182 protein-coding genes, 9 tRNA genes, 4 pseudogenes and 2 riboswitches (2 of these 197 cut by a window edge) are annotated in these 230,686 nt (G+C 40.8%); of the genes and pseudogenes, 65 read left to right on the plus strand and 130 right to left on the minus strand.

Going from position 1 to position 230,686, the window contains the following annotated elements:
* The 4 genes in view from PHAL_RS0104960 to PHAL_RS0104975 are tightly spaced (at most 44 nt apart) and all read left to right on the plus strand, a layout consistent with a single transcriptional unit that may run on beyond the window.
* On the plus strand, positions 1-36 hold the final stretch of the coding sequence (locus tag PHAL_RS0104960) for a carbon-nitrogen hydrolase (RefSeq protein WP_016707320.1). 858 nt of this gene lie to the left of the window's left edge; the window shows 36 of its 894 coding nt (coding positions 859-894); the start codon falls outside the window, past its left edge; its stop codon occupies positions 34-36.
* Positions 37-80: 44 nt separating this feature from the next.
* Positions 81-3,554 carry a transcription-repair coupling factor gene (gene mfd / locus PHAL_RS0104965; RefSeq protein WP_016707321.1) on the plus strand — a complete coding sequence of 1,158 codons (3,474 nt, stop codon included), beginning with the start codon at positions 81-83 and terminating at the stop codon, positions 3,552-3,554.
* Positions 3,554-4,390, plus strand: coding sequence for a peptidoglycan binding protein CsiV (locus PHAL_RS0104970; protein ID WP_016707322.1), 837 nt, complete (start codon positions 3,554-3,556; stop codon positions 4,388-4,390). The genes mfd and PHAL_RS0104970 overlap by 1 nt, the downstream gene beginning before the upstream one ends.
* A 17-nt stretch (positions 4,391-4,407) precedes the next feature.
* Entirely contained in the window at positions 4,408-4,659 is a 252-nt protein-coding gene (locus tag PHAL_RS0104975) for a hypothetical protein (RefSeq protein ID WP_016707323.1), read from the plus strand.
* A 44-nt stretch (positions 4,660-4,703) separates the two neighbouring features.
* Here the strand turns inward: PHAL_RS0104975 and PHAL_RS0104980 are convergent, their stop codons facing one another.
* The 4 genes from PHAL_RS0104980 to PHAL_RS0104995 form a co-directional block, all read right to left on the minus strand.
* Positions 4,704-5,252, minus strand: coding sequence for an HPP family protein (locus PHAL_RS0104980; RefSeq protein WP_029216028.1), 549 nt, complete (start codon positions 5,250-5,252; stop codon positions 4,704-4,706).
* A 69-nt stretch (positions 5,253-5,321) separates the two neighbouring features.
* Positions 5,322-6,677 carry a hypothetical protein gene (locus PHAL_RS0104985; RefSeq protein ID WP_016707325.1) on the minus strand — a complete coding sequence of 452 codons (1,356 nt, stop codon included), beginning with the start codon at positions 6,675-6,677 and terminating at the stop codon, positions 5,322-5,324.
* A gap of 114 nt (positions 6,678-6,791) precedes the next feature.
* On the minus strand, positions 6,792-9,380 hold the full coding sequence (locus tag PHAL_RS0104990; protein WP_016707326.1) for a TonB-dependent receptor plug domain-containing protein: 2,589 nt from the start codon (positions 9,378-9,380) through the stop codon (positions 6,792-6,794).
* A gap of 721 nt (positions 9,381-10,101) precedes the next feature.
* Complete coding sequence (locus tag PHAL_RS0104995; protein ID WP_016707327.1) at positions 10,102-10,524, minus strand: hypothetical protein; 423 nt, start codon at positions 10,522-10,524, stop codon at positions 10,102-10,104.
* 340 nt (positions 10,525-10,864) lie between these two features.
* On the opposite strand from PHAL_RS0104995, the gene ccoN reads away from it, so the two are divergent.
* From ccoN to ttcA, 11 genes are all read left to right on the plus strand, one after another.
* Positions 10,865-12,298 carry a cytochrome-c oxidase, cbb3-type subunit I gene (ccoN, locus tag PHAL_RS0105005; protein ID WP_016707329.1) on the plus strand — a complete coding sequence of 478 codons (1,434 nt, stop codon included), beginning with the start codon at positions 10,865-10,867 and terminating at the stop codon, positions 12,296-12,298.
* Between the two features lie 12 nt (positions 12,299-12,310).
* Positions 12,311-12,985, plus strand: a complete 675-nt coding sequence (gene ccoO, locus PHAL_RS0105010) for a cytochrome-c oxidase, cbb3-type subunit II (RefSeq protein WP_016707330.1) — start codon at positions 12,311-12,313, stop codon at positions 12,983-12,985.
* Positions 12,986-12,990: 5 nt separating this feature from the next.
* On the plus strand, positions 12,991-13,176 hold the full coding sequence (locus PHAL_RS0105015; RefSeq protein ID WP_016707331.1) for a cbb3-type cytochrome oxidase subunit 3: 186 nt from the start codon (positions 12,991-12,993) through the stop codon (positions 13,174-13,176).
* A complete protein-coding gene (gene ccoP, locus PHAL_RS0105020) occupies positions 13,173-14,138 on the plus strand; it encodes a cytochrome-c oxidase, cbb3-type subunit III (RefSeq protein ID WP_016707332.1) in 966 nt (321 codons plus the stop codon). The genes PHAL_RS0105015 and ccoP overlap by 4 nt, the downstream gene beginning before the upstream one ends.
* A 148-nt stretch (positions 14,139-14,286) precedes the next feature.
* On the plus strand, positions 14,287-14,778 hold the full coding sequence (locus PHAL_RS0105025; RefSeq protein ID WP_016707333.1) for a FixH family protein: 492 nt from the start codon (positions 14,287-14,289) through the stop codon (positions 14,776-14,778).
* A 10-nt stretch (positions 14,779-14,788) separates the two neighbouring features.
* Positions 14,789-17,164: a heavy metal translocating P-type ATPase gene (locus PHAL_RS0105030; RefSeq protein ID WP_016707334.1), complete on the plus strand. Its 2,376-nt coding sequence runs from the start codon at positions 14,789-14,791 to the stop codon at positions 17,162-17,164.
* The gene (ccoS, locus tag PHAL_RS0105035; RefSeq protein WP_016707335.1) at positions 17,161-17,328 is read left to right on the plus strand and encodes a cbb3-type cytochrome oxidase assembly protein CcoS; all 168 of its coding nucleotides are present in this window, start codon (positions 17,161-17,163) and stop codon (positions 17,326-17,328) included. Before PHAL_RS0105030 ends, ccoS begins: the two co-directional genes overlap by 4 nt.
* Positions 17,321-17,992: a sulfite exporter TauE/SafE family protein gene (locus tag PHAL_RS0105040; RefSeq protein WP_029216029.1), complete on the plus strand. Its 672-nt coding sequence runs from the start codon at positions 17,321-17,323 to the stop codon at positions 17,990-17,992. Before ccoS ends, PHAL_RS0105040 begins: the two co-directional genes overlap by 8 nt.
* A 41-nt stretch (positions 17,993-18,033) precedes the next feature.
* On the plus strand, positions 18,034-18,768 hold the full coding sequence (locus tag PHAL_RS0105045) for an FNR family transcription factor (RefSeq protein ID WP_016707337.1): 735 nt from the start codon (positions 18,034-18,036) through the stop codon (positions 18,766-18,768).
* A 104-nt stretch (positions 18,769-18,872) separates the two neighbouring features.
* A complete protein-coding gene (uspE, locus tag PHAL_RS0105050; protein WP_016707338.1) occupies positions 18,873-19,796 on the plus strand; it encodes a universal stress protein UspE in 924 nt (307 codons plus the stop codon).
* Positions 19,797-19,883: 87 nt separating this feature from the next.
* The gene (gene ttcA, locus PHAL_RS0105055) at positions 19,884-20,789 is read left to right on the plus strand and encodes a tRNA 2-thiocytidine(32) synthetase TtcA (RefSeq protein ID WP_016707339.1); all 906 of its coding nucleotides are present in this window, start codon (positions 19,884-19,886) and stop codon (positions 20,787-20,789) included.
* Positions 20,790-20,854: 65 nt separating this feature from the next.
* Here the strand turns inward: ttcA and secF are convergent, their stop codons facing one another.
* The 4 genes from secF to PHAL_RS0105075 form a co-directional block, all read right to left on the minus strand.
* Positions 20,855-21,781 (minus strand): protein translocase subunit SecF, encoded by a 927-nt coding sequence (gene secF / locus PHAL_RS0105060; RefSeq protein ID WP_016707340.1) that lies wholly within the window; start codon positions 21,779-21,781, stop codon positions 20,855-20,857.
* Positions 21,778-23,622 carry a protein translocase subunit SecD gene (secD, locus tag PHAL_RS0105065; protein WP_016707341.1) on the minus strand — a complete coding sequence of 615 codons (1,845 nt, stop codon included), beginning with the start codon at positions 23,620-23,622 and terminating at the stop codon, positions 21,778-21,780. Before secD ends, secF begins: the two co-directional genes overlap by 4 nt.
* A gap of 105 nt (positions 23,623-23,727) precedes the next feature.
* Positions 23,728-24,219 (minus strand): hypothetical protein, encoded by a 492-nt coding sequence (locus tag PHAL_RS0105070; RefSeq protein ID WP_016707342.1) that lies wholly within the window; start codon positions 24,217-24,219, stop codon positions 23,728-23,730.
* A gap of 149 nt (positions 24,220-24,368) precedes the next feature.
* The gene (locus PHAL_RS0105075; RefSeq protein WP_016707343.1) at positions 24,369-25,418 is read right to left on the minus strand and encodes an NAD(P)-dependent alcohol dehydrogenase; all 1,050 of its coding nucleotides are present in this window, start codon (positions 25,416-25,418) and stop codon (positions 24,369-24,371) included.
* 208 nt (positions 25,419-25,626) lie between these two features.
* Here PHAL_RS0105075 and PHAL_RS0105080 point away from each other — a divergent pair, with 208 nt between their 5' ends.
* From PHAL_RS0105080 to PHAL_RS0105095, 4 genes are all read left to right on the plus strand, one after another.
* Entirely contained in the window at positions 25,627-27,378 is a 1,752-nt protein-coding gene (locus PHAL_RS0105080; protein ID WP_036980545.1) for an ABCB family ABC transporter ATP-binding protein/permease, read from the plus strand.
* Between the two features lie 152 nt (positions 27,379-27,530).
* Positions 27,531-29,609: a M13 family metallopeptidase gene (locus PHAL_RS0105085; protein ID WP_016707345.1), complete on the plus strand. Its 2,079-nt coding sequence runs from the start codon at positions 27,531-27,533 to the stop codon at positions 29,607-29,609.
* 185 nt (positions 29,610-29,794) lie between these two features.
* Entirely contained in the window at positions 29,795-30,508 is a 714-nt protein-coding gene (locus tag PHAL_RS0105090) for a YebC/PmpR family DNA-binding transcriptional regulator (RefSeq protein WP_016707346.1), read from the plus strand.
* Positions 30,509-30,597: 89 nt separating this feature from the next.
* A complete protein-coding gene (locus PHAL_RS0105095) occupies positions 30,598-31,872 on the plus strand; it encodes a leucine-rich repeat-containing protein kinase family protein (protein ID WP_016707347.1) in 1,275 nt (424 codons plus the stop codon).
* A gap of 62 nt (positions 31,873-31,934) precedes the next feature.
* On the opposite strand, the gene gap is transcribed toward PHAL_RS0105095, so the two are convergent.
* The 5 genes from gap to glk all read right to left on the minus strand — a co-directional run bounded on the left by gap (position 31,935) and on the right by glk (position 38,136).
* A complete protein-coding gene (gene gap, locus PHAL_RS0105100) occupies positions 31,935-32,939 on the minus strand; it encodes a type I glyceraldehyde-3-phosphate dehydrogenase (protein ID WP_016707348.1) in 1,005 nt (334 codons plus the stop codon).
* Between the two features lie 19 nt (positions 32,940-32,958).
* Complete coding sequence (gene eda, locus PHAL_RS0105105) at positions 32,959-33,579, minus strand: bifunctional 4-hydroxy-2-oxoglutarate aldolase/2-dehydro-3-deoxy-phosphogluconate aldolase (protein ID WP_016707349.1); 621 nt, start codon at positions 33,577-33,579, stop codon at positions 32,959-32,961.
* Positions 33,580-33,613: 34 nt separating this feature from the next.
* Complete coding sequence (gene edd, locus PHAL_RS0105110) at positions 33,614-35,464, minus strand: phosphogluconate dehydratase (RefSeq protein WP_029216030.1); 1,851 nt, start codon at positions 35,462-35,464, stop codon at positions 33,614-33,616.
* Between the two features lie 618 nt (positions 35,465-36,082).
* Positions 36,083-37,099 (minus strand): LacI family DNA-binding transcriptional regulator, encoded by a 1,017-nt coding sequence (locus PHAL_RS0105115; RefSeq protein ID WP_016707351.1) that lies wholly within the window; start codon positions 37,097-37,099, stop codon positions 36,083-36,085.
* A 35-nt stretch (positions 37,100-37,134) separates the two neighbouring features.
* Complete coding sequence (glk, locus tag PHAL_RS0105120; RefSeq protein WP_016707352.1) at positions 37,135-38,136, minus strand: glucokinase; 1,002 nt, start codon at positions 38,134-38,136, stop codon at positions 37,135-37,137.
* Positions 38,137-38,460: 324 nt separating this feature from the next.
* Between glk and PHAL_RS0105125 the strand changes: the two genes are divergently transcribed.
* Complete coding sequence (locus PHAL_RS0105125; protein ID WP_016707353.1) at positions 38,461-39,480, plus strand: LacI family DNA-binding transcriptional regulator; 1,020 nt, start codon at positions 38,461-38,463, stop codon at positions 39,478-39,480.
* Between the two features lie 111 nt (positions 39,481-39,591).
* Here PHAL_RS0105125 and PHAL_RS0105130 read toward each other — a convergent pair whose 3' ends face one another.
* From PHAL_RS0105130 to PHAL_RS0105175, 10 genes are all read right to left on the minus strand, one after another.
* Positions 39,592-40,356, minus strand: a complete 765-nt coding sequence (locus tag PHAL_RS0105130) for a fumarylacetoacetate hydrolase family protein (protein WP_029216032.1) — start codon at positions 40,354-40,356, stop codon at positions 39,592-39,594.
* A gap of 180 nt (positions 40,357-40,536) precedes the next feature.
* The gene (locus PHAL_RS0105135; protein WP_016707355.1) at positions 40,537-40,962 is read right to left on the minus strand and encodes a hypothetical protein; all 426 of its coding nucleotides are present in this window, start codon (positions 40,960-40,962) and stop codon (positions 40,537-40,539) included.
* A gap of 47 nt (positions 40,963-41,009) precedes the next feature.
* Positions 41,010-42,935 (minus strand): exodeoxyribonuclease V subunit alpha, encoded by a 1,926-nt coding sequence (gene recD, locus PHAL_RS0105140; RefSeq protein ID WP_016707356.1) that lies wholly within the window; start codon positions 42,933-42,935, stop codon positions 41,010-41,012.
* Positions 42,932-46,507, minus strand: coding sequence for an exodeoxyribonuclease V subunit beta (recB, locus tag PHAL_RS0105145; RefSeq protein WP_016707357.1), 3,576 nt, complete (start codon positions 46,505-46,507; stop codon positions 42,932-42,934). The genes recD and recB overlap by 4 nt, the downstream gene beginning before the upstream one ends.
* Positions 46,494-49,778, minus strand: a complete 3,285-nt coding sequence (gene recC, locus PHAL_RS0105150; protein ID WP_016707358.1) for an exodeoxyribonuclease V subunit gamma — start codon at positions 49,776-49,778, stop codon at positions 46,494-46,496. The genes recB and recC overlap by 14 nt, the downstream gene beginning before the upstream one ends.
* Positions 49,779-49,947: 169 nt before the next feature.
* A complete protein-coding gene (locus PHAL_RS0105155) occupies positions 49,948-51,030 on the minus strand; it encodes an alkaline phosphatase D family protein (protein ID WP_016707359.1) in 1,083 nt (360 codons plus the stop codon).
* The gene (locus PHAL_RS0105160; RefSeq protein ID WP_016707360.1) at positions 51,027-52,154 is read right to left on the minus strand and encodes an alkaline phosphatase family protein; all 1,128 of its coding nucleotides are present in this window, start codon (positions 52,152-52,154) and stop codon (positions 51,027-51,029) included. The genes PHAL_RS0105155 and PHAL_RS0105160 overlap by 4 nt, the downstream gene beginning before the upstream one ends.
* Before the next feature lie 60 nt (positions 52,155-52,214).
* Positions 52,215-54,563 (minus strand): TonB-dependent receptor domain-containing protein, encoded by a 2,349-nt coding sequence (locus PHAL_RS0105165; RefSeq protein WP_016707361.1) that lies wholly within the window; start codon positions 54,561-54,563, stop codon positions 52,215-52,217.
* A gap of 119 nt (positions 54,564-54,682) precedes the next feature.
* Complete coding sequence (locus PHAL_RS0105170; RefSeq protein WP_016707362.1) at positions 54,683-56,722, minus strand: EAL domain-containing protein; 2,040 nt, start codon at positions 56,720-56,722, stop codon at positions 54,683-54,685.
* Positions 56,723-57,095: 373 nt separating this feature from the next.
* Entirely contained in the window at positions 57,096-58,139 is a 1,044-nt protein-coding gene (locus tag PHAL_RS0105175; protein WP_016707363.1) for an alkene reductase, read from the minus strand.
* 126 nt (positions 58,140-58,265) lie between these two features.
* Here PHAL_RS0105175 and PHAL_RS0105180 point away from each other — a divergent pair, with 126 nt between their 5' ends.
* Both PHAL_RS0105180 and PHAL_RS0105185 read left to right on the plus strand, forming a co-directional pair.
* Positions 58,266-58,847, plus strand: a complete 582-nt coding sequence (locus PHAL_RS0105180; RefSeq protein WP_016707364.1) for a TetR/AcrR family transcriptional regulator — start codon at positions 58,266-58,268, stop codon at positions 58,845-58,847.
* A gap of 73 nt (positions 58,848-58,920) precedes the next feature.
* On the plus strand, positions 58,921-59,316 hold the full coding sequence (locus tag PHAL_RS0105185) for a DUF2750 domain-containing protein (RefSeq protein WP_016707365.1): 396 nt from the start codon (positions 58,921-58,923) through the stop codon (positions 59,314-59,316).
* A 55-nt stretch (positions 59,317-59,371) separates the two neighbouring features.
* Here PHAL_RS0105185 and PHAL_RS0105190 read toward each other — a convergent pair.
* The 20 genes from PHAL_RS0105190 to PHAL_RS0105285 form a co-directional block, all read right to left on the minus strand.
* Positions 59,372-59,460: transfer RNA gene (locus PHAL_RS0105190), tRNA-Ser, on the minus strand.
* A gap of 148 nt (positions 59,461-59,608) precedes the next feature.
* Positions 59,609-60,649, minus strand: a complete 1,041-nt coding sequence (gene nadA / locus PHAL_RS0105195; RefSeq protein WP_016707366.1) for a quinolinate synthase NadA — start codon at positions 60,647-60,649, stop codon at positions 59,609-59,611.
* A gap of 303 nt (positions 60,650-60,952) precedes the next feature.
* A tRNA-Lys gene (locus PHAL_RS0105200) sits at positions 60,953-61,028 on the minus strand.
* A 65-nt stretch (positions 61,029-61,093) separates the two neighbouring features.
* Positions 61,094-61,169, minus strand: a tRNA-Lys gene (locus tag PHAL_RS0105205).
* A 77-nt stretch (positions 61,170-61,246) separates the two neighbouring features.
* A tRNA-Lys gene (locus tag PHAL_RS0105210) sits at positions 61,247-61,322 on the minus strand.
* A gap of 77 nt (positions 61,323-61,399) precedes the next feature.
* Positions 61,400-61,475, minus strand: a tRNA-Lys gene (locus PHAL_RS0105215).
* Positions 61,476-61,552: 77 nt separating this feature from the next.
* Positions 61,553-61,628, minus strand: a tRNA-Lys gene (locus PHAL_RS0105220).
* Between the two features lie 77 nt (positions 61,629-61,705).
* Positions 61,706-61,781 (minus strand) — tRNA-Lys (locus PHAL_RS0105225).
* Positions 61,782-61,858: 77 nt separating this feature from the next.
* Positions 61,859-61,934, minus strand: a tRNA-Lys gene (locus tag PHAL_RS0105230).
* Positions 61,935-62,102: 168 nt separating this feature from the next.
* Positions 62,103-62,855, minus strand: coding sequence for a tol-pal system protein YbgF (gene ybgF / locus PHAL_RS0105235; protein WP_016707367.1), 753 nt, complete (start codon positions 62,853-62,855; stop codon positions 62,103-62,105).
* A 13-nt stretch (positions 62,856-62,868) separates the two neighbouring features.
* Positions 62,869-63,411: a peptidoglycan-associated lipoprotein Pal gene (gene pal / locus PHAL_RS0105240; RefSeq protein WP_016707368.1), complete on the minus strand. Its 543-nt coding sequence runs from the start codon at positions 63,409-63,411 to the stop codon at positions 62,869-62,871.
* A gap of 35 nt (positions 63,412-63,446) precedes the next feature.
* Positions 63,447-64,805 (minus strand): Tol-Pal system beta propeller repeat protein TolB, encoded by a 1,359-nt coding sequence (tolB, locus tag PHAL_RS0105245; RefSeq protein ID WP_016707369.1) that lies wholly within the window; start codon positions 64,803-64,805, stop codon positions 63,447-63,449.
* Positions 64,806-64,814: 9 nt separating this feature from the next.
* Entirely contained in the window at positions 64,815-65,741 is a 927-nt protein-coding gene (gene tolA, locus PHAL_RS0105250; protein WP_016707370.1) for a cell envelope integrity protein TolA, read from the minus strand.
* Between the two features lies 1 nt (position 65,742).
* Positions 65,743-66,177, minus strand: a complete 435-nt coding sequence (tolR, locus tag PHAL_RS0105255) for a protein TolR (protein WP_016707371.1) — start codon at positions 66,175-66,177, stop codon at positions 65,743-65,745.
* Entirely contained in the window at positions 66,164-66,868 is a 705-nt protein-coding gene (gene tolQ / locus PHAL_RS0105260) for a protein TolQ (RefSeq protein WP_016707372.1), read from the minus strand. The genes tolR and tolQ overlap by 14 nt, the downstream gene beginning before the upstream one ends.
* Positions 66,869-67,745: 877 nt before the next feature.
* Positions 67,746-68,753 carry a Holliday junction branch migration DNA helicase RuvB gene (ruvB, locus tag PHAL_RS0105265; protein WP_016707373.1) on the minus strand — a complete coding sequence of 336 codons (1,008 nt, stop codon included), beginning with the start codon at positions 68,751-68,753 and terminating at the stop codon, positions 67,746-67,748.
* A gap of 7 nt (positions 68,754-68,760) precedes the next feature.
* Positions 68,761-69,378, minus strand: a complete 618-nt coding sequence (gene ruvA / locus PHAL_RS0105270; RefSeq protein ID WP_016707374.1) for a Holliday junction branch migration protein RuvA — start codon at positions 69,376-69,378, stop codon at positions 68,761-68,763.
* A gap of 1 nt (position 69,379) precedes the next feature.
* A complete protein-coding gene (gene ruvC, locus PHAL_RS0105275; RefSeq protein WP_016707375.1) occupies positions 69,380-69,904 on the minus strand; it encodes a crossover junction endodeoxyribonuclease RuvC in 525 nt (174 codons plus the stop codon).
* Positions 69,905-70,018: 114 nt separating this feature from the next.
* Positions 70,019-72,520 (minus strand): ABC transporter permease, encoded by a 2,502-nt coding sequence (locus tag PHAL_RS0105280; RefSeq protein WP_016707376.1) that lies wholly within the window; start codon positions 72,518-72,520, stop codon positions 70,019-70,021.
* On the minus strand, positions 72,510-73,223 hold the full coding sequence (locus tag PHAL_RS0105285) for an ABC transporter ATP-binding protein (RefSeq protein ID WP_016707377.1): 714 nt from the start codon (positions 73,221-73,223) through the stop codon (positions 72,510-72,512). The genes PHAL_RS0105280 and PHAL_RS0105285 overlap by 11 nt, the downstream gene beginning before the upstream one ends.
* Between PHAL_RS0105285 and PHAL_RS0105290 the strand changes: the two genes are divergently transcribed.
* Together PHAL_RS0105290 and PHAL_RS0105295 are read left to right on the plus strand one after the other, a co-directional pair.
* A complete protein-coding gene (locus tag PHAL_RS0105290; protein WP_016707378.1) occupies positions 73,224-73,841 on the plus strand; it encodes an arylesterase in 618 nt (205 codons plus the stop codon).
* A 99-nt stretch (positions 73,842-73,940) separates the two neighbouring features.
* A tRNA-Pro gene (locus PHAL_RS0105295) sits at positions 73,941-74,017 on the plus strand.
* 607 nt (positions 74,018-74,624) lie between these two features.
* Here the strand turns inward: PHAL_RS0105295 and PHAL_RS24360 are convergent.
* From PHAL_RS24360 to PHAL_RS0105310, 3 genes are all read right to left on the minus strand, one after another.
* On the minus strand, positions 74,625-74,795 hold the full coding sequence (locus tag PHAL_RS24360) for a hypothetical protein (protein ID WP_016707379.1): 171 nt from the start codon (positions 74,793-74,795) through the stop codon (positions 74,625-74,627).
* Positions 74,796-74,802: 7 nt separating this feature from the next.
* Positions 74,803-75,927 (minus strand): PepSY-associated TM helix domain-containing protein, encoded by a 1,125-nt coding sequence (locus PHAL_RS0105305; RefSeq protein ID WP_016707380.1) that lies wholly within the window; start codon positions 75,925-75,927, stop codon positions 74,803-74,805.
* A 167-nt stretch (positions 75,928-76,094) separates the two neighbouring features.
* On the minus strand, positions 76,095-78,221 hold the full coding sequence (locus tag PHAL_RS0105310; RefSeq protein ID WP_016707381.1) for a TonB-dependent siderophore receptor: 2,127 nt from the start codon (positions 78,219-78,221) through the stop codon (positions 76,095-76,097).
* A gap of 441 nt (positions 78,222-78,662) precedes the next feature.
* Here PHAL_RS0105310 and sbcB point away from each other — a divergent pair, with 441 nt between their 5' ends.
* Entirely contained in the window at positions 78,663-80,108 is a 1,446-nt protein-coding gene (gene sbcB / locus PHAL_RS0105315; RefSeq protein ID WP_016707382.1) for an exodeoxyribonuclease I, read from the plus strand.
* Between the two features lie 105 nt (positions 80,109-80,213).
* Here the strand turns inward: sbcB and PHAL_RS0105320 are convergent, their stop codons facing one another.
* A complete protein-coding gene (locus PHAL_RS0105320; RefSeq protein WP_016707383.1) occupies positions 80,214-81,095 on the minus strand; it encodes an NAD(P)-dependent oxidoreductase in 882 nt (293 codons plus the stop codon).
* A gap of 122 nt (positions 81,096-81,217) precedes the next feature.
* On the opposite strand from PHAL_RS0105320, the gene PHAL_RS0105325 reads away from it, so the two are divergent.
* From PHAL_RS0105325 to PHAL_RS0105335, 3 genes are all read left to right on the plus strand, one after another.
* Positions 81,218-81,739 carry a glutathione peroxidase gene (locus PHAL_RS0105325; RefSeq protein ID WP_016707384.1) on the plus strand — a complete coding sequence of 174 codons (522 nt, stop codon included), beginning with the start codon at positions 81,218-81,220 and terminating at the stop codon, positions 81,737-81,739.
* On the plus strand, positions 81,705-82,685 hold the full coding sequence (locus PHAL_RS0105330; protein WP_016707385.1) for a 2-hydroxyacid dehydrogenase: 981 nt from the start codon (positions 81,705-81,707) through the stop codon (positions 82,683-82,685). Before PHAL_RS0105325 ends, PHAL_RS0105330 begins: the two co-directional genes overlap by 35 nt.
* 371 nt (positions 82,686-83,056) lie before the next feature.
* Positions 83,057-83,479 (plus strand): hypothetical protein, encoded by a 423-nt coding sequence (locus PHAL_RS0105335; protein ID WP_016707386.1) that lies wholly within the window; start codon positions 83,057-83,059, stop codon positions 83,477-83,479.
* Positions 83,480-83,511: 32 nt separating this feature from the next.
* On the opposite strand, the gene PHAL_RS0105340 is transcribed toward PHAL_RS0105335, so the two are convergent.
* The 3 genes from PHAL_RS0105340 to PHAL_RS0105350 all read right to left on the minus strand — a co-directional run bounded on the left by PHAL_RS0105340 (position 83,512) and on the right by PHAL_RS0105350 (position 85,788).
* On the minus strand, positions 83,512-83,985 hold the full coding sequence (locus PHAL_RS0105340; RefSeq protein WP_016707387.1) for a zinc-ribbon domain containing protein: 474 nt from the start codon (positions 83,983-83,985) through the stop codon (positions 83,512-83,514).
* A 5-nt stretch (positions 83,986-83,990) separates the two neighbouring features.
* Complete coding sequence (locus tag PHAL_RS0105345) at positions 83,991-84,395, minus strand: biotin/lipoyl-containing protein (protein ID WP_016707388.1); 405 nt, start codon at positions 84,393-84,395, stop codon at positions 83,991-83,993.
* Between the two features lie 70 nt (positions 84,396-84,465).
* The gene (locus PHAL_RS0105350; protein ID WP_016707389.1) at positions 84,466-85,788 is read right to left on the minus strand and encodes a sodium-dependent transporter; all 1,323 of its coding nucleotides are present in this window, start codon (positions 85,786-85,788) and stop codon (positions 84,466-84,468) included.
* A 152-nt stretch (positions 85,789-85,940) separates the two neighbouring features.
* Here PHAL_RS0105350 and PHAL_RS0105355 point away from each other — a divergent pair, with 152 nt between their 5' ends.
* A complete protein-coding gene (locus PHAL_RS0105355) occupies positions 85,941-86,687 on the plus strand; it encodes a 4'-phosphopantetheinyl transferase family protein (RefSeq protein ID WP_016707390.1) in 747 nt (248 codons plus the stop codon).
* Here PHAL_RS0105355 and lysC read toward each other — a convergent pair.
* Positions 86,664-88,067, minus strand: a complete 1,404-nt coding sequence (gene lysC / locus PHAL_RS0105360; protein ID WP_016707391.1) for a lysine-sensitive aspartokinase 3 — start codon at positions 88,065-88,067, stop codon at positions 86,664-86,666. The genes PHAL_RS0105355 and lysC overlap by 24 nt on opposite strands.
* A gap of 77 nt (positions 88,068-88,144) precedes the next feature.
* Positions 88,145-88,316, minus strand: a riboswitch (Lysine riboswitch).
* A gap of 114 nt (positions 88,317-88,430) precedes the next feature.
* On the minus strand, positions 88,431-89,678 hold the full coding sequence (gene nhaD, locus PHAL_RS0105365) for a sodium:proton antiporter NhaD (protein ID WP_016707392.1): 1,248 nt from the start codon (positions 89,676-89,678) through the stop codon (positions 88,431-88,433).
* Between the two features lie 179 nt (positions 89,679-89,857).
* On the opposite strand from nhaD (PHAL_RS0105365), the gene PHAL_RS0105370 reads away from it, so the two are divergent.
* The 4 genes from PHAL_RS0105370 (at position 89,858) to PHAL_RS0105385 (ending at position 95,223) form a co-directional block, all read left to right on the plus strand.
* Entirely contained in the window at positions 89,858-91,147 is a 1,290-nt protein-coding gene (locus PHAL_RS0105370; protein ID WP_016707393.1) for a hypothetical protein, read from the plus strand.
* Between the two features lie 5 nt (positions 91,148-91,152).
* On the plus strand, positions 91,153-91,698 hold the full coding sequence (locus PHAL_RS0105375; RefSeq protein WP_016707394.1) for a condensin complex protein MksE: 546 nt from the start codon (positions 91,153-91,155) through the stop codon (positions 91,696-91,698).
* Complete coding sequence (locus PHAL_RS0105380; RefSeq protein ID WP_016707395.1) at positions 91,698-94,499, plus strand: hypothetical protein; 2,802 nt, start codon at positions 91,698-91,700, stop codon at positions 94,497-94,499. Before PHAL_RS0105375 ends, PHAL_RS0105380 begins: the two co-directional genes overlap by 1 nt.
* A 175-nt stretch (positions 94,500-94,674) precedes the next feature.
* Positions 94,675-95,223: a DUF4136 domain-containing protein gene (locus tag PHAL_RS0105385; protein ID WP_016707396.1), complete on the plus strand. Its 549-nt coding sequence runs from the start codon at positions 94,675-94,677 to the stop codon at positions 95,221-95,223.
* Positions 95,224-95,507: 284 nt separating this feature from the next.
* On the opposite strand, the gene PHAL_RS0105390 is transcribed toward PHAL_RS0105385, so the two are convergent.
* A complete protein-coding gene (locus PHAL_RS0105390) occupies positions 95,508-96,005 on the minus strand; it encodes a peptide-methionine (S)-S-oxide reductase (RefSeq protein ID WP_016707397.1) in 498 nt (165 codons plus the stop codon).
* 201 nt (positions 96,006-96,206) lie between these two features.
* On the opposite strand from PHAL_RS0105390, the gene PHAL_RS0105395 reads away from it, so the two are divergent.
* On the plus strand, positions 96,207-98,063 hold the full coding sequence (locus PHAL_RS0105395) for a TonB-dependent receptor plug domain-containing protein (protein WP_016707398.1): 1,857 nt from the start codon (positions 96,207-96,209) through the stop codon (positions 98,061-98,063).
* Positions 98,064-98,306: 243 nt separating this feature from the next.
* Here the strand turns inward: PHAL_RS0105395 and PHAL_RS23555 are convergent, their stop codons facing one another.
* Entirely contained in the window at positions 98,307-99,107 is an 801-nt protein-coding gene (locus PHAL_RS23555) for a hypothetical protein (protein ID WP_016707399.1), read from the minus strand.
* Positions 99,108-99,270: 163 nt separating this feature from the next.
* A complete protein-coding gene (locus PHAL_RS0105405; RefSeq protein WP_016707400.1) occupies positions 99,271-99,534 on the minus strand; it encodes a YkgJ family cysteine cluster protein in 264 nt (87 codons plus the stop codon).
* A 127-nt stretch (positions 99,535-99,661) separates the two neighbouring features.
* On the opposite strand from PHAL_RS0105405, the gene PHAL_RS0105410 reads away from it, so the two are divergent.
* Both PHAL_RS0105410 and PHAL_RS0105415 read left to right on the plus strand, forming a co-directional pair.
* Positions 99,662-100,834 carry an efflux RND transporter periplasmic adaptor subunit gene (locus tag PHAL_RS0105410; RefSeq protein WP_016707401.1) on the plus strand — a complete coding sequence of 391 codons (1,173 nt, stop codon included), beginning with the start codon at positions 99,662-99,664 and terminating at the stop codon, positions 100,832-100,834.
* Between the two features lie 3 nt (positions 100,835-100,837).
* On the plus strand, positions 100,838-104,017 hold the full coding sequence (locus PHAL_RS0105415) for an efflux RND transporter permease subunit (protein WP_016707402.1): 3,180 nt from the start codon (positions 100,838-100,840) through the stop codon (positions 104,015-104,017).
* A 69-nt stretch (positions 104,018-104,086) separates the two neighbouring features.
* Here the strand turns inward: PHAL_RS0105415 and ribB are convergent, their stop codons facing one another.
* Both ribB and PHAL_RS0105425 read right to left on the minus strand, forming a co-directional pair.
* On the minus strand, positions 104,087-104,740 hold the full coding sequence (gene ribB / locus PHAL_RS0105420; RefSeq protein WP_085999742.1) for a 3,4-dihydroxy-2-butanone-4-phosphate synthase: 654 nt from the start codon (positions 104,738-104,740) through the stop codon (positions 104,087-104,089).
* A gap of 100 nt (positions 104,741-104,840) precedes the next feature.
* Positions 104,841-105,008: riboswitch (FMN riboswitch) on the minus strand.
* Positions 105,009-105,074: 66 nt separating this feature from the next.
* On the minus strand, positions 105,075-106,013 hold the full coding sequence (locus tag PHAL_RS0105425) for a LysR family transcriptional regulator (protein ID WP_029216034.1): 939 nt from the start codon (positions 106,011-106,013) through the stop codon (positions 105,075-105,077).
* Positions 106,014-106,137: 124 nt separating this feature from the next.
* Here PHAL_RS0105425 and PHAL_RS0105430 point away from each other — a divergent pair, with 124 nt between their 5' ends.
* Positions 106,138-106,794, plus strand: a complete 657-nt coding sequence (locus PHAL_RS0105430) for a nitroreductase family protein (protein WP_016707405.1) — start codon at positions 106,138-106,140, stop codon at positions 106,792-106,794.
* A gap of 169 nt (positions 106,795-106,963) precedes the next feature.
* Here the strand turns inward: PHAL_RS0105430 and nhaD (PHAL_RS0105435) are convergent, their stop codons facing one another.
* On the minus strand, positions 106,964-108,400 hold the full coding sequence (gene nhaD / locus PHAL_RS0105435; protein WP_016707406.1) for a sodium:proton antiporter NhaD: 1,437 nt from the start codon (positions 108,398-108,400) through the stop codon (positions 106,964-106,966).
* A gap of 380 nt (positions 108,401-108,780) precedes the next feature.
* On the opposite strand from nhaD (PHAL_RS0105435), the gene PHAL_RS0105440 reads away from it, so the two are divergent.
* Complete coding sequence (locus tag PHAL_RS0105440) at positions 108,781-109,980, plus strand: Nramp family divalent metal transporter (RefSeq protein ID WP_016707407.1); 1,200 nt, start codon at positions 108,781-108,783, stop codon at positions 109,978-109,980.
* A gap of 297 nt (positions 109,981-110,277) precedes the next feature.
* On the opposite strand, the gene moaE is transcribed toward PHAL_RS0105440, so the two are convergent.
* The 13 genes from moaE to modA form a co-directional block, all read right to left on the minus strand.
* Complete coding sequence (gene moaE / locus PHAL_RS0105445) at positions 110,278-110,733, minus strand: molybdopterin synthase catalytic subunit MoaE (protein WP_016707408.1); 456 nt, start codon at positions 110,731-110,733, stop codon at positions 110,278-110,280.
* A gap of 4 nt (positions 110,734-110,737) precedes the next feature.
* Positions 110,738-111,034, minus strand: coding sequence for a MoaD/ThiS family protein (locus PHAL_RS0105450; protein ID WP_016707409.1), 297 nt, complete (start codon positions 111,032-111,034; stop codon positions 110,738-110,740).
* The gene (gene moaC, locus PHAL_RS0105455) at positions 111,012-111,482 is read right to left on the minus strand and encodes a cyclic pyranopterin monophosphate synthase MoaC (RefSeq protein WP_016707410.1); all 471 of its coding nucleotides are present in this window, start codon (positions 111,480-111,482) and stop codon (positions 111,012-111,014) included. The genes PHAL_RS0105450 and moaC overlap by 23 nt, the downstream gene beginning before the upstream one ends.
* Before the next feature lie 2 nt (positions 111,483-111,484).
* Complete coding sequence (moaB, locus tag PHAL_RS0105460) at positions 111,485-112,018, minus strand: molybdenum cofactor biosynthesis protein B (protein ID WP_016707411.1); 534 nt, start codon at positions 112,016-112,018, stop codon at positions 111,485-111,487.
* Between the two features lie 34 nt (positions 112,019-112,052).
* Positions 112,053-112,631 carry a molybdenum cofactor guanylyltransferase gene (gene mobA, locus PHAL_RS0105465; RefSeq protein WP_016707412.1) on the minus strand — a complete coding sequence of 193 codons (579 nt, stop codon included), beginning with the start codon at positions 112,629-112,631 and terminating at the stop codon, positions 112,053-112,055.
* Positions 112,632-112,635: 4 nt separating this feature from the next.
* Positions 112,636-113,637, minus strand: coding sequence for a GTP 3',8-cyclase MoaA (moaA, locus tag PHAL_RS0105470; protein WP_016707413.1), 1,002 nt, complete (start codon positions 113,635-113,637; stop codon positions 112,636-112,638).
* A gap of 48 nt (positions 113,638-113,685) precedes the next feature.
* Positions 113,686-116,379, minus strand: a complete 2,694-nt coding sequence (locus PHAL_RS0105475; protein ID WP_016707414.1) for a nitrate reductase — start codon at positions 116,377-116,379, stop codon at positions 113,686-113,688.
* 10 nt (positions 116,380-116,389) lie between these two features.
* Positions 116,390-117,883: an FAD-dependent oxidoreductase gene (locus tag PHAL_RS22795; RefSeq protein ID WP_016707415.1), complete on the minus strand. Its 1,494-nt coding sequence runs from the start codon at positions 117,881-117,883 to the stop codon at positions 116,390-116,392.
* A gap of 422 nt (positions 117,884-118,305) precedes the next feature.
* Positions 118,306-120,081, minus strand: a complete 1,776-nt coding sequence (locus tag PHAL_RS0105485) for a bifunctional protein-serine/threonine kinase/phosphatase (RefSeq protein ID WP_016707416.1) — start codon at positions 120,079-120,081, stop codon at positions 118,306-118,308.
* 11 nt (positions 120,082-120,092) lie between these two features.
* Positions 120,093-121,562, minus strand: coding sequence for a NarK family nitrate/nitrite MFS transporter (locus PHAL_RS0105490; RefSeq protein WP_029216037.1), 1,470 nt, complete (start codon positions 121,560-121,562; stop codon positions 120,093-120,095).
* Positions 121,563-121,786: 224 nt separating this feature from the next.
* A complete protein-coding gene (locus PHAL_RS0105495; RefSeq protein ID WP_016707418.1) occupies positions 121,787-122,812 on the minus strand; it encodes an ATP-binding cassette domain-containing protein in 1,026 nt (341 codons plus the stop codon).
* Positions 122,799-123,491, minus strand: coding sequence for a molybdate ABC transporter permease subunit (gene modB / locus PHAL_RS0105500; RefSeq protein WP_016707419.1), 693 nt, complete (start codon positions 123,489-123,491; stop codon positions 122,799-122,801). The genes PHAL_RS0105495 and modB overlap by 14 nt, the downstream gene beginning before the upstream one ends.
* Positions 123,485-124,234, minus strand: coding sequence for a molybdate ABC transporter substrate-binding protein (gene modA / locus PHAL_RS0105505; protein ID WP_016707420.1), 750 nt, complete (start codon positions 124,232-124,234; stop codon positions 123,485-123,487). The genes modB and modA overlap by 7 nt, the downstream gene beginning before the upstream one ends.
* Before the next feature lie 47 nt (positions 124,235-124,281).
* Between modA and moeA the strand changes: the two genes are divergently transcribed.
* Positions 124,282-125,502 (plus strand): molybdopterin molybdotransferase MoeA, encoded by a 1,221-nt coding sequence (gene moeA, locus PHAL_RS0105510; protein ID WP_016707421.1) that lies wholly within the window; start codon positions 124,282-124,284, stop codon positions 125,500-125,502.
* 45 nt (positions 125,503-125,547) lie between these two features.
* Here the strand turns inward: moeA and PHAL_RS0105515 are convergent, their stop codons facing one another.
* The 8 genes from PHAL_RS0105515 to PHAL_RS0105550 form a co-directional block, all read right to left on the minus strand.
* Positions 125,548-127,422, minus strand: coding sequence for a hypothetical protein (locus tag PHAL_RS0105515; protein WP_016707422.1), 1,875 nt, complete (start codon positions 127,420-127,422; stop codon positions 125,548-125,550).
* A gap of 9 nt (positions 127,423-127,431) precedes the next feature.
* Positions 127,432-128,523, minus strand: a complete 1,092-nt coding sequence (locus PHAL_RS0105520) for a hypothetical protein (protein ID WP_016707423.1) — start codon at positions 128,521-128,523, stop codon at positions 127,432-127,434.
* Between the two features lie 59 nt (positions 128,524-128,582).
* A complete protein-coding gene (locus tag PHAL_RS0105525) occupies positions 128,583-131,684 on the minus strand; it encodes a hypothetical protein (protein WP_016707424.1) in 3,102 nt (1,033 codons plus the stop codon).
* A gap of 421 nt (positions 131,685-132,105) precedes the next feature.
* Complete coding sequence (gene prpF / locus PHAL_RS0105530; protein WP_016707425.1) at positions 132,106-133,281, minus strand: 2-methylaconitate cis-trans isomerase PrpF; 1,176 nt, start codon at positions 133,279-133,281, stop codon at positions 132,106-132,108.
* A gap of 9 nt (positions 133,282-133,290) precedes the next feature.
* Positions 133,291-135,897: a Fe/S-dependent 2-methylisocitrate dehydratase AcnD gene (gene acnD, locus PHAL_RS0105535; protein WP_016707426.1), complete on the minus strand. Its 2,607-nt coding sequence runs from the start codon at positions 135,895-135,897 to the stop codon at positions 133,291-133,293.
* A 132-nt stretch (positions 135,898-136,029) separates the two neighbouring features.
* A complete protein-coding gene (prpC, locus tag PHAL_RS0105540; RefSeq protein ID WP_016707427.1) occupies positions 136,030-137,154 on the minus strand; it encodes a bifunctional 2-methylcitrate synthase/citrate synthase in 1,125 nt (374 codons plus the stop codon).
* A 35-nt stretch (positions 137,155-137,189) separates the two neighbouring features.
* Positions 137,190-138,062 (minus strand): methylisocitrate lyase, encoded by an 873-nt coding sequence (gene prpB, locus PHAL_RS0105545; RefSeq protein ID WP_016707428.1) that lies wholly within the window; start codon positions 138,060-138,062, stop codon positions 137,190-137,192.
* A gap of 79 nt (positions 138,063-138,141) precedes the next feature.
* Positions 138,142-138,843 (minus strand): GntR family transcriptional regulator, encoded by a 702-nt coding sequence (locus PHAL_RS0105550; RefSeq protein ID WP_016707429.1) that lies wholly within the window; start codon positions 138,841-138,843, stop codon positions 138,142-138,144.
* A 265-nt stretch (positions 138,844-139,108) separates the two neighbouring features.
* Here PHAL_RS0105550 and rsmF point away from each other — a divergent pair, with 265 nt between their 5' ends.
* Positions 139,109-140,545, plus strand: a complete 1,437-nt coding sequence (gene rsmF / locus PHAL_RS0105555) for a 16S rRNA (cytosine(1407)-C(5))-methyltransferase RsmF (protein WP_016707430.1) — start codon at positions 139,109-139,111, stop codon at positions 140,543-140,545.
* A 374-nt stretch (positions 140,546-140,919) separates the two neighbouring features.
* Positions 140,920-141,738: a polysaccharide deacetylase family protein gene (locus tag PHAL_RS0105560; RefSeq protein WP_029216038.1), complete on the plus strand. Its 819-nt coding sequence runs from the start codon at positions 140,920-140,922 to the stop codon at positions 141,736-141,738.
* Positions 141,739-141,753: 15 nt separating this feature from the next.
* Here PHAL_RS0105560 and PHAL_RS0105565 read toward each other — a convergent pair whose 3' ends face one another.
* From PHAL_RS0105565 to yceD, 14 genes are all read right to left on the minus strand, one after another.
* A complete protein-coding gene (locus PHAL_RS0105565; RefSeq protein ID WP_016707432.1) occupies positions 141,754-143,607 on the minus strand; it encodes a hypothetical protein in 1,854 nt (617 codons plus the stop codon).
* 7 nt (positions 143,608-143,614) lie between these two features.
* The gene (locus PHAL_RS0105570; protein WP_016707433.1) at positions 143,615-144,394 is read right to left on the minus strand and encodes a TatD family hydrolase; all 780 of its coding nucleotides are present in this window, start codon (positions 144,392-144,394) and stop codon (positions 143,615-143,617) included.
* An 11-nt stretch (positions 144,395-144,405) separates the two neighbouring features.
* Positions 144,406-144,732 (minus strand): PilZ domain-containing protein, encoded by a 327-nt coding sequence (locus PHAL_RS0105575; RefSeq protein ID WP_016707434.1) that lies wholly within the window; start codon positions 144,730-144,732, stop codon positions 144,406-144,408.
* Positions 144,733-144,740: 8 nt separating this feature from the next.
* The gene (holB, locus tag PHAL_RS0105580; protein ID WP_016707435.1) at positions 144,741-145,637 is read right to left on the minus strand and encodes a DNA polymerase III subunit delta'; all 897 of its coding nucleotides are present in this window, start codon (positions 145,635-145,637) and stop codon (positions 144,741-144,743) included.
* A gap of 1 nt (position 145,638) precedes the next feature.
* Positions 145,639-146,268 (minus strand): dTMP kinase, encoded by a 630-nt coding sequence (gene tmk / locus PHAL_RS0105585; RefSeq protein ID WP_016707436.1) that lies wholly within the window; start codon positions 146,266-146,268, stop codon positions 145,639-145,641.
* 30 nt (positions 146,269-146,298) lie between these two features.
* A complete protein-coding gene (gene mltG, locus PHAL_RS0105590; protein ID WP_016707437.1) occupies positions 146,299-147,294 on the minus strand; it encodes an endolytic transglycosylase MltG in 996 nt (331 codons plus the stop codon).
* Positions 147,288-148,091, minus strand: coding sequence for an aminodeoxychorismate lyase (gene pabC / locus PHAL_RS0105595; RefSeq protein ID WP_016707438.1), 804 nt, complete (start codon positions 148,089-148,091; stop codon positions 147,288-147,290). Before pabC ends, mltG begins: the two co-directional genes overlap by 7 nt.
* Positions 148,092-148,165: 74 nt before the next feature.
* Positions 148,166-149,404, minus strand: coding sequence for a beta-ketoacyl-ACP synthase II (gene fabF / locus PHAL_RS0105600; RefSeq protein ID WP_016707439.1), 1,239 nt, complete (start codon positions 149,402-149,404; stop codon positions 148,166-148,168).
* A gap of 112 nt (positions 149,405-149,516) precedes the next feature.
* A complete protein-coding gene (gene acpP / locus PHAL_RS0105605) occupies positions 149,517-149,753 on the minus strand; it encodes an acyl carrier protein (RefSeq protein ID WP_016707440.1) in 237 nt (78 codons plus the stop codon).
* 239 nt (positions 149,754-149,992) lie between these two features.
* Positions 149,993-150,739 (minus strand): 3-oxoacyl-ACP reductase FabG, encoded by a 747-nt coding sequence (fabG, locus tag PHAL_RS0105610; protein ID WP_016707441.1) that lies wholly within the window; start codon positions 150,737-150,739, stop codon positions 149,993-149,995.
* Positions 150,740-150,751: 12 nt separating this feature from the next.
* On the minus strand, positions 150,752-151,678 hold the full coding sequence (gene fabD, locus PHAL_RS0105615; protein ID WP_016707442.1) for an ACP S-malonyltransferase: 927 nt from the start codon (positions 151,676-151,678) through the stop codon (positions 150,752-150,754).
* Positions 151,679-151,736: 58 nt separating this feature from the next.
* A complete protein-coding gene (gene plsX / locus PHAL_RS0105620) occupies positions 151,737-152,780 on the minus strand; it encodes a phosphate acyltransferase PlsX (protein ID WP_016707443.1) in 1,044 nt (347 codons plus the stop codon).
* A 12-nt stretch (positions 152,781-152,792) separates the two neighbouring features.
* Complete coding sequence (gene rpmF / locus PHAL_RS0105625; protein ID WP_002962381.1) at positions 152,793-152,963, minus strand: 50S ribosomal protein L32; 171 nt, start codon at positions 152,961-152,963, stop codon at positions 152,793-152,795.
* A 9-nt stretch (positions 152,964-152,972) separates the two neighbouring features.
* Complete coding sequence (gene yceD, locus PHAL_RS0105630) at positions 152,973-153,497, minus strand: 23S rRNA accumulation protein YceD (RefSeq protein ID WP_016707444.1); 525 nt, start codon at positions 153,495-153,497, stop codon at positions 152,973-152,975.
* A 142-nt stretch (positions 153,498-153,639) separates the two neighbouring features.
* Here yceD and PHAL_RS0105635 point away from each other — a divergent pair, with 142 nt between their 5' ends.
* Positions 153,640-154,239 carry a Maf family protein gene (locus PHAL_RS0105635; protein WP_016707445.1) on the plus strand — a complete coding sequence of 200 codons (600 nt, stop codon included), beginning with the start codon at positions 153,640-153,642 and terminating at the stop codon, positions 154,237-154,239.
* Here PHAL_RS0105635 and PHAL_RS0105640 read toward each other — a convergent pair.
* Together PHAL_RS0105640 and rluC are read right to left on the minus strand one after the other, a co-directional pair.
* Positions 154,229-154,879, minus strand: coding sequence for an HAD-IA family hydrolase (locus tag PHAL_RS0105640; protein ID WP_016707446.1), 651 nt, complete (start codon positions 154,877-154,879; stop codon positions 154,229-154,231). The genes PHAL_RS0105635 and PHAL_RS0105640 overlap by 11 nt on opposite strands.
* The gene (gene rluC / locus PHAL_RS0105645; RefSeq protein WP_016707447.1) at positions 154,876-155,835 is read right to left on the minus strand and encodes a 23S rRNA pseudouridine(955/2504/2580) synthase RluC; all 960 of its coding nucleotides are present in this window, start codon (positions 155,833-155,835) and stop codon (positions 154,876-154,878) included. The genes PHAL_RS0105640 and rluC overlap by 4 nt, the downstream gene beginning before the upstream one ends.
* A gap of 622 nt (positions 155,836-156,457) precedes the next feature.
* Between rluC and rne the strand changes: the two genes are divergently transcribed.
* On the plus strand, positions 156,458-159,886 hold the full coding sequence (gene rne / locus PHAL_RS0105650) for a ribonuclease E (protein ID WP_016707448.1): 3,429 nt from the start codon (positions 156,458-156,460) through the stop codon (positions 159,884-159,886).
* Positions 159,887-160,161: 275 nt separating this feature from the next.
* On the opposite strand, the gene PHAL_RS23760 is transcribed toward rne, so the two are convergent.
* Together PHAL_RS23760 and PHAL_RS0105660 are read right to left on the minus strand one after the other, a co-directional pair.
* Positions 160,162-160,482: a hypothetical protein gene (locus tag PHAL_RS23760; RefSeq protein WP_232321861.1), complete on the minus strand. Its 321-nt coding sequence runs from the start codon at positions 160,480-160,482 to the stop codon at positions 160,162-160,164.
* Between the two features lie 131 nt (positions 160,483-160,613).
* The gene (locus tag PHAL_RS0105660; RefSeq protein WP_016707450.1) at positions 160,614-161,069 is read right to left on the minus strand and encodes a hypothetical protein; all 456 of its coding nucleotides are present in this window, start codon (positions 161,067-161,069) and stop codon (positions 160,614-160,616) included.
* On the opposite strand from PHAL_RS0105660, the gene PHAL_RS0105665 reads away from it, so the two are divergent.
* Entirely contained in the window at positions 161,054-162,235 is a 1,182-nt protein-coding gene (locus PHAL_RS0105665) for a PQQ-dependent sugar dehydrogenase (protein WP_029216039.1), read from the plus strand. The genes PHAL_RS0105660 and PHAL_RS0105665 overlap by 16 nt on opposite strands.
* 172 nt (positions 162,236-162,407) lie before the next feature.
* Here the strand turns inward: PHAL_RS0105665 and PHAL_RS0105670 are convergent, their stop codons facing one another.
* From PHAL_RS0105670 to lrp, 7 genes are all read right to left on the minus strand, one after another.
* On the minus strand, positions 162,408-163,220 hold the full coding sequence (locus tag PHAL_RS0105670) for a hypothetical protein (protein WP_016707452.1): 813 nt from the start codon (positions 163,218-163,220) through the stop codon (positions 162,408-162,410).
* 488 nt (positions 163,221-163,708) lie between these two features.
* The gene (gene serS / locus PHAL_RS0105675) at positions 163,709-165,007 is read right to left on the minus strand and encodes a serine--tRNA ligase (RefSeq protein WP_016707453.1); all 1,299 of its coding nucleotides are present in this window, start codon (positions 165,005-165,007) and stop codon (positions 163,709-163,711) included.
* Positions 165,008-165,016: 9 nt separating this feature from the next.
* Positions 165,017-165,403 (minus strand): fluoride efflux transporter CrcB, encoded by a 387-nt coding sequence (crcB, locus tag PHAL_RS0105680; protein WP_029216040.1) that lies wholly within the window; start codon positions 165,401-165,403, stop codon positions 165,017-165,019.
* Entirely contained in the window at positions 165,390-166,733 is a 1,344-nt protein-coding gene (locus PHAL_RS0105685) for a replication-associated recombination protein A (RefSeq protein WP_016707455.1), read from the minus strand. Before PHAL_RS0105685 ends, crcB begins: the two co-directional genes overlap by 14 nt.
* A gap of 5 nt (positions 166,734-166,738) precedes the next feature.
* Positions 166,739-167,365, minus strand: coding sequence for an outer membrane lipoprotein chaperone LolA (gene lolA / locus PHAL_RS0105690; RefSeq protein ID WP_016707456.1), 627 nt, complete (start codon positions 167,363-167,365; stop codon positions 166,739-166,741).
* Positions 167,366-169,846, minus strand: coding sequence for a DNA translocase FtsK (locus PHAL_RS0105695; RefSeq protein ID WP_016707457.1), 2,481 nt, complete (start codon positions 169,844-169,846; stop codon positions 167,366-167,368).
* A 353-nt stretch (positions 169,847-170,199) separates the two neighbouring features.
* The gene (lrp, locus tag PHAL_RS0105700; RefSeq protein ID WP_016707458.1) at positions 170,200-170,679 is read right to left on the minus strand and encodes a leucine-responsive transcriptional regulator Lrp; all 480 of its coding nucleotides are present in this window, start codon (positions 170,677-170,679) and stop codon (positions 170,200-170,202) included.
* Positions 170,680-170,819: 140 nt separating this feature from the next.
* Here lrp and ald point away from each other — a divergent pair, with 140 nt between their 5' ends.
* Entirely contained in the window at positions 170,820-171,941 is a 1,122-nt protein-coding gene (gene ald, locus PHAL_RS0105705; protein ID WP_016707459.1) for an alanine dehydrogenase, read from the plus strand.
* A gap of 72 nt (positions 171,942-172,013) precedes the next feature.
* Here ald and PHAL_RS0105710 read toward each other — a convergent pair whose 3' ends face one another.
* Positions 172,014-172,811 (minus strand): M48 family metallopeptidase, encoded by a 798-nt coding sequence (locus PHAL_RS0105710; RefSeq protein ID WP_016707460.1) that lies wholly within the window; start codon positions 172,809-172,811, stop codon positions 172,014-172,016.
* Positions 172,812-173,004: 193 nt separating this feature from the next.
* Between PHAL_RS0105710 and PHAL_RS0105715 the strand changes: the two genes are divergently transcribed.
* The gene (locus PHAL_RS0105715) at positions 173,005-174,204 is read left to right on the plus strand and encodes a Bcr/CflA family efflux MFS transporter (RefSeq protein ID WP_016707461.1); all 1,200 of its coding nucleotides are present in this window, start codon (positions 173,005-173,007) and stop codon (positions 174,202-174,204) included.
* 37 nt (positions 174,205-174,241) lie between these two features.
* Here PHAL_RS0105715 and grpE read toward each other — a convergent pair whose 3' ends face one another.
* Positions 174,242-174,850 (minus strand): nucleotide exchange factor GrpE, encoded by a 609-nt coding sequence (gene grpE, locus PHAL_RS0105720; RefSeq protein WP_016707462.1) that lies wholly within the window; start codon positions 174,848-174,850, stop codon positions 174,242-174,244.
* Between the two features lie 58 nt (positions 174,851-174,908).
* Entirely contained in the window at positions 174,909-175,874 is a 966-nt protein-coding gene (locus PHAL_RS0105725; protein WP_029216041.1) for an HrcA family transcriptional regulator, read from the minus strand.
* A 110-nt stretch (positions 175,875-175,984) separates the two neighbouring features.
* Between PHAL_RS0105725 and nadK the strand changes: the two genes are divergently transcribed.
* The 7 genes from nadK (at position 175,985) to PHAL_RS0105760 (ending at position 182,966) form a co-directional block, all read left to right on the plus strand.
* Complete coding sequence (gene nadK / locus PHAL_RS0105730; protein WP_016707464.1) at positions 175,985-176,869, plus strand: NAD(+) kinase; 885 nt, start codon at positions 175,985-175,987, stop codon at positions 176,867-176,869.
* Positions 176,870-176,947: 78 nt separating this feature from the next.
* Positions 176,948-177,490, plus strand: a complete 543-nt coding sequence (locus tag PHAL_RS0105735) for a hypothetical protein (protein WP_016707465.1) — start codon at positions 176,948-176,950, stop codon at positions 177,488-177,490.
* Positions 177,491-177,577: 87 nt separating this feature from the next.
* On the plus strand, positions 177,578-179,251 hold the full coding sequence (gene recN / locus PHAL_RS0105740) for a DNA repair protein RecN (RefSeq protein WP_016707466.1): 1,674 nt from the start codon (positions 177,578-177,580) through the stop codon (positions 179,249-179,251).
* 111 nt (positions 179,252-179,362) lie between these two features.
* The gene (locus PHAL_RS0105745) at positions 179,363-179,788 is read left to right on the plus strand and encodes a hypothetical protein (RefSeq protein WP_138973928.1); all 426 of its coding nucleotides are present in this window, start codon (positions 179,363-179,365) and stop codon (positions 179,786-179,788) included.
* 103 nt (positions 179,789-179,891) lie between these two features.
* Entirely contained in the window at positions 179,892-180,197 is a 306-nt protein-coding gene (locus PHAL_RS0105750; protein WP_016707468.1) for a GRAM domain-containing protein, read from the plus strand.
* A gap of 243 nt (positions 180,198-180,440) precedes the next feature.
* Positions 180,441-182,414 carry an ATP-binding protein gene (locus PHAL_RS0105755; protein WP_158217502.1) on the plus strand — a complete coding sequence of 658 codons (1,974 nt, stop codon included), beginning with the start codon at positions 180,441-180,443 and terminating at the stop codon, positions 182,412-182,414.
* Between the two features lie 72 nt (positions 182,415-182,486).
* Positions 182,487-182,966 (plus strand): hypothetical protein, encoded by a 480-nt coding sequence (locus PHAL_RS0105760; protein ID WP_016707470.1) that lies wholly within the window; start codon positions 182,487-182,489, stop codon positions 182,964-182,966.
* A 105-nt stretch (positions 182,967-183,071) separates the two neighbouring features.
* On the opposite strand, the gene PHAL_RS0105765 is transcribed toward PHAL_RS0105760, so the two are convergent.
* On the minus strand, positions 183,072-184,262 hold the full coding sequence (locus tag PHAL_RS0105765; protein WP_029216042.1) for a polysaccharide lyase family 7 protein: 1,191 nt from the start codon (positions 184,260-184,262) through the stop codon (positions 183,072-183,074).
* An 839-nt stretch (positions 184,263-185,101) separates the two neighbouring features.
* Positions 185,102-185,635: a DUF4377 domain-containing protein gene (locus PHAL_RS23560; protein ID WP_016707472.1), complete on the minus strand. Its 534-nt coding sequence runs from the start codon at positions 185,633-185,635 to the stop codon at positions 185,102-185,104.
* Between the two features lie 365 nt (positions 185,636-186,000).
* On the opposite strand from PHAL_RS23560, the pseudogene PHAL_RS24695 reads away from it, so the two are divergent.
* Positions 186,001-186,325, plus strand: a pseudogene (locus PHAL_RS24695) (group II intron reverse transcriptase/maturase); the annotation flags it as partial.
* Between the two features lie 78 nt (positions 186,326-186,403).
* On the opposite strand, the gene PHAL_RS22805 reads toward PHAL_RS24695, so the two are convergent.
* Both PHAL_RS22805 and PHAL_RS0105785 read right to left on the minus strand, forming a co-directional pair.
* Complete coding sequence (locus tag PHAL_RS22805) at positions 186,404-187,009, minus strand: polysaccharide deacetylase family protein (protein WP_308700763.1); 606 nt, start codon at positions 187,007-187,009, stop codon at positions 186,404-186,406.
* Positions 187,010-187,194: 185 nt separating this feature from the next.
* Complete coding sequence (locus tag PHAL_RS0105785) at positions 187,195-187,581, minus strand: hypothetical protein (RefSeq protein ID WP_016707476.1); 387 nt, start codon at positions 187,579-187,581, stop codon at positions 187,195-187,197.
* Positions 187,582-187,790: 209 nt separating this feature from the next.
* Here PHAL_RS0105785 and PHAL_RS23770 point away from each other — a divergent pair.
* Positions 187,791-188,110 (plus strand): annotated as a pseudogene (locus PHAL_RS23770) (IS110 family transposase); the annotation flags it as partial.
* A 368-nt stretch (positions 188,111-188,478) separates the two neighbouring features.
* Here PHAL_RS23770 and PHAL_RS0105790 read toward each other — a convergent pair.
* Positions 188,479-189,483, minus strand: a complete 1,005-nt coding sequence (locus PHAL_RS0105790) for a transposase (RefSeq protein ID WP_016707477.1) — start codon at positions 189,481-189,483, stop codon at positions 188,479-188,481.
* A gap of 88 nt (positions 189,484-189,571) precedes the next feature.
* Between PHAL_RS0105790 and PHAL_RS22810 the strand changes: the two are divergent.
* Positions 189,572-190,012: pseudogene (locus tag PHAL_RS22810) on the plus strand (group II intron maturase-specific domain-containing protein); the annotation flags it as partial.
* A gap of 82 nt (positions 190,013-190,094) precedes the next feature.
* Here PHAL_RS22810 and PHAL_RS0105800 read toward each other — a convergent pair.
* The 3 genes from PHAL_RS0105800 to PHAL_RS24215 form a co-directional block, all read right to left on the minus strand.
* The gene (locus PHAL_RS0105800; protein ID WP_016707479.1) at positions 190,095-190,976 is read right to left on the minus strand and encodes an NAD-dependent epimerase/dehydratase family protein; all 882 of its coding nucleotides are present in this window, start codon (positions 190,974-190,976) and stop codon (positions 190,095-190,097) included.
* Between the two features lie 137 nt (positions 190,977-191,113).
* A complete protein-coding gene (locus tag PHAL_RS0105805; protein ID WP_016707480.1) occupies positions 191,114-191,713 on the minus strand; it encodes a DUF3885 domain-containing protein in 600 nt (199 codons plus the stop codon).
* Between the two features lie 176 nt (positions 191,714-191,889).
* Complete coding sequence (locus PHAL_RS24215) at positions 191,890-192,048, minus strand: hypothetical protein (RefSeq protein WP_157589021.1); 159 nt, start codon at positions 192,046-192,048, stop codon at positions 191,890-191,892.
* Positions 192,049-192,354: 306 nt separating this feature from the next.
* Between PHAL_RS24215 and PHAL_RS0105820 the strand changes: the two are divergent.
* Positions 192,355-192,686: pseudogene (locus PHAL_RS0105820) on the plus strand (site-specific integrase); the annotation flags it as partial.
* Between the two features lie 123 nt (positions 192,687-192,809).
* Here the strand turns inward: PHAL_RS0105820 and PHAL_RS0105825 are convergent.
* The 6 genes from PHAL_RS0105825 to PHAL_RS0105850 all read right to left on the minus strand — a co-directional run bounded on the left by PHAL_RS0105825 (position 192,810) and on the right by PHAL_RS0105850 (position 204,990).
* A complete protein-coding gene (locus PHAL_RS0105825; RefSeq protein ID WP_016707483.1) occupies positions 192,810-195,215 on the minus strand; it encodes a glycoside hydrolase family 15 protein in 2,406 nt (801 codons plus the stop codon).
* A gap of 22 nt (positions 195,216-195,237) precedes the next feature.
* Entirely contained in the window at positions 195,238-196,728 is a 1,491-nt protein-coding gene (locus tag PHAL_RS0105830; protein ID WP_016707484.1) for an MFS transporter, read from the minus strand.
* A complete protein-coding gene (locus PHAL_RS0105835) occupies positions 196,718-198,613 on the minus strand; it encodes an alpha-amylase family protein (RefSeq protein ID WP_016707485.1) in 1,896 nt (631 codons plus the stop codon). Before PHAL_RS0105835 ends, PHAL_RS0105830 begins: the two co-directional genes overlap by 11 nt.
* A 116-nt stretch (positions 198,614-198,729) precedes the next feature.
* Positions 198,730-200,586: a glycoside hydrolase family 13 protein gene (locus PHAL_RS0105840; RefSeq protein WP_016707486.1), complete on the minus strand. Its 1,857-nt coding sequence runs from the start codon at positions 200,584-200,586 to the stop codon at positions 198,730-198,732.
* A gap of 1 nt (position 200,587) precedes the next feature.
* Positions 200,588-202,084, minus strand: a complete 1,497-nt coding sequence (locus PHAL_RS0105845; protein ID WP_016707487.1) for a tryptophan halogenase family protein — start codon at positions 202,082-202,084, stop codon at positions 200,588-200,590.
* A 92-nt stretch (positions 202,085-202,176) separates the two neighbouring features.
* On the minus strand, positions 202,177-204,990 hold the full coding sequence (locus tag PHAL_RS0105850; protein WP_016707488.1) for a TonB-dependent receptor: 2,814 nt from the start codon (positions 204,988-204,990) through the stop codon (positions 202,177-202,179).
* Between the two features lie 696 nt (positions 204,991-205,686).
* Here PHAL_RS0105850 and PHAL_RS0105855 point away from each other — a divergent pair.
* Complete coding sequence (locus PHAL_RS0105855; protein ID WP_016707489.1) at positions 205,687-207,312, plus strand: alpha-glucosidase family protein; 1,626 nt, start codon at positions 205,687-205,689, stop codon at positions 207,310-207,312.
* Positions 207,313-207,717: 405 nt separating this feature from the next.
* On the opposite strand, the gene PHAL_RS0105860 is transcribed toward PHAL_RS0105855, so the two are convergent.
* The 5 genes from PHAL_RS0105860 to PHAL_RS0105885 all read right to left on the minus strand — a co-directional run bounded on the left by PHAL_RS0105860 (position 207,718) and on the right by PHAL_RS0105885 (position 221,137).
* Entirely contained in the window at positions 207,718-210,606 is a 2,889-nt protein-coding gene (locus PHAL_RS0105860) for a TonB-dependent receptor domain-containing protein (protein ID WP_016707490.1), read from the minus strand.
* An 860-nt stretch (positions 210,607-211,466) separates the two neighbouring features.
* Positions 211,467-214,289 carry a TonB-dependent receptor domain-containing protein gene (locus PHAL_RS0105865; RefSeq protein ID WP_016707491.1) on the minus strand — a complete coding sequence of 941 codons (2,823 nt, stop codon included), beginning with the start codon at positions 214,287-214,289 and terminating at the stop codon, positions 211,467-211,469.
* Between the two features lie 507 nt (positions 214,290-214,796).
* Positions 214,797-215,744 carry a class I SAM-dependent methyltransferase gene (locus PHAL_RS0105875; RefSeq protein WP_016707493.1) on the minus strand — a complete coding sequence of 316 codons (948 nt, stop codon included), beginning with the start codon at positions 215,742-215,744 and terminating at the stop codon, positions 214,797-214,799.
* Between the two features lie 61 nt (positions 215,745-215,805).
* The gene (locus PHAL_RS0105880) at positions 215,806-218,460 is read right to left on the minus strand and encodes a TonB-dependent receptor (protein ID WP_016707494.1); all 2,655 of its coding nucleotides are present in this window, start codon (positions 218,458-218,460) and stop codon (positions 215,806-215,808) included.
* A 277-nt stretch (positions 218,461-218,737) separates the two neighbouring features.
* Entirely contained in the window at positions 218,738-221,137 is a 2,400-nt protein-coding gene (locus tag PHAL_RS0105885) for a DNA polymerase II (RefSeq protein WP_029216045.1), read from the minus strand.
* Between the two features lie 60 nt (positions 221,138-221,197).
* Between PHAL_RS0105885 and dinG the strand changes: the two genes are divergently transcribed.
* Genes dinG through PHAL_RS23775 form a run of 6 tightly spaced genes read left to right on the plus strand, consistent with a single transcriptional unit; the run spans position 221,198 to position 226,046 of the window.
* Positions 221,198-223,273, plus strand: a complete 2,076-nt coding sequence (gene dinG, locus PHAL_RS0105890) for an ATP-dependent DNA helicase DinG (protein WP_016707496.1) — start codon at positions 221,198-221,200, stop codon at positions 223,271-223,273.
* Positions 223,273-224,049, plus strand: coding sequence for a sulfite exporter TauE/SafE family protein (locus PHAL_RS0105895; protein WP_016707497.1), 777 nt, complete (start codon positions 223,273-223,275; stop codon positions 224,047-224,049). Before dinG ends, PHAL_RS0105895 begins: the two co-directional genes overlap by 1 nt.
* Before the next feature lies 1 nt (position 224,050).
* Positions 224,051-224,671, plus strand: coding sequence for a primosomal replication protein (locus PHAL_RS0105900; protein WP_016707498.1), 621 nt, complete (start codon positions 224,051-224,053; stop codon positions 224,669-224,671).
* A complete protein-coding gene (locus PHAL_RS0105905; RefSeq protein ID WP_016707499.1) occupies positions 224,671-225,573 on the plus strand; it encodes a histone deacetylase family protein in 903 nt (300 codons plus the stop codon). The genes PHAL_RS0105900 and PHAL_RS0105905 overlap by 1 nt, the downstream gene beginning before the upstream one ends.
* Positions 225,574-225,610: 37 nt before the next feature.
* On the plus strand, positions 225,611-225,883 hold the full coding sequence (locus PHAL_RS0105910; protein ID WP_029216046.1) for a late competence development ComFB family protein: 273 nt from the start codon (positions 225,611-225,613) through the stop codon (positions 225,881-225,883).
* Positions 225,876-226,046, plus strand: a complete 171-nt coding sequence (locus PHAL_RS23775) for a DUF2496 domain-containing protein (RefSeq protein ID WP_016707501.1) — start codon at positions 225,876-225,878, stop codon at positions 226,044-226,046. The genes PHAL_RS0105910 and PHAL_RS23775 overlap by 8 nt, the downstream gene beginning before the upstream one ends.
* Before the next feature lie 11 nt (positions 226,047-226,057).
* On the opposite strand, the gene PHAL_RS0105920 is transcribed toward PHAL_RS23775, so the two are convergent.
* The 3 genes from PHAL_RS0105920 to PHAL_RS0105930 all read right to left on the minus strand — a co-directional run bounded on the left by PHAL_RS0105920 (position 226,058) and on the right by PHAL_RS0105930 (position 228,817).
* Positions 226,058-227,107, minus strand: coding sequence for an isoaspartyl peptidase/L-asparaginase family protein (locus PHAL_RS0105920; RefSeq protein WP_016707502.1), 1,050 nt, complete (start codon positions 227,105-227,107; stop codon positions 226,058-226,060).
* 123 nt (positions 227,108-227,230) lie between these two features.
* Complete coding sequence (locus PHAL_RS0105925) at positions 227,231-227,935, minus strand: SapC family protein (protein WP_016707503.1); 705 nt, start codon at positions 227,933-227,935, stop codon at positions 227,231-227,233.
* A 186-nt stretch (positions 227,936-228,121) separates the two neighbouring features.
* Positions 228,122-228,817 carry a SapC family protein gene (locus PHAL_RS0105930; protein ID WP_016707504.1) on the minus strand — a complete coding sequence of 232 codons (696 nt, stop codon included), beginning with the start codon at positions 228,815-228,817 and terminating at the stop codon, positions 228,122-228,124.
* A 63-nt stretch (positions 228,818-228,880) separates the two neighbouring features.
* On the opposite strand from PHAL_RS0105930, the gene PHAL_RS0105935 reads away from it, so the two are divergent.
* Positions 228,881-229,885, plus strand: a complete 1,005-nt coding sequence (locus PHAL_RS0105935) for a cupin-like domain-containing protein (RefSeq protein ID WP_016707505.1) — start codon at positions 228,881-228,883, stop codon at positions 229,883-229,885.
* 365 nt (positions 229,886-230,250) lie between these two features.
* Here the strand turns inward: PHAL_RS0105935 and PHAL_RS0105940 are convergent, their stop codons facing one another.
* Positions 230,251-230,686, minus strand: the 3' portion of a protein-coding gene (locus PHAL_RS0105940; RefSeq protein WP_016707506.1) for a TonB-dependent receptor. 2,213 nt of this gene lie beyond the right edge of the window; the window shows 436 of its 2,649 coding nt (coding positions 2,214-2,649); its start codon lies off the right edge, out of view; it ends in the stop codon at positions 230,251-230,253.

The raw sequence follows: 230,686 nt of genomic DNA on the forward strand, positions 1-230,686 counted from the left end.
CATTACCAAGATCTAACCAAAATATATCGCGATTAAGAATAAATTAGCGCCTCAATTGAGGCGCATTAAAGGAGTAGTAAATGGCGTTTGCGCAATGGGCAGCCTTGCCTTGGGTAAAATCTCAAAAAGATAAAATTCAATGGGGGCAACTGACAGGCAGTGGGTTAAGTATCGCCATTGCCCAAGGTGTCAAACAACAAGATGGCTTAGTGCTGATTGTCACCCCTGATACCCCTAGTGCACTGCGCTTAGAAACCGAATTAGAATGCTTACTTCCTGATCATCCGGTCATGATTTTTCCCGATTGGGAAACGCTGCCCTATGACCACTTTTCACCTCATCAAGATATTATTTCATCACGTTTAGCCACCTTAAATACGCTAAAAAAAGAACAACAAAGTGTATTAATTGTGCCGGTTTCAACCTTGATGTTGCGAACAGCCCCTGCTTCGTTTATTTATGGCTCCACCATTAATTTTAAAGTCGGCGATATTCTGGATACGCACCAGCTGCGTAATAACTTAGAGCAAGCCGGTTACTTACATGTACAACAAGTGATGGAGCATGGTGAGTACGCCATTCGCGGTTCAATTGTTGATTTATACCCGATGGGCAGCCCGCATCCATTTAGACTTGATTTTCTTGATGATGAACTTGACACCATTCGCTTATTTGATGTTGAAAGTCAGCGCTCTGATGAAAAAGTCGAAAAAATTGAGTTATTACCTGCCCATGAGTTTCCGACCAATGAAGCGGACATTGAGCGCTTTAGGATCAACTATCGCGAAAAGTTTGGCGCCAGCTCATCCCAAGATTCTGTGTATATGCAAGTAACCAAAGGCAATTGGCCGGCGGGCATTGAATATTACATGCCGCTGTTTTTCGAGCAACTTGCCACTATCTTTGATTACCTACCAGCGCACACCACCGTGATGCAGTTAGGTGATTTAGAAAATGCAGCCGATCACTTTTGGCATGATGTGAATGTACGTTATGAAAATCGCCGCGTCGATCCCCTCAGACCTTTACTTGAACCGGTTGCCTTATATCAACCGATCAATGAATTGTTTGCCAATTTAGGCAACTTTGCCCGCATTCGCCTTTCGCAAGCAAAGCTGCCTACTAAGGCGGGAAATAAAAATCTCACTACCAGTGAATTACCGGCTGTGCGCATTGATCATAAACTGCATGAACCGTATCAAGCGTTTATCAATTATGTTGCCGCGCAAAAAAAACAAAAAGGCCGTATTTTACTGTCGGTTGAATCAGACGGTCGCAGGGAATCTTTACTCGCCATACTTAAACCCAGTGGTCTAAAATTTAAAGAGTTTTTATCATTCGACGAGTTTGTTAATAGTAGTAGCGATGTAGGGCTGATTGTCAGCCCATTAGAACAAAGTGTGGTGCTAGGCACTAAGCCTGTATTATCAATTATTACAGAGCAAGAGTTACTCGGAATTAAAGTATCGCAGCGCCGTCGTCGTAAACATAAATACGAAGCCAGCCAAGATGCGTTAATTCGTAATCTTGCAGAGCTTAAAGTAGGCCAACCTATTGTTCACCTTGATCACGGCGTAGGCCGCTATCAGGGGCTACAGACGATTGATGCAGCAGGTTTGATCACCGAATTTGTTACTATCACCTATGCTAATGATGCAAAACTGTATGTGCCGGTATCAGCACTGCATATGTTAAGTCGTTATTCTGGAGGGGAAGAAGCCAGTGCCCCACTACATAAACTGGGCTCAGATGCATGGGAAAAAGCGAAAAAACGCGCAGCTGAGAAAGTCCGTGATGTGGCAGCTGAATTACTCGACATTTATGCTAAGCGACAAGCAAAACCAGGTAATGCCTTTAAGCTTGATGGCGCAGCTTATCGGGTATTTAGTGATAGTTTTCCGTTTGAAGAAACTGACGATCAACGCAATGCCATCGAGGCTGTGTTAGGCGATATGCAAAGTAAACACGCTATGGACCGACTAGTCTGTGGTGATGTTGGTTTTGGTAAAACAGAAGTTGCCATGCGCGCCGCATTTGTTGCAGTGAACGATAACAAGCAAGTTGCGGTATTAGTTCCAACCACATTACTTGCACAACAACACTATGAAAACTTTAAAGACCGCTTTGCTGATTTACCCATTGAAGTAGGTGTACTGTCTCGCTTTAATTCGCCAAAAGAGCAAAAAGACACCTTAGAAAAAATGGCCAAAGGTACCCTAGACATTGTCATTGGTACCCATAAGCTTATTCAGCAAGATATTATTTTCAAAGACTTAGGCTTATTAATAGTCGACGAAGAGCACCGTTTTGGGGTTCGTCAAAAAGAAAAAATCAAATCATTGCGTGCCGATGTTGATATTTTAACGCTAACGGCAACACCTATCCCACGGACTTTAAACATGGCCATGAGTGGTATGCGTGACTTATCAATCATCGCCACCCCACCTGCGAAACGTTTGGCAGTAAAAACATTTGTTCGCCAACGCGATGCTGATTTAATAAGAGAAGCGGTGCTGCGTGAAATTAAACGCGGCGGCCAAGTCTACTTTTTACATAACAATGTTGAAACTATTGATCGTGTCGCTGAAGAAATTAGCGAGTGGGTGCCAGAAGCAAGCGTTGCCTCTGCGCATGGACAAATGCGCGAACGAGATTTAGAGCAATTGATGAGTGAATTTTATCACCAAAAATATAATGTATTAGTGTGTACTACGATCATCGAAACGGGTATTGATATCCCAACAGCTAATACCATTATTATGGATAGAGCCGATAAACTGGGTTTAGCGCAATTACATCAGCTGCGCGGTCGTGTTGGCCGTAGCCACCATCAAGCCTACGCCTATTTATTAACGGGTAATCCAAAAGCACTGTCCAAAGATGCTGTAAAACGCCTTGAAGCGATAGAGTCTCTCGAAGATTTGGGCGCAGGTTTTGCGCTTGCGACCCATGATTTAGAAATTCGTGGTGCTGGTGAACTATTAGGCGATGACCAATCCGGACAAATGCAAACCATCGGCTTTAGTTTATACATGGAAATGCTAGAGCAAGCGGTGAAAGCCCTACGTGAAGGTAAAGAGCCAACCCTTGAAAACTTACTCCATCAACAAAGTGAAGTCGATTTAAAACTCGCAGCTTTATTACCTGATGACTATATTCATGATGTTAATGCGCGATTAGGAATTTACAAACGAGTTGCCAGCTGCGCTAATATTGATGATATGGATGAATTACAAGTTGAACTGATCGATCGCTTTGGTTTATTGCCCGATGCCACGAAAAACTTGTTTAGTTTGCAGCAGCTCAAACTCAAAGCCAGTGAATTAGGAATTAAGAAAATTGAAGCGAATCCTAAGGGTGGCTATTTCGAGTTTAGCCAACATACTAAGGTTAACCCTAGCTTCATTATAGGTTTGATACAAAGTGCGCCTAAGGTGTACAAAATGGATGGTGCAAATAAGTTGCGCTTTGCGATCAATGAGGCAAATGCCCGTGAACGCTTAAAAATGGTCACTGCAATGATTGCAGATTTCGAAAAAAAGGTTAGCCATTAATGTTGCTTAAAAAATCTCTGATCCTACTGTGCTGCGTATTCAGCAGTGCAGCATTTGCTGAGCGTTGGTTTGAAGTTGAAGTACTCATTTTCAAACAACGCCCTGCCCCTTATCTGCAAGAAGATTTTAGTTTGGAGCAAGATCCAATCAGGGCCAAGCGTAGCCTTGATTTACTGACACCACTTTATAGCGAGCAAGCAAAACAAGACTGTATAAATGGTGACAGCCGTTTTAATTCACAGTCATTAACCGACTCAGTAATTGGTGCCAGTCACTCTAACTTATGTGATGACAGTATTGATTATTTACACAGTTACTCAAGCTTACCAATAAGTCCATTAGCGCCAGCTAAAGACGATATGGAGCAAACCTACTTACTTGCCCCAGAGCAGCTACAATTTAAGTCACAACAACAAGAATTGATACGCAAAGGTCTGAGGCCTTTACTGCATACTGGTTGGCGTTTCGCTGGAGCAAGTCAGTCTCGCTCTGAGCATATCAAACTATTTGCTGGTAAATTATTACGCGCCCCAGTCGTTGCCTCTACATCACAATATTCAAATAATGACTTCATTAGTTTAGTGAGCTCGAATCAACCCATTGTCCCCGAAATTGAACAAGCGGCTGATCAATGGGAGTTAGATGGTATCTTTAATATTTACCTGCGCCATTACTTATTTATTAACGCTAGTTTTGATGTTAATGAAAGCCTACCTAATGGTGACATTCAGCATGCTCGATTTTCACAATTTAAGCGGGTAATAAGTGGCGAGATACATTATTTTGATCATCCTAAAATGGGGATGATCGTGCAAATTAGAAAATTTAAACACTAAATAAAGGAAGATAATCAATGAAAAAGTTTTTCATTATCGCGGCAGCATTGAGCCTTGCAGCCTGCTCAAAAGTAAGTTTAGAAAATTACGAAAAGATCGAAATAGGTATGGATAAAACCGAAGTTGAAGCCATCTTAGGGAGTGCAGATAGTTGTGTAGAAAAAACCCTACATACAAACTGCACATGGGGTAATGAGAGTAAAAACATCGAAATTACGCTAGTGTCTGATAAAGTATCTTTATACAGCAAAAACGGTTTAGAGAAGTAAAAATCAAACCAGATGGAACATATCTCCATCTGGTTTTATAAAATCTACCACCAGTATACTGGGTAATGGCGTTTAGGATTGCGTGATAAATTATTAACTAATAACCCCACCAATAACATAATTGCAGCTCCTGATAACACAGGACTTATTACATAGAAATACCCAAGTTTCTGTATCGACTCACCACCGATCACAGCAATCAATGCTGTTGCCCCGCCTGGCGGGTGCAATGTACGGGTTAAATGCATCACTGCTATTGATACTGACACTGCAAGCGCACTGGCCAACATTAAATCGCTGCCTAAAAATTTGGCAACGGTTACTCCTACCAGAGCACTAAAAAAATGGCCACCAATCAAATTGCGTGGTTGAGAAAACTCAGCCAATGGCGCACCATAAATAAGCACTGCAGTAGCCCCTAAAGAGCCAATTAAATATAAGTTACTTAGTGGGTCAAACTGTAAGCTTTTACCAATCATAGCCACTAAGTAAATCCCCAAGAAAGAGCCAAGTAATGACCATAGAATTTTACTCATCGGTTTACGTGGCGGGCATTGGCTTGTTGCTGTCATTCTAGAGATAAGCAGACGCATTGTACTCCCATTAAGGCAGAATAAAGAGGGTGATAATACCTGATAGCGATTGAAAATAGACTAAATTATTTATTCCATTTCGCTATAAATAAGCTCAATGTTAACTATTTTACTTCTGTTTAAAGTGATCTTATAACGTTGGTATTTTATCTCCTGAGCACTTTGATAAGAAACCACCACATTCAATTGGTATCTACGCTCTACACTTTGTTTAGATATCTTATTATTATCAATATGATATAGCTTACCTTCACCCTTTTTTAAGTTACGCGTAAATGCAGCTAAACTGAACTGTAAATTCTGTTGCAAACTATCATAGCCAGGTAAAAACTCTTTAGCGCTCACCCGAATCTCACTGGCAAAATGCAACCACTGCGCCGCTTGTTTATTTTGCTGGCGCCGCTTTGAAAATATCTTTCTAACATCCTCAGGAATATGCCTAAAACGGGTATATTCAAGCCATATATATTGTGTGGCTATTTTGTCTTTAGTTACGCTATTACGAAATTGAAATCGCCATTTGGGCCGTCCTTTTACTATTGCTCGCCAAATTACTCGGGTAATATCTTCTTTAAAAATTTCCCGCATACCATAAATGGCACCTAAAATAATCACTAAGGTAGCTGTCACTTCAGTAAACGAGATCCGGGCATTCAGTACAACCACCATCACAAATGCCATTATGATTGCGGTAACAGTGCCTTTAACGAGTCGTTTTAAATAGCTGTTAAGGTGACGAGTACTCCGGTTCAACACCACCCCATGCTCAATCAAACGCTGTAATAAGCGCATTTTATTAGTAAGTCGATTAGCATCAAGCAACGTCGATTCTGAGTTATATTGTTGTTCATGGCGATAGTCTTGCTCAGCTTTACAAAAATTCATCAGCTCAGTGCGCTCTTTGGCGTAATCACTACTGCGTGGTCCTTCATCAAGCAACTTTAAAAATGACTGCTCAATATGCCAGCTTAAATAATTGTCAGCATTGGTGTAAAACGAAATCAGCTTCTCGTCATCAGGGGTATAACGTCTTAATTTTTTTAGTAAGCCCTGGCTTAACTCACACAACTCAATGGCCCGCTGATAGAATTCATCAAGCTCTTTAATCTTTAATGTATCTTTAATATCTGTATCAATTGCTAAGCGCACTTGATAGCAATAGAGGTTAAGATTTTGCCGGTAATCTTGCTGTTCGCCTTTATTTTTACTGACAAAGCGACTACGCACTAAAGGTAAATGGATATTATTGGCGTTATAGGCTAAGTGCGATTTAAAGTGATTATTAAAATACGCTTCTTCAGTGAGCGTTTGTGGGTTGATCCCCATTTCATTAGGGATAGAAAAGTACAAGTCAATACGCTGTTCAGAGCGCGGACTCAGTTCTGGTTCGATAATAAAGGATAAGTTTTCATCCTGTTTTAACAATCAACTCTCCTAAAAAAATTTAGATACGTTTAGTTTACTGTTACACCTGTGTTTGTTCAATAAAAAAGGCCTAGTAAAAACTAGGCCTTAGAAAGAATCAAAGTCAGTTACTGATTAGAATTTAACATTCACACCAGCAAAGAAACGACGACCTAATACATCGTACGTGTACGGGTCGGTATTTGAATCATTATTACCTGAGTAATAAGGTGCTTGCTTATCAAATAAGTTGTTAACACCTGCAGATAATGAAACTGTATCATTGATCAAATAAGAACCACTCACATCATGATAAATAACAGTACCAACATCTGGAACTAAACATTCACTATCTGCAGCTAAGCAAGAGTAACTGTCTAATCCGCTGATATAACGCGCTTGATAACGTGCATCCCAGTTATCACCAGCTACATTCAATGTAAAGTTAGTTTTCAGATCAGCATAACTACCGATACCTGATGTAATTACCCCAGTGTAATCAATTGAGTTAGTACCTGTATCAACAATATATTCATCAAGTATTGTTACATCTAGGCCGGTACGCCATGCAAGACCAGCTGCATCAAATGCATATGTGAAGTTAAGGTCATAACCTTTAGTTTGTTCAGCACCAATGTTTTGTAATTGGTTGTTGAAGCTGATTCGACCCGTACTCTGATTAAAGTTAATGTTTGCAGACTGACATAAAGCAGTACCAGTATTTGCGTAATTACCTGTTGCAGCATCAAGACAGCTATCAACAATATATTGGTTATTTACACTAGAGATAGAGTTCTCAATCTGAATATCATAGTAATCAACAGTCATAGAGAAGCCATCAAACCAAGAAGGAGCATATACAAAACCAGCAGTCACTGTATCAGCCAGTTCAGGTGTTAACTGATCATTACCACCAACAGTCACTTCAGCTTGGTCTTGAGCACCTGGGAATTTCACATTTTCAAATGAAGGTGATTTACCTTGGTATAATTCAGACACAGTTGGAGCACGGAACGCAGTTGAACGTACCGCACGAAGCATCAACTCATCGTTTACACGCCAAGTTAAACCAAGCTTCCATGTTTCATCTGAACCAAATGTGCTGTAATCAAATGCACGTACTGCAGCACTTAAATCAATGTTATCAGCAAAAGCTGTATCTGCAACTAATGGAATAGCTAATTCAAGATAAGCTTCGTTCACGTCAAAACGACCGCCTGTAGGCTCAACACGCGGATCATTTGCAAGACCTTGTGAAGTTAATGAGTCTGGTACATACCATGCTTTTTCTTCACGATGTTCAACACCAGCAGCAAAACCAACATAACCTGCTGGAAGCTCCATCACTTCGCCGTTAAGACCTGCAGACACAACAACTAATTGGCTACCACCAGAGTTATTTTCTGTGTAATTGTATGGTGCTAAATTCTCAGCAGTCCAATCAGCTTGATCTAATGGGTTGAATGTACCTGCACCAATTGCATCTTGGATTGAGCCCATATTTAAAAGGTTTGTTGCACGGTCAACGGCATCATTACGACCGAATACAACAGAAGTATCCCAGCCCCAACCATTATCTAAGTCACCTTCTAGGCCTACAACAGTTCGAACAGTATCAACTACTTGCTCGTAACCACGAGGACCAATATCCGACATACGACGACCATACGAGATAGCTTCACCATCTGCAACACCGTGAGATATTAGTGAATCTCCCATGCTTGCTTGATCATAGGTAAAATCAAACCATACAGGTTGCGGCGCCATTTGTTGTGTAGACCAACGCTTAGAATATGTGAATTCAGAAAATAAACGCGTGTCATCTGTTAACTCAAAATGGCCGATACCTGTTAAATTTAAGCGACGCATTGGTGTATACAAGTAACTGTCTGGTGCAAAATTGTATGCATCATTCTCAGCTACATAGTCATGCCAGCCACCGTCAGCTTGACCTTGTAAGTCAGCAGTTTCACCCCATACTCGCCCATTTGGACTGTAAGGTGAGCCGCCGCAATAGAAACTAGCATTATCAAAATCTTCTTCTATCGGGCATGATGAAAAATCACGATCACCCTGAGAAGCTTCACCGCGGTCAGTGTACTGAAGACCAATAACTACGTTACCACGGTCAAAGCTAGAACCCATTGTAATGTCAAATGATGTTTCATCTGCATCACCTTCACCAGTGATAGCACCATTAAGGTTCATATCAAGGCCTTCAAAATCATCTTTTAAAATGATATTTACAACACCAGCAACCGCGTCAGTACCATAAACAGCAGATGCACCATCTTTAAGTACTTCAACTTGCTTGATCATTGATACAGGGATAGTGTTTAAATCAACTGTAGACGCTGCACCAGTACCTGAGTTGATCATACGACGACCATTTACTAATACTAATGTACGTTGTGCACCTAGACCACGAAGGTCAACGCGAGCATTCCCCCCAGATCCATTGTTAACAGCGGGGTTAGTCATAGCACCACTAGCTGCCGTCATTTTTTGTAATACACTATCGATGCTACTTGCACCCATAGCTTGAATTTCATCTGCACCGATCAAAGTTACTGGGCTTGACGTTTCCATGTCTGTGCGTTTGATACGAGAACCCGTTACTTGGATTTTTTCGATTGATTGTGCTGCTTCGTCTGCAGCTATAACACTTGTTGAGAACATAGGAATTGCTGAAATAACAGCTAAACCAAGAATTGATTTTTTCATGTGAAACCCTACTTGTTGGAAAAATACCTTGCTCAGGTAGTGCTCGTTATTATTAGAATCACGAGTCAACGGAGGGCAACTTAGGTGGATTTAACTGAACGAAAACTGAATGGATGGAGAATAAATACCACAGCCATTTTAAACAAACCTCAACAAGGTACAAAAGTTAATGAATGTTTCATTGTTAATTACTTAATACTTTTTACATTCAACAAGATAGAGTAAATATAAAACATTTAAACCATGTATGCAACCAAACTGATTAAGTTTGTAATCATATGTAATTAAAGGGAGTAAATACCTAAATCAGAAAATTTCACAACTTAATCACATCATTTTAGTATAACTGTAAAACTGAGTAAGAAATGCTAACCATACTTATGCAGAAACTTTGCGTATTTAAGCGATTGCTTGCCTCATTTATATCTTTACATGTAGATTTAATACTATTCATTACAGCTTCACATATAAATAAAGTTGCCTAATGCGCAAGAGGAGAGCTGCTTGAAGATACTTGGATTGGTATGAGTATAAAGGAAAGAAAGGTTACTTTTATTACAGTAAAAACGAGTAAGATATTGTGAAGAATAGAACTTAAGGAGCACAACAGACAATTCTCTGCACTTAAAGTCTACAAGCATGCTTAGTTAACAGTGGTATGGCGCAGGTCGCGTTACAGAATAATCAACCTGTTACGATAAAATGGCAGTTAAGGCTCAGGTCAATAAATCACATCAAAGTAATAAAATATAGGCTCAGCGTGTTCTTGTTGATCTTTAAGCACTAGCACTAATTTCCACGTCATGTTTCGCTCAGCACATATACCAACCATGGTATTCGCTACTAATATATCCTCACGAGATTCAAATAAAACGGGAATAAAGCCCATATACATTATTACGCCCTCGAGCTTCGCACTGTGCACTGTAAAACCATTCGGTACTGACAAGTGAATTTCAAAAGGTGTTTCTGGTGTTATATTTGGTTCTGGTAACCAAACCTTTACCTGATCCTTATAATGGCATAATTGGTTACTTTCACAGCTTGCGGCTTGGCTTTGCTCTTCTATACTTATTGTTTGCGAATCACATGCTATTAATAACTTTAGTACACTTAAAAACACAATTAACAATTTAATTGGCATAGCATTCCTTGAGGAAAATAACAGCGGATACTAATCAGCGTACCGTTAAAATACAACCATTGCGCAGAATTAATACGCAAATGTATAAGAAAGTGTGTCAAAAATAGCCAACTGCGTGAGAAAAATTGATTGATGTCATAATTTTATGCAATTGACCTATCTTTTTTAGGTCAAAAAATTTATCATTTCCCTGCAAATATAAGGGTTTCTCGAGTTTGTTTTCTGAAGCAGTCAAGGCTTTGAGGGTTTTTGATAACATACTTGTGAATAATAGTAGGCCCCACTTTTTATAAGTGGGTAATTCATTTCTAAACGCATAAATTGCAGCGGAAGCCAGAAAATGAGCCAAACAGTAGCATCACAAACTGAGTACAACTATAAGGTTGTACGCCAATTCGCTATTATGACAGTGATTTGGGGCATCGTTGGCATGAGTATTGGGGTTCTGATTGCTGCCCAATTAGCTTGGCCAGCACTTAACTTTGATACACCATGGTTAACTTACTCTCGACTTCGTCCGTTACACACGAACGCAGTTATTTTCGCATTTGGTACAAGTGCACTTTTTGCTACGTCGTATTACGTCGTACAACGTACCTGCCAAACGCGCCTTCTCTCAGATAAATTAGCAGCCTTTACATTTTGGGGCTGGCAATTAGTTATCGTACTTGCGGTTATCACACTGCCTTTAGGTATTACCAGCTCAAAAGAATACGCAGAGCTTGAGTGGCCAATCGATATACTAATTGCGGTGGTATGGGTTACCTACGCAGTCGTATTCATGGGTACAATTGCAAAACGTAAAGTATCACATATTTATGTAGCAAATTGGTTCTATGCGGGCTTTATTATTACAGTAGCTGTACTACACATTGTTAATAGCATGGCTGTTCCAGTTTCACTTACTAAATCATATTCTATTTACGCGGGTGCGGTAGATGCAATGGTGCAGTGGTGGTATGGACATAACGCTGTAGGTTTCTTATTAACAGCAGGCTTCTTAGGTATGATGTATTACTTTGTACCAAAACAAGCAGGCCGTCCGGTTTATTCATACCGTTTATCAGTGGTTCACTTTTGGGCATTGGTTTCTCTTTATATTTGGGCCGGTCCTCACCACTTACACTACACTGCACTTCCTGACTGGACACAAAGTTTAGGCATGGTTATGTCTATTATCTTATTTGTTCCTTCATGGGGCGGTATGATCAACGGTATCATGACGCTATCAGGCGCATGGCACAAGTTACGTACTGATCCAGTATTGCGTTTCTTAGTAGTGTCATTATCTTTCTATGGTATGTCTACCTTCGAAGGTCCGATGATGGCAATCAAATCTGTAAATGCCCTCTCTCACTACACTGATTGGACAGTGGGACACGTTCACTCTGGTGCACTAGGTTGGGTTGCGATGATTTCTATCGGCGCGATTTATCACCTTATTCCTGCGTTATTCTCGCAAGGTCGTATGTACAGCGTGAAACTTGTTAATACACACTTCTGGTTACATACCGTAGGTGTTGTACTTTATATTGTTGCAATGTGGATCTCAGGTGTTATGCAAGGCCTAATGTGGCGTGCAGTGAACGCTGACGGTACATTAATGTATAGCTTTGTACAGTCGCTACAAGCATCTCATCCTTTCTATGTTATGCGCTTCTTAGGTGGTGTATTCATTGTCGCTGGTATGCTCGTTATGGCTTATAACGTGTACCGTACAATTTCTGCGAAAAATGATTCGTTGAAGTTAGACGCGCAAGCACAGTTAGCATAACGGAGTGAGATGATGAGCAATAAAAATTCACAAAACAAACACGAAATAGTCGAAAAGAATATTGGCCTAATGGCTATCTTGACGGTTTTTGCTATCAGTTTTGGTGCCCTAGTAGAGATCACTCCACTAATGTTCCAAGACGATACAACAAAGCCTGTAGATGGCTTACGTCCACTTAATGCACTTGAAATGGAAGGCCGCGACATCTATGTACGTGAAGGATGTTATAACTGTCACTCACAGATGATCCGCCCATTCCGTGACGAAGTTGAACGTTATGGCCACTATTCAGTCGCTGGTGAGTCAGTATGGGATCACCCATTCCAATGGGGTTCTAAACGTACTGGTCCTGACCTAGCTCGTGTTGGTAAACGTTACTCGGACGACTGGCATTATGCTCACTTAGTTGACCCACGTGCAGTGGTTCCTGAGTCAAATATGCCAGGCTTTCCTTGGTTAGCAGAGAATCGCGTTGATACTAGCCTGACTCTGAAAAAACTTAAAATTTTCCGTGATACATTCGCCATCAACCCGCAAAACCCGGCACATCCGGGATTAGGTTACGGTAGTGATGAAGAACTAATCGCTGATGTTGCCAAAGTTGACGCAATGAACGATGGTAAAGGAGCAACAGAAATGCAAGCTCTTATCGCCTACTTGCAACAACTTGGCACACACTTGAAGTAATAATTATGGATTACGGAACATACAGAGGCATTTTAACTCTGGTAATTTTAGTACTATTTATTGTCATTGTTGTGTGGGCGTACAGTAAGCGTAGTAAAACACGTTTTAAAGACGCTGCAAATGCCATCTTTGAAGATGAAGAGAAGCATAACAAGACAATCTCTAACGAGGAAAAGGGGTCTGAGAAATGACTAGCTTTTGGAGTATATGGGTTATTGTATTAACCCTATCATGTCTTATCATTTTGTTTGGTTTGCTAGTTTGGAACTTAAAAAACTACGCAGGCGTTGAAGAAGGTGAAAGCTGTGGGCATGAATTTGATGGTATTGAAGAACTAAACAACCCACTGCCAAAGTGGTGGACCTACATGTTCTTTGCAACATTCGCATGGTCAGTTTACTACTTAGCGGCATACCCAGGTTTAGGTAACTGGGAAGGTCTTGGTAAGTGGACCAGTTCTAACCAAGGTATTACATCTCTTGCAGAATCTAAACAAGCTGTTGAAGATGCACACGCAGAAGGTCGCTTTGTAAAACTGGATGCTGAATATCGCGCTGCCGACGAACGTTTTGGTCCAATTTTTTCGGCTTTTGCTGAGCAAGATATCGAAACACTTGCAAATGATGAAAAAGCACTGGAAATTGGGCAGCGTTTATTTGCGCAAAACTGTTCACAGTGCCATGGCTCAGATGCACGTGGTGGTCAAGGCTTCCCTAACCTAACTGATAAAGATTGGTTATATGGCGGCACACCAGACAAAATCAAAGAAACGTTATTACACGGTCGTATTGCTGCGATGCCACCTTGGGGTGCTGCATTAGGTGAGCAAGGTGTGAAAGAAATGACCGCTCACGTATTAAGCTTATCTGGGCGGACTGTTAACCAAAAAGACGCCGCAGCCGGTGCAGCTAAGTTTGCAATGTGTGCAGCGTGTCATGGTGCGGATGGTAAAGGTTCTGTAGCACATAACCTACCGTTTGGCGCACCAGATTTAACGGATAATATCTGGCTATATGGTGGTTCTCAACGTGCTGTTGAAGAAACTATTGTAAACGGCCGTGCTGGTGTAATGCCTGCATGGAAAGACATTTTAGGTGAAGAAAAAGTCCACCTATTAACAGCGTATGTGTATAGTTTATCGCAAGATAAATAAGCAAAACGTTAATTAAATGTTTATAGTTTAATCTTTTAATTCAATAGATTAATTAAGATCAAAAAAGCCTCCATCTGGAGGCTTTTTTTTAGTCTTTTCAATTTAAATCCTATAAAATGTCTGCACCGAAAACAAATTAAGCGTATTTATGACTCCTACTCCGTGGTATAAAAATTTCTGGCCTTGGTTTTTAATCTTTTTTCCGCTAGTTGCCATCGTTGGTTGTATTTCTCTATTCATTACAGCAATCGGTAATGGCCCTGATATGGTCGTGGATGATTACTATAAAAAAGGCAAAGCGATTAACTTAGAATTAAGTAAATTCGATAAAGCCAAAGCGCTTTATTTACACGGTGAATTAAAAGTAGAAGCGGATAAAATTAGCTTTAAGTTTAATAAAGGCGACACTAGCAATATCCACTCATTAAAGCTGTCATTTTATCATCGTACAATTGAAGATCATGACTTTAGTACGCATTTGACGCCAAATGCCAATGGTGAATTTACCGCTATTGTTGAGCCCTATATCAACGGCACTTATACAGTTTTTATTGAGCCAACTGATGGTAGCTGGAAACTAAAAGAAAACATCACTTTGCCAAGTGAGCAAAGTATTGCCGTAAGCCCTGAGTATAAGTAGTCACCCTATCATGTCCAATAACTGCTTTCACTGCCTTGAAAGTGTACCCGCAGGTTTTAGCGCTACGGTTGTTATAGACGGTAGTGCAGAGCCTATGTGTTGCATTGGCTGTCAAACCGTTGCCGAGACAATTGTCGCTCAAGGCATGACCGATTATTATAAATTTAGAACAGTCACTGCGGGTAAAGTTGAACAACTAGTCCCGGAACAACTTGAACTGATCAAAAGTTATGATAATGAAGATATTCAAGATGAATTTATAAGTCAAAATGGCGATATCAGTGAAGTATTACTGACCGTCGAAGGTATCACCTGTGCTGCGTGTGCGTGGCTAATTGAAAAGCAGCTGCTGAATATGGCCGCTGTAAAACGAGTAGACGTAAACACTTCGACCAATCGCGCCATGATTCAGTGGCATAAAAATGCTTTACCGCTGAGTGATATAATCAAAGCATTGCTAGAAATAGGTTATAAAGCATACCCTTTCCAAGCCGATCTAGAAGCAAGCCAAAAACAACTCGTTGCAAAAGCCTACATACGTAGACTCGGCGTGGCAGGCTTAATGACCATGCAAGTAATGATGTTCGCGTTTGCCATGTACTTTGGAATGTTTTCTGGCATGGAAGAAAACTTTGAGCAGTATTTTCGCTGGATCAGCCTAATACTCGCCTCCCCTGTTATTTTATACAGCGCAATGCCTTTCTTAACAAATGCTATAAATGGACTCAAAGCTAAACAGCTCAACATGGATTTACCGGTGTCATTGGCTATCTTTGGGGCATATGCAGCCAGCAGCTATGCCACAATAATGGCCGTAGGCGAAGTCTATTTTGAATCAATTTGTATGTTTACCTTTTTACTTCTACTGGGTAAATATTTAGAGTTTCGTGCACGGCTTAAAGCCAGCGAATTTACTGCAAACTTACAAAAGTTATTACCGCTTACGGCACGTAAAGTGGATGAAAATGGCCAAGAGCATATTATTGCGGCTAAAAAGTTAAAACTTGATGACCGAGTCTTGATCAAAGCGGGTGAAACCATTCCAGCTGATGGCATTGTCTGTTCAGGCAATACAACGGTAGACGAATCAATGATGACTGGCGAGCATTTACCCGTTAACAAATACATCGAACATCAAGTGTTTGCAGGTACTGTGAACCATGACGGTGTGATTGAAATTCGCATCAACAAGATTGGCCAAAATACACTTTTAAATCAAATAATAAAACTACAGCACGGTGCACTGGCTACCCGTCCTAAATTAGTAGAGATTACCGACAAAGTTGCGCAATGGTTTGTTGCCTGCTTGCTGGTATTTGCATCTATTACTGCAATTGGCTGGTATCAAGTTGACCCTGAGCATGCTTTTTGGATCACCATAGCGGTACTTGTAGCAACCTGCCCTTGCGCATTAAGCTTAGCTATCCCAACGGCGTTAACCTGCGCGGTGGCAACCTTAACCCGCAAAGGCATACTCATTAAGCAATCTCATGTACTTGAGACTTTGCCACAACTAACCCGCGTTGCCTTTGATAAAACAGGCACTTTGACACAGGGGCGTTTTACCCTTGATGCGGTGGATTTATTAGCAGACACCTTGTCAAAAAAACAAATTTTAACCTTAGCTGCGCAACTGGAGAGTTACTCAGAGCACCCGATAGCTAGCGCATTCACTGAGTTTACACCGAATCAACGCCATTTAACGAATATAACCATCCACCCGGGCCTTGGCATCACTGGTAGTGATGACACCCACCATTATGCGGTGGGCAAAAGCGGCTGGTTCAACAGCAAGAAAAGTAATGCTCAAGCCACGTTTTATATTGATCAACAGCCGGTTGCTAACTTTTATTTTGTTGATGAAGTAAAAAGCAATGCCGCACAGTTGATCCGCTCTTTACAGCAGCAAGGCTTAAGCTGCCATATGTTAACTGGCGATGCGTCAAACGCAGGGCAACAAATTGCTAAAAAGCTTGCGCTTGATAGCTATAAAATAAGCTGTTTACCAGAGGATAAACAAAGCGAAGTACAGCGCTGGTCTCGTGAAGGTGAAATTGTTGCCATGGTTGGTGATGGCGTTAACGATAGCCCGGTTTTCAACAGTGCACATTTATCTATTGCGATGGAGACAGGTGCTGATATTTCCAAAAATACTGCCGATGTGGTATTACTCAACAGTGATTTAGCCGCAATTGACCATTTAATAACGGTATCGAAAAAAACGCGCCGCATTATAAAGCAAAACTTAGCGTTGTCGTTGTTCTATAATGGCTCTATCTTACCGCTTGCAGCGTTAGGACTTGTTGCCCCATGGATGGCCGTTATCGGCATGTCTGCAAGCTCCATTATTGTGATCAGTAACTCACTGAGGTTATTAAAGTTATGAGTATCATTTATATTCTAATCCCCATCGCGATATTGTTTGTATTGATTGCAATCGGGGTATTCTTTTGGGCTGTTCGTGGAGAACAGTTTTCTGATTTAAACAAGCAAGGTCATAGTATTTTGTTTGAAGACGACAAAGAGCAACACAAAAAAAGTAATGATTGATCCGTTATTCGTCAGCGCATTCATTATGGGGTTAATTGGCAGTGGCCACTGCATTGCGATGTGCGGCGGTATTGCCAGCTCTTTACAATTAGCAACCGATAAAAGCCGGCCATTACAATACTCGATTGCGTATAATATTGGCCGCGCTGGCAGCTATATGTTTGCAGGTGCGCTCGTTGCTGGGATCAGCAGCCATTTCGCCACGCAAAACCATTTGCTGGCGTTAACGTTAGCCTTGTTAAGCGGCCTATTTATGATCTTAGTTGGCTTATATATCATGCGCTTAGGCGCAAGCTTACAATGGCTTGAATCATTAGGTAAAACACTAATATGGCAGCATTTAATTAAACTTAACCGCTTTATAATGCCGATTAACTCATTACCTAAAGCAATGGCGTATGGTGCTTTATGGGGGTGGTTACCCTGTGGTTTAGTGTATTCAGCATTAACTTGGGCAATGTCCAGTAGCAACGCTTATGATGGCGCTTTAGTCATGCTATTTTTTGCTCTAGGCACTTTTCCTGCCATGTTAAGTATGGGAATGGGAGCACAAGTGCTCCATAAACTATTAAATCACCCTTGGGCACGAATAGCACTTGGCAGCATACTGATCTGGTATGGTATTTATTTACTTATCATTGCAACTGACAAGCTGGTGCATTAATCTTAACAAATTGATGTGACAACATTTTACGGACTGAACTAATGGATTTATCTCATAACAAAACCAAAAACAATTGTACTATCAGCTGTAATGACTGCAGTATTAGCCAATTATGCTTGCCTTTTACCCTTAATGGTCAAGAAATGGATAAACTGGATGAAATCATCGAGCGTAAAAAACCGCTTCATAAAGGTGACTTTCTATTTGAGTCGGGTGCCCCATTAAATGCTATTTTTGCAGTTCGTTCTGGTTCATTTAAATCATATACTCTCTCTGAGCAAGGTGATGAACAAATCACCGGCTTTCACCTAGCGGGTGACTTAATTGGCTTTGATGCAATAAATAAAATGACTCATCAAAGTTTTTCACAAGCACTTGAAACCTCGATGGTATGTGAAATTCCATTTGATACCTTAGATGAACTGTCTGGTAAATTGCCGAAATTACGCCAACAAATAATGCGTTTGATGAGCAGTGAGATTAACTATGATCAAGAAATGTTTTTAGCACTCAATAAAAAATCGGCTGAAGAGCGTTTAGCAAGCTTCATTCATAATTTATCAAATCGGTTTGGTGAGCGTGGCTTTTCGCGTAAGGAATTTCGCTTTACCATGACCCGTGGTGAAATTGGCAATTACCTTGGCTTAACGGTTGAAACAATTAGCCGCTTATTAAGCCGTTTTCAAAAAGCTGAGCTGATCAAAGTAGAAGGTAAATTTATAACTATTTTAGATAGTGAAGGTTTATCTGCAGCAGCGGCAATTCACCCCAAATAAATTGATCTAGCGTAACATATGCTTCGCTGTTACTTTAACTACTCATGAAATGCGTTACACTGTAAGTATTATGTAGACATAGAATGTAGTTAAAGGAGCAGCTTATGAACACTATCAAACAGATCCTCGCTATTATCGATCCAACCGCTGACTCGCAGCATGGTTTATCTCGTTCTATTGAACTTGCTAAAAAATCAGGTGCAAGTATCACTGCCTTTATGAGTATTTATGATTTCTCATATGAAATGACCACCATGCTCTCGTCCGATGAACGCGAAGCAATGCGTAACGCCGTCGTAAAAGATCGCCAATTATGGTTAGATGAAATTTTAACACAGTATCCAGAGGTTAAAATCTGTAGCCGAGTTGTGTGGCATAACCGCGCATATGAAGCGATCATAGATACTGTTATCAATGAACAATTTGATTTGGTTGTTAAAGGCACCCACCAGCACGACACTTTAAAGTCCGTTATTTTTACGCCAACTGACTGGCATTTAATTCGTAAATGCCCAGCACCAGTATTACTCGTCAAAGAGCAAGCATGGCCTGCACAAGGAAATATTTTAGCCGCAGTAAATGCCGTCAGTGAAAACCAACAGCACCTTGATTTAAATCACCGTATTATTAAAGATGCACAATTTCTATGCGAGCTTGCTAACGCCAGTTTAAATCTCGTCAACGCCTACCCTGCTACACCTGTGAATATCGCTATTGAAATTCCAGAATTTAATCCCAGCGTCTACAATGAATCGGTTAAGAAACACCATATAGAATCAACCCAAGCATTAGCAGCTAAACATCAAATTAGTCAGCAACACTGTGTTATTGAAGAAGGTTTACCCGAAGATGTGATCCCAGATGTTGCTAAGCGGCTAAACAGCGAGCTAGTTGTTATTGGCACTGTTGGTCGCACAGGCTTAAGTGCGGCTTTAGTTGGCAATACCGCAGAGCATGTAATTGACAGCCTAGATTGCGATGTATTGGCGCTCAAACCCGATGGTTATGTTTCTCCATTGGCAAAATAAATTAGCCAATAAATAAGTTTTGAGCATTGCCACTTTCAGCATATAATACGCCCCTTTATTTTACGCATAGTATTTCAAGGGGGCGTAATGTCGCATTCTGTTCAAGCCAAAGCTCAATATAACTTCAATAAGTTACAAAAGCGCTTACGTCGTCTAACTGGTCAAGCCGTTATGGACTTCAACATGATTGAAGAAGGCGACCGTATCATGGTGTGCTTGTCAGGAGGCAAAGACAGTTACACTCTATTAGATATGCTGCAGCATTTGCAACGTGTTGCACCTATAAAGTTTTCCCTCTTTGCTGTTAATTTAGATCAAAAACAACCAGGCTTCCCTGAGCATGTATTGCCTGAGTATTTAGATACCCTGGGTATTGAATACAAAATTGTCGAAGAAGATACCTACAGTATAGTGACAGACATTATTCCCGAAGGAAAAACAACATGCTCGCTATGCTCTCGCTTACGCCGTGGTATTTTATACCGTACTGCTAAAGAGCTAGGTGCGACAAAAATTGCATTGGGTCATCATCGTGACGATATGATTGAAACGCTATTCTTAAACATGTTTTATGGCGGTAAACTAAAAAGTATGCCTGCTAAACTAATGAGTGATAATGGTGAGCATATGGTTATTCGCCCATTAGCGTACTGTAAAGAAACCGATATTGAAAAATATGCCATTCATCAAGCTTACCCTATTATTCCCTGTAACTTATGTGGCTCGCAGGAAAATTTACAGCGTAAACATACCAAAGCAATGCTTGCGCAGTGGAATAAAGAACACCCAGGTCGTATTGAAAGCATTTTCACCGCGATGCAAAATGTAGTGCCATCACATTTAGCCGATAATCAATTATTCGACTTTGCTAACTTAACAACTGGTGAAGTGATCGACGGTGGTGATATTGCCATGGATAAACCTGACATTCCAAAGCAACCTATCAATAGCAATGAAGACGTTGCTGATGTAGTGACTATTAATTTAAGTTAACAAGTTTACTTGTTAAGCAAAATGCCGCATTCATTGCGGCATTTTTATTAGTATCATGCGGATCGTTACGGCATATCCATTAACGCTTGGCTTTGTTCGTCCACTTTAACTTGATAGTTCTCATGCTTTAAACCAAGTAACTGTGGTAGCGTTGCCGCAATACAGATGGATGACAAGGTCCCTACCACAATTCCCGTAAACAAAGCGATAGAAAACCCCTGTAATGGCGCACCAGCGAGTAACCAGACACTCGCAACTGTCGCTAATGTAGTACCTGAAGTGATCAAAGTACGCGTTAAAGTACTTTTAATTGATTCATCAATCACAGTGTTAACGCTTGCGAGTTGTTTATTAGTATCCAAGCGTAGCAATTCACGCACTCGGTCTGCGACAATAATAGAATCATTTAATGAGTAACCAATAATTGCCAGCAAACTTGCCAATACCGTTAAATTAAAATCAAGCTGCAACCACGAAAATAAGCCTACCACTATGATCACGTCATGCAGTAAAGCTATTACCGCCCCCAGCGCCAAACGCCATTCAAACCTAAGTGCTAAGTAAATCATTACAGCAACCATTGCTGCAAATAATGCTAAGCACCCTTGATCGAATAATTCATCTCCCACTTGTGAACCTAAATAAGATGATGACACAACTTCAACACCCAACGACTCATCTTCAGTTAAACTTGTGATCCAGCCTGAGTTTTTTACTTGCTCAGCTTCTCTTAATTGAAAGTGTTGGCTTGATTGCGCGGTGAGAATAAAATCACCGTCATGATAAATACTCAATTTCTCAGTAAGTTCACTTTGGTTAATTGGCACTGAGGTCGTAAACTCAGTTAAATACCCCCCGGTAAAATCAAGGCCAAAATTCAAGCCTTTTGATGTTATTCCTATTACTGAGAAAATGATTAAAAACAGAGATAAAAATAAACCAGATAAACGTAAGCGCGTTATTGTGCTCTTTTTTTCAGTTACTTTACTCATGCATTTACTCCACGTTTGTTTGCCAATTTTAAATACACGGTTTGGCTCAATGCCTTTGAGACATACACGCCGGTAAACACACTGGTTATAAGCCCAAGCGCAAGCGTAATAGCAAACCCTTTTACTGGCCCATAGCCTATGCCATATAAAATGACGGCAGTGATCATCGTGGTAATGTTAGCGTCAAAAATGGTGCTAAATGCTTGTTTATAGCCCTGCTCTATAGCTTGATAGGGCGCACGGCCTTTACGTCGCTCTTCTTTGATACGCTCAAATATAATGACATTAGTATCAACCGCCATGCCAATTGTTAGTACCAGCCCTGCAATCCCAGGTAAAGTGAGCACAACACCAGGCAGCAATGACATTAAACCAACCAAAGCCGTTAAATTTAATAATAAGGCTATATTCGCCACTAACCCTAAGCGCCGATACCACAAAGCCATAAATGCCAATGTGATACCCATTCCTAGCATTAAAGCAGCTAACCCGTTATTTATGTTATCAGCGCCTAAGCTTGGGCCAATGGTTTGTTCTTGCACTATGGTTACTGGGGCGGTTAGTGAACCTGCACGCAGTAATAATGCTAAATCTTGTGCCGCTTGCGGGCTTTGCATATTTGTAATACTAAATTGACTACTTAAGTGCTGAGCTATATTTGCTACATTAATAACTTCACTTTTTTTAACCACTTTTCCTTGGTCATTTTTGTAATATTCAGAATACACTGTCGCCATAGGCTTGCCGATATTACGCTTGGAAAACGCCGACATCGCTTCGCCACCTTGGCTATCAAGGCTCAGTTGTACCAGAGGCTTACCCCACTCATCGCGCCCAACATGCGCATTATTAATATGTTGGCCTGAAAAGATAGCAATTGGATCTAAGCTGATGGTGCCCCCATTTTGTAGGGCAAAGGACTTGCCGCCATATTCTTTAAGTTGATGGAAATCAAGGGATGCCGTAGCACCAATGATCCGTTTTGCAGCTGCGGGATCTTGTACACCGGGTAGTTCAATACGAATACGCTGTTTACCTTGGCGCTGGGTTACCGCTTCCGTAATGCCTAACTCTTCAATACGACCACGCAACGTCGTCAACGTTTGACTCATCACTTCTTTAGTAAACTCACTACTGCCTTGCTCACTAAAACTAAATGCCACTGTTGTTAACTTACCTTGCGTATGCACCGTTGGAGCTAAACGCTGAAAACGTTTTAAAACTTGCGTCTGCACTGTAAGCAATTGATCTTTTGCAGCTGGCAATGCATGTAATTCAAATCCTTGCGCATTTTGTTGCACACGGACCCCTCTGGCTTTTTCATCACGAATTATCGTTTTTGTTTGCTCATAAGCGCTATCCAGCTGCTCTTGTTGCGCTTTGACTAAATCAACATCTAATACAAACAACACCCCACCATTGAGATCCAGCCCCAACTTTATAGGTGCTAAACCTAAACTTTGTAACCAATCTGGACTTGTTTGATGCGTCACTATTTTTACATTCAACTGCATAAATTCACTTTTTAACGCTTGCTGAGCTGCGGCGCTTTTTGTCGGCTCGTGGAGTAACACTTTTAATGACGATTGCTGTTGAGACGATTGCATAGACTGTTCGACAGTAAAACCGTGTTGATTTAAAAAATCAACCACACTTTTTTGCGTGTCAATTGCTAATAACTCAGCGTTAACTTGTTGTTGTGCTGTCACATGCAACCAGGACTTTGCAGGGTATAAATTTGGTAAGGCGCTAATAGCCAGCAATATCAGTGCTACAAGCATAGCTAGATAGCTTATTTTAAAACGCTGAAACAGCGGTTTTTTTGATGATTTTTTTAACATACTTCTTCCTTAAGCCTATAAAAACATAGGCTTCACGCCAAAATTGGCGTCGTTATTTTTTGCTTTAGCGAAATCACTAAAACAGCGAAAAATTAACGAGAAGAATTAACTGTGGTAGGTAACAACAGCTCGGTATTGTAAATTTGCGTCTTTCCAACCACTCAAACGAGACTTCTTACCTTCATAACACACAAACCAAGGTAACGTTATTGCCGGTTCAAGAGGCTGTAAATAAAGTTGCCGCGCAAGACTTGGCACAAAAAACTCAAAGATAGCCACATAATTTGGCTCTACTTGAGTATGATATAAAAATAATGACGAGTTGCTAACGGTTAAACGTGGTTGCAATGATTCAAAGCCTGCACCTTCAGAGGTTTGCTCATCCGCCGCACTCTTTTTAGTAAAAGGCGTGGTATCTGACGTTGAATTGTCAAATATCTTTACCGCTAACTGACTCAAATCTGCTTGTATCAGCGACTGAAAAGTAGCAATAGGCTGATTCAGTTCAACTTTAGTGCTGCTCGCAGCAGTTGCCTGCACACTAAAAAGTGCAGCAAACATCAGTAACACAACGAAGACTAAGCGAAAACGAATCATTTTATTATCTAGCTAGAATATTAATACTATTATTGGGTGCATTTTAATTATTTCAATAGCGTTTTACTATTTAAAAAATCATGCCGCCGTTTAATACCAATCGACTTAAATACTTAACACGATTGGTATAAAGCGGCACTATAGAGCTATTAAACGACTTCAAGTGATGACATGTCAATCACATAACGGTGAGATAGATCCCCTTCTTTTAGACGTTCAAATGCTTGATTGATCTCATCCATTTTAATCATTTCAACTTCTGGAAGAATATTGTGTAGTGCACAGAAATCGAGAATTTCCTGCGTTTGCGCAATACCACCAATTAAAGAGCCAGCCACGCGGCGACGTCCCAATAATAGTGGCACTGAGCTGGATTCAGCCATATCACCCACTTGGCCAACTAACACTTGTGTGCCATCAATATCGAGCAAAGGCAAATAAGGGGTAAAGTCATGCTTAACGGGAATGGTATTAATGATTAAATCAAATTTATTTGCATGGGCATCCATGGCTTTTTGATCTTTAGAGATAAGTAAACCTTCAGCGCCATATTCAAGTGCTTGCTGTTTTTTGTCATCTGATCGACTAATAGCCGTCACATGCGCTCCCATCGCCGCAGCAATTTTAATCGCCATATGGCCCAAGCCTCCTAAACCAATCACGGCAACACGACTACCAGGGCCGACATTCCAGGTGCGAAGCGGTGAATATGTGGTAATACCCGCACATAAAATTGGTGCACATTTAGCAAGATCCAATGATTTTGGTACGTTTAGAACAAACTCTTCGCGCACAACAATGTGTTTCGCGTAGCCACCTTTGGTTGATTCACCAGTAATACGATCTTTCCCTGAATAAGTACCAACCATGCCTTCGCGACAAAATTGCTCTTCGCCTTTATGGCATTGGTCGCATTCAAGACAGCTATCAACCATACAGCCAACTGCAACATTGTCACCAACTTGGTATTTAGTCACTTTGCTGCCAATAGCAGTCACACGGCCTACGATCTCATGGCCTGGTAAAATGGGGTAACGAGTACCGCCCCAGTCGTTATTTACAGTATGGAGATCTGAATGACACACCCCGCAATACAAGATTTCAATCGCAACGTCTTCACTGCGTAAATCGCGTCTTTCAAAATAAAATGGCGCTAATGGCGTGTTAGCTTCATGTGCCGCGTATCCGATAGTTTTCATCTGCTTTCCCTTCTGTGTTAAAAACTGAGTTTAATTAATTGTCTTAAGCTGTCTACACTGTACTATGTGCTGTTACAGTATAGTCCTAGATCCACACTGTTAAAGTTTATACTCTAGGCTACTAAAAAAAGTTTAATACAGACTTAATAGAGTTAGAGAAAATATGCGCGGTATGGGTAAACAAGAAGCAATAAAACATCATGATGCCATGAACTTAAAACAAAGTATTAAAACGTTATGGCCATATTTAATGGTGTTCAAAGCGCGAATCTTGTTAGCTGTGCTTGCATTGATTGCTGCAAAAGGCGCAACCTTGCTGATGCCATGGGCGCTAAAAGAAATCATTGATGCTGTTGATGGTAATCTACAAACCGTTCTCATGGTCCCCGTAACACTTTTACTGCTTTATGGCGGATTACGCTTTGCTGGGGTGTTTTTTGGCGAAGTACGCGATGCCTTATTTGGCCGTGTCACAGAGCACGCCATGCGGCATATTGGTCTTAAAGTATTTAAGCATTTACATGCACTTGAGCTGAGTTTTCATTTAAATAGACAAACTGGCGGGATTAGCCGTGATATTGAACGCGGAACGCAAGGCCTAAGCTTTTTAATGCGCTTTTTAATGTTTAATATTATCCCTACGCTATTAGAGATCTTAATTGTCGCGATTATATTCGCCACGCTTTTTTCTCCTTGGTTTGCGCTTGTCACCCTCATCGCGGTGATTATTTATATTGCCTTCACGGTCACTATTACTCAATGGCGCAATCGATTCATTCGTGAGGCAAACCAAGCGGATAACAACAGCAATAGTCGAGCAATCGACAGTTTGCTCAACTACGAAACCGTTAAATATTTTAATAATGAAACCCACGAAGCCAACAGTTATGACGCTTTTTTAGCTACTTGGGAACACGCACGATTGAAAAACCGCTTATCTTTATTAGCACTTAACTCAGGCCAAGCCTTGATCATTGCCGCAGCGATCACCGCATTAATGTGGTTAGGCACAGCAGATGTCGTAACAGGTGAGTTAAGCATCGGTGAGTTGGTTATGATCAATGCCTACATGATCCAGCTTTTCTTACCACTCAATTTTTTAGGCTTTGTATATCGAGAAATTCGCCGTGCCCTAACAGATCTTGAAAACATGCTCGGGCTATTAACCACAAAGCCACGGATCACAGATAAAGAAAATGCCCAGCCGCTTGCTATACAGCAAGGGAATATAGAGTTTAACAACGTTAATTTTAGCTACCACAGCTCGCGGGCTATTCTCAAGCAACTGAGTTTTACCATTAACGCTGGGAGCAAAGTCGCGGTGGTCGGTGCCAGTGGCGCAGGTAAAAGTACCCTTGCCCGTGTGTTATATCGTTTTTATGATATTGACAGTGGCAGTATTTGTATTGATGGCCAAGACGTGCGCGACATCACGCTACACAGCTTACGCCAAGCAATTGCCATCGTCCCACAAGACACCGTACTTTTTAATACCAGCATACGAGAAAATATCGCTTATGGTCGCCCTAGTGCCAGTGATGAAGAAATCGATAAAGCGATTAAGATGGCTCACTTAACTAAATTTATAAATAGCCTTGAGAAAGGCGATCAAACCCTTGTTGGCGAACGTGGCTTAAAAGTCTCTGGGGGTGAGAAACAACGTATCGCCATCGCGCGTGCCATTTTGAAGAAGTCACCAATCTTAATTTTTGACGAAGCAACCTCTGCGCTGGACTCTCATGCAGAACAAGCAATATTAAACGCCATGCGAGAAGTAGCCGCAAATCATACAAGTTTAGTGATTGCACACCGCTTATCAACAATAACCGATGCTGACAAAATCTTGGTTATGCAAGCAGGTCAACTCGTTGAACAAGGCAATCATCAACAACTGCTTGCTTTACAAGGTGAATATGCGCGGATGTGGCAATTACAGCAAATGCAGTCAAACAATTGCTAAGTACCGCTGACTCAGTTAGTTTATTTATTAACACGGCTTTATCGGGTGATTAAGTTATTCACCTCAAAAGTTTGTCTCGCTTTCGGTTATCTATAACAATCAAAAGCTAGGTTATAAAAATCTATGATAAAAATAACATTCAGGGTAATCCAATGAAAAAAACACTTATTGCAGCCACACTCGCTGCCACATTTTTAGCAGGCTGTTCTAAGCCTGAAACAACCGAAACCTCAGCCCCAAAAACAGCCGTTGAAACAACCACAGCCGCTGAACAGCCAGAATTAGGTAGCTTTGGTGTAGATTTAACGGCGCGTAACGAAGCAATTAAACCTGGCGATGATTTTTTTATGTACGCCAGTGGCACATGGTATGACAACTACGTAATGCCTGCGGACAAAACACGCTATGGTGCTTTTTCTGGGTTAGCAGAGCGCAGTGAAGAGCGTGTTAAAGAAATCATTGAAGAGATAGCGGCACGTGATGATTTAAATGCTGAAGAGCAGCTAATCGCTGACTTTTACAACGCTTATATGGATACCGAAACACTTAATAAATTAGGTATCACACCTATTAAACCATTGTTGACTGAAATCAATGACGTATCATCAACGGATGATCTTACTAAGCTGTTTGGTCAAGCGTGGCTGAGTGGTGTTAACTCTCCTATTGGCGGTGGCATGTGGTTTAACCGTCTTGATCCAAATAAATATGAAATGTCACTGGGCGCTGGCGGTTTAGGCTTACCAGATCGCTCTTACTACTTAGAAGATTCTGAGCGTTTTGAAAAAACCCGTAGCGCATATGTTGCACACATTGCACAAATGCTTGAATTAGCCGGTGTCGATAATACCACCGAACGTGCACAGGCGATCTTAGCCCTTGAAACTAAAATTGCAGAAGGTCATTGGCCACGTGAAAAACGCCGTAACCGCGACCTAACATTAAACCAAGTTAAGCGCAGTGAGCTGAGCGAAGCATACCCAGACTTTAATTGGGATCTGTACTTTGCGCAAACAGGTTATCAAGTGCCGCAGTTGAATGTGTCACAACCAGAGCCTATAAAAGCCATGATTGAACTTATCAATCAACAAGACCTAGCAGTATGGAAAGACTACTTAACCTATCACGCACTCAGTGGTAACGCAGAGTTACTTTCTGAAGAAGTATTCAATACTAATTTTGCGTTTTACGGTAAAGAACTTAACGGACAACAAGCGCCACGTCCTCGCTGGAAACGTGCTATTAGCCAAATGTCAGGTACCAACTCGTTAGGCTTTGCTATCGGTAAAGTGTATGTCGCACGTTACTTCCCAGAATCATCAAAACAGCAAATGTCCGAATTGGTTGAAAACCTACGTACAGCACTCGGTGAGCGTATTGATAACCTAGACTGGATGGGCGCAGAAACAAAAGTAAATGCGCGTGCTAAATTGGCCGCATTTGTGCCAAAAATCGGCTATCCAGATGTATGGCAATCATTTGACGGCTTAACAATTAGCGACAACGATTTAATGGGCAATATAAAAAACACCCGTGAATTTTTCCAAGCAGACAGTGTTGCCAAAGAGCTTGAAAAAACGGATCGTAACCGTTGGGGTATGACACCACAACGCGTGAATGCGTACTACAATAGCTCATTTAACGAAATTGTGTTCCCTGCTGCTATCCTGCAACCACCATTTTTCGATCCAAATGCCGATCCAGCTGTTAACTATGGTGGCATAGGTGCTGTTATTGGTCATGAAATGGGTCATGGTTTTGATGATCAGGGCTCTAAATCAGATGCAAACGGTGTGCAACGCAACTGGTGGACTGACTCAGATCGTGCTGCATTTGAGGCCAAAGCCGATCAGCTCGCAGCCCAGTATAGCCAGTACGAGCCAATCCCAGGTAACTTCGTCAATGGCCGTAACAGCTTAGGTGAAAACATTGGTGATGTGGGCGGCCTAGCAATGGCATATCACGCTTATAAACTGAGCTTAAATGGTAAAGAAGCACCTGTAATTGATGGCCTAACAGGCGATCAGCGGTTCTTTTTAGCTTGGGCACAAGTATGGAAAGAAAAACGTACAGAGCAAAGTATGTTAAACCAACTACGTGGTGGTACACATGCGCCAGGTCGCTTTAGAGCACAAGCCCCTCGTAACCATGATGCATGGTATAAAGCATTTGATGTAAAACCAGGTGATAAGCTTTACTTGCCTGAAGAAGAGCGTGTGCGTATTTGGTAAGCACAACTTAACCTTTAATTAGCCCGCGCACGCGGGCTATATTGTTTTTATTTAAACAACCAGCACAGCAAAACCTTCTCTACTGCTTACACACTTTAAATCAGACTAGCCCTGCCCCGCATTTACCTTTAGAATACGAGCCTACAAAATTTACACTTTTAAAATATATTTAAGGCGAAACGCAGATGGGAAGAGCTTACCAAAACAAAAAAGATTCAATGGCTAAAACTGCGGGTGCTAAAACTAAAGTTTACTCAAAGTACGGTAAAGAAATTTATATTTGTGCCAAAAACGGTGGTGTTGATCCAGATGGCAATCTCGCACTACGTCGTTTAATCGAAAGAGCTAAAAAAGACCAAGTTCCCGCTCACGTTATTGAGCGCGCTATCGACAAAGCCAAAGGCGGCGGTGGCGAAGATTACTCAGCGACTCGCTACGAAGGTTACGGCCCGGGTAACTGCATGATCATCGTAGATTGCTTAACTGATAACAACAAACGCACCTTTGCTGATGTGCGTGTATGTTTTACCAAAGCAAATGCTAAGATTGGCGCACAAAATTCGGTATCGCACTTATTTGATCATCTTGCGATTTTTGTTTTTGACGGTGATGACGACGAAACCGTGCTTGAAGCACTGATGATGGCGGATGTTGATATCACTGACGTAGAAGTAGAAGACGGTAAAGTGACCGTTTTTGCTCCACATACTGAATATAACAACGCTCGTACTGCGCTAGAAGAAATGGGTATTAGTGAATTCCACGAAGACTTAATCGCATTCGTCCCCCAAGTAGAAGCACCACTTGAAGGTGAAGATGTAGAAGTAATGGAACGCTTTTTAGCGATGCTTGAAGATTGTGACGACGTACAAAACGTCTATCACAATGCACAATTTTAATTCCATACAATAAAGTGATCATCAAGGCCATTAGATTGGCCTTTTTTATTTACTGAATATTAAACTACCTAAATAAATGGATTTGTATTTTGAATACCCTTGAACAGCTTCGCAGTGGTCAATTAGTTGGCGCTAAACGTTTGCAACTGGTTGCAGAATTAACGACGTTCCCCGACGAAATATTTACCCTAGCAGAGACTCTTGAAGTACTCGATTTATCAAACAATAAACTCACTGATTTACCCGCTCAGTTTGCCTGTTTAACCAAATTAAAACGGGTATTTTTATCATTCAACCAGTTTCAGCATATTCCCCCTGTACTAGCAAAATGCCCAGCCCTGATCATGATCGCGTTTAAAGGTAATCAGATCAGCGAATTTGCAGAGCATAGCTTGCCACTTACAACTCAATGGTTAATTTTAACTGACAACAAGCTTCAACAATTGCCTGAGTCTTTTGGTGAACTTACTCAACTACGTAAACTCGCTCTAGCTGGTAATCAGTTAACAACTCTGCCCCACAGCATGCAGCAGTGTCAGCAACTAGAACTCGTTCGCTTATCAGCAAATAACTTAACCCAAATTGATGACTGGCTGTTCGAACTCCCCGCGCTTACTTGGCTGGCGTTTGCCGGAAACGACTTTAATAAATCGCAATCACTGCAACATGGGGCAATAAAGCAAACAACGCTTAATGAGTTTGAACTCATAAGCCAAATTGGTGAAGGCGCATCGGGAATAATACACTTAGCAGATTGGCAGCAACATAAAGTAGCCGTTAAGCTATTTAAAGGAGCGATTACCAGTGATGGTTATCCATTAGATGAAGTAAACTGTTGCTTACAAGCTGGCGAGCACCCAAATCTTATCAAAGTGCTTGCATATATCGATAACCCAGAACAACTAGGGCTGGTGATGGAGCTTATTAACCAAGATTACCAAAATCTTGGCTTACCGCCGTCACTTGAAACCTGCACTCGCGATACCTTTGCCGAACACACACAGTTCACCGCTGAAGCCATTAAACATATTGCAAAGCAGATGCTCAGCACCCTTGCCCACTTACATGCTAATAATGTCAGTCATGGTGATGTGTACGCTCACAACACTATGATAGATGCCCAGTACACTGTTTTATTTGGTGACTTTGGCGCAGCAACCAACTTGAACTCTCTCACTGACTATCAGCGTTCACAAATGGAGTTGATAGAAGTAAGAGCTATAGGTTGTTTAATTGCTGATTTACTTACCCTATGCAAAGAATCTACCCCAGAAACGCATAAACTACAGCAAATTGCAGCGCAATCTATGAGTTTAGTAATGTCAGAGCGCCCTCGCTTAGCAACTTTGAACGTTAAGCTATAAAACGCAAAAAAGCCGCGATATTCGCGGCTTTGTTGGATAAAGCTAAACTTTTATAGGGTCAATTATAAATACTGACCGAGTGTTTTAACTTGGTCTAACATGCGGTTTGAGAAACCCCATTCGTTATCATACCAAGCCATCACTTTAACTAATTTACCTTCAGCTTTAGTTTGCGTAGCATCAAAAATTGACGACGCTGGGTTATGATTAAAATCAATAGAAACAAGCGGAAGCTCATTGTACTCTAAGATCTCTTTCATTGAACCTTCAGCTGCGGCTTTCATTACTTCATTTATTTCAGCTGCTGTTGTGTCACGTTTAGTAATAAACGTAAAATCAACTAACGATACGTTAATTGTTGGAACGCGTACTGACATCCCGTCAAGCTTACCCGCAAGCTCAGGTAATACTAAGCCAACCGCTTTGGCTGCGCCTGTTTTAGTTGGGATCATAGACTGCGTAGCACTACGTGCACGGTATAGATCTGGGTGGTATACATCTGACAGGTTTTGGTCATTTGTATAAGCATGAATGGTTGTCATGCTGCCTTGCTCAATACCAACTGTATCATTAATTGCTTTTGCAATAGGTGCTAAACAGTTTGTAGTACATGATGCGTTAGAAATAATGTTGCTGTCGGCATTAAGTACATCATCATTTACACCATGAACTACGGTTGCATCTAAGTCGGTACCAGGTGCTGATACAATCACTTTTTTCGCACCCGCAGTAATGTGTTTTGCAGCATCTTCACGTTTTGTGAAAAAGCCCGTACATTCTAATACGATATCTACGTTTAACTCTTTCCATGGCAAGTTTGCAGGGTCACGCTCTTGCGTAAGAGTAATTACGTCATCACCGATAAGCATAGTGTTATCAGCAAGTGTTACTTTTTGCGAAAATTGACCATGCACAGAATCAAATTGAGTAAGGTGTGCATTTACATTCGCTGGCGCTAAGTCATTAATCGCAACGATTTTAATTTCATTGTTTTGCGCTGACTCATAAAGTGCACGTAATACGTTGCGACCGATACGGCCATAGCCATTAATTGCTACATTAATCATTTAAAAAACTCCCCTTTAATTATTTAATTTCACTTGCTTGGCGAGCAAGCGCTTCAATGGCTTGCCAGTCTTTGTTTTCAATAAGTTGTTTATCAAGCATCCAAGTACCACCGACACAAATCACATTGCTAAGCGCTAAGTAGCTCGGTGCAGTTGCTAAACTAATACCACCTGTTGGGCAAAACGTAACATGAGGTAATGGGCCACCAATTGATTTAAGCATTGCAGTACCGCCTGCAGCTTCTGCTGGAAAGAACTTTAAAAACTTAAAACCATGGCTTGCTAACTTCATCACTTCGCTCGGCGTTGCGGCACCTGGTAGAAATGGAATATCACTGTCTTTAGCTAGCGCTAAAAGCTCATCATTTACGCCCGGGCTGACCATAAAGTCAGCGCCTGCGGCAACCGATGCTTCAAAGCTTGCTTTATCAACCACTGTACCTGTGCCCACATACGCTTCTGGTACTTCCGCTTTCATCAGCTTGACCGCTTCTGCAGCAATGGGTGTACGTAATGTGATCTCAAGCGCTTTTAAGCCCCCGTTATAAAGTGCTCTAGCAAGTGGTGCTGCATCTTCTAATTTTTCAATCACCACTACTGGCACCACAGGTGCCGATGCTAAGATTTTTTCTATGCTCATTGTATGTCCTCATTACCCTGTGAATGGCTAATTATTATTCTATTCCAAACGCACTTGCGCCTAAATCTGCGCTACTAACAATGTTTCTAAATCCTGTAAACAACTCACGTCCAGTACCAAAGGTTAAACTTGGGACGCTCAGCTGTAATTCACGTTTTGCAAGCTCTTCATCGCTTACGTGTAGTTTTAAAATTCCCGCTGGTGCATCAAGTGTAACTAAATCACCTTCGTGAATTTTTGCGATAATGCCACCTTCAACGGCCTCTGGCGCTAAGTGAATTGCAGCAGGAACTTTACCTGATGCGCCAGACATACGGCCATCAGTCACAATTGCAACTTTAAAACCTTGATCTTGCAAGGTTGCCATAACTGGCGTTAATTTATGCAGCTCTGGCATGCCCTTCGCTTTAGGGCCTTGCTCTTTAAGTACAGCAATAAAGTCTTGGTTTAATTCACCGCGTGTATACGCTTCTTGTAGTGCACTTTGTGAACTAAATACTTTTGCCGGTGCTGATACTACTTGGTGCTCAATTGCAACTGCTGACACTTTAATAACAGCTTTACCTAAGTTACCTGTAAGTAGCTGTAAACCACCTTGTTTACTGAATGGGTTATCTACTGGACGCAGTACTTCTTCATCTAATGACTTTTCAGGACATGGCACCCATTTCACTTTGCTTGGACCATTTGAATCAGTCATGATCAAATTATTATCCGTGTCTAAACGTGGCTCTTGGGTGTATGCTTCAAGGCCTTCACCCACAATAGTTTTAACGTCATTGTGTAAGAAACCAGCACCAACAAGTTGCTTCATTAAGAAACCCATACCACCGGCAGCTTGGAAATGATTCACATCAGCTGAGCCATTTGGATAAATACGCGTCAGTAGTGGCACAACTTCTGATAAATCCGACATATCTTTCCATGTCAGCTCAATACCCGCCGCTTTAGCGATAGCAACCAAGTGAATAGCATGGTTTGTAGAGCCGCCTGTAGATAATAAACCGACCAAACCATTAATTATGGTTTTTTCAGTTACAACGTCAGCTAAACAATTCGCATCTTTTGTTTGAATAAGTTGCTTAAGCATGGTTTCTACCGCATTACCCGTTAGACCATCGCGTAATTCTGTATATGGATTGATAAACGAGCTACCTGGAAGGTGTAAGCCCATAATTTCCATTAACATTTGGTTTGAGTTAGCAGTTCCATAAAAAGTACATGTACCAGCACTGTGGTAAGACGCACTTTCAGCTTCTAACAATTCATCACGGCTTACTAAACCTTGTGCGAACTTTTGACGAATACGGGCTTTTTCTTTGTTAGGGATACCTGATTGCATCGGACCTGCTGGTAAAAACGCAACCGGTAGATGGCCAAATGATAAAGCGCCAATTAATAGGCCAGGGACAATTTTGTCACACACACCTAAGCAAAAAACACCATCAAATACATCGTGTGATAACGAAATTGCAGTAGACATAGCAATAACATCACGAGAAAAAAGTGATAATTCCATGCCATCACGGCCCTGAGTAACACCATCACACATCGCTGGCACACCACCAGCGACTTGTGCTGTTGCATCATATTTAGTGGCAAGGTCTTTAATTAAATCTGGATAATCTTTGTAAGGGACATGCGCAGAAAGCATATCATTGTATGAATTGATAATAGCTAGGTTAGGCTGTTCATCAGCCTTTAAACGTGCTTTATCATCACTGCTACAAGCAGCCATTACGTGAGCAATATTACCGCAACCTAAACCAGAACGAACTCTTGTTTGTTTTTTTGCATGATTCATGCGTTCTAAATAGGCTTGGCGAGTAGCTTTACTACGTTCGATAACGCGTTCGGTGACTTCTTGAATACGAGGATGCAACATAAAATTCGACTCATCTCTATGGTTAGAGGATAAAGGCTCAGTAGCAAGCACATACTCCACGAATGAACTTGCACTGAGCATCTTTGATTTACCCGTTCAAAGGTATACGTTGTCAAGTTGTCTCTCACAATCAACCTGACACCGGTGTCACTGTATTAACGCACGACTGTGACACCGGTGTCAACCTTATCTTATAAATTTAGTTTAATTATTTTAAATGACCAAATAATGACCACCACTATTTTTTTACTCAGTGCACAATTTTTGTTCGCTATTTTTTAAAAAAGCTTTAACAACCCACCTAGTATTAAACTAGTTCGTTAATATTAAAAGGTTTTACTTTCTTCTAGTACAAAGTAGCAGTGAATAAAATTGTTATACTCTTTCGTGTTAAGTTACTGACCATTTAGCTCGCTAGAATGGTTAAATATTTAAGTCGATTGGTATATCTGTTTAGTCAAAAAATTTATGCCGCTAAGCAGAGCATACTAGGCTCAATAATGAATTAACCAAGAAATTTTTTGCTGGGGCAAACTTAACATTAAAAACAGCTAAAAAAATGCCCGAGTAAGCGTCACTCAAACTCGGGCAACTGTGAAAATTGCTTCATTTACATATTTAAGGCTTTATTTGTGCGGTGGATTCACGGGTGATCAAACGCGCTTCTAGCGTCACTTGATAGGGCTGCTCTTGCGGTTCACTAATGTGCTCAATTAGTTTATTAACCGCTTGCTGAGTCATTTCTTCTACAGGTTGTGCAATAGTTGTCAGCCCAGGCCAAATATGGCGTGCAATTGGGGCATTATCAAAACCTGCTATCGAAATATCATCCGGTACTTTTAACTGCCGTTGTGTTGCCAATTTTAATACGGCAGCGGCCATGTAATCATTTGATGCAAATACTGCCGTTGGTCTTGGTGTTAGATCTAAGATGCTGCGTGCACTGTCTACACCTGAGTGATAACTAAAGTTACCTTCTTCAACCAAACGTTCATTAAATTCAATGCCATGGGTACTTAAAGCACGGCGATAACCTTTAAAACGCTGCTCTGTAGCACTGTGATCAGGGTGACCTTTAATAAACGCGATCGCCTTATGACCTAAGTTAATTAAGTGCTCGGTGATCTCAAAAGCCCCTTGCTCATCATTACTACGCACTGAAATCGACTCATCTTCAAGTACAGCAGACGCTACACGGGCATAAGGAATTTTTTTGCTTTTTAGAAAATCAACCAACACCTTAAAATCTGAAAACGGCGGGGTTAATACCAAACCATCAAGGCGAGAAGATTGCAGTAAATGTTCTATATTACTGATCAACGCATCACCACGTAGATCACATGGGTGGATCAACAAGTTATAGTTGTTTTCTTGGCACGCAGCCAGTGCACCTGTTTGCACCCGAGTGATATAACTTTTACTCGGGTTATCGTAAATACAGCCAATTATAAAACTACGATTTTGTGCTAAACCGCGAGCAATAGGGTTAGGAGTATAATCGAGCTCTTTAAACACTTTGAGCACTTTTTCGCGAGTTGCATCACTTACATTGGGTTCATTATTTAAAACACGCGATACGGTTTTTTTAGACACCCCAGCATAGCTTGCAACACTATTTATAGTAACTTTCTTCATCCAACCTTCCCAATAGCATCCCCTACAGCGATGTTTTATGACTGCCCATTAACGTGCAAGCAAGCCGCAGCACCAATAAGTGGAATATTATCTTGTATAACAAGCGTTACGGGTATTTGGCTCACATATTGCGACATGATCCCTTTAGCGTTAAAACGCTCAACAAAGCGGCTTGCAAGTAAACGATCTTGCATGCGCGGTAAAATACCGCCACCAATATACACACCACCTAGCGCACCAAAGGCAACAGCAAGGTCCCCTGCTACGCTTCCTATCCAATCACAAAATTGGTTTAAGGTCGCATCACAAATACTGCATTCGCCATTATTAGCTAATTCGCTAATTTGTGCAGCCGTTAAATTTTGTGCTTCAACACCATTTACAGCAGCCATTGCTTGATATAAATGGACAATACCAGGGCCTGAAAACACAGTTTCCACCGATACATGGGGTAACTGTTTACGTAATTGCGCGATCAACTGAGTATCGAGTTCATTTACTGAAGCAAGCGTCATATGCCCTGCTTCGCAACTCAACACTGCGCTTGCCTGCGTTGTACGCACTAAACAAGCCGCACCAAAACCAGTGCCAGGGCCCATTACTGCAATATTCGCATCAGTATCTGCTTGTCCAGCTTTAACTGCAATGTTTTGTTGTGCGTCTAAATACGGCGCTGCATAGGCAAATGCAGCAAAGTCGTTGATCACTTCAAGTTGCGCTAAATCAAATTCAGCTTTAACCTCTGCAACGCTAAAATGCCAACCTAAATTAGTCAAATGTACTTGGCCAGCTTTGATTGGTCCTGCGACGGCTAGACAAGCGCGACGAGGCTGAATATTATTAACTTGCGATAAATAATGCTGCAATGCTGCTTGCAATGAGCCAAAATTGGCACTTGGAAAAGTAATATTATGCTCAATAACAAATTGTTTTTTTTCTAAGTTAAAGGCAGTAATTAAAGCAAAACGAGCATTAGTGCCGCCAATGTCGGCCACTAAGATAGGATCGAATTGTGAATTTGGCTTGGAGTTCATCATGTTTTCTCTTTTGTCTAAGCGGTTTAGATACTTAGCTATAACCGAGCTTATTATTGTAATTTCAATGGTCTTGCCATCGTCATGAGATAAACTTTGAGCTATCACCCCAAAGCAGTTACTCTAGTAAAAAAATGCTGCCCAAATAAATGGGCAGCCAATACGTTTTGACAACAAAATGATAAAACGCCGACATTATGACACCGGTGTCAGGTTTGAATCAATAAAAATTTTAGATTACTGATAAATAGCTTGTAAAAATCAACAAATCAACGAAAATGGCACGAGTTATTTGCACTTTATTTACTTAAAGCAGTTAGGTTATCTATGAAAGGTAAAGCTACATCGTTTGACATCGCCCACTACGCAGGGGTATCGCAATCTACTGTTTCGCGCGCTTTGCGTAACAGTCCATTAGTTAATGAAGAAACTCGCAAACGTGTTTTTGAAGTAGCAAAACAACTTAATTACAAAGTTGATAAAAACGCCAGCAATTTACGCACTCAGCAAAGTAGTACTTTAGCTTTATTATTGTTTGAAGATCCCACTGCCGATGAATCACAAATCAACCCGTTCTTTTTGGCTATGCTTGGTAGTATTACTCGCGCATGTGCTACACAAGGGTATGATTTACTAGTTTCTTTTCAATCAACCAGCGCCGATTGGCAAGCAGATTACGAAGACAGCCACCGTGCCGACGGTATTATTTTGCTTGGGTATGGTGATTATGTAGATTACCAAGCCAAATTTAGTAGCCTTATAGAACAAAACACTAAGTTTGTATGTTGGGGAGCAAGTGTAGATAACCGTCCTGATCTCACGGTCAGTTGTGATAATTACGGCGGCGGTAAACTTGCTGCTGCCCATCTATTACGTGCAAATAGAAAAGACTGTGCCTTTATTGGTGATGCATCAGAACATAGTCCTGAGTTTTTTGCTCGTTATCAGGGGTTTAAAGATGAATTTAATCAGCACGGCATTAATCTAAGCGAACGTAAGATGGCTAATGCCATTTCGACTGAAGAATCAGGCTATCATGCTACACGTTCATTAATTGCCAACAACATTCATTTTAATTCATTATTTGCCGCAAGTGATTTAATTGCCATTGGCGCTATACGCGCACTCAAAGAAGCCGGGATCAAAGTACCTGATGACGTTCATGTGGTAGGCTTTGACAACATTGCAGTTGCCAGTTTTACTAATCCACCCTTGACCACAGTGCAACAAGACACAACGCTCGCAGGTCAAATGCTGGTTAATAATTTACTAAAATTAATTCGTGGTGAAACCGTTGAAAACACCCTACTTCCCCCCTCATTGATCATTCGCGGTTCAAGTGTATAACGTAAGAGAGTAACGGTTTTGCGTATACCCTAAGCCTTATGATTAGTCATATTGAGAATAATCATAAGGTCTTAGCAACTCGGCTCCATAAACCAATTTGTAGCGCATTCTCTAACGCGCTGTAAATGTAATGCTGTACTCGCCAAGCCCTGCATAGGAAATAACACAGCTGCTATCGGTATCTAAATCGATCACCCCACTGTACGAGCCGGTAATAAATACTTGTCCCGCTTTTATATCGATACCTAACTGTGCGAGGTAATTTACCGCCCAATAAACTGGTGCTTGTGCAAGACCTGAAGGGTGTTTGCCTGTTCGCGTATTACGGTGTTCATTTTGCTCAATCGTTAACTCAATCTGAGCGGCATCAAAAGCGTCTGCTTTATTGATCTCTGGGCCGATGACGATACCTTGGTTAAATAAGCCATCCGCTAACTTTTCGAAATGTGTTGGTTGATAATCATCTGAAAAGCGATTCTGAATCAATTCAAGTGCCATATGGGTTTTAGCTATCGCAGCGTCAACCTGTTCATGACTGTAGTTTTCAGTCGCCAATAAGTCTTGACCAAATACAAATGCGATCTCAGGCTCAACACGCGCTTTATTATTTTGCGTATATAATTCACACGTTTGTGTAAATGCATAAGGTTTACTCAACAGCGGGGCTAAAATAATCGAACCATCATCAAGTGGTAATAAACACTTCCAGCCATACACTTGCTGATCATTAAGTGCGATCATTAATTTCTGTACAGCAAAGCTTTCTTCGCTGTCTTTTAATGCTAAGCCAGCTGGTAAATCTGATTTAGGTAAAGCAGAGTCACGTTGCGCCATTAAATGACGCGCAATTGTTTGTAATTGAGTTGAATTATCCACATTATTCTCGATTTGAGCTTGTACCACAGCACCAAGCAATAAACTATTAGCTATAGTTTATACACGAAACGTAAAAGAGTGTTACACATAATTAAAACACACCTATGACATTTTCTGTTGCCTTATATTTAGAAGCTATAAAAATTTAATACTGCAGGCACTCAGACGGAAAATCTCATCTTATTTACTACGTTTGTCAAAACAGCCACTATAAATTAACTGGCAGAACACACCAATGGCGGCTCCTACAACTAACGCTTTAAAACCAACGAATAAATTGATCAACAGCCAATACCCTTGCTCTGGGCCTAATGAACCTTTTTGCATGATGTCAGCTAACATCATGTAGTTCCAACCTATGTGTAAAATAACAGTTACAATAAATGCACCAAGTACCAGCCAGTAAAATAAAGGCTCTATTGGTTTTTTTCTAGATTTAATATCCATGAAATAAAGTGCTATAAATGGCAGAAGTATCGGAATAGATAAAACCATGGCAGTACCAAAAGCACTGACAATTGTACTCCCAGTAATCACAAAAGCTATCACTACCATCATCATTGCAATTACAACACTACATAAAGCTGTTTTAGTAACAATCAACATAACATTCATCCTTGATTAAACGATACACTTTAAATTTTGCTTAAGGCTTACAACTGCACCAACCTCTCATACAACCCTGATGCGCGACTGACTGATTTACTCATTGCTGCAAGTAATACTTTTTTGTCGGCCACCAGCTCAAAAGTATTTTTGGCGCGGGTAATACCAGTGTAGACCAGTTGGCGGTTTATGCCTGTGGTCGCTTGGTTTGCCGGTGGTAATACCATGGCGGTGTAGTTAAATTCAGAGCCTTGAGATTTGTGTATAGTCATTACATACACTTTATCGTGAGCGGGCAATCGCGCTGGTGAAAACGCTCGTTCATTACCCTGCTCGTCTATAAACACGGCTTTTAGTTGCGCGTTTTCATCGAGCATTAAAATACCGATATCACCATTGAATAATTTTAGCTGGTAGTCGTTTTGCGCAACCATGATCGGCATACCCACATAATGGCGCTGATCAGCATTTAAGGCTATTAAGCCTTGTTGTGCAAGCTGCTTTTCAATACGGTGATTTAAATTATTTACACCATAATCACCTTCACGCACAGCCGCGAGTAATTGATAGCTGGCAAAGGCTTTATGTACAGCAGCACTTGGCGCATGCTGAGCAATTAATTGCAGATACTCGGCGTATTTATTAGCCGCACTTTGCACGAGCTTATCAAGAGGCTGGCTAACTAAGTCATAATCAAAAATCACGTCTTTAAATACGCCGTTATTTACCTCTTGCTCTACGTAATTGAGTTTACCGCTGTTATTTGTGTTTACCGCTTGCGCTAATTGACCAATACCACTCTTTGCATCAAAGCGATAACTGTGTTGTAAAAATGCAATGCAATCGGCAAGTTTAAAATCACTCGGGTTGTTTTGCAGTTTAGCTTCGCCATTAAAACACAGTTGATTCAGTTCAGCGCAGCGCTCAACAGAATAATGTGGTGTTTGACCAAGCGCTAACCCTTGGCAAAGGTCGCTCATTACACTGCCAGTATCTACCGAAGCAAGTTGGTCTTTATCGCCCAATAAAATAAGTCGTGCATGGGCTGGCAATGCTTCAATGAGCTTTGCCATCAAAGATAAATCCACCATGGAGGCTTCGTCGATAATCAACAAATCAACATGCAATGGGTTGGCAGTTGAGTGCCTAAATTTATTAGTAAAGGGCTTAACCCCGAGCAAACGATGAATCGTTTGCGCGCTTTGTGGTATCAAGGTTTTGATATGCTCGGGAATACTGGTGAGTTTGTCTTTTGCGCCCAGTATTGATTCACTCAAGCGTGCGGCGGCTTTTCCGGTTGGTGCCACCAGCTTAATACTCAGCGGTGCATGTTGATAAAGTGACTGTAATATTGCTAATAATTTTGTCACTGCGGTGGTTTTACCTGTACCAGGGCCACCCGTGATCACACTAAACCCTTTAGTCGCCGCCATTGCACACGCTACTTTTTGCCAGTCGATGCTATCGGTTTGCTGATCTGGAAAATAATGCGCTAAGAGCTGCGTCAGTGCCTGATTATCAATCTTTACTGTTTGCTGACTCATCTGCAATAACCGCTGTGCAAGGGTATGCTCGTAACCAGCAAGGCGAGAAAAGTAGAGGCGATTATCGAATAACAATAAGGGTTTGTCAGCGCCAACACTGGCATGACTTTGCAAGCAAGTAACTGCCTGTTCGGTGCTAAAGCCATCACAGAATGGGCTTAAGCAATCGGGCACACTTAGCGTCAGTGGGCTAAATTCTGTTTGGCGTAAATTAAATGGATTTTGCCAATCAAGTTCGTTCAGTGTTAAGCAACTATGTTGGCTTTGCTGGGCATTACTGAGTAATAAAATTAAGTAAAAAACATCATCATGTTGTTGCTCACAGAGTAATTCAGCCAGTTTTATATCTACCATGCGCACACGGTTTTCACTGAGCAAATAATCCAGTAACGGCACTATAACAGGGCTAGTTGGTTGGGGAGTATTCATAACATGGTTCCTTCACTAAACAAGCCATCTAAGATCAGCACTTGCGCTGTGGTGAGCTTTTTAAAATACACGCCTTTGCCCTCACTCATGCCGCGTAAAAAAGTGTAATACACACCTCCTAAATGTTGCTCAATGCTGTAATTAGGAACTCGTTGTTTTAATAATCTATGCAGCGCCACAGTATAAATTAAATATTGTAAATGGTACTGATGACTACTCATTGCTTGCTCTAGTAAATCGCGCTCATAGTCACTCACTTGGCTTCCTAAGTAGTTTGATTTGTAATCTAAAATATAGTACTTATCTTGATAGCAAAATATTAAATCAACAAAGCCTTTCAGCAGGCCTTTTACATCATAAAAGTCCAACCGGCTTTGGTTAAAGTCAAACTCTTTAATTAATACCGCATTTAACTGCTTAGCTGATAGGTGACTCAGTGGCAGGTTAAATTCCATCTCCACTAAACATTGCTGTGGGGTTAACACGCCAAGGCTCAAGCCATGCTCATTTAATGGGCAATTAAGAATATTGCGTACCCATTGCTCTGTGGTTGCTTGCCACTGCTCACTAATGTGGTATTTTTTTAAACTACGCTCAACCACAGCCGCTAAATTTTGCTCAGCATTCGTGGGGTGAGTTTCAGGTTGGGTAAAATCGAGTTGTTCAAAAATTTCATGTAAACAACTGCCTGGTTTTGCACCTTTAGGAAAGCTATATGGCGATAAGATTTCATCTTGCTGGGTGGCAAACTCGTCTTTTTCGTGATCTTCATCGCTACGACCAGGCTCTATATGATCAGTGTGCTTTTTAAAACTCAGCGCACTAAAGCTAGTCGCGCGCCAATTCCGCTCAATACAGGTATTAACCTGATTTACAGTGAGTATTTCACTGGTGTCAAGGCTGCTGGAAAATGTTAACACGCCCTGCTCACCCAGTTGTTCTGAGGTAAACTGCTGATATGCCATTGCAGCGTTTTCAGCACAAAAGGTCTGTAAATGCTCACGCCAAACTTGACTACTGGTAATATCTAAACCTGCAAATAATACATGCCCTAACGAGCTACTTTGTATTGCTAAGCGGCTGCTTTGTCCTTGGCCAAGGTTATACATACCAATGGCACAAAAATGCACGGCACGAGTGAGTGCAACATACAATAACCGTAAGTCTTCAGCTAAGCGCTCTTGTTGGGCTTTTTCGAGTGCCTCTTCACTTTTACTTAAATCATAAATCAGTTTGCCATCTTGATGATAAAGCGCGTCTTTGGTTTCACGAAAGCCACTGGCAAACGGCATAAACACCAACGGATACTCAAGTCCTTTTGAGGCATGCATAGTGACAATTTTAACTAAGTTAGCGTCACTTTCTAGGCGTACTTGCACCGCTTCACCATCTTGCTGGCTAACCTTTTGCGCAAACCAACGTAATAGACGCAGCGTGCCTTCAAGCTCAATTTGTTTTTGTTGTAATATTTCAGCTAAATGCCTGAAGTCGGTTAACCAACGTTCAACGTTATAACCTAAGCCCTGCCACTTAGCACTGAGCTGATTATGGCTAAGTAACTGTTCCATCATCGCCATCGCACCTTGTTTGTGCCAAGTATCACTCAAGGTGGCAAAAAAGGTTAAATACTGTTGCCACTGAGTTTCGTCTTCATGCAAGGCATAAATAGCGGTATAACTGAGGCAAAATAGCGGTCCTGCTAAGACGCCACGCAGTAACGACTCGTCATATTGGCCGTGTAAAGCAGTTAAAAAGTTAAGCAAATGATGGCTTAACTCTTGATTAAATACACTGTCACGAGACAAATAAACGCTGGCAATATGCGCCTCACTCAAGGCTTTTTTCATTATTTGAGCTTCAACACGGTCCCGTACCAAAATACAAATATCAGCAGCAGTAATAGGTGTTGTGCCAATACAAGCACGCTCTTGGCCAGCGTGCTCCAACAAAATGACTATTTTATTAGCAAAATACTGTGCTAACTGTTGCTGGCCAAAGCCTTTACTGGTTGGTTTATTTTTTTCATCTGCATCAGTATCTACAAATACACAAAATTCAAATGCAGTAGCGGGCTTACCATCAAGTAAAAATGATTTATCGGCTTTTTTACCCTTTGCTGCAACTGGACTGAACGGTATGGCATCGTTATAAATAAAGCTATTGCCGTGTTTGGCAAATAGCTGGTTTACGCTTTGGACTATGTCGCTACTGGAGCGAAAGTTTGTGCCTAAGGTAAATTGCTGCTCTTTAACAACCGCTTGTTTTGCGCCGATGTAAGTAAAAATATCCGCGCCTCTAAAACCATAAATGGCCTGTTTTGGGTCGCCAATCATGGCAAGCGTGGTATTCTCTTGGCCATAAATCTTGCTAAAAATGCCGTACTGAATGGGATCCGTATCTTGAAACTCATCAATCATTGCCACCGGAAACAGCTGCGCTATTTTTTGCGCCAAGGTATCGCCTTGCTCGCTGTGCAGCGCACTGTGTAAATTGCTGAGTAAATCATCAGGGGTGATCACACTTTGCTCTTGTTTACGCTTAACAATGGCGGTTTTTACCCAACGTGCGGCATGTTGCACAATAGCAATACCTAAACCTTGGTTCACTACAGATGAAAGTCTTGCGAGTTCATCAAATTCGGCTATCAGCGGGTGAGTAAATAGCGGCTGATTTTTTTTATAATTGCTCGTATCGCTTAAGCTATCGCTACCCCACACTGCAAATGAGTATTTGCTAGTGCCAAACTCAAAAAAAGCTTCATCACCTACACAAAATTCTTCCAGCGCTTGTAAACTGCCTTTACGTGCCGGAGTTTTCGAGCCACTTAGCCCTGAGCTTTTTATGGCAGCAATAAACTCGCTTTCTAAACAGGCTTGTTTAAAGCTGGGGACTTTTGCTAAATATTGCTCGCGGGCTTGCCACACATCTTCTAACTTTATTTGTGGTGTGATCTGCGCATTACCTTTATTTAAAATACTCGCTACGTGTGAGAACAATTGTTCTGGCGCGGCGAACACATTTAATATGGCATCGGTTTTTTCTTTATCTAACGGGTATACAAACGCACGCCAAAAATCTTTAATGGTCTCAAGCAGAATATCCCGCTCATCGAGAATAAACTCTAAATTAAATGCCACACCAGATTCAAACGCATGCTGTTTAAGCATACGTTGACAAAAACCATGTATAGTAAAAATAGCCGCTTCATCCATGGATTTAGCCGCCGCGTCAAGTAAATCAAAAGCGCGGTGTTTATCGTCAATTGCCGCAATTACACCGGTTATCAACTCATCTTCTGGCTCTTGACCAAGCAACGCATCACGGGCGGCAATAATACGGCTTCGCACCCTGTCTTTAATTTCTTGGGTGGCGGCATCGGTAAACGTTACCACCAATATTTGCTCAACACTCAGTGGTACATTGCCTGCGGCAGCGGGGTCGTCGGCTCTCTGCATACCAAGTAAATAACGTAAATATAAGCCCGTTATGGTATAAGTTTTACCAGTACCGGCACTGGCTTCAATCAGGCTTTGTCCCTTCAGTGGCATTGTGAGTGGGTTAAGCGCTTGCATAATCACTCTCCTTAGCGTGAGCAAATAATGGCGCAAGCAATTGCTCGCTCCACTTTATAAATTCGTCTTGGCAATCGGCCAACGACTGCACAGTTAAGCGAATATAAGGATCTTCCCCTTCACCACGGCCTATGTATTGCGGGCTAAATTTACTCATTGCTTTATTTATATCACCACCGCTTTTAATGTATTCATAACCACTAACCGGAAAAAACGCCACCGGTGCTTGTCGTAGCGCTTTATATAAAGCAAACCAGTCGGCGAGTAACGCATCTGCATCGGCTTTACTCAGTGGCGCAAAACTAATTTGTTTATCAAGGCCCAGTAGCAATGTTTCAACATTTTGCTGCATGCTTTGTGCTGCTAAGTGATAAATAAAACCTTTGATCAGATCGTTAGCTTTAATACTGGCACTGCGATAAAACACTTGTTTTTGCATATACACATGGTTTAACCAACCTTCAATTTGAGTCTGCTCAAGGGTTAACTTAACCTCAATTGGCTCACTTATGCCGCCTTTAATATGCTCTTTTACTTGCCCTGCCAATGCGTCAACACGGTGTTGCATACTGTCGTAAATAATGTCGCCCACATTGGCTTGCGGTAAATCGCCGCGTTGGAGTATTTGTGCTGTGCTAAGCGGTTGTTCATTAATATTTGCTTGCAGTATTTCATCAAGGTAAAAGTAACGCTTGAGTGCATCTACACTAAATGGCTCTTCATCTTTGGCCACTTCATTAAATTGCGGTAAGCGCAAGCCTAAACTTTGTTGATAAAAGCTTTCTTGCGCATGGCACACACTGCGAATAAACACATCAAGATCAAGTTGCTCTGGCGCACGAACATCAAGCGCAGTGACAGGTTCTGGCATTATTGGCGCAGCAGGTAGCCAAATTGGGTTGTAACTGTGATTACTTTGCAAATTGTGATCTGGCTCTGCTTTATAGTAATGGCTATTAAAGGGTTGTAAATGCTGGTGGTTTATTAAACTTTGCGGTAACTTTTTATCGCTTTGTTCAGCGTATTCAAAGCTACGACCAATGTATTCTAATAACTCACTCACCAAGGTTGATGGCATGCGCGGTTGATTGTCAAAACACGATCGGCCTATGTAGCTCATATATAAATTATCGCGAGCACTGAGCAGCGCCTCTAAAAACAAGTAACGATCATCGAGTTTGCGTGATCGGTCACCTTTTTGCTTTTTAGAATACGGCACTAAATCAAAACCAATCGGTTGTACGGTGCGTGGGTAGTCAGCATCATTAAGACCAAGCATACACACCACTTTAAAAGGCACAGCACGCATTGGCATTAAGGTACAAAAATTAACCTGCCCCACTAAAAAACGCTGCCCTACGCCTTTTTCTTGAATACCTTGTTTAACCAAATAACTAACAATGCGCTGCGATACGGCTTGGCTGTAATCGCCATTATCATGATGCTTTTTCAGCTCATCCAACACATTTTGCAGTACTAATAAATCCCAACTATCGTCGCTGTCACTTTCATAAATTTCGCTTAACAAATTAGCCAAAATATCAGCTTTATTAGTCAACGTATCATCGGGGCTTAGTTGCTCTTTAAAGTTTTGTAATACATCAATAAAGTGTACTAGTTTATTAAGCGTATCAAGCGCCATACCTTCCACTTCATCGGCGCTGTAAACCCCTTTGTAAGGGCATTGTTCATCGCGCTGGGCAATGCCAAGCAATAATCGGTTTAAACCATGTTGCCAAGTATTTAGCTCTATAGCGGGTAAATCAAAACTGTGTTTATGCTCAGCGTTAATGCCCCATTTAACACCAACACGTTCCAGCCAGTACTGAATTTGTTCGTACTCATGGGCCTCAACACTGAACTTTTCAGCTATTTGGCTCACTTGCAGTAAGTCGAGAATGTCTGACACACCAAAGCGCGAAAACGGCAAATTAGCCAGACTTGCAAACGAGCTAAGCACTGGTTTTTCTTGCTCTATGGCTAAATCAGCCAGCGCGTAAGGAATATTACGGCTACCTTGGGCACCGCCAAACACGGCTTCAATATAGGGGCTATAAGTGCCTACATCTGGCATCATGACAATAATGTCTTTTGGAGTGAGATCTTTATTTTGATGAAACAAATTGAGTAAATAGTCGTGCAGGCGCTCGACTTCTCGAAGTGGGGTATGGCAATCGCTGAGTGTTATACTGGTATCGTCACAACTGACTGGCAATTTACCTTCATCATTAATAAACCACGCTTTATCTTCAGTTAACGATTCACCTTTAAATGCCAACTGATAAATCTCGCTTTGAATTTGGCCAAGTAAAGTGTCGTCAAATGCATCAATAAAGCCATCAACCCAACTGGCGTCTAGCTGAACAAGTTGCTCAAAATAATCACGGCCAAGTTTACCCCACGATGATAACAGTGGATTACCAATAAAATAGTAATCTTGTTCCGGTTTAGATTGCGCCTCTAACAGCGGTTTTATCGCGTATTTAGCGGTGATCTTTGCTGCGGTTTTTTCATCAACTACATCACCCCAGTAATGTTCGCTGGGGTTGAAAAAGAATAAATTAACGTCTGTTTTTCGACTCAAGGCTTCAAACACCTCGAGCTGCGAGTTGGCTATCGCAGAAATACCAAATAAATTGATGCGCTTGGGCAATAAATTCGCGTCCATTGACTCAAGTGCGCTGAGTAATTTTCCTTGCATATTAGCACGATGGAATTGACTCTGGCCGAGTCCTTTACTGTGTTCAACAATACGCCGCCACAGATCAGGCTGCCAAGGCGCTATGCTTATATCTACATCAGCGAGTTTATCAACACCACTGTCCCAAGTTGCAATCCAGTGCGGCCGATACATTAAGTATTGATCGTACACGTCAGCAATTTTTTCACACAGGGCAAAGGTTTTTTGCCCGTCTGTATCGCCTGCCAAATAAGTTTTTAGTGGCAAATACAGTGGCTCATCAATACAAGCTGGTAAAATGGCAAACAGTTTCCAAGCAAGGTTAGGTTTGTTAAACGCCGACTCTTTAGGCACATTAGGCAATAGCTGTTGATAAAGCTGCCAAATAAAGCTCGAAGGCAGTGGAAAGTCCACCTGCGCAGCAATACCGAGTTGTTCGCTCAAGCCTATTTTAAGCCACTGCGACATACCCGGCGATTGCACTAACACCACTTCTTTATCAAACACACTGGGTAAAGGATATTTATTTAACAGGTAATGAAACTGCGCTTGCAGGGCTTCCATTCGGTTTGATTGAATAATATTGAGCATGGCGACACTGTTCTTGCTTGAGATAAAACCAGTGTAAGATATTTTCAATTACAGGGGTAGCCAAAGTCGTTAATTGGCTTTAATAAATCAGATGCTTAGCTTGAAATATAAACACAGTAAGCTCACAGCTTCATCCATGATGCTATGAGCAGTTTAACAAGCGCCTTGCTTATTTATACGGGCTAATACTTGATAAACTAAATTGACTTTGCATAATGGTTTTGCCATCAATACCTTTAAGCTTCAATGAAATTGCAGGGTCTTCTTGCAGCCAATCAATACTTAAATCACCGTAATTTACCTCATGAGTAAACTGCCCAACGCGGTGCTTATTCGGGCTGACGTCTTTCCATTTTTCCGTCAATCCTGAGCTGGTCATTTCGGTTAATGGGTAATCGAGGTTGGCACTGTATTTTGAAATTTCTCCCCAATGAGTATCACCACTGATTATGATCACCCCATTGACACGGTGTTTTTTGATCAGTGCAAATAAACGTGCACGATCTTCTGGAAAGTTAGCCCATGATTCCCAGCCGGTAAAATCAGGCAGTAGCTGCAAGCTTGAGCTGATCAGTTTGATTGCCGCAGGTTTTTTCAGCTCTTGCTCAAACCATTGCCACTGCGCTTCACCGAGCATTGATGCACCTTTCACATCCGTTGGACTGTAAGGTCCTTGATTGTTTGCTTTGCGCTTAGTGTAATATTCGACTTCGCTAACATGATTAAGCGCATCACGATTCCAGCGTAAATCAGGCATGATCACCTGCACTGTTTGCTTGCCTTTTCCATACATGTACGAAGTATAAATACCATCAGGGCGTGTTCGTCTAATTGATGTTTTTGGCTCTTGGAAGAAATCGAGCATAATGTGTCGTGACTGCTCTTTTTCTGGGTATTCTTTACCTGCATCGTTTTGCCCAAAATCATGGTCATCCCACATGGCGATAATCGGCGTTTGCTCCCTAAGCGCTTTAAAGCCTGGTTTCGCACCCAATTTTTGGTACTTGTCAGCCAGTACTTGCATATCATTGGTGTCGCCGTAAATGTTATCCCCTAAAAAGATAAACAAATCAGCCTTTTCTTTATTAATAGCATCAAAGATAGGAATCGCTTTATCTTGATGACTACAGGAGCCAAACAGGATTTTTTGTGGTGCCGTTATTTTTTCTGCTGCACTTAAAGCGCTAAAACTCACTAATGCACATGATATAAGTGTTGTGGTGATCATTGCTGTTGAAAATAATAGCTTCATTTAAGCACCTCTAAAATTGCGGGTGCCATTTTAGGGTTTATCTTTTTCGGGTCTTCACCTAGTGCTGTTAATACTGTAGCAGCAACTTGCGCTTGTTTTAGCTCTGCTCTAGTTTTAAGCAAACCTGTGGCTTTAATGGTAGGGCCTATTGCAGCAAACCAGATATGATCAGAGCCAATTATTCCTTCAGGAAATGCTTTACGTCCTTGCTCTGATTTTGCTAAAGCCTGCTTAGAGCTGTGATGCTGCCAATCATTTGCGTGACTACCACGGCCATGATCGGTGGTAATGATAAGCGTGGTGTTATTTTTATAACCCTGCGTTGTTTGAATGGTTTGCCATAAGTCTTGAATAAATGCATCATTTTGTTTGGCTGATTTTAAATACTGATCATAATGACCATCGTGCGCAAAATCATCGGTTTCACCTAAACTTATCACCAATAGTTTTGGCTTGTTAGCCAACATATACGCTTTCGCAAAACGGTAAGTAAAGCTATCAAAACGTACGTTGTGCCAAGGGCTTGGGATCTCATTTTGCATCGCATTTAAAAGCGCAGCATCGGTTGATAACCCCTCAGCAATTGGCATAAAGCCCGCGTTTACATACACGCCACTGCGCTTATCATTGACAATAAACGGGAATACATCCCAGCTACCAAATAGTGCCGTTTTGTTTTTATATTCAACCTGTTGCTCAAGCAACTCCAGCATGGTTTGGTTGGGGTTTAAAATTTTATCGTTACTGTTAATGCCCTCATCAACAAACCCAGTTAAAATTTCGTTGTAACCTGGGTATGAGAAATACCACGGATTACTCACCGACATCTTGGAGTTATTATTTCTGTCGCCAATAATCGCTCCTTGTTTTGCCACTGTTTGAGTTATAAAAGGCATTAACAATTGTTGGCGTTGCTGAGTGTCTTCATGCCAAAATTCGGCTTTTAACTCGTCGCTACGTTTGACAAAATCAGGGTTGTTGAGCAAATTAGCATCTGCGCCATTAAATACCTCTTGCCAACGCACGCCATCCAGTGTGACTAACACTACATTTTGCGCTGCTATAGCGAATTGGCTCGTTAGTAACACTATGCCTAACAAATTTAGTTTGATTAGTTTTTTCATTTTTTACCTGTAAAAATCGCAAAAGCCCATCAATGATGGGCTTTGTGTTTACACTATGATTTAAAAGTTAGCAGTAAATGTCAGTGCCGCTGTACGCGGTGCGCCAATAAAGTAGGTAGAACCGTTACCGGTGCCACCGGCAAGATATTGTTTATCTGTTACATTCGTCACTGCAAACGCTATGTCGATTGATTTAAATGCGCCAGCATTTACTTCAGCGTAGTAGCCTGCATTAAAATCAATCACGGTATAACCATCAACCTCATTGCGAGCACGGGTTTGCTCATCCGTCCATGCACCTAAACGCTCTCCTGTGTATTTAGCTGAAATACCAAAACGGAAATCACCGCTGTAGTAGTCAGTAGAGAGTACAAACATATCGCTTGGCGCATCAATCACATCATCACCCGCTCTAAAGCTTGGTCCAGCACCATCAATGAGCTCACCATTTGCATATGAGCTTGGGTCGTCAGAAGCGTATTCAGAGCTATTGTTAGTGTATGACGTGTAGATATTCCACTCATTAGTTAACATATAGCTTGCTGATAATTCAAAACCTTGTGATTCAATACCACCCACATTAATGTACGAACCATTAGTGCCTATTGTGTAATCAATACCACTGGTATCACTGCCTGGTGCAATAAAAGTGATACGGTTTTCAAACTCAATTGAGTAAGCCGTTGCGGTCAGACTTAAACGGTCAGCGTTATAACGCACACCAAAATCAATATTTTCAGCAGTTTCCGGCTCAATATCAGTTAACGTTGAGCTGTCACGCTCAAGTACACCATCTTTAATTGCTGCAAAGTTTTCGCTGTAGCTAGTAAATAACTCGGTGCTACTATTAAGCTGATAAAGCACACCCGCGCTAAATAACACATCTGAGTCGCTATCTACTTTATCTGAGCTGATATCATTAAAGTGGTCGTACTTTTGTAATTCAACTAGGTATTGCTTAGCACCAATATTTAAAGTGAAATCCCCCAGCGCCATCGAGTCTTGTAGGTACCATTTGAACGTATCGGTATCAAAGGTGTTTTTGTACTGTGTCCAATATGGAGTGCTATCAAAATGATGATATACACGGGCATCAATCACTTTATGCCAATCACGGGATTCATCACGCTCAGATTGCTCATACCAAATACCCGCTTCAATATCATGCATACCAAGCGTTAATTGGTAGTTAGCAGTTAAGCCTAAACGGCTTTTATCATAATGGGTATGTCGATACGACATAACAGGCGTGGCATCAGCTGAGTAACAGGCGGGATTTAAGCCTGGGCCAGATTCCCACGGCCAACTTAAACTTTGTGTACAGCCGTCATTTGGCGCAAGAGGGTTACCGTCACTATCAACAAAACCATAGGAGCCTGCATTACTGCCGCCCTCTGTCGTTGGGTTACCATTTTCATCAACTGGAGAAGTTAAATAAGGCGGGATCCAATCACCTCGGCCTGAATTTTTATGGTAATACGGGCTGAATGTGAGCATTGATGAAGGCGAAATAGCATATTCAAATTTTAAGTAACCTAACGTATTTTCACGCAACGTGCCCCAACCTTCTGCAAACATCTGGTCAAAATGCGGGGTGCCTGTCCAGTTCCACGTAAGTTGATCCCAATCTGGCGTTTGTGCAAACTGCTCAAGGCTTACACTGTTGTAGTTGGTCTCGCTAACATCATCATAGGATAAACGCCCTGTCAGGGTTAAAGCATCAAAGTTTGATACAAACTTAACCTCAGCATGTTGGTTATCTTTACCACCATTGCTACCCTCACCTATCCAGCGGCTCGTATCAGTTTGCGAATAGCTTACATACGCTTGTGTATTATCAAAAATGGTGCCTGTTTCATGTTTAAAATAATAGCGTGAGGCATCATGATCACCATTGGTATAAGCAAAAGTGGTGCTTTTATCGAGACTTGGATCTTTACTAACAAAGTTAAATGTACCACCTAACGCCTCAAGTGATGCCGATGCGATGTCTGATGTACCTTGACCTACCTCAACTGTAGCAAGGTTTTCACTGTCGAGGTAACGATTCGCTTTTGCACCACCACCGTAATTTGAGCCACCATTTGGAATACCATCAACCGTCATACCTAGTTGTTGCTGATTACCGTCAATACTAAAACCACGCATAGTGATTGTTGTTGACCAATCATCACCACCAAACGCATCACCTTCGTTAATGCTTATGCCTGGCAAGTTATCAATCACCGCCAAAACACTTGATACCGAGCTTTGCTGCTCAATCATAGATTGTTCAATCACACTGTTAGCGTAACTGGTTGGTTTAGCCACTACAGTGACTTCTTCTATTTCATTATTGGCATAGCTGTTAGTTGAAAAAACCAACGCAATAGCGAGGCTTAAAGTTGATTGTTTTGTCAAAGTACGCATTATTGTCCCATTTGCAATTGTTATTTTGAATGCGGGCACAGTATGGCGGGAGTTTATGACAAAATAGGTCCAGAATATTGAAGGAATAATTAAAAAAATATAGAAATTTTATGGCAGTCTTAGCTTTTATTTGCGTTATTACGGGTTTGCGTAAAAGTAATCACTTCATTTCGTAACATGGCAGGAGCATATAACCAGCCTTGTGCGGTGGTGATCCCTAAGCTCTTCACCCACTGCTCTTCTGCGACTGTTTCTATTCCTTCTGCAACAACAGAAAAGCCAAGCTTGGCAAATAATTCTGTTACTTGTTGATAGAGGATCCGACCTGCATCTTGCTGGCATTGCAGTAAAAATTGGCGGTCTAATTTAACGTGTTTCACAGGAAAGTGTGTCAACATAGATAAACTTGAATACCCCGTCCCAAAATCATCCAACACAGTTTCGATATTATGCTCACGCAGCTTGTTTATATTCTGTGTCACGATGAGTTGTTGTTCAAGGTAACTGGATTCGACGATTTCAATTTTTACTTGTTCTGCAAATTCAACAAACAGCTGGCATATTTTATCAACCATTGCAGTGTTGGTAAGTACATCAGGATTAACATTAATACTGATATTGGGCTTAAAACCAACATTGCGCCACTGCGTTAAATCACGGGCCGCTTGCTTAATTACCCAGCCATCAATAATATCAGTTTGCTTGTGTAGGATCAGGGTATCTAAAAAATAAGGACCAGAGACACTTCCATCGTTATTATGTAACCGTAGCAAGGCTTCAAAACCACTCACTTGACCTGAGCTCAAATCTATTTGTGGCTGATAATATAAGGCTAGCCTTGCATTTGAAATAGTATTTAGCACAGTAGTCAGCTGAGCACTTGACAAATTCTGTGCTCTTTGTTGTTTAATAAAACGCTGCTCAGAGTTAGCCGCAAAGCCTTCGTTCACATTTAATTGGCTACTTAGTTTATTAAATGCCATTTGGTAATTATTTTTTTCACTGCTTAGCCGCAAAAACGGGTAATAAATACAGGCATTACACAGGATCAAAAACACTTGATATAAAGGCGCGGTTGCATCTGTACCAACCATAGCACCGTTGATAATCGTTGGTGTCATCCAACTAATGGCCACTTCCTGATACCCTATAACCCCACTTGATAGTAAAAAATAACTGACCAAAAAGTTAAAACATGGCACTAAAATAAAAGGCACTAGCAACATCGGGTTTAAAAATACCGGCAATGCAAATAAAATGATTTCACAGAAATTAAATAACGAAAACGGGATTGATATCTTTGCGATACTTTTTTCATGACTGCCATTTGGCAACAGAAACGCAGCGACAATTAAGCCAATAAAACAGCCAGTACCACCAATCAACACAAAGGTGTCGTAAAATGTTTTTGCTGTTAAACCCGGCACAATATCGTGTTGTAAAAACGGCTGCTCAAACATCATTGTATACGCATTATCACCATGTACACCAAAAAACCAAAAGCTGTGGACGATGATCATACGTTTAAATAATTGCATAGCTACACTGCTATCATCACCACTTGGGACAATATAAAGTAGAACCGATTGCACGCTCAATTCAATGAAGGGAACAATTAAATACAGAGCAAAAAACGCCAAGCTAAAAGGCACAATTAAAGATAGTTTTTCTTTTAAAAAGTCACTGAGCAATGGTAACTCGAGCCAGTGTTTAGGAGTCAATTTATACCCCAACATAAGCAAATAGCTGGTTAATGACGGCACTAAAACAGCATATGCCGACGCGCCCGCGCCATTGACAGCAAATTCGCCATTATTAAGCGCTAAAAAATCACTGTGCGTGCAAAACCCTACTAACGCTAGCATACTGCCAACCACTGCACTGTTACCTAAGTTTTTAGACAGGTGAAAGCCTACCGACAGTGCAACCATCAGCGGAAATAATACAGAAATGATATTTGAGCTGTGTTGTATAACGTTATACAAAAAATCGTTGGGAGATAAAAAAGCAAAATTAACAGCAAGGTTTAATACTAAAATGGCCAGTGCTGAACTTACAAAATACGGGATCAATGCAATGAATGCTTCACGTAGGGAAATAATATACCGTGATTGGGCAAACACAGAAAACAGTGTATTGAATTGCTTTTTAACCAACAAAGTAGTTCCAAAAGTTAAGTGCTGTTTTGGAGTATAATTTATTTATCCTAGAATTGTTAATTATTTAAAACAATGCCTTAACCTGCTTGATGCCGCTGTTGCTGCAAGCAAAAAAATACCACCGAGAAGCGGTGGTATTCATATAAATTAAATTTTTTATACCAATCGTGTTAAGTTACTGACCATTTATAGCGACAGGTAAATACAGTGATAACAAGGCATAAATTTTGACATGTAGTTGTTCTCGGCAATTGCTCCTGCATTGCTCTACCTCCTGCATCCATGCAGTCGTACATGAAAAATTTATAACGCAGTTAGCGCTTTATTTAGCCCGCTAGAATGGTTAAATATTTAAGTCGATTGGTATTAGTACTTAGATCAGTTCAGCTAGCATGCTTTCATCATATGCTACTAACTGTTCGTTATTAGCAATTTTGCTCACGTAATCAGGATTAGCAATAAATGGGCGGCCAATAGCGATTAAATCGAATTTATTACCATTGATCGCAGCTTTTGCAGTATCAAAGTCATAACTGCCCACTCCCACTAAGGTACCTTGATAATTAGCCCGTAAATACTCTGAGGTAGTTTTGTCTTCAAGGCTTGCAAAGCGCATGCTGTCATCAAAAATACCACCATGTAAATAAGCCAAATCACGAGTATTTAATTGTTTTAGTAGATAATCAAATACGGCTTTATCACGGCTATCTTCATCCATATTAAAGTAAGCACCAGGCGATAAACGCAGCGCCGTTTTATCTGCCCCAATGGCAGCAATAACAGCATCGACCACTGCTAATGCAAAACGCGACATATTCTCTGGTGTTTGGCCATATTCATCATTGCGCTGATTAGCAGCAAAGTGTAAAAACTGATCAATCAAATAGCCATTTGCACCGTGAATTTCTACGCCATCAAACCCTGCTTCAACTGCGTTTTCTGCCGCTTTTGCATAATCGGCAACTAAGCCTTGAATATCGTCAAGAGTTGCAGCCTTAGGTGTTTGATAGGTTAATTCACGCATCCGTGGTACAGAGCCTTCAACACCAATTGCTGATGGTGCTAACACTTCGCCATCAAAAAAGTGTGGATGTGCAACACGACCTACATGCCAAAGCTGCGCAAATATTTTACCGCCGTTAGCATGTACTGCCTCTGTTACTTTTTTCCAACCTTGAATTTGCTCGCTGGTAAATAACCCCGGCGTATTTGGGTAACCTTGCGCATCTGGGCGGATTATCGTGGCTTCGCTGATAATTAATCCGGCTTCTGCACGGCGTGCATAATAGTCAACCATCGCTTGGGTTGGTACTAAGTTATCGTCCGCCATACAGCGTGTTAAAGGCGCCATAAGTATGCGATTTTGTAATTCAATACTGTTATTAAGTTTAAATGGTTGCAGTAGATCGGTGGTCATTATTATCAATCCTTATCTTGAATGTATATTCAAGATAAGGGCGAAGCATAAAACATTCAAGTCTAATTTTGAATATTTGTTCAAGATTAAGTAAACTGCGTTCACCAGTTACCCTAAGAGAGCGCTATGAGAGTTGCCGAATTTGACCGCGAATATGTATTGCGCCAAGCGATGCTTGCTTTTATGCAATGTGGTTACGCGAAAACCAGCATGCAAAAATTAACGCAAGTAACGGCCCTCCATCCCGGTTCTTTATATGCTGCATTTGGTAATAAAAAAGGTATTTTTTTAGCCGCTATTGAGCAATATCAAGCTGATCGTAATCAACAATTCACGGCTCTTTTTTGTGATCAAATGCCGGTTTTGCCGAGTTTGCGCCTATATTTAGACTCCATCATTGCTGAATGTATCAGCGGTGATGCCATGAAAGTATGCTTACTCACTAAAAGTATAAGTGAAGTTGAAGGGCAAGATCTGCAAATAAGCCAAGCGCTGATGGCAAATTTAAACGCCTACGAAAATGCCCTTGCCATACAATTTAAGCGGGCTATTGAACAAGGTGAAATAGCCAATACACGCACTGGTGAACAACTTGCTCGTTTTTTAACTATGGGTTTGTATGGCCTAAGAACTTACGCACTAACTAACCGCTGTGAACACGATTTGCAACAGTTAGCAAATGATTTATACCACGCAATCTGTAATTAATTTTAAACTAATCGACATAATGTCATATTAGTCAATATACTAAGACTAAAGCCATTCAAGAGAGAGCCGAGCAATGAGTAATGCAATTTTAGCAGCATCTGAGAAGTTTGAGACAATCTTAAATTTAGGAGCAAAAAAAAGACTCGCCTTTATGTTTGAAACCGTGCAAGAGTTCAAACAAGTGTGGATACTAAATGACGAAGATGGCTGTGTAATGCTTGCCAACGAAGATGATGATTGTGTTCCAGTATGGCCAGAGCGTATTTACGCCGAAGCATGGGCTACTGGTGAATGGGAAAACTGCACAGCAAAAGCCATTCCATTAAAAGATTGGCAATCACGTTGGACACCAGGCCTTGAGCAAGACGACCTACTCATTGCCGTATTCCCCACTGAAGAAGACGACGGCACCATTTTATTTCCTGATGAATTTGATAGCCAACTTAAAGCACCTAAAAAACGCTATTAATCATACAACCGTATAAAGCAAAAAAGCGACCCAAGGTCGCTTTTTTTGAATCTAATGGCGGGAGGGAGGGATTCGAACCCTCGTTAGGGATTAACCTAAACACACTTTCCAGGCGTGCGCCTTCAGCCACTCAGCCACCTCACCGCAAGCGTTAATTTATAACGCGACGTAATAGTATGTAATCACGCTCAGTGGTGCAAGGTGTTTTTCCCTTTTGCCAATTAACTGCTTAGTAAACAAACAAAAAAGGCCGCTGAGAGCAATATCAGCGGCCTTATCTTTATAACCAAGTTTAGCGCTTAAGTGACGCTGAGAAATCAAGCATGCGATTAAGCGACTTGAGTGCGCCTTCACGAAGGTCCATATCTACAAACACTTCTTTGCCAGTTGCATCTAATAACGCTTCCTCAATCGCTTTGAGGCCGTTCATTGCCATCCATGGGCAATGCGCACAACTTTTACAGGTTGCGCCCTCACCTGCTGTTGGTGCGGCTACAAATTCTTTATCTGGGCAAAGCTGCTGCATTTTATAAAAAATGCCGCGGTCGGTGGCCACAATAAACTTTTTGTTATCCATTGTTTGCGCAGCTTTAATTAATTGACTGGTTGAACCGACTGCATCAGCTAGAGCAACAATTTCGGCTGGTGATTCTGGGTGCACTAATACACCCGCATCTGGATACAGCGCTTTCATGTCTTTTAAGGCTTTGGTTTTGAACTCGTCATGTACGATACATGCGCCATTCCACATGATCATATCAGCCCCAGTATTCTTTTGAATATAGGCGCCTAAGTGTTTATCTGGGCCCCAGATGATTTTTTCGCCCATTTCATCTAAGTGTTCAACAATCTCAAGCGCACACGATGAGGTGACGATCCAATCGGCACGTGCTTTAACAGCTGTTGATGTATTAGCATACACAACCACTTTACGATCAGGGTATTGATCGCAAAATGCAGAAAACTCGTCAATCGGGCAACCAATGTCTAGTGAGCAGGTTGCAGCAAGCGTTGGCATAACGACAGTTTTATTCGGGGTTAAAATTTTAGCTGTTTCACCCATAAAGCGCACACCCGCGACAATGATCATGTCAGCATCGTGTTTAGCGCCAAAGCGCGCCATTTCTAACGAGTCAGCAACACAACCGCCCGTTTCTTCCGCAAGTGCTTGAATTTCAGGATCAGTATAATAATGGGCAACCAATACAGCATTCTTATCAATCAATAGTTGTTTGATACGTGCTTTGTATTGCGCTTGCTCATCAACGTTCAACGGAGCTGGCTTAGGAGGAAAGATATAACCTTCAGGCATAATAGTTTGAGCTAAACTCATTTCTCGACCACTTAAATCTACAGTGCATTTATGGGGCGAATTATACGAGAATATAAAACTAAATAACAGTAGTGCTCATAAATACCACTCGACTTAACTATTAAACCATTTAAGCGGGCTAAATAAAGCGCTAACAACGTTAGTAATTTTTTATGTACGACTGCATGGATGCAGGAGGTAGAGCAATGCAGGAGCAATTGCAGAGAACACTAATTTATATTTTAGCAGTGAGCTCATTAATTGTGCCGAATGAAACTTATGAAATACAAGGAGAGTAACTTTACGCAAAGAGGAAATACCAAATGGTGGGTCATGATGGACTTGAACCATCGACCAATGGATTAAAAGTCCACTGCTCTACCAACTGAGCTAATGACCCGCTCTGGTGCTTGTAAAAGCCTACGTAGATCCGCCGATTAAAACCATTCTGTACACTGTAAAGAATGGTGGGTCATGATGGACTTGAACCATCGACCAATGGATTAAAAGTCCACTGCTCTACCAACTGAGCTAATGACCCGCTCTGATGCTTGTAAAAGCCTACGTAGATCCGCCGATTGAAACCATTCAACTTATAGCATAAAGCCAAATAAAGAATGGTGGGTCATGATGGACTTGAACCATCGACCAATGGATTAAAAGTCCACTGCTCTACCAACTGAGCTAATGACCCGCTCTGGTGCTTGTAAAAGCCTGCGTAAATCCGCCGATTGAAACCATTCAACTTATAGCATGAAGCCAAATAAAGAATGGTGGGTCATGATGGACTTGAACCATCGACCAATGGATTAAAAGTCCACTGCTCTACCAACTGAGCTAATGACCCGCTCTGGTGCTTATAAAAGCGTGCGTAAATCCGCCGATTGAAAGCATTCAACTCTTAGCATAAAGCCAAATAAAGAATGGTGGGTCATGATGGACTTGAACCATCGACCAATGGATTAAAAGTCCACTGCTCTACCAACTGAGCTAATGACCCGCTCTGGTGCTTTTAAAAGCGTGCGTAAATCCGCCGATTGAAACCATTCAACTCTTAGCATAAAGCCAAATAAAGAATGGTGGGTCATGATGGACTTGAACCATCGACCAATGGATTAAAAGTCCACTGCTCTACCAACTGAGCTAATGACCCGCTCTGGTGCTTATAAAAGCCTGCGTAAATCCGCCGATTGAAACCATTCAACTTATAGCATAAAGCCGAATAAAGAATGGTGGGTCATGATGGACTTGAACCATCGACCAATGGATTAAAAGTCCACTGCTCTACCAATTGAGCTAATGACCCGCTCTTTTTGCCGCAATTTGAGTGGTTGAACCATTCGTTTGCTGCGGGCGCTTATAATACTTATTTAAAAAATGAGTGCAACAGAAAATGTCTCTTTTTTTAAGTTTTTATGTCTAGTTGACCAATTTTAGACCGCTTATGACAAAAAGCAGTCTAATCAAGCTGATTCTACATTTTTGCAATGCGATCAGTGGCCAACTTTGCAGCAGTTGTACTTGGGTATTGATTGATCAAATCACTCAACGTTTTTAATGCTTGCTCAGCTAAACCTTGTTCTTGTAACAAAGTACCAAGCTTCAACATTGCATCAGGACGTTTATTTGAATTTGGAAATTCATTGACAACAACTTTAAAGTGTTCCGACGCTTTTACTGGATCATTTTTAATTGTCAGTAATTGCCCTAACCAATAATGAGCGTTTGATGCATACACAGAGTTTGGGTACGTTGTTAAAAAGGTTTGAAACTCTGGAATTGCCTGATCGTAACGCTTGTCTTTCATTATTAATGCTACTGCGCGCTCGTAAGCTTCATTCTCGGACAGATCTGAGCTAATTGCTTGCGATGGAACAGGGTCTGCATATTGATCAGCACTGGATGCACTAGGTTGTGAATAAGCTTGGCTAACACGATTTTCAATTTCTTGATAAAGCTCGCGCTGACGCTGTAACACTTTTTCTAGTTTATAGGTTTGCTCTTCGGTGATCCCACGAACTTGGCTCACTTCATCTTGCAGTACATTAAGCTGTTGTTGTAACTCAACTTGTAACAAGTTACGCGACTGCATCATGTTTTCAAGGGCAGCAAGGCGTTTTTCTATACTCGATTGTGAACTCGCAGCTTCTGAAACAGGAGCGGGAGCAGCCCAAACGTGGGTGCTCCCGCTCAATATCATGGCTGCCAAAATAATTTTCGGCTTCATAATGTCTCTAATCTTAGTAAACTAGTACCGCACGGCGGTTTTTAGCGAAAGCAGATTCAGTACGTGATTTAACCATTGGCTTTTCTTCACCATAGCTCACTACTGACATTTGGCTTGCTGAAACACCTAAGCTTTGTAGGTATTTTTCAACTGCTTGGCCACGGTGCTCACCAAGAGCAATATTGTACTCAGGTGTACCACGTTCATCAGCATGACCTTCAATTAATACTTTAACTGATGGGTTTTTAACTAAAAACTCTGCGTGTGCACGAAGTAATTCACCGTACTGACCTTGAATTGTTGCTTTATCAAAATCAAAGTAAATAATTTGTTCTTTACGTAATTCGTCATACTTCTGACGAAGTTCTTCTTGTGCTTGTTGCTCTGGCGTCAATGTAGCCACTTCAACTGTATCAGTATTCGCTGTTTGCTCTACAGTTGCTTGATTTGATTGATTTGCTGCACCTTCATCGATATCTGAAGATGAGCTACAAGCTGCTAGTGTCATAACTGGCACAGCAATTAGCAGGCCTTTAAGTATTTTATTAAGTTGCATTGAGTAGATTCCTATATTGAGTAAACCAGCAAATATTATTGTAAATAAGGCGACCACGCAGGTGCCTTTACTTGTCCATTTAGCACAGGTAACCGTGCTTTAAAGCGACCGTCCATTGATACTAGCGCTAGTACCTGCTTATTATTATGAAGCGTGCTATAAATGATCATCGAACCGTTTGGCGCTATGCTCGGTGATTCATCTAGGCGCGTTCGCGTTAACACTTGAAATGCGCCTGTAGCCAGCTCTTTCTTAGCGAGATGGTACTGCCCGTTGGTACGGTTAACCATCACTAATTCTTTGCCATCAGGGGTAACTGAACCTGCTAGATTCATGTCACCGTCAAAGGTCATTCGTTGTGACCTACCTGTTTGTAAATTTAACTTATAAATCTGAGCATTACCACCCCTTTCAGAGGTAAACACGATATCTTGACCATTAGGATGCCAAGACGGTTCAGTATCTATACTACGGTGGTTAGTCAAACGGGTTTCTTTACGTGTTGCTAAGTCTAGCATATACACTTCTGTTGCGCCGTTTCTGTCCTTTGATAGTACCAAAAGTAATTTTTTGCCGTCTGGCGAAAACTGCGGTGCACCGTTAATACCTTGATGGCTAGTGATTAACTCACGTTTGCCTGAGTATAAATCTTGGATATAAATTTGGCTTTGACGATTCTCAAATGTTACATACGCAAGCTTGGTACCATCAGGTGACCACGCTGGTGACATCAATGGCTCTTGCGAGCGCAACAATACTTGCTCGTTAAAACCATCATAGTCGGCTACCACTAGCTGATACGGCTTAGGTTCATCATCACGCACGATAACATACGCAATTTTAGTTAAAAATGCGCCACGTTCACCAGTGAGTTTTTCATAAATAACATCACTAATGCGGTGTGCATAACGTCTAAAGCCAGTATCACTAATTACACTCTCGCGTGCTTCTTGAATATGATCTTGGCTTTTAATTAGCTTGCCATTGCTCATCATTTGCGTTTCGCCGCCAGTGATTTGACCACGAATAACATCAACCAACTCATAACGCACTAAGTAACGGCCATCAGTTTGTTGTTCAACTTCACCTACTAAAATAGCTTCAACACCTTTATTTACCCATGCAGCATAGTCAACGTCTGCATCTTTACTAGGCAACTGCGGCATCTCATTTACATCAATTGGTTTAAACTTTCCGCTGCGCATTAAATCAGCAGCAATTACAGTGCTGAGCTTTTGCGGAATTGGCCCAACACCCTTGTATTTAAATGGCACAATAGCAATAGGCCGTGCTCCATCAATACCCTCTGTGATGACTATTTCAAGTGCTGCATTGGCAACACCAGCAAAGCCTAAAACGAAAATTAAACAAACTGTTTTCAACTTGTTGAACATACCATTCCTTTAAAATTGTGGCTTAATTGTTAAGTTAATATTTTTTAATTGCTCAAACACATCTTTATCTTTAGAAACTGGCAGCGTATCAGCCATACGCACCGCTCTAAGCGCCGCTTCACATACTAACTTATCACCGCCTAATGATTTAACCTGCGTTACCAAGCCATTAAAGCCTAGACGTATATTGACACGACATTGTTGATTTTTCATTTTTTCATCGATTAATAAGTTTTGCTGGATCCGCGCCATTATTAATGCTTTGTATTTATCAACCTCAGTGCCAACTTGTTGTTGACGAACTTTATTACGTGCAGCTTGCTCTGACGCTAGCTGTTCTTGCAACATTTGTTCTTGTAATGCTTTTTGACGCGCGGCTTCAGCAGCTTCTGCACGCTCTTTAGCTTCTTGCTCTTGACGCTTGCGCTCTGCTTCCGCCTTTTTAAGTGCTTCTTCTTCAGCTTTGCGTTTTTCAGCAGCCGCTTTCGCAGCGAGTTCAGCTTGCTCTTTTTGCTTTTCAGCTTGCTGTGCTTTTTCACGTTCTTTTTGCTCAATTTCGCGGGCTTTTTTCGCCTGTGCTTGTGCTTGTGCGGTTTCTTTCTCTTTCGCGCGACGCTCTTGCTCTAATTTTTTAATTCGTCTATCTTCTGCTTCACGTTGCTTACGAGCATCCGATGCACGGCGCTCTAAATCACGAATACGTTTATCTTCAGCACGTTTTTTATCATCTTCTTGACGTTTTAACTCAGCAATCTTTTGCTCAACCATTTTTTGGTCAACAGTCACCGCTGACACCGCGTTCTCAGCCTCAGGCATGGCAGTATTTAATGTTACTTCCATTACTGAAGGTGCTGAAGTATGAAAATTTGCAGTGCCAATTAGCACGCCTATAATCGCAAGGTGCAACAACACTGATTTTACTACTGAAGCACCCATACTATTTTTTATTCCCTTCAAATGATTCAGTCATTAAACCTACCGAAGGTACGCCTGCGTTTTTCAAAAAGTCCATTAGTAACAATACCTCTTGGTACGATACTTTGCCTGATCCTTTGATCATTACTGGCGTTTCTGGATTTTTCATTAATTGTAATTTGATCACTGCAGCAACATCTAAAGCTTCCATAGGCTCCTCAGGATCAGTACCAATGCTTACATAGTACTTACCTTGCGAATCAATAGAGGCAATAATTGGCGGTGTATCTTTAGTATCAACTAAATCTGATTCTTCCATTTTTGGTAAATCAACTTTAACACCGTGAGTGATCAAAGGCGCTGTTGCCATAAAGATGATCAATAATACCAACATTACATCTATATAAGGAACTACGTTTATCTCTGCAACAGGACGACGTTTCTTACGCTGATACATTCGCTTTTGCCTCTATTTGTGTAGCTGCTTGACGGTGTAAAATATTCGCGAACTCTTCCATAAAGTTAATGTAGTGAGACTCAAGTTTTTCAACTTTGTTAGCAAAGCGGTTATAGGCAATTACAGCTGGGATTGCTGCAAATAGACCCATTGCTGTAGCTATCAACGCCTCGGCAATGCCTGGTGCTACCATCTGTAAGGTTGCTTGCTTAACTTCACCCAGCGCGATAAAGGCATTCATTATGCCCCACACAGTACCAAATAAACCAATATAAGGGCTAATAGAGCCAACCGTTGCCAAAAACGATAAGCTTGATTCTAGTTTTTCAATTTCACGAGATAAAGCCACACGCATTGAGCGGTGTGTACCTTCCATTACAATACTGGCACTTTGAAACGATGTTTTTTTATGGCGTGCAAATTCTTTAAAGCCAGCAATAAACAATGCTTCTATACCACTTGAATTACCACTGCGTGACGATATTTCGTTGTAAAGTTTACTTAAATCGATGCCAGACCAAAACTTTTGTTCAAAACGTTTTGCTTGTGTTAACGCATCAGAAATAGCTTTCTTACGTTGAAAAATTATTGCCCATGACATGACTGACATTGCAACGAGTGCCAACATTACCAACTGCACAAGAAAACTTGCTTCTAGAATTAAATCTAAAAAATTAAGCCCTGAACCCACATTAAACTCCTAATAAGATTTCTTGTAAAAATACCATTTCTTTATACGCTAGCTATCAGACCAACAGGTTGGCCTAAAGTTGCAACTAGTGTATCTATTCAGCTCGTTACTGACAACGCTATTGCTGTGAATTAGCAACAAAAAACGTTGAAAAGCAGGTCTGCAACTTTTTATTTAGCTAAATCAGCCAACGCAATTCAAGCTCTATTTCCAACGACCTAGATAAATATTCTGGCACGGTGCGTATTTATCAACAAAAACTCTATAAAACACTGCGTTTATTCACTATGTGTGCATAACCACGCAAAAGCACCATTTAAAGTTTAAAACAGGACAGTTTAACTAATCCGTTTAAAAACCAACCAACTAAATAAAGTTTCATAAATTCAACAAACTAATAACTTTCTGTGAATTTTATGAACACAAATAAAGAAAACAAAAAAGTCTAGCTATTAGTTTTTTTTATCTGAAAATTAAATTTTTCTAGTTTGAACAAAAAACAACTATTGCGTATTATTCTCACATACCGAGCTAGCGCAGTAATGAATACTTCATGAAGCCCAGTTCTTTGCAATATGAATCTGATTTTTCGTATTGCTAAGCTTAAAGTCCTCTTGATAAAACTTGATGAGTTTAAGCTGTGTTCCCTAGATTACTTCCTTCAACTTGTTGTTTGCCCGCATCTTTATGCGGGCTTTTTTTTTGCCCTAAATAAAAGCTAAGCGCCGCGCTATGTGGGATACAATATCGTTTACAAACTTAACAGCATGTGAATTATATTTGTTACAACAACTAAATACCTATGTACATAGGCTAAGCGGTTAAAAAGACAACTATAGGTGGCTATACATGCGCGTATAACCACTGGAAGTGAGATTTACTGTTGCTTTGCTAATAAGCCAAAGTGATGGTAAGCGTTATCAGACACAATCCGCCCGCGTGGAGTTCGCTGTATGAAACCTTGCTGGATCAAGTATGGTTCAATCACATCTTCGATGGTTTCTTTTTCTTCACCGATGGCGGCTGCTAAGTTATCTAAGCCTACAGGGCCACCCATAAATTTTTCTATGATGGCAAGCAAGTATTTACGATCCATGTAGTCAAAACCACTTTTATCAACATCAATCATGTTCAGCGCCTGCTCTGCTACTTCAGCATTAACAGTTCCATCTGATTTTACTTGCGTGTAATCACGTACTCGACGCAATAATCGATTTGCAATACGCGGAGTGCCACGAGAGCGTTTCGCTATTTCAGCTGCGCCATCATCACACATTTGTAAATTTAAATAATGTGCTGAACGCCCTACTATGGTTGAGAGATCAGCAACAGAATAAAATTCTAAGCGCTGCACAATACCAAAGCGATCTCTCAGCGGTGATGTTAACGAGCCTGCCCGCGTAGTGGCGCCAATGAGTGTAAAGGCAGGTAAATCAAGCTTGATTGACCGTGCTGCAGGGCCTTCACCAATCATTAAATCAAGTTGGTAATCTTCCATGGCAGGATATAAAATCTCTTCAACTTGAGGACTAAGTCTGTGTATTTCATCTATAAACAGTACATCACCTTCTTCAAGATTGGTAAGTAGCGCGGCTAAGTCCCCTGCTTTTTCAAGTACCGGGCCTGATGTGGTTTTAATACTGACATTCAGCTCGTTCGCAACAATATTCGCCAAGGTGGTTTTACCTAACCCTGGAGGGCCAAATATTAATAAATGATCGAGTGCTTCACCACGGGTTCGAGCCGCCTCTATAAATATTTCCATTTGCTGTTTAACATGGGGCTGACCTGTGTAATCGGCTAATAGTTTTGGCCGTATAGCGCGATCAACAACATCTTCATTACTTTGTTCTGTCGCATCAATTAAACGATCCGCTTCAATCATGGTTTACTCACAACATTGATTTTAAAGATTCTTTAATAAGAACCTCTGTAGACATATCAGGTTTGGCTACTGATTTTACTGTTTTTTGTGCTTGCGCCAATTTATAACCCAATGACACTAAGGCCGAAACCGCGTCATCTGCCGCATTATTTGCGATCAACGTATCGGCAGCAGGCTCTATCACCGCATTATCACTAAATGGCGTGAATAAGTCATTACCCCAATCTTTCAATCGATCTTTCATTTCTAGTACTAAGCGCTCAGCGGTTTTTTTGCCAACTCCAGGGAGCTTAACTAAGCTTGTGGCATCTTCATTATTCACGCAGTTCACAAATTGTTTAGCAGACATACCAGACAAAATCGCTAAACCGAGTTTAGGCCCTACGCCGTTCGCTTTTAATAACTCTCTAAATAATGCGCGTTCAGTTTTATTATTAAAACCAAACAATAATTGTGCGTCTTCTCTCACTACAAAATGCGTATATACAATGGCCTGCTCGCCAATATTAGGCAGATCATAAAAGCAGGTCATTGGCATATTTACTTCATAACCCACTCCACTTACTTCAAGTAAGATTTCTGGCGGTTGTTTTTCGACTAAAATGCCATTTAAGCGACCTATCATGTTATTTCCTTAATCGTCCTCTAACGGTTTTACTGGCACTGCCCGCTAGTTTTATTAAATTTTGATCTGAATGAGCATGGCATATTGCAATTGCCAATGCATCGGCGGCGTCTGCTTGCGGGGTACCGGGCAATTTTAAAATATTTTTAACCATGTGCTGTACTTGGCTTTTATCGGCACCACCATTACCCACTACGGCTTGTTTTATTTGCCGCGCAGAATACTCAAAAACGGGCAGTTCTGCGATAGCTGCGCCTACTATTGCCGCACCACGGGCTTGCCCCAGTTTTAATGCTGAATCTGGGTTATGCGCCATAAACACTTTTTCGATAGCGAAGTGATCCGGCGAAAATTGCTCAATCAGTTGACTAACACCTTGGTAAATCATTTTTAATCGAATGGGAAAATCATGATCAGCCAATTTAATACAGCCACTACCTAAATAAGTAAATTTAGCCCCTTGATGGGCAATTACCCCATAACCAGTTAAACGCGAGCCAGGATCAATCCCTAAAATAATAGCCAATACGTGCCCAATCAGTATAAATAAATAATTAATTGCAGTAATAATGCCAGAGCACTGTATAAATTACCAGTGCAAAAAAGCCCGTAAAAACGGGCTTGTTCAATTGCTAACCTGTTAGGCTAAAGAGCGCAGCAAACCTTGAGTATTTTTACGCATGGTTCGGGCTATCATGAAGTAACCTAGAGATGCTACAAACATGCCCCCTACTATTGGCCCAATTAACCAAATATGTGGGTGCAGCTTACCGGCTAAATCGAACATCTCACGTTGCACGATTAATAAGGCAACATCGCTAACCAACGCAGCTACGAAGCCTGCTGCGCTGCCGAGTAATAAAAATTCATACAAGGTCGCATTTTTTATTAACCGTCCTTTTGCCCCTAAGGTACGCAATATAACAATTTCTTGCATCCGCTCACCCAAGCTTGCTTGTACTTGTGAGATCAATACTAAGCCGCCGCACAACACCACAATCGCTAATACAAAACCAATTGCTAGGGATACTTGCGAAATAGTTGAGCGTATTTGAGTGACAAAACTATCTACGTCGATGGCGTTGATGGTTGGGTAACTACGTAATAATTGACTAAAGTCGCGTTTTTGCTCGGCATTAATTCGTACCGATGAAATATAGGTTGCCGGAAAATCCGCTAAAACATCAGGACTTAAAATAATAAAGAAGTTAGGCTTTAGCGTTGCCCAATTCACTTTACGAACACTGGTAATTTTGGCATCAAACGACTGTGCACCGATTAAAAAGGTCAAGGTATCACCAAGTTTTACATCTAAGCGTTCAAGCATAGACTCTTCTATTGACGCCTCCGCGGTCGCGTTATCAGCAAACCACTTACCATCAATGATCTCATTTTGTGCAGGCGCTTGCTCAAGCCAAGTAAGATTAAGCTCGCGACCTATACCTGAGCGGGCTTCTTCGTCTTTCTTTTCGTTATCTTGTAATGACACTTCACGGGCAACCAGTTCGCCATTCACTGCGTTTACACGCCCTCGCACAGTTGGATAAAAGTCAGACACCTGAATGTTCTTTTGTTCTAAAAACGCATTAACATCTGGTAATTCTGTTTCAGTGATATTAACCAAAAAGGCATTTGGCGCGTCGCTAGGTAGTTGCGACTGCCAATCCGCGATCATATCATTTTTAAGTACCACTAAAAATAACAGCAGTTTTATAGCAAGTGAAAAACTGATCAACTGCACCGCATTGGCATTGGCACGTTTTTGAATAGAGGCAATCGCAAGTGACCAGCTACTACCTGGACGCAGGCCTAACTTACGACCACCACCGAAGATCAACCGCGAGAGCAAAAATAAGATAGCGATTAAAATCAACGTTGATACAAATAAAATAGCGGTGATTTTTAAGTTATTACTAAATAGCCACATGAGTAAAAATACCGTCACAGCCGACATGCCTAAATGCACTTTACTCACTAACAACTTATCGCCCAAGTTACGGCGTAATACTCTAAGCGGTGGAATATCAAATAAGTCTAATAACGGTTTGATTGAAAACATCACGGCACATATTACACCTGTGCTGATCGCGACAAACCAAGGTTTTAAACCCGCCGCTGGCAAAGTGTTATTCATTGATTTTGCCAAATAGCCAGTGGCAATTTCTTGTAAGCCATAACCAATTGCTAAACCAAGGATCACCGATAAACCACACACTAAAGATAAGTGCAGTAAGTAGATTTTGCGGATCATCGCGCGGCTACCACCGAGCGTTTTCATCATCGCAACAGGGTCATATTGGCGCTCACAATAACGTTTAGCCGACACCGCAATGGCCACTGCCGCTAAAATAATCCCTAATAACCCCGCGAGTAATAAAAAACTTTCAGCGCGGTTTAAGCTATTAGCAATAGGCGATTGTCTGTCTTTTACTCCGTACCATTGCTGGTTTTCTTTTATTTGTGGCTTTAGCCACCCATAAAAGTCGCTAATATCACCTTCATCGCCGCTGTACAATTGACGGTAAAAAACACGGCTGCCAGGTTGAATAACTTCGGTTTTTTCTACGTCTTGATTGTTTAACAACACACGACGACTGCTCGAAAAAATATTAAATGGCGCATCCGGCTCTTCAACTAGCACTTTTTCGATATTAAATTGTGCAGCCCCTAGCTCAACGGTATCACCCACTTTTACATTTAACGCATAAAATACCGATTCACTGAACCACACATTACCCACCGATGGTCCCTGCGTAGCAACTTCTATCTCACCAGTTAAACTACTTTTGACTTTAAGTTCACCTTTTAGTGGGTAATGCTCCGATACTGCCTTCACTGAGCTTAATTGCATTTCATCATTAGCAAATAACATAGTATCAAAGTAAGTTAACTGCGCGGTTTGCAAATTATACTCGCTGGCTTTCGTTAAATACTCATCGGGTAGCACATGATTACTTGCCAACACACGATCAGCAGCAATAAAGGCACTGCTTTTTTGCGCAATGCTTTGCCCTATTCGGTCAGTTACCATAGAAAGTGTTAATACCGTCAATACCGCCAGCGATATTGCCGCACAGATCACCGTGAGTTCACCACGGCGAAACTCACGACTAAATAATTTTAACGCTAATTTAGCCCACATTCGCCACAGCCTCATTGGTATTTTTAACTAATTGCCCCGCTTCAATTTGCAAAACATGCTGACATTTCGCAGCCAGCGCTTCGTCATGGGTGACTAACACTAAGGTAGTGCCGTGCATTTTATTAAGGTCGAATAACAATGATTCTATTAATTTACCATTTTTGCTATCAAGGTTAGCGGACGGCTCATCTGCGAATAATATTTTGGGCGTGCCAATAAATGCTCGAGCAATAGCAACACGTTGTTGCTCGCCACCAGAGAGTTGCGATGGGTAATGCTCAACACGATGACTCAAGCCCACTTTTTCAAGTAACTCAAGTGCCTGCTGTTTGGCATTTTTTTCGCCTGCAAGCTCAGCAGGTAGCATTACGTTTTCAAGTGCGGTTAAACTCTGCACTAACATGAAAGATTGAAATACAAAACCCACTTTAGCTGCTCTGAGTGCTGCACGTGCTTCTTCATCAAGTTCATGCAATGGCTCGCCGTCTAAATAAATTGAACCTTGCGTTGACTGATCCAGACCTGCTAGTAAACTAAGTAAGGTTGACTTGCCAGAGCCAGATGTACCAACCACCGCCACTGAATCCCCAGACTTGACATTAAAGGTGATGTCGCTGAGGATGGGCAAATCCCCTTCAAGGGTAGTAACCGTTTTTGAAAGATCTTTAACCTGAATAATATTTAATTGAGATAGCGCTGACATATGATGTATTCAATCCTACGTTTTATATTCGTTTTACTGTTAGTAATCAAACCACTTACTGCAGCAGCTGACAACACAATTTTAATTTTAGGAGACAGTTTAAGTGCCGCCTACGGGTTAAAACAAGAACAAGGCTGGGTTCAGTTGTTACAAGATAAATATGATGCTGAACAAGCATCTATACAACTGATCAATGCCAGTATCAGTGGCGAAACCACCGGTGGCGCACTGCGTCGTTTAGACGCTCTACTCAATGAATTTCAACCTAGCCATGTACTTATCGAGCTCGGTGGTAACGACGGCCTACGTGGCTTTCCAATTAAACGGCTGAAAGAAAACCTAACAAGTTTAGTCAATAAGAGCAAACAAGCCGATGCCAAAGTAGCAATTATGGAAATACACATTCCACCTAACTATGGACCACGTTATACCGGGCAATTTACCGCAAGTTTTGCCACTATTGCTGATGAAACCGATAGCCATTTAATGCCGTTTTTCGTGCTTGATATCGCTGCAGATAAAAACCTAATGCAAAACGACAACATACACCCTAACAAAACTGCTCAACCTATGCTACGAGATACGATGTATAAATCGATCAATGACTGGATAAACTAACCGCAGAAAATTTATTTCGCTTAGTACGTTTAATAAATGTTCAAATAAACAAAAGCTTATTGATTTTTGAAAAAATATACGTACTATTGCTTGCAACGTCGGTATGTAGCGCAGCTTGGTAGCGCACTGTCATGGGGTGGCAGGGGTCGAGAGTTCGAATCTCTCCATACCGACCATTTATCTCCCTTAAATATCCTGCACTTACACTAAATTGAAAGCTAACTTCTAAAACCCATTTGGATACGCTTTGTAATTCACGTTTTCATATGTCTTTTTAGTTTTTACTTAAACTGACAAAACCATGACTGAGTTAATTAGTCTTTAACTGCTCAACATCTTTCTCAGCAGGCATCTCATACAGTTGTTTATACCAATCGTGTTAAGTTACTGACCATTTATAGCGACAGATAAATGACGTGATAACAAGGCGTAAATTTTGACATGTAGTTGTTCTACATGAAAAATTATAACGCAGTTAGCGCTTTATTTAGCTCGCTAGAATGGTTAAATATTTAAGTCGATTGGTATTATACTCTCTATTAAGCTCGGAGGGACTACCATACCTACACTGTAGCCTACTTACTCTGGGATCATTTTTCCACCGGCATTAACCGTCGAGTTCTTGGGGATAAAGTCAATTTAAGTATTGATAGGGCTGTTCTCAGTTCGTATTCTGAATTTTCTATAAAAAATAGAGCGACTCACTACATGAAAATAGAGAGCCGAATAGATATCCAGTTACGCTCTAACACAGCAGTTTAGCTGTGTATTTGGGAGTCTTTTTTACTTTAAGATATACCACGCGGTGACTATCAGGGTTGAGGCGAGCGCTAAGCTTGCAAGTAAGTCAATTTCGCCATCAACAAGCAAAGCGGCAACTATGCCTGTTATAGAAAGTATAAATAAGATAATTGGCAACTTGAAAATTTGCCAAAGAGAAAGCTGTTTGGCCATCAGTAAGCTACTCCGCACTTTTTTTACTGGTTGTATTAAAATTAGTTTTTTTATTCTTTTGATACCAAAGGTACAGCCCACTGCCTAGAATAATAATGGTGATGATATCAAGTATTGCCCATAATATTTTAAGAAATAATCCCCCATAGTCTCCAAAATGCAGTGGCCTTGATAAAGAGAGTACTTTGCCATACCAAGGCATTTCAGTTAGTCCAATTACGTCACCATTAGTTGCATCAACCAATACAGGAGTAATAAGCTCCTTTGTTAATGGCGTATTGCCATGCAAGAAAATGGCGTAATGCTGATTACTTGAAAATTTACTACCAGGGAAGGCAACAAACTGTAAGGTCATATTTGGTGCGATTAACTTGGCTTGTTTAACGGCCTCAGTTAATGAAGCGCTAGGCTCAACAATAGCTCCACCTTGGTGCTCAGACAACAACTGCTTTAAATTATTATCCCTCCAAGTATCTAAAATGGGTTCTTCAAGTGTATTAATAACCCCAGTTACCCCCACAACTAACACCCAAGCAACAGTAACAATTCCAAATAAATTATGGTAATCCAACCACTTATGCCGTGTTGATTTATGTCGGCGTATTGTTCCAAAATTAAGTTTGCGCATATATTGACGGTATATAACTACGCCGCTAATAGTTGATATTACAAATAAAACACCCATTGCCCCTAGAAACAACATACCGGGTAAACCTAAGAACATATCGGTATGTAATTGTAAAATAAACTCCATCACAGATTCGCCCACATCTGATGGCGGTACTAACTCACCACTGGTTAGATCATAGGAAGCGAAATGCATCTCACTGCTCGGCGCATCTGCTGTTGGGCCACTTGTTATATTAATGACCGGGCGCAGAATATCAAAACTCATATAAATAGCTTGCTCACCTTCACGATTCGTAAGGGCTATCTCAAGTATTTCATCTAGGGTTAAATGCTCTGCTTGTGGGTATTTAGGTTGCCATACATCGGGGTTTAACGCTTCATCAATTTCATCATGAAAGATCAGTGGCAAACCCGTTATGCACAACATCAATAAGAAAAGTGTGCAAATCAAGCTCGTCCATTTATGCACTAATTCCCATACTTTTACTGTAGATGCCCGCATTTATATAAACCTAATGAAATAAAAATCTAATAATATCATGATACGAATTCAATAAAATATTACTTTAATATAATTACTCTAATTTGAGAAAAGAGATGGATGGTAGTTCACAAAATGTAATATGCCCTATTCAGCGTAAACGGAAATAGGGCATATTACAGGAGTTATTAAAAGGAATAATTAAAGCTCAGATTATAGTTTTTAGGAACGCCGTAGCGATATTGATCACGTGAAGCGACTCGACTGTAATATTCTTCATCGAGCAGGTTATTAACATTTAGCTGTACTTGCATATTGCTATTAATATCGTAACGAGCCATAAAGTTAACTAACGCGTAAGCGCCCTGCTCTACACTTTGTCCATAGGTTTTGCTCTGCCAATTAATGCCGCCGCCAATAGTTAAATCAGGGTGTAAACTAATTAGTCTATAGGTTGTAAATAATTTAAACTGCTTGCGTGGCATTTGAGTATTCACTTTCACATCATCAGCATCTTCAGCTTCGAACTGAGAATAACCAGCGTTAATATTCCAACCATCTACAGGCTGCCCTACAACCTCAAATTCAAAACCTGTACTTGTTGCACCTTCTGCTGCACGTTGCGCTTGTGAATTTACAGTGCCAGGAATTATGTAGCCAGGATCCGCTTGCGCTACATTATCTTGCTCAATTGTATACAGCGCAAGATTGGTATGAAACATATCATCTAAGAAGCTGCTTTTAAGACCCGCTTCATAACTTTTACCTTCAATTGGCGCTAAAAAGTCACCATTTCGGTTTTGAGCACTTTGCGGTTTAAATATTTCTGTGTAACTAATATACACACGGTGGTTTTGCGTTAAATCATAAAGAGCACCAGTATATGGAATGAAAACACCCGTATCGCCAAATTCAGTGTCAACACTGTAGTTGCTTCCTTTGCGCTCCCAGCTGGCTATTCGCCCACCGACAATGACTTTAAATGAATCACTCATCGATAGCCTAGTAGCACCATACAGTCCTTTTTGCTCGGTATCCATGTCTACATCGACTATCTCTTCATCGCCCCAAGTTGGCTCTGCAAAACTGCCATCCCATTCAAAAAAGTTACCTACATCCGCAATATCACCAAGCGTTTCGTAAGATGTCGAGACAGTAGATTGATTGCTATATAAAGCACCTAGTACAAATTCATGTTGTTGTGAAAAAAACGAATAATCACCTTTCAACTGAAAATCAATACTATCTTGATCGCTGTCGCCTTTACTTTTATAAAGAGAGCTACCGAGCCCTTCGCCCGTTTCTTTATCAACAGTACCCCATAAATAAACTAGCTTTGACTCCTTCATATATTTGATTTTGTTGTAGTTAGCAACTAATTCCCAACCATTACTAAGTACATGGTTTAAATTAACGAACAAATTAGTGTTCTCTGTATCCCACTCACTCCAGTCTGTAGCTGTCGTTTTAGATATTTCCCAATCAGTTTTTGTACCATCTGTATAAAAACCTGGGAGATTACCCCAGGTTGGTGAAGTAGGCGTATTCTTTTGATAACTTCCACCAAAACGTATGAGCGTATTTTCGGTTAAGTCAGCTTCAATAACTCCGTACAAGACTTTAGTTTCATCTTGGTATAAATCCATGTGGGAGTCGCTTTCTTCATATTTCGCCACTACCCGACCACGAACTGAACCAGAGTCATTCAGGCCTGTAGCTATATCAGCTTTGATCTCTCTGTTGTCCCAGCTACCAATTGCGGCACTCACATTTCCTGTTAGTTCAGTACTTGTTGCATGCTTTCTAACTAGGTTAATCGATGCAGACGGATCACCAACGCCAGTGAGTAAGCCCGTAGCGCCTCTAACAAACTCAACACGTTCGTAAATGGAAACATCGCTGATTGTTTCACCCGAATTAGCAGCCAGGCTCCACGCTATTGGCACTTCATCTATTTGGTAGTTACTAATTTCAAAACCACGAGAACTTAAATTATTTCTTACATTATCAAATGCTTCAGATGACACACCTACAGCGCTGTTAACAGTATCGATTATTGTATCAAGTGCCTGATCTTGAATTTGCTGTTTGGTAATAACAGTAACTGATTGCGGTGTTTCACGCAGAGTTAAACCTAAGCCCGTCGCAGTATCAACGACTTCATTCACTGTAAATGAACCAGTAACAGTAATTGTTTCAAGGCTGTCTTTTTCTGCCGATTTTATTGTGGTTGAGTCTTGAGCTAAAATCGGTGATGAAGTGACTATTAAAGAAATAGCAACGGATAAAGGTAATAATTTAAATGAATTAAGCATCTACATACTTTCCTAGAGGAAAAAGCAATTAGTTTAATTAACCAACTAATTAAAGAACAAAAGAATTAGGGGCGGCATGTTAATACAAATGGTTTCCATTATCAACGTATAGATGTGTAAATAGTGCAAACAAAAGCGCTCTAAGTGCCTATTTTAAATACATATTTGTGAGAATAGAGCCTTGTAACTACGATGTTCGGCAGTACGGATTTTTTATGCATAAGCATTGAAAAAGCCCTGTAAAAGTGAACTTGATTAAATATTAAATTAATCTGCTGTACCGAGAGCTATACCTAACTACAAACGGTTTAATATACGTACCATCATTTCATCATCCAAACCTATAAAGTCCTCCGTCGCTGTGCCATAATCTAAATAATTCATGAATTTAGTAACTTGGCGGTTTTTCAACCGTATCGAGCTAACTTAAAGGGTTTTTACATGGCTTATCAAGAGCAAAATCAAGCAACAATTTATTGGCACGATTATGAGACGTGGGGAGCGAGCCCACAAAAGGATAAGCCCAGTCAGTTTGCGGGTATTCGTACCGATCTTGATCTAAATATTATTGGTGAGCCGTTAATTGAATATTGCAAACCGGTGGCTGATTATTTACCTCATCCTGAGGCGTGTTTGATCACTGGAATTACCCCGCAAGTAGCGATGAAAAAAGGTTTAGTGGAAGCTGAATTTATTGCCAAGATCCATGCTGAGTTTAGCGTACCTAATACTTGCGTAGCCGGTTATAATAGTATTCGTTTTGATGATGAAGTAAGCCGTTATAGCTTTTACCGCAACTTTTATGACCCATACGAGCGCGAATATAAAAATAATAACAGTCGCTGGGATATTATTGATTTAGTACGTGCTTGTTATGCGCTGCGCCCTGAGGGCATTGAATGGCCGCTCAAAGAAGATGGCAGCCCAAGCTTTAAGCTGGAGCATTTAACCGTTGCCAATGGCATTGAACACGCTGCGGCTCACGATGCACTTTCTGATGTAACCGCCACCATTGCCTTGGCTAAACTTATCAAAGAAAAGCAGCCTAAATTATATAACTTCTTTTTTAGTTTACGTGGTAAAAAAGCGCTCGCTGAGTTAGTTGATGTATTTAATATGACGCCGCTGGTACATACCTCATCGCGCATTCCTGCCACGCAAGGCTGTACCAGTTGGATTGCACCGATGAGCTTTCATCCGACGAATAAAAATGCCGTGGTGTGTTTTAATTTAACCGAAGACCCACAAGTATTAATTGATTTATCAGTAGAAAAATTACGTACCCGCCTTTACACAAAACGCAGCGAACTGGGTGAAGATGAACTGCCTGTTGGTTTAAAACTGGTGCACTTAAACAAATGCCCTATTTTGGCGCCAGCTAAAACGTTATTACCTGAAAATGCCGCCCGTTTAGGTATTGACCGCGAGCAATGTTTAAAAAACCTTGCCGTATTAAAAGCCAACCCAAGCCTTCGCGATAAAGTCACTGAAGTATTTAACGACAAAGCCGATTACGGCAAAACCACTAACACGGATTACATGCTGTATGATGGCTTTACTAGCCATGCCGATAAAGCTAAGTTTGCCATTATTCGCGATGCCAGTCCTGAACAATTAGCGGGTATGAAGCTTGATTTTGAAGATAAGAAGTTTGATAACTTATTATTTAAGTATCGTGCGCGTAACTGGCCGCAATCGCTAAATCAGGATGAGCTTGATCAATGGCGTCAATACTGCCAAAACAAATTAATGCATGGTGAAGATCAACCGTCGATCAGCGCACAAGATTTTATGATCACTCTCGAAAACCTCGCCCATGAACATGACGATAATGAGAAGAACCTTACTATCCTCAAAGCGCTTTATAATTACGCACAGAGTATGTAAGCGGTAAGCGGTAAGCGGTAAGCGGTAAGCGGTAAGCGGCTTGATGTTAATAAATAAAGCGCCTTAGTCAATATGATTTAAGGCGCTAAGCTAAAATTAAAGCTATTAATTTTTATGCAGTGCTTCAATACGCGCTAATAAGCTTGACGTATCATAGCGGCCGCCACCGAGGGCTTGTACATCAGCGTAGTATTGATCAACCGTTGCAGTCATCGGTAGCGTAGCGCCATTGTTTTTTGCTTCATCAAGGGCAATACCTAAGTCTTTACGCATCCAATCGACTGCAAAACCAAATTCGTATTCACCCGCTAACATTGTTTTATGACGGTTCTCCATCTGCCAAGAGCCTGCCGCACCTTTTGCGATAGTCTCAATTACTTTTTCGCCATCAAGGCCTGCTTGCTTGGCAAAATGTAACCCTTCGGCTAAACCTTGCACAACACCTGCAATACAAATTTGATTCACCATTTTACATAATTGACCAGAGCCTACCTCACCCAATAATTGGCTAAAGCGACTAAATGCCGCCATCACGGGTTGTACTTTTGCAAACACCGCAGCATCACCGCCAGCCATTACCGTGAGTACACCATTTTCGGCCCCCGCTTGACCACCTGATACCGGCGCATCAATAAACGCGATGTTTTGTAATGCCGCCTTTGCAGACACTTCGCGTGCAACTTCAGCAGACGTTGTAGTGTGATCCACTAATATAGTGCCATCAGCCATGCCAGTAAGCACACCATTTTCGCCATAAACCACTGAACGTAAGTCGTCATCATTACCTACGCACATAAACACTATATCCGCGCCTTTGGCTGCAAGTGCAGGGGTAAGTGCCACTTCGCCCGAATATTGCTGTGCCCATTGCTCTGCTTTGGCTGTAGTGCGGTTGTATACGGTAACAGTATGACCTGCATTAGCTAAGTGACCCGCCATTGGATAACCCATAACACCTAAACCGATAAACGAAACATTCATTGACATAAAACTGTCCTAATTCAGTGGTAACTTAAAAAGATACTTTGATTATCTCAACCGAATAGTAAAAAAGCGAATGAAAAAGTCTTCATTAAATTTCTTCATGGACGGTTCACAGCAGGTACACTATGGATAGCATCTATCAATTCAGCGCCCCACTTTATAACGGCGAGGATTTTTCTCTTAGCCAATTAAAAGGTAAAACCATTTTAATCGTTAATACCGCCAGTAATTGCAATTTTTCGGTGCAATTAGCTGCACTAGAAAAGCTGTATCAGCAATATAAAGCCAGTGGTTTTATTGTGCTGGCATTTCCGTGTAATCAGTTTGATTACAACGAGCCGATCGACAATGCTGATATTAAAGACTTTTACCAACAACAGTTTAATGTTAGTTTTCCGGTATTTAGTAAAGTAATGGTGAATGGCCCTGAGGCTCACCCGTTATTCAATTATCTAAAAGCTCACACCCGAGGAATTGCACAAAATCGTGCTATAAAATGGAATTTTACCAAGTTTCTTATAAACTCTGAGGGACAGTTATCAGTTCGCTACGCACCGCGTACTAAACCCGAAACCTTAAAAATGGTGATAGAGAGTACCCTTAATGACGCAAATGACAATAGCGCTTTTCAGTTCGCAGAAATATGATCAGGCGTCTTTTGATGCCTGTTTACTTAACTATACAGGCATTTCCATCAGCCACTTTGAACAAGCTCTCAATGAACAAAGTGCGCTTTTGTGTCAAGGCTTTAATGCCGTTTGTGTTTTTGTAAATGATGTAGTCAATGAGGCGGTAATAAAACACATTGCCGCACTTGGTGTAACATCTATTTTACTACGCTGCGCAGGTTTTAATAACGTCGATTTAGCTGCCGCTAAAGCGCATAATATTAAAGTATGCCGCGTACCGGCCTATAGTCCAGAAGCCGTTGCCGAACACTGCATCGCATTAATGCTCACGTTAAATCGTAAAACCCATAAAGCGTATAACCGTATTCGTGAAGATAACTTTGATTTAAACGGTTTGCTTGGTTTTAACTTATTCAAAAAAACCATTGGTATTATTGGTTGTGGAAAAATTGGTCTTGCCTTAATAAATATTCTCAATGGCTTTGGTGCCAATGTATTAGTGTGTGATCCTTATGCCGAACAAGGTGAGTATACACTTTGCGACCTTGATACATTATTAAGCCAAAGTGATGTGATCTCTTTACATTGCCCGCTTAACGACCAAACACATCACCTTATTAATGAGCACGCTTTTGCTAAAATGAAGCAAGGCGCAATGCTAATTAACACCTCCCGTGGCGCGCTCATTGACAGTAAAGCGTGTATTATTGCACTGAAAAATAAGCAACTCGGTTATTTAGGACTAGACGTTTACGAGCAAGAATCTGAACTATTTTTTAAAAACCGCAGCGACGAAATCATGCAAGACGATGTATTTTCACGCTTAGTGAGTTTTCCTAATGTGTTAGTCACCGGGCATCAAGGCTTTTTCACCAAAGAAGCCCTGAGCGAAATAGCCCAAACTACAATACAAAACGCCCATGAAATAGCCAATCAACTCCCTCTGCGTAATGAAGTGAAATGAGGTTCGGTGCTAGATGCTAGATGCTAGATGCTAGATGCTAGATGCTAGATGCTAGATGCTAGATGCTAGATGCTAGATTAAAAACCAGAGCAGAAAAAATCAACCAACTTAGCTTTGCTAAAGGCTGTTATTAATTAAAAGCGGCCATTGAAAAAGTTAAACTCGTTCCTGTTTTGATGAGTAGAATCCTAATCTTGTCCGATATCATTATTAACAGCTGTATTGGTGCAAAATAACAAGCTTGATTCCGAGCTATTTTAATTACTTGTATACAAAAGTAATTATTGGTGAAATTATAAGAGTATGTAATATATGCCGTTTGGGTGTGTTATAAACCACCAAAATGGTGTTCAGTAAGACGTAAGGCCCCCATGAAACGACTGACCGACCTTAGCGGGAAAAACCTAAGTGTTATCTCATTAGGACACAGCCAGCGTAAGGTTCATCCTGCTTGGAAAGACGATACTAATGACTGTTTTTTAATTTGCTACGAGCTGATATTTTCTTTTGAGGATGGCAGTCATTATTTAGTCAAACCATGTGAGCTGGACCTTCCAGATAGATTCCCTGCTTTAGGACTGTCGATAGATCAGGTTAACTCTAGTCGTCCAAAGTCTGTATTTACTGCTTTTGAACAACCAAATAGAGTAGTAGGTATCGAACAGTCCGATTTTCTTGGCGAAGACACAATAAATCAATACTCTCTAATCTTGGATAATCAGCAGAGAATCATCATAAGACACGTATTTCCTCCAATGAGTATGGGAATAAAAATCGAGAATGGTAATGCTTAATCATATAGGCCCTTAAATACGTCTACTTACATTTACCGAATAGCGTTTACTTTATTTATCTTGTTGATCACACCTAAATCAAACAGTTGCTGCGTTGTAGACTTGAGCAATTGCGTTTCTTCAGACGTTCTATGCTCTTTAATAATTAAGTTTGCATAGCTAATTTGCAGCTTTTTTATTGCACGGCTTTTCTTTCTACAGTCAAAGCACTTAATCGCATGTGCATCAATCCAAAATTTTAATTGTTCAAACCAGTATTGTTGCTCTTTCGCAAAAAATATAAATGCTCTGTGACAATCAACACAGTTCTCTTCTATATCAATGTAGAGTTGCCTTGGATATACACTGTAACTTTGTTTTTCGGTTGCTGCGGGAATTGCTGTTTCTGGAAAACAGCGGACACTTTTATAGCGCCAATGGGCATTATCGATTTCTTGCTTTGTATAGCTATTACCTGAAGGAATTGGCTCGCTGCCATATAGCGGGTGGCTTACATATTTGGTCATGTTAGCTATTTCCCAAGCACAAAAAGGATAGCTAAAGCGCCGACTGCTAGAGCAATAATGAAACTTTTATTTAGTTTAGCCAACCAAGGAGAAGCAATAGCGTCTTTCTCTGAGCCATCTACTCGCGGTGGAAGCTGTTGAGCTGTGGGTAGTGCTGGCAGTTCGCTGTCGGCAAGCTGTTTTATAGTCATGACAACTTGCTCGCCAGTCACGGCATCACCATTGGCAATCGTTATATTCTCAATAATGCCACTGTAATCCGCCATAACTTCTAAAACGACTTTTTCAGTCTCAACATCAAATAGCACATCACTGGCATAGACTAGCTGACCTTCACTAACATAAAGCTTTGCGATGTCTGCTGTGCGTATTGAGTCTGGAAAGACCGGTACTTTCACATCTATGTTCATAATTCCTCCTTGGATAAAACTAAAAAACTGACGGCTGACGGCTGACGGCTGACGGCTGACGGCTAAATTATCAACCAAATGCTACATTGGCGAATACCGCGGTCATTAGTATCGGACATACAAAACGGATGTATTGTGCAAACCAAAAACGCATGCCTGTTGCTGCTTCATGTAGTTGATTGCCGCGGTGCCATAACCACCCTACGGTAATAAAGTAAAATAGCCCCATTAATGGTAATTGGTACTGAGTAAGCACCATGATCACTAAGCCAAATAACCAATCAAAGTTAAAGATAATCAGCGATGAAGCAGCAAGAACCGTCAAGCTCACTAAGAAAGTGGCTTTTTTACGTTCAACTTGATGATTTTCAACTAAAAAGGCGACAGGTATTTCGGTTGATGAAATTGTTGAAGTCAGCGATGCAATCGACATTAATACAAAAAACAGTAAGCCAACTAACAAGCCAACTTCACCCATGGTGTTAAATAACTGCGGCAAAATTGCAAAAATTAACTGCCCCTCGCCCACTAGTTTTCCATCACTAAATACTTGTACGCCGTTATGCTGCGCTACATAAATAGCTGGAATAATTAATAGGCCCGCTAAAAATGCCACCCCGGTATCAAGCAAGGCAACCGAGGCTGTTAAGCGTGGTAAATTCGCATCAGGCTGTAAATATGAGCCATAAATCATCATACAACCCACGCCTAACGACAGCGAAAAGAACGCCTGTCCCATTGCGGCAATAATTAAGCTTGGCTCGAGCACTTGGCTAAAATCAGGCACTAAATAGGCTGCAAAACCTTCGCTGGAACCATCAAGGGTTGCTATATAGGCAATTAACCCCACAAGTAATACTAATAACAGTGGCATTAAACGGCGTGACCAGGTTTCAATACCTGACTTAACCCCCTTGAGAATAATGCTCGCGGTGAGGAGCAGCATCAATGGTGTAAATATAAAATTACGTACCATCGAGTCAGTTTGTAAAAACTGGCTTAGCTCTGTGAAGCCTAAGAATGTACTTATTGGCTCAAGCGCGTAGGCTAGCATCCAACCGGCCACGATTGAATAAAAGCTCAACATGACAATGGCGCCCACTAAACCTAAATAACCTGCTGCGGCGCCTACATTTGGTGCTTGAGCTTGCCATGCTTTTTTAAGCGCTTTAACCGGATTAGCTTGAGCTTGATGACCTAAATATAATTCAGTATATAAAGCAGGCAGAGCCAATAAAAATATAACAATAAAATAAACCAGCAAAAACGCACCGCCGCCATGATTCGCCGCTTGCGTAGGAAATCCCCAAATATTACCCAATCCAACCGCAGCGCCAGACGCTGCTAAAACAAAGCCAAGGCGGCTTTGAAAACCATCACGCAATTGTGCCATACATCTACAAATCTGTTATTATTTTCATTGTTGTGAATTAAACCATATTTCACAGTCAGTGAGTAATAAATTTGCCTTGGCTTAAATAACCCGTGCACAACCGCACAAAATATAAACATATTTATTCTTTTATCACTTTAATTGTGGATTTTATGCCTGCGTTATTCTTTCAACAGCAACTAGATATCATTGAGCACACTGTACAGTCACTCAATACACAAACAATTTTGTTATTTGATGCTCAGTTATTAAATGTTGATGAATTCAATCTAAACACATTATTAAGCCCTTTTGAACTTACGGTATTCACTCGTCGTAAGAGTAATAAAGCAAAGCAAGAGTATTTAGCAACACGGTTATTACTTAAGTATTTGGTCAAACGCAGTTTCCCTGAGTTTACCACTCTACCTGCAAATCAACTAAGCTCTGAATTTGACGAGTCTAGTAGTAAATTACTCATCCATATAGCGGGTAGTAGCAAAGTAATAAGTAGTTGCCTGTCGCACTCAAATGGTTTTGTTGGTGCGGCATTGAATATCGACCGAATTCAATTTGGCTTTGATATTGAAAAAATAAACTTACAGCGCCCGTTTGAAAAACTCGCTAAGCATTTTTATCATATCGATGAGGTCAATTTAATTACGCAAAATGAATACCAAGGCGCTGAGCGTTTTTTTAGAATTTGGACTTTAAAAGAAGCGCTGGCGAAAGCTACGTCTCGGCCCATTGCCAAACTCTTAAGCCCCAATGTATTTACTGAGCTGACGCAAGCAAACTTAGCGGCGGTGAGCTGCCAATATAATGAGTTTGATATTAGTGTAGTAAGTGAAAAGAGCACTGACTGGCAGTGCTCTGTGGTAAATTCTATTGACTCGTTACGCGCCGTGCTGAGCTTCTAATAAACGACTATGAATAGCTTGGACAACTAAGTCTGACTCGCTTTGCTCAACTAAAAAGCACAAGTTATGTTTACTTGCGCCGTGGCAAATTAGGCGGATATTAAAATCACTTAACACCTGCATTAAGTTAACTTGTTGCTGACGTAATTGGATCTCTGAACCAATTAACGCCACTAAGGTTAAGTTGTTTTCAACCGATACATGGCAAAACTCAGCAAGCTTGTCTAAACACTCTTGATCAAGTTCAGGACGTGACGCATTCGGTGCATTATCTAACGTAATTGCCACGCTTATCTCTGAGGTGGTTACCAAATCAACCGAGATATTAAACTCACTTAAAATAGCAAATACACGGGCTAAAAAGCCACTTGCTAGTAACATTTCAGGGCTTTTAAGCGTTAGCAGTATTTGGTTTTTACGTTGCGTTACCGCACGAATCCCTGGCACGAGTGACTTTTCTCGTTCGATCCAGGTACCGCCTCGTTCCGGCTCACGACTTGAACCTACAAATACACTGATGTGGCTGCGGCTCGCGGGTAAAATCGTCGCTGGGTGTAATACTTTGGCGCCAAAAGTCGCCATTTCAGCCGCTTCATCAAAACTTAAACGGGCAATAGGTGTGGCTTTTACGCACAAACGTGGATCTGTACTAAAAATTCCCACAACGTCAGTCCAAATGTGTACACTCTTAGCGTTTACGGCTTCAGCTAATAACGCCGCACTGTAATCTGAGCCACCGCGACCAAGTGTGGTTGTTTGCCCATGCGCGTCGCTACCAATAAAGCCTTGAGTAACTACAACATGATCTTTTAAAAGCGGAATTAAATGCTCTCTTGCTGCCGCAGCTGTTGCTGCAACATCTGGCGTTGCTTTAGAAAACTGGCTATCAGTTTTAAGCACTTGGCGAACATCAAAACGAACAGCTTCTAAGCCATTTAAACGCAGCACTTGGGTAAATAAATACGATGATAAACGCTCACCAAAGCTCAGGAGTTCATCTTGTTGTTGTTTTGATTTAACCCCTTCACTTGCTAAGGCTTTAAATGCTTTTAGTGTTTCTTCAAAACCATGAGCTAAGTCTGCATCAAGTGACAACTCATTTAAAATCGCGTCTTGAATCGCTACTACGCCGGCAATATTTTCAGCGCGCTCATCACTTGAGATATCCTTTTTACACAATGTTACTAAGTGATTGGTCACGCCAGCACTGGCACTAACTGCCACTACCCGTACATTGTTATCGGCTACAATAATTTCACTGCAACGGCTCATTGCATCAAAATTAGCCACACTGGTGCCGCCAAATTTTGCTACTACGATATCTGATTTTTGATTTTTCGCTGACTGTTGTTCATTATTAGCAGCTAATTGGGTATTCATGTCGTCTCCTTTTGTGGCAATCATACCACGATAAAACAAGAAGAACTTGGCAAGGGGGTGCTCGATAAGAAAAGTCCACTGCCAGAAGCTCTCCACCTAATTGGTGACAGTTTTGAGGATTCAGCCCCATAAACCGAAAAACCACTGTGACGTGCAGTTGTTTTTCTCGGCGAATATTTCCCTCCTTAATGGTCGTAGGCAGTCGTCACCTCACATTAAGTACCTAAATACCGCACCTCTTCTGAATGTTAGATTAATTGCATTCTCTAATTATCAATTAAAATAACAAAGCCCACATAAAGTGGGCTTTGAAAGTTATCGTTTAGACGTCTAGCTGTCAAGTTGTTTTAATAATAAAAGCTATTAAATCAAGCTACCTGCTATATATGAGCCAATATAACCGACTGTATACGCGATTAATAGATACACAGACATACGTAAATAACTCATAAATGTGAGCGCTTTTACTTTACTCATAGCAATAATACCGGCCGCAGAGCCGATAATTAGCATAGAGCCACCTACGCCAGTTGCATAAGTAAACGATAGCCATTGCTGCGGACTCATCACAATCTCGGCTTTAAGTAATGCAGCCGTCAGCGGTACGTTATCAACTGCGGCTGATAAAATACCCATTAGGTAGTTCGCATACTGCGCTGGCATTAACTCATAAAGGTGCGTGAACTTGCTTAGCATGCCCACTTCTTTTAACGCCCCTACGAGTAACAACACACCGACGAAGAACAGCAAAGTGTCGTATTCTATTTCTCGGATATAATCGATGATTTTTTTATTTACGTCTTTTTTACGCATTAAGAATTGCGCAACTAAAAACATTAACGATAAACCAAAGAGGAAAGTTAATAACGGCGGTACGTGGTAAAGTACGCTGAAAGTCAGTGTAGCGATAATAGTTGATAAGAAAATAACCGCGATGGTGATATCGGTTTTTTCAATACGGCGCTCTTCTTGTTTGGTGAACTCAACAGCACCATTTAAGCCAAATGACAGCATAATCGCCAGCAACGCCACACTTGCAAGCGCCGGCACGACCAATAACAATAAGTTAGCAATACTGACTTTCCCATCAAGGAAAATCATTAATGTCGTCACATCACCGGTGATCAGTGATACGCCACCGGAGTTCACGCTAAAAATAATTAAGGTGGCATATTTAATGAGCTTTTTCGGATCGAGTTTTAACGACATAACCACCGCAAGCGAAATTAATGTAGCGGTAATATTGTCTGATATCGACGAGAATAAAAATGAAAAGCCACCAATCAAAAACATCAGCTTGCGTTCGCTTATAGCACTGGGCATGACTCTGTGCACAATATTTTGGATAAAACCTTTGGAGTTTAAATAGGCAACAAAGGTCATTGCAGCCATTAAAAACAACCATAATGTGGCAATCTCTAAAATATTGTGATCAAGTTGATGTTGTACATTTTCGGGGCTTTGCCCGTTGAGCGGCGAGATAAATAAGATAATCCAGCATAAAGTACCAAAGAAAAGCGTGGTTTTGGCCTTGTTTACATGGATAATATCCTCTATAACGATGAGCACAAATGCCAACGCTATCAGGGTTAGGATAATTGTAGTTACCATGGTGTTTGAACAACCTTTATAAAAATGTAAAAATTGTATGCTATATGCCGCAGGTCGACACGGCGCGCAGTCTAGCACCAAAGACTGTGTAAAACTATTGTAAATTTACTTTTATTCGACTAATCACTGTGAGCTTAAAAATTAGCTAACACAGTATAAATTAGGATTTTTGGAGTTTTATGATCCCAGCTAAAAAGTTGCTAAATACCCTTACAGAGCACTGGGGAATGTTAGAACTGCTATTTAAACGTTTTAAAATGGCCGACTTCAGTCTAAAAGACGTACAAAATGCGATCAAACAAAAACAGCCAACATGGTCAAATGAACGCATATACAAAGAAACCAACCGACTTTTAAACCAAGATATTATTATTCCATTAGCTAAGTCATCGCAGCTAGAAATTAACCGTGCGATCGCAGACTTTGCTACTTTTTTATTACAAGAAGAGCATCTAGGTTTAGCACAAGAGATCACTGTGTTGGTTGACGATTTAGCCAGATTAGGCGATCGCTTAGATAATGCGGGTAGTATTGAAGACTACGACGAAATGCGCCGCTTTAGTCGCATTATGGATGATCGGGTGCGCAAAATAATGAAGTTATTTGCTCACAATGAAAATGCAATTTTAAATATTGTTGAACAAGCTAAAGCGAATAACGCTGTTCAATCGCTGCAAAAACGTTACCAAGCAGTCATTGAAGCCTTTGACGAATATATTGAACCGATGCTAGAAATGGTGGATATTCGCGGTAGTTTTCATGCCTGTTTTAATACTATTGAATCCCAGATAAGCAGCCAAATCGAAAGTATTGAACGCAGCGGTAAAGCCTATCAAGACAAACGTATGCTGGAGCGATTGCGCACCCGTATTTTAGAGATGCACCTTGTTGGTCGAGAAAGCTTACGTAAAAGCGCTGATATGTTAATGCCACTGCGCGAAGAGTTACGCCGTAATAATATGATCACTCGTCAAGCCGCTAAGGTACTCGGTTTAGTACGCAAAAATGGCGTTGATAATATGCTCACTGCGGTACAGCCTAATTTTGTGTCTGACACACAGCGCTTTTCATTAGGGCAACAACGCCATATTATTGCTTACATGGCCGCACTCGCTGAGTTTGAACACAGTGAATATGAACTGCCCGATCAACAAGACGTGCCCTCTTTTGTAACGCCTAATATTCCTGATTATCACAATGTAAAAGCGAACTTTAAAAAGCGCTTCAATTCTAAGCGTAAAAAGCCACAGCCATTATTAACCTTTTTAGGGGAAAGCTACCCCGGCCTTGAAGCTGACGAAATGCTGTTTTTATATCAAAAGCTGGTCAGCGACAGTGAGATTGAAATCAGTCAAAGCGATGAAAAAATGCGCGTAAAAATCGCAGGTCAACATTTTTCACTGTTTCCTTTTAATACCAAACCAATTGATTCTAAGCCTGTTGTATCACCACACACAGGGAATGAGTAACCGTTATGACACAAATAAATTTAGATGAACTAAGTCATCTACAAGCGATTAATAAAAAATTAGTCACCGGCTATCACATCAGCGAGCAAGACACTGTAATGTGGCAAGAGCTTGATCAACAAATTGATGCCTACCGCGCATTATTTAGCGCCCTTGGCCATGATTTACAACACGACAGCCGTGGTTTTTACTATTTTGCCAGTGATGAAAGCACGCCAAACATGGGCAAGATATCCCGTGCAATTGCCCTAACAATTTACATTTTAATAGAGCACTACGCCAACTCAGGTAAAGATCCAATGCGCGCTTTATTTGACGAAGTAAGCGATTTAGAACTGATGCAAACGCTAGTGCAAATGAATAAGCACTTGTTTGATCAGCTTGAGATTTTCTCCGGCTCTGACTTACGCAAAGACGTGTACTTGCGTATGGTACGTTTGGGCCTAAGCCGAGAAGTCGAAACTGGTTTTATGCTACAAGCCCCTATTTATCGCTATATTGATGCCCTAATGGAAGTAAATGAAGAAACCTATATTGGAGAGGACGAATAATGAAAAACCTATACGGCCTCAGTAAGTTGGCATTATTAAATACCGCAGGTTACGCCAAGTGTGTTATTCCACTTGATAAAAGCAGCTCAATTTGTGCGCCTAACAATACCGGTAAAAGCTCGGTCATAAACGCCCTACAGTTTCCCCTTATTAATGATTTACGCCTCACTGAATGGGACGGCCATGATTTAGACGAAACCCGTAAGTTTTATTTTTCATCTGATCAATCTTATATTTTACTCGAAGCCGATCTGCCCCACGGACCTGTGGTGATTGGGGTGGCAGGGCTTGGTAAAATTGCCGGTTACGCCCATCAGTTTTTTTGTTATCAAGGCAAACTTGACCTTGAGCAATATACACAAGGCAAAACCATCATTAAGTTCACTAAGCTGTTTAATCACTTAAAAGAGCAAGGGTTTAATCCGATTGAGCTTAAGGCCCAAGAGCTGAATGCCCTATTGACTGGCGGCGCAACGCCATTTGATGGCGACATTAACTTAAAAATGATCCCGCTCAACAATGTGCAAGACTCGGCCATCTATAAAGAAATTTTCCGCCGTATTTTGAACTTACATAAGCTCGGCGCAGCCGATGTAAAACGCTTTATGTTACGCGTGTTTGAACGCCATATGTCAAACTCAAAAGTAGACTTTTACGAAGTGTGGCGTCGCTCTTTTGATAAAGTAAATCGGGCTAAGCGTGAATTAAAAGCCCTTGAATCAATGCAAGAACCAATTAGTGCGCTTGAATCAATGCTTGAAAACCAAACAGTGTTAAAAGGTAAGTTAGCGGCTTATGCACCTAAAATAGATCAAGCTCTAATTGATTTTGATACTTATCAACAAGCTCAACTAGACGATCTGAATCTGGCACTTGAAGACATTGAACAGGAAAAGCACGAGTTTGAACAAAAACAACAACTGTATGTACAACAATCTCGTGATATTGAACGTAAGCAAACTCAAATTGAGCAATGGTTTTTAGATTTTAATGCTTTAAAAGCCGAGTTTGAATTGGTCAATAAAGCCACGTTAAAAGTCAGCCTTGCTCAGTTTAAGCAAGATTATGAGTCACTCTCGCACTCAATTAATAGTGCTCAAGGCCAAAGCTTACACACTCTTGATTACCGTATTAGCGAAACTCAAAAGCAAATTAAGAGCTTAAAGCTGCAACTTAAAAACCTTGAATTCAACTTATTTACACGCATGCGTGAGGATTTATCGCTCAAAGAAGTCGAAGAAATTTCGCGTATTTTAAACCCTGATATTCTCTCGTTTGCAACCACCAGCAACGGTGATATTACTATTACCGACGAAGATGCCTTTGGTGCGTTTTTAGAGCAATTATCAGAAAACGTAAAAGGCGGCATACTCACCCTACCCGGCGCAACGATTAAACTGAAAAAGCTCTCACCAGTACAAATGCAAAGTGGCGAAAATAAAGAGCAACTTACAGCGCAGTTAAATGCTCTTGAAAATTCATTGCAAGAATTTAAGCAACAGCGAGACGTTGCGGCCAATGTGGCTGAGAAGCAAAAAGAAAAAGATACACTTTATGATGAGCTAATCAGTGCCGAAAGCGCGCTTAAACGCTTTGAACAATTTGAAGTGATGCTGCAATCCGTTGATGCACAAGCCATGCTAAAAGAGCAATTACTAGCAGAGCGCGAGCAAGTTGATGATTACTTACAAGATATTCAAGCAAATAGTGGCTCAATTGCTGATAGACGCTCAATAATAAAATCTAAAAAAGAACTTATATCACGCCAAGCGGATCGTCTGCGCCAAGTAAAATCGGAGCGAATCGACCATACGCTTGATTTATACAGCGGAAAAGTCACGCCTTATATGATCGATATTCAGATCGACTTTGATAACTTAAGCGATTTAGTACATCACTTTAATAAGGACTGCCAAGAGCTACGTAATTTTGATATCAACGTACGTAATACCTATTTGCATATTTATAATGCCGGTATCACAAAGTTTGACAACGAAAATGACGAATTTAGTAAATACCAAAAACTCATTAGTGCATTTCACAATATTGATAATGAACGCGATGCTGTTGAACGCCAAGCCCGTGTGGCCCTTACCGAAGTTGCAGCCACGATTAAAGGCCTACGTGAAGATTTAGACAGGCTACGTCGTGAAATGAACAGCTTTAACAAAGGTATTAGTCAGCACCGCATTTCAAACTTGCAAGCGTTTAAAATTAACGTGATCCCCCGCAAAATGTTGGTTGATAGCATTGACACGATCATCAGTACTTCAAGCCAGTTTGAGCAAGGTGACACTTTGGATTTACTCAGCCAAGAACCCTATAGCGAAACGGCAGTAAACGAAGCGAAAGATCACTTAATTAAACTTGCCTCTGATAAAGCAGGTTTAACCCTGACTGATCTATTTGATATCCGTTTTGAAGTGGTGAATCGAGCTGGTGAAACTGAGCATTTTGAAAAAATAGATTCAGCCGGTTCAAATGGTACGCGGATCACCATTAAATTATTGTGCGGTATGCTGTTTATTCGCTATTTATTAAGTGATCAAGAACAAAACTTATACCGTATACCTATATACATTGATGAAGCCGCAGACATCGATCCACAAAATCAAAAAGCGATTATTGAAACAGCCCTAAGCTTTGGTTTTGTGCCAATATTCGCCTCAGTGAAACCACAAATTAGTTGTGATTACATTGTGCCCATTCGCTCAGTTAAAGATGGTGCTCAAAACTGGGTGGATGAGAAAGATTGGATCGAAGTGGAGCATGACTCTCTCACTAAAAATACTGAAATATAGGGCATAGTTAATTCACTATTCAGTAATCTGCAACTAAAATGACAGTTTAGTTGCTATTGCTATATTTTATTGAACTTAGTTTGAAAAATAGCAGTAAAAATATATTAAGTTGAATTATTTTTATGTTATGTTATCAAACAAGTAGCTATATATATTTTGCCAAGGAGCAAACACCATGAAAAACTTACTAATTGCCGCAGCAGTCCTTATGCTAGCAGCCTGTGCAAAAACACCAGATGTTGATTATGATAAATCAGTTGATTTTAGCAACTACAAAACATTTGCTTGGTTTCCACAAGCGACATTAGCAAACGCGGGTAACTATCAAATTAGTCCGTTAATGGAGCAGCGTGTTCGTGAAGCGGTAAATACCCAATTACAAGCGCAAGGTATGACATTAGCAGACACAGCTACTGCCGACGTATTACTTAACTACCATGCATCTGTAGATACAAAAATTGACGTGGATACATTTAATGTTGGTTACGGCGCTCAGTGGAACTATTGGGGGATGGGCTATAATACGCAAACTACAACGCGTGAATATGATGTAGGTACTTTAGTACTTGATGTTGTTGACCGTGCTTCAAACCAGCTAGTATGGCGTGGTGCTCGTGAAGGTCGTTTACAAAAGAAACAATCTCCAGAAGAGCGTAACGAAGCAGTAAAAGAAGCCGTAGCGACAATTCTTTCTGGCTTCCCGCCTGAAAAACTTGCAAAATAATCTGCTATAAATAATTTTAAAAGCTCACTGTTTGGTGAGCTTTTTTGTGCCAAAATTTTATTTTAGGTGCTTATACCAATCGGCTTAAATATTTAACCATTCTAGCGGGCTAAATAAAGCGCTAACAGCGTTAGTAATTTTTCAAGTAGAACAACTACATGTCAAAATTTCTGCCTTGTTATCACTGTATTTACCTGTCGCTATAAGTGGTCAGTAACTTAAGACGATTGGTATCATATTAAGCGTGATATGTTAAAGCAGATATGAAGTTAAGATCTATTACATTAGTTTTTGTATTTATGTAGTAAAACTCGTGGAATATGACAGTAGTCATCGGGGAAGTGCGTTAAACGGTCTTGATGCTCTAAATCGCTTGCTACGTAATTGGTTAAAGGAAGTACTTCGACCACAATTTTAGCAGCATCGTGTCGCTTGTTAATATAATCGCGTGCTGTGGCTAAGTGTGTTGGCTGTTTACTGTAAATAGCAGTACGGTACTTAGGTCCAATATCATCCCCTTGCTTGTTAATACTATAGGGATCAATAATTTCAAAGAAATAACTGATCAACGTATGCAGCTCTACCTTATTGGTATCAAACACCACAAGTACACATTCAGCATAACCATCATAATCCCCCGCTGTCGTGTTGCTTGCCCCATTAGCACGACCAGCTTCAGTGCTTATCACACCAGGTAAATGCTTAATAAACTCTTGTACACCCCATAAGCAACCACCGGCAAAATATACGGTTTCAAAATCAGTATTATTAACAATATTCATAGAGTACAACCTAGCTAGTGTTTAGCAGAATTAAGAGTGAACAGCCACTGAGAGCATGTGATTAGCAAATGCAATTTTTTCTCAATCAGATACAATAGCGCCCTATTTTAATCACGTGCTAACAATGTACTCAATAATAAAATATCTGACGTACTTAACTGCACAACTAGAACAATAGTATAAGCGCAAAGAGATTTTAACGTGATCAAACCTGTACACCTAGCATTACCTACCTTGTTATGTAGTTTTTCAACATTAACATTAGCAACCGAGCAAAAAAACAATACCGATGAGATTGAACAAATCGCAGTGCATGCTTCAGCCACGGCCAATCAACTTCCCGTTGGTACATTTGATGCCCCTGTGTCTAACTTAGAATATGATCCGCGAGTTGATTTACAATCTCGTAATATGGCCGAAGCACAAGCGGATGTGACTATCCGTGGCGGTATTTTTGAAAACACCGGCTTTCGGGTAGGCAGTGCAACTTTATTCGACCCACAATCAGGTCATTATTTTGCTGAGATCCCTATTGCACCGCAAATGCTAGATACCGCAGATATTTTTACTGGTGTCGAAAATGCCCTGTATGGTGTAAATAGTTCAGTTGGTACGGTATCGTTTGGTTGGACGCCTATTAATACTGGTGGCAGCGTGTCATTAGGTACGGGTAATAACGACTTTAATTTACAAAGCATCAATGCTGGAGTCAGTGTGCCACTTGCAGGCAAATCTGATTGGCAGTTAGGTTTTCAAGGTGACTACGCGCACTCGCAAAGTGACGGCACAATAGACAATGGCGATCATGACTTTACCCGTGCATCTGGCCGAGTGCAATTAACTGGCCCACAATCACAAACAGACTTATTTTATGGCTCGCAGCAAAAGTTTTTTGGTTGGCCAAACTTGTACACACCATTTGGGGTAAACGAAACCGAAGATCTGGATACGCAATTATTTATCCTTAACCATAAGCAAGGCTATGCTAAACAGAGTGCGTTTGAAATATCCGCTTATTATCGCAAAAATGATGACCATTATATTTACTCACGTGAAAACCCCAGCGCATTTGAAGCATTTCATCAAACACAGGTAAAATCTCTCGCGCTATCAGGCCGCCATAACAATACTGATTCATTTGCAATAAATTACTCCGCGCAATATATGGAGGATTTGATTGAATCAACCACGCTTGAAAATAACTTTACCTCGCGTAATTATTATAAATTAAGTGTGTTACCAGAATATCAAACCGCCATTGCAGCTAACCAATTAGTGACTATTCGCTTAGGGGCTGCTTTTGATGACACGAATAGAGATGACTCACAATTTTCACTGCTTGGGGATCTTAACTGGCGGACTCAAAATAATGATGGCGCAGAGCGCACAGTGTACTTATCGTTTGCTCAGGCAAGTCAAGTAGCCGGATACACCGCTATTGGTGGCAGTGAATCAGGTGGGTTATTTAGAAGTAACTATAATCTTGAGCGCGAAACCACTCAAAACCTAGAGCTTGGTTTATTACTTGAACAGCAATCTTGGCGCTTAGATTCAGCTATTTTTTACCGCCAAGATGAAAATCTTACTGATTGGACCTACAGCTACAGCTCTACTTCTGCCCGCGCCGCTAACCCAGTTGATATAGACACCGCAGGCATTGAGTTTTTAGCAACTAAACATTTTGATACTATTGAGCTTATTAGCAGTTACACGTATCTGCATAAATCAGAAAGTTATGGCGCAGCAGATATCGATGCCAGTTTTTATGCCTTGAATTTTCCTGATCACCGTATCACACTTGGTGCTGTTTGGCAGCCTATGGATGTGCTTGAATTTAGAATTGATAACGAATGGCGTAAACAACATGAAAATGTATTAAGAAACGGTGATGATGAAGCGTTATTTACACATCTCACATTAAAAATAACCCCGCCAACACTTGATAACTTATTTATCACACTATCAGCTGATAACCTATGGGGCGAAGCATTTGAAGAGATCCCCGGCACACCAGGGCGTGGTGAACAATACACTTTGAGTGCAACTTATAGCTGGTAATCAACTAATTGATATTAGTAACAAAATAAGTCGCATTTAAAGTCTATGCTAGCAAACGCTTTTTTAGTTCGTTTTTATTCAACACTGCCTATCCTAAATTTTTTATATAGATTAATTATAGGCAGTTACACAGATTTAATATCAGCCTCAAGCAAAACAGAAAAACTCAACGTGGTAACACTTACCATGAAAAGATATTGAGTCTATAGCTTTTTCGTAGTCTTGCATTGCTCCATATTCACATCATTTATGATAGTTATAACTTGCGATTTTTTTGTTCACTTTTTCATGAAATGAATTTGACAATTCTTGAAGCTTTTTTTCTTCTATATAAAAAACATCTAAGTAGTATATTTTATCAGTAACTTTAAAGCTGGCTTTTTGCGGACCTTCGAACTCTATATTTAAACCTAAACGCTTCAAAGTTAAAGTATCATAACTAAACAGAACAGCGTTTCTTTTAAACTCAGGCATCATACCTAATACCGTTATAACCAAATCAACATCTGTCACAGTGCGAAAATATTCGTATTCTGCTAATTGCCATTCTTTAATTATTTTAGCTAAAGCTTCATTTTCATCAATCCCAAAAATGAAAAACAAAACTTTTATAAAAAAGCTATGGGACTTAGGTTGATAATAAAAATGCTGAAAACCTGAACCATGCCAACCTATAATTGAGTTTTTGGTAACTAAAACATAATGCGATGCTGTTGCTATATAATTAGCGCATGAAGAAGCACACTGCCCTTTTACGACGACCTTTAAATGATATTCCTTAACAAGTTTTCCAATTTCCATACCTGCAAAAACATCACCACCTCCACTGTTGATTTCTAGCGTTTTATAATCCTTAGGGTGTTTTTCTAATAACTCTTTTAACTTTTCTAAGTTGACTTCATTTGTCGAGCCAATGAACTCAATTGTTGAGTCATTAATCGCAACAACAGAAGAACTAATATCATCCTCTAAATTCGCTGTTGAGCCACAACCAAAGATTAACAATATAAAAATTAAGAACGAATATTTCAGATTAAACACCATCGTTTATAGCTGCACCCACACTCATCAGCTACAAAATATACAATTTATATTTACAACTTACAACTTACAACTTACAACTTACAACAACTTTAATGGACAAAAAAACATACAAAAACCTCAAAGTTAATGCCTAAATTCGTCTACTTGTCGAAGTAAAAATATATCATGTCATCTGTTCAAGTTCAGTGATCAACTGCAATGCTTGCGCGTTGCTGGTACCACATACATCAATTGTTGCAGTAAAATCACTACACACTTTCGGCCGACTTTCATCACCAAACAACTTACATAAATTATTGTTATCTAACTGAATACAGCGTTCTCCCGCTTTTTTACCCTGTGGCATTCCTGGGATTGGCGAGCTGATACTCGGCGCTATACAACATGCGCCACAACCCAACCGACAAGCCATTGTTGATGTGTTCATAATTCGCCCCTTTTGTGATTTATTTCATCAATATGTTAATTGTGTAATGACTTGTTACATCTTCATACGCCTTGTAAACACTTTCTTCATTATACTCACAACGTCACCAAATTATGAGGAAAGCCCTGTGGCTACTAAAAAACAAATCATGTTACCTATTGCCGTGTTAATCGCGGGTGTAGGTCTCGCGGTTGCGTTTTCAGCAATGAAACAACCGCCTGAAGAAAAACCAGCACAAGATACACGCCCATTGGTCTCTGTTAATCCTGTTCACCTTGATGCAATTTCCTTAGACGTTAAATCGTATGGGGTTGTAAAAGCAAAAGATCACACCCCATTGGTTGCACAAGTGAGTGGCCAAGTAGTGTTTGTCTCTGAACAATTCGTCCAAGGTGGTTTTGTTAAGCAAGGGGATATTCTAGCACGAATAGATCCAAATGATTATGAAGCGGCGTTAATTGAAGCGCAAGCTGGGTTGGCGCAAGCAAGCTCGGACTTAGAGATTGAACGCGCACAAGCACATGTAGCACAGGCTGAATGGGACCGTATAAAAGACGATTCAAACCAAATGATCCCATCACAATTATATTTACGCAAACCGCAGTTAGCAGAAAAACTTGCTCGCTATCGCGCAGCGCAAGCATCCGAAAAACGTGCCAAGCGAAATTTAGAGCGCACTTATATTAAGGCACCGTATGATGCGATTATTTCTGAACGGGCAATTAGTTTAGGTAGTGTTGTTAACCCCGGTAGCCAGTTTGGCGCCTTAAGTTCAACTTTAGTTGCTGAAATTCGTCTGCCAGTGGCTGATAAAGAACTGCAATATTTAACTAACAGCGGTATCGGCGCAAACGTTACGCTCAATGCTGACTACGCTGGCAAGCCGACAACCTGGCAAGCTAAAATTGTGCGCAGTGAAGGCGTTATCGATCAAAAAAGTCGAATGAGTTATTTAGTAGCACAAGTGAATACCCCTTATGCCAGTGAACAGCCACTGCGCTTTGGCTCTTATATCAATGCCACTATTTCAGGGCGTGAACTAGATAATGCGATTATCGTTCCTCATCACTTAGTGAAAAACGGCAAAATCGCAGTAATGAATGATGATTTAACACTTTCGTTTAAACCTCTTAATATTATTAGAGAACAAAATGGCATGGTTATCGCGTCACAAGGTTTAAATGATGGTGAGCAATTGATCACATCTGCTTTAGATTTCCCAACCGAAGGCATGCAAGTCAAACTAAATAATGCTGATAAGCCTGCTGGTGCAACGCAACTTGCGTTGAAAGAGGAATAAGTCATGGGCATTCATAGCGAAAAAGGCTTAATTGCTTGGTTTGCACGTAACCCTGTTGCGGCAAACCTATTGATGATTTTTATTTTAGTTGGCGGCATTTTAACGGCGTTTTCTATTCGTAAACAGATGTTCCCGCAGTTTGAAAATAATTGGATCAGCGTACAAGCGGTCTACCCAGGCGCTGCCCCGCAAGAAGTTGAAGAAGGTATCACCATTAAAGTCGAAGAAGCCCTCGAAGGCTTAGAAGGCATTAAACGGAAAATTACCTACTCCAACCGTGGCTATTCTCAAGCTTGGATCGAAATCGAAGAAAAATACGATACTAAAGAAGTACTCGATGAAATAAAAATGCAAGTTGATGCAATCAATACCTTCCCTGCTGACATGGAACGCCCAATTGTACGCCATGATAAGTTTGAGCAAGAAGTAATGATCCTCGCCCTTTATGGCGACATGAGCAATTATCAACTCAAAGAGCTTGGCAACAATATTAAAGACGAGCTGCAAGCCTTACCGCAAATCAACCTCGTTGAATTTAATGGTGGCCTTGATTACGAAATTAGTATTGAAGTCAGTCCAGATAAACTTCGCGAATACGGTTTAACCTTTAGAGATATTGCCAGCACCGTACGTGCTTTTTCAGCCAACATGTCGGCAGGACAAATTCGTTCTGAAAACGGCTATATTTCGATGCGTGTTGAAAAACAAGCCTATCGCGGTAATGAGTTTGGAAAACTACCACTGATTTTATTACCTGATGGCGCGCAAGTGTATTTAGGTGATGTAGCAACCATTAACGATGGCTTTGCAGAAGGCCTGCAATACTCAAAATATAATGGTAAAAATTCGCTGTCGTTTGAAGTAAATGCCTCAAAAGATCAAGATATTACCAAAGTTGCCAAAGTGCTAAAGCAATACTTAGCTGATAAAGCAGGCCAGCTTCCAGCGGGTGTTAAGCTTGCCCCCATAGTTGACTTAACTTATTACCTTGAAGGTCGTTTAGACATGATGATCGACAACATGGTATGGGGCGGTCTGTTAGTAATGGTGGTGCTTGCGCTATTTTTACCACTGCGCTTAGCGTTTTGGGTGATGATGGGTTTACCTGTGTCATTCCTAGGCGCCTTCTTAATGATGCCAATGGGCTTTTTAGATGTCACCATCAACTTGGCGTCTTTGTTTGCCTTTATCCTCGTACTCGGTATTGTGGTTGACGATGCCATCGTGGTGGGTGAGTCAGCCAGTGCCGAAATTGAAAAACACGGTCACTCACTTGATAACGTTGTACGCGGGGTGAAACGCGTTGCTATGCCTGCCACCTTCGGCGTATTAACGACCATTGCTGCATTTTTGCCGCAAACTTTAGCCAGTGGCCCAGGTGCTGCGTTTTCCAAAGCGATTGGCGGAGTTATTATTCTGTGTTTGATTTTCTCACTAATTGAATCAAAACTTATTTTACCGGCTCACTTAGCGGCAATGAAACACCGTGAACCGAATCCTAAAAACCCCTTACATCGCCTTCGTAAAGTAATGGATAGTGGTTTAAAACGCTTTGTAGATAACTATTACACGCCATTTATTGGTCATTGTATTCACTACCGATATACCGTCATTGTGGGCTTTATTTGCGTACTAATTGTCAGCGGCGGTATGTTTGCTGGTGGTTTAGTTAAATTTGTCGCAAACCCTAAAATTCCTCATGATTTTCCGCGTATTTCTGTTGAAATGAACTTAGCCTCATCAGAGCAAGCCACCTTAGAAACAGCACAGAAAATCGAGCAAGTTATTTTAAATGTTGATCAACAACTAAAAGAGCAATATGGCACAGCCATGGTACGTGATCTGTCAGTTAGTTTACGTGGTCGTACTGAGGCCAGCATTATGGCGGTATTAATTGATCCACAGTTACGCCCTATTGATACCTTTGCTTTGAGCGCCCTGTGGCGCGAACAAATGCCAGCGTTGCCGGGCGTTAAAACCTTAACGATTCAAGACAGTATCATGAATGGTGGTCGAGACGACGGTGATATTAGCTTTCGCCTTGAAGGAAAAGATGCCAAACAGCTAAAAGAAGTAGCGGCAAAGTTAAAAGAGAAACTCAACACCATGGAAGGTGTGGGTGATGTAAATGACTCAATGCAAAGCGCCACCGATGAAGTACAACTTGATTTAAAACCATTGGCGTACAGCATGGGCCTCACCCTTGCTGATGTGGCTTCACAAGTCAGTTTTAGTTACTACGGTATTGAAGCACAACGTATTTTACGTGACGGTGAAGAAGTGAAAGTCATGATCCGCTACCCACAAGAAGCACGTAATTCAATCAGCGATATCGCCAGTGCTCGTATAATCAGCCCCAGTGGTGCAGAAGTACCTTTAGCAGAAATTGCTGATGTAAAACTGGTTGATGGTGTAAACCGTATACGTCGTGAAAACTCAAAACGTACCGTTAACGTATGGGCAGCCGTTGATACCGACCAAGTTGAACCATTTGCAATTGCCAAAGAAATTCGTGATGAATACTTACCCGCACTATTGAAAAGCTACCCTGGTGTACAAAGTAGTGTTGCTGGGCGTATTCAAGAGGAAATGGACAGTGTGGCTGAGCAAGTGCGTGATTTTGCACTATCAATGATGATCATTTTCGCGTTATTAGCGATACCGCTGCGTTCATATTCGCAGCCCTTAATCATTATGTCGGTGATCCCATTTGGTGTGATTGGCGCCATGTTTGGGCACATGATTTTAGGCATGACGATGAGCGGGTTATCAATCTTCGGGATCATTGCTGTAGCCGGTGTTGTTGTGAACGATTCGCTCGTGATGGTTGATTTTGTAAATAAAGCTCGCGCTGAAGGCGTATCAATAAAAGAAGCCGTTATGCAAGCAGGTGCTCGTCGCTTTAGAGCAATATTACTGACCTCAGTAACCACCTTTATTGGTGTATTGCCTATCATTATGGAAACAAGTTTACAGGCGCAAATTGTAATACCGATGGCGGTGTCGCTTGCCTTTGGTGTGTTATTTGCCACTGTGATCACGCTGATCTTGATCCCTTGTCAATATGTTGCGCTAGAAGATGCTAAGCGCTTAATTCGTAAATGGCGCGGCAAAGAAGCGTTAGTAGATGGTGCAACGAGTAATAACCAGACAGATACTAAAGTAAGCCATTCACCGTTATAAAATTTGATCTCCCAACCAACTAGCCCGAGCTGTTAACATCTCGGGCTTTTTTATTACGGCTCTTTAGCTCTAAGACGCTTGTTGCTGATTTAACTGAATATATTGCACTAAATCTTCAATTGAAACCACCACCATGCCCTGCTTTAAAGCAAATTCACTCACTTGTGGTAAACGCGCCATAGAGCCATCCACATTATTTAACTCACAAATAACACCAAAAGGTTTTAAGCCCGCTAATTGCATCAAATCAATTGATGCTTCGGTGTGGCCACGACGAACAAGTACACCACCGGTTTGCGCGCGTAAGCCAAAGACATGACCAGGTCGAGATAAATCCTCCGGTTTGGCGTTATCTGCGGTTGCCGCTTTGATCGTTGTAACTCTATCTGCGGCCGATACGCCGGTTGTGACACCCACTTTAGCTTCGATGGTAACCGTATAAGCGGTTTGATTTTGGCTGGTATTGTTAACAACCATTTGCGGTAAATCGAGTTGTTTAACGCGATCATCACCCATGCATAAACACACAATACCGCTACCTTCACGGATCATCATCGCCATTTGCTCGGTGGTGAGGTGCTGTGCTGAAAACACAAAGTCACCTTCATTTTCACGGTTTTCATCATCCACTACAAGCACACCTTCACCTCGTTGCAATGCAACAATAGCACGTTCAACACGCTCGAGTGGTTCGCCAAATTGGCTAAGTAAAGAAGACTGAATCATCATTTTTAATACCTATTTAAATATGAAAAGATTCAGGACATTGAAAGGCACAGCAAAAAGACCACCCGCAGGCAGTCAATACTGTTTTATAGATTAACTATATTCTCTTTCATCCGGACTATGACCGTCGGCTCTGGTCTCGCACCAGATCTGCTGACCTTTATAACTAAGTATAGAAATAAAGCGCTCGCGGGCTCATTCTGTCGTGATAAATCACTTAAAATATACCGCCGGTGGGGAATTTCACCCCGCCCTGAGAATGCACTAATACTGTTTGGTTGTAATAGCGGGGTTATTTTATACTTAAATACTCATTAAGTGCGAGGACTAATTAGTTATCGAGCACGTTGTGTTCAAGTATATCTTTATCAATTAGCTGGCTAAGTGTCTCGCGCGCTTTTTCTCTACATATATCTCGTAATAACCGCACTGCAGGCGTTATTGATTGGCGACTTGGGCAAATGAGCCACAACTCACCACAGGTATGCTGGTAATCATTCATCACTGTGACAACCCGATCGTTAAGTAAATCATCAGCAATATCCAATGCCGACTTTACTGCAAGCCCTTTGCCTGATACACACCAACGTCTTACTAAATCACCATCGTTGGATGCGCGCTTGCCCTGCATTTTTACTTTGAATTTATTTTTCCCATCGGTGAATTCCCATACGTTATTGATAATATCTTGCAGTTGATAGAATAACCCTTGATGCTGGGCTAAATCATCTGGGTGCTTGGGTTCACCATAGGATTTTATGTATTGTGGTGTGGCACATAGCAATCGCGGAATATTACAAATTTTAAATCCGTAGACATTCGCATCATTTGGCGAACCATAACGCAGCGCTATATCCACCGAATCGCGATAAAAATCCACGTTACTGTCACTTATATGTGTGCGTAGGCTCACTTTAGGGTAATTATCCATAATTTCATCAATCCACGGGATCACTAAATTACGGCCCAGATCTGACGATAATGCTACCCGCAGCTCGCCTTCAATCTCATCCTGTTCACCTTTGAGGTTTTGCCGAGCTTGCTCAAGTATGGTTATTGCTTGTTCGCACTGTGGAATATAACGCTCTCCTGCAGCCGAAAGCCTTAAGTGACGCGTAGTTCGCACAAATAAATCGACACCTAATGTTGCCTCAACTCGTTTAATAGCAGCACTGGCAGTTGCTGTACGCATGTCAAGTTTTGCTGCTGCAAGGGTGATACTTTTAAACTCTGCGACTTTCAAAATCAGTTTTAAATCGTCAATCTGCATATTATCTAAATATATTTGATAATGATTCAATAATTATGCTGTTTATCAAAAGTAATGCAAGGGCTATCATCTATCTCATTAATCTGCTTTGTTTAAATAAAGCTATTCGCTACAGGAACCACTTATGACACACCCGATTATTACTGACTTAAAAACTCGTTACACAACCAAGAAATATGATGCAACTAAACGTGTATCTGCAGACAATTTAGCTGTTATCTGCCAAGCTATGCGTTTATCTCCGTCATCGATTAACTCGCAGCCATGGAAGTTCATTATTATTGAGTCTGATCAAGCAAAACAACGCATGCATGATACGTTTGCAAACAAGTTTCAATTTAATCAGCCGCATATTAAAACTGCATCGCACATTATTTTGTTTGCGTATAACCCGAAGTACAGCCGGGCAGATTATGCTACCGTCATTGACGCTGATATCGCAAGCGGCCGCACTCCAGCAGACAATCGCGAGCAAGCGTTTGGCGCATACGCTTTTGTTGATTTAAATACAGATGCATCTGGTAACAACGCCGCATGGACCAAAGCACAAACCTACATTGCATTGGGTAATACTATGCATACGGTTGCTCGCTTAGGTATTGATTCAACCCCAATGGAAGGTGTGGATAGCGAACTAATTAGTGAGCTTTTTGCAAATGAACTAGATGGGTATATTTGTGAGGTTGCGCTTGCCATTGGTTATCACGAAACACAAACTGACTATAACGTGAAACTACCAAAATCACGATTAAGCCAAGAGCAAATTATTCAGATAATTTAGCAACATCATTGTGGTCTCACGGCTAAGCCCACAACAACACAGATGATCTTAAACATTAATTGAACACAGAAGTAACAAGCTACATAACCAACGTTCAGGTTATATAACGAAAATAGCGAAGCAGTCTCAACTTCTTCGCTATTAATAAACATACTCTCTGCTCACGTTATTAGAATAGATCAGCGTTTAACCACAGATGCAGCATGATACTTGCCCCATATCCTAGCGCGATGACTGGCGTCCATTTTAAATGGCCAAAAAACGTATAATAACCACGCGCTTGCCCCATTAAGGCTACCCCAGCTGCTGAGCCAATCGAAAGTAAACTACCACCAACGCCGGCTGTTAAGGTGATTAATAACCATTGTCCATGGGACATATCTGGCTGCATTGACAATACTGCAAACATCACCGGAATGTTATCGATAACCGCTGAAATAACACCTAAGAATATATTGGCTGTTGTCGCTGACCAGTTGCCATACAGCATTTCCGACATTAAGTTTAAGTAACCTAAAAAGCCAAGGCCGCCTACACACATTACAATCCCGTAGAAGAACAATAATGTATCCCATTCAGCACGTGACACTTTGCTAAATACATCAAAAGGCACCACACTGCCAAGCTTGGCTAAACGATCATTATCACCTAGTTGCTCTGCATGTGCTCTTTTTCGAGCGAGTGATCCTGGTAGAGTCATTCTTAAAAAGTAACCAAAAAATTGTAAATAGCCTAAGCCCATCATCATGCCAAGTACAGGCGGCAGGTGTAAAAAGCTATGGCTTGCTACGGCGGTGCCTATCGTTAGTAAAAACAATACTAAAATTCGTACAGCCCCACGCTTTAACTCTACATCTTCATAGTGTGCGGTGGGTTGTTTATCAGCTACGTAAAAACTCATAATGGCTGCAGGTACAAGGTAATTAACTAATGAGGGTAAAAACAAGACTAAAAACTCATTAAAATGAACTAAGCCTGCCTGCCAGACCATTAAAGTAGTGATATCACCGAATGGGCTAAATGCACCACCTGCATTGGCAGCAATGACAATATTAATACAGCTAAGATTAATAAACGGTTTATCACCTTCAGCTACCTTCATAACTACGGCACACATTAAAAGTGCGGTTGTTAAGTTATCAGCGATTGGGGATATAAAGAACGCTAAAAAACCGGTGATCCAAAATAAATTTTTATAATTAAAGCCTTTACGGATCATCCAAGACCGCAGCGCATCAAAAACCCTACGCTCTTCTAATGCATTGATATACGTCATCGCCACTAATAGAAACAACATAAGCTCGGCAAATTCAAGTAAGTTATGCCTAAATGCTGCTTCGGTAATGTCAGGCATATCATTGTTTACATAGTAGGCACCAATTAAAATCCAAATTAAGCCTGCTGCAACCAACACTGGTTTGGATTTTCGTAAATGCAGTTTTTCTTCGAGCATAACCACAGCATAGGCAATGCAAAAAATACCAATACAGATCAAGCCAACAGTTGAGTTAGTTAGATTTAATTGGCCTTCAACTGCCCATGTTGGGGAGCTAAAGCACAAAAGCACTAGGGTAAATAGATTGAAACCTCGTAGTAAGTTTTTCACACGGTACGTCCTGTTTTAATTTTAAATTTTGTATTTTTGATCGCTATTTAACATTATTTTTGGTTTTAATTATCCCTGTTAACAAAATGCTATCAAAAAGTTGGCGTAAAGTACCACAATAAGCTCCATACGCTATTATACAGAAGTCTAAATTTTCATAATTAAGTGTTATATCTAATGACAATAGAGCGAATATAAACGGCGTTTCATTGTTTCCTATATGTCTGATCGGCATAGCCAGCTTACCACCCAACACACTTAATTTTTATTGTGCTTTTAACACTATTAATTAACTTGTATGCTGTAAGCCATTGATATATTGAATCACGCCGAGTGACTGTATACAGTTACGTGTATTAAATAAATTTTTAAGGTTACTTATGCGATTAGGACCGGGCCTACTTGTTACAGCTGCTTTTATCGGACCAGGGACCATCACCAGCGCCAGTATAGCCGGTGCCAACTTTGGCTTTGCGCTGCTCTGGACATTACTATTTTCCGTGATAGCCACCATATTATTGCAATCCATGGCCGCTCGCCTTGGTGTGGTTACAGGTCAAGATCTTGCCCAAGCATTGCGTACTCACATACAGCACCCGCTATTTAAACCCCTAGCCGCCTTTTTAGTGATCAGTGCCATAGGCATTGGCAGTGCCGCCTATGAGGCTGGCAACTTAAGTGGCGCCACAATGGGATTAATTGAAATTTTCCCTCAAGTAGCCACGCAAGTTTGGACGCCATTAATTGCAGTCTTCAGCGCCTTATTACTATATAGCGGCAAACATAAAGTGGTAGAAAGCGCTCTGATCTTTTTAGTTATTTTGATGAGCTTAGTGTTTATATCTACTTTGCTCATGGCAGCCCCACCCATCACTCAACTACTTACAGGCTTTATACCAAGTATACCCGAAGGCTCAGCGACAACGGTATTAGCCTTAGTAGGTACTACTATTGTGCCTTACAACCTATTTTTACACTCAGGTATACTCGCTGCAAAACATGACAAACACACAGATCAACGTAAAGTCATTAAGCAAACAAATCTAGATACTGGCATATCAATCACTTTGGGTGGCGTCATCACACTGGCGATTTTATCAACCGCATCAGTTGCTTTTTACGGCTCTGAGGTCGGAAAAATCAGCGCTGCAAATATGGCGATGCAATTAGAACCCTTACTGGGTAATGCCGCCCATTATTTTTTTGCAATTGGCTTATTTGCTGCGGGCTTAACCAGCGCGATCACCGCTCCCCTTGCTGGCGCATACGCCGTATGCGGTATGCTTGGTTGGTCTAATGATATGAACAATAGTCGCTTCAAACTTGTTGCTACAGCTATCTTAGTATTTGGTACTGCGGTGGCGTCACTTGGTTTAGACCCTATTAATGTCATCATCTTTGCTCAAGCCGCCAATGGGTTATTACTGCCGATAGTCACCACATACCTTGTATGGCTGGTCAATCAAAAATCAGTTATGGGGGATTTCACCAATTCAATTAAGGTGAATATGCTCATTTTACCTGTGTTATTGCTGATATTTGGCCTAAGTAGCTACAAACTAATTAGCTTAATTTTGTAGCTTCGCTCATTGGAAATGCAAAAGCAGTTGTTAATTACAAGCAGCTGCTTTTAATTTCGAGAAACAGGAGATTTTTTAACGCGTTGCTCTTATCGCTGAATAAACTGCAACTTAGCTGTGCTATTGGTTATATGACTTTAACGCTGCTTGTATCTCATGCGATTAAGTATAATCTAGATAACCGTGTAAAATTTTAGCAACTGAAAATGCTCCTTTGTATTGCTTTACAAACTTAGTGCAAAGGCTTTGCACAAGCTCTCTAGCGTTTTAGTTGCTGTCCTTATAGGAATTTAAAACTTAGCGCCACTTTTGTTGCGCCTGTAAATCAGACGCTTTAAATTCAACCCACTGCGATGTATGACTAAAGTGTTCTTTTTTCCAAAAAGTAGCCTGAGTTTTTAAATAATCCATAATAAATTGCGCCCCATCAAAGGCACTTTGGCGATGCTTCGCAGTCACACCAACAAATACAATTTGCTCGCCCAAGGGTAAATAACCGATTCGATGGTAAATACTAATACGGCCTAATTGCCAACGCTGTTGAGCTTGCTGTGCAATAGTTAGCAGCAGCTGCTCTGTCATTTGTGGATAGTGTTCAAGTTCCAATGCCACCACATTATCGCCGTGGCTAAACTCTCTTACTAAACCAGTAAAGGTAACCACAGCTCCTTGCTGTACGTTACCTATTTGTAGTGCATGATGCAATGCGCCAATATCAAAATCATCATGGCTAATGGTAATTTCAATTGTCATTACATTACCCCCCTGTTACTGGTGGAAAGAACGCCACTTCATCACCACCTTTCACAATCGCGTGCTGTTGGGCTATTTGCTGATTAACCGCCGCAATCAATAAGTTGTCATTTAATGCCACTTGCCATGTAGGCTCTAAGCTCACTAAATATGCCTTTAGTTGCTCTATAGAAAGCGGGTGTTGAATTTCTATATTATAATTTTCGCACTGTAAGCGCTCTTTAAGTTGCCCAAAAAACAAGAGGTTAACTTGGTTGGTCATTGTGTTCGCTGATTGCTTAATCGCGTTGCCAATCGCCATGTTTGCCTCCAGTTTTTTTGATCACCCGAATTGAATGGATTTCCATCTTTGGATCAGCAGCTTTACACATGTCAAATAATGTCAGGGCAGCTACTGATACTGCAGTAAGTGCTTCCATTTCAACCCCAGTTTTACCTGCAAGTTTGCATAAGCTGGTTATTTTTATAGTGCTGTTTGGTTCATCTAACTCAAAATCAACAGCCACTTTAGTCAACGCCAGAGGATGACATAGGGGGATCAGATCCGCGCATTTTTTTGCAGCTTGAATTCCTGCAATACGTGCGACCCCGATGACATCACCTTTTTTATTTTCATTGGCAATGACTTCTGAAAATGCCTGCTTAGACATCGAGATCATCCCTTGCGCCATTGCTTCACGAGAACTAACTTGTTTCAGTGAAACATCAACCATGTTTGCTTGGCCGTGCTCATCTATATGACTTAACATGTTTACCCCCTAGTTGCACAGCCTCTGCCACGACTGATATGTGGCACAAAATTACACGGCTTAAAGCTTGAATTTAATTGCTGCGCGATGATACCTGTCCATGCTGTTTTACACGCTCCAGTTGAGCCAGGCATGCAGAAAATAACTGTATTATTTGCAAGCCCCGCAAGCGCTCTAGATTGAATAGTCGAGCTGCCAATTTCACTGTAAGAAATGTGCCTAAATAATTCACCAAAACCATCAACCGTTTTATCAAATAACGGTTGCATCGCCTCCGGTGTTGAATCTCGCTCTGTAAAACCGGTACCACCGGTAACTAAAATTGCGTGAATATTTTCGTCTGCGATCCATTGCGATGCAATTGCGCGCATTTGATAAACATCGTCTTTCACAATTTTTTTATCAATCAATTGATGGCCTGCACCTTGTAATGCCTGGACTAAATACTGCCCTGAGGTATCGCTATCTTCATCACGGGTATCACTGACGGTTAGCACTGCGATATTAACCACACTGTTATCTGCTGTCGTTGTCATAATTTATTTCTTCTTGTTACATTGATTAATTAAACTACTTGATACTGTGTGCTTTACATAATTCATTGTATTGCACAGGAGTATTAATATTACTAAATGCGTTGACTTGCGGGTGTTCCAGCGACGCTCCTTGACATGATTTTATAAATTGTTTAATTGAACAGTTACTATCATTTGTTGTGAGTGTGGCGTGTAAATAACCTTGTGTCACTGGATTGTTTTCAATATAAATTGGTAATGGGGAATGACTGAAATGTGCTACATACATCTTTTTATTGAACACTTTTTGTTGATCATAAAAATTCAGTAAACGTATAACTAGATCGCGATTAAGTAATGGCATATCAATCGCTACCACAAATAGGTCATTTGGTGTTTGTTTAAGCGCGCTGTATATGCCTCCCAGTGGACCTTTATTTGGGTATATATCCACTAGATAATCTGTATTTTCATGGTTTTCGTTACGGCTTATCAACACCTCGCTAAGACCTGCGCTGCGCAATAAATCAACACTTCGTTGTTGCAGAGTTTGCTCACCAAATAGCAGGTCGGCTTTATTCGCTTTCATGCGTGAAGACTTGCCACCCGCTAACACTAATCCTGTCACAGCCATTACGCTACCCCCCTAACATCGCTAAATGCTTAGTTGCTCCGGTAAAACGCTTATCAAGCTCGTGACTAATGGTTTTATTACTCATTGCGCTGCGCAGCAGTTTAACCGTTTGCTCTACGGCTTGCTCTGGCGTGCCACAATTTAATGCACTACGTAAGTCGATGCCTTGATCAGCAAATAAGCACAAATGTAATTTCCCCAGTGCTGAAACGCGTAAACGATTACAGCTTTGACAGAAGTTTTTGCTGTAAGGCATGATCAAACCTATCCGGCCTTGATAATCTGGATGCCAAAATTCTTGCGCAGGGCCATTCAGCGTCCCCTTCACAACTTGTAACCAACCCGCTGCCAGCAAACTCTCTTTCACGCCTTGACCACTTAAATGGTTTTGCTCAAAAAATTGCGTGCCATTACCGGTTTCCATCAACTCAATAAACCGCACCGTAACTGCTTGATGTTTTATCCAAGCTAGGTAATCTTTAAGCTGATTATGATTAAATGCTTTGGCTAATACAGCATTGACTTTGATACGCTTAATGCCTATCTGTTGTGCCCGTGCAATTCCTTTTAATATGTGTTGTAGCTTGTCATGCCCTGTGATCAGTTTAAACATATTCGGATCTAAACTATCAATACTGACATTAATAGCATCAAGCCCCGCAGCCTTATATTCATCGATATTGTCAAATAGGTTAAAGCCATTTGTGGTGAGTGCTACTTCAGTAATTCCGCTCGTCGCCTTACAGCGCTCGATAATTGCAGGCAGGTCTTTACGCAGGCATGGCTCACCGCCCGTTATACGAATTTTTTTAGTACCAAGTTTGGCAAAAGCACTCACTACATTCGTAATTTCTGTTTGTGTTAAAAATGTCCGTGGCGTATCACATTGGTAGCCGTTAGGTAAACAATAGCTACAGCTAAAATTACATACATCAGTGATAGAAAGTCTTAAATAATTAAAACGTCGGCCAAATTTATCTACAAGTTCATGTTTGTCTTCAAGCATAAAGTCGTCTACTTATTGTTTTTATATACATCAGCTGTGACATAACAACTACACCGTGATCAGCACATCAATTTGCTGTCCTTTAGCCAGTGCATGACGTTTAATAAGCTGACTTAACTCTGTTTTACACGAGCCACAATTGGTCCCACACTTTAATTGTTGGCCTAATTCATCAACTCGGTGAGTTCCCGCTTTAATTGCATCGATAATTGGCTTCTCTCTGACTTTGAAGCAACTGCAAATTTGCCGCCCCTGGCTAAATTCTTCATCAGGTGTCGCGGTTAATAATGATTGTAGTTGTGTAAAGTTCAATGCTGGTTCACTAAATAAGTGATTAATCCACTCAATCGATGTGGTAACTTGTGTATCGCTGATCATTGCAACAAACACTAAGCGTCCATTGGCAATACATTGAATACGCTGAGTCGTACCTTCATAAAAACCAGACCACTGCCCTTTTATGCCACTTATCTGTTGGCACCAATGCAGTATATCTGGCACAGCGTCATTCAAAGCAAGTTGATATTGACTGCAATTACTGGCATTGACTTTTAGCCAATAGTCACTGTGCGAGGTGACGTTTGCATGGCAGCTACATTGCTTGGCAACAAATACATTCATATATTGGCTGAATGTTACAGGGAGCAGCTTTATGGCTGTAAATTTAGTCTCTGGCTGACCAGAAATAGGATCTGCTATCGTTGCATACAATTTACCGACATTAGCAGATGATGCAAATTGCTGATTCCAATGGATCGGCATAAAGCATTCACCCGCTCTTAATGAGTCAGTCACTTTAGCATTCGCTATTACGTCACCCACCTTAGAGATGGCTTGTACTAAGTCATCATTGTTGATCCCAAGTTGACTTGCATCTTGAGGGTGAATTTCAATGTAGGGGCGGGTAATATGGCTTGAAAGTGTGGCCGACTTTCCTGTACGAGTCATAGTGTGCCATTGATCGCGAATACGCCCAGAGTTCATTACTAATGGGTATTCTGTTGAAGTAACTTGCTTCGGTAGCTGTGGCGTGATGGGGATAAACCGCGCTTTTTTATTTGCTGTGCTAAATTGGTTTTGGCTAAACACTTGCCCATACTGGTAGCTATCGTTGGCAATACACGGCCATTGAATTGGCCTTAATGCATTATATTCTCGTGTGCTCATACCCACAAGGGCAGACAAATTAAGTTGCCGTGTACCGTTATTTTCAAAGCTTGTTAAACGCGCCCACTCATCAAAAATTTCACTGGGCTGAGTGAAGTCAAAGCCATTGAAACCCATTTTTTTAGCGACATCACAAAGTATTTGCCAATCGTTTTTTGCCTCAGCGAACGGCGCTATAATCGCCCTTTGACGAGAAATACGGCGCTCTGAATTTGTTACTGTACCTTCTTTTTCTCCCCAGCCGGTGCTAGGTAATTTAACGTGGGCATACTCAAGTGTATCGTTACTAGCCACACAATCTGATACCACAACTAACTCACACGCCGTAAGTGCTTTTGCGATCTCATGAGTATTCGGTAGGCTAACCATCGGGTTGGTTCCCATGATCCACACTGCTTTTATTTTGCCATCGCGGATCGCATCAAACATATCAAGTGCTTTAGCCCCTTCTTGCGTAGCGATTGTCGGAGATTGCCAAAAGCGCTTTACTAACGATTGATGTTGTACATTATTTATTTCTAAATGCGCTGCAAGTTGATTTGCCAACCCACCGACTTCACGTCCGCCCATGGCATTAGGTTGCCCGGTAATAGAAAATGGTCCTGAGCCTTTTTTTAGTAATTTCCCTGACGCTAAATGAGCATTAATGATCGCATTGCATTTATCAACCCCTGAGGTTGATTGGTTAATGCCCATTGAGTAAAAGCTTATTGCTGAGGCACTGTTAGCAAACTCACTATAGAATTGACTAAGCAAGTGTGTATCCAGCTCACAATAGCGAGCTACTGCAGCTATTGTCCAAGGCTGTGCTGCAGCTAATGCGGATGCAAAGTCATCACAATGTTGTTCAATAAAATCATTATCAAGCTGTTGGTTATCCGCTAAATAACGCAACAAACCGTTATACAATGCGGCGTCTGTGCCTGGCTTTATTTGTAAAAATCTATCAGCCAGCTCTGCGCTATCTGTGCGTCTAGGATCAATAACCACCACTTTCATATTCGGATTCATGCGCTTGGCTCGCGCAATGCGCTGGTATAAAACTGGATGCGTCCACGCCGCATTAGAGCCAATTAAAATAAGCAGTTCGGTGTGCTCTAAGTCTTCATAATCACAAGGGACTACATCTTCACCAAAAGCACGTTTGTAACCTGCCACCGCAGAAGACATACATAATCGTGAGTTCGTATCTATATTGGCCGAACCGATATAACCTTTCATGAGTTTATTGGCAATATAATAGTCTTCGGTTAACAACTGTCCAGAAACATAAAAAGCTACCGCATCAGGGCCGTGCTCAGCAATTATTCTACCAAATTCACTCGCCACGTAGTGACTCGCCTCAGACCAGCTTACTTGTTTGTTATTGATCTCAGGTGCTGTAAGACGATTATCATTACTTATTGTATCTAGTAAATGGGTGCCCTTTACGCATAGTCGCCCATAGTTTGCAGGATGCTCTGGCATCCCCTCAAGCAGGCTGGGTTGGTTATCTGTTAAGGCAACGTCCACTCCACAGCCGACTCCACAATACGCGCATGTTGTTTGAATTAAGCTCTCTTTTAACGTGGTCATGGCGCTCTCTTTATGCAAGTTCAGTTACAGGGATTAATACTTCATCACTAAGCTGCTGCGGCTGTGCTTTAGTAATGGCTAAGCTATGCTCAATAATGCAATTCACGCGGTTTTCACAGCTACCACAACCGGTACAGGCTTTAGTTATTGCTTGCACGTCAAGCAAATCATTAGCGCCGCTCAATACTGCTTGTTCAATAGTGTGTTTGGTAACTTGGTGACAGCTACAAATAACAGCATCCGCCGGTAAATCAGTTATTGAAACTGTATCTGGCGGTGGGGCAAGCGGAAAAATAAGGGACTCTGGGGCGGCATTCAGCGCTAAGTCGTTTAAGTGATATTGCAATAAGTTATCATAGTCACTGGTATCACCAACCAGTACAGCACCAATTAAACGAGTACCAGCTTGGTTGGTCACTACTTTTTTGTAGACTCCGGCAAGTTGATCATCAAACACATAACTACGCGCTCCCGGTGCCCGTGCATGAGCGTCACCGATAGAGCCAACTTCAACCCCCATCAGTTTTAATTTAGTGCTCATATCTGCACCAAAAAATGCATCATCACTGTTGTTAAATAAAATGTGTTTCGCGGCAATTTTAGCCATGGCGTAACCCGGTGCAACTAAGCCAAATATAAAGTTATTCCACAGCGCACATTCGCCAATAGCGTAAATATTTTGATCTGACGTTTGGCAATGATTATTGATCACTATGCCGCCACGCTCACCAACGGCTAAATCAAACTCACGCGCTAAATTATCATAAGGGCGGATCCCTGCTGAAAATAAAATGAGGTCCGTTTCCAGTGTTTTACCACCTTTAAAACACATTTTATAACGACAGCGATCTCCATCGACAATTTCTTCAGTCGCCATCGAGGTATGGACCTGTACTCCTAATGCCGTTATTTTATCTTTCAGTAATCGCCCCCCGCCATTATCGACTTGCACCCCCATAAGTTGCGGCGCAAACTCAACCACATGAGTTTCCAAACCTAGCTGTTTTAAAGCATTAGCAGCCTCTAAACCAAGTAACCCTCCGCCAATCACAACTCCTACTTTACTGCTGCTGGCGGAATGTTTGATCGCATCCAAATCAGTTATGGTGCGATACACGAGGCAATGCTCGCGATCTTTCCCCGGAATGGGTGGTACAAAAGGAAATGAGCCGGTAGCGAGTACCAGTTTGTCGTAATCAAAAGTCACGCCCCCACTCGTAGTGACTTGCTGCTTTACTCGGTTTATGTCAGTGACTTTTGCATTGGTGAAAAAGCGTACTTGCCAATCTGTATATATTTGCTCATTAGTGAGTGCAAGATCATTGGCTGTTTTGCCAGTAAAAAACTCAGATAAGTGTACTCTATCGTATGCTAAGCGCTCCTCACCGCTGAGTACCGTTACTTCAACACCTGTATTAGGTTTTATAAGGCTGGTAATTTGCTCTACGAAATGATGCCCAACCATTCCATTACCGACGACGACAACTCGTTGTTTGCGGCTCATCAGTTCACCCTACTTGCAATTGTATTTATTGTTGTTATTAATTAAAGCAAAGGCCATACCAAACATTTAAATCAAACAAATACAATAACTTATATTTTCTTTACTTATTAAAGTCTAGGTACAGCACCACGACGATCCATCATTTGCACCACTGTGATACTAGGCAGTGTTACGCAGTTAAGATTAATACTTATTCAAGTTAGGGTTTTTTCATCGAAGTGCAGACAATCTGATTTCATGCATTAACTAACAATGAGCAAATCCCTCGCCATAAGCACCGCTTATATAGCTGTGGTGTGTGATCGACTAATAAGTAACCGCACGACGAAGGGCTGTCTATTTGGGGAGGTTAAATTTACTGTTGTATGTTTGGCTTTTAAACTCGGCTATGCCGACTTCAAAAGTCAAACACACGGGTAAGCTTAACGAGGCAGAATAAGCACTGTAAGTAGGCACAGGAATAAACCGATAGCGATCACTTGCCACACCATTACGGGGTTACGCTGATAAAACGACGGCTTATCAATCACTGTCATATTAAGCTGCGAGTTAGGTGTATTAAGGTCATTGATGAACTCAGAAAATGAGCTATAGCGATGCTCAGGCTTTACTGCGGTAGCTTTCATTAATGTTTGGTCAAACCAAAATGGGATATCATTACGGTAGTCGCGAATACTACGATAATGCCAAAAAGTGCTGCTTGACGATGTCGATTGGTTAGAAGATAACGACTTATACGGTAAGTGTCCAGATAGTAGTTCGTAAACGATGACAGCGAGTGAAAATAAATCACTCTTAAAGTCGGCGTTCAAGGTCTGTAATGTTTCTGGGGCTGTGTAACCTAGTGTGCCTTGCGGACATTCATCGGTTATTTGATGAATGTCATCATGTATAGAAGCAATTTTCACGGTGCCGTAATCAATCAAAGTTACTTTGCCGTGCGCATCTATCATAACATTATCTGGCTTCAAATCACGATGGACCATGTCAAGACGCTGAAAAGCTCGCAGTGCTTGAACTATTTGCAACGCAATGTTTCGCACTTGGCTTATTTGTGGCTTAGGGTTGTCTGCCTGCCATTGCCTTAAGGTTTGACCATCCATGTATTCACAAATATGATACAAAAATGCACTGTCGTCGGCGGTGCTAAGTACTTTCATCACATTAGGGTGGTCAATACGCTGGCCAACCCAACCTTCACGCATAAACCCTTGCAAGTAATGCAGATCCTCCGCAAAGTTTACTGAAGGTGTTTTTAATACCACAGGGGCCGTATACTCATCACTTTGCACTAAATAAATGTGTGAACGAGTACTTGCGTATATCTGCCTTAGCACTTTGTATTGATCAAGCTGCTGGCCGACTTGCAATACGCTGGGAATTTTGCGTTTAGTGAGATCCCGATAACGTTCATCTAAGCACTTTTTGGGGAGCTGTTGTACTTTTACAAGTAAACAACTGACATTGTCGTCACTGCCCTGTGCAATCGCAAGTTGTGTTATCGCTTTCGCTGCCGCTTCCAAATCTTGTTCACTATTAATGCACTCAATAATCTGTGTTTTACTCAGAAAATCGTGTACACCATCACAGCTCAAGACATAAATATCATGTTGTTTTAGTTCAAACTGATAGACATCAACTTCTTGGTGTAGCTCTGCGCCTAATGCCTTAGTTAAATGCTGATTAACTTTATGGTCACGAGTTAGTTGAGTCAGTTCACCATCACGAAATTGCGCAACACGGGTATCACCCAAATGAAAAATAAAGCCGCTGGTTGATTTTAATATCAACGCACTAAATGTTGTCATCCAATGCGCTTGACGATGAGTCTGTTGGCTATTAGTAGGGGTTTGCGAATAAAGCCATAAGTTTAAACTAGCCAGCACTTTTGAGACTGATTTTTTTACCGACCAACTTGGCTCAGTCGCTAAGTATTCATTAATAAAATGACTAACTGATAAATTAGCCGCTTCTTTGGCGAATTTTGCACTTGAGCAACCATCTGCAATACAGGCCACAATGCCTTTGTGATCACGCTCATGGCCTTGCGTATTCAGTGCGGCAAAGGCATCTTGGTTATCTGCTTTGATGCCTGATGCTGAGTGACCGCCAAATGACACTCGTAGCTCATTGACAACATGCGCTGCAGCGATGCGTTTATTCACATTACGATTCGCTTTGACGGTTTCAGCTATCATCTAATTTCTCCTTATGTAACAGAGATTAATTCAACAGAGCCGTCTTCATTTACTTCAGTAATGTGGCCTTTTGGTTCTTGCATAAACATTAACGCTACCAGTCCCACTAATGCACTGCCTGCGATGACAAAAAAGAAAGTTTGATACTCAACAATTGATAATACTGTTAAATATACTACCGCCCCTACATTGCCATAAGCACCTGTCATACCAGCAATTTGCCCTGTTAAACGACGCTTAATCAGTGGTACTGCCGCGAACACAGCGCCTTCACCAGCTTGCACAAAGAACGAACATGCCATTGCCGCTATAACAGCTAACCACAGCGGCCAGCTTGCATCAACCAAGCCCATAACAAAATAACCAACAGCTAAACCCATCGTCAGCACAATCAAGGTTATTCTGCGTCCAAGTTTATCTGAGATCCACCCACCGCCAGGGCGCGATGCAAGGTTCATAAACGCGTAGGCAGAGGCAAGCAACCCAGCATAAACCATATCGAGACCAAACACTTCACTAAAGAATAACGGCAACATTGAAATAACTGCAAGCTCTGAACCAAAGGTTGTAAAGTATAAAATATTTAACACCGCAACTTGTTTAAACTCATAGCGTTGTGACTCAGGAACTGGTTGTTTAAAAATGCCTTTATTAATGTCATACGTTTTATATACCTCATAAATATAAAGTAAAATTAGAACACTATAGACACCTAATACAAAATTCGCGGAAATAAGATTGGCACCACTTGGTGACAGTTTCCAACTTAAAAGTGCCAGTGCCGCATACATTGGGATTTTCATGATCAACAGTAATACAAAGTCACCTTTACTGGTTACTTCCATTGCGCCTATTTTTTTAGGTTTAAAATAGGTTGCCCCTTTTGGCGTATCGGTAACATTAAAAAACCAAATCAAGCCAAATAAAATACTGATAACCCCAGTCACAGCAATTGCATAACGCCAGCCATCTTCCCCACCAAATAGCAATGCAATTACAGGCAACGACATCGCTGCAGCTGCGGAGCCAAAGTTGCCCCATCCGCCATAAATCCCTTCTGCTATGCCAAGCTCATTCGCAGGAAACCACTCACTCACCATACGAATACCAACCACAAAACCTGCCCCAATAAATCCCAGCGCAAAGCGGGCAATGGCTGCTTGCTCAAACGTTGTGGCTGCAGCAAACATAAAACATGGAATACTACAGACTATAAGTAACGCAGAATAAACAATCCGTGGGCCGTATTTATCAGTAAGCATACCCACCACTACCCGCGCAGGTATGGTTAATGCAACATTTAAAATCAGTAACGTTTTTACTTCAGCCATACTGATCCCAAGTGAGGTGGCTATAGCTCCTAGCATGGGTGCATGATTAAACCAGACAAAAAATGATACGAAAAAAACCATCCAACTAAGATGAAGCACTTTCATCTTGCCCCGAAATGAGAATAAATTGAATCCTGTACTTTGCTGCATACGGCACGCTCCTGACGCTATTTTTTATTAGAATAAAATCTTAAAATACTTTTAATACTCTTTTTTTGTTCTAAGTAAGTTAAAAGCGAGTAGGAACGAGCAAATTATGAGCCATAAAATTATTTTCCATAATTTCAAAGCGTTATATTTTTAAAGTTATATAAAGTGCTGTGGTTGCACTATTTGAGGAATATAAATGTGCTGTATCGGTGCAAAATAGTAAACTAAATAGCGTGCAGGTGCGCATAAAGCGTCTGCCCTGTCGTAACACCCAACTGCTGCCATGCCAATGGGTTTAAACTGCATAGCAAGCTTTGCCCATCGACATCCAGAAACAGCAGTACTTCGTATTGCTGTCGTTGAAAACTAACCAAAATGCATTGTAATGTATTTATGCAGCTGCTATTTCGTTCAAGCTTTAGACTGACACTGATATCGTTTGCATTTACACAAATTTTATAACTACTTTTTTCATCAAATTGATTGATATACAGTACTTGCTGACTATCAATAAGTGATACTTTAGTTAAGTTATGCTCAGATAATCGACGCGGTTGCTGAAAGTTAAGAAAGCTAAAATGTGTGGTGCCCTGTTCATTATTAATTTGCTGACTGATGATCTCTGTATCGCCAAATCGAGTCATTTTACCTTGCTTTAATTGCAACATTTTATCAGCACAATAACTGAGCTCTTTAAGTGAGTGACTCACCATAATAAAGGTAATATTTTTATTCTTTGCTAAATATTTTATTGCCCAAAGCAGGCGCTGTTTCTTCACCCAGTCGAGAGCTGAAAAAGGTTCATCTAACAAAATAATATTTTGTCCAAGTAGTAAAGTTCTTGCAAAAACAATTCGCTGCTGCTCCCCTCCAGATAAACTGCTAACCTCACGATTTAATAAATCTGAAATCCCTAATAAAGAAACCGTCTCATTAAGAGCGAGTTGATTGTTGTTCTTAGGCCGATGCTTACAGGCAAAACTTAAATTTCCAAGTACATCTAAGTGAGGAAATAATGGACAGGCTTGTAATTGTAAACTCATCCCACGTTTATCCGGTGCGAGGTTTGCTATATTTTGCTGGCGATTCGTAACAGACTGACCAGCACTGACACCACTGATCGCAGCTAATAAACTTGACTTACCTGCGCCTGAAGGACCAAAAACCCCGACAATTATACCCTGTTCAACTTCAAACTGGACGTCCAAAACAAAGTGTTTAAGCGCAAGGTTAATATTAATTTGAAGCATTCTTCCCTCTAAAACCTAGGTTTGATCGATTAAACTTAAACAGTAAAACTAAGCAGATAAATGAAATTGCAAATAAAATCAGTGAAAGCTCATGTGCCGCCTGATAGTTAAGCGCTTCAACATGATCGTATAAAGCGATTGACACTACCTGGGTTTCACCTGGAATGTTGCCACCGATCATTAACACTAATCCAAACTCACCAAGCGTATGAGCGAAACCGAGTGAAAAAGCACTTAAAATTGTACTTTTAAGTAATGGAATTAATAAAAAGAAAAATCGCTTCGACGTACTAAAACCCAGCGCGATTGCAGCATTATTATATTGGCTATTTACTTGGTTAAACCCCACCAGTAAAGGTTGCATCACAAATGGCAATGAGTAAATCAGCGAACCTAGAATAATCCCAGAAAAACTGAAGGCAAGCTGGTGTCCCGTCAAATTGTGCCAAACCTCACCTAGTAGCGTATTAGGAGAAAAAGCCACTAATAAATAAAAACCAAGTAAGGTTGGCGGTAAAACCAGGGGAAGTGCAATAATCGCTTCAAAATATGGCTTAAACCGACCTTTATAGTTTGCTAATAGCCACGCGATTGGAAAACAAATAATGACTAGGAGTACTGAGGTGATAATCGCAAGTTTTACTGTTAACAATAATGCCGTAAAGTCTGTTTCTAGCATTGGCTACACACCTTTAGATAGCCTAATTCTGCGATCTCACTTTGTACTGAAGGAGAGAGTATATAGCTCAGTACTTTATTAGCACTTGCTAAATTGTTAGTAGATTTTAACACCACGACTTGTTGCGTAATCGCTGGGTGTTGATCCGCAGGGATCACTTTATAAGCTAAGTATTTAGCATCAGCTTGTTGCTGGTACGCTGCTTTTAAACTAGCTAACGCGACAATACCTTGTCCCGCATTTGCGCTGTCTACAAACTGAAATGCCTGCGTAATATTATGCGCTAACACAAATGATAAATCGGTTTTAAGGGTGTGCTCATTGTAATATTTAGCCGCTTCACCATAGGGTGAAGAACGAGGGTTAGCAATGGCAATATAATTATTTTTCGAGTCTAATTCTGGTTGCCAAAACGCTAAGACTCCCGTTGCATAAGTATGAATACTCCCCTTAATAATTAATTCTTTTTGTTTTAATAATGCGGGTCTTTTAGCATCCGCTGAGAAAAACATATCAAAAGGCGCACCATGAATTATTTGCGAGTACAATACCCCACTTGCACCAGCTGATAAGGTTATTTCAATATCATCAACAAAAGGGGCTTCGCTTAAGAGTTGCTCTAAAGGCGCTTTAAAGTTACTGGCAACAGCAATATGCAGATTTTCTTTTGCCGATACACTACTAATAGTGAGTAAAAGAACAAACCAAAAATAGTAACTGACTCTATTGTAAAGCATTGACATTATGAGTATTGTTTTAATTATCGAATGAATATGATGAATCAATATATATGAATGACTGCTTTAATGCATCCGGTTTATTATCGGTTGAATCCGCGATTGAAAATATCTTATCGACAATAAAACCTGTTGAGCAACATGAACAGATCAGCCTTTTCGATTCTTTAGATAGGGTTTTAGCCAAGGAGCTGATCTCTGACATAAACGTGCCTATTCATGATAACTCCGCAATGGATGGCTACGCAATTTGTTACCAATCATCATCTAACAGCTATAAACAAGTTGGAAGTGTGCTTGCTGGAGAATATTTTGAGCCAGAATTAAACCCAGGTGAGTGCGTAAGGATCATGACAGGAGCCCTAGTACCTAAAGGCTGTGATGCGGTTATAATGCAAGAAAATGCAACTAAAACCGGCAACTCTGTCACTATAAATCAAAAAATAAAAATGGCTGACAACATACGCCGGGCTGGTGAGGACATACCTAAAGGGGCAACGGTTTTAACTCAAGGCCATAAGCTAACCCCAGTTGATCTTGGCTTACTGGCCTCGCTGGGCATCAATCAACTAACTGTCTACAAAAAGTTAACAGTTGCAGTATTTTCAACCGGCGATGAATTAACCCTCCCGGGGCAACCATTAAAAACCGGTGCAATATATGAAAGTAATCGCGCGGTACTTATTGCATCACTACAAAAACTTGCTTTTGATGTGATTGATTTAGGGATAGTTAAAGATACTAAAACCGCCATAAAAGACGCATTTTTAACAGCTGATTTAGCTGCAGATGTTGTGATAAGTTCTGGCGGTGTGTCTGTTGGTGATGCCGATTATACTAAAGAGGTACTCAATGAGATTGGTGAAATCGGTTTTTGGAAAATTGCGATGAAACCAGGGAAGCCTTTTGCATTTGGTAAACTACCAAACAGTTACTTTTTTGGTTTACCTGGCAACCCGGTGTCTGCAATAGTGACATTTATGCAACTAGTGTGTCCTGCTCTTAATTACCTTTCAGCCCAAGCAAAAATAAAGAAAACAAATAAGCTTAGTGCTATTACCACAACTGCAATAAAAAAACGCCCAGGGCGCACCGATTTTCAGCGAGCAATTGCCACGATTGATAATAACGGCTTTTACACTGTAAGTGCCTTACCTTATCAAGGCTCTGGCGTGCTAACATCGATGAGTAAAGCCAACTGTTTTATTATCCTCCCAGCAGACTGTGCTGGCGTTGCTAAGGGTGCTCAAGTGGATATAGAAATGTTTAAATAAATCATACAGTAGCCTATTAAGCTGCGTTAATAGGCTACTTTTACACTAAAACAATGACTCAAAAGTACCGTCAGGAAATAAAATACCAGGTACACCTCTAACCGCAGTTACATCTGCAATTTGTGTATCACCAAAGTAGAGTCCACCACTGTAATTACGACCTTTTTGCTTAACATCTAGCCAACGTCCTTGGGCACCTTTTATCACTGCGTTGATATTATTTCCTACAGTGCGCAGGTTTATTTCAAGCGCCCTATTTTTTAATCGTAACGCAATATTTGCATTGGTAATTTCAGTTAAACGAGCCAAGCTACCGACATATGCAAACTGCAAATCATTTGCTCCATTTAATGGCAGTTCTAATTGTACTGCAAACACGATGTTCGTTGATGCTTCATCAATAAATGGTGTTGCTTCTATAGCTTGTAAACTAAACGGAGTTATCTGATTTTCGCTAACCAGTTGGCCTTTAAAATCAAAGCTCGACAGTACTGTCACAAGCTCTTCAAAAGGGGTAACAAAGCGATTGGCAGCTAGACTTATATCACCATTTAATGTGCTAATTTCATTTTTCAATGTGACGTTTGTGGCAATGGTAAGCTGCCCCGTAGTTTCACTTTGATCATTTGCAAATGGATCGTCAGTGCCATCAAAAGACAATACTAAGTCACTCACATCGACACTTAATTGTGTATCTGTCCCAATCACTTTGGCATTCATTACACCACTTACTTGATTACCTAATAAGCCACTGATACGCCATTGTGGAATATTTAAATCCAGTTGCACCTCATGGTTATCATACTGGCCACTGATCACCCACGAGTATGGTGATTCTTGGTAATTTATCGTTAAGCCTTGTAAGGTATAAATACCCGCTTCGGTATCATTTAGCGGTGAAAAATTATAGATCACGTCATAAAGTACATTAGCCAAAACGATAAGCGTCTGTTGCGACTCGTTATCAGCTATATCAACGAATTCAGTTAGCTTTTGGCTGAGTTCATCACTGTATTTTTGTTCTTGTAACCGCGCGACACCTAATATATTACGTACATCTTCTAGTAATTCTTTAGAATGTAATTGCTGCTCTGTGAGGGTACGTTGTTTAATGTTTTGTGCCTCACCAATACTTGCAAGCTTTTGTTTAACTTCACCAACAACTGATTGTAATAACTGATTACCTTTCACGTTTAGTAGGTTTTCCGATACATAACGATCGGCATAAGTACGGTAAAGTTGCAGGCTTTCTAACTGTGCTTGTTGTTCAACGACTGCACTGCTGCTTGTTGTTAGACTTAACTCAATATCAGCAGCTCTTTTTAAAATAACGCCAAAGGTCAATGCATTAGTTAGCAGTTCTGCTTCAAGATTATCGTTTAACTGGCTATGCGTCAGATGATAAAAAGGGGTTGCGCTTACACTCTGTAGAGTAATATCTAAATTATCATCACTAATTAACGAACTGACTGGCGATAAATACAGTTTATTCTCACCTGGCGCCGCCAAAAAGTCAGCTCGATAACTCAGAGTCATATCCATCTGCTCTTGATAATCAATACGACGGTTACTGTTCTCATCATACGGGTTATCTCTAAATGTTCGACCACAACCTGCAAAGCTGGGGCACGGGAGTGTTGCTCCATCTGAGACAAATTCAACACGATGGAAGTTTAATGCCCCTGCCGGTAACGTCACACTATTAATATTTGCAACATCAATATTTTCAATGTTGCCTGTATTATCATTAACCAGTGTTAAAGTGCCTGATTGAGCTTGCCAAGGGGCAATATAGAAGCTCACTGATGAAGTGGTCTCTTCAACCGTTACTGACGTTGAGCTGGTTTGTTTATCATCTGATGTGCCACCACAACCGACAAGTGACACAAGTAAACTAACTGATATAAGTTTTTTTAACATCACAAGTCCTTAAAACGCTAACTTCACATACCAATTCACATTGGCATAATAGGCTTTATCGATATCAATATTATCGGTTTGTATATTTAAGCCAAAATAATCATTTTCGATACCAAGCAAAAAGGCTTCGCTATTTGTTTCATAACCACCGATCATCGCCCAATGGTCCCAAAAGTGCATGCGTCCTTTTAATTGTGAAAAGGTATCTTGATCAAACCGCTTCACCATCAGCTCTGTTGAGAATAAATCATTGATACGATAATCCGCATAGACTTTAATTCGTACTGGCATGTCGAACTTATGCGTGACTTCATTACCATATTCGGAGGTTGCTAAACGAATTGTAGGCTCTGTGACGATATCCCCTGCGTCATTTTCGGTAAACGGTACTTCAGTGGTGTAACCTGTCACGAAACCACTTTGCTCATACTCTGCTTCGTAAAATAAATCTTGTGCGAGTACACCGAAAATTAGATCTTGATTTACTTTCCATTGTGCTGCGAGATCAAGGCTGTAGCCTAACCCCGATGGGTTTTCATCTGGGGTAAATCGTTTAAATAAGATGTCTTTTGAGAAGTAATAATCAACCGTTAATGCTCCTTGGATTTCATCACTGAATACTTGTCCTTTCACATTAGCGTCCTGATAGTGTGTACTGGCAAAAACACTTAATTTCGGTGTTATGGTCAACGCATCTGATTGTAAAAATTTAAAATCATAAGAGAAAAACACCCCATTACTGGTTGCTTGCTTACCATCTAAATCATAGGTGTAATGCCTATCTTCAAAAGGCAAATCATTTTTTTCAGTATGCAGATATAAAGCAGTATCAGGATCAAAATTTAAAACATAGTCAAAGCGACTTTGAAACCCGAGCTTAAAATTACCGTAACCAACGCCTAGCTCAAATATATTATAAGTAAATGCGCTATCCCCTGATGTAAGTGGCGCATCAAAGTCATCAATAAATGCAGTTACAGGCTGTGCTTCAGTATAAACTTCGGAGTCAAACGTGGTAAAGATCTGAAATTGGTCTTGTGCGTGAATAGCTGGGGTTATTAATAATGTGGACAATCCTACCGTGAGAATTTTTTTTTTCATACTTTTTTCACTTGTTATTATTTAAGAGGGAGAGTGATCCTCTCCCTCTTATTTTTACGTTACTTAGATGAATCTAAGAAAGTAATATCTGTATATTCGATAACTTCACCATCGATATATTCAACAGAAATACCATTGGTAATTTCTGTAACAGTACCAAATTTCATCATAGCACCTGCAAAATTAGCATCTACGCTACCCATGAAGTCTTCGCCTTCTTCAGCCATTAATGACAACTTGTAACCAGTGCCGTTATGCAGCTCTACATCGACAGCATAAATGTCGTCTTCGTTAGCCCAATTTAGTGATAAATTAGCTGTAAAGTCAACTTCGCTGGTAACCCCTTTTGCTGTAATTGTCGCAAGCTCAGTAATATCTGCACCCGTGATGCTCAATGTACCAATAAAACCAGAATCACCGTCAACAATTTCTACACGACTCCAACCGTCTACCGATAGCACTTTACCGTCAATTGCAGTGTCCGCTGTGATTTTATCTTCAAAGTTAATGACTAAACATGAGTCAGACGCATCTTTGTTTATTTGGCCATTATTAGCTTCAACACAGTTATCTAATGCAAGCTCCATATCAGCTAAAGTTTCAATGTGAACTTTCGCACCATCAACAGTTTCAATCATGCCACCAAACGCAAATACAAGCGCTTTATTGTTAGCCGAGCCACTGACAGTGATCATTTCATTTGTTTGGGTATTAACAAGATCCAATACTAATTCGTTTTTATCAAAACTGTATGTCCAATCTGGGTAACGAGTAGAAACAACATCTGTACCTTCCTCGCCTAGATCCCAAGCTTCTGTCAGTACATCATAAATAATTTCTGCTGTATCAAATAATGCTTGACCACCAGTCTTCGTTACTAATGTTGCATTTTCAACCGTTGAAGTGCCAGCTTTAACCTCAACTAATAGCTCATATTTTTCAATCGTTGATTGCGCGCTTGCTTTTAGAGTAGCAGCTGTATTTAAAGCGCTTGCTGCTTCTGTGGTTACAGTTTCAGCAAAGTTGGTATTATCTGTTGCAGAAGTCAGTAAGTTATTTGCTAAGTCTTTATCTGCTTGTTCAGAAGCGATAGCTAGCAACGCGTTTGCAGCTAATGTTGCTTGATTGGCAGCAAGTGTTAACGTTTCTGCACTTGCAACAGCCATATTTGCAGCTGTGATGGCCTCTTCTGCAGAGTTTAATGCAAGCTCAGCATTTTCTTTCGTGTCTACCATAGCAGCTTCAACTGCAATTAAAGCGACTTCTAAGCTAGACTGCGTTACAGACACTGCATCTTTTGCAGAAACTAACTCCTCTGTCGCGGTAGTTACATTATTCTTCGCCACTTCAATAGCTAAACCTAAAGCAGCAACCGCCTCATCTGAGCGAGTTTCTTCAGCTTCAATACCTGTAATAAGTGTATTTACTGCATCAACTTGTGTTTGAATAGCTGTTTGTAACGCTGCAGCATCGCTCTTAAGTTGACTGTAATCTTCATCATTTAGCGCAGCGGCAGAAGCAACAATTGCTTGTGCAGTTACTGTCGCAGTAGCTAGTTCAGTTTTTAATGTGGTTAAGGCCGCCTTTGTACCCGCAAGAGCAAATACATTTTCACTATAAGTAAGTACTTGATCAGTGGTGTCTAGACCTAAGTCACCTAACGCTTTAACCCTAGCCACTTTATCTACACCGATAGATATCGTTTCATTATTTTGTACAAGTGCATTATTAAAAGTAACTATTTGTGCATTTAGCTCTGCCGCTAATTTAGCTTCAAGATCCTCGCCGTCACCGTCACCGTCACCGTCACCGTCACCGTCACAATCTGTCTCACATGGAACTAAAGTGTCAACTACCTCTTTTGCAACTTCGCCTAAATCTTCGTCAATACCAGCATCTTCAGCTTGCTTTTTAAGTTCTTCAACAGCCTTAGTTGCTTTTTCTTTTAATTTAGCTATTGCTTCAGGATCATCAGCAATACCAAGGTTCTCTGCAACTTGTGCAAATGCTTCATTAATACCTTCGCCGGTAATAATCGCAGCAAAAATAAGGCTTGTATTCTCTACAGCTTTAGTAAGTTCAGTTGCAATATTTTTAATTATTTCATCATCACTGTCAGTGAGTGTACCGTCCTGAACTGCTGCTGATAGATTACTGATAATTTCAGCTAAAGAGCCATTAGTGCCAGAACCTGAAATGAACTGTAATGAAACCGCCGTTTGCACTAACAACATTGTTGCAGTATCCAGGGAGTCGCCTTCACCTAAATCGCTAAAATCGACTGCACCACCAAGTGAAATATCACCCGTTAACGCCGCTACTTTTATCGCAGCATCCTCACCTAATATTTGTACAAGTGTTTTTAAGCTTGCTGCGGCAATTGCTTCATCTGAGACTGCTGAGCCATCTTTAGCTCCATCTAACAGCATTTTTGCAGCAATACTGGTGTAAAGAGTCACATTGGCAAAGTAGTGCTTAACACCTGTGCCATCTCCATCAGCAAAACTTGGCCCACGCAAATTGCTAGCAGCCGCTGTTGTTGGTGCTTTGATAAACTTAACAACTTGTAACTCAAGATCGTCTTTATACCACTCGCCGAAATCAATGCTACTATCGCCATTGTTAACCATACCTGCCACATCAGACATTTCAGGGGCACTATCATAATCACCACACCCTGTGAATGAATCGCACTTCACCATACTGTCATCACCTTCTTTAGAAGTGCTAACCGTAATATAAAGTGGCCCTGTAAAATCGTCTTCAAGATAAATGCTATACCCGCCTGAGGCTGAGGTCATAGCATCTGCTGGATTCTCAGCAGTTAGCATTGCGAGTGCTTTAGCATCTGCATCTGCTTGTGAAGTCGTCGACTCAGCAGAATAAGTGGCATCGGTTGTGGCTTCTAAACGAAATGCAACCGGTACAGATTCACCAGCATCATTTAACGTTGACACTGACACGACTGCATTTTTCAACGAACCTTTAACGGCTTTGCCTGATATTTGAGTATTGAAGTCAGTACTTACCTCTCCTTTATAGACAGTAACTGGATCAGGTGTGTATTTATTATTATCATTATCTGAACCACAACCAGTTAAGCCGAGTGTCAATGCAACCGAAGCCGCAATTGGGGTAAACTTTATTATTCTTTTCGCCATGAAAATCTCCTTGAGTGCTTGTTAGCAAGTATCATTACTAAAACGTAGCCTACATTATTATCAACAGTCATTTAAGTTAAAATTATGTATCAGTCTGTATCAAAACCACCTAGTAAACTACATTTGTTATTACATGTTATCAACTTACCACCAATATATGACAATAAATGGAAAAATGTAATTTTAATTATCCGCAGGTAAGTTTAACGAGATAAATGCATCACATCGTCACGAATGAAAATAAAACACTTAACAAACAAATAGTTAGGGATTAAGTTTGAATTATTCGGGTGTAGAATGAGCAGACAGATCAGTGAATTGTTAACCGGTTGATACAAATACATACAAAACCGTTTACATTTTTTCACACAAAGATAGGGACAAAAGTGGCTTGACAGCCACTTTCTAATTTATTTATCGCTTAATTAACCGCTGGCACCCGAACAACCCCTTCCATAAGTACCCGTGCGCTTCGGCTCATGCTGGCTTTTGTTACTTGCCAATTACCTTCAATTAACTCAGCTTTAGCGCCAACTTTTAAAGTGCCTGAAGGGTGACCAAAGTTCACTTCATTGATTTGACCACCACCAGCGGCCGCATTCACTAACGTGCCATTTATTGCAGCCGCCGCACCAATTGCCACGGCTGCAGTCCCCATCATGGCATGATGCAGCTTGCCCATTGACATTGCGCGCACGACTAAATCAATAGTATCGTGGTGAATTTCTTTCCCACTTGAGGCAACATAAGTCTTGGCTTTGTTCACAAACGCCACTTTAGGTGTATGCTGACGAGCAGCGGCTTCACTAATATGCTTGATCAACCCCATTTTCACCGACCCATGGGCACGGATAGATTCAAGTTTAGCCAAAGCCTGCGGATCATTGTTTATATCATCTTGCAACTCTGTCCCGGTATAGCCAATATCTTGTGCATTAACAAATATGGTCGGAATACCTGCATTGATCATGGTCGCCTTTAGTACGCCAAATTCAGGGACTTCAAGTTCATCAACCAGATTACCGGTAGGAAATAACGCGCCATCACCATCGGCAGGATCCATAAACTCAAGTTTTACTTCTGCGGCGGGAAATGTCACACCATCAAGTTCAAAATCACCCGTTTCTTGCACTTCACCATTACTTATAGGCACATGCACTAAAATGCTTTTTTTAATATTCGCTTGCCACACTCTTACGATAGCAATACCATTTTTTGGAATGCGCGTACTATCAACAAGGCCATTGCTAATTGCAAAAGCTCCCACTGCTGAGGTTAAATTACCGCAGTTACCGCTGAAATCTACAAAAGGTTTATCAATGGCCACTTGGCCGAATAAGTAATCTACATCGTGCTCAGGCTGGTCACTTTTACTTAAAATGACCGTTTTGCTGGTGCTTGATGTGGCGCCGCCCATACCGTCCGTTTGTTTACCATACGGATCTGGACTGCCAATTACCCGAAGTAACAAGTCATCCCGCGCTGAGCCTGCCACTTGTGCGGCCTCTGGCAAATCAGTTAAATTAAAAAACACCCCTTTACTGGTGCCGCCGCGCATATAGGTTGCCGGCACTTTAATTTGTGGTTTAAATGTCATAACTGTTCCTTATGCGCTTTGCGTGGCTTCTAAAAAATCTTGTGCAAAGCGTTGTAAAACACCGCCTGCAGCATAAATAGATAGCTCTTCTTGAGTATCTATACGGCATTTTGTTGGCACTGTAAGTACTTCGCCATCTACGCGAGTGATAATTAAATTAACACTTCCACCTGGGGTGAGTTCCCCTGCTACGTCATAGCTTTCACTGCCATCGAGTTTTAATGTTTTACGTGTTGTGCCCGCTTTAAACTCAAGGGGTAAAACTCCCATGCCAATTAAATTTGTACGGTGGATACGTTCAAACCCTTCCGCAGCAATGACTTCAACACCTGCTAAACGTACGCCTTTGGCCGCCCAGTCTCGAGATGAACCTTGACCGTAATCTGCACCAGCAATAATAATTAACGGTTGTTTACGCTGCATATAGGTTTCAATTGCTTCCCACATTCGCGTAACTGTACCTTCAGGTTCAATACGTGCATAAGAGCCTTGTTTAACTTCACCGTTTTCCATAACCATTTCATTGAGTAATTTCGGATTAGCAAAGGTTGCCCGTTGTGCGGTTAAATGATCGCCGCGGTGGGTTGCATATGAGTTAAAGTCTTCTTCTGGCACACCCATGTGGGTTAAGTATTCACCCGCAGCGCTACTTGCCATAATCGCGTTTGATGGAGATAAATGATCGGTTGTTATGTTATCGCCAAGTACTGCAAGCGCACGCATGCCTTTCATGGTGCGCTCACCAGCAAGCGCCCCTTCCCAATAAGGAGGGCGACGAATATACGTACTTTGCGGGCGCCAATCGTAAAGTGGATCGTTATCTTCCCCGTAATCTACAGTTAGATTAAACATCGGCTCGTACACTTTTTTAAACTGCTCGGGTTTTACGCTTTGCTTAATAACCGCATCAATTTCTTCATCCGACGGCCAAATGTCTTTTAAGGTCACGTCATTGCCTTGCTGATCTTTACCCAGTATGTCTTTTTCTATATCAAAACGGATCGTGCCCGCTATGGCATAGGCAACAACCAAAGGGGGCGATGCTAAAAACGCTTGTTTAGCATAAGGGTGAATGCGGCCATCAAAATTACGATTACCAGATAAAACCGCTGTTGCGTATAAATCACGGCTGATGACCTCTTGTTGAATAACTGGATCGAGCGCGCCGCTCATGCCATTACAAGTGGTGCATGCAAAGCCGACAATCCCAAAACCAAGCTGTTCCAGCTCAGGTAATAACTTGGCATCTTCAAGATACGATTGCACAGCCTTTGAACCTGGCGCTAAAGAGGTTTTAACCCATGGCTTGCGCGTTAATCCCTTAGCGTTAGCATTGCGGGCAATTAAGCCTGCGGCGATCACATTACGCGGGTTACTGGTGTTAGTGCAACTGGTAATGGCTGCGATAATACACGCGCCATCAGGCATTAAACCGTGTTCGTTCTCAACCACACCAGAAATACCCGTTGCCGCTAAATCAGCGGTTGCCACACGACGATGTGGGTTAGAAGGCCCTGCAATATTGCGCCCTACACTTGATAAATCAAATTTCAATACGCGATCATACTGGGCTGTTTTTAAACTATCGCTCCACAGACCGGTGGTTTTAGCATAGTTCTCAACCAGCGCTATTTGCTCTTCATCACGCCCTGTCAGGCGTAAATAGTCAATGGTCATTTGGTCGATATAAAACATCGCAGCCGTGGCGCCAAACTCTGGGGTCATATTTGAAATTGTTGCTCGATCGCCTAATGTAAGCGCATCAGCGCCTTCGCCGTAAAACTCTAAATAGGTCGAAACAACACGTTGCTCACGTAAAAACTCAGTGATCGCAAGCACGATATCTGTGGCGGTAATACCTGGTTGACGTTTGCCAGTGAGCTCTACCCCAACAATGTCAGGTAAGCGCATAAATGATGCGCGGCCAAGCATGACACTTTCTGCTTCCAAACCGCCAACACCAACGGCAATCACCCCTAGCGCATCAACATGCGGCGTGTGACTGTCAGTACCCACTAAAGTATCTGGGAAGGCAATGCCATCGCGGTTTTGGATCACCGGCGACATTTTTTCAAGGTTGATTTGATGCATAATGCCGTTACCTGGCGGGATCACATCAATATTTTTAAAGGCGGTTTTAGTCCAATTAATAAAATGGAAACGGTCGTCGTTACGTCTATCTTCAATGGCACGGTTTTTTGCAAAGGCATCAGGATCAAAACCGGCGTGCTCTACGGCTAATGAATGATCAACAATTAGTTGGGTTGGCACTACTGGATTTACTTTGGCCGGATCGCCGCCTTTTGCGGCAATGGCATCGCGCAGGCCAGCTAAATCAACTAACGCAGTTTGGCCCAAAATATCATGGCAGACGACCCTTGCTGGGTACCATGGAAAATCTAAGTCCTGCTTGCGCTCTATAATCTGTTTCAGTGCATCATCTAACATAGATGGCTCGCAGCGACGCACTAAGTTCTCTGCTAAAACACGGGATGTATAAGGCAATGTTGCGTATGCGCCCGGTTTAATAGCATCCACTGCGGCTTGCGTGTCAAAGTAATCAACATTGCTATTTGGTAACGGTTTTCGATATTGAGTGTTATTAATAATGGTCATGGTAAGACTCGCTAAATTGGGTGACGGTGGCTGCACACAGGTAGCGTGTTTAAGGAAAGTTCGAGAAAAACTGTCAGCTCAAGGCTATGTGCAAAAAAGGTGGGCTCATATCATATGCGCCCACCCAATGTCTTAACGTGATTCAATCGGCGTATAGCTACGTGCTTCTGGCCCTGTATAATCTGCACTTGGACGAATAATACGATTATTAGCACGTTGCTCTTTTACATGTGCAGTCCAACCGGTAACACGGCTCATCACAAAGATAGGAGTAAATAATTTCGTTGGGATCCCCATAAAGTGATAGGCAGAAGCATGGAAAAAGTCAGCATTACAAAATAACTTTTTCTCACGCCACATTACCTCTTCACAGCGCACGGACACAGGATAAAGTACATCGTCACCCACTTCTGCAGCTAACTTTTCAGACCATTTTTTGATGATCACATTACGTGGATCTGATTCACGGTAAATAGCATGACCAAAGCCCATAATTTTGTCTTTACGCTCAAGCATGCCCATAATTTCTTGCTCGGCGTGATCAGCATCTTTAAAACCTTCTATCATATCCATGGCGGCTTCATTGGCGCCGCCATGTAATGGCCCACGTAAAGTACCAATTGCACCGGTTACACAGGAGTGGATATCAGACAAGGTTGACGCACACACACGACCAGTAAAGGTAGAGGCATTAAACTCATGCTCTGCATATAAAATCAGTGACACATTCATCACTTGCGCAAATAATTCAGACGGCGCTTTATCATGTAGCAAAGTTAAAAAGTGCGCGCCCACTGAATCATCATCAGTTTGCGTTTCAATGCGCACGCCATCATGAGTGAAGCGATACCAATAACAAATAATACTAGGGAATAGCGCAATCATACGATCAATGGCATCATTTGCTTGGCTAAAATCATGTTCCATTTCAAGGTTACCCAACATAGAGCAACCGGTACGCATCACATCCATTGGATGTGCATCTTTTGGAATATTCTCAAGCACAGTTTTAAGTGCTGTAGGCAAACCACGTAAACTTTTTAATTTAGCTTTATAATTAGCAAGCTCTGTTGCGGTTGGTAATTCACCCCGAGAGAGTAAAAATGACACTTCTTCAAACTGCGCTTTTTCTGCAAGCTCGCTAATATCATAACCACAATAAGTTAAACCAGAACCTGTTTGCCCTACTGTACATAATGCTGTTTGACCTGCTACTTGACCACGTAAACCTGCGCCACCTAATGCTTTATCGACCATGTGTGTTCTCCTAAATGTTGTTCTTCTAATTGGAATTATTTATTTGCTGAAAAAAGACTATCAAGGGTGTTTTCATACGTGTGGTAGTCTAAAAAGTCGTACAGTTCAGCACGTGTTTGCATGTTGTCAATTTGGCTTTGTTGTGAGCCTTCATTCAAAATAGCACTGTATACGTTTAGTGCCGCTTTATTCATCGCTCTAAATGCACTTAATGGGTATAACACCATTTGCACACCCACATCGGATAACTGCTCTTTTGTATAGATTGGCGTTTGACCAAACTCAGTGATATTAGCCAAAATAGGCACATTTAGCGCATTAGTAAAGGCTTGATAATCCGCAAGGTCGTGAACAGCCTCAGCAAAAATTGCATCAGCGCCAGCTTCAACACAGGCCGCGGCACGGTCAATTGCTGCATTCAAGCCTTCTTTTTGAAACGCATCAGTACGGGCCATAATGTAAAAGTCACTGTCAGTTTTGGCATCAACCGCCGCTTTAATGCGGTCAACCATTTCCGCTTGTGAGACGATCTCTTTATTTGGGCGATGACCACAACGCTTTTGCGCCACTTGATCTTCAATATGAAAACCAGCCGCTCCTGCTTTGGTCATCTCTTTTACGGTACGAGCGATATTAAACGCCCCACCCCAACCGGTATCGGCATCAACTAATAACGGAAGCTCGCTGGCACCGGTAATGCGGCGAATATCTTCAAGTACATTATCAAGACTGGTCATACCTAAATCTGGCATACCGTATGAGGCATTTGCCACACCTGCTCCAGATAAGTAAATTGCTTGATGACCCATTTTTTCGGCCATCATCGCAGTATATGCGTTGATAGTCCCCACCACTTGCAATGGCTGGTTATTGGCAATCGCCTGTTTGAACTTTGATCCTGCTGACATTGCTGTCTCCTTTGAACGGTAGCTGCTCGAGGCAGACTCTATTTTTAAATTTTAACTATGACACTTTTACTGTCTTTAATTACTGCGCAACCTTCTTTTGCGTAGCTAGCAAATTGAATTTTGCTTGAATATTAGCTTGTGAGGCACTGATATGCCGCTTCATTAGCAGCTCGGCTAGTTCACTATCATGATTTTCAATTGCATTAATAATCGCTAAATGCTCATCAAACGCTTTTGATACCCGAGGGCCGACCATGCCCATTTGCACCCGATACATGCGAATTAGCTGGTACAAACCATTACTTAATAAATGAATGAGGTGCTCGTTCTTACTGGCTTTGATAATGCGATAGTGAAAATCTAAATCCCCAGCCTCTTGATAGTAAGATTCACCTTCTTTTACTCGTTGCGTTTGTAAATGTTGGTTAAGCAATTGCTTTAAGCTTTGCACTTCATCAGGTGCCATATTGTCGGCAGCTAAGCGACACGCTAAGCCTTCAAGGGCGCTGCGTACTTGATAAACTTCTATTAACCGCTCAGCAGTCAGGGCAACAACCCGACACCCTACATTGGCTTTACGCTCAACTAAATAACAACTCTCAAGCCGATTTAACGCTTCGCGCAATGTCGCACGACTTACTCCATAACGCTTTGCAAGCTCTGGCTCTGATATTTTACTGCCTTGTTCAATGCTGCCTTCTACTATCTCACGGCGCATATCTACAAACACTTGATCTGAAGCTGTGGTAATAAGTGTTTCGCTAAAAGCATCTTGGGTCATTGAGCCCTTCTTTAAGATTGTCGACAATTTATATTGACACTATGGGAGTTCATTAGAACAGAGTCAAGTCTAAATCAGTATAAAAAACATAAAAACCCCATTATTGTCGACATAAGTATAGTTTATAATGGTCTAACTGCTCATTTAAGCATCAAGCAAGGTAAAGTGTCGACACGCCAAGCTTTGTAAAATCTCTATTAAGGCGCTGCTCTTGAGGTATAAAAATGCTAATATACGGTTTTATTTCTTCACTGTGAGCCTAGTCTTGGACGCCAATACATATATTCCCCAGCACTTTATTGATGACGTAAAGACCTATTTACCTGAACATTTAAAGCTTGATGATTTTCTCAGTGCTTGTCGAAGGCCCTTGCGTAAATCAATTCGCGTTAATACCTTGAAGATGTCTGTTGCCCAATTTAAACGTATTGCGGAACAAAAAGGTTGGCTGTTAACACCTGTGCCTTGGTGTGAAGAAGGTTTTTGGCTAGAGCGACCTATAGATGAAGAACACGCGCTGGCACTGGGTAATACCGATCTCCACCTAAGTGGCGCTATATATGTGCAAGAAGCCAGCTCCATGTTGCCACCTATGGCACTGAAAGAATCACTCTCAGAAGCACAGCATGTACTCGATATGGCCTCAGCGCCAGGCTCTAAAACCTCACAGCTTGCGGCATTAATGGATAACCAAGGCGTATTAGTGGCGAATGAATTATCGTCATCTCGTTTAAAAGTACTCAGCGCTACTTTAAAACGCATGGGGGTGGGTAATTGCGCCCTGTCACATTTTGATGGGGTGATTTTTGGTGATTATATGTTTGAGTGCTTTGACAGTATTTTACTCGACGCGCCATGCTCTGGTGAAGGCACTGTGCGCAAAGACGCAGATGCGTTAAAAAATTGGTCGATTGAGTCGAATATTGATATTGCCAAAGTACAAAAAGATTTAATCAAAAGTGCCTTCTACGCTTTAAAGCCCGGGGGGACATTAGTCTATTCAACTTGCACCCTCACACCGCTTGAAAACCAACAGGTGTGTGAATATCTGTTAAATGAGTTTCCTAACCAGCTAACTATCGAACCCTTAGATACTTTATTTTCAGGTGCTGAATGCGCGACAACAGCTGAGGGCTATTTGCATGTTTGGCCACAAACATTTGACAGCGAAGGTTTTTTTATTGCTAAGTTTAAAAAGCTTGCCAGCACTGACAACCCGAATCAAAAAGTAAAAAAAGGCGCATTTCCATTTCAATCGTTTGACAAAAAACCCAGCCAAGCTTTTTACGCTGAATTAAAAAAGCAATTTGGCATTACAACACTAAGCGGTTCATTAATGCAACGGGATAAAGAGCTGTGGTTGTTTCCAGAGGAATTTTCTGCCATTGAAAATAAAATAAAGTATGCACGCCTAGGTATTCACCTTGGTATGATCCATAAAAATGGCGTACGTCTAAATCATGAATTTGCCACTGTATTTGGCACTCAATGTAAAAGTAATACCTTCGCGTTAAGCGATCAGCAAGCAAGTGATTATTTTCAAGGCAAAGATATTCGCTTAGATAAGCCCACTAATACCCTAGGTGAAGTCGTTTTAACCTTGTGTGGTTGCCCTATCGGGCTTGGGAAATGGCAAAAAAATAAAATTAAGAACTCACTGCCACGTGATCTGGTACAAAACAATCAATTAATAAGCTGGTGAGAATAAGCTGTGCATAAGCTGACAACAAGTAATGGATAAATTTCATACTCAACGGTTGTTTTTTATGCAAATAGTTGTTTTATAAGTAGTATAAAATTTCATCATTTATTGGGTTTTTTTACGTATGTTAACTACACTTAATAATACTTTCTACTTCTCCCTTAACGAAATTTAGAAGGTGTTTTTAAAGTTAGCGCAGGCTCACTAGAGCCATCCCCTAAGCCCAGAACAATGCGGATTCGTTCTGGGCATTTTTTTGCTCCGCGTTATTATCTATACCCAAATCATAGCAACCGTGTTAATTTTTTGATAATCGATTGCTTTTACTGTAATTTGTTGTTTCTATAATGAATAAAAAATAACGATGATCGACCATGTTAAAACGACTATCAATAATAACAATGGCTGCACTATTAACCAGCCAATCAAGCTTTGCAGTAGAATCTGATCTCTACCTCGGTTTCCAGTATCCAGGTAAAGCACAAAATGCCATCAGCATTACGTTTGATGATGCCCGCCACAGTCAAGTTGATATCGGCACGGCAATATTAAACAAACACCAAGCCAAAGCCACTTTTTATGTATCTCCTTTCAACGCCAAAGAGCGCCTAACTAAATGGCAAGATGCGGTAAAATCAGGCCATGAAATTGGGAACCATACTAGTAGTCATGTCTGTACTGGGAATTTTGAATGGTTACGAAAGCAAAATTTGTCACTGGAAGAAACCACTCTAGCTTGGCTTGAAAATGATATTCTCAGCGCGCAAGCATACATAAAAGAGCAACTCGGCGTTACGCCACGCGCTTTCGCCTATCCTTGCGGTAACACCTTTGTTGGCCGTGGCGTTAATACCAAAAGTTATGTGCCAATTATTGCAAAACATTTTGATAGTGGCCGTACTTGGTTAGATGAGTCAGCTAACAATCCAAATTTTACCGATTTTGCACAGCTTACGGGGCTTCGCATTGACGGGTTGAGTTTTGCTGAAATCATCACTATGTTGGAACAACTTCGCGAAAATAACGCATGGCTTATTTTGGCTGGCCATGAAATTGGCAAAGGCGATCAATACACCACAGATGCTAAAGTGCTCGAGCAGTTGCTTGTGTATTTACAAGACCCTGACAATGGCTACTGGCTTGATACGGTCAGTAACGTGGGTGATTACGTTAAAACCCAACGTGAAAAGTAGATGAGATTAAGCCGCTTAATTATCGTTTAAATCAAATTCGGTGGTGCGGCTATCTGCATGGATCAGTTGATAGCGCGCCAGCTTACCTTGTTTGAGCTCTATCAAACTGATCGCTGCATCGCTCACTAAATATTTTTGGCCATCCCCCTTGGTTTGATGTTTATCAACTTCCATGTGCCAACGCTTAGTAAAAAAGTTAAGCGGGCTTTTCGGGGCGTATAAAATCGAGTCGAGCTTATCGAGTATATTGATTAATTTTCGGGGAAACTCATTTTTAATACCACTGGCAGTGAGTTGCCAAATGCGGTTTGGGTGCTTGCCAAAGCGCTTTTGCACGGAAAAGCAAAACGAGTAATGTACATCTCCTGATAAAATCAGTGTTTCTTTGGGGGTATCATCGCGACGGAAAGTATCGAGTAATTTTTTTGCTGAGCCTTCATGGGCCATCCAGTTTTCTACATCAACCAATAAAGGCTGTCCACACATATTAAATAACGCTTGAATAGCTTCTATTGATTTCACCCCAAACACTGGCGCAGGCGAGACTATAATTACTTGCTCATGCGTTAATAAACTATTTTCAAGTTCTGTAAGGCGCTCCCAATCAAGTAATCCGGAGGGCTCATTAAAGTTTTGCTCATTACGCCAGCGGTGAGTACGAGTATCAAGCACCACCACTTTTGGTACCGTATTAAGTTCATAATGCCAATGGTTAAACTCTAATATTGTTTTATCGAACGCCTTGAATTGCCATTGCTTTTGCTTGCTTAAACTGGTTTTAAACTCATCGATTAATGCCCCTGTTTTCATTCCAGCATCATTGCCAAAACCTTGCATTAGCCAATAACTGATCAAACCATTATTAACAATACGGCGGCTCACTGGGTGCTGATAAATCACTTGCTCCCAACCTGCAGTTAAATTCCAATCATCGGTGACATCATGATCATCAAACATCATAAGGGTTGAAACATTAGCAAATAATCGCTGTACCTCGTGTAGTCCTTGACTAAACTCAGCTAACGCCTGTTTTTCATTATCGAAAAGTTGTTGGCACTTAGCTGTTTTAGCTTGATAACTAATTGACTCTAAATCAAGTAACGACCACACAACAGGACTAAAATTAAGCAAGTACAGCGCAATAAACTCTTCAAAAGAAACTAAATGATTAGCGGCTTTTAAACTAGAAAAGTGCGGCTCATCTTTTTTTAACCAATAACCCACGCCAATTTTACTACGTTGTTGCCACGGCACTTTAGGCAAAAATAGATGACGTTGATACAGCTGCTCTGAAAGTTGCGCTGGCAATGCAATATCCAATGGTTGCTCTTTATAAATACCCAATAACTCAATTAACCGGTAGATTGCGATTAACATGGCGCCGGCAACATCATCGGCATACACCTGATCACCCGATAGCAATAAAATATCAGCACCGGCTTTACCTTGTGTGCGCTGCTGAGCTTGCCATCGTTGTGCGGCAACGAGGCTATCTTGGGCTGGGTGATGCGGATTACGGCACGAGCCATGAAATATTTGCTCAAGTGTTTGTGGGATCACAAACTCTGGAGTGGCTTTGCCATCATAACAAAAATCACTGAGATCTATTTGTTGCTCGTCGTTAAAAAGGCGATAACCAAGTAATACGTCGGTAGGTAAGTCTGCATTAATTGATTTTAATACGATGAAATGCAAAAACAGTTGCTTGCCCAGCGCAATACTGTGATGTTCACTGTACGTGTCAACATTATCCAGTTCAATACGGTATTGTGAAGGGGTGCTAGTGGCAAATTGAAAACACACCCCTTTAGCATCAGCACGGCGCACCATAGGCCCCATTAATAACTCAGGGAGTGATGCTGTGCTCATCAACGAATTAACCTTTATCTACTAAATTAAATAATGAATAAAAGTTAGCAGTGGTTGCCTCGGCCAGCTCTTTGTAACTAATACCTTTTAAATCTGCAATGTAATATGCCACATCCTGGACATAGGCTGGCTGATTGGTTTTACCACGATAAGGCACCGGCGCTAAATACGGAGAATCGGTTTCAATTAACAAGCGATCAAGAGGGATTTGCTTAACGACGTCTTTAAGTTCCACGGCATTTTTAAATGTCACGATACCTGAAATCGAAATATAAAACCCTAAATCGATGGCTTTTTTCGCCATATCCCAATCTTCTGTAAAACAGTGTAATACCCCACCACAGTTTTCAGCGTTATGTTCACGCATTAAATTAATGGTATCTTCGCGGGCATCACGGGTATGAATGATCAGCGGTTTTTGTAATTCATTCGCCACTTCAATATGACCGACAAAGCTGGCTTGTTGCACGGCATGTGTGTCTTTTGCGTAATAGTAATCAAGGCCAGTTTCACCAATGGCCACCACTTTATCGTGGCTCGCTAAATCGATTAAACGCTGCTTATCTAATGCGTCTTTTTGATCAAGGGGATGAACACCGCACGACGCAGATACATCATGGTAACCTTGAATTTTTTCCAGCATGCTAGGAAATTGATCAAGCGTTACGCTTACACATAAAAAGTGCTCTACTTGTTTTGCTCTTGCGTTATCAAGTACTTGGTCTAAGTTTAAATCGAGTTTATCAAAATCGAGGCGGTCTAAATGGCAATGAGAATCTACAATCACGGTACTGCTTACTACATGGTATAAGTTGGATTACCAGAGTTTAACATAGTCCCTAGTAGTTTTTCGATCTTCGCATTCAGGTTTGTTTTATCATCGATAAAACTAATCCCAATTCCCGGTGGATTTGAGCTTTGTGCACCTTGCGGTGTGATCCATGCAACTTTGCCAGTTATCACATCATCCTCTAGTGCATCAGGTAAGGTAACTTTAAGTGCTAAAGAATGGCCCATTTCATAACGCATATTAGTGCGCACAAATAAACCACCTGTTTTTAAATACGGCATATAACAGCGGTATAACTCGTCTAAATCATCTATATCGACTAATAATTCTTGCACAATCAATCCTATTTATGGCTGTTACGTAAACGATACGCTAAACGCGAAACTGCTAATGGCAAATTCAATCCGAGTATCTGGGTACTGTTTTGCACAAACTCCGCCAAGGCGTTTTGTGCATTTTGGTACGAGTCAAAGTCCATTCCAGTGATCAGTTGTTGTTTTAATTGCTCGCTTAAAAATAAACTAAATACACGAATACGTTCGTTATCTTTACTAATAATATCAACTAACGCACTGAAATTATGGCCTTGTTTTAACTCAGTTGCAAATTTATAAAGTTGATCAATCACTTCAAGCTGTTCATCCTGCTGCCAGCGCGCGACCAGCAATGGTTGCTGAGTAAACAATTTTAACCATGGATACGCAGGGACGTTTAATTGTGCGATCCACTGCATTGCCACTTCAGTATTATGAACTTTAACTTCACTGAGCGCACAACGGCTTAAAATTGTCGCAGGCAATTGTGCTGTCGCATTGGTGGTTAGCAATAAAAATCGCTGAGGACTTGGCTCTTCTAAGGTTTTTAACAGTGCATTTGCAGCAGCTGTGGTCATTTTGTGGCAATCATTGATCACCACCACTTTATTGGCATTTTGCGCTGCTGATTGCTGCATAAAATCACTCACGCTGCGTATATCGTCAACACCAATACTTTGCCCATCGGTTTGCACTGTATATTTATCTGGATGAGTCACTGCTTGGTTTAAGTGACAGCTTTTACAATGTCCACACGCGACTAGATTTTGCGGCGCGCTACACAATAAAGCATTGGCTAACCCCTCAACTAAGGCGTGCTTACCAACACCTTGCTGGCCATTAAACAACTGCCCATGATGAAAACGCCCAGCATTAAAACTGGCGGTAAGCTGCTGATGAACATCGTTAAGCCAAGGATAAATCATGCTATGGATTACTTTTTACAAATTGCTCAAGCACCGTAACGATATCTTGATGAACTAGCTCCATACTCTGCGCGGCATTAATTGTTTTAATGCGTTCATCACTATTGGCAAGTTCTAAATAGCGCGCTCGGGTACGTTCAAAAAAGCTCAGAGCTTGCTGCTCAATTCTATCTAGCTCACCACGGCCTTTGGCACGGGCAAGCCCCACGGCAGGGTCGATGTCTAAATAAATAGTAAGATCTGGCTTTAAGCCTTGTAGCACAATATCGCCAAGCGAAGCTAAAGTGCTTGTTGCAATTTCTCGACCGCCACCTTGATAAGCTTGTGACGAAAGGTCGTGACGATCCCCTAACACCCATTGGCCTTTTGCAAGCGCTGGGCGAATAACATTATGTAATAACTGTGATCGAGCTGCATACATTAGCAATAACTCAGTTTCACTGGCAATCTCTTCATCGTGATTGTCTTTCACTATAGTGCGCAGCGCCTCAGCAATCGGGGTGCCGCCAGGCTCTCGCACATTAACAAAGTCAATATTGTGTTGAGCTAAAAACTGTTGGCAAATAGCAATTGCCGTTGATTTTCCAGCACCTTCAAGGCCTTCAATCACAATAAATTTTGCTGCTGTCATGATCTCTCTTTTTTGTTGTAAATTTTAAAGCTAGTTCGCTAACTGTTTTTGATAACGTAAATAATCTTGCACGGCTTTATTGTGCTCTTTTAACGTTTTAGAAAACTGATGACTGCCATCTCCCTTTGCTACAAAGTACACATACTCAGATTCTGGTGGGTTAACGGCCGCTAAAATTGCCGCTTTTGATGGCATGGCAATGGGTGTTGGCGGTAAGCCATTTATTTTGTATGTGTTATACGGCGTATAAGTGGTTAAATCTTTACGCTTAATATCACCATCAAAATCCACACCTAAACCATAAATTACCGTAGGATCGGTTTGCAAACGCATTTTGGAGTTTAAACGATTATTAAACACTGACGCAATCAATGGCCGCTCACTAGCAAGACCAGTTTCTTTTTCAATAATTGACGCTAAGATCAACGCTTGGTATTGGTTTTCATAAGGTAGGCTATCCGCTCTTTGTAACCACGCAGTATCAAGTACCGTCTGCATTTTTAAATAAGCGCGCCTTAACACGCTACTGGCCGTGTCATTTGCATGATAATGGTAGGTTTCCGGAAACAACCACCCTTCTAGATGCTGTTCATTGCCAGTGATTTGCAAACCCAGTTCGTTTGCTTTTAAATCTTGCTGTAGGTGAGGAGCTACTGCAATCTTTGCCAATACATCCCGCAGCATTTGCCCTTCAATAATTGTAAAACTAAAGCTTACTTGCTGACCTTGATTTATTCGACGAATATTATCCACTACGGTGCTTTCATCAAGTTGGTATAGGCCTGCTTTTAAATCGGTAAGTGTTGGATCCAGCTTGGCGAGTATTTGATAACGAAGACAACTCTCAAGCCATTTTTTAGCTTGCCACTGTTGGCATAGCTGATTAAACCCAGTACCTTTTTTAACTTCAAATAAGGTATTAGCAGGCACAGTTAATGTACTATTGATAGTGCTTTGTAATTGCTGATAGCCAATACCCGTGACCAACAATGCCAACAACACAATAGAGATAATCACTCTTAACACGCAGACTCCTTGGCTAACAAACCATGCAGTAGTTTTAAACTAGTCGTTAAATCAAAGCCAGTATCCGCAATAGCAATAACAGGAACGATGGCCATTAAACTGTTACACAAGTACACCGCATCCATTTGCAGTAACTCAGGCAATGTAATATCAATAAATTCAATCTCTAACTTATCACACAGTGATTGCAGATAAACCCCTTTGATACCACAGTTTTGTAATTGTGGGCTAACAACGCGGCCATTGTGAATAGCAAATATATTCGCAGCAGAAGCTTCAATCACATTGTTGTGATAATCACAGACTAAAACATCATCACATACTTGTGCATCCATCGCGCGTTTGATCATCACTTGCTCTAATCGGTTTAAGGTTTTTAAACCCGCAAGTAATGGTTGTGAAGCAAGCTTTATAGGGCTTACTGCAAGTTTAATCCCTTGCTGCGCTTGTTGTTCATAATGTACAGGAAACGCTAATTGCGACAACAAAATAGTGGTTTGTGGCTGCTCAGGTAATGCATACCCTCGCCCACCTTCACCTCGGGTAACAACTATTTTTAATACACCTAGCGGCACACTTTGAATATAACTGTTAACAGCCTGCGTTAGCGCGGCGATATCAAGCGCATCGAAACCCAATCGTGCAGCACACTCTTCAAGGCGCGCACAGTGCAATGGCCAATGTTCAACTTCACAATTATGCACTTTTGCGGTAGTAAAAAACCCATCGCCATAATTTAGGCCGCGGTCTTTATTACTCACTGTGCTTGTTGCATCTGTAAATATTATTTTTTGCATTGGTTGTTATTTTTTTGCATATAAAAAAGCCCAGTTACAACTGGGCTCTTATTTTGTCTCGTTGTTAAAAAAGATTATACCTTTTTAAATAGCAACGAGCCATTAGTACCGCCAAAACCAAACGAGTTACATAATGCGTAGTCTAGTTTTGCATCACGAGCTGTATGCGGAACATAATCTAGATCACAGCCTTCGTCAGGGTTATCAAGGTTAATTGTTGGTGTTACTTTTTGCTCTTGTAATGACAAAATAGTAATAATGGATTCAACCGAGCCTGCAGCACCGAGTAAATGGCCCATCATAGATTTAGATGAGCTCACCATCACATCTTTTGCAGCACTGCCAAAGATTGATTTAACCGCGGAGGTCTCAGCTTTATCACCTGCGTTAGTCGACGTGCCGTGCGCGTTGATATAGCCCACTTGATCTGCATTTACGCCAGCATCATTTAATGCATTTTCCATCGCAAGGGCTGCACCTGCACCGTCTTCTGGTGGTGATGTCATGTGATATGCATCGCCACTCATACCAAAGCCTACTAGCTCTGCGTAGATTTTAGCATCGCGGGCTTTTGCGTGTTCATATTCTTCAAGTACGATAACACCCGCACCATCTGCAAGTACAAAACCGTCACGGTCTTTATCCCATGGACGAGAAGCCGCTTGTGGGTCATCATTACGAGTAGACAGCGCACGCGCAGCATTAAAACCACCCATACCAATCGGAGTCGATGCTTTCTCTGCACCACCCGCTACCATAGCATCGGCATCACCATAGGCAATCATACGCGCCGCATGGCCGATATTATGTAAGCCAGTAGTACACGCTGTCACAATTGAAATATTTGGACCACGAAGACCGTGCATAATCGATAAATGACCTGAGATCATATTGATAATGGTCGACGGCACGTAAAAAGGAGAAAGCTTACGTGGGCCACTGTTTAATAATTTGATGTGGTTTTCTTCAATTAGTGTTAAACCACCAATGCCTGACCCTACAGCAACACCCACACGTTGTGCGTTTTGCTCTGTGATCTCAAGGCCAGAATCTTGTAGTGCCTGCACACCCGCTGCTATGCCATATTGGATAAACAAATCCATTTTTTTAGCATCTTTAGGTGACATATAGTTAGATGCATCAAAATCATTCAGCAAGCCTGCGAATTTGGTGCCAAAACTTGAAGTATCGAAATGTGTGATAGTTTGAATACCACTTTTGCCATTTAACAAGCCTTGCCAGGTTGATTCAACATCGTTACCTAGCGGTGTCAACATTCCTAAGCCAGTTACGACGACTCGACGTTTAGCCACGGGTTGCCTCCAATAAGGGAATTATTATTTTAGGTGGGTGTGTACTAAATTAATTAGTATCATATTATGGATAGATTAAGGGCAGCGAATGCTGCCCTTAATTTGCGATTGATTACTCAGCGTGAGCTGTTACGTAATCGATTGCAGCTTGTACTGTAGTGATCTTTTCAGCTTCTTCATCTGGGATCTCAGTGTCAAACTCTTCTTCAAGAGCCATTACTAATTCAACAGTATCAAGTGAATCTGCGCCTAAGTCATCAACGAAAGAAGCTTCATGCTTTACTTCTTCTTCTTTAACACCTAGTTGCTCAATGATGATTTTCTTTACGCGTTCTTGGATGTCGCTCATTCTTCTTTCCTTTATTAAAAACGCCAATGCGTTATTTTCAGATTGCGGCGTAGTTTACGGCGCATAATTCTGTGATTCAAGGATTTGCTGATAAATATTTATCTGGTCAAACCTCTTGAGGGTTATTTGTGTCTTTTATCGCTTATTTTCAATGCGAATTCAAGTATGTTTAAAGCAAGATCACAAAAAATTCAACATTTTTCGATAAACTTACTGAAATCAAAAAAGGAACAAAGTTCCTATACCATATACATAGCACCGTTTACATGCAGGGTTTCACCTGATACATACGCTGCTGCATCTGATGCTAAATAGCACACCGCTGCGGCAATTTCATCTGGTTGACCTAATCGACCAGCTGGTACATTAGCAAGGGTAGCTGCTTTTTGCTCATCTGTAAGCTCATCAGTCATATCCGTTTGAATAAAACCTGGTGCAATTACATTGACTGTAATACCACGCGAGGCAACTTCACGAGCAAGTGACTTCGAAAAACCAATAACGCCCGCTTTCGCTGCAGCATAATTAGCTTGACCCGCATTACCCATAGTGCCTACAACCGAACCAATATTGATGATTCGACCATTTTTCTTTTTCATCATCGGGCGTAAAACAGCCTTAGATAAACGGAAAATAGAGCTTAAGTTCGTATCAATGATATCGTCCCACTCAGCGTCTTTCATGCGCATAAGAAGATTATCGCGGGTGATACCGGCATTATTTACTAATACATCAATATCACCTAAATCTGCTTTTATTGCCGCAAGTGTCGACTCAATCGAAGCAGGATCAGTTACGTTAAGTGCATAACCTTTACCATTCTCACCTAGGTACTCACTAATATTGGCAGCACCTGATTCACTGGTTGCTGTACCCGCTACTTTGGCACCTTGTGCAACTAAGGTTGTCGCAATTGCTTTACCAATACCACGGCTAGCGCCTGTGATTAGGACAACTTTGCCCTCTAACGAAAATAAATTTGCCATTGTTTCCTACTCTTATTTTGCTGCATCAATGCTGGCTTGATCGTTTACCGAGCCACACACCATTGCTTTATCAATACGTTTAGCAAGGCCTGTCAGGACTTTACCTGGGCCAAACTCATAGCTTTGTGTAATACCTTGCGCCACGAGTGCTTGCACTGTTTCAGTCCAACGTACTGGGCTATATAGTTGACGTACTAAGGCATCTTTAATTGCATCTGCCGAGTTTTCAGCACTTACATCAACATTATTAATTACATCACACTTAGGTGTATTAAATGTTAAAGCAGCTAAATCAGCTGCTAATTTTTCAGCCGCAGGCTTCATTAACTCACAATGTGAAGGCACGCTCACTGATAAAGGCAGTGCACGTTTTGCGCCCGCTTCTTTACATGCTTCTGAAGCACGCTCTACAGCAGCTTTATGCCCTGCAATCACCACTTGACCTGGAGAGTTATAATTCACAGGTGCAACAACTTCATTTTGTGCTGAAGCTTCACACGCTGTTTTGATTTCATCATCACCCAAACCAATAATAGCAGCCATAGAACCCACGCCTGCAGGCACCGCTTCTTGCATATATAAACCACGGTTTTCGACTAGTTTAACCGCTTCAGCCAAGCTTAGTACATCGGCACATACTAGCGCTGAATACTCACCTAAACTATGACCGGCCATAGTAACCTCTGCGTCTGGGTTTGCAGCTAACCATTGACGGTAAATCGCCACTGATGCTGTTAATAGTGCCGGTTGGGTACGATGGGTTTGATTGAGTTCTTGTTCTGGACCATTGAGTACTAACGCCGCCAAATCATAACCAAGTGCTTGTGATGCTTCAGCAAATGTTGCTTGAACTACGTCAGATTGCGCTAAAAGCTCACTTAACATACCCACAGATTGTGAGCCTTGACCTGGAAAAACAAGTGCAATTTTTTGTGCCATACTTTGCTCTTTTAATTAAACAAATAAATAAGTGTCTAAGTACACATCTGACAAATAATTAATCGTCAGTTGCGACTTTTTTAGTTGCATGTGTTTGCTCGAAAATAGCTGCTATTTTCTCAGGAAGTTGACGCTCAACCTCTCTTACAGCTTCATCGATAGCAGCATGAAATGCTTTATCTGAGGCATTCCCATGGCTTTTTACGACAATACCGCGCAATCCTACCAGAGAAGCACCGTTATACTGGTCGGGGTTCACTCGTTTATAGAGTTTTTTTATTACCGGCTGTAACATAAACGCCAAGCATTTATAGAAAAAATGCTTTTGCAAGGCTTTAGTCAACTTAAACATAATGAGTTTTGCAATGCCTTCACAGGTCTTTAGCGCTACGTTACCGACAAACCCTTCACAAACGATTACATCTGACTTACCAGTGAAAATATCGCTGCCCTCACTGTAACCTATGTAGTTAAGGTAGTCACACTGCTGCATTAATTGCGCAGCTTGTTTGATGTCTTCATGGCCCTTGATGTCTTCAGAGCCTATATTTAACAAACTTACTTTTGGATTGTCGCAACCAAGTGCCTGCCCAGCAACCACAGAACCCATAATACCAAACTGGTACAAGGTTTGTGCATCACAATGTACGTTTGCTCCTAAATCGAGTAAGTAAACAGGGTTTTTCCGCTCGGTGGGCACCGCAGAGATTAATGCTGGACGCTTTACGCCGGGCAACATTTTTAACACATAGTGGGCCATGAATAACAGCGCGCCAGTATTGCCAGAGCTAACACACGCTTGCGCTTCGCCTGATTTAACTAAATCGAGGGCAACACGCATTGAAGAATCTTTTTTTGATCGCACCGCAGAAGATGGTTCACAGCTATTGGTGACAACTTCACTACAGTGGCGAATAATTAGGCGAGGATGAGAAAGAGAATCGAGGGATTCGAGTTCTTTAGATATTACTTTTTCGTTACCACATAAGATTAATCTTAAGTTGGCATTGGCATTTACCGCGTTAACGGCTGCGGGGATAGATGAACGGGGGCCATAATCGCCCCCCATCATATCTAACGCAATGGTTAGATTGGTCAGCATAAAAGCAATCTCTTATTTAGAAATTACTTGAACGCCTTTGTAGTAACCATCTGCAGTCACGTGGTGACGACGGTGAGTCTCACCAGATGTTTGGTCTACAGTTAAAGTTGGACCACTGATCGCATCGTGTGAACGGCGCATGCCGCGTCTTGCACGAGACTTCTTGCTCTTTTGTACAGCCATAGTCTTCTCCTAAGAATCTTTCTTAAGTTGTTTCAAAATATCAAATGGATTTGGTTTATCATCTTCCGCTTTTAAAACACCAAAGCTGGCAGGCTTTGCTGAATAACTGCATGAAGCTTCGTTGTGGGTAGGCACTAATGGAATTGCTAAAAGCAGTTCGTCTTCGATTAACTCAAAAACGTCTATTTCACCATTTTCATCAAGTGCTACTTCATCGTAGACTTCTGGAAGATCATCTGACTCTGCATCCAAACCGACTGGCGAATACACAAAGTCTTGATCCAAATCCAACCCTAAATCACCATTACAACGTTGACAAGTAACCGTTACGTGTGTGGACAAATTGCCGCTTATCACAACCAAACCTTGCTCATCATTCTTGCAATGAATTTTTACCGCTATTTCACCTACTTCTTCCTGGATTACTTCCCGTAAACGGGTCAGTTTCTCAAGCTGAACAATACCGTCATAACTTAAACGATGTTGGGCTGCTTTACCTGGATGAAGAGTGATGGGAATTTTCACCTTTTGCATAGGGGCTGCATCATATAGATAGTTACTTAGTTAGTCAAAGTAAAAAACCATTTTTAGCTGGTTTTTCGCGATTCATTTCTTTGTTTTAGCGACGGATCTGATTTATCCTAACTCAATCTGATTTTCATTAGGAAAGCCATCCGTGCAGCACCGTCTTATTTTAGCCTCAAGTTCACCTTTTCGTCAGGCTTTATTGCAAAAATTTAATTTACCATTCGATACCTTCTCACCAGATATTGATGAGTCACCATTAAACAATGAATCTCCAGCGCAATTAGTTACACGCTTAAGCGAATTAAAAGCGCGAGCAGCCCTAAGCCATTTTCAGCATGGCTTAGCCATTGGCTCGGATCAAGTGGCCGTATTTAATGGGCAAATATTAGGGAAACCACATACTAAAGAAAATGCCATCAAACAACTTAGCTTATTCAGTGGTAATACAGTGACCTTTTTAACCGGTTTATCTGTATATGATATTAAAAGTAACATTATAGAAACCGTTGTTGAGCCTTTCGAGGTGACATTTAAACATCTATCACTTGAACAAATTAGTGCTTATTGTGACGCAGAGCAACCCTATAACTGCGCGGGCAGTTTTAAAAGTGAAGGGCTCGGAATTTGTTTATTTGAAAAGCTCAGCGGCGACGACCCAAACAGTCTGATTGGCTTACCACTGATCAAACTCAGTCAGTTGCTGACCGAGTTTGATTTTGATGTTTTAAGCAATCAAACTAACGATTGACTAACAATGTCCTTAGTTGCTGATAGGAATCAACCGTTGCAATAGGGGTAAATTCGCTAAGCTGTTGCGCATTGTGTACCCCCATAGTCACGCCAAGGCGGTCAATATTGGCTGCTTTTGCCATCGCCATATCTATTTTAGTGTCCCCAATCATCAGCGCATCTACATGTCTAATGTTAAGCTCTACCAGCAATTGCAATAGCATATCAGGTGCAGGTTTTGACAACGCATCATCACTAGTGCGAGTTGCAACAAAGTAATCCCTAAGTTGTGTTTCATCAAGCAAACGCTCAAGCCCTGCACGACTTTTCCCCGTTGCTACAGCCAATAACACTCCTTGGTTTTTTAAAGCCGTTAAAGTGTCTACCACATCGGTAAACAATGGAGTTGGCGTAACATCAACAAATTTATACTGATGTTTATAAGCTACAATCAAATCAGTATGTACCGTGCTATGTTCAGGAAATAAACTCGCAACAGCATGCTCAAGAGACAAACCTATAATATTTTTTGTCGCCTCATCACTCGGTGCTACAACACCACAGGTTAATGCAGCTTGGCGCATACAGTTAACGATTTTAGGCACCGAGTCCATTATGGTGCCATCCCAATCAAATATGACTAATTTATATGCTGTCATGATTTAGCGGCGCGCAAGGTTTTAATGCAATTGACTAAAGCATTATCTAGTGGGGCTTCAACACGCATAGTGGTTTCGTTTTTAGGATGATAAAAACTCAAGTCATGTGCGTGTAAAAATAAGCGATTTAAACCAATTTTACGCATCGCAGCATCAAATGCTTGATTACCGTATTTATCATCACACGCAATCGCATGACCACGGCACTGAGTATGAACACGAATTTGGTGTGTACGCCCTGTAACTGGCGATGCCTGCACGAGTGAGCACTCATCAAAACGTTCCAACACTTTAAAGCGCGTATGAGACGGCTTACCTTCGGTATTATTAACACGTACTATGCGTTCACCTGATTGTAAGGTGTTTTTTAATAACCCTTCTGTAACGTTTTTATCTTTTGAATCCCACTGTCCATCAACTAGCGCCCAGTAGTTTTTTTCCATGGTTTTTTCACGTAACTGTTCATGCAAGCTGGTTAGCACTGAACGGCGTTTAGCTATCAATAAGCAACCTGAGGTGTCTCTATCTAAACGATGCACCAATTCTAAACTACGTTCATCAGGGCGAAGTACACGTAACGCTTCAATTAAGCCATAGCTTAAGCCGCTACCACCATGAACTGCCATGCCCGAAGGTTTATTAATCACCATCAAGTATTTGTCTTCAAATAAAATGGCATCTTCAAGTTTAGTAACAACATCCAGATTTTTAGGCACAAACTCTTCGCGCTCAGCTACCTTGATTGGTGGCACACGCACGATGTCGTTGAGCTGTAATTTATACACAGGTTTGATACGCTTTTTATTTACACGCACCTCGCCTTTGCGAAGAATTCGATACACAGCGCTTTTAGGCACCCCTTTTAAATGGGTTATAAGAAAGTTATCAATCCGTTGACCTAAATGGTCTTCGGTAATCGTGACGAAAGATACTTGTAAGCCGGTTTTTTCTGACATTGCCTAATCACTGATTTAAGTAAAATAATTTTAGTTGCTAACACAGTTGTAATAGTGGGATAATCACCGACGCAAATATGTATTTGCAGATAACAACGGTGCTTTTTAACACATTAAGACATTCGTGATGCACATTCTGGGTAATTGATCATACAGATCCGAGATAAGTTTTCCAAAGCTTTTATACATACCCAGTTTACACGTGCGTTCAATTAACTCCGATGCGTGTAATATATCGCCAGTTAAGTTGAGCACGAAGTGTTATTAAATGTTGATGAAAAAAGCAATTTGAACAGATAATTTGTCTGATCGTGACGGCGTACGATACGCCGTTCAGCAGATGTACTGTAAAACACCTAAGTTTATTTAATAAATGGTCGACTCTGGACAGAACTCGAATACGTCACTGTAAAAAACAGCCGATAGTTTTGACACCATAATAGAATTTAATAACGTAACATGACGTTATTGTCAGCCAGCACCATAAAGATACTTAAGGTACAAATACAGTACCAAGCTCCCCCACAGATCCAGTCGTGAGACTGTACAAAAAGAAGCGATGGAGCAACTGAACAGGCGAAAAGTTTCGTCATGTCAGCGACATAAACAGTAGAGTAACAATATGAAACGTATGCTAATCAATGCGACGCAGCAAGAAGAAATGCGCGTAGCACTGGTTGATGGCCAGCGCCTGTATGATTTAGATATCGAAAGCCCGGGTCACGAACAAAAAAAAGCCAATATTTATAAAGGCAAAATCACACGTATCGAACCGTCATTAGAAGCAGCCTTTGTTGATTACGGCGCTGACCGTCACGGATTCCTACCATTAAAAGAAATCGCCCGTACTTACTTCCCACAAGGCTATACTTTCCACGGTCGTCCAAATATTCGTGACGTGATCAAAGAAGGTCAAGAAGTCATTGTCCAAGTTGACAAAGAAGAGCGTGGCCAAAAAGGCGCAGCCCTGACCACTTTCATCAGTGTTGCCGGTAGCTACCTTGTTTTAATGCCTAACAACCCTCGTGCTGGCGGTATTTCTCGTCGTATCGAAGGTGATGAGCGTACTGAACTTAAAGAAGCATTAAGTCGCTTAGAGCTGCCTAAAGGCATGGGTTTAATCGTACGTACCGCAGGTGTTGGTAAATCGTTTGAAGAACTAAACTACGATTTAAAAGCTCTATTAGTACACTGGGATGCCATTCAACAAGCATCAGACAGCGGTAAAGCCCCCTTTTTGATTCACCAAGAAAGTAACGTAATCTTCCGCGCTATCCGCGATTATTTACGTCGTGACATTGGTGAGATCCTGATTGATAAAGCCCGTGTATTTGAAGAAGCAAAAGCACACATTGAGCGTTTTCGCCCTGACTTCATGAGCCGTGTAAAACTTTACCAAGGTGAAGTACCACTATTCACACATTATCAAATTGAAAGCCAAATTGAGTCAGCATTCCAACGCGAAGTGCGCCTTCCTTCTGGTGGTTCAATTGTGATAGACCCAACTGAAGCCTTAACTTCTATCGATATCAACTCATCAAAAGCCACTAAAGGCGGCGATATCGAAGAAACAGCGCTTAACACCAACTTAGAAGCAGCAGATGAAATTGCACGTCAATTACGCTTACGCGACTTAGGTGGTTTAATCGTTATCGACTTTATTGATATGACGCCACCGCGTCACCAGCGTGAAGTAGAAAACCGCTTAAAAGATGCGGTTCGCCCTGATCGTGCTCGAGTACAGATTGGTAAAATTTCTCGTTTTGGTTTACTTGAAATGTCACGCCAACGCCTACGCCCTTCACTTGGTGAAGCAAGCCAAGGCCCATGCCCACGTTGTAGTGGTCAAGGTACTATTCGTTCAAATGAATCGATTGCATTGTCAATCCTACGCTTAATTGAAGAAGAAGCGATTAAAGACAATACCTCACAAGTTAATGCACAAGTGCCTGTAGCAGTAGCTTCATACTTGTTAAATGAGCAACGTCGTAGCGTACACCGTATTGAAAAACGTCACAGCTGTGATGTGGTGATCATTCCAAATCAACACATGGAAACTCCTCACTACGAAGTAATTCGTTTACGTAAAGATGAGACCATTGAAGCAGCAAGCTACGAGCAAATAACAGCACCTGAACCAGAAGTATACGAAACATCTAAAGCACCAACGGTTGCAGTACGTGAAGAGCCTGTACTAAAAGGTGTGGTTATGCCATCAACACCGGCACCACAAGCTCAAGCAAAACCTGCGGCACCACAAGCTGCTGCGGTGCAACCGCAAGTAAGTTTATTTACTGCCATTGGCAATTGGTTCAAGGCTTTATTTGCAACACCTGCTGAGCAAACTGAAAATAAAGAGCAACAGCAAAAATCAGCTAACGAGTCGCGAAATAATCAGCGCCGTAATAATGATGGTGATTCTCGTCGTCGCAATAACCAGCGCCGTCGTAATAATTCACGTGGTAAATCACAAAACGAGCGAGCAGACCGTACTGCTGAAGAGACACCAGCAACAGCAAACAACGAGCAACAAGAAAGAAACGACAACCGCAATAAACGTCGTCGTAATCCTAATTCTCGTAAACGTAACGACACTCGTAACGATGACAACAAAGTTACCGCAGCAAAAACAGAGGCAAAAGCAGACGTTAAAGACACTACGCAAGCTAAAAATGTAGCTGTTGACACACCTGAGCAGAAGCCTAAAGTTCGTCGTCAACGCCGTAACTTACGTAAGAAAGTGCGCCTGCAAGATGAAAATGCACCAACCGTTGAAACAACAAACGAAACAGCTAAAGCTGAACAACAAACGGCACCTGCTGTTACTGAAAAACCAGCTAAGCCAGTTGTAGAGCAACAGGATGAAGTAAAAGCAGTCGCTGAAACAACTCCTGTAGACGCACCTGAGCAAAAAGTTGAACACACAACTTCGAGTGAGCAAACGGCACCTAGCGAACAAGACGCCACACAAACTGATGAAGAGCAAGGTCAAACACGTACACGTTCACGCCGCTCACCACGTCATTTACGTGCTGCCGGTCAGCGCCGTCGTCGCCCTGAGGGTGAAGAAGCTGCACCAACACAAGGTACACAACCGCCAGCATTTATACCGGTAGCCGACCAAGCTGCTGCTGAATATGAAGCTGAGTTAAAAGCAAAGCAAGCCGCTGAAGCTGGTGAAACAACTGTTGCTGAAGAAGTTCCTGTTGTTGCTGAACCTGCTGCCACAACTGCACCAGAAAAGGTAGTTGAAGAAGCACCTGTTGTTGCTGAACCAACTGCTGAAACTGCGCCAGAAGAAGTTGCTGAAGAAGCACCTGTTGTTGCTGAACCAACTGCTGAAACTGCACCAGAAGAAGTTGTTGAAGAAGCACCTGTTGTTGCTGAACCAACTGCTGAAACTGCACCAGAAGAAGTTGTTGAAGAAGCACCTGCTGTGACTGAACCAACTGCTGAAACTGTACCAGAAGAAGTTGTTGAAGAAGCACCTACTATTACTGAACCAGCGACTGAAACGGCACCAGAAGAAGTTGTTAAAGAAGCATCTGTTGTTGCTGAGCCAACTGCTGAAACGGCACCAGAAGAGGTTGTTGAAGAGGCATCTGTTGTTGCTGAACCAGCGACTGAAACGGCACCAGAAGAAGTTGTTGAAGAGGCATCTGTTGTTGCTGAGCCAACTGCTGAAACAGCACCAGAAGAAATCGTTGAAGAAGCATCTGTTGTTGCTGAACCAGCTATTGAAACGGCACCAGAAGAAGTCGTTGAAGAAGCGCCTGTTGTTGCTGAGCCAGCGGCTGAAACCGCACCAGTGGCAGAGAAAGAGCCTAATGCAAAACCTGTGACACACACTAAAACAGTGATCGCCTCAGGTAAAGCAAGTGCACCGATGGCCCAGCCGACTCCAGTTGCAGATAGCGACGTGTTACATACGCCAAAAGCGATGGCTCACGACAAACGTGAAGTTATTCCTGATAGTGGCTTACGTGCCGGCTCTATCAAGCCTGCGGGACGTGCAAGCGCTGCAATGACTAAAACCATGAGTGTCGAATAACACTCTTGAAATAGCTTAAAACACACTAAAAAGCCGCGTTAATGAAAATTAACGCGGCTTTTTGTTTCTCATACTCTCTTTTCTCTAATTAAGCCAAGCTTTTGGTTTATACCAATCGTGTTAAGTTACTGACCATTTATAGCGACAGATAAATACAGTGATAACAAGGCATAAATTTTGACATGTAGTTGTTCTCGGCAATTGCTCCTGCATTGCTCTACCTCCTGCATCCATGCAGTCGTACATGAAAAATTTATACGCAGCTAGCGCTTTATTTAGCCCGCTAGAATGGTTAAATATTTAAGTCGATTGGTATTAAACTGATCACATGTTTTTAAGTGATCAATGCGCCACCATTTGGGTAAATTCGAAATATAAGAATGAGGCTGCGGGATGAAACCTTTACAATTGGGTAAATCAAATGTTCCTAGTGCAAGTGCTAATGTCGGCTTATCGTCAATTGCACCTATTGTACTCCCACACTCTGAACAAAAAGCGCTACTTGAGTACTCAGATGAACGCCATAACTTTGGTGAGCCTCCAGAGCCGGTCCACTGTATTTGCTCTTTTGATAACTCAACCCAAACTTGAGTCAACGATCCTGAATGACGCTGACATTGTTTAAACCCTATTTCAGTTTCTTTTTTGGGTCAATAATTTTAATAATAGTTAAGCTAATTCACAATAAAAAGACACTATATCGCGACAAGTCTTATCCCTATTAAAATTAGCAGCGATCATTTCTACTAATATAGTTTTTTGCTAACACAGCGAAAACATACCCACCTACTGCACCAGCAATCAGTTGTGTATAGAACCCCCATCCTCTGGCACCTGCAATAATCGTGATATTCATAATTGACTCAATGGCCACTAAAGCAACTGCAAACGCCGTTACTCCAGCTATAACAAATAGTTGAATGCCATATTTAGGGTGTTTTCTATACAGCAGTCCTGTAACTGAAAATGCGAACGCAAGTGCGACGGCAATTATTGCACCATAGGTTGGTAGTAACCCGAGCCAATCATCAAGCGTTAAATTAACACGATCACTAAAGCTTATCTCTATACCCACATTAACTAATTGATTGACAACATATTGACTATGAAACAAGCTAGCAAGTGTGAATGTAAGTAACCAGGAAGCTAAAAATGAAGGCAACAAACGTGTTAAAAATGGCATGGTTATCTCAACTTAAAATGAAACGTTTTATCCACATTAGCAAAGGCGTAAGCTGTAAACAATCTATCTGTTGTATTACGCTTGTTTGGGCTTTTGCGTTTTCAGTACACGCAGGCTCAACATTACCCACAAAACAATACAGCATTGCCCCCCTCGCAACTGAGCTTAATTCTCCTTGGAGTATGGTTGAACTACCTAATGGCACTTGGTTAATCACCGAGCGTGACGGCCATGTAGTAATAGTAAAAAACAACCAGTTATCAAGAGTTAAACTGCCCCTTGAAGGATTATATGTTGCCGGCCAAGGTGGTTTACTCGATATTGTGTTATCGCCTGACTTCAATGAGTCCAATGAGATTATTTTTACCTACGCACAAGGCGAGTTAGCCACAAACCGGCTCGTAATTGCTAAAGCGACCTTTAATGGCACTGATTTTTCTCAGCCTAAAATTATTTATCGCGTTGCAACAGATAAAGACACACCACAGCATTATGCTGGCCGCGCCTTAGTATTGCCCGATAACACCTTATTATTCTCAAGTGGCGATGGCTTTGATTATCGAGAGCAAGCGCAAGTTATCACCAGCCAATTAGGTAAAGTATTACGCATTAATTTAGCTGGTAATGTGCCCAGCAATAACCCATTTAGTGATCATGAAGACCTCGCCGCTCAGGCTGTTTTTTCACTCGGCCACCGCAACACCCAAGGCCTAGTGTATGATTATGACACCCAGCAAATAGTCAGCCACGAGCATGGCCCAGCTGGTGGCGACGAACTAAATTACTTAACCGCTGGCACTAATTACGGCTGGCCTGTGATCACCAACGGAGATGATTACTCACAAGCACGTATATCACCGTTTAGAGAATACCCTGGAATGGCTAAACCAACGGTTGATTGGACGCCCTCAATCGCCCCATCAGGCATGGCGTATTATGGCTCAAAGCATTTAGCTTTTCCGTCACTACAACAGCATGTGCTAATCACTACGCTGGTCGATAAAAAACTCTACGGCGTTAATTTAGCTAACGGTGAGTTTATCCAGTCTCATATATTCCCTGAGGTTAATGGGCGTTTGCGGGATGTATTTGTGACAACAGAGGGAAATATCGCAGTGTTAACTGATGGCAAAGAGGCTAAGTTACTGCTGATAAAGCCAAAGTGATTAGGCCGGCTTAGTTTCATGTTTTACGTATGCTAAAATTAGCTTTCAAGTTAATCCTCATTCACTCCTCTTTCTCTACTCTTTTGTGCGCAAGATCTTAAATTGAATTATTCACAAAGAGATTAAGGGACCGTAGGCTCGAGGCTAGAGATCTCCGACTACCTGATTAGCTTTATTTTCCCCATACCCATCGCTTCTTTCTTAACACTTTACTTTTACTTGTAAGAAAAAAAGGAAAAAACTCATACATAAAAGGCACTTCATCTGGTATTTTTTCAGGTAAAGCATCTTGCATTTTATGTAACCTAAGCACTTGAATTCGCAGCAAATGATAGAATGGATATAAGAGACTAACAATAGACCAATTAACATGATAACTAGCTTTTTCAGTTGCCTGAAAAAGATAATAAAAATCACATCCAGAAATCCATTCCCCATTTAGATTTTGTTGCCAGTTATTCACATCACCATATTTAAGGGCATCGTCTTGCAATTTTTCACGAATATCATTTCTTAAGCCCCAAATATGATATTCAATGACTGATAACCATTGCCCTACAGGGTCTTTATTTTTATTTTTAGACGTTAATTCATCTAGGTTATAATATCGAGAGCCTTTAGCAAAATCTGACAAGACAATAAGCATTTCATTTTGAACTTCATTAAGTTTCATATCATTCGATAGTTGATATTTAGAAGCTAGCTTTTCACAAGTAGTGTACAGCTCCAGGATATTGTGACCAAAACCTTTAAGTTGATTATTAGTTGGATTCTTTAGTTGGTTCTCAATTTTGTGTTCGAGCAATACAACTATTTTCATTAGCCTTTCAAAGCCAGTAGCTAATTCAAAAAGTCCAGAATAAAATAAGCCTCTGTGCGCATCATCTATATTTGCTCTTCTTAGAGAGTTAAGTCCACCGAGTAGGCTAGACATTGTTAAATGCCCTTCTTGAACAAGTAACTGATAATTTTTTTCGAATATCAAGAACAACCTCCATGTAAGCCTAACATTTTATTGAACAACACTTTGGTGGTTATAACCCCCCAAAACGGCGTATATTACATAGCTTCATAATTCCACTAAACACCTCCAATGTAAATATACAATTACGTATGCTGTAAAACTACCATGGTTAAAAACACCAAAACGACTTTTAACGTAGAATCATATACTTAAACCATTTAACAAACTCGCAAAATGTAGGGCAAGGCACGTGAACACAGGCATTAAATGTGCTAATTTACCTATATAAATTAACGCGCTAAAGCACGACCTACAGATGAGCTTGACCCGATCATGGCTAAAGACGATTCCTACACGATGAATTGCACACCGAGTTAATCTCATAACTCATTATTTCTGTGCTTATACTCTGAACCTTGAATCTATGACCTTAATTCATAATAAAAAAGCCGCTGTTCGTTACAAACAGCGGCTTCTCTTAAAGCTTAAAACTTACAGCTCCAAAGAACTTATTTAATCACTTCAAGTCCGTTCATATAGGGACGAAGTACTTCTGGTACTACAACTGAGCCGTCGGCTTGTTGGTAGTTTTCTAAAATCGCAACCAGTGTACGGCCAACCGCTAAACCTGAACCATTGAGTGTATGTAATAACTCTGGTTTTTTCTCACCAGCACGGCGAAAGCGTGCTTGCATACGACGTGCTTGGAAGTCGACCATGTTTGAACATGATGAAATCTCACGGTAGGTATTTTGCGCTGGTAACCAGACTTCTAAATCGTAGGTTTTAGCAGAGCCAAAGCCCATGTCGCCCATGCATAAAATCACTTTACGGTATGGCAGTTCTAACGCTTGTAAGATTTGCTCAGCGTGACCTGTTAGCTCTTCCAATGCTTGCATTGAATCTTCTGGTTTTACAAGTTGTACAAGCTCTACTTTATCAAACTGGTGCTGACGGATAAGACCACGGGTATCACGGCCGTAACTGCCCGCTTCACTTCTAAAACATGGCGTGTGCGCGGTTAAACGAATGGGTAAGTCTTTTTCATCATAGATTTCGTCACGAGCACTGTTGGTCAGTGGTACTTCTGCTGTTGGAATTAAGCTAAAGCCTTCTTGCTCTTCGCCGTCATCGTTCACTAACCCTTTGGTGTGGAATAAATCTTCAGCAAACTTAGGTAACTGACCTGTGCCATATAGGCTGTCGCGATTTACTAAGTACGGTACGTACATTTCTGTGTAGCCGTTTTTGTCTGTGTGCGTGTCTAGCATAAATTGTACTAGCGCACGATGCATGCGTGCTGTTGCACCACGCATTACTGTAAAGCGAGAACCGGTGATTTTAACACCCATTTCAAAATCAAGGCCGTTTAAGTCCTGACCTAAATCAACGTGATCTTTTACTGCAAAATCATATTTTTTAGGCTCGCCCCATGTTGAAATTTCAACATTTTCTGACTCGTCCGCACCTGCTGGTACTGATTCATCGGGTAAATTAGGGATCGCTAAAGAGATTTGCTTAAGCTGCTCTAATATTTCATCTTGTTCAGCTTTAACGCTATCAAGTTGGGCGCCTAAGTTACTTACCGCGTCTAATAACGGTTGTGCATCTTCGCCTTTTGCTTTTGCTTGGCCAATCGCTTTGGAGCTGCTGTTACGCTCACTTTGTAATTCTTGTGTTTTTACTTGTAGTGTTTTGCGTTTTTCTTCAAGTGCGCTGACAGTCGCAGTATCTAGCTCGTAACCACGTGCAGCTAAGCGCGCCGCTGTTTGCTCGAGATCTTGACGTAATAATTTAGAATCTAACATGTTAGTTTTTTAACCTTTTTGCATTACCAGCTGAAGGCCCAGCCAAGCCATAAAAATACACACCGTCACATTTAAGACGATATTGAGGGCCATTTTAAAAAAGTGACCTTGTTGTAATAACAACAACGAATCCATTGAAAATGTCGAAAAGGTGGTCAAAGCACCTAAAAAGCCAATTCCTATAAGGGTTTTAGCGGGGCTTGCGGTGATAATTTCACGCTCTATCAAACCGTACAATATGCCCATCAACAATGAACCAAGAATATTAACTGCCAACGTGCCAAAAGGGAATCCCCTGCCCAGTAGTTTTAGCATGGTTTCGCTAATAAAAAACCGTAAGCAGGCACCGGATGCTCCCCCTGCGGCAATCATGAGGTAAATCTTAAGGCTTGTCATAGCGTTTTATGTCACTGTGTTGATCGCGCTCTTTAAGATAGTCGAGCTTTTGTTTAATTTTTTGCTCTAAACCACGTTCAGTCGGAAAGTAATAACGTTTATCGGCAATTTGCTCAGGGAAATAGTTTTCGCCTGCGGCAAACGCACCTTCTTCATTGTGGGCATAGCGATATTCAGCGCCATAGCCCAAGTCTTTCATCAAATTGGTAGGCGCATTGCGTAAATGCTCAGGCACCGGGTAGCTCGGCTCATTTTGCGCATCCAGCTTGGCTTGGTTAAACGCCGCATACACAGCATTACTCTTGGGTGCACTGGCTAAGTAAATAGTTGCTTGGGCAATGGCTCGCTCGCCTTCTGAAGGCCCTACTCGTTGGAATATATCCCACGCGTTTAGCGCCACTTCCATTGCTCGAGGATCTGCATTGCCTATGTCTTCTGTGGCTATCGCCAATAACCGCCTTGCAACATAGAGAGGATCGCCACCACCGGCTAAAATACGGCAATACCAATACAAAGCACCATCTGGTGAGCTACCACGCACAGACTTATGAAAAGCTGAGATCAAATCGTAAAACTCATCACCGCCTTTGTCATATTTCGCTAAGTGAGTTGGCAGTACTTGGCTAAGTACGTGTTCATCAACCAGATACTGGCCGTTTTTCTCAATCGTTAAGTCAATCGCTTGTTCAAGTAGGTTGAGAACTTTACGGGCATCCCCATCACTGGCTTGGCACAGCGCTTTTTTAGCGTTGTCAGCAAGCACTATGGTTTTATCTTTTAGTTCGGCATCATGTACTAGAGCACGTTCAATAACATTGTGAAGATCAACTTCTTGTAGCGATTTAAGCACATACACACGAGCGCGGGATAAAATTGCGTTATTAAGCGCAAACGATGGGTTTTCGGTGGTGGCGCCTACAAATATAAAGGTGCCATCTTCAATATGCGGTAAAAAGGCATCTTGCTGAGATTTATTGAAGCGATGTACTTCATCAACAAACAATAACGTACGTTGTCCACGCCCTTCAAGGTTATTACGCGCTTCACTCACCGCATCACGAATATCTTTAATACCTGCGGTAACTGCTGACATTTGGATCAGTGCAGCATCAGCGTGATTAGCTATAATTTGCGCTAAGGTGGTTTTACCAACACCTGGCGGCCCCCATAAAATAAGGCTATGGCACCGCCCTGCTAAAATGGCTTGGTAGAGTGGTTTATCTTGGCTTAATAAATGTTGCTGGCCAATATATTCATCTAAACTGGTTGGTCGCATGCGCGCCGCAAGTGGGCGCACATCAGGGCCAAAATTAAAGCCTAAATTACTCACTGAAATTATTCGCCTTGGCTTTGGTCATCTATTTCAACACCTTCAGGAATACTAAAGTCAAAGGTTGAATCAGCTAAACTTTCGTTTACTTTGGCATCACTAAACGTAAAGGTTGATGATTGTCCTGAACTGTCTTTGACTAATAGTTGTGCTAGGCCTGTTTGATCTTTTGCAAATACAATGTCTAGTTGTTCAACTTGGCTTTCAACGCCTTGGTTAGGAGTGACACTAAAACCCGCCGCGGTGGCTGTTACTTGATACTTTTGCCACTGCGCAGGATCTTTAGACGTGAGTAATACAAACGGTGTTGAATCAATCAAGCTGTGCGTATTCATAATCGTAACTTGCTCTGCGAAGCTGTCAAAGTAATACGTTTTATCGCCATTTGAGACAAATAAAGTGTCATCGGGGCTAGCTTGCTGCCAACGGATCATCATTGGCTGTTGTAAAGCAATCGTGCCCTTACCTTGCATTATTGACTGACCTTGGTCGTCATTCACTTGCTGCTCAAATTGTGCTTGAAAGCTTTTTAATCCAGCAAGTTTGTCTTGTAATGCTTGGCTGTCGTCTGCATAGACAGAGGCTGATAACAGACAGCTGATCGCCATAGCTAAATAGTTAATTTTTTTCATTTAATTTGCTCCACCATTGGGCACTAATACATCACGGGCACCATTATGACCTGGTGCGCTCACAATACCCGACGTTTCCATTTGTTCAACCAACCGCGCTGCACGGTTATAACCAACACGCAATTTACGCTGTACACTTGAAACCGATACTTTACCTGTTTCAATTACAAATGAAACAGCCTCATCATACAGGGGATCTGATTCTTCATCTGCGTTTTCGCTCGCTTCACCCGGAAGTAATATCTCTTCCGTCGCATCGCCATTAAGAATTTCGTCTATATAATTTGGTTTGCCGCGTTTTTTCCAATCATCAACAACGGCATGAACTTCATGATCATCCACAAACGCGCCATGAACACGCACCGGTACGCTAGTACCTGGCGGTAAATACAACATATCACCCATGCCTAATAGATTTTCGGCACCTTGTTGATCCAATATAGTGCGTGAGTCAATTTTACTTGAAACCTGAAACGCCATCCGTGTTGGTATATTTGCTTTTATTAAGCCAGTGATAACGTCCACCGATGGACGCTGCGTAGCCAGTATTAAATGAATACCAGCGGCACGGGCTTTTTGCGCGATACGTGCAATCAGCTCTTCAACTTTTTTACCAACAATCATCATCATGTCAGCAAATTCATCAATAACGACAACAATACTTGGTAGTTTTCCTAGCTCATCTGGGCCGTCTTTCATACCATCGGTGTCTTTGAATAATGGATCTAAAATCGGGTAACCCGCTTCTTTAGCTTCCATTACTTTTTGGTTATAGCCTTTTAAGTTACGTACACCAAGAGCCGACATTAGCTTGTAACGACGTTCCATCTCGCCGACACACCAACGCAGTGCATTAGCGGCTTCTTTCATATCAGTGACCACTTCACACAACAAATGTGGGATACCTTCGTATACTGAAAGCTCCAACATTTTTGGATCTATCATGATCATCCGTACATCATCAGGGCCAGATTTATATAGCAAGCTTAATATCATCACATTAACGCCCACTGACTTACCTGAACCGGTTGTACCCGCTACCAATAAGTGGGGCATTTTACCTAAGTCAGCACAAATTGGCTCACCGGCAATGTCTTTACCCAATACCATGGTTAAAGGTGATGGGTTTTGCTCAAACTTAGGTGCATCTATCACTTCTGATAAACGTACTATTTCACGGTGTTTATTTGGCAGCTCAATACCTACGTACGTTTTACCTGGGATCACTTCCACTACGCGCACACTGACCGCAGATAGCGATCGAGCCAGATCTTTCGCAAGCCCAGTAATTTTAGACACTTTAATACCTGGCGCTAAATCAAGCTCAAAACGAGTAACAACAGGACCAGGATAAACACCTACAACGGCCGCTTGAACGTTAAAATCAAGCAACTTGGTTTCAACTAAACGCGAGACTGCTTCAAGTTCTTCTGGAGAAATTGGGTTTTTCGCTTTGTCTGGCCTATCAAGTAAATCAAGTGTTGGCATCGGTGTACTTGGTGGCTGTTCTTCTAATAATTGCTCAAACTTTTCTTTTGCTGTTGGCGGCGGTTGATAAGTGCTCTTAGGCTTTGGCATCGGTCGCGCTGGAGAGACAACGGTTGTAACTGGTTTTTCTGGCTCGGCAACATAACTTTGATCCAGTGCATTTAAAGCTGCTGCGGTATCCATTGGCTCATCATCAATAGCACTGAAATTAATCTCTTGATCGAGAATATCATCTAGGTCATCAAATGCTGGATGTGAGTCTTGATAATCGGAGGCTGTGTTCGTATTGCTCGTTGCTACTTTACTTGTTTCAGTAAAGTGAATCGACGGAGTCTCTTTTGCGGCTTTTGGTTCATCAATTACAGGCTGCTCAGTGGTTACAGTTGTATTTGCTGCGCGTTCACGCTGCAACCATGCTTGCAGATTATCAACCATAAAATGATAGCTACGCATAATCCAATCGCCAATGAAGTCAACAAATTGCACCCAAGACACACCAGTTAACAAGGTTAAACCAGCAAAGAAGAAGCACAATAATAAAATAGACGTACCCGTAAAATTAAATGCCGGCATCATGGCTGAGGCGATTACATCCCCTACTACCCCACCGGAAGAAAAATTATAAATATCATCGAAATTAATACTGCTGATAGCAGTTGCTGAGGTAATAAATAACGCAAAGCCTATTACACGTAATGATAAGGTTGTGTAATCAAGCTGAAATATCTTATGCGGTTGCTTAAATAATAAATAGCCAAAGATTTGGATTGCAGCCGGCACTAAATAAGCCAGCCAACCAAATGTAAGTAATAAAATATCAGCAATCCACGCGCCAGCGGCCCCAGTTATGTTTCTTACATTCTCATAACCTGTTTGCGACCAACTAGGATCTGCGGGATCAAAGCTTATCAATGCACACAAAATAAATATGGCGGCAAAGGTGCTGATTATCAAACCGGTTTCTAATAGTCTTTGTACACCGTTTAGGCGCATAACTCGCTATTCCTCATTTTCTTTGTACTTCTTTGTACTCTTTTGTTAGCAATGGAATACCTTAGCAGGAAATACTTTTTGTTGCACTTTATCTTATACGCTAACTGCTTACTTGATTATGAACGAGTTTTTATCATTCGCGCATGTATCAATAATACAACTTATACCAATCGTGTTAAGTTACTGACCATTTATAGCGACAGATAAATGGAGTGATAACAAGGCATAAATTTTGACATGTAGTTGTTCTACATGAAAATTTATAACGCAGTTAGCGCTTTATTTAGCCCGCTAGAATGGTTAAATATTTAAGTCGATTGGTATTAAGTCGTTACTAAAAAATGGCGCATAGTTCAGCCGATGTAAGGGCGAATAATCACCCCTTGCTCTCCTTTTACTTCTTCCATTACTACATATGTACGGCTTTCGCTCACATTTGGCAGCTTTAATAAAATGTCGCCTAGTACACCACGATACTCAGACATATCATTTACCCGCGTTTTCAATAAAAAGTCAAAATTACCCGACACTAAATGGCATTCAATAATTTCATCGTGCTTTTTAACTGCGGCGCTAAATTCATCAAATACGTCTGGTGATGTTTTAGTTATAGTGACTTCAACATACACAGAGAGACCTTGACCAAGCTTAGCTGGGTCAACCACGGCTTTATAACCTACAATGTAGCCCTCTCGTTCAAGCTTTTTCACACGCTCTAAACAAGGGGTCGCACTTAATCCTACTCGTCGGGCCAGTTCGACATTTGAAACTCGGCCATCGTGTTGTAATTCCATCAAAATCTTACGGTCAATACGGTCTAATAACTCATGCATAGGCGCAACTAGTTTTTTATACTATTTAAATCACATTTGCAGATTATATCACTAGCATACCAATTAAAAAAGGTGAGACACACTGGCTTGTCATGAATATAATAGTGAAAAATTTTATCCCGTTCTAACAAGGCGAAATTATGATTATTGGTGTACCTAAAGAAATAAAAAACCATGAGTACCGTGTAGGTATGGTTCCTGCGAGTGTTCGTGAATTAGTGAACCACGGCCATCAAGTATTTGTTGAAACTGATGCAGGTATGGGTATCGGCTTTACTAACGAAGACTACATTCAAGCAGGTGCAGAAGTGTTAGCAACAGCTGCTGATGTATTCGCTAAAGCTGAAATGATCGTAAAAGTAAAAGAACCACAAGCTGTTGAACGTGCAATGCTTCGTGAAGACCAAATTCTTTTCACTTATTTACACCTTGCACCTGATCTTCCACAAACTGAAGATCTAGTGAAAAGTGGCGCAGTATGTATTGCTTACGAAACGGTGACTGATTCACGCGGTGGTTTACCACTACTTGCACCAATGAGTGAAGTTGCTGGTCGTATGTCTATTCAAGCAGGCGCACAAGCCCTTGAAAAGTCTAACCACGGCCGTGGCATGTTACTTGGCGGCGTACCTGGTGTAGAGCCTGCTAAAGTTGTAGTGATCGGTGGCGGCATGGTTGGTCGTAGTGCTGCGCAAATGGCTGTTGGCCTAGGTGCTGATGTCGTTGTGCTTGATCGTAACATCGACGTATTACGCGCACTTGACGCACAGTTTGGTAATAAAGTAAAAGCAATTTACTCTACTGCAGATGCGCTTGAAAAACACGTACTTGAAGCTGATTTAGTTATCGGTGGTGTACTTATTCCTGGTGCTGCAGCGCCTAAGCTTGTTACTGCTGAACACATTAAAGCAATGAAGCCTGGCTCTGCAATTGTTGACGTTGCAATTGACCAAGGTGGTTGTATCGCAACTTCTAAAGCAACCACGCACGCAGATCCGACTTTCATCGTTGATGACGTTGTGCACTACTGTGTAGCTAACATGCCTGGTGCAGTGCCACGCACATCTACGTTTGCACTTAACAATGCAACACTGCCTTTCATCATTAACCTTGCGAACAAAGGTTACAAGAAGGCATTACTTGATGACGCTAACTTCCTTAAAGGTCTTAACGTGATCAAAGGTCAAGTTACTTATAAAGAAGTAGCTGAAGCGTTCAACATGCCATACGTTGATCCACGTACTGCTGTTGAAAACGCATAAAACTAGCGTTTCGAATAACAAAAAGCCTGTGAGTTTTGCTCACAGGCTTTTTTTATATCATTAAAAATGAATTTATAGCCTACACTGCGGGTTTTTACCTGCAGCTTTTGCAGCTTGCTGCTCATTCAATGCTTCTGGTAGTTTTGCTTGTAACTCTTTAATTCGATTACCAGGTGCAGGATGAGTAGACATAAACTCAGGCGTACCACTACTGCCCGCTTTGCTCATATTTTGCCAAAGAGTGACCGACTCTTTTGGATTAAATCCCGCTTTTGCCATTAGATCTAAGCCGACTTCATCAGCCTCAGATTCATGCGAACGGCTAAATGGTAAAATTACACCGTACTGAGCGCCTAAACCCAGTCCTTGCATAATTTCATTACGGTATTGCACATTGCCCATTTCAAGCGCCACACTGCCCGCTTGCATACCTGTTTGTAACAGTGAACTTTGTGAAACACGCTCATTAGAATGCTCAGCGATAACATGGCCTACTTCATGACCAATAACAGTGGCGAGTTGATCTTGGTTTTCAGCGACTTTTAATAACCCTGTATGCACACCAATATAACCACCTGGCAGTGCAAATGCATTCGCAGAATCTTCTTCAAACACAACGACTTCCCAAGCTTGGCTTGCATATTGTTGTGGCAATACTGCAATTACATCATCAGCAATACATTTTACATAAGCATTAACTGCGGGATCATTATTAATTTTTTGATTCTTTTTCATGTCAGCAAAACTTTGCTGGCCCATTTGACTCATTTCTTGATCAGAATAAAGTGCAATTTGCGTACGCCCTGTAGGTGATGTTTTACACCCCACTAATACTGCAGTGGCAAGCACAGCCAAAACTAATTTTTTCATTGGATTCCCTCAACTAACATTTAATTACTCCTAGAATAGCAAACCACTGTGCGATTGAACATATTGCAATAACAGCTAAACGCAGAAGTCATGTTATTTATATGTTAAAGATGATAGTTAGCGTGCAAACTAAGTACCCAAGGGTCTTTAGCGCTGTTACAATATAAGTCTCTTTTTATTTAATGGGTGAATCATGCAAGACTCGGTCTCTTTGAATAAACGCATTCTGTTACCATTACTTGCCAGCATTGTAGCAATTACGCCTTTGGCAATTGATATGTACTTACCTGCAATGTTAGTTATTGCTAATGATCTCAATACCACTATGCCCAACGTACAAATATCGTTGAGTTTGTATTTAGCAGGTTATGCTTTAGGCATGTTATTTTTTGGTCCAATTGCCGACCAAATTGGTCGTCGTGTACTCACCAAAGCTGGCTTGGCATTATTTGGTTTAAGCTCTGTCGCATTGGCTTTTTGTAATGATATTCATCTATTTTGGGCGCTTAGGGCTGTTCAAGCGTTCACTGGTGCCGCTGCAACTGTTGTGGTGCCGGGAATAATTCGCCATATTTACAAACAAGATACCGCTAAAGGTATGTCTTATGTATCAATGATCATGATGGTTGCGCCTTTAGTCGCGCCCACCGTGGGCTCTATGATCATGGGGTTATCACATTGGCAAACTATCTTTTTAGTACTGGCTAGTTACAGCTTTATGATCCTAGCACTTGTGCAAGTTTACCTGATCGATATTCCCATTTTTAAAAGCCCACTAAAAGGCTTTGCGCTATTTTTTGATAGTTATAAAACGGTGTTTAAAAATAAAGATACCCGTGCAGATATTGCCAGTTCGATGTTTGTTTCATTTGGTTTTTTCTGCTTTTTAACCGCAGTACCATTTGTATACCTTGATTACTTTAAAGTGTCAGAGCAGTTATTTGGGATTTTATTCGCATTTAACGTATTAGCGCTAATGTTCGGTAACTTTTTAAATACCCGACTAGTGCCAAGGGTCGGTTCTCGAAAAATGCTCTATTATGGTTTAGCCGTTGGCTTTGTAGCTGGTGCTGCGTTACTCACATTTAGTCTATTACACCTATCTCTGTTTTTTATTGTTGCTGCAATTGCGCCACTAATGATGAGCTTAGGGGTAACGGCAAGTAATGCCGATGCACTGATCTTAATGCAATTTGCAGAACGTTCAGGAACTGCTACAGCAGTTATTGGTACTTTACGTTTTGGTAGCGGCGCATTAGTAGGACCTATATTAGCGTTAATGCATGCACAAAGTGCAGTTCCGTTCTCAAGTTTAATGTTCAGTGCCTTAGTACTTACACTAATTGCTCAGCTTTGGCACCGCGCCAGAAACAAAAAAAATGCCCGTTGTTAACGGGCATTTTTTGCTTAAGCTTTAACTAAGCAGCCGACTATTCAGCGGCTTTAGAGACCATCACCATGGCAGGACGTAGTAAACGGCCATTTAGGGTGTAGCCTTTTTGCATTACAGCTAATACGGTATTAGGTGTTACATCGTTACTTGGTTGAATAGACATTGCTTGGTGAAATTCAGGATTAAACTGCTCACCTTGTGGATTAACAATTTCAACACCAAATTTTGCAACTGCATCATTGAAACTTTTCACGGTCATATCAATCCCTTCAAGCAATGGCTTTAAGGTTTCGTTTTCTTTGTCTGAGAACTCAATAGCGCGTTCTAAGTTATCGATAACAGGCAGTAATTCGTTTGCAAATTTTTCAAGTGCAAACTTGTGTGCTTTTTCAACATCCTGTGCTGCACGGCGGCGCATATTTTCTACATCTGCTGCTGCGCGAACGACACTGTCTTTTTGACTATCAATCGTTTTTTTAGCGTCTTCAAGCTCTGCATAAAGCATAGCAATTTCAGCTTCAGGGCTAATTTCGTCACCTTCATGAGCATCGGCAGCTTCTACAGCGGCTTCTACTTCGGCTTGCATTTGCTCTAACTCTTCGTTTAATTCGACTTCTTGCTCTGGTGATTTTGTCTGCTCAGACATAATTTAAGTGCTCCAATTCTTTACAATTGCGGTAATTATGGGGATTGAATCAAAAGATTCAAGAGCCAGATGACTCGATTAATTTAAATTCTTGAATGATTGCTTCAATTTGCGCCGATTTCGGACAAATTACACAAAAACGACTTTGATATTCCTGATTTTGAAAATACGGTACGCTTATCACCATCAGTTCATCACAATCCGTAAATGGCAATTGCGCAGTATTTAAAACTGACACACCATTTTTAAATGCCAACTTATCTTCGACAAAGTTTAAAAATGAAACCCCTATATTTAAGCTTTGCTCACAATCAATTTGTCGATATAAATAATTTTCGCCAACAACAATACTGTTATCTGAACCTAGCTTTTGGCTCAACTCTCGTGTCCATTGATGGAGAGAGTCATGGCAATTACGGGGGGCAGTATTGGCCATCGCTTGCATACGGTACAAGCCTTCCATCAAAGTTTGTTGACTAAATACCGTATTAAGCCAAGTTGCAAATTGATAGCGTAAAGTATCAGATGCTTCATCCGGTTTGTGAATGCAGATATTATGGCTTTGCCCTGCTCTATCAAGCAATAAAATAAGCCAATCATTGCTGTCAAAATCTAACACTTCAACACGAAAAACATGCTGCGAGCTTACTTGTGGCAAACCAACACAACAGCACACTTGATAGCGCTGGCTCAAACCATGGGCAAGCTCAACTAATTGTGCCTGCGCTGGTTGCCAATATTGTGCAATTTCTGCAAGTGGAAAAAACTCACTTAACCAATAATCAAAACCTGCGTTGGTCGGCACACGCCCAGCTGAGGTGTGCGGCGAGTATAACAAACCTATTTTTTCAAGGCGTGACATTGCATTTCTGACCGTTGCTGAGCACACAGCCATGCCTTTTTGTTGAGCAATACGGCTTGACGCCACGGGTTGCCCTTCACCATTACAATACAGGCTCATGACGGCGGAAAATATTTGCTGATCTCGAGGATTTAAATTCATAGTATCTACATCTTGCTGCATACATGAGATATCGGGGCGCAGTGAGTTTATTTCAAGGCTATCAATCAGTATTTTCAAACTAACCATTTATAGGTTACTCTATTGATATTAATACTATTGATGCATTTATCATGGAATCACCGTTTAAAACCATAGGTTTAATTGGCAAACCAAATCACAATGGCGCAGCAACAACTTTACAACGCTTATACACGTTTTTAAATGCGTTAGGTTTTAACGTTTTGCTAGAGCAACGTACCGGCCACCAATTAGCTGATGTCCCCAAAGAGAAACTAGTCAAGCTGACTGAGCTTGGGGAACGTGCTGATCTGGCCATTGTTGTCGGTGGGGATGGTAATATGCTCGGTGCAGCTCGTGTATTAGCCCGTTTTGATGTTGCCGTAATTGGTGTGAACCGTGGTAATTTAGGTTTTTTAACAGATTTAGACCCTGAAGGTTTTGAAGCCAGCCTAGAGCAAGTATTGAGTGGGCAATATATTGAAGAAAAACGCTTTTTACTTGAAGTTGAAGTATACCGCCATGCCGAATTAAAGAGCGCTAACTCAGCAGTAAACGAAGCCGTCCTACATGCTGATAAAGTTGCTCACATGATAGAGTTTGAAGCATTTATTAATAACGACTTTGTATTTTCGCAGCGCTCTGATGGTTTAATAGTATCAACACCCACGGGCTCTACCGCCTACTCGCTCTCTGGGGGCGGGCCAATTTTAACACCGGAATTAAATGCAATATCATTAGTCCCCATGTTCCCCCATACACTTTCAAGTCGTCCTTTGGTCGTTGATGCAGATAACGAAGTACGTTTGAAACTCAGCCTAGAAAACACCGATAGTTTACAAGTAAGTTGCGATAGTCATGTGGTGCTTGCTGTATTACCTGGTGATGAAGTGCTAATAAAAAAGGCTGACAAAAAACTGCGCCTGATCCACCCTAAAAACTATTCGTATTATCATGTATTAAGAACCAAGCTAAATTGGGGCAGCCGTTTGTATTAATTTTATTGCGCTTATCCATACTTTAGAGCAAAATAGTTTAAAAATTATTTGTTACCTTTTCAGGGAAATTAACACATCATGACTTATGTTGTTTTCTTGGCTTTGTTATTATTGATCACCTTACTTGGTAGCTATTTAGTGATTGAAAATAACCGTCAAAAAGCACTCGCAGCAAAAAAAAAGTTGTTCAATACCCGCGTCAGCGAAGTTAGTGCGAATGTAAAATTTAAACTCAATGAATATTACGAAGCAAAAATAATTCGCCCAAAATACATTTCTCGTATTCAAGTCATTGTTGGTAATTTTTTTGTTGTACAGCCTCATACAGATGAAAATTTACTTTATTTAGAGCGCATTGTAGAGTCGCTGCTTAGTACCATTAATAGTGAACTGGCAAAAACTTATGTTACAGGTGAACGTGATGCACTTGCAGAGCGCTTAGATTTTTTTGTCAGTGAGCTACCCACTGCAGGCTTAGCGTACAACAAAACGTTTTACCATGAAGTATTACCCTCAATGATCAAAGTTTTATGTACTAACGAATTATCAGCCAACCCTAATGATTATGAAAAGGCTGTTGATCCTGAAAACAATTTTGACACTTCAGTAAATGAACATTAAATAAACTCATTAATATATAAAATTTAATTTGCAAAAAACCTAAACACTGTATAAATTAACAGTTAATTGACTGGATGGATAAACAGTATGTTAATTGGTTTAGAAATTAAAAATTTTGCAATTGTGAGCAATTTAAGTACCGAGTGGCAAAGTGGCATGACTGCTATTACGGGTGAAACGGGTGCGGGTAAATCAATCGCCATTGATGCCTTATCACTGTGTTTAGGTGAACGCGCAGAAGCCTCAGCTGTACGACCAGGCACCGAGCGCGCAGAAATTTGTGCGCAGTTTGATATTGCCGCACTGCCCCTCGCTCAGCAGTTTTTAGAACAACAGCTATTAAGTAATGCAGAGCAAGAGTGTTTATTACGCCGCGTGATCTGTAAAAACGGTCGTAGTAAAAGCTATATTAATGGCAGCTCTGTCACCGCAGCTCAGCTAAAAGAGCTCGGCCAATACCTGATCTCAATCCATGGTCAACATGCGCATCAACACCTGTTAAAAAGCGAGCATCAGCTACAGTTACTCGATGCATATGCTGGGCATCACCCCCTTGTTGATAATGTGCGTAATAAATATCGCCATTTTCAAAATCTACAAAAAGAATTTACAGCCCTTGAGCAAATGCAACAACAACAAGTGGCACAAAAGCAACTATTAGAATACCAAGTTGCTGAGCTTGATGAGTTTGCCTTGCAAGCCGATGAGTTTAGCGATATTGAAGCTGAGCATCACAAATTAAGCCACAGTCAGACGATCCTTGAAGCGTGTCAACGTGAGTTGCAACACTTGTATGAAAGTGACGAACAAAATGCCTGTTCAATGCTACAGCACAGCGCGCAACAATTCGCAGAGCTAGCAGGCTTTGATGAAAGCTTAAATGGCGTTGCTGCATTATTGGCAGAAGCCGCTGTACAAGTAGAAGAAGCAAGTCGCGAAATTCGTAATTACGCTGAGCAAACAGAGCTTGACCCTAGTCGACTGCTTGAAGTTGAAGCCCGTTTGAGTGGTGCAATGGATCTTGCGCGTAAGCACCACATAAAACCTGAGCAACTGGTTGAGTTTCATCTGTCTATCAGTCAAGAGCTTGAATCAATAAGTACTAACTCTGCAAGATTGAATGAACTCAATGATGAGATCAAAACTGCACTTGATGACTATCACACTGCTGCAACAGCGCTCAGTGCAAGCCGCCAAAATGCCGCTCATACTTTAAATGAATTGATCAGTGCAAGTATGGCAAATTTATCGATGGAAAACGGCCTGTTCGAGATTGCACTAAAACAAGATCAAGACCGAGCACCAAATAGCTTAGGTTTCGATAGTATTGCCTTTTTAGTTTCAACTAACCCAGGCCAGCCGCTACAGCCATTATCTAAAGTTGCCTCAGGTGGTGAACTGTCACGTATAAGTTTAGCGATCCAAGTGATTATTGCCCAAAAAGTGACAACTCCAACGCTTATTTTTGATGAAGTCGATGTGGGTATCTCAGGACCAACCGCTTCAGCTGTCGGTAAGTTGTTACGTCAACTTGGTAAATCGACTCAGGTAATTTGTGTAACTCACTTACCACAAGTAGCAAGCTCCGGACATCAGCAATTTTTTGTCGCAAAGGAAATAGCAAATGGTGAAACCTTTACGCACATGCAGCCACTAAATAAACATGGCCGTATAGATGAAATTGCTCGCTTACTTGGCGGCGATAATATAAGTAAGACAGCCAAAGCTAACGCCAAAGAACTCATTATGGCGCATGCTTAAAACTATTACTTACAAAGCAAGAATACCATTTAACATGCCCCTTTTATAAATTACTAGCAAGCCTTACAGTGAGTTGTAAGGCTTGAAAGCGAACTTAAGTAAACCTTTATAATGATGAAAAAAACAGACGCAACAAAATTAATAGGCCTATTGTTCAGCTTGATACTACTGACAGGTTGCAACGAAGCTGTTATCACGGGAGGACCATCAGCCTTCATGTCATGGCAACCACTTTTGATCATTACTTTAAGTTGCTTGATGTTAATCCCCATATTGAGTTTAGCACTGCTAATATTTAGCCAGTGGAAGCATCTTCAGTTTAAAATCACACTACAACGTTACTTACATAGCTCGCTTATTTTAATGCTTGCTATTGGCTGGTTTATAGAAGTAGGGCTTGCACAACACCATGATAATAAGGTGAATTTAATTATTACCTTGTGTGCATTAGCTTCACAACTGGCCTTAGTTATCTTTGCATTTATACGTGTAAATAAGCAGCAAAAAATGCTCTATCGCGCTAACAACTTTTTATAACCGATTGTTAAGCAAGTTAAATAAAAACATTTAATTTACATAATTGACACATAGCGGTTACCCGCATAAACTCTAGAAAATAATAAAATCGATGGAGTGAATAATGAACGCTACACAATTAAAACGCTGTTATGCAACATTACAACTGGGAGTCGGTAAAGCAGATGGGCGTCTCACCCTGACAGATAATATACTGCATTTTGAGGCACTTAATAAGCAACTTAGTCTAGGTTGTTATGCGATCAAGCTTAATAATATTTCTCATGTGGAGAAATGCTCTGGTAAAGCCAGCGGTTTGATCCCAATTACAACATCGGGAATTAAAATAACCACCAAAGAGAACTATCATTTAGAGTTCATTTTAGCTGAGCCTGATGAGTGGCTTAATTGCCTACAAGCAGCCCACTAAATTGGTTGCTATTGTCTAAACTCAGGTTATGTACAAAAAATATAATGCCTTTTAGCGTTGCCGCTTGCTAAAAATTTAGAGCTGTAAACAATAACAGGCATTAACAGCCTCCATATTTTGACCACATTTGCACCCTAAAATTATAAAATACGCTCTCTAAATTTTTATAATTCTATGCACCGACTATTATTAGCTGCTCTGTTAACTGTGTCTTGTTATACAACATGCACTGAAAACTATGATTTGAGTGCTATAAAACAAAAAATCAAACAAGGTGATTTAGTCACTGCAACTACCCAGTTAAAAAGCCTAGCTAAGCAATACCCTACTTCATTTAACATTTTATTAGAACTTGCTTCAGCGCTACGAAAAAACGCGCAGCATACGCAAGCAATTACAGTGATTGCTCCATTACTAAACTCGCACACATTGTCGAGTAAAGAACTTTTTAGATTACATAGTGAACTGGGGATCAACTTTCGGCGTATATTAGACACTCATCAAGCAAATGTTCACTACACAAAAGCAAAAGAAATAGCACTGCAGCTAAATGACAAAGAATTATTAGCCCGTGCCCATGCTAACTTAGGCGTGTTATACGACACACAAAGCAATCTAGCTCTGGCTATGCAAGAGCAAACAGCTGCATTAGAATTATTGCAAAACAGTACTAATTGGGAGTTGCAAGCAAGTGTTTATTATAATTTAGGTGACATGTCCCTTCGCTTGAATAATTTAGAGCAAGCATCACATTTTTTTTTAAGGGCGCTAGAAAGCGATAAAAAATCTGGTGATAGATATAATATTGCGTCAACCAGCTTAAGCTTAGCAAAAATTACAATTAGGCAAGAGAAATACGTACTGGCTATTGAGCAATTACACGAGACAATCGAGTACCTCACCCCCCTAAATGCGACTCAGCAACTTTCAGTGGCCTATCGTCAATTAGCCATTGCATACCAACACACTAATCATTTTCAAAAGGCACTCAATAACGCTAAACAGAGTGTCTACTTTTCATTAAAAACAGATTCTCCAATTTATAAAACCTATGCATATATGCAGTTATTAGAACTTTATTTATTACAACAAGACATCCCCTCAAGTAAACATACCTTAGAGCAAATAACTTTACTACTCGAGGATATTGATAATGAAATTCTAACCTTGAAATTCCATCGTTATAACGCGCGATTTTTCGAGCTTAGTGCACAACTAACTGATGCTGTTTTCCATTATAAAAAAGTAGACTCCTACCATAATATTATTCAAAAAAACTATTTAAGTGAGTCAACCGCTAACCACATGAAGCAGGTCGATGCGCTGGTCCAGCGACAAAAGCTAATTACATCAGAGCAAAATAATGCAATCACCAAGGCTGAGCTTAAAAGCCAGCGATTAGAAAAGCGAGTGTGGTTATTGGGCTATTCGATTATTTTTATCCTAAGTATCTTGCTCATTAGTCTTTATTACATAAAACATAAACGGGCGCATTATAAAGCTAAACTTTATCAAGCTAGCTTGGATTTAAAAGACAAAATGCTTGCCGATATTTCCCATGAATTAAGAACACCGCTGAGTGTACTTAAGTTAAACATCGAGGCCCTCGAACATGATTTACAAGAAGATAAGTCTCTCGCTTATCTAAAAATAAACGACAAAATAAGTCAACTTAATAACTTAATTAGTGATGTTTATCAGCTATCACAAGTTGATAATTGCTCAATGAGTTTAAATAATCAAGTGCACCTTGTTAGCGCTTTATTTAAACCATACGCTGACGATTTACAAACAATGGTAACAACAAAAAACTTAACCTGTGTTATAGATAATACAGTCAGCGATAAGCAAAGTATTTATATTGATAAGCAAAAACTTGATCAGATCATTTATAACGTGTTCAAAAATGCCTGTTTATATACCGACAGCCCTGGATTCGTTCGCCTCAAGGTGCGTTTAAACCCAACTCAGCTATTTATTCAAATAGATGATAGCTCTCCAGGTGTGCCTCAACCCCAGATACAGCACTTATTTGAAAGGCTCTACCGGATTGATAGCACACGGTCAAAATCCGTTGATGGTAGTGGGTTAGGTTTATCTATCTGTTTAAGTTTAGTTAACTTAATGAAAGGGTCTATATCATTACATAAAGGCAAATTTGGTGGGCTATGCGTCAGGCTCTTATTACCCCTTCACTACAGGAAAAATAACGATTAAATTTAGATTGTTATCCATTTTTCATCCACATTCTCTTGCTTTAATTAAGCGATTAAAACAAGGAGAATAAAGATGACACAGCGTACATTAAAACACCGAGATTGGGTAAAAATTATCGATCATCGCCAGCAACAAATTAAGCCAAAACCTAAAAAACAGGTAACAGTTTTGTTTAAGTGCACAATTGCCGCTGTAGCGTTACTAATAGTCGGTTTAACTATCAGTAGGCTTTCTCATCCAGATCAATACCCGCAACTATCTATACAGCAACAACAGAATGTACAACAGCACTATACAAAGAAACTCATGACTGGTAATTGGCAGTTTAGCCATGCTGATTTTGAATTTAACCAGATCAAAATTTATATTAACTTGCCTAACTCTTTACCACTTGAAGAGTCGGTGCTAACACACTATATACAACAAACATTATGCCCAGCAAAAAGCGATCAATTATGGCACATCATTGATAATCGTAATTTCATGATCCACTTATTTACAGGTAGCTCAATACGCACAGGGCAAACTATAAAATGCATTACTCACGGGTAATGAAAGATAAAATTATATAACAATGATTCAACATAACGCTCTATTCTTTCAGCGTATAACACCACGTAAATTTGCATTTGCGTGGTGTTATCAATAACGCTAAAGCTAGTTAGTTACTCGAGTATAACTAACATTTGTCATTGTTACTTTAGACGTCGTAATGCCCAAGTCTTCAAAACACTCTTTGAATGAGTTTGAATTACCTGATTCACCACAATCATCTAATGTAGATGTATCTTGAGATTGCAAGTAATTACCAAACTTAAAGTATGATGCCGAATCATCTTCAACAGGAATACCAAAACTTGAACCTAACGCAGATACATCTACGTCGCCGTAATTATTAACAACTCTTAAGTTAAACGAACCTCCACTGCGAATTGTACCTAATGCATATTTCTCTTCATTGCCGCTGGTGTTACGCAGGCGCACATACACATCAAAAATACCATTGCCAGCCACACTGTCATCAAAACCAGATTCCGCAGAATCGGACACATAAACTTTCATTATAGTGCCCGTGTCACTGGCATGGTGCTGAGCAATAATTGTTTTACCGCCATCCGACATTTCAACCTTAACACTCGCTTCAAATACTTCATAAGTATCGGTCATCGCTACTCGTAAGCTAGATTTGACTTTATATTCATGACGCCAACCATTTCCATTTGGCGTGATGTGTTGAGCTTCAAGAGGTACAAATACAAGTGTGCTGTCATTAACTAATGGATTAGGATCATTACCTTCAAGATCAAAAATGCTACCGCTGGTTATGCTACTAGGAATCGTTGTACCATCGCCATTGCCGCCACTATCACCGTCACCATCGCCCCCAGTTGAGCCACCATCACTGCTGTCGGTTTTTACAAGAGAAAAATTATCAAAGCGAACATCACTTGAGTTGTTATCGTGCTTTGCGAAAACTTGCAAAGAATCTGTATTTGCCGAAGTGAATGTTTTAGACACTTTGGTCCAAGACGAAACATTAAATTTTGTGTTCTTAAATAATCCATTAAGATCATTAACGCCAATTTGCCCTTTACCTAGAACATAAGCGCTTAAGGTATATTCGGTATTTCTTTCAATATCGACAACCTGATGTACTCGTCCAGGACTGCCTTGGATCTTTAAAGAACTCGATCCTTGATAGGCGTCGCCTGAAATCGCAGCTGGATCAACCTCATTCCAATCGCTCCAGCCATTTTCAAAACCCGAGTTATAAATAGTAGCCGCTTGAGCAGCACTCGAGCATGCAGCCATTATTGATAGAATCAGTAGACTTTTTTTCTTAAACATTATCTTTATGTCTCCTAACTTATACATTTAGGAAACCTAACTGCTTGACTAAGATTTGATTACTTAGTTCTAGGTTACAACTTTGTACAAGTTCAATGGTGTATTGTGTGTAAACAATTGGTAATAACAATTTTCTTTTTAACAGCATAAAAAGAAACAAATTAAATTACCAAGCAAGCCAAACTGGATAACCAGAAGGTAAGCAAAATGTATATTACCAGTTAACTTTTTGCAACACCCAGTAAAATAATAAATAAGTAGTATTACCATTTATATTAATTTTTCAACAAAAAATAAATTTAATAAAATCAAGTGGATATAAATTTAGCAATAAAAACACACGTTGAAAATCAACCCAAAAGAATTAAATTCAAAACTTTATTACTATAAAAAATAAGTAATGAAATTGTGAAATAAATTGTAATCGTCATGGAAAATGTTGCAATGTTAATTATTGGTAATACAAAAAGAACATAAAAAAGAAAATTGGATAACCAAAAACATAAATAAAAACAGTATTGCCAACAGTTAAAATAAATGCTTTAAAGCAAGTTGCTGAATGTGAGTATGCTGTACCAAACGCGTAATAGTCGTTAGATACTTGGACTAACAAAAACTATAGGGATAGAGTCAATAGTAGGCAATGATGGGAGCGCATTAAAAAATTACTGCGTAACGCGCCTTATATATGACACAGCCATAAGCGACTTGCTAACAGCCACAACGACAGACGGAGTAAACGAATTTGTTTATTGATTTAAGTTGACCGTCACTAAATAAAAACGGTCAAATAGAATACTAGTACATAATGATAAAGTTAAGGCTCGTTTGTGTTCTAGCTAATTCCACTGAACTAAGGTTATTTGACCATCACCTATATATTCAAAAGTCACGTTAACCAAACCACCACTATTATTTAAATTAACTAAACCGTCACAGTCTACACCCGTTTGGCACTCAAAGGGCTGCCCTAAAAAATAATAAACACCTGACTCTTTTGTAAATGTCCATTCTAATAACTCTACTAAGCTATATTCATAACGAGTGCCAACGTTATCTTCTATGTCTGATATGACGTTTTCGATAGAATATTGAAGACTTGAGGCATCAGCGGGAGGATTGATTATATCTGTTATCTTTAAAGATAGTTGGTAAGTATGCCCCCAAACGAAATCAAACCCTTCAATGGAGTCATAAAAGTAACTGCCAACATCATCATCTTGGATTATAAGGCAAAGCCGTTGACTTACACCAACACAAGGTGTTTTGTAAGATGCAAATGTTTTGGTATCAAGTGATGAAGTACCATTATCGTCATCGCATGAAATAATTAACAAGCATGTGATTAATAATATAACTATCCGTATGTGCATGCTATTTCCTTGAGCTATAACGAGAGCAGAGTAACTCGTCTTTAATTTATTTTTATTGACGCATTAACCATAGCCGAGATCTTATTTTGATTCAATCGGTTACTTCAATCCCACATAAAATGATTTACTGTTGTATTAATGGGCGTTTTGGAAAGGATTGCAGGTGTTTAAGTGGCTTATTTGGAGAGGTAGTAGCTTACCTTTATCCATGTATCGTGTTTTAACATATCAATATTAGCCTTCAAGTTCATTCTCATTTACTTCTCATTCCCTTCTCTTTGTGCAAAAAATCTTTTATTGAATTATTCACAAAGAGGTTAAGAGGCGCTGCGCTTTAGAGTAATACAGATTCTAGACCAAAAAATTTGTGCGGCTGGGGACACTACTCCCTAATAGCCAACGCTTATCAGCTAACGGTGGATTTAGATCATTGGCTCCGCCGCAGGATAAGAATGTGCTACTGGCTGCAATGACGCTCTTTTCAAAGGAATAGCACGCACAAAAGTACGCAGTTTAATGAAGTTGGGTGTTAACGAACGACTCGCCATAGCATGTGGTATCACCAGCAAGGGGCCTTGTCGAAGCTCAAAAACAAAAGGAATTAACATTGCGCTAGACAATGACTACTTAGCTTCACAAGGTTTAGTGTCATTGAGAGATCTTTGGATCAATATTCATTACGGGAGATGAACCGCCCATTGCACTTCCTGTTAATAAAAAACACATGATGGGTGGTGTGGGGGCTGGAGGAGACCTCGGGCTACCCGATTATGCGCTATTGCCTATTAAATCAGAGACTGTAACAAAGCGATAACCTTTATCTCTTAACTGCTGAACAATTAACGGTACAGCGGCTAGTGAATTAACTCTTGATTTAAACATTACATGTAAAAGAATAATTGATCCCGGCTTAGTATTTTGGACAACGTATTCGGATATATCACTTGCACTAGCATTTTTATCTAAATAAGTTTCAGGCTCCACATCCCAAGTAACGGTAGTTATATTTTTATTATTGAGATAATAAGGCAGTGCAAACAACTTCTTACCATATGGTGGTCTAAAACGTATTTCTTCTCTATAACCTGCCTGCGTAATTAGCTCATTAGTTTTTTCTAGCTCCTCTGCAACAAAGCTATAACTTTTCAAAACCATACGTTGATGAGTATATGAATGATTTCCAATTTCATGCCCTTTATCAATGATATTTTTAGTTTCTTGAATGTTTTCTTCGATAGATTTACCGACTAGGTAAAATGTAGCCTTAATTTCTGCCTCGTCTAGGACTTTGAGAATTTCTTTTGTTTGATGTTTAGTTGGACCATCATCAAAAGTTAATGCGACTATTTTTTCAGTTGTTTCTACTCGATCAATAAGGTTACCAAAAAATTGAAACTTTCATTCTTGCTCACCTGCCATAGAGCAATAAATATGATCAGCACTAAAGCAGATAGTTTGATTATTATATTCATGCAGGCTCCATTCGCGTATAACGCCGTGCGCATGCGCGCGAACTTGTGAGCGTCGCAGGGGCCGCAGGCCCCGAAGGCCGCACCTTGTTATGGTTTGTTTTCATACTGCACATACTGAATAAGCAACTGATTACCATTTGTTCCGTAAGCCTCAGGTTTAACTTTCCCACCAGATATAGCTTTTATGAATCTTCGAGTATGTATCCTCGGCGGGCTCATGGAAACAACTGTGTAATTAACTATTTGTCCAGAATCGGTAACGTCAAACTGAATAACTCCTTCAGTATTTAAAAGTGAGCACCCTGCAGGTAAAGGAGAGTTTAACTTGATAGAGCCATACTCAAAAACCATAGGACCTGTCGAAATTTGTTCGACTTTAAACACAAACTCCTGAAGCATCTTGACATCAGGATCAGAGCAGGCTCTTTCTACCCCAAATTCAATACTGAGCATCAAAAGTAGCAGACTAATCATTTACACCTCAAAACATAACGCCGTTATAACCAGCCGGAACGGAGTTGTTTTGTTTGTGCTAGCGTAGCGTTAAAGCACAAACAAAACAACGCAGTGGAGGTCGGGTTGATAACCTTGATACTCATTGAGCCTCCTCCCCAGCATCGCGATTATTCGCTACGCTGAAAAGGCAACCAACCTTACAGGAGAAAGCTCAATGAACTTTTACAATAAATCCATATTATTGTGGAATTGATTTACACGCGCGATTACTTTACGTCTGTATCATTGATAATACAGGACTTATCCTTGTTCACAAGAAAATTAAAAATGATCCTGACGCACTGCTAAAACTACTTAAACCGTATATCGGTGACATTGTGGTTGGCGTAGAGTGCATGCACTGCTGGTATTGGGTCGCTGACTTTTGCAAAGAACACACTATCGACTTTATCCTTGGTCATGCTTTGTATATGACAAAGATATGCGTGCTACGCGCGATTTATTGCGCCGAAGAACCAAAATTGTTCGTCATAGCCCTGATTTAAAAGGATAAAAAAGAAGATAAAAAAGTGAAAGATAAAAAAGGACAGGCGTATTTTGCTGTTGAAAATTAAACAACTCTCTCATCGTGGATAACGTTATAATTATTTTTTATGCGCTGTTTATTGCAAAACGTAGAGTTGAGTTGCTTGAAAAGATAAAAAAGGACAGGCGTATTTTGCTGTTGAAAATTAAACAACTCTCTCATCGTGGATAACGTTATAATTATTTTTTATGCGCTGTTTGTTGCAAAACGTAGAGTTGAGTTGCTTGGAATGAATTTTAGGTAATAAATATGTTCTAGAGATTTAATTTTTATCGATAACTTAATTGTATTTTTTTGACAATTTACTTAGAGAGGCTTCCACTCTTTACTCAACCTGCGCCTTTGTACCATTTCACGTCATTGGTTGCTGCTTGTTGCTTTAACCGCTGTTTACTGCCTGCAAAATTTGAGTATTGCTGCCTGAAACGTTGAATTGATTCAAGCCAGTGCGCTTCTTCTATATTCAAATTGAGCAGCACTTTTGGCACAGCCTTGTTGATATGTCCTTTTTTCTTTGGATCTATGTGACGGCCACTCCAATCGACTAATTCAATGTAATCCAGTAAGGCAAAAGGGAGCGTGTTTTTAATGTGGTTGCCACCAAATGGCTTGAGCTTTGTTGGTTGACTTTCATGCTTAAACATCTCTTTTTGTTTAAGAGGTTTATTTGCTTTAACTCTGTCTGTAGTAAAAGCTTTGAAATGCGCTATACGCTCCTGAATTGACGTAAAATCACTGTCTTCAAGCGTATCGGCTATGTTTGCTCTGATAGGATTCAAATCGACGTAGGCCATGCAACTAAGTACTGCGGTTTCATCTAATAATGCTTGTGATTTATAGCGCCCCTCCCAGTATTTTCCCGTGCAGTTATCTTCTTTATTGGCTTCGCGGGCAATATACTCATTGAGATTTTTCATATACCAACTAATGTCATAGAGTCTTTCACGCCATTTTGCGATGAGCTCATTGAAAAATAGGTCACTTACCTTATCTAATTTCTCTCCATTTAAGTAACGATCAACCAGAGCATGGCCATTGTAAAGCTGATACCAGCGGTTAATGACTTCATCATCTGACCAATCAAGTGCTTGACGCCTATTAACGTTAACAACAAGGTGATAATGATTGCTCATAACTGCATAAGCGGCAATTTCTATGGCAAATACACTACTTAATAACTTTATTCGATCTACTAGCCACTCCCGTCGATGATCAAAGTTTTTACCTGTATATTTATCATCTCCGCACAAAAATGCTCGCCTAACACAGCGTGAGATTAAGTGATAATAAGATGTGGATGCTAAATCAATCAGCTTTTTTCTTGCACGAGTCATAAAATATTCACTTTATTTGAACTGTGTATAAAAACAGTAGTCGATGCTATGAATTTTGCAAAAAAATTGTGCCTGTCCTGTTTTACTCTCCTTCCGCTACGGTCAAGTGCAGATCCACGAACAGGCGCTAAAGAAATTTAAAGCAAATGTCAGGGAGCTCACTAACCGCAACTGGGGGATCTCAATGACCCTACAAATTCATAAACTCACACAGTATTTGCGCGGCTGGGGACACTACTACCTAATAGCCAACGCTTATCAGCTAACGGTGGATTTAGATCACTGGATCCGTCGTAGGATAAGAATGTGCTACTGGCGGCAATGGCGCAAACCTCGCACCAAAGTACGCAGTTTAATGAAATTGGGTGTTAGCGAACGACTCGCCATTGCATGTGGTATCACCAGTAAAGGTCCTTGTAGAAGCTCAAAAACAAAAGGAATTAACATTGCGATAGGCAATGACTATCTAGAGTCACAAGGTTTAGCGTCATTAAGAGATATTTGGATCAATATTCATTACGGGAGATGAACCGCCCATTGCACTTCCTGTTAATAAAAAGCGCATGATGGGTGGTGTGGGGGCTGGAGGTTAGAGACCTCCGGCTACCCGATTAGCTGCGTTTCAAAATTGGTAATACTTCTGCCGTTTCAGTATCTAGCATTTCTAAAACACTTTCAAAACCATGTATAGGTGACCAACCTAATTTCTTACGTGCGAACGATGAATCATATACGCGATCTAAGCTTTGAGGTAATTGCCAGCCTCTTTGTTTAAATGCTAGAACGATTTCTGGGCACTTACGTTTGATAACCGCTCCAGCTTCAGCATATAGAGCTTCGCAATCAGAAAAATGAAAAGGTGTTGCACCTGAGATGATAAAGCAATTAAAACCGTTTAAACGTTTTTCCACTGCACATAAATGAGCATTTGCTACATCGCGAGCATCAATGCCACGAGTCAGGCGAAATACTGCCATTAAATCCGCGGGCTCAGGAAAGCATCTCGACATTTGCAGCACAGTCACGGGAAGCTGAAACAGATTTGAAATTTCTTTTAGCTTAGTTTCAGCAGCAATTTTACTTTTATGATAAATCGACTTGGGTTGTGGAGTAACTTCCTCACCAATCCAACCTGAAATATTTTTAGGTGTCGAAGCATAACCGTACAACGCCGTTGTACTGGTAAAAATAAAGTGTTTAACACCCGATTTTACGCCAGCCAAAGCCAATTTCTCAGTCGCATCTACGTTGATAGATTGAAACTCTGAATCAGGTAACAAACCAACATGAGGCGCATGAAGAGCCGCTGTATGAACGATGACATCAATATTTTCAAGAACCCTATCCATCAGAGCACTATCGCGAATATCACCAATGTAATCGGCTGTTGAGCAAGGCGTTTTATCAATGCCGACTACATCATGTGTTCGCATTAATTTAATATAGATTGCACGCCCAACTCTACCCGCTGAGCCTGTTACCAAAATTTTCATTGCGACACCTTACTAATGATTGACCTCAAAGCAGCTAACGCTTTGCATATGGGGCAAATGCGAGTTGGCTATACTGCGCGAAGCGCCAGCCAACGAGGATTTGTCCCAGTGAGTTTACGAACGACATAATGCATTTGTTAGAGAGCACCAAACCACTGACGCATAACAGGTAAATCGTAGTTTAGAAGCCAATTACTATAATGCTTATAAATTCTTCGCAAGATAAATTTATTAGGGCCTACCAAATCCATACCTCTATCGTCATATGGATGAGCTAAAACACCAAGTTTTACATCGAAAACATACATACTGAACCAAAATGATGGATTTATTCCTAATTCATTCGCAAGGCAGCCAAACAATAGTTTATGTAGTTCTGATTTGTCGATAGTGAAGAATATATAGTTGCGATGCCAATCTTCGTCCTCGTCCCATTCACTATGTATGTAGCGCTTCTTGGGTATGGTGAACCCTAGGCTTTTGAATTCCTTGAATTGAGATAAGTTTTCAATGAACGAATTTCCAGCAAATGCAAAGCATATTGATACTTTCTCAGATTTTTCAAAAACAGTATTAAGAACCTCAGTTGTTCTACTTAAAGCCGTCTGAAACATCGAGACTCTGGAATCAAATTCAGCACCTTCTGAAAGCTCAAACCTTAAGCAATCTTGGTTCGAGTAGAATATGGCATGTTGGAATGAATGTTTTCCAAAGGTATTAAATGCTTCCTCGATCATTCCTGTGCTCTCTAACGCCTCAGTTAAAAGGCAAAATTTGGTTGGCTATAATGTGAAGCGGAGCGAAACCAGCCAACTGAATTTTGTCCGCTTTTAAACTGTTTGTTATGTGTTTTTACATTTACACTTACCATGACTGCTTGGCTTTAGCTTGACGCAACGCCTTGCGTTCTTGTTTATTTGGAATATTCTCGCGAGTTGATAGGACAACTTTGATATGCTTGCTTCCATTGCGGAGTATTTTTAAACTCAATTCCATCATTTTTAGCCGCTTGATATTGATCTGACATCTCAAACGACTCTTCACATTTTAATAATGCATTCCTTCGACTCATCAAAGTGCCTGTGTGCATCTTTTCCAAGTCAGATTTTGATATTACTTCTAACTTTTTCGACACTCAATACCTCAGAAACACATAACGCTTATAGAACGCCACTTTGGGGGGTTATGACACCCCAAAACGGCGTATATTACATGGCTTAATAATTCCACTAAACAACTCCAATGTAAACAGACAATTACGTATGTTATAAAATTACCGCTGCTAAAATACACCAAAACGACTTTTAATAATGTTATTGGACAAAACACAAATAACTGTCTATACATACAGCACCACTTGGAAAGTTGAAAATTATTTATGAAATCTCTTTTTCTAAGCATGATTAAAGATCATATGTATAGCAAGCGGTATGCAAAGAGTACTATTGAAGCTTTCCTGTTTTGGATAGCTGCCTATATTCGTTTTAACAATATGCAGCACCCAAGCTCTATGGGAGACACTCAAGTAGAATTATATTTAAACCATTTAGTAAACTCGCAAAATGTAGCGCAAGGCACACAAGCACAGGCATTGAATGCGCTAAGTTTCTTATACAAAGAAATAATTAAGTGTCCCCTCTCATTATCATTAAACTTTGTAAAAGTGAACGCCGAAGAAAATTACCCGTTGTGCTGACACAAACAGAAGTTCAATACGCGATATAAAATCGCTGCTACATGACTTGATAACGCATTGATATTTTAAATTTCCATAAAAAAACCACGGCAGTTAACCGTGGCTTTTGAGTGCTAAGTATTACTGGTTAAACAAACTTACTTTAGTGCTTTTTCAACCACTGGGTAGTGATCCCATACGTGTTTGTCGCTTAATGAGCGAACCAATTTAACGTATTCTGCATGTGTCCACGCAAGTGGCGTGGCGGAGTTAGTGCCCTCGCCTAATTGATAGCCTGCTTTGTTATTGCCTACGCCATCCCATACTTGCTCAGGGAGCATCATGCCTTCGTTAGCAAACTGCTCTAATCCTTTCACATAAGTGTTTTTAATAGATTGTTGCTTGTCTGCGTTTAACGATTGCGTGGCATTAGCTGCGGCTATTTCATAATGGCCGCGCTCACCTGTGAAAAACGGCCAAACACGGCCGCGTTGGCCTGGGGTGTTTTGCCCGCCTTCGGCGTAGTTTGTGCCAGTTACTTCATCTTCGCCGTAACCGTCGTTACCATAACGGCGGTAGCCTGGGAATGAGCCGCTGCCATCGCTAAACTGATAGCTGTACTTAACTTGTAAGTTATCGGCTAAGGTTTCATCGTCATACTCAGGTAAGGTTTTTACAATGCTTGGAGCAAGTGCATCGCGCACACCGTAGCGTACTAACTCTAAAAAGCCACCGTCTAAAATTTGCTTTTTATTAAAGCCTTCGCGACCATTATTGGCATTAATTTTAGTGTTTGAATTGGCGTCTTTATCTTGGCCGATACGAATAAAATACTCACCGTCTGAATTGCTTGATTCTAAATTACCTGCGGTGGTGAACATCATGCTTTCAATGTCGCTATTGTATTTTTTAGCGGTTTCAAGGTAACGCTCTGCGTTTTGCTCATCACCTGCAAGTTTAGCTATATCAGCGGCGGTAATTAAACCTGCTACAACAGCAGCGGTTGTTGAAGGTGAATAACCTTCTTGCTCTTCCCAGCGCTCTTGTTGTGTGGCTGGCGGCGTGATTTGCATGTCGTTCCACAAGATTTTAGCGCGGCCACCGTCAACTAAAAAGTCAGCAGCGGGTTTTAACATACGGCCGTACCAATCAGTTAGCTCAGCATCTGTTAATACATTGGCTTGGTGCAGTTTCCACGCAAGCATAATAGGCATGGCTGTTTGGTCAAGCTGTACGCCTACCCATTCAAGTTCACCGTCGACGTGCGTTTTTTGTAAGAACCAGCCAGTATCGCCATTGTTACCCGGGGTATTGGCGTTTACTTGTACTTTTTCAAGGTATTCGAATGCGGTTTTAGCCGTGTCGGTATCACCCATTGCCATGAACGCCATGGCTACTTGATAAAAGTCACGCACCCATACCGCTTTATAACCAGTTGAACCCGTTTTTGCTGATACCGTTTCGCCCCAAGGATTTGATAACGACGCTATAAGCGCGCCTGCATGGGTTTTATCTTCTTGCGCTTTTAACACCATGGCACTGGTGTAAAGTAGTTTGCCGTTATCAGCTGTTTGCGCAGTCATGGTATTAAGCGGCGCAAGGTTTTGTAAGTAGTCTTGCCAGCCTAATGCCTCACCTTTGCCGTTGTAGTTATCAAGTACATTTTCATAGCCACGAGCTAAACTTGCTTGGCCTTCTTTAAAGCTTGCTTGCTCGTTGTTACCAAAACTTAGGGTTAAATCAAATTGGCTGTTTTTGCCAATCTCACCCAGCTCGGCGAGTAAGCTCACATTACCTGACTGCTCACCGGTATTGGTATATACATTGTTTAGTTGTCGTGAGGTTTTAAGCTCATTTAAGCCATCGCTTTTGCCTGTAAAACCAACACTGGTTTGTTTAAACGGTTTTGCGCCTTGTAGTGATAAGTAACTATCGCCCTGCCAAGCAACCAAGCCTTGCTCAGTGGTTTTGGCAAAGTCATCAAGGCCGTTGTTATCAATATATGGGTTAACACTTACATAAGCTTTTACGCCATCAAGCTTGGTATTAAAAATACTGCGAACAAATAAAGTTTGCCCGTCTGGGTCGGTAAATATGTGTTTTTCTAAACTAAAGCGGCCTTGTTTGTCTGTGCTGGTTACTTTGTAAGCCAGTGATAACGGGCGACCTTGCGCATCTTTGTATAAATAATCAATCGTAACATCAAGGTCGTCGGCTTCTGTGACGGTAAAATCTTTACCGACAACCACAAACTGCATGTCTTTAATTTGCGCTTGGTGAATAAGCCCAAACATGGTTTCGGTGATCATGCCTTTAGCAATCGAAAACCATACTTTGGATACTGTGCCTGTTGCTGCATTATCGCTGTATGCGCCGTTTTGGTATTGCTCAAATGATGTGCCAATACCGGTTTTACCTGAGTATGCCCAAAATGGCTCTGCGCCAGGCGCACCCGGTGCTGATAATTGCGAAGTGACGTGTGTATCCGTTCTTGCTTGTTCAGTGCTGCAAGCTGTTAAGCCCAGCATAAGTAAACTTGTGGTGATGATGTTGTATTTTTTCATTTTTTACCCTTAATTCTTTCTCTTAGTGATTAGTGTGCTTAACACGCAGTACAGCAACAGCCGCCAATACAAATGACACAGCGCCTAGCACTAATGCATAAATAGGTTGATTCTCAAAGAAGTGACGTAAAATGAGGCCAAGTACGCTAGCTGCGAGTAATTGTGGGATCACGATAAAAAAGTTAAAAATCCCCATATATACGCCCATTTTATGGCTCGGTACTGAGGTACTTAACATGGCGTACGGCAGTGATAAAATAGATGCCCACGCAAAACCAATGCCTATCATTGGCCAAATAAGTAATGTTGGATCTTTGATTACTATAAAGCTAACTAACCCTAGCGCACCTAATATTAAGTTGATGGCATGCGCGAGCTTTAAGCCCACACGCTTTACGATGATCGGGATACATAACGCGGCAATTGCGGCAAAACCGTTGTAAGCAGCAAACAAAATACCGACCCAATCAGCGCCGTTGTTGTACGCCGCAGAGCTGGTATCGCTGCTACCGTAATGAAAGCTAGTAACCGCTGAGGTGGTGTAAATCCACATTGCAAACAGTGCAAACCAACTAAAGAACTGCACCCATGCGAGTTGTTTCATCGCCTCTGGCATAGTGAATACATCGTTAACGACTTGGTAAAAGCCGCCCGTTGTTGCTTGCTTTGCCTTAAGTGCACCCGCAATAAATTGAATAACGCCAAAGCTCACTAAGCCACCAGCAAGTAGATAAAGCTCTTTTTCAAGCTTTAGCCCTGTTACAAGCCCAAGCACAGCTAAACCGAGTACAGTAAAAATAATACCGCCTTTAGTAAAGTTAACTGTATTGGTTATGCTTTGTGGTTCATCAACGCTGTCTTGCTCGTTAAATTTAGCCAGCTGCTCAGGTGAATATTCTTTGGTGGTTAGAATCGTCCAGCCAACCGCAATTAATAAAATGACTCCGCCAAAGTAAAATGAATACTTCACTGAATCTGGAATTTGCCCCTGTGGTGCGGTATTAGCAATATCAAACCAATTGGTCATCATCCACGGTAATGCTGAGGCCACAACCGCGCCTACCCCAATAAAAAAGCTTTGCATGGCATAGCCCGTTGCTCGCTGTTTTTTCGGGAGGTTATCGCCCACTAAAGCACGAAATGGTTCCATGGTTACGTTAATAGAGGCATCCATGATCCACAGCATGCCTGCCGCTATCCATAATGTAGGAGAGTTGGGCATAATAAACAGCGATAAGGTCGTTAAAATAGCGCCGTATAAAAAGAACGGGCGGCGACGCCCTAGTTTGCCCCAGGTTTTATCGCTCCAATACCCTATGATCGGTTGCACAATTAAGCCTGTTAACGGCGCTGCCACCCATAAAATAGGAATGTCATCAACGTTTGCACCCAATGTTTGAAATATCCGGCTCACGTTACCGTTTTGCAGCGCAAAGCCAAATTGAATACCTAAAAAGCCAAAGCACATATTCCATATTTGCCAAAAGCTTAAATCGGGTTTGTTATCTCTCATTATGTGCTCCAGTGGTTAATACTGCACTGCTAAGCGCATTTAAAGTTAAGCTGATCTGTGCATGTTGTTCGGTAATAGTGATTACTGCTGTTTGGTTTGCTTCCAGTAAATCCAGTAACTTAAACTCGCCACGCTTATTATCAACTAAGGTGGTCATTGGAATTTCAATAGTGACGATTGTTTGTACGCTCGCAAAATTACTTACAACCCATAATTGTTGCTTGCCAATATTACGACTAAACGCAGCAACGTGCTCACTCCCTGTAACCGTAAGTGGTTGCATGTCACCGGCTACAATCGCTGGGTGCTTACTTAGTGCCATCACTGATTTGTAATATTCACGCAGTTGGTTTTGCTCAGTAGTTAACGCACCACCGTCAAATTTGCCATTATTCATCCACGCTTGATGCGCTGGCACGCCAATATAATCAAAAATACTGGTACGAGTTGGTTTACCAAAACCGGCATCTTCAGAGCCGTCTTCACCTACATCTTGACCAAAATATAATAGTGTCGGCGCGCGGCTAATAAGGTTTGATACCACCAGCGCTGGTTTGCCTTTGTCAGCACTACCTGCAAAGTCAGGGCTTGCGATACGTTGCTCGTCATGATTTTCTAAAAAGTGCAACATGTGTTGTTCAATGTCTGCAACGGCTTGCTGTGGCGCAAAAATGCTGTTTGCAGCTTGCTTGCCTTGCATAACGCCTTTAAGCGTGTCGTAAAAGCCTACTTTGTCGTAGAGGTAATCCATCTTCCCTTGATGAATATAAGGGCGGTATAAAGTGGGGTTGTATACTTCGGCCAATAAAAATGCATCTGGGTTGTGCATTTTAATCGACGAGTTTAAAAAGCTCCAAAACTCCACGGGCACCATTTCAGCCATATCATAGCGAAAGCCATCTACGCCTTTATCGAGCCAGTACAGTGCAATATCTCTAAATTTGTACCAGCTGTTAGGTAAGTCTTTATCTTGCCAAAACTCAAAATGAGCGCGTAAATCCTTAGTAGCATAATCGCTTGGTAAAGTGGGAAAGTCATAACTGCCGTCTGGTTTTACCCCATAGTTAACTTTAACTGTTTCGTACCAATCGTTTATATCTGGTTTAGCAGCACGTGCGCCGTTCCCCGTCCACTTAGCGGGTGTTTCATCAAATAAGTTATCGGCTAATGGATGCGCGTTACCACCAAGTACTTGATAGCCTTCGCTAGTTGGCACTTGAAACGACTGCCCTGTTACATAATAAAAGTTATTATCGCGAGCATACTCTACGCTGGTGTCATCTTGTTCACCAAAATCTTTTACGCCAGCAGGTTTTGCGGTTGACTTATAATGACGTGCAACATGATTTGGCACGATATCAATAACCACTTTCATACCATGTTGATGGGTGCGCTCTATTAACGCTGAAAACTCTTCTAATCGACGTTCAGGATTAATTGCTAAATCTGGGTTTACATCGTAATAGTCTTTAATCGCATAAGGTGAGCCTGCACGCCCTTTTACAACATCAGGATCATCTTGGCTAATTCCATATTGGCTATAATCACCCACCAATGCGTGGTGTAAAACGCCGGTATACCAAATGTGAGTCGTGCCAAGCTCTTTAATGCCTGATAATGCAGCATCATTAAAGTCACTAAATGTGCCCACACCATTTTGCTCTTTTGTACCCCAAGGCACATTTGCTGTTTGGGTATTACCAAACAGACGGGTAAACACTTGGTATACAACTGGCTTTGAATGTTCGCTAAATTGCTGCTTTGCAACTTGTTGCTCGTTTGCTTCAGGCTCAGGCTGCTTTGAGCAAGCAGTTAACAGTACACTGCTGGCCAAAAGCAACGAACCATACTTAAGTGAGCTAATTGTGGTTTTGTTTGTTGTCATAATCTTCTTACTTATCCAGACGGTTTAACAATATGTAATTAAACCGTCATTTTTATTATAGCTATGATACTAATGTGAACTGCCGCTGACTGACAGTATTTGCATACGTATTCACGTTATTCAATAACTAATACTAGGGCGCTCACCGCAGGTAAGGTGAGCGGTTTGGTTAGTTTCACCTTTTGTTTGTTGAATAAGGCGGTCGCACTTTTATGGTTCCCTAGCACTTCACGCATATAATCTAACGACCAGGTTTTAGCTGTGGTATTTTTATTTAAAAATACCAACACAGTTTGTTGTTCGCTAATACGGGCGTAGCTATACACTCCCTGTTTTGGGCTAAAGTGTGTCAGCTTTCCTTTTGCAATCGCTGGGCTATTTTTTCTAAAGTTAAGCAGTGTGGTTATGGTTTGCTGCATATCAACTTGATCGCTATTTAAGCCTTGGCCTGTAAACGCGTTTGTTTTTTGTCCTGCAAAGCCACCGGGAAAATCAATACGTATATCACCATGATCGCTACTGCCGGTGTTATCTAGTAGTACCTCAGTACCATAATACATTTGTGCAATACCCCGCGTGGTAAGCAGCATGGTCATCGCCATTTTGGTTTTGGCTAAGTTTTGTTTAAGCTCAGTATAAACACGGCTCATATCGTGGTTATCGGCAAACACGAGTAAGTTATCTGGGTTTGGGTATAAAAAATCATTGGCAAGCGATTCATACACTTTGACCCACCCGGTATTCCAGCTTTCGTCTTCATTAAGTGCTTGAATAAGCGACTCTTGTAAAGAAAAATCCATTACACTTGGCAGGCTTGACGTATAGCCATCGTTATTTATTTTTCCAGCTTGCCAATACGAGGCAATTGCTGGGTTTGAGGTCCACTCTTCTCCCACAATATTAAAGTTCGGGTACTCAGCCATAATCGCCTTGGTCCAATCAGCTAAAAACGCTTTGTCTGAATATGAATAAGTATCAACGCGAATACCGCTTAAATCAGCGTATTCAATCCACCAAATGGCATTTTGAATAAGGTAGGTAGCTAATAAAGGCTGGCGCTGATTTAGATCTGGCATGGTTGATACAAACCAGCCATCACTAAACTGGCGCTTATCAAACTCACTGGCATGAGGGTCTTGAATTGTTTGCCGCGCATGACTGGTTGCATGTTTACCATCAGCAAAATCGCCATTAAAGTTTATCCAGTCGGTAGTGGGTTTATCTTTCATCCACTCGTGCTCTGAGCCAAAGTGATTCAGTACTAAATCCATCACTAAGCCGATGCCGTGTTGTTTCGCTTTTGCTGATAACTCGCGGTAAAGTTCGTTCGAGCCCATACGTGAGTCTATGTTGTAAAAGTCTGTAATGGCATAACCATGATACGAATAACTTGGCATGTTGTTTTCAAGCGGTGGGGTTAACCATAACTGCGTAACTCCTAATTCATCTAGGTATGGCAGCGCATTGATAATACCTTGAATATCACCGCCATGACGCCCACCTCGTTCACTTGGGTTTGCAGCCTCTGCCATACCTTGAACCGTATCGTTACTGCTGTCGCCATTGGCAAAACGGTCAGGATTAATGAGGTAAATGGTATCGCCACTATCAAAACCTTGGCGCTCAGCGCTATGGTTACTGCGTGCTAATAGTGGGTATTCAAACTGATCTCCCGCTCTATTTTTAAACAGTAACTTACCCGGCTTGGCATTTGGGCTAATCTCAAGATTTATAAATGCGTAATTTGCGTTATCGGTCTTGGTAATACTTTTTAGCTCAACGCCTGGGTATGATTCTAGATACCATTGTTGTTTAGCAATTTCAGTTTCATGCAGCATGATTTGCAATGAGCTGTTTTGCATTCCCGCCCACCAGTTTTGTGGTGATACAGTCATTGCATTGACTGCTGAAGTTGTGGCTAAACAAGTCGTTAATAACGAGCCTGCTAAAAGTGTGTGAATGAGTTTTTTCATATTATTGCTTCATCCTCTGCAAAAATTCATTGTGGGTTGGCAATTGGTTTACTGTCCCGTCAATTAACGTTTTTAAATTTGTGAATAGCTCGGCTAATTGTTCATCGTTGAGGGTATTGGCTAAGGGATGAAAATCGTCGGCTTCAAGCCCTTGTCCTATCATGACTTGTTGCCACGCAACTTCAGCAAACAGCTCGTCATCTTGGCGTATAATTTTGCCAGTGGCTTTAAATAAATCGATTTTCTTTTGCAGTGTGTCTGGAATACTCATTTGCTTACATTGACGCCAAAATGCACTATCTGTGCGTTCGGTTAATTTGTAATGCAAAATGATAAAATCTCGTATGCGCTCAATTTCAGTTTGGCTTTGTTGATTGAAGGTATCAATCAAGGTTTCATCAATTCCGTCATGCGGAAACAGTTTAATTAGACGAATAGCTGCCGTTTGTATTAAATGAATACTGGTTGATTCTAATGGTTCTAAAAAGCCATTTGATAAACCCACAGAAACCACATTTTTATGCCACTGTTTGCGACGGCGTCCCGTTTTAAAACGAATAACCCGCGGCTCAGTGATAGGCTCGCCGGGTAGATTATCTAATAACTGTTGTTTAGCCTGTTCATCCGTCATATGGCGGCTTGAAAACACCAAGCCATTACCAACGCGGTGCTGAAGTGGTATTTGCCATTGCCAACCTGCATCATGCGCAATCGAGCGTGTGTAAGGAACGGGATCATTCGAACTTTGAGTTTGTACTGCAATTGCGCTATCACAGGCTAACCAGTGCGACCAATCTTCAAAACCTGTATTAAGGGTTTGCTCAATCAACAATGCTCGCAGCCCCGTACAATCAATAAATAAGTCACCTGATATTGACTGCCCATCATCAAGCGCTAAGGCGCGAACAAAACCGCTCTCTTCACATTGTTTTACGTTGGCTATTTTACCTTCAATACGTTTAACGCCGCGCGAAATTGTCAGCTCTTTTAAAAACTCACCGTACAGGGTTGCATCAAAATGGTAGGCGTAATTTAAGCCTGTGAGCTGTGTGTTGGGTATATGCGTTAAGTGAGCAAACTTATGCTGTTTGGCAGCTTGGTAATTGAGGGAAAAGTCCCAAAAATCAGCACCCGTCCCTTGCTGCTTTGCTCTTAACCAAAAATGGTAGAATTCACAAAGCGGAAAGTCTTTGCCAATATCGCCAAAAGCATGCATGTAGCTGTGTTGTGGTGCTCGCCAGTTTTCAAATTCAATCCCCAATTTAATAGTGGCTTGGGTTGCTTTTATAAACTCGTTCTCTGGTATACCCAGTGCCGCATTAAGGTGAAGGATCGGCGGAATACTCGCTTCGCCTACGCCTACAGTGCCTATTTGCTCTGACTCAACAAGGGTAATGTTAACAACCTTACCGAGCACTTTATTAAGTAGCGCTGCGGTGATCCACCCAGCGGTGCCACCACCCGCTATTACCACGTCTTTTATTTGTTGCTTTTGCATAGCACCTGCTCCACTTGCGTTTACATAAGTGTAGTCGATATAAAAAAGCCCTTGTAAAACAATTCACAAGGGCCTTTTAACGCTAAAGGATGTTATAGCTTGTAACTAAAGCCAAGTAAGAAAGTACGGCCGTAATCTTGATAATCACGTACTTGTAAATCACTGTCGCCTTGTAAAGAAACAAATGGTTCTTCAGTGATATTCTGGACTTGGAAGGTCACGCTTAAACCGTCAAGGCTTTCTACGCCGCCTTCACTAAAGTCATAACCAATTTGCGCATCCCAAATGGTCTCGCCTTTAATATCAACTTGTGTTGTTTCAAAACCTAAGCCATAAACGTCACCTTTAAAGTCACTACGTTTACGCATACTAGTACGCGCTTGGAAGCCACTACGCTCATAATAAACAGTTAAGCTATCAATTTGATCTGATAAACCTGGTAATTCATAGTCATTACCATTTTGGTCTTGAATGTCTTGCTCAACACCTGTGTGGCTTGCGATCATACCAAAACCATCAAGCGAAGAATGGAAAATATTAAACGGCAGAGCAAGTGACAATTCATAGCCCCAAAGATCACCTTCACCACCATTTACTTTACCCGAACCGGAACCAGTTGAGTTAGCTGGGATCTCACCTGTTGATGGGTCTGCAATACCAGACATATCTACTTCATAGCTACCATCAAAAATCCACTGCGTTATATCTTTATAAAAGAATGCAGCTGCAAAGTAGCCTTCGGCATTAAAGTAGTTTTCGTAGCTTAAATCTAACCCTGTCGCTTCTTTAGGTTCAAGCAAAGGATTACCACCTGAAACATTCCAGTAATTACCATTTTCATCTGGTTGCTGATTATAGCTTGCATTAACTGATGCATTCATTTCATCTAATCGAGCGCGCGAAATTGTTTTTGCAGCACCAAAGCGAATGGTTTGATCTTCATCAATCGCAAACGATAAATTAATACTTGGTAGGAAGTGATTATAATCATGACTTACATCTGTTGGCGTAACAACAACAAGTCCATCAACCGTGTTTGCCGCAGAGCCTTGTGATGATTGCTTAGTTTGTACATAACGCGCACCAATGTTACCAGTAACAGGGATTGAACCTAGCTCTGCATTGATATCTAGCTGTGCAAAAACTGCGGTTACTTCTTCTTGTACTGTCCAAGATTGCGTTTTATGTTTTTGGTCAGTTAAGCTCTCTTGCAGTAAGTCATAGTAGCCATCATTAACTAAACCATTCACATCATAGGCTATCATGTTGCCCATACCAATAAAGTCTAAACTGGCTGACCCTTCACGATATTGCTCAGGTACTGATAACATCCCTGGATTTGAAAGTGAAAAATCTTTTAATGTCATGTAATAACCTTCTGACAGCTTAGACTTTTCTCGGTCACGGTATGAAATACCAAAACTGACTTTACTGAAATACTCACTATCTAGTACTTTGCTCGCAGCAAGTTTTAGAGTTGATAGTTCATCATTTATTTCAGGTGCATTAATAAAACCGTCTTGCGCCGTGTTTTCATAAGGTGTGCCTTTTAAACCATATTTATCATTCAGGGCAGCACTACTCCCCCAAGACAATGGGCCACCTAACTGAATTAAGCCATAATCGCTGTAATCAAGTTCATGTGAAAATTGCGCGCCAGTATTACCACCATCAAATTCATAACCAATGTTCTCTGCGATCCCATTAGCATCCCCGCGACCCGTTCCTGAGTAACTCTCAATACTCCAAATTTGACGTTCTACCTCTGAGCGGCTGACATCAAATTCAACTGACCAATCGTCACTGATATCATATTTAGTATTAAAGCCAAATTGTGTCAGTTCTGCATTTCGTTCTTCGTAGTCATTTCGTACAACTACGCGCTGACCTTGAGTTACAGCACTCGTTATAAAGTCCGAGTTGGCATCGACTACTTCTGAACCTGATAATATTTGACCTTGGCCCCAAGCAAAAGGTACTTCAATACCACGTAGAATTTTTTCATCTGAAAAATCCACATATAACGCATCAAACGTCATACTTAAACGATCTGTTGGTGCTGCTTCAATAACAAGCATAGCTGAATCACGTTCAAGGGTTGATGAACGCACGAATGGTTTTGCACCACCTAAAATAGGATTATATGGCCCCACAGTAGTGTCATCTTTTAGTTTATTTTCTGAAATACTGTAATCAGGATAACCCCAAGAGTTCCAACGTTTCTCTTGATTAGGTGAACTCATTTTATTGTAAGCAAATGCAACACCAATCGTGTCATCTGCAAACTGGTCTATGTATGAAACTGTGCCACGGAAACCTTGGTCATCGCCATCAGGATTTAACTTTTCAAAACCTGTTTGCTCCAATTGACCATTAAACATGATAACGCGCTCACCTTTACTTAACGGTTTTACGGTTTGCATGTCGATAACACCCGCAATACCTTCAGCGTCTAGGCTGGCGCTTGGTGTTTTGTATACGGTTACACCGCTCATAATTTCTGATGGGTAAAGGTCAAACTCAACACCACGGTTATCGCCAATCGATACTTGCTCACGGCCATTAAAAGTTGTTGCGCTTTCGTTTTCACTGAAACCACGAACACTCACGCGGCTAGCACGACCATCAAGGCGTTGAGCAGTTAAACCAGGTAGGCGTGCAATTGATTCAGCAATTGATGAGTCAGGCAATTTACCAATATCTTCTGCTGAGATAGATTCGACCACTTCCGATGAAAAACGTTTTGTATTGATTGACTCTACTACGCTGCCACGAAAGCCTTTCACTTCGATGACTTCAACGTCATTGCTTGCTGTTGGTTGCTCTTGTTGTGCGTGCGAAGCGAAACTGCTAATACCTGCTGTTGCAAGTGCAATTGTTAATATACTTGGTTTGAACATAGACATGATGTTTCCCCATTACCCATATTGTTATACCAACGAGACAACAGCGTGTGATAGATGCAGTTACTCGTTAGGTGATTTTGTTGTCAGGGTGAATATTAACGCCCGCTTTATTTTATTAACAACTTTATGCATACGTATTCAGATTAGTGCAAAAACAATCCATTTAACAAAAACTTTACAAGGTTAATGGCAACACCTTGTTTTTATAAGGATAAATAACAACAGTTGTAGTGCAACAGATCACTAAATTAATTTTACCAACCACAGCCTGTGTATTCTCACTCTCTCTACCTGTAAACACTTAATTTCAAACAAGCTTGCTAATATTGCCCAGTAAAAATCACGAGACTTTTTCGCAATGAAATTGGTAAGACCATTATTGAAATACACCAATAACTCGCAAACCCTTTTAAAATCACACCAAAATGAACGTTTGAAATTGTTAACTTTACTCAAGCTCCAATTGGTAAGGTTTAATAAGTAAGCCATATTGAGTTGTTAAAGCCAAATTTTCAGTGCTGTCACTATCGCTTTCAAAATCTATTTGTCATGCATACGTATGCAGGCTTTTTACAGTCTTGTAGCCTTCACGTATGCTTTTTAAAAAATAACGTGGCGAAGTAGTAGCCACATCTAAGATTGACGTAATCACTATGATTAATATAGTGAAGCAGCACTGTCACGATGGAGAAAAGCATGGCTCAGCAGCAATGGTATAAAGGTGCGGTTATATACCAAGTTTACCCGCGCAGTTTTCAAGATACCAATGGCGATGGAATTGGTGATTTAAAAGGGATCATCTCTCGCATTGACTATATTAAAAGTCTCGGTGTTGATGCGATTTGGATCTCACCATTTTTTAAATCCCCAATGAAAGATTTCGGCTATGACATTAGTGATTATCGTGACATTGATCCACTATTTGGCGATCTTAACGATTTCGATGAATTGATCGCACAAGCACATCAACGTGATATTAAAATCATTATTGACCAAGTATTAAGCCACACATCGGATCAACATCAATGGTTTTTAGACAGTCGTGAAGATAAAACCAATGATAAATCTGATTGGTATGTATGGGCTGATGCAAAACCAGATGGTACACAACCAAATAATTGGTTAAGTATTTTTGGTGGACCTGCTTGGCAATGGGAGCCGCGCCGTGGCCAGTATTATTTACATAACTTTTTAACTGAACAACCGGATCTAAACTTTCATAATCCTGACGTTCGTAAAGCAGTGCTGGATAACGTGGAGTTTTGGCTGAAAAAAGGTGTAGACGGCTTTAGACTTGATGCAATTAACTTTTGCTATCACGATGCACAGCTTCGTGACAACCCCGCTAAACCACCTGAAAAACGCCAAGGCCGTGGTTTTAGTGAAGATAACCCGTATGCGTTTCAATATCATCACTACAATAACACGCAACCTGAAAACATCAGCTTTATGCAGGATATTCGTGCCTTGCTTAATAAATACCCAGGCACAGTGTCATTAGGTGAAATTTCATCGGAGGATTCATTAGCTACTATGGCTGAATACACCGCCGGTGGCGATAAATTACACATGGGTTATAGCTTTGAATTACTTACTAACGACTACAGCGCTGAATATATACGCACCACAGTGAAAACACTTGAACAGCGTATGACCGAAGGCTGGCCGTGTTGGGCCTTCAGTAATCATGATGTGGAACGGGTAGCAAGTCGTTGGAGCTCTGATAACACCATCAACCCAGCACAATGCAAAATGTTAACAGCCCTACTTGCTTCACTACGTGGCAGTGTTTGTATGTACCAAGGTGAAGAGTTAGGTTTAGGCGAAGCAAGTGTGGCATTTGAAGACTTACAAGACCCTTACGGCATTACTTTTTGGCCAAACTTTAAAGGCCGTGATGGTTGTCGTACACCAATGCCTTGGCATAACAACGACTGCGAGCAAGCCGGTTTCTCTACGGTCAAACCATGGTTACCCGTTGATCAAAACCACAAACATCAAGCCGTTAATGAACAAGAAAACGATCGTGATTCAATCTTAAATGCCTTTCGCCACTTTATGGCATGGCGTAAAGAGCAAGCAGTATTACTTGAAGGCGATATTGAGTTTATTGACACTAAAGAGCCGATACTTGCTTTTTACCGTCATTTTGCAGGACAAACTATGTTATGTGTATTTAACTTAGCGCAAGAACCTGCAAGCCTAAACATTGAGCACACGAATGTTGTGCCTCATGTTGAACTGCAACATCATAATGGTGCTATTGATAATCACACGCTTACCCTGCCTGGTTTTGGTTGTTTTTACGCAACGATAAGTTGATTTTTACAGTGCTGCCCACAGCATTAAAAAGTAATTCGTTCTCATAATCGTATATAATCGGTGATTGCAATCGCCGATTTTTATACTCATATTAATAAGCAATCAAATTATTTTATACCAATCGCCATTTATAGCGACAGAGAAATAGAGCGATAACAAGGCATAAATTTTTAATGTAGTTGTCCTACATTAAAAATTTATAACGCAATTAACGCTTTATTTAGCTCGCTAGAATGGTTAAATATTTAAGTCGATTGGCATTATCTAATTTTTCAACTAGATAACCTTATCAACGCCCATAAAAAATACCCTTAATCTAAGTGATTAAGGGTATTTAACTTAATTTTCATAAAGCTTAAACTGTTTTTTATAAAGTTTAAGCAATGTATAAATTATTACAATCGGTTAAAACTTATAAGTTGCTTGAAGATAACCAAATCGACCTATATTGTCATATATTGCAGAGCCTGCACCTGTGCCAGTTGTGCTACCTGGTAACTTACGATCAAAGATGTTATCGACACCAAATTTTAGTCCAATACCATTATCGAAATTATAAGCCACTGAAGCATCCGTAACAAAATATGAGCCGTAGCGCATCTCGTTAGATGGATTAGGGTTAGATTCTATTTGTGTAGGATTATATAACTCAACTCCATCGATAAAACGAGTAGTAAAGCCAACCATTAGATTATCATAAGTATAATCAACAGAAAGGTTACCTTGCCAAGATTCATCACCTAGTACTCCTTGGTAATCGGTGTAATTCTCTGGCTCAGCTGAGAATGGGTAATCTTTAGCTTCAATTAAATAAGTACCAATGAAACTTGTACCAAAGCTACCACCCAAAGCATCAAAATCATAACCAAACTCAAAATCCACCCCTGAATTCAAACTACGTGCGATGTTAAGTGCAAATCCCTTTAATAAAGTAATTTCACTAGTGTTTGGATCGCGTGTAATTAAACCACAGAATTGGTTATCTATACCTGTTGGAGAATCTACACAACGGTCAATAATTGTTTGAAAACCGATGCCGCTGATTGTGTCGTCAATGTCAATTTCCCAGTAGTCGGCAGTTACGCTAAACCCTTCTAACCATTCTGGCTGATAAACAATACCCGCAGTAATTGATTTAGACTCTTCTGGTTGAAGATCAGGGTTACCACCTACTAGGGTTTCTAACGTCGCGCTATCATAGTTTGAATCAAAATCAGCAGGGACACCTAATGCCGCACAGTTGGCTGCACGTAAAGCTCGGCCTGATTCACTTAACTGATCAAGTTCAGAAACTTTACAGCTATCATCTACATTCGTAAATGATTGACTTTGTCCAGAAAACAGCTCATCAATATTTGGTGCTCTCATTGCTTCTGAAACAGTAAATCTAGCACGTAGCTCTGGAGTAATAGTCCAATCTAAACCTAATTTCCAACTTGTTGCATCACCAACTGTTGAATAATCGGCATAGCGAACCGCAGTATCAAAAACTAAACTATCAATTAAAAATACATCTTCGATTAACGGTACTGACAATTCGAAAAATGCTTCCTTAACATCATAGCCGCCATCAGTTTCACCAAGTGCATTAAAGAAAGTAGCGCCCGTTTTGGCAAATGGGTCTTCTATAGTTACACTAGTCTCATCACGGTATTCTACACCACCCGCAAAACCGACCATGCCCGCAGGCAATTCAAAAAGTGCAGAGTTGCTAAATGTAGCATTAAATACAGTTTGCTCAATCTCAGAAGTACCTGTTGAGGTCGTGGTTACATAATCGATTGCTGCTTGGCTAATCGCTCCATCACCCATGATGTTAGCAGCTACGCAGCCATCAGCGCGAGCCTCTGCACTACGGCAAACAATATTTCCGCTATCATCAAAAACAGCATCTATGGCATTTGCGTAATTAGCCATAATCACGTTTGCACCATTGACACGCTCAATTTCCGACTTACCATGAACTAAAGATATATCCATAGACCAATCTTCAGTAATATAGCCTTGGATACCAGTTACAAATCGCGTTGTTTCACGAGTGTTTTCTTCTAAGCGGCGACCAATATCATTGTACATCTTATTTACGCCAATAATCGATAGACCTTCTTGGTCCATCATTGCCGCTGTATCTGCTGATAAGAAAGCATTGTCACGACTAATTAAATTTGCGCCACTATAAAAACGGAAAAACGGTTGGCCAATATTTTCGCCTTCAGTTTTAGAGTATTTAGCTTGGAAATACGCATTTAACTCATCAGTCACATCATAATTTACTTTAAAATTATAGTTAACACGTTCAAATTTTGGCTGAATCTCAGAATATTGGCGCAGGTTTATAAAATCACAATCTGGGCCACCACAATATTGCCCATCATCAAAACTACCTGTGTTCACAGGTCCTAATGTGCTATCAGGATTGAATCTTCCTAAAATATCGCCAGTGTTCGGATTCCAAACAGTACCAGCATTTGAAATTAAGTAATAGCCAGCATTTGGAACAACTATTTTATCTGGGTAATCTTCACTATCGAGCTGGTCTTCAGGTCTACTCTCTCCTGTTACTACATCATATGGCATTGATGCATATGATGTTGCTGTCCATGGATTATCTAAAGCGTTTAGTGAATCCTGAGCATTGTATTCCATAGAGAATGCCACATTACCGCGACCTTCTGAAAAATCTTTACCGTAAGAAAAAGTAAATTTCTCATTTTCATATGAACTGTTTTCTGCAACACCTTTCGTTGCAGATACATTCAAACCACTTATATTTTTTTTCAAAATGAAGTTAACAACACCTGTTACAGCATCAGCTCCATATACAGCTGATGCACCACCTGTGATGATCTCTACCTTTTCAATCCAAGCACTTGGGATTGTGTTTGTATCAACAGACGATGTACCTGGTGCACTTGAAACGTGGCGTTTACCATCGACTAGAACCAAAGTACGCTCACTACCCATACCACGTAAGTCAAGCAAACTCACACCCGCAGTACCAATGAAACGACCAGAGTTAGCAAGTGAATAAGTGGTCGCCAGTGCTGGTAATTTATTTAACACTTCACCAATGTTTAGTGCACCAGTATTGATCAGATCCTCACCACTAATTACTGTTACTGGTGATGGTGAAATTGCCCCTTCACGTAAAATGCGAGAGCCCGTAACTTCGATTCGCTCAACTTTCTCAGCGCCCTCTTCCGCGGCAAATGAAGTTGCTGAAAATGCAGCTGTTGAAGCTGCGCCAAAAACAATTCCTAAACGAACAGCCTTTGCAACTTTAGTATTTAACATTTGATTCTCCCTGGATCATATTGAAATATGATTTTTATTAGTTTTATTACATTTAAAAGAGTACCAAATTACAAAAGTACCCAATTAAGTGTTAATACTAATACCGCCAGCAACACAAGGTCAACATATAAATAACATTTAAGTCAAGATATTAAATTTCACACCAAGAGCGAGAGTTAATTGCATTAATGTATTTATCGCAACTCTAGCGTATCAATAGATGCGAAGCCGGTTCGTTTTGTGGGAACTTTAAGTTCTAGAAAGAAAATCATTACAGCGGTATGTCAATCATAGGTAGCTTGCAAGTTACTTTTGTCTCCTTAAAGAGAGATTGAACACAAATTAGACTTACTAGTAAGAATCGCTTGGACTTGTCAAGAAGTATGAGAGCAATATCAAAAAAACGACTTATCAATTGTGATCGGCTTTTGATAAAAATAGCAGCTCGTTTGTCATTAAAGTATTAATTATGCCCATTTAAAACAACGTGCTAAACTTTATTTTTTCTTTTATTCATTTAATAGAGTAATTTAGGTTAATAACTACATTAGATAGTCTGAGTGTTAATCTATTGCAACCTAGAAAACTCATGCAACATTTAAAAACTTAAAAAGGAATGATTTATACTACTAATTGCAAGAAATAAAGCTGCTCTATAATATTAATAACTAAAACTAATCCATCACCAAAATTTGATTAAGATAAAAATTATGAGCTGATTATAACGAATACTAAAACCTAAAACACTTTCAGTTAAATTTAACTAAAGACAAATTAAATTAATGTCATTAATTGTCTTTAATAAGTAAAAACCCACTGAAAAATCAATGGGTTTATTATGACTGTTATCCTAATTAAAATTAAAAGCTTTGTGTATAACGGAAGTACCAAAAACGACCAATATCAAATCCGCCATAATAAGAGTAGTTTGAGCTAGGACGTGAGTACATAAGTGGGCCTTGTTTATCAAAGATATTATTTGCACCTACTGATATCGCCCCTTCCCAAGGCAAGTTATAACTTACTTGCACGTCATTGAAAATTGTTGAACCATTCTTTTGTTTAGGTACAACAGTTCCATTTGTCCAATCACGTTGGAAGTCAGGAACATTACATCTATCCTCAAAATAACAATTTTCTCTCATCGATGAGAAATAACGCATATTCCAGCTTGCACTAAAATCTTCATATGACCATTTCAGTCCGGCGTTTGAACGAACACGGAAAGTAGAGCCATGACCTAAGTCTGATGTTACTTTTACCTCGGGTTCATCCGAAGATTTTTCGTCATATTTAGTCACATAAGTCATATCCATTGTAGCTCTGAAATCACCAAAACTAGTCTCAAATGGATAGGCTAATGCTAAGTCGTACCCAGCCGTTTCAGTAAAACCTGCATTGCGATTACCATAGCTTAAGTTGTTAACAATAAAGCTATTAGGATCACGAGAGAACATATCACAACGCGATTCATCAAGGCCAATATAACAATCATCTAGGATTTGATTTGGTGAATCAGCGACAACAGTATTATCAATCGTGATGCTCCACCAATCAACAATGATATCTAAATTTTCAACGAACTCAGGGTTATAAACAAAACCAATGGTCTTAGTCGTAGACTCTTCTGGTTGTAAAAACTCATTTGAACCACTATTAAATGGCACAGGAGTTTGAGCAGCAGGTCCAGTTGTTGGTACAAATCCTTGTTGTAATTGGCGGTAATCAGCCGGAACATCTTGTAAACAACGAGCAGATCCTTTCGCAACACCGTAAACTGAATCACATGGATCAATAAAACCTGTGGTGAAAGTCTGAGAGCCTCCGCCATAGAGATCACTGATTGTAGGTGCTCGGAAACCTTCAGACCAAGTACCACGAATAAGCAATTCTTCTACTGGACGCCACTTAATACCAATCTTACTATTCGTTGTGTCACCAAAAGTACTATAATCAGAATAACGTGTTGCTAAATTAAGTGTTAATTCATGTGCTCCCGCAACCCCAGATAAAATAGGAATATCTAGCTCGGCAAATAATTCTGAGACATCGTATTCACCACCAGTTGCACCAGCTGCAAGAGTTGTACTTTCTCCTAACTGCGCTAGCGCATCTGGGGCATATTCCCCCTTCTCTTTACGATGTTCAGCGCCTAGTGCAAAAGATAAGTCACCTGCAGGTAGCTGAGCTAGTAAACCACTGATATTAGCGAAGTAAATTGCAGTTTCAGTTTCACCACGATAATGTAATGTAGGAATAAGGAAGTCTTGCACTGCAGGATCTGCAAGTGAATTATCAACCGTGCCGGCACCAAAACCAGCTAAAGGGTTCCATGGTGTACACTCAGACAATGATATAGGCGCAGCTTCTGTTCCACACTGTACTTGACCTGATGCATTTAAAAATGATGGCCCTGTGGCAGCTTTAATTGCTGGTTTATACAAATCACCAGAGCTGACGCCTAAAGATGAACTTTTACTATATACACCACCGATATCCCAATCAAAATAATGACTTCCTACCTCAAAAGAGCCTTCAATTGCTGCGGTAAAACGAATCGTATCTTGGTTACTATCTGTAGTTCGTGGCACTTCCCAACCACGGCGAGTAAATGAAACATCTTCACCGACTGGGTTAAAGTGGCTATCAGCGCTCAACACTATGCCATCAGAAGCTGATTGATAAGGGTAACCTGCAATTTGACGACGAGCTGATCGTTCACTGTAACCTATATCACTGGTAAAATTGATATCATCAGTAATAGCATAATTTGAACTAATATACAGTGAACGCGCACTAAGTGGGGTTTCAACATGCATTTGCTCTTGAGGGTTACTTGAACCATTTTCATAGGTTTGCGGTTCAAAATCATCTAAAGAGGATGCATCACCAGGACGCTTGGCAACCCACCATTGGTCATTATAAGAAAATCGGCCATATTGACCTACTAAAGTTCGGTTGTTTGGAATATCATAACCTGGATAACCAACTTCTGAGAAATAACGATCTTTGGCCCAAACATCTCCCTCATCACGCCACTCAGCACCAAAAGTTATAGAACCGCGCTCACCTGCAATACCGGTAACCATACTTATATTTTTCTTTTCGCCATCTCCCTCATCATACTCACCACCATATACTGTGAATTCGAGGCCTTCAAAATTCTTTCGTGTAATAATATTAACTACGCCAGCCATCGCATCGGAGCCATACATTGCAGATGCACCATCTTTCAACACATCTATACGTTCAACCATACCCATAGGAATAGCTGATATATCTTGTAAACCACTGGTAGTAATACCTAAACGTTTGCCATTTACCAGTACTAAAGTACGACTTGCGCCTAAACCACGTAGATTTACATAGTTACCACCAACATTTTCACCCGAGCTAAGTGGTGCGGCGCGGCTAATTGGCGGTGCGCCTGAAGCAGACATATTCTCAAGCAGATCTATAACTGAGGTAAAGCCTTGATTTGCAATATCTTCTCTTGTGATTGTTTGAATTGGTTGGGCGGTCTCAAGATCCGTAGAACGGATTCGTGAACCTGTAACTTCTATACGCTCTACTTTATCGACACCTTCATCTGCAGCAAAGGAGCTTACTGAAAATGCAGCTGTTGAAGCGCTACCAAAAGCGATTGCTAAACGAACAGCTTTTGATACTTTATTATTAATCATTTGATTCTCCCTGGTCATACTTTATATGATTTTATTAGTTTTGATTGCTCAATATAAGGCACAAAGTATCTAAAAAAGAAACTTAGTACCTAATAAAGCAATGAGATACTAATATTAGGAACAACCAGAGGTCAACACTTATTTAACTTTGACATCACTTAATTTACAACAAAAACAAAATAAAACACCACAAGAACAAATTGCAACATATTGTTTTGTTTATATAATTAAATTAAAAAATGCAAAGGAGCTATATGAATAAATTTGTTTGCGGAGTAGATACAGGCTGATATTCTCAAAAAAGTATTAGTACCTAACTGAATCATATAGAGAATGTTGTAAAAAGAAGGGTAAGAACGAAGATTAATATACCACGCAATCTAGATAATTTATTTTAATTTAAACTTAACTTTACAAAAGAGCTTGGCTAGAAGAAAGATAGTATTGAGTAGTTCTGAAGTCACAATAAGAAATTAAACAGACTGCGTAGTTCAGCGGTTCACAAAATCATTTAACGGCCTTGATAATCCAACATAAAATCCCCGTTTCCAATTTCATAACATCAAACTCGAATGATACCCACTCATTTTCAGCGACAGTCTTAAAATTCTCTATGTCTAAGCTTGACCACGATGCTTCATATTGATCCTGTAAACGTAATTGAAAAGCAGTAAGTTTTTCGTGAGTATTTATAACTCTTGCTGTATTAGTCTGTCGCCAATCCATAATAATGGGCAGTAGTTCTTTAACAAGTAAATTGTACCACTCTAGTTCATCTTCAGAAGTACATTCACTTTGTTGCAATTTCACTTTTTTCAATAAATTAGCATTCTTTTCTTTAAATTGAGCTTGCTGTCTTTCAGTTAGTTGAGCTTTGTTCTCAACACCCTGGCAAAAATCACCAAAGTCATACAGTAGTGCCAATAAGCCATCAGGGTTATTCAACTGACTCAGTATCTTTAAGCCAATTTTGCAATCAGTAGAAATAAAGGAATCTTGATGATGTATTAATGCTGTAAACTCCCCTCCACTCTTTAACACCCTATTAACTTCTGATAAGGCCGCTATTGGCTCTGCATACTCAAAACCGAATTGACTTATAACTCGATCAAACTGAGCATTTACAAAAGTTAAATTTTCAGATGGCGTATTTCCATAAAACTGAATTTTTTCTAGCGTTGCAAAGCACGGATCTGTCGGGCTAAAAATAGTTAAAGGATCTATCAATGCGGCATCTGATGCTGAAATATTAAAATCAGCTCCAAATTGTTGTGCTAAGACTGCTAACCCACCATTACCTGTTGCTAAGTCTAAAATTGCTGCGGAAGCCGGAAATGAGTTAAACGTAGTTTGCCAAAATTCAGCTATTTCACCAGTATAGCCCTGTGCATGCTCTCCTTCTGCAAAGCTATTAAGTGATTTGGTTTTTGACCAATATGAATTCCAATGTTGCATTATTCATCCAAATAAAAAAGGTGGGTTATAAACCCACCTTTCATTTAACTTAAATTAAATCTTAAAACGTTTGAGTGAAACGGATGTATGAAACACGTCCGTAAGCATCGTAAAGATTGAAGTTATAGTTACGGCCATCGTATGGAATTAACTCAGGCTCTTTCTCGAATGCGTTTTGCATACCAAGTGCAATTGTTGTACCTGTTGATAGGCTATAAGTTACTTGTAAATCATGAGTAACCCATGTGCCAACATTACCAGTACGGTCCACACCACCATTATCATTTGCGGTAACATCTTCATACTGTTTACCAATTAAGTTGATGTTCCAAGCAAAATCAAAGTCATTCCAAACATAAGTATTGTTTAGTACGGCACGATCTTGTGGCTCACCTGGATCTTTTAGCGTATTACGGCCGCCATCGATCTTACTTTCAAACTGGTGACTCCATTGAAGAGTTTGACGGAATGTACCCGCATTACCAAAATCAAATGTGGTATTTAAGTTTAGATCTAGACCATTAATCGCCCAGCTACCTTCATTTGCATAACCTTGAGTGATTAAGTCGATACCACCATTGCTTAAACGTTCTACGCCTAAGCCTGCAGGGATTGGATCACCTGATTGCTCTCTGTCTAGGATGGTATTAGCACCAAAGAAACGGATCATGTTAGATATTTCAATATCGTAATAATCAGCAGAGAAGTTTAACCAATCTGTTGGTTGGTAAGCCATACCAAACGATAGTTGCTCTGATGACTCTGAACCAATCTCAGGGTTTGCAACAGTGATTGCATTAACTTGCACATCACAACCTGCTGGTAAACCAAAGTTAGCACATGAAGGGTCATCATTTACTGATGGGTTATCTGGTGCTGGTTTAGATGTAGTAATATCAAGTGTTGGAGCACGGAAACCTTCACCGTATGATGCACGAAGTACTAAGCCTTCCATTACGTCATATTTGAAAGATACTTTCGGTGAGAAATCACTACCGTAATCAGAATAGCTATCGTAACGTCCTGCAACGCTCATCTCTAGATCTTCTAAGATAGGAATTAATGCTTCAAAGTATGCGCCTTTAACATCACGTGAACCACCAGCACTGTTACCTGATGAACCACCAACTTGACCTGCTTCTGAAAGTGAATCATATGTATCAGAGTATTCTTCTTTACGGTATTCAGCACCAACAACTGCTTGGATAGTACCGCCGCCAATTTCCATTACATCAAATGACGCTGAAGCAAAAGCTTCTTCTTGATTAAATACACCGATACGTGACGTAGTAACTTTTAAGCCACTTAGTAACGCTTGATAATCACTTTTCTCTGCATCAGTTGTAAAACGCTCACCAAATGGGTCGTTTAGCATGTATGCGCCACTGTCCATTGCAACACGTGCGTTACTACCCATTAAGTAGTTACGACCGATTTCATAGGTTTTAGTTTTGTTCTTACGTACACCGAAATCAACGAACACATCGCCAATTTGACCTTCAGCACTCAATAAGAAGTCAGTTGACCAGTTATCAACAGAATTATCACGGTTACCTAGAGCAGCAAAACGGTGACGAATTTGTACTAAACTAGGATCATCGCCATTGGCAATTTCTTGTGCTCTTTGTGCTTCTACTGCTGCAGCGAAGTCAGCATCATAAAAAGCACCATTAGGGTTGATTGGGTTATTTGGACTTGTATCTGATAAGAATGCTGCATCACCGGCATCATTTAATGAAGGTGCATAACGACCAAACGATTTAGTTTTTGAAACTAAAGTATGTGATAAAATTTTCCAATCATCGTTGATCTCATATTCTGCTTTTAAGAACGCAGATTGGTTACCCGTTGATGCTTCATTCGCATTGGTAGCGTTAAAGTTATAGCCACACAGATCTGTACTTGTATAAATGAAGTTTTCTAAGCCCTCACACTCTTGTTGCGAGATAATTGATTTATAACCTTGGCCTTCAGCTGGGTTGAATGCATTCACACCAAAACTAGAAACACCTGGTTGAACCCAATCATAAGCATTTTCATAGATAATATCGCGGTTATTCCACGATACACCACCAATTACTGATGCATTGTCGCTTGACGCGCCAAAAACTGCAGAGCCTTCTTCACGATCACCACCTTCATTAGGTAGGCTCACATCACCAGCACCGATGCGTAATTCTGCACCATTAAAATCTTTACGAGTGATAACGTTGATTACACCAGCGATAGCGTCTGAACCGTATACCGCAGAAGCACCGTCAGATAGAATTTCGATACGCTCAACAGCAGCCATAGGGATTGAGTTCAAATCCTGTGAGTTACCAGTTGATGGTGATTTAGGTAGACGACGACCATCTACTAAGATTAACGAGCGTGATGCACCAAGACCACGTAAGTTTACTTGAGAAACACCTTGCGCAGAGCTACCAGACTGAGGACGGAATGAACCTGCAGAGTTAAAACTTGTATTACGTAACAAGTCAGAAACAGAGGTTTGACCCGACATATCAATTGCAGCACGGTCAATGACTGTTACAGGAATTGAACCTTCTAGGTCAGTACGTCTAATACGTGAACCTGTAACTTGGATACGTTCAACTTTATCAACGCCATCATTTTCTTCTGCCGCGATTGAGCTAGCAGAAAATGCGCCCGACGAAACGGCGCCAAAAGCGATCGCTAAGCGAACTGCCTTTGAAACTTTATTATTTAACATTTGATTCTCCCTGGACCACTATTTTGTGGTTATTTTTATTTAGCTTTTGTAAACATTTGCAACGTTTGCATTGCAAACACACAATGATACTAAACAAAAAAAATCAATATGCCAACATTTGTTCACGTTTATTTAATCTAAAAACAGATAACAGCACAAAATATTGCCATAACAGGTACAAAAATAGAGAAAAATGGGACAACCAATACACGGTTAACTCTTCTTTAATAACTTTATTAGTAAACCTGAACACAATAATTCCATAATTAGGAACGGTTCACAACAGCGATAATTGTGCTTCGCTATCTGTAATAAAATCGTGATTAAGGGGGTGTAGAATCATTTGCGCAATTGGCTTTAATTGTTTTTCAACATAAACACTGTAGTCAAATTGATAATTGGAAGGTGTTATCTGTTGCAAATACAATTCAGCGCCAGACTTTGTGTACACGTACTCAACAACCTGCCCTTTGTTGATCACAAAGTCGGGGTAAACAGATTGGTATTTTTTTATTGCTTGTACTTGCGGCGGAACGTTCTTTTGGTAATCGATCAAATGTTGACCAAGTCGTTTTCTGTAAACAAGTTTACTGTCAAACTCTCCCGCATATAACCGTGTAATGTAACTTTCAATAATGGGAGTTAACATTTCAACATTGAAGTTATCGAGGAACAAAGTGGCGAATAATTCTGTTTGAAACTCGTGGGCGAGCTCGGTCCAATCACTGCGCGCTGTTTCCATTCCTTTAAAAATAAGTTCTTTTTTGCCTTTTGTATCTACTTGGCCTACGTAACGCTTTTTTGAACCTGTTGTTTTACCACGTATGGTTGGCATAAAAAACGGGCTATATAAAGTTTCAAACTCAATTTCTAAATAACTTGGTGTAGCAAAGCGCTGCTTTATCGTGTGTTGCCATTTCTCATTGATCGTAATAGCTAGTTGCTTAGCGATCACTTCACAAGCTGAAGCATCGAGTTCGTCAGGTAAACTCACAAATGTTGAATCCGTATCACCGTAAATAACTGTGTAGCCAAGCTCTTCAATCCACTGACGAGTGGTTTGCATGATTTCATGTCCGCGTAAAGTGATGGAGCTGGATAAACGTGGATCATAAAATCGGCAACCTTTGGAGCCTAATACGCCATATAGACTGTTCATGATAATTTTAATCGCTTGAGACAGCATGGGCTGCTCTGTGTTTTTTGCATGCTGCCTTGAAGACGCTAACGTTTTTATTAAATTAGGTAAGTGGTGCTCTGTACGTGAAAAAAAGGCGCCTTTAAAGCCTGGTATTGCGTTCACTGGCTCGGCTAAACCACAAATTAGTCCAAGTGGATCAATGCAAAATGTTTGCATGATAGATGGATACAAGCTTTTAAAGTCCAGCACTATGACATTTTTATATAGCCCAGGAATTGACTCCATTACGAATCCGCCTGGGCTTTCAAACGATAAACCATGATCGCCTAGATTAGGGGCAACATAACCACTGCGATGTAAAAGAGGCAAATATAAATTAGTAAATGCCGCTACTGAGCCCCCCATTCGCTCCAACTCAAGTCCTGTTAACTGAGTGCGAACTATAGCAAATTCAATTAAATTTAATTGCTCAAAAATTCGCTTAACGAGTATGCAGTCTTGGTGGTTGTAAGCTGCGAGTGATAGCTTATCTTCATTAAATTGACGAACAATTTCACTAAGACGATTATCGCTTTGAATTAGCTTTTTTTCACCAAGTACTTTATGACTCACATTCGCTAGTGAAAAACTATCAAAGTGATAAGTGGCGTTTTTAAGTGTATCAATTCCATCAATCACACAACGTCCAGGTAGGGTTAAACGGGTAAAATGCCCTTCGCGTATTTGTAGTTGTCCATGCCCACGCCCCAGTAATAATTTAACACCCAACGCCTCAGCGCGGCGGTTTAGTACTGAAAAATCAAACTCAATGACGTTCCAACCGATAATAATATCGGGATCGACATCATGTAACAGCTGTTGTAATTTAGTCAGTAAATCAATCTCATCGTGGCACCAATAAATTGTTTGCTTGTTGTGTACAGACTCCAATACTGGCTCACCGATCATAATGACGCAGTCAATTCCCTGTCCCACTAAACCAACAGAATACAGTACCCCTTCCCCACTGCACTCTATATCTAATGACACCGTCTTCAACTGTGGAATATACGGTTTGGCGGCTTTTAGCTGTGCGTTATCAATTTGAATATAACCTGCTTGTTGAGTAATATCGCCAGTCACCCACACAGCACCACGAATAAATCGTTCCATTAAAAAACGGTCGCTGTGGCGCACATCACCTTCATATACTGTAATTTGATTATCAAACGGTTGGCTCTCAAATAGCTGCCTTGCTTGGTAAAGAGCATGTGTGTTTGAGAAATAACAAGCTATACATTGCTCGCCACTAAAATGTTTCATTGAGACATCTTTAAACTCGGCTGTTATGTTGTGTGCCGCTAACAACTGCTCAGCAACAACTTGCTGTTTTAGTGGAATAAAAAATACGGCTTGCTGATTTGGTACTAACACTTTTAGCGGCCCATGATCTGAACTTAGCCAATAGCACAGAGTGATCCCGCTATGGCGACTATACTTATCTGCGGCATATTGTTGCCTTGAAAGAATAAAGCCTTGATAGATTGCTTGTGTCAATGTTCGATCCCAATTAATATACAGCACTGTAATTATATACATACTTTAGGTTATTCACCCATGCTTTCTGATACATTAAAAACAACGATAAGAAAAATTCATAAGCATGTGGCCAACAACCTCAATGATTACCGTCCCCGCAGTAGTCAAAATTATCTAGTGGCTGAAATAGCCAAAACGCTGGCAGGCGAATACCACAAAAAGCAACGAATTTGCGTCATAGAAGCAGGAACAGGCACAGGAAAGTCGCTAGCTTATTGTTTAGGCGCATTACCACTGGCACTTGCGCAAAAAAAGAAGCTCATTATTTCAACCGCAACAGTTGCATTACAAGAACAATTAATAAGCAAAGAACTGCCCTTTTTTAAAAAACACTCTGGCCTTGATTTCAAATTTGATTTAGTGAAAGGTCGCCAGCGCTACTTATGCGCTCATAAACTGCATAATGCAGTCAACGGTGACAGCCAAACACAAATGGAGTTTATGCCCACACTCTCATCACCACTGAGTGAAATGGAAACTAAATGTTTGCAGCAGCTCTACGATGCTTACACCAATAAAAAATGGCAAGGTGATAAAGATAGTTGGGCCGATACCATTCCGGATCGTGTGTGGGGATTGATTGCCTGTGATAAACACGCCTGCCAACGGCAAATGAAAGCCCATCAAACCTGTCCGTTTCAACTTGCTCGCCAGCGCTTAATGCAGATGGATGTGCTCGTTATTAATCATTCTTTATTGCTGGCTGATCTTGATTTAGGCGGCGGGAAAATTTTGCCCGAGCCTGATAATAGCATTTACGTTATTGATGAGGCCCATCACCTGGCTCATATTACCCGTGATTTCTCATCAGCCGCAGCCACAATTAAAGGCACCATTGACTGGCTTGACAAACTCACTAAATTCAGTGGCAAAATGGCTAAAGTGTTAGTTGGTCAAAAAGCTATAGGACAGAACTTTAAGCTTTGCGACAGTATTAATGATACTACTAAAGATTTAAAAGTAGTGCGTGATATTTTAGATAATGCTGATTTTAATTATTCAAAAGACGATACATACCGATTCGAACACGGTGAAATCCCCGAGTCGTTACACACTAAAGCCAAGGATATCAGTGAAGCGACCTTAGATGCGTTACGCTGTTTAAATAAAATGCACGACACACTTGTTCAAGATGTAAGTGATGGCGATATCAAACCTTATGTGGCTGATCCTATTTTAGGTGAAAGTGGCCATTATATTAATCGCCTTGAACAATTAAACAAGCTCTGGTTTAGCTACGCAACTAAGGGGGAAGGCACACCCCATGCACGCTGGATAAAACGCTTAGAGTACAAAAATCATCACGATCACTTATTAAGTGACTGCCCTATTGAAGTAGGTTATTACTTAAAAGATAAACTCTGGCGAGAATGTGCTGGTGCCGTTTTATGTTCAGCCACACTCACAGCACTTGGCTCATTTGACCATTTTGCTTATGAAAGCGGGCTTGCTAAAGAAGAAGGGGTAAAATACTTAAAAGTGCCTTCCCCTTTTGATTACCCAAACCAAGCAACCTTGCACATTCCAAGATCACAAATAGAGCCGACAGATAAAGAGTTTAGCGATCATTTAGCCAACGTTTTACCTAATCACCTAAATAAGCAGCAAGCTAATTTAGTATTATTTGCTTCATACTGGCAGATGGATCATGTTGTGAAAGCCCTACGCGCTAAAAACCTAGATATTTTAGTGCAAGGTGAAATGTCACGCGAAGCACTACTTAAACAACATACAAAGAATATTGATGCAGGCAAAGGCAGTATTTTATTTGGCACGCAAAGTTTATCCGAAGGCCTCGATTTACCGGGTAAATACCTTGAAAACTTAGTGATCACTAAAATTCCATTCGCGGTGCCCACATCACCTATTGAAGAGGCACAAGCAGAATTTGTACAAAGCAAAGGCGGCAATCCATTTTTATCTATTACAGTTCCCGATGCGGCAAAGAAATTAGTACAAAGCTGTGGTAGACTGCTGCGTAAAGAAAACGATCAAGGTCGGATCACCATCCTCGATCGCCGTTTAGTGACTAAGCGATATGGCAAAGCCATGCTGGACACATTACCACCCTTTAAAAGACAAATAGATTATTAATGTTTGAACTTGCACTAGACCCAACAACATGGGCACTTCTTTGTGCTGTGGCGCTTGCCGCAGGCTTTATTGATGCCGTGGCCGGTGGTGGCGGTATGTTAACTGTACCCGCGCTTTTAACTGCTGGCCTTCCCCCCCATTTAACACTGGGAACAAATAAACTCGCCGCAAGCTTTGGCTCTCTCACAGCGAGTATCACATATTTTCGTAAACAACTCTTCAGTCCTCGGTTTTGGGCCGCTTCAATTATCGCAACCGCCATTGGCGCTTTACTGGGAACTCTAATAGTTGACTACCTGAGCATTGAGTTTTTAAACAAGCTTCTCCCTGTGGTGATCATTTTAGTTGCCTGCTATAGCTTGTTTGGTAATTTAAGCACAGTTGAACATGATAATCTTCCGCCACTCAATAGAGCGACCAAAATAAAACAATGGTTGCAAGGTTTGAGCTTAGGCTTTTTTGATGGCTTAGCAGGCCCAGGTACTGGCACTTTTTGGACAGCCTCTAATAGCTTGCTATACAAAATGAGTTTATTACTAAATTGTGGCCTTGCCCGTTCAATGAACTTTGTTTCTAACTTTGTATCACTTATTACATTTGTTGCACTGGGCCATGTTAACTTTTTGCTGGGTATTACAATGGGCTTGTTTTTAATGTTTGGCGCTTGGTTAGGTGCTCATTCTGCAATTCGTTTTGGCAGTAAGTTTATTCGTCCTGTTTTTAATACCGTGGTGATTATTTTAGCGTTAAAACTAATTTATGAGGCTTACTTATAATATGCATACAGCGTCTTTTGATAAACTTTGCCAACAAGTTGCTACTTTAAAGCAGCATGCAGAGCAGTTTGATAAAGCTAAATTATTTGCTAAAAACCGCTATATGCAAGCGCAACCTAGCCTATTTGACCGTGGTGTTTTTACCACCAAAAGTATGAAGCTTGTTGATTACGTCCTAGAAATTGAAGATGAAGTAAATACCCTTCCACCACTGGATCGCCGCCATGCTCATAATTATGCGTTAGTACGAATTGCTAACCAAGTGCAAGCAGTATTTAACGTTATAAAATCGACGCCTATTTGGGAAAAAGAGAACAAAAGCACGTATAAACCTCGCCATAAAGTGACAAACCAAACAGCACCTTATCAGCACGCAGTTAAGAAGATTATGCAACCCGCTCATGAATTATATGACGAGTTAAAACAAAATCATGAGTTCGAACGTCGTTTAGTATTAATGGTGGAAGAATGTAAACTTAAAATGCAAAACGTGGGCCCTATCAAAGCGAAAGCCATTAACCTTGAGATCTTAGCACTACACGGCCGGCTAGGTCGTTGTCGCAAAGCTATATCGGCTACCGAAGAAAAAATTCAACAAGTAGAGAAACAACAATTACGCTAATGGCCGTCTATTATCACCCACTCTATTCAAGACTTGCATTACCGCAACGCCACCGCTTTCCTATTACTAAGTATCAATTGCTGAAACACGCTATTACAGAGCTAGGTTTTACTGACTTTATTCGTCCACATAAAGCAACGAATGAACAAATCCAACTTTGCCACACCCGTGAATATACTGAACGCTTTATTAGTGGCCAGTTAACTGAAAAAGAAATTAAGAAAATGGGTTTCCCCTGGTCAAATCAATTGGTTGAACGCACACTATATTCTGTCGGTGCCAGTATCCAAGCCGCTGAGTCGGCTTTAACAACACAATTGGCGGTAAACCTCAGTGGTGGATATCACCATGCGTATAGCACTTACGGCAGTGGTTTTTGCATTTTTAACGATCTCGCCATCGCTGCCGCACATCTTATAAATACGGATCAAGTATCCAGTGTCCTAATATTCGATTGTGATGTACACCAAGGCGATGGAACCGCCGAAATTTGTAGTGCTCAGGAAGATGTGATCACTTGTTCAATTCATTGCCAACAAAATTTTCCTCGATTAAAACAACAATCTGACTATGACTTTGCCATCGATGCTGGCACAACGGATGATGAATACCTAAATACACTAAAAAGTGCCCTCGATTTTTGTATTCGTCTACATCAACCAGATATCATCTTATATAATGCTGGCGCGGACATTTACCAAGGCGATGAGCTCGGTCATTTTGATATCAGCTTAGAGGGCGTCTATCAGCGGGATTTACTCATCCTTAATACCTGCCGGCAACATGCTATCCCCATAATGTGCGCTTTAGGTGGCGGCTATCAACGTGATACGCAACAATTAGTCACTGTCCATAAACAGCTTTTTCGAGCCATTGTCGATTTATCCCCAAGCTTGGTATAGACTAAATACAATGATAAATGACGTAGCAGGCAATACTGTGCGATTACATGACGATATCCACAACTATTATGAAAAAATTGTAATTGAAGAGATCGGTAAACGACAACTTGAAAAAAGTTATAGTGAAGATGTAATGGCCGACTTTTGTTGCACTGTACTCAATCAACTACCTGCACGTTATATTCGCTATGATGTTGATATGGAATTTTATTTACCACAAGTAGAACGTATTCATATACAAGAGCGTGTTAATATAGCGATTGATGTCGCGATAAGCCAAATCGCAAAAAAGAAGAACTTAGATGACTAAAGAACTTGAACAAGCGCCCACTCATGTAAAACTTGCCGTTGACTTGATTATGCTCTTGGAGCAACACGAGGTTGCTCCAGAAGATGTGCTAAATGCACTGGAGATTATAAAAGCTGATTATGAACGAAAACGTGAGCAGCTCATAAATAATCAGTTAGCTTAAGCCTAACCATTTTACTCATCATCAAAAATCGCCACATAAGTAGCCTGCGTATTCGATTTGCTTGCACGATACATACCGCTGGTATTAAACGGTAAACTAATATTTCCTTTATTATCAACAATAATGACCCCTCCAGTGCCACCTATAGGTTTGAGCACACCGTTAATCACCTCATCACCAGCTTGACCAATGGTTTTATTTTGATATTTAACTCGGGCACAAATATCTGCAGCGACATTGTAGCGTATAAAATACTCACCATGTCCGGTAGCAGATACCGCGCATGATTCATTTTCAGCGAAAGTTCCCGCGCCTATCACTGGCGCATCACCAATACGGCCAAAACGTTTCGCCGTCATACCGCCTGTTGAGGTACCCGCCGCTAAATTACCGTTTTTATCCAGCGCAACCGCACCAACTGTGCCCATTTTATAATTTACCGGTAATGCGTGATGAGCTGCCTGATAATCTTTACTGGTGGCTTTTGCTTTATCTAATTTCTCTTTGGCTTTTAGCAAAGCTTTATAGCGATTTTCAGTGTCAAATAAATTGTTTTCAACCAAAGGGACACCCTGCTCTTTAGCAAATTCTTCGGCCCCCTGACCACTGAGCATCACATGTACCGACTCTTCCATTACCAAACGAGCTAAATTTATTGGGTTTTCTATATGTTTAACCCCAGCTACAGCGCCCGCTTGACGATCGCGACCATCCATAATCGATGCATCTAATTCATGGCTGCCATCATATGTATACACCGCTCCACGTCCTGCATTAAAGTACGGAGAGTTTTCTAACACATTAATTGCCGCAGTCACTGCATCAAGGCTTTGGCCACCTTGCTCAAGCACTTTATAGCCTGTTTCAACCGCTTCTTGTAACTTTGCTCGGTAGGCTTTGTCTTGTTCAGGGGTAAAACGGCTTTTTTCAATCGTACCAGCACCACCATGGATTGCAATTGCAAACGGGCTAGATTGAGTCGATGCTGGCGCACCGATAGCTAATGGACTTAACGTTAAACAGCACGCAGTGAGTAACGCGCTAAAAAGTGACTTGTTCATACAGGTAACTTGTGTTGGAAGTAAGTACCTCCAATGTGAATAAACTTGTGCTAAATTACAAGCCTAACCAGATAAAAGATACAAAAAAAGCGCCAAATGGCGCTTTTTAGTAGTTCGTATAAATTACGCTTGTTGCGCTTTTAAACGAGCCAAACGTGCTACTTGGTGCGTAGACGTTAAGAATGAGTAAATCGGAGCTAGGTAACCACGCTTACGGAGTTCTAAGAACTCTTCATCGCTTAACTCGTTAAGTTTTTTCTCATCGATAAGGTAAATACCGTTAATGTCTTTTTTCTCGCCTTTGATATCAACAGTTAATGTTTGAGCTACTAAAAGTTCTTTATCAGCAAGATACTTAGTGAATGCTTCTGTTACATGAGAAAACTCAATGAATGATACTAAGGCTTCTTTACGACGCTTTAAGTAATCAGTTTCTTCACCGTTTTCGAATAATGCATTGCCTTCAGCCTCACCCACTAATGGGCTTGCTTCGTCAATTACGATACCGTATTGATCTTCTTGTGGGTGTTTAACCAAACCAAGTGGGTAGCGTGTTGTTGCCATAGGTGCAAACGCTGCAGTCCATTTACCATCTTGTACAAAAAGGTTTTCGCCTGGCTCTAAACCAAACATTGCTACCGCTTGAAATTGACCTGTTTCGTTATTTTTAACGAAAGACATAGGGAACTCATTTGCTACACGCGCAAACTCATGTGCAACAACTGGCACTAAGTGTTGAGTTTTTAAAAATTCTACATTAATGCCATTTTGAATTTTAGTGTTGGCATGCTTTTCGTTGTGTAAAGGCTGTACTTGTTGCTCCGCCATGTTACTGCTCCGTTATTATATAAATAAATTTATTTTGCTGTTAGTGCCCTAAGGCTAAAGGTTTTGCCACAAAAATGGAAGTGAAATGTTTGTTGCAATTTGTACGCTGAGCTTTTATTGAAGTGAACCTTCTTCACATATAAATACAAAGTTAACCGCAAAATAACTTATACTCGTTTCATGTATTTAACTTTTAGCTGATTTGTCAATAAGACGCTGAAACTGCCCCAAAGAAATTAAATGCGAATAAATAGCCTCAAGCATGCCATTTTTTTGTAATGAGAGTAAATCGTCATCACTTAATGCATTCAATAACTCTCGGTCGACCGAAAATAAACCGGAAATCTGCTGCTTGTTTCCATCCCCTAAATCAAACTTAAAGCGTTGTTCAATAAGCAAACCTAATTCATTTAGCGTTTCAATAAACTGATTGCAAATCACTTCTTGTTCAGCTAAGTGCTTTAATTGCTTTTGCTTTTCAAGCATATACGCAGATGGTTGCCCATCACCAGCAACTAAAGCAACCCCTTCACCTAGATCATTCAACTCATCTGAATTAATCGCAATTACGATGTCCCCTTCAGCATTTTTTGCTAACGAAAAAGGGTACTTAGATATATTTTGCGGGACATAAACCGTTTCAAAGTGACCATCATCGATAAATACATTAGAGCCTGCTTGCAAACCTAAAATAGCCACCATATGATAACTATCTGTTTTTGATTTAATAAAAGAAATTGGGAAGTTTAGTGCTACCTTTGCAATTTCGCTAGGTACTATACTTACCATGTGAAGATGGCTAGCGTGTGAATATTCCTCACTAATTTTAACAGAATATTTTTTATGTTTTTCTAAGCTAAATATTTCATAATTTTCTGACATAAATCACTCATCTATATGTTATTATTTTACTAAAAATAACATGTATTCAAGGTAAGTTAAAGGATGAAAATACAACGAATTAATGTTGCAGAAATTGATAACTTAAAACGTTATCTTGAAAGAAAAGACACACCAATAATTTTAACCAATTTATTTGATAGTTGGCCATCATTAGAAATTGCAAAACATTCTAAAGAAAGAATATTACAACATTTAATAAGCCAAGCAAAAAATGAGCTTGTTAATACTTTAGTTATTGATGAAAAACACAATGGATTAATAGGTTTTTCAGATGATACTTTTGAGGCATATACTTTTAAAAAGTACGATGCTCCTTTTCCTGCTGTACTTAAAAAGCTGATCCTTAATTTAAAGTTGAATAATAGCGATGTCATTGCAGTGCAAAGTGCTCTAGTTAAAGATTGCTTAACTTCATTTTTAAACAATAACCCTTCTCCAGACTTTTTAGCAAATATTGACCCTCGAATTTGGATAGGCAATGCCACAACAGTGCCAGGACACTATGATTGCGAGCATAATATAGCTTTAAACCTTTGTGGAAAAAGAACTTTTTACCTGCTACCTGCCGAAGCTATTTCAAATTTATATGTGGCGCCACTGGATTTTTCCATAGCAGGGCCCGCCGTTAGTCAGGTCGATTTTTCGCAACCAGATCTGACTAAGTTTCCAAAATTTTCTAATGTAAAAGATCAAGTGTTAAAAGCATCATTAAATGAAGGAGAGGCTTTATTTATTCCACCACTGTGGTGGCATAATGTAAAAGCAACTGAAAAAATTAATATATTAATTAATTATTGGTGGAAAAATGAAATCAATGAACAGGGTATAAACAGCGATTATTCTGATAGTTTATTACACAGCATTTTAACAATTAGGCATTTACCTGAGCACCAGAGAAAGTCATGGCAAAAAATATTTGATTATTATGTTTTTAATAAATCAGATCCTTTCAATAACAAAACTAAAAGTTATGACGGTATATTAAGTGGCAACAAAAGCAAAATAGAGCAGGCATATAAAGCTCTAGCTTCAAGAATAAAAAATTAAAACACTCAGTTTTATGGAAGTTTAAAACACGCCATTTAAATAACTAAATTCATTAATAATAATTTAATTACTATATTATTTAACTTGAACTTATAAGTAATTTAACTCATGAAAATGATAGTGTGTAATAGCACATTATACCAATCGTGTTAAGTTACTGACCATTTATAGCGACAGGTAAATGGAGTGATAACAAGGCATAAATTTTGACATGTAGTTGTTCTACATGAAAAATTTATAACGCAGTTAGCGCTTTATTTAGCCCGCTAGAATGGTTAAATATTTAAGTCGATTGGTATTAGTATAGCAAGCAGGATAAACAAAAAATGCCGCTAAGTTGCGGCATTTTTTATATGAGTTGAATCTTAGAAGCGGAAATTAGCACCAAGAACAAATCGGCGACCATTTTCATAAATTGATAGAACTCGGTCTTTACTTGTATTGTACTCAACTACTTTTTCATTCGTTAAGTTAATACCTTCAAACACAACAGAAATATTTTCTGTAACATTTACAGTTGTAGTGAAGTCTAATTGACCATAGTCATCATTCCATAGCTCTGCGCCTGAAGAATGTAGACCTTTGTACCATTCAGTACGATAGTTGTACATTGCACGCACTGAAAATAAGTCATCTTCATAAAATGCTGAAGCGTTTAACATATTTTCTGATGCGCCCATTACTAAGCCAGAACCCGGGTTCATAACATCACGTTCGCCATCATTTTTTGCATCAGTATAAGTATAGTTCGCTGATACACCAAAACCACCACCTAAGTCATACTGCAATGTAGCTTCTAGA

Source organism: Pseudoalteromonas haloplanktis ATCC 14393 (assembly GCF_000238355.1).
In the GTDB taxonomy this organism is placed as follows: domain Bacteria; phylum Pseudomonadota; class Gammaproteobacteria; order Enterobacterales; family Alteromonadaceae; genus Pseudoalteromonas; species Pseudoalteromonas haloplanktis.

Bases quoted from the DNA above. Each gene is read 5' to 3' on its own strand.
- moaE (WP_016707408.1), bottom strand. From the start codon at position 110,733: ATGACAATTGAAATTACCATTAGCCATGATGATTTTGATATTGGCGCA.
- PHAL_RS0105345 (WP_016707388.1), bottom strand. From the start codon at position 84,395: ATGAACATAGATGTGAAAGTACCGGTCTTTCCAGACTCAATACGCACA.
- PHAL_RS0105790 (WP_016707477.1), bottom strand. From the start codon at position 189,483: ATGACTCGTGCAAGAAAAAAGCTGATTGATTTAGCATCCACATCTTAT.
- PHAL_RS0105525 (WP_016707424.1), bottom strand. From the start codon at position 131,684: ATGGCGAAAAGAATAATAAAGTTTACCCCAATTGCGGCTTCGGTTGCA.
- PHAL_RS0105560 (WP_029216038.1), top strand. From the start codon at position 140,920: ATGTTAAAACGACTATCAATAATAACAATGGCTGCACTATTAACCAGC.
- PHAL_RS0105850 (WP_016707488.1), bottom strand. From the start codon at position 204,990: ATGTCTATGTTCAAACCAAGTATATTAACAATTGCACTTGCAACAGCA.
- PHAL_RS24360 (WP_016707379.1), bottom strand. From the start codon at position 74,795: ATGGCCAAACAGCTTTCTCTTTGGCAAATTTTCAAGTTGCCAATTATC.
- mobA (WP_016707412.1), bottom strand. From the start codon at position 112,631: ATGGCTGTGACAGGATTAGTGTTAGCGGGTGGCAAGTCTTCACGCATG.
- PHAL_RS0105840 (WP_016707486.1), bottom strand. From the start codon at position 200,586: ATGAAAAAACTCATTCACACACTTTTAGCAGGCTCGTTATTAACGACT.
- acpP (WP_016707440.1), bottom strand. From the start codon at position 149,753: ATGAGCGACATCCAAGAACGCGTAAAGAAAATCATCATTGAGCAACTA.
- PHAL_RS0105425 (WP_029216034.1), bottom strand. From the start codon at position 106,013: ATGCAGATTGACGATTTAAAACTGATTTTGAAAGTCGCAGAGTTTAAA.
- PHAL_RS0105080 (WP_036980545.1), top strand. From the start codon at position 25,627: ATGAACTTAAAACAAAGTATTAAAACGTTATGGCCATATTTAATGGTG.
- eda (WP_016707349.1), bottom strand. From the start codon at position 33,579: ATGAGCATAGAAAAAATCTTAGCATCGGCACCTGTGGTGCCAGTAGTG.
- PHAL_RS0105785 (WP_016707476.1), bottom strand. From the start codon at position 187,581: ATGATTAGTCTGCTACTTTTGATGCTCAGTATTGAATTTGGGGTAGAA.
- PHAL_RS0105825 (WP_016707483.1), bottom strand. From the start codon at position 195,215: ATGAAAAAATACAACATCATCACCACAAGTTTACTTATGCTGGGCTTA.
- PHAL_RS0105030 (WP_016707334.1), top strand. From the start codon at position 14,789: ATGTCCAATAACTGCTTTCACTGCCTTGAAAGTGTACCCGCAGGTTTT.
- lolA (WP_016707456.1), bottom strand. From the start codon at position 167,365: ATGAAAAAAATTAACTATTTAGCTATGGCGATCAGCTGTCTGTTATCA.
- ccoP (WP_016707332.1), top strand. From the start codon at position 13,173: ATGACTAGCTTTTGGAGTATATGGGTTATTGTATTAACCCTATCATGT.
- recD (WP_016707356.1), bottom strand. From the start codon at position 42,935: ATGAATACTCCCCAACCAACTAGCCCTGTTATAGTGCCGTTACTGGAT.
- PHAL_RS24215 (WP_157589021.1), bottom strand. From the start codon at position 192,048: ATGAGTCGAAGGAATGCATTATTAAAATGTGAAGAGTCGTTTGAGATG.
- PHAL_RS0105710 (WP_016707460.1), bottom strand. From the start codon at position 172,811: ATGAAAAAATTAGTTTTGGCTGTGCTTGCCACTGCAGTATTAGTGGGG.
- PHAL_RS0105935 (WP_016707505.1), top strand. From the start codon at position 228,881: ATGAAAATACAACGAATTAATGTTGCAGAAATTGATAACTTAAAACGT.
- moeA (WP_016707421.1), top strand. From the start codon at position 124,282: ATGAATGACTGCTTTAATGCATCCGGTTTATTATCGGTTGAATCCGCG.
- PHAL_RS23555 (WP_016707399.1), bottom strand. From the start codon at position 99,107: ATGGTGTTTAATCTGAAATATTCGTTCTTAATTTTTATATTGTTAATC.
- PHAL_RS0105565 (WP_016707432.1), bottom strand. From the start codon at position 143,607: ATGAGCACAGCATCACTCCCTGAGTTATTAATGGGGCCTATGGTGCGC.
- PHAL_RS0105735 (WP_016707465.1), top strand. From the start codon at position 176,948: ATGACTTATGTTGTTTTCTTGGCTTTGTTATTATTGATCACCTTACTT.
- PHAL_RS0105350 (WP_016707389.1), bottom strand. From the start codon at position 85,788: ATGGCACAATTGCGTGATGGTTTTCAAAGCCGCCTTGGCTTTGTTTTA.
- PHAL_RS0105375 (WP_016707394.1), top strand. From the start codon at position 91,153: ATGACACAAATAAATTTAGATGAACTAAGTCATCTACAAGCGATTAAT.
- recN (WP_016707466.1), top strand. From the start codon at position 177,578: ATGTTAATTGGTTTAGAAATTAAAAATTTTGCAATTGTGAGCAATTTA.
- PHAL_RS0105290 (WP_016707378.1), top strand. From the start codon at position 73,224: ATGATGTATTCAATCCTACGTTTTATATTCGTTTTACTGTTAGTAATC.
- mfd (WP_016707321.1), top strand. From the start codon at position 81: ATGGCGTTTGCGCAATGGGCAGCCTTGCCTTGGGTAAAATCTCAAAAA.
- PHAL_RS0105415 (WP_016707402.1), top strand. From the start codon at position 100,838: ATGGGCATTCATAGCGAAAAAGGCTTAATTGCTTGGTTTGCACGTAAC.
- PHAL_RS0105155 (WP_016707359.1), bottom strand. From the start codon at position 51,030: ATGAAGCTATTATTTTCAACAGCAATGATCACCACAACACTTATATCA.
- PHAL_RS0105180 (WP_016707364.1), top strand. From the start codon at position 58,266: ATGAGAGTTGCCGAATTTGACCGCGAATATGTATTGCGCCAAGCGATG.
- plsX (WP_016707443.1), bottom strand. From the start codon at position 152,780: ATGCTGACCAATCTAACCATTGCGTTAGATATGATGGGGGGCGATTAT.
- PHAL_RS0105085 (WP_016707345.1), top strand. From the start codon at position 27,531: ATGAAAAAAACACTTATTGCAGCCACACTCGCTGCCACATTTTTAGCA.
- PHAL_RS0105660 (WP_016707450.1), bottom strand. From the start codon at position 161,069: ATGCCATTTTTAACACGTTTGTTGCCTTCATTTTTAGCTTCCTGGTTA.
- fabD (WP_016707442.1), bottom strand. From the start codon at position 151,678: ATGGCACAAAAAATTGCACTTGTTTTTCCAGGTCAAGGCTCACAATCT.
- ccoS (WP_016707335.1), top strand. From the start codon at position 17,161: ATGAGTATCATTTATATTCTAATCCCCATCGCGATATTGTTTGTATTG.
- PHAL_RS0104995 (WP_016707327.1), bottom strand. From the start codon at position 10,524: ATGCCAATTAAATTGTTAATTGTGTTTTTAAGTGTACTAAAGTTATTA.
- pal (WP_016707368.1), bottom strand. From the start codon at position 63,411: ATGCAACTTAATAAAATACTTAAAGGCCTGCTAATTGCTGTGCCAGTT.
- PHAL_RS0105640 (WP_016707446.1), bottom strand. From the start codon at position 154,879: ATGACAGCATATAAATTAGTCATATTTGATTGGGATGGCACCATAATG.
- PHAL_RS0105305 (WP_016707380.1), bottom strand. From the start codon at position 75,927: ATGCGGGCATCTACAGTAAAAGTATGGGAATTAGTGCATAAATGGACG.
- grpE (WP_016707462.1), bottom strand. From the start codon at position 174,850: ATGTCTGAGCAGACAAAATCACCAGAGCAAGAAGTCGAATTAAACGAA.
- PHAL_RS0105475 (WP_016707414.1), bottom strand. From the start codon at position 116,379: ATGACCACGTTAAAAGAGAGCTTAATTCAAACAACATGCGCGTATTGT.
- nadA (WP_016707366.1), bottom strand. From the start codon at position 60,649: ATGAGTTTAGCTCAAACTATTATGCCTGAAGGTTATATCTTTCCTCCT.
- PHAL_RS0105765 (WP_029216042.1), bottom strand. From the start codon at position 184,262: ATGTTTAAGAAAAAAAGTCTACTGATTCTATCAATAATGGCTGCATGC.
- PHAL_RS0105370 (WP_016707393.1), top strand. From the start codon at position 89,858: ATGATCCCAGCTAAAAAGTTGCTAAATACCCTTACAGAGCACTGGGGA.
- PHAL_RS0105045 (WP_016707337.1), top strand. From the start codon at position 18,034: ATGGATTTATCTCATAACAAAACCAAAAACAATTGTACTATCAGCTGT.
- rluC (WP_016707447.1), bottom strand. From the start codon at position 155,835: ATGTCAGAAAAAACCGGCTTACAAGTATCTTTCGTCACGATTACCGAA.
- PHAL_RS0105405 (WP_016707400.1), bottom strand. From the start codon at position 99,534: ATGAACACATCAACAATGGCTTGTCGGTTGGGTTGTGGCGCATGTTGT.
- PHAL_RS0105845 (WP_016707487.1), bottom strand. From the start codon at position 202,084: ATGCAAAAGCAACAAATAAAAGACGTGGTAATAGCGGGTGGTGGCACC.
- PHAL_RS0105905 (WP_016707499.1), top strand. From the start codon at position 224,671: ATGGCCGTCTATTATCACCCACTCTATTCAAGACTTGCATTACCGCAA.
- ald (WP_016707459.1), top strand. From the start codon at position 170,820: ATGATTATTGGTGTACCTAAAGAAATAAAAAACCATGAGTACCGTGTA.
- recB (WP_016707357.1), bottom strand. From the start codon at position 46,507: ATGCAAGCGCTTAACCCACTCACAATGCCACTGAAGGGACAAAGCCTG.
- PHAL_RS0105485 (WP_016707416.1), bottom strand. From the start codon at position 120,081: ATGATAGCTGAAACCGTCAAAGCGAATCGTAATGTGAATAAACGCATC.
- ttcA (WP_016707339.1), top strand. From the start codon at position 19,884: ATGTCGCATTCTGTTCAAGCCAAAGCTCAATATAACTTCAATAAGTTA.
- PHAL_RS0105490 (WP_029216037.1), bottom strand. From the start codon at position 121,562: ATGCAGCAAAGTACAGGATTCAATTTATTCTCATTTCGGGGCAAGATG.
- PHAL_RS0105900 (WP_016707498.1), top strand. From the start codon at position 224,051: ATGCATACAGCGTCTTTTGATAAACTTTGCCAACAAGTTGCTACTTTA.
- PHAL_RS0105040 (WP_029216029.1), top strand. From the start codon at position 17,321: ATGATTGATCCGTTATTCGTCAGCGCATTCATTATGGGGTTAATTGGC.
- PHAL_RS0105135 (WP_016707355.1), bottom strand. From the start codon at position 40,962: ATGTTGATTGTTACTAAAACAGCTTTATGTAGTGTTGTAATTGCAATG.
- sbcB (WP_016707382.1), top strand. From the start codon at position 78,663: ATGGCTTATCAAGAGCAAAATCAAGCAACAATTTATTGGCACGATTAT.
- PHAL_RS0105310 (WP_016707381.1), bottom strand. From the start codon at position 78,221: ATGCTTAATTCATTTAAATTATTACCTTTATCCGTTGCTATTTCTTTA.
- ybgF (WP_016707367.1), bottom strand. From the start codon at position 62,855: ATGAAGCCGAAAATTATTTTGGCAGCCATGATATTGAGCGGGAGCACC.
- PHAL_RS0105760 (WP_016707470.1), top strand. From the start codon at position 182,487: ATGACACAGCGTACATTAAAACACCGAGATTGGGTAAAAATTATCGAT.
- nhaD (WP_016707392.1), bottom strand. From the start codon at position 89,678: ATGGTAACTACAATTATCCTAACCCTGATAGCGTTGGCATTTGTGCTC.
- PHAL_RS0105515 (WP_016707422.1), bottom strand. From the start codon at position 127,422: ATGTTAAAAAAACTTATATCAGTTAGTTTACTTGTGTCACTTGTCGGT.
- PHAL_RS0105495 (WP_016707418.1), bottom strand. From the start codon at position 122,812: ATGCTTCAAATTAATATTAACCTTGCGCTTAAACACTTTGTTTTGGAC.
- PHAL_RS0105025 (WP_016707333.1), top strand. From the start codon at position 14,287: ATGACTCCTACTCCGTGGTATAAAAATTTCTGGCCTTGGTTTTTAATC.
- rpmF (WP_002962381.1), bottom strand. From the start codon at position 152,963: ATGGCTGTACAAAAGAGCAAGAAGTCTCGTGCAAGACGCGGCATGCGC.
- PHAL_RS0105380 (WP_016707395.1), top strand. From the start codon at position 91,698: ATGAAAAACCTATACGGCCTCAGTAAGTTGGCATTATTAAATACCGCA.
- PHAL_RS0105715 (WP_016707461.1), top strand. From the start codon at position 173,005: ATGCAAGACTCGGTCTCTTTGAATAAACGCATTCTGTTACCATTACTT.
- PHAL_RS0105855 (WP_016707489.1), top strand. From the start codon at position 205,687: ATGGCTCAGCAGCAATGGTATAAAGGTGCGGTTATATACCAAGTTTAC.
- fabG (WP_016707441.1), bottom strand. From the start codon at position 150,739: ATGGCAAATTTATTTTCGTTAGAGGGCAAAGTTGTCCTAATCACAGGC.
- PHAL_RS0105725 (WP_029216041.1), bottom strand. From the start codon at position 175,874: ATGCAGCAAGATGTAGATACTATGAATTTAAATCCTCGAGATCAGCAA.
- PHAL_RS0105440 (WP_016707407.1), top strand. From the start codon at position 108,781: ATGCGATTAGGACCGGGCCTACTTGTTACAGCTGCTTTTATCGGACCA.
- PHAL_RS0105930 (WP_016707504.1), bottom strand. From the start codon at position 228,817: ATGTCAGAAAATTATGAAATATTTAGCTTAGAAAAACATAAAAAATAT.
- PHAL_RS0105385 (WP_016707396.1), top strand. From the start codon at position 94,675: ATGAAAAACTTACTAATTGCCGCAGCAGTCCTTATGCTAGCAGCCTGT.
- PHAL_RS0105430 (WP_016707405.1), top strand. From the start codon at position 106,138: ATGACACACCCGATTATTACTGACTTAAAAACTCGTTACACAACCAAG.
- PHAL_RS23775 (WP_016707501.1), top strand. From the start codon at position 225,876: ATGACTAAAGAACTTGAACAAGCGCCCACTCATGTAAAACTTGCCGTT.
- PHAL_RS0105335 (WP_016707386.1), top strand. From the start codon at position 83,057: ATGAAACGACTGACCGACCTTAGCGGGAAAAACCTAAGTGTTATCTCA.
- holB (WP_016707435.1), bottom strand. From the start codon at position 145,637: ATGATTTATCCTTGGCTTAACGATGTTCATCAGCAGCTTACCGCCAGT.
- PHAL_RS0105860 (WP_016707490.1), bottom strand. From the start codon at position 210,606: ATGTTAAATACTAAAGTTGCAAAGGCTGTTCGTTTAGGAATTGTTTTT.
- prpF (WP_016707425.1), bottom strand. From the start codon at position 133,281: ATGACATTTAAACCACAAATTAAAGTGCCGGCAACCTATATGCGCGGC.
- edd (WP_029216030.1), bottom strand. From the start codon at position 35,464: ATGTTGCATCCTCGTATTCAAGAAGTCACCGAACGCGTTATCGAACGT.
- lrp (WP_016707458.1), bottom strand. From the start codon at position 170,679: ATGCATGAGTTATTAGACCGTATTGACCGTAAGATTTTGATGGAATTA.
- PHAL_RS0105800 (WP_016707479.1), bottom strand. From the start codon at position 190,976: ATGAAAATTTTGGTAACAGGCTCAGCGGGTAGAGTTGGGCGTGCAATC.
- PHAL_RS0105835 (WP_016707485.1), bottom strand. From the start codon at position 198,613: ATGACAACAAACAAAACCACAATTAGCTCACTTAAGTATGGTTCGTTG.
- PHAL_RS0105340 (WP_016707387.1), bottom strand. From the start codon at position 83,985: ATGACCAAATATGTAAGCCACCCGCTATATGGCAGCGAGCCAATTCCT.
- PHAL_RS0105160 (WP_016707360.1), bottom strand. From the start codon at position 52,154: ATGAAAAAACTAATCAAACTAAATTTGTTAGGCATAGTGTTACTAACG.
- rne (WP_016707448.1), top strand. From the start codon at position 156,458: ATGAAACGTATGCTAATCAATGCGACGCAGCAAGAAGAAATGCGCGTA.
- moaC (WP_016707410.1), bottom strand. From the start codon at position 111,482: ATGTTAAGTCATATAGATGAGCACGGCCAAGCAAACATGGTTGATGTT.
- tolR (WP_016707371.1), bottom strand. From the start codon at position 66,177: ATGTATCAGCGTAAGAAACGTCGTCCTGTTGCAGAGATAAACGTAGTT.
- PHAL_RS0105450 (WP_016707409.1), bottom strand. From the start codon at position 111,034: ATGGCGATTGGCAACGCGATTAAGCAATCAGCGAACACAATGACCAAC.
- PHAL_RS0105285 (WP_016707377.1), bottom strand. From the start codon at position 73,223: ATGTCAGCGCTATCTCAATTAAATATTATTCAGGTTAAAGATCTTTCA.
- PHAL_RS22795 (WP_016707415.1), bottom strand. From the start codon at position 117,883: ATGAGCCGCAAACAACGAGTTGTCGTCGTCGGTAATGGAATGGTTGGG.
- crcB (WP_029216040.1), bottom strand. From the start codon at position 165,403: ATGACAAGCCTTAAGATTTACCTCATGATTGCCGCAGGGGGAGCATCC.
- PHAL_RS0105320 (WP_016707383.1), bottom strand. From the start codon at position 81,095: ATGTCAATGAATGTTTCGTTTATCGGTTTAGGTGTTATGGGTTATCCA.
- PHAL_RS0105925 (WP_016707503.1), bottom strand. From the start codon at position 227,935: ATGGCGGAGCAACAAGTACAGCCTTTACACAACGAAAAGCATGCCAAC.
- ccoN (WP_016707329.1), top strand. From the start codon at position 10,865: ATGAGCCAAACAGTAGCATCACAAACTGAGTACAACTATAAGGTTGTA.
- PHAL_RS0105865 (WP_016707491.1), bottom strand. From the start codon at position 214,289: ATGATTAATAATAAAGTATCAAAAGCTGTTCGTTTAGCAATCGCTTTT.
- secF (WP_016707340.1), bottom strand. From the start codon at position 21,781: ATGAGTAAAGTAACTGAAAAAAAGAGCACAATAACGCGCTTACGTTTA.
- PHAL_RS0105895 (WP_016707497.1), top strand. From the start codon at position 223,273: ATGTTTGAACTTGCACTAGACCCAACAACATGGGCACTTCTTTGTGCT.
- uspE (WP_016707338.1), top strand. From the start codon at position 18,873: ATGAACACTATCAAACAGATCCTCGCTATTATCGATCCAACCGCTGAC.
- PHAL_RS0105390 (WP_016707397.1), bottom strand. From the start codon at position 96,005: ATGAATATTGTTAATAATACTGATTTTGAAACCGTATATTTTGCCGGT.
- PHAL_RS0105880 (WP_016707494.1), bottom strand. From the start codon at position 218,460: ATGTTAAATAATAAAGTTTCAAAGGCAGTTCGCTTAGCGATCGCTTTT.
- gap (WP_016707348.1), bottom strand. From the start codon at position 32,939: ATGATTAATGTAGCAATTAATGGCTATGGCCGTATCGGTCGCAACGTA.
- acnD (WP_016707426.1), bottom strand. From the start codon at position 135,897: ATGACCATTATTAATAACACTCAATATCGAAAACCGTTACCAAATAGC.
- tolA (WP_016707370.1), bottom strand. From the start codon at position 65,741: ATGGGTGCTTCAGTAGTAAAATCAGTGTTGTTGCACCTTGCGATTATA.
- PHAL_RS0105125 (WP_016707353.1), top strand. From the start codon at position 38,461: ATGAAAGGTAAAGCTACATCGTTTGACATCGCCCACTACGCAGGGGTA.
- PHAL_RS0105875 (WP_016707493.1), bottom strand. From the start codon at position 215,744: ATGCAACATTGGAATTCATATTGGTCAAAAACCAAATCACTTAATAGC.
- PHAL_RS0105330 (WP_016707385.1), top strand. From the start codon at position 81,705: ATGACAATAGCGCTTTTCAGTTCGCAGAAATATGATCAGGCGTCTTTT.
- modB (WP_016707419.1), bottom strand. From the start codon at position 123,491: ATGCTAGAAACAGACTTTACGGCATTATTGTTAACAGTAAAACTTGCG.
- PHAL_RS0105920 (WP_016707502.1), bottom strand. From the start codon at position 227,107: ATGAACAAGTCACTTTTTAGCGCGTTACTCACTGCGTGCTGTTTAACG.
- PHAL_RS0105090 (WP_016707346.1), top strand. From the start codon at position 29,795: ATGGGAAGAGCTTACCAAAACAAAAAAGATTCAATGGCTAAAACTGCG.
- PHAL_RS0105075 (WP_016707343.1), bottom strand. From the start codon at position 25,418: ATGAAAACTATCGGATACGCGGCACATGAAGCTAACACGCCATTAGCG.
- nadK (WP_016707464.1), top strand. From the start codon at position 175,985: ATGGAATCACCGTTTAAAACCATAGGTTTAATTGGCAAACCAAATCAC.
- prpC (WP_016707427.1), bottom strand. From the start codon at position 137,154: ATGGTCGATAAAGCATTAGGTGGCGCAGGTTTACGTGGTCAAGTAGCA.
- PHAL_RS0105115 (WP_016707351.1), bottom strand. From the start codon at position 37,099: ATGAAGAAAGTTACTATAAATAGTGTTGCAAGCTATGCTGGGGTGTCT.
- moaB (WP_016707411.1), bottom strand. From the start codon at position 112,018: ATGACAACGACAGCAGATAACAGTGTGGTTAATATCGCAGTGCTAACC.
- prpB (WP_016707428.1), bottom strand. From the start codon at position 138,062: ATGTCAGCAGGATCAAAGTTCAAACAGGCGATTGCCAATAACCAGCCA.
- PHAL_RS0105805 (WP_016707480.1), bottom strand. From the start codon at position 191,713: ATGATCGAGGAAGCATTTAATACCTTTGGAAAACATTCATTCCAACAT.
- PHAL_RS0105185 (WP_016707365.1), top strand. From the start codon at position 58,921: ATGAGTAATGCAATTTTAGCAGCATCTGAGAAGTTTGAGACAATCTTA.
- PHAL_RS0104970 (WP_016707322.1), top strand. From the start codon at position 3,554: ATGTTGCTTAAAAAATCTCTGATCCTACTGTGCTGCGTATTCAGCAGT.
- PHAL_RS0105520 (WP_016707423.1), bottom strand. From the start codon at position 128,523: ATGAAAAAAAAAATTCTCACGGTAGGATTGTCCACATTATTAATAACC.
- PHAL_RS0104975 (WP_016707323.1), top strand. From the start codon at position 4,408: ATGAAAAAGTTTTTCATTATCGCGGCAGCATTGAGCCTTGCAGCCTGC.
- PHAL_RS0105550 (WP_016707429.1), bottom strand. From the start codon at position 138,843: ATGACCCAAGATGCTTTTAGCGAAACACTTATTACCACAGCTTCAGAT.
- PHAL_RS0104980 (WP_029216028.1), bottom strand. From the start codon at position 5,252: ATGCGTCTGCTTATCTCTAGAATGACAGCAACAAGCCAATGCCCGCCA.
- moaA (WP_016707413.1), bottom strand. From the start codon at position 113,637: ATGCTTGAAGACAAACATGAACTTGTAGATAAATTTGGCCGACGTTTT.
- pabC (WP_016707438.1), bottom strand. From the start codon at position 148,091: ATGCAAAAAATAATATTTACAGATGCAACAAGCACAGTGAGTAATAAA.
- tmk (WP_016707436.1), bottom strand. From the start codon at position 146,268: ATGACAGCAGCAAAATTTATTGTGATTGAAGGCCTTGAAGGTGCTGGA.
- PHAL_RS0105745 (WP_138973928.1), top strand. From the start codon at position 179,363: ATGATGAAAAAAACAGACGCAACAAAATTAATAGGCCTATTGTTCAGC.
- PHAL_RS0105355 (WP_016707390.1), top strand. From the start codon at position 85,941: ATGCCTGCGTTATTCTTTCAACAGCAACTAGATATCATTGAGCACACT.
- tolB (WP_016707369.1), bottom strand. From the start codon at position 64,805: ATGTTCAACAAGTTGAAAACAGTTTGTTTAATTTTCGTTTTAGGCTTT.
- ruvA (WP_016707374.1), bottom strand. From the start codon at position 69,378: ATGATAGGTCGCTTAAATGGCATTTTAGTCGAAAAACAACCGCCAGAA.
- PHAL_RS23560 (WP_016707472.1), bottom strand. From the start codon at position 185,635: ATGCACATACGGATAGTTATATTATTAATCACATGCTTGTTAATTATT.
- PHAL_RS0105070 (WP_016707342.1), bottom strand. From the start codon at position 24,219: ATGATTCGTTTTCGCTTAGTCTTCGTTGTGTTACTGATGTTTGCTGCA.
- yceD (WP_016707444.1), bottom strand. From the start codon at position 153,497: ATGCAAAAGGTGAAAATTCCCATCACTCTTCATCCAGGTAAAGCAGCC.
- ruvB (WP_016707373.1), bottom strand. From the start codon at position 68,753: ATGATTGAAGCGGATCGTTTAATTGATGCGACAGAACAAAGTAATGAA.
- PHAL_RS0105830 (WP_016707484.1), bottom strand. From the start codon at position 196,728: ATGAGAGATAACAAACCCGATTTAAGCTTTTGGCAAATATGGAATATG.
- secD (WP_016707341.1), bottom strand. From the start codon at position 23,622: ATGTTAAAAAAATCATCAAAAAAACCGCTGTTTCAGCGTTTTAAAATA.
- PHAL_RS0104990 (WP_016707326.1), bottom strand. From the start codon at position 9,380: ATGAAAAAATCAATTCTTGGTTTAGCTGTTATTTCAGCAATTCCTATG.
- PHAL_RS0105015 (WP_016707331.1), top strand. From the start codon at position 12,991: ATGGATTACGGAACATACAGAGGCATTTTAACTCTGGTAATTTTAGTA.
- recC (WP_016707358.1), bottom strand. From the start codon at position 49,778: ATGCTCAATATTATTCAATCAAACCGAATGGAAGCCCTGCAAGCGCAG.
- glk (WP_016707352.1), bottom strand. From the start codon at position 38,136: ATGATGAACTCCAAGCCAAATTCACAATTCGATCCTATCTTAGTGGCC.
- lysC (WP_016707391.1), bottom strand. From the start codon at position 88,067: ATGAATACCCAATTAGCTGCTAATAATGAACAACAGTCAGCGAAAAAT.
- dinG (WP_016707496.1), top strand. From the start codon at position 221,198: ATGCTTTCTGATACATTAAAAACAACGATAAGAAAAATTCATAAGCAT.
- PHAL_RS0105325 (WP_016707384.1), top strand. From the start codon at position 81,218: ATGGATAGCATCTATCAATTCAGCGCCCCACTTTATAACGGCGAGGAT.
- PHAL_RS0105695 (WP_016707457.1), bottom strand. From the start codon at position 169,846: ATGCGCCTAAACGGTGTACAAAGACTATTAGAAACCGGTTTGATAATC.
- PHAL_RS0105750 (WP_016707468.1), top strand. From the start codon at position 179,892: ATGAACGCTACACAATTAAAACGCTGTTATGCAACATTACAACTGGGA.
- serS (WP_016707453.1), bottom strand. From the start codon at position 165,007: ATGTTAGATTCTAAATTATTACGTCAAGATCTCGAGCAAACAGCGGCG.
- PHAL_RS0105165 (WP_016707361.1), bottom strand. From the start codon at position 54,563: ATGCGTACTTTGACAAAACAATCAACTTTAAGCCTCGCTATTGCGTTG.
- ccoO (WP_016707330.1), top strand. From the start codon at position 12,311: ATGAGCAATAAAAATTCACAAAACAAACACGAAATAGTCGAAAAGAAT.
- modA (WP_016707420.1), bottom strand. From the start codon at position 124,234: ATGTCAATGCTTTACAATAGAGTCAGTTACTATTTTTGGTTTGTTCTT.
- PHAL_RS0105280 (WP_016707376.1), bottom strand. From the start codon at position 72,520: ATGTGGGCTAAATTAGCGTTAAAATTATTTAGTCGTGAGTTTCGCCGT.
- PHAL_RS0105175 (WP_016707363.1), bottom strand. From the start codon at position 58,139: ATGACCACCGATCTACTGCAACCATTTAAACTTAATAACAGTATTGAA.